Below are 227,469 nucleotides of genomic sequence, written 5' to 3'. Positions count from 1 at the left end.
ATGGCGAGGTAGCGTTTGTCGACCGTGCGGGTCTCGAACTGTGCGCCCAGCCGAGCGGCCACAGTGCGGTCGAGGGCGAACAGCAGCACACCGGATGTGCCACGGTCGAGGCGATGCGCCGGGTAGACACGCTGGCCGATCTGGTCCCTCAGGAGCTGAACGGCGAAGCGCGCCTCCTGGGCGGCAATCGGGCTTCTGTGCACGAGCAGTCCCGAGGGTTTGTCGATGGCGATGAGCCATTCGTCGCGGTAGAGCACCTGGAGCATGGTCGGGGCGCCTGGTCAGGGGGCGTAAAGCAAGAAAGCGACCCGGTGGGGTCGCTTTCGGTGAGGCAGGCCCGGTTGCAACCGGGCGGCTGGGGATCAGGCGAAGTTCTTCGCGGCGAATTCCCAGTTGGCCAGCTTGTCGAGGAAGGTGGCAACGAAGTCCGGGCGGCGGTTGCGGTAGTCGATGTAGTAGGCATGCTCCCATACGTCGATACAGAGCAGGGCGGTGTCGCCGGTCGTCAGCGGGGTGCCGGCGGCGCCCATGTTGACGATGTCCACCGAACCGTCGGCCTTCCTGACCAGCCAGGTCCAGCCAGAGCCGAAGTTGCCGACTGCCGAGGCCTGGAAGGCCTTCTTGAAGTCTTCGAACGAGCCCCACTTGGCCTTGATGGCGTCAGCCAGCGCGCCGGTGGGCTCGCCGCCGCCGTTGGGCGCCATGCTGTTCCAGAAGAAGGTGTGGTTCCAGACCTGGGCCGAGTTGTTGTAGATGCCGCCGGCCGGCGCCTTCTTGACGATGGCCTCGAGGTCGAGGTTCTCGTACTCGGTGCCCTTGATCAGGTTGTTCAGGTTGGTGACGTAGGCCTGGTGGTGCTTGCCGTAGTGGAACTCCAGCGTTTCCGCGGAGATGTGCGGAGCGAGGGCATCCTTGGCGTAAGGCAGGGCGGGCAGAGTGTGTTCCATGGAGTTTCTCCTGTATTCGATTTGTCCGTCGGCGGCATTAAACCAGGACCATTTTAGTCTGGTTTGCTGCGTGCTGACAATGCTGGGCCCAGAATGTTAAGCCTATCCGCGGGTTTGCGGAACAGGTCGTGTCGGGGGCCGCAGGGTCGGCCAAGCGGGTGAGGCTGGCTGATGGATGGCTGCGAGCACCTGTTTCGACCTCAATCAGTCGTCCTGGTGCCCGGTGACGCGGGTGGCGAGGCTGCCGTGGGCAAGTTGCACGCTTACGGTCGCGCCGTCGGGCACTTCGGCAGCATGACGGAGGACGCGGCCCTGCGTGTCGCGTGCGATCGCGTAGCCGCGCTCGAGCACGGCTTCAGGGGCCAGGTGCTGCAGGCTTGCCGCGAGGGCTTCGGTGCGCTGGCGCTGATGGGTCAAAAGGTGCTGCAGGCTGCGCTGCAATCGGTGCGCGAGTGCGTCCATTGTGCGCTGGTCCTGCGCCAGCCGTGGTACCGCTGCGCGCAGGCGCGCCCCCACATGCGCTGCATGCAAGCGGTCGAACGCCAGGCGCCGCCTCATGGCGTCGCTCAGGCGCTGGCCCAGGCCCTGCAGGCTTTTGGCCTCGTCGGCGATGCGCGCGCGTGGGTGCTTGAGCTGCAAGGCGGCACGGTCGAGGCGCTGGCCGAGCGCTTCAAGTCGCCGAATCATGGCGCGCTGCAGCTGGACATCGAGTCCGGGCAGGGTCGAACGCATTGCATGCCACCCTTCGGTGACGAGTTCGGCGGCGCCGGTCGGAGTCGGGGCACGCAGGTCGGCTGCGAAGTCGGCGATGGTCACATCGGTTTCGTGGCCGACCCCGCACACCACCGGCAGGCGACTGGCCCGCAGGGCGCGCGCGAGCGTCTCGTCGTTGAACGCCCATAGATCCTCGATACTGCCGCCGCCGCGCACCAGCAGCACGACGTCGATCGACGCTTGCGCAGCATGCGCGGCGGCAGCGTCGAGTGCCGCGAGCAGGCCGGGGCCGGCATCCGGTCCCTGGACGGGGGTCGGGAAGACAATGATCGGCACATGGGGGGCTCGCCGTCGCAAGGTGATGATCACGTCGCGCAGGGCGGCGGCCTGGGCCGATGTGACCACTCCGATTGCCCGCGGCAGACGAGGCAGGGGGCGCCGCCCGGCGGCGTCGAAGAGGCCCTCCGCGGCGAGCTTCTCCTTGAGACGGTTGAAGGCCTCGAACAGGCTGCCGATGCCGGCGGGGCGCAGGCTCTCGATGTTGAGCTGGTAGTCGCCGCGGGCTTCGTAGAGCGTGACCAGCGCGCGGGCTTCCACACGCATGCCGTTCTGCGGCCGGAAGGCTAGCAGCTGGGCCTTGTTGCGCCACATTGCGCAGCGCACCTGGGCATTCGCGTCCTTCAGGGTGAAATAGAGGTGGCCCGATGCAGCGCGGGTCAGGTTGGAGATTTCTCCGCCAACCCACAGTAGCGGCAGCGCGGTTTCCAGTGCCTCGCGAGCGAGGCGGTTGAGGGCGCTTACGCTCAGCACAGCAGTGCTCGTCTGCTCGATTCCAGTGGGCCTTGAAACCGGCGTTTCGTAGGGGAAAGTCATGGAGGGATTCTAGCGGAATCCACAGTCTTCAGGCCTTGTCAAGACTCGTGCTGCAAGTGCTTGACGGGAAAGGGGTTTGTTGTTAAGTCACTGATTTTATTGTGTTTAATATGTTGCACAATTTTGCATCGGAGTGAAGGAATGCCTGTAGCGGTAGGCTTTTCGGCCCGCTTTCACGAAATGTCCACAAACTTATCCACAGCTTTTGTGGATTCATTGGGGTGGCCCGTGAAAGGCCGGGCTGCTTGCTGCATGCGGGCGTCGGCGCTAGAGTTCCGCCTTTGCCCGCAAGAGGTTGCTCCGCGTGTTCGCAATCATTCAGGCCGTCGGCTGGCCCATCTGGCCCCTGATCCTCGCTTCGGTGATTGCGGTCGCGCTGATCATCGAGCGTTCCATTACCTTGCGTCGCGCTCGCGTCGTGCCTGCCGGCCTGCTCGACAACGTGCTCAATGATCTGCAGCAGGACGGCGCGTCTGCAGCGATGATCGAGCGTGTTGCGCTCCATTCGCCATTGGGACGAGTGCTGGCCGCAGGCTTGCGCAACGTCAATAGTCCGCGCGAGATGATGAAGGAATCGATCGAGGAGACCGGCCGTGCGGTTGTGCACGAACTCGAGCGCTTCCTGACCACCCTCGGCACCATTGCCGCCATCAGCCCGCTGATGGGGTTGCTCGGTACCATCATCGGCATGATCGACATCTTCGCTTCGCAGGGCGTCAGCGGTGCCAATCCAGCGCAGCTCGCCCAGGGCATCTCGATTGCGCTGTACACGACCGGCCTCGGACTGATCATCGCGATCCCGGCGATGATCTTCTGGCGGCATTTCCGTGCGCTCATCGACAGTTTCGTGATCGACATGGAGCAGCAGGCGATCAAGCTTGTCGAGGTGGCACATGGCGAGCGGCGGGCCTGACGGAGTGCCGGCATGAACTTTCGCCGTGGCAGCCGCAACGAGGAGCCGGAGATCAACATGATTCCGCTCATCGATGTCGTCCTGGTGATCATCATCTTCCTGATGCTGACGACGACCTTCTCGAAGGTGTCGGGGCTCGAGGTCAACCTGCCCACCGCCGAGTCGGAGGGCAGTGAGGTCGTCGCACGCGAGATCATCGTCGCAGTAACGGCAACGGGGGAGATCGTCGTCAACCGCCTGCCGGTCGCCGACCGCAGCATCGAGGCGATTGCGGCCGCCCTTGGCAAGGCCGTGCCTGGAGAGCCTGGCGATCCGCCCGTGGTGGTCATCAATGCCGACGCGAAGGCGACCCACCAGAGTGTGGTGGACGTCATGCAGGCAGCCCAGCGCGCCGGGCTGCCGCACATCACCTTCGCCACCCAGGCGCCCGCGCAGTGAGCGCGTGAGCATGGCCGCGCGCGCGCCAGACTTCTGGCGGGGCCGCGGTCCCGTCGCGTGCGCGTTGCGGCCGCTGTCGGCGCTGTTCGGTGCGCTCGCGCGTCGGCGGCGCGCGCGCGTGCGCGCTCAGCGCCTGCCGGTGCCGGTGGTCATCGTTGGCAACATCGCAGTGGGCGGCAGTGGCAAGACGCCGGTCGTGGCCTGGCTGGTCGAGGTATTGCGCGCGGCCGGCTGGCAGCCGGGGATCGTGAGTCGCGGCCACGGCGGCAGCGTGCAGGGCGTCGCGGCAGTGCCGGCCGATGGTGACCCGGCGACGTTCGGCGACGAACCGGTTCTGCTGGCTCGGGTCACCGGGTGCCCATTGGTGGTGGGACGGGACCGGGTGGCGGCCGCGGCGGAGCTGTTGCGGAACACGCCCGCTTGCGACGTGATCGTCGCTGACGACGGTCTGCAGCACTACCGCCTGGGGCGGGACATCGAGATCGCGGTCGTCGATGAGGCCACGCTGGGCAACCGCTGGCTGCTGCCCGCGGGGCCGTTGCGAGAGCCCCTTGCCCGTCTGGCCGAGGTCGATCTCGTGATCGCGCATGGCGAGTTGTCGGCGAGCACGCGCGCGGCGGCGCATGGTGTTCCGGTCCATGCCATGCGGCTGGAAGGCACTGTACTGCAGGCGGTGAATGAGCCACAGCGCACGCGTACCCTGGCTGAGCTGAGCGGGCAGAGGGTGCATGCAGTGGCGGGTATTGGTCGCCCGCAGCGCTTTTTCGATCAATTGGCCGAAGCGGGGCTGGAGGTGATTGAACACCCCTTTGCCGACCATCATGCCTTTGTCGCTGAAGACCTTGCGTTCGGCGATGCAAGGCCGATCCTGATGACGGCCAAGGATGCGGTAAAATGCCGGGCTTTCGCGCCTGCCGACAGCTGGGAGCTACCGGTGAAGGCGCAGATCGGCGTCGATGCCGCCACACGCATCCTGGAGAAACTCGAAGATGGACCCACGACTGCTTGAGATCCTCGTCTGCCCGTTGTGCAAGGGGCCGCTCGACTTCCTGGCCGACAAGCAGGAATTGGTGTGCAAGGCCGATCGCCTGGCCTACCCCATACGTGACGGCATTCCGGTCATGCTGGATGAGGAAGCACGCGCGATGAGCGCCGAAGAGGTCGACGCTCTGCGCGACCCCCGCCGCTGCTGAGCCGGACGGGGCGCCATGACAGCGTTTCGGATCGTGGTTCCGGCGCGTTATGCGTCGACACGACTGCCGGCCAAGCCTTTGGCCGACATCTGTGGAAAGCCGATGATCGTGCGTGTGCTCGAGCGTGTGCACGCAGCGGGGGCTGCCGAGGTTCTGGTGGCGACCGACCACGACGGCGTTCGCGATGCCGTGAGTGCGGCGGGCGGTGTCGTGGTGATGACGCGTTCAGATCATCCGAGTGGTACCGATCGTCTCGCCGAGGTGGCTGAGCTGTGCGCGTGGGCCGACGAGGACATCATCGTCAATGTTCAGGGCGACGAGCCCTTGATCGACACTGCAGTCGTTGCTGCCGTTGCCGAAGCGCTCGCCCGGGATGCTGAATGCGCGATTGCGACGGCTGCCCACCCGCTCGCGGATGCGGCCGAGGTTTTCAATCCCAACGTGGTCAAGGTTGTCTGTGATGCCGCGGGGCGAGCGCTGTACTTCTCGCGCGCGCCGATCCCGTGGGCGCGCGATGCCTGGGCGGAGGCGCGCACCGGGTTGCCGGCCGGGCTGCCCATGCTGCGCCACGTTGGCCTCTATGCCTATCGCGTCGGCTTTTTGCGCCGTTATGCCAGCCTCGCGCCATCTCCGCTCGAGCACTGGGAGGCGCTGGAACAGTTGCGGGCGCTCTGGCATGGCTACCGTATCGGTGTGCTCGAACTCGACCATGCGCCTGCAGCAGGGGTGGACACCATGGAGGACCTCGAGCGCGTACGGGCAATTTATGCCAGTGGCGCTGTTTGACCGCCGCGACCTGCGTCGGTTAAGTTTCGGCCTGTTCATCAATCAATAATCAATCGGCCTCGTCCAGGGCCGTCAATTTCGGGAGGGTGTATGCGACTGATTCTTTTGGGGCCGCCGGGTGCCGGCAAGGGGACGCAAGCCAACTTCATCAAGGAGAAGTTCGGCATTCCGCAGATCTCCACCGGTGACATGCTGCGCGCAGCGGTCAAGGCGGGCACGCCGCTCGGCATCGAGGCCAAGAAGGTGATGGATGCCGGCGGCCTGGTTTCCGACGACATCATCATCGGCCTGGTGAAGGATCGCCTTTTGCAGGACGACTGCAAGGCCGGCTATATGTTCGACGGCTTCCCGCGCACCATCCCGCAGGCAGATGCAATGAAGGACGCCGGTGTGCCGATCGACTTCGTGCTCGAGATCGATGTGCCCGACAGCGAGATCGTCGAACGCATGAGCGGGCGCCGCGCCCACCTCGCCTCGGGCCGCACCTACCATGTCAAATACAACCCGCCCAAGGTCGAAGGCAAGGATGACGTGACCGGCGAGGATCTGGTGCAGCGCGACGATGACAAGGAAGAGACGGTGAAGAAGCGTCTTGATGTCTACCATGCGCAGACCAAGCCGCTCGTCGAGTACTACGGCAAGTGGGCCGCCTCCGGCGACGCCAATGCTCCCAAGGTGCGCAAGATCTCGGGTCTCGGCCCGGTCGAGGAGATTACCGCGAACGCTTTCGCAGCGCTCAAGTAATCTACTCTGGATCGTGGGCGGGCCGGTGTGTGTACTGGCCAGCTCTCTCGCGCGGCCGCGCCGGATTCGGTGGCGGCCGCGTTTGTTTTGATGCTGCGGCGAGATGCTTGCTTCGGCAAGGGATTTCGTCGGGAGGTCTGGCGCGATGACGCATTCGAACCTGCTCTATGCGCATTCGGGCGGCGTGACCGCCGTCATCAACGCGACCGCGGCGGCGGTGATCGAGACCGCGCGCAGCTACGCACCACGCATCGGAAAGGTGCTGGCAGCGCATCGCGGTATTGGTGGCGTGCTCGCCGAGGATCTGATCGATACGGATGCGCTCGATGAGACCGCGCTCGAGCGCCTGGCCCGTACGCCGGGCGGCGCTTTCGGCTCATGCCGGTTCGACCTGCCGCGGGACGATGGCGGAGCAGTGATGGATCGCCTGTTCGCAGTGTTCGACGCCCACCGCATCGGCTACCTGCTCTACAACGGCGGGAACGGTTCGATGGACGCGGTGGCGCGCCTGCATGACGAAGCGTTGCGCCGTGGCTATCCTCTGCAGTGTGTTGGCGTTCCGAAGACGGTGGACAACGATATCGTCGGCACCGACTGCTGCCCGGGCTTCGGTTCTGCCGCCAAGTACCTCGCAACCTCGATGCTGGAAGCCGGGCTCGACATCGCATCGATGGTCGGACGCAAGGGTAGCGTCTTCGTACTCGAGGTGATGGGGCGCAACACGGGCTGGCTGGCCGCGGCTACCGCGCTTGCCGCTGACGGCGATCCCGAGCGCGCGCCACATGTGGTGCTGCTGCCGGAGGTGGGGTTCGATGAGGCGCGCTTCCTGCAACGTGTGCGCGAGACGACCGAGCGGCTCGGCTATTGCACGGTGACGGTGTCAGAGGGCATCCGTCGCGCTGACGGCAGTCTGCTCATGGAGAAGTCGCGCGACCCGCGTGGTTACGTCCAGCTCGGCGGCGCAGGGTCGGCAATCGCACGCCTGCTCCATGAGCAACTCGGTTACAAGCATCATTGGGCGATCCCGGACTACCTGCAGCGTGCGAGCGGGCACTGGCTGTCGGCGAGCGATCGCGAGCAGGCGATGGCAGTCGGTCGGGCGGCAGTCGAGTATGCGCTTGCTGGCGGCGGTGGCCAGATGTCTGCCATCCGCCGCCTTCAGGATGCCCCTTACCGCTGGGATGTGGTCGCGGTGGACACGCGTCCGATCGCCAATCTCGAGCGTGCCCTGCCGTCTGCCTTCCTGAGCGCAGACGGACTCCACGTCACCCAGGCTGCTTGCGACTACATACGTCCGCTGATCGAGGGGGAGTTCACCCAGCCGGTGCGTGGCGGCCTGCCGGATTACCGGGCCTTCGAGCTACCCAGGCTGGCGCGTCTGCTGCCAGCCTGGGCTGGCTGAGCGCTTGGCTGCTCGGCGCCGTTTCCCCAGTCACTGTCCATAGGGTATCCACTTGTCTCGATCGATCAATCTGCTCATCGCTGGCCTGTTGTTCGTCGGTCTCAACACGTGGCTCGGTTCGGGACTCGGCGCCGCCGGCGCCGGGCTGGCCCTCGTGGCGACGATTGCCTGGTTGTGGATGAGCGAAGCGCTGCATGTCAGCGTCACCGCGCTGCTGGTGCCGCTGCTGGCAGCGGCGAGCGGTGTGCTTGCCTTCGACGAGGCCTTGTTGCAGTTCGCTGATCCGGTAATCTTCCTTTTTCTGGGTGGTTTCGCGCTTGCTGCGGGCCTGCAGCGCCAGGGACTGGATCGATGGATGGCGGGGCAGGTGATGCGGCGTGCCGGGGCGCACTTCGGTCGCGCCGTGCGCTGGATGTTCTGGCTCACTGCCTTCATGTCGATGTGGATCAGCAACACGGCCACGGCCGCGATGATGCTGCCGTTGGCGCTCGGATTGCTGTCGCCCCTGCCGGTCGAGCAGTACCGGCGCACCTGGATGTACGTGCTTCTTGGCGTCGCCTTCTCGGCCAACATCGGTGGCATCGGCACGCTGGTAGGTAGCCCGCCCAATGCGATCGCGGCCTCGAACGTGGGCCTGAGCTTCGCTGGCTGGCTCGCCTGGGGGTTGCCGCTGGTGCTCGTGCTGATGCCACTGATGGAGTTTGCGCTGCGTCGTACGCTGAAGCCCAGGCTCGACATCGTGCTGACTTCGCCGCCGCCGCCCGCAGCGTGGACCGGGCCGCAGAAGGCGATGCTTGGGGTGTTCGGGCTGACCGTCGCACTGTGGGTGTTTGGTGCGCCGCTGGGTGCAATGTTTGGTCTGGTACGCGGTTACGATGCGGCGGTCGCGATCCTCGCGCTTGTCCTTCTGCATGGGCTTGGGCTGGCCAGTTGGCGGGATGTCGAGCGCAGTACCGAGTGGGGCGTGCTGCTGCTGTTCGGGGGCGGGTTGACGCTGAGCAAGGCGCTGGCCGAGAGCGGCGCCGCCGCCTGGCTTGCCGCCCAACTCGGCGGTCCCCTGCAAAGCATGCCGGTGCTGCTTTGCCTGGGGCTGATGATCCTCTTCGCGCTCATCATCACCGAGGTCACCAGCAACACCGCCAGTGCGGCGCTGCTCATTCCGCTGTTCCTTGGTCTGGCGCCTCAGGTCGAAAGCGTGCCGCTTGCCGTACTGGTGGCGGTGGGCACGTCCTGCGCCTTCCTGCTGCCAGTGGCGACACCGCCCAACGCCATCGTGTTCGGTAGCGGCCACGTACCGCAGAAGGTGATGATCAAGGGCGGGCTGGGCGTGACACTGATCGTCTATCCCGCCCTGATCGTCGCTGCGGCGATCGGCTTGGTCCTCTACTGAGCGAAGCGCTCAGGCCTGCGGCTGGAGCACCGTCGCCGCCGCAGCGGGCTTGCGCTCCGGCATGTAGGCGGCAACCTGGCAGAGCACTGCGGCAACGTAGGGAATGCACTGCAGGCATAGGATGCCGACCCACAGTTGAGTCTCCAGGTTGTCTGCGCCGCGCTGCGCGACGAGGGTTGCCGCGCCGAGGAGCAGGGCGACGAGCATGCCGATCTCCTCGCGGATCGGATTGAAGAAGGCCAGTGCGCCGCCGCCGCGCCAGCCTTTGGGGGTGACGACGAACACGCCTTTCTTCTTGACCAGGCCGGCGAACACGCCGCGCGCGATCGCGTGCGCGAGACCTACCGACAGGATCGAGGCACCGAGGATGTCCTTCCACGGGCAATCCATGGTGCGCCGGTAGAGGATGGGGCCGAGCGCCGCCTTGAAGGCCATGAAGCCGAGGATGGGCAGCGCGAGTGCGATCACCGGCAGGCCGAAGGCCTTCGGGAACAGCAGGATGCCCAGCGTCCACAGCAGGCTGCCGAACGCGAACACGAGTTGCAGGGCGTCGCCCAGCCACGCGAACCAGCCCGTGAGGAAGTGGTAGCGCTGAGCGAGGTTGAGGTTGCTGCGGCCGATCATCTGCGGCAGGTGGGCCTTGAGAATCTGCATTGCGCCGAAGGCCCAGCGGAAGCGCTGGCTCTTGATCGCTGCGAAGCCCGAGGGTGTCAGGCCACGGCCGAGGATATGGTCGACATAGCGGGTGTCGTAGCCCTTCTCGATCAGGCGCAGACCGAGTTCGGTGTCCTCGCAGATGCACCATTCGGACCATCCGCCGACCTCTTCGAGCGCCAGGCGGCGCACCAGGGTCATGGTGCCGTGCTGGATCAGCGCGTTGCGCTCGTTGCGGTGGTGCATGCCGATGCGGAAGAAACCGTCGAACTCCCAGTTGCACATGCGCTTGAAGGGTTGGGTCTCCCAGTCGCGATGGGCCTGAGGTGCTTGTACGACGGCGACGTCGGGCTGGTCGAAGTGGGGGATCAGGCAGGCCAGCCAGTCGGGCTCGACCACGTAGTCCGCGTCGACCACGCCCACCACCTCGGCGCGCGGATCGGTGACCTTGAGGCCGTAGTTTAGGGCGCCAGCCTTGAAGCCGGGCCAATTGGCAAGGTGAAAGAAGCGGAAGCGCGGGCCAAGTTCGGCGCAGCGGCGCTCGAGCGGCTTCCACAGCGCCTCGTCGCGGGTGTTGTTGTCGAGCACGAGGACTTCGAAGTTCTCGTAGTTCATCTTCGCCAGACTATCGATGGTGGCGATCACCATCTCCGGCGGCTCGTTGTAGCAGGCGAGGTGGATCGATACGAAGGGTTGCTGGTCGGGGGCGTGCGGCGGCAGCGGCATGAAGCGGCGCTGCCATTTCTTCTTGAACAGTACCTCGCCGAACTCGAAGCCGTGCGACAGCAGCACCGCTGCTGTCATGCAGGTCGCGCCGATGAGCAGCACCAGGCCGATGAGGTCGCGCTGGGTGAGGTAATAGTCCACCGGGACGTTGATGCCGATGATCAGCGTGGACACGCAGGCCTGGATCAGCGCAGCGAGGAAGAGGCGGCCGAACACGCTCCAGCCGGGCAGGAAGAAGGCTGCCAGCATCATCGGGATGAACGCCAGTGCAGCGGCGTTGCTTGCCTTTTGCGACCAGTAGGGATCCCGCTCGACGAGGCCTTCGAGCGCATACTTGAGCTCGCGATCGGCATTGAACATGCCCCAGTAAGGACCCGCCCAGCCTTCGACATCGACCTTCCAGGGTTGGTCGATGGCCTCCATCAGGAAGTAGTCGATGCGTGGGGTGCGCGGGTGGGCGAGAAATTCGCGCACGAAGCGAGCCTGGTTGTCGAGCGAGGGGACCGAGGCGCCGATGGTAGGGCCGCGACTCGGCCAGCCGACCTCGCCGACGACGATCTTCTTGCGTGGGTGCGCCTTGGCGACTTCATCGTAGCGTTGGAAGGCATACTCGACCGCTTCCTCGACCGGCAGGCCTTCGTGATAAGGCAGCAAGTGCACGGTGATGTAGTCGACATGCTTGGCGAGCTCGGGGTAACGCAGCCACACGTGCCAGGGCTCGGCAGTGGATACCGGCTTGCGGATTGCCTTGCGTACCTGGTCGAGGTAGGTGATGAGCTCATCGACGCGCAAATCGCCGCGCAGGATGGCCTCGTTGCCGACCATCACGCGCTCGATGTGGCGCATGCTGCGGGCAGCGTCGATGAGGCCGTCGATCTCGCGAGCGTTCTTGTCCTTGTCGCCATCGAGCCAGGCACCGGCCGTGACCATCATGTCGCGCTCACCCGCCAGCGCCAGCAGGTCGGGCAGGTCATACATGCCGTAGGTGCGCAGGCCGTCCGACATGCGCCCGAGGAGGTCGAGGTCGGAGGCGACATCCTGGCGTGCGGGGTAGCTGCCGCGGAGCGGGCTTTGGTCACGCTGGAAGCCGTTGTAGGCGAAGCCCTTGATACTCTGGTTGGTGCCGATGAACTCGACCCCACGATTGAACTGCTGCCAGATCCAGTACTGAGCGAAGGCGACCATGGCGGCGATCGCGATGGCGACGGCCAGGCGGACTGCGAACGAAGCGGCGTGTTTCATATTCTTGTCTGGAGCCTTGCTGTGATCGTGCGGCGTGGTGGCCTTGCCCTCGTCTGCGTCGCGTGGTCGCGCCACGTGCAAATGTCGCTTGTGCCGTTGCTGTGACACAATCGCGAACATCGGGCGCGTCCCTTCGGACGGTGAGCCGGGCGCATTTTATGCGCCATTTCAGTCCCTTACGAGCGACGCACGATGCGAATTTGCAACAGCAGGTTTGTGCCGCGCTGCGGCCATGATTTTTAAGGATAAGCCCGGATTGAAGCCATTAGATTTCGACAAACATGCACTTCGGCAGGTCTTGCTCGTGGCCTGTGCAGTTGCCGGGGCAGCGCTCTGGCTGCGACACGGCGTGTTGGAGGCGGGGCTGTTGCCGCGCGACTGCACCAGTGGCGGTGAGCCGCTGTTGTGCCTGCTCAAGGACGCGCTGGTACAGGGCTTCATGCACCAGCGCGTCGGTTGGTTGAGCCTGGCGGCGGGGAGCGCGGCCTTCGTGCTGGGGTGCCGTCGCCTTGCCTGGCTGGGATGGGTCAGTGGCCTGTTGGGACTGGTGTTCTACAGTTATGATCCGGCTGCTGTTGGCACCCTGCTATCCCTGTTGGTGCTCGTGGCTGCGCAGCGCCAGAACCGGCACGGCGAGCGCAAGGCCGCATGACAGCCAGGCGATGGCCTGCGGGTTTGCGGGCTCGCTCAGCCAGCGTGCAATTACGCCAATAACGATGACGGCTGCGCAGGTGCGCTCTGCGATGGTGATGCGGCTGCGCCACCAGCCGATCACGCCGAATACCAGAGCAGGCGCAAGATAGAGCCAGGTGGGGAAGTCGCGATAGCGAGGATCCACCCACAGCAGCAGCGCTGCAACTGCCGCGGCGAACAGGAACAGGCCGCGCAGCAAGCCGACCGACGGCGCCTTGGAGCGCATGCGCTCGGCCCGCCACAAGCTGCGGGCGGCGCTCGCGGTATCGGGTATCGGCTCACCATGCCAGCGCGCCAGTACCAGCGGCAGCAGGCCTGCAAGTGCAGCGATGCCACCGAGCACACTCCATTCGAGCGCGTCGCGGTAGGCGAGATGAGCGTGCTCCCAGTGCAGTACCAAGATCACGCCGCCGACTGCGCCGCAGGCCGTCAGAGCGCTGACGCGAAGGCAGCGCGTCCTGCGTCCGGTGGCTGCGAGCAGGCAGGCGATCAGGCCTCCGAGCAGGGCACCGCCGATGGGGCCGAACAGGCTTTCGCGCTCGACGACAGCGCCCGCAAGTGCGAACTTGGGGTGCAGGCTGCCCGCTTCGAGCAGGCCCCAATGGCCGCCGACCGTGCCTTCCAGACGGCGTTTCCAGGGTTGGTCGATGGCCTCGATGATGTTGTAGTCCCACCCCTCCTGATGCGCCTGGTGTACGAACTCGCGGATATAGCGCGCCTGATTGACCAGGGATGGGCGGGATTGCTCTCTTTGGCGTCCCGCACTCGGCCAACCGGTCTCCCCGATCAGCACGGGCTTGGTGCCGAAATGGATGCCGACCTGGCGGCGAATGTCGGCCACGTGAGTGAGGGCGTGGTCGATATCGACCGGCTCATCCTCCCAGAACGGAAGAATGTGTACGGTGACGAAATCGACCTCCGCCGCGAGTTCATCGTGGCGAGTCCAGAATTCCCAGACGTCGGCGTACGTGACCGGTACCTGCGTGCGAGCCTTCGCGTCGCGGATCAAGGCCTGCATCTCGGCTGGTGTGCGCTCACGGCGCAGCAATACTTCGTTACCGACAATCAGCGCTCGCACGACGTCCGCATTGTCGTTTGCGAGCGTGATTGCGCGCTCGAGTTCCGCTGCGTTCGCGCTCACGTCGTAGCCGATCCAGGCGCCCAGCAGCACCTGCAGACCGAGTGGGCGGGCGAGTTCGGGTACGTGCTCGAGGCCCTGGCTGACCGAGTAGAGGCGCACGCAGCGGGTGATCTCTGCGAGGGCGGCAAGATCGGCTGCGATCTGCTCGCGCTCGATGCGGGTGTCGGGGTCGAGCGGAGTCTGTCCGGGACGGTGGTAGGGGGCGTAGGAGACACACTTGAGCTTCTCGCCAGCCCCGAGGTGCAGGTCGTGCATGGAAACCGGGCGCATCTGCGCGAGCAGGCCGGCAAACAACAGGATGAGCAGGGCGACGCTGGCGGCCAGCAGGGCCGACCAGAGCAGGTTACGGTGCGTGAGTGGGGTGAGCATGAGTCGGGTGAGTGAGCGAGTGGGGGTCTTCTTTTTTGGCTTCATGATAGGCCACTTGCGCACCCGAGTTTGAGGCGGCGGACCCGCAGGGCAAAAAAAAGCCACGCTCGTGGGCGTGGCTTTGCTGCAGTCGAGTGCCTGGGGCATGGCCCCAGGATCGGGCTCAGTCCGCGTAGTCGCTCATCGGCACGCAGGCGCAGAACAGGTTGCGGTCGCCATAGACGTCATCGATGCGGTTGACGCTCGGCCAGAACTTGTTCTCCGCGACCCAGGCCAGGGGGAACACCGCCTGTTCGCGCGAGTACGGGCGGGTCCACTCGCCGATGAAGTCGGCCTGGGTGTGGGGGGCGTTCCTCAGCGGGTTGTCCTCGGCCGGCCAGACGCCGGCCTCGACCTGGCGGATCTCGTCGCGGATCGCGATCATCGCGGCTGCGAAGCGCTCGAGTTCATCGAGGCCTTCGGACTCGGTAGGCTCGACCATGATTGTACCCGGCACCGGGAAGGACATGGTCGGCGCGTGGAAGCCGTAGTCCATCAGGCGCTTGGCGATGTCGACCTCGGAGATGCCGGTCGCGGCCTTGATCGGCCGGATGTCGAGGATGCATTCATGCGCGACGCGGCCCTGGCTGCCGGTGTAGAGCACCGGGTAGTGGTCCTTGAGGCGCTCGGCGAGGTAGTTGGCGTTGAGGATCGCTACCTCGGTCGCGCGCTTGAGGCCCTCTCCGCCCATCATCGTGATGTACATCCACGAGATCGGCAGGATGCTGGCGGAGCCGAAAGGCGCGGCCGAGACTGCGCCCTGGCCCAGGTTGGGACGGTCAGCGCCGCCCGTGGGCTGCACTACGTGGTCGGCCATGAAGGGCGCGAGGTGTGCGGCGAGGCCGATCGGCCCCATGCCCGGACCGCCGCCGCCGTGCGGGATGCAGAAGGTCTTGTGCAGGTTCATGTGCGACACGTCGGCACCGATCGTTGCCGGGGAGGTAAGGCCGACCTGGGCGTTGAGGTTGGCGCCGTCCATGTACACCTGGCCACCATGGGCATGGACGATGGCGCAGATCTCGCGGATCGATTCCTCGAACACGCCGTGCGTGGACGGGTAGGTGATCATCAGCGCTGCCAGCTGGGCAGCGTGCTTTTCGGCCTTGGCCTCGAGGTCGGCGACGTCCACGTTGCCGTTGTCGTCGCATTCGACCACCACCACCTGCATGCCGCACATCTGCGCGGTGGCCGGGTTGGTGCCGTGGGCAGACTTGGGAATCAGGCACACGTTGCGATGCGCCTCGCCGCGGCTGGCGTGATAGCGCGCGATCGCCACCAAGCCGGCGTACTCGCCCTGCGCGCCCGAGTTGGGCTGCATGCAGATCGCCGGGAAGCCGGTGACGGCACGCAGGTAGTCGGCCAAGCCCTCGATCATCTCGAGGTAGCCGGTAGCCTGTTCGCGGGGTGCGAACGGGTGCAGGTTGGCGAATGCCGGCCAGGTCACCGGGATCATCTCGCTGGTGGCGTTGAGCTTCATCGTGCACGAGCCGAGCGAGATCATCGAGTGATCGAGCGCAAGGTCGCGGTTCTGCAGCTTCTTGAGGTAGCGCAGCATCTCGTGCTCGGTGTGGTGCGTGTTGAATACCGGATGCGCCAGGATGGGGTCGGTGCGCAGCACCTCGGCGGGCAGGTTGCCGCCGCTCTGGGCGAGACGGGCGTCGAGCGCCGCGAGGTCGGCGTGGAGGCCGAAGCACTCGAGCACGCGGACGAGGTCGTCGCGGGTGGTTGTTTCATCCACGGCCAGCCCGAGGGTCGTGCCCGAAGCGACATGCAGGTTGTAGCCGGCATTTGCGGCTGCAGCGGCGATGGCCGGCGCGCGTGCGCCTGCATCGACCTGGATGGTGTCGAAGAAGGCGTCGGCATTGACCGTGAAGCCGCCCTCGCGCAGCGCTGCGGCGAGCAGTGCCGTCAGGCGATGGATGCGTGCTGCGATCGTGCGCAGGCCTTGCGGACCGTGATACACGGCATAGAAACCCGCCATGTTGGCGAGCAGGACCTGCGAGGTGCAGATGTTGGAGTTGGCCTTCTCGCGCCGGATGTGCTGCTCGCGCGTCTGCAGCGTCATGCGCAGCGCGGTCTTGCCGCGGGCGTCCTTCGAGACACCGATGATGCGGCCAGGCATCGAGCGCACGAAGGCTTCTCGGGTGGCGAAGAAGGCCGCGTGCGGGCCGCCGAAACCCATCGGTACGCCGAAGCGCTGCGCCGAGCCGAGTGCGATGTCTGCGCCCATTGCCCCCGGGCTCTTGAGCAGGACCAGCGCCATGAGGTCGCTGGCCACCGCGACGATTGTGCCCTTCGCCTTGAGTGCGGCGATCGGGGCCGACAGGTCGATCACCTCGCCGCGTGCGTTGGGGTACTGCAACAGGGCGCCAAAGGCGTCGTGTGCAGCGGCTTCTTGCGCCTTGCCGAACACCAGCTCGTAACCGAAGTAGTGCGCACGTGTGCGCACCACGTCGATGGTCTGCGGGAAGCAGGCTTCGTCGATGAAGAAGACGTTCGACTTGGACTTCGACACCCGGCGCGCCATGGTCATTGCTTCCGCGGCAGCTGTGGCCTCGTCGAGCAGGGACGCATTGGCAAGCTCCAGCCCGGTGAGATCGATCACCATCTGCTGGTAGTTGAGCAGTGCCTCCAGGCGGCCCTGGGCGATCTCGGCCTGGTAGGGTGTGTACGCGGTGTACCAGCCCGGGTTTTCCATCACGTTGCGCAGGATCACGGCCGGCGTGTGGGTGCCGTAGTAGCCCTGACCGATCAGGGACTTCCTGACCACGTTGTTGGCAGCGATTGTCTGGAGCCTGGCGAGCGCTTCATGCTCGGGGACTGCGGGCGCCAGCGGGAGCGCCTGCGCCAGGCGGATGCCGGCGGGGACGGTCTGCGCGATCAGCGCGTCGATGTCACGCACGCCGATCGTCGCGCACATGCGGGCGATCTGCTCGGTATCGGGGCCGATGTGGCGACCGATGAAGGCGTTGCGCTGCTCCAGTGCAGCGAGCGGGGCGGAAAGCAGGGTGTCGGTCATGGTCAGGCCTGGGCGATTTCCGCTTCGTAGCCGGCAGCATCCATCAGGGCGCCGACGTCGTCCGGGTTTGCGGGCTTGAGCTTGAACAGCCAGGCGCCGTAGGCGTCGGCGTTGACGCTCTCGGGGGCGTCGGCCACATCCTGGTTGTTGGCAATGACTTCGCCTGCCACGGGGGCGTAGATGTCGGAGGCGGCCTTGACCGACTCGATCACGGCACATGCTTCGCCTGCGCTCAGATTGCGGCCAGCTTCAGGCAGCTCGAGGAAGACCACGTCGCCGAGCGCCTCCTGGGCATGGTCGGTGACGCCGATGGTCAGCGTGCCATCGGCCTCGACACGGATCCATTCGTGGGACTTGGTGTACTTCAGTTCTGCGGGAACCTTGCTCATTCTCTTCTCCAGGTGTTGGGGGCGGTCATGCGACGACGCCCGGTCGGGTTGATTCTTCAGGCAGGTAAGGCTGGGGGCCACGTCGGCCTGACGCGGCGTCAGACAAGGATCTGTCCGTTGCGCACGAAGGGCAGCTTGACGGTGCGAGCTTTGAGGCGCTTGCCGCGCACTTCGACTTCGACCTCTTCGCCGGCTGCGGTTGCGAGCGGCATGCGAGCGAAGGCGACCGATTTCTCTAGCGTAGGCGAGAAGCTGCCGCTGGTGGTCTCGCCCTCGCCGGCAGCGGAGAAGACCTTCATGTGCGAGCGCAGCACACCCTTGTCCTCCAGTACAAGGCCGAGCAGTCGCTGGGTGCCGGGGTTTGCATCGAGTGCCGCGCGGCCGACGAAGTCGCGCTCCGGGTCCTTGAGGTCCACCGTCCATGACAGGCCGGCGTTCAGCGGCGATACGCCGTCGTCCATATCCTGGCCGTAGAGGTTCATGCCCGCCTCAAGGCGCAAGGTGTCGCGTGCGCCAAGGCCGCAGGGCTTGACCCCGGCCGCGAGCAGGGCATTCCACATTGCCTCGACGCGGCTCGCGGGGACGGCGATCTCCAGCCCGTCCTCGCCGGTGTAGCCGGTGCGGGCAATGAGCAGGTCGCCCGCCCTCACCCCGCTGAAGGGTGATGGTATGCCTCGCGAGGTTGATAGCTCGGGCAAGGCCGCTTGTGCGCGCTCGATCGCACGCGGCCCCTGAACTGCAATCATCGCCAGGTCACGACGCGCCTGCAGTGTGACATTGGCGGCAATGGTCGCGATGCGCTTGCGCATCCATGTAACGTCCTTGTCCGCCGTGCCGGCGTTCACGACGATGCGGTAGTCGGCATCGCTGAACCGATAGACGATCAGGTCGTCTATCACACCGCCTTGCTCGTTGAGCATGCAGCTGTACAAGGCCTTGCCAGCATCCTTGAGCTTGCTCACATCGTTGGCGAGGAGGTTGCGGAGAAAGGGCGTGGCGTCCGGACCTGCGAGATCCAGGGCGAGCATGTGAGACACGTCGAACATACCGGCGTCGCGGCGAACGGCGTGATGTTCCTCTATCTGGGAGCCATAGTTGACCGGCATGTCCCAGCCGGCAAAATCGACCATACGTGCACCTGATGCGATATGGGCGGCGTGCAGTGGGGTCTGCTTGGCAGGTGTGTTCATTAGAGTGGGCTCCGCGTGGTGAACGAAAAAAGGGCGAACGCGGCCGTCAGCCAGGTTCGCCCCATCTGTCCCTTGTACCTGAGAGATTTCGTCCTGCGCGTATACACATATGTAAGTACGCGTCAGGGCGGGTGCCCCTTCGGTGGATACGCCTGCCGCGCCTGCGGCCGTATCGCTCTCCAGACTTGTGATTCGCACGCGGTCCGTTGTGCCTGAGCGGTTCCGGGGGGTTGCGCCTTCGGCGACTCCATACGGGAGTTCTCTCCCGCGTGACGCGCGGACGATAACATTGCTGGCCGCAGAACGGCAACCGCGCCTTTGCAGGGTCCCGCCGCCTCGATGTACAGGGATGGGTGTGAGCCCGGGTCGCGGCGGCATGTGCTAGCCATATCAAGGAAGGAAAGGTGGCGACCAGGTGCTGTGCTCATACATCCATTTAAACCTTGATCGTTTTTTTTCTTGACGGTGTGGATTGGGTGTCTATAATGCGCACCTCTTCAGCGCTGCAGCGGTTTTTTCGGAAGTGCAGGCGGCGGTGGAGTTGGGAAGTGAGGTGGGTGTTTGGTGGATCTTTGTTCGGCGTAGCCGGGCGGCGGTAAAAAAAGATTCACGAAATGCTTGACAGTGAGTTTGAAGCTGATCATAATCTCGTTTCTCTGCTGCAGCGAATGCAGCGCTCTTTAAAAAATTGAACAACCGATAAGTGTGGGTGCTTGGTGGTTGTGGTCGAAAGCGACTTCGGTCGTTTTGGTTTCACAATGATTAGGTGCTCATGCTGATTAAAGTCAGTATTTTGAGTACTTTGCTGGATTGAACTTAAGAGTTTGATCCTGGCTCAGATTGAACGCTGGCGGCATGCTTTACACATGCAAGTCGAACGGCAGCGGGGGCTTCGGCCTGCCGGCGAGTGGCGAACGGGTGAGTAATGCATCGGAACGTGCCCATGTCGTGGGGGATAACGTATCGAAAGGTACGCTAATACCGCATACGTCCTGAGGGAGAAAGCGGGGGATCGCAAGACCTCGCGCGATTGGAGCGGCCGATGTCGGATTAGCTAGTAGGTGAGGTAAAGGCTCACCTAGGCGACGATCCGTAGCGGGTCTGAGAGGATGATCCGCCACACTGGGACTGAGACACGGCCCAGACTCCTACGGGAGGCAGCAGTGGGGAATTTTGGACAATGGGGGCAACCCTGATCCAGCCATGCCGCGTGAGTGAAGAAGGCCTTCGGGTTGTAAAGCTCTTTCGGCCGGGAAGAAATCGTGGTCTCTAACATAGGCCATGGATGACGGTACCGGACTAAGAAGCACCGGCTAACTACGTGCCAGCAGCCGCGGTAATACGTAGGGTGCGAGCGTTAATCGGAATTACTGGGCGTAAAGCGTGCGCAGGCGGTTTTGTAAGACAGATGTGAAATCCCCGGGCTTAACCTGGGAACTGCGTTTGTGACTGCAAGGCTAGAGTACGGCAGAGGGGGGTGGAATTCCTGGTGTAGCAGTGAAATGCGTAGATATCAGGAGGAACACCGATGGCGAAGGCAGCCCCCTGGGCCTGTACTGACGCTCATGCACGAAAGCGTGGGGAGCAAACAGGATTAGATACCCTGGTAGTCCACGCCCTAAACGATGTCGACTAGTCGTTCGGAGCAGCAATGCACTGAGTGACGCAGCTAACGCGTGAAGTCGACCGCCTGGGGAGTACGGCCGCAAGGTTAAAACTCAAAGGAATTGACGGGGACCCGCACAAGCGGTGGATGATGTGGATTAATTCGATGCAACGCGAAAAACCTTACCTACCCTTGACATGTCTGGAACCTTGCTGAGAGGCGAGGGTGCCTTCGGGAGCCAGAACACAGGTGCTGCATGGCTGTCGTCAGCTCGTGTCGTGAGATGTTGGGTTAAGTCCCGCAACGAGCGCAACCCTTGTCACTAGTTGCCATCATTTAGTTGGGCACTCTAGTGAGACTGCCGGTGACAAACCGGAGGAAGGTGGGGATGACGTCAAGTCCTCATGGCCCTTATGGGTAGGGCTTCACACGTCATACAATGGTCGGTACAGAGGGTTGCCAAGCCGCGAGGTGGAGCCAATCCCTTAAAGCCGATCGTAGTCCGGATCGTAGTCTGCAACTCGACTACGTGAAGTCGGAATCGCTAGTAATCGCAGATCAGCATGCTGCGGTGAATACGTTCCCGGGTCTTGTACACACCGCCCGTCACACCATGGGAGTGGGTTTCACCAGAAGTAGGTAGCTTAACCTTCGGGAGGGCGCTTACCACGGTGAGATTCATGACTGGGGTGAAGTCGTAACAAGGTAGCCGTATCGGAAGGTGCGGCTGGATCACCTCCTTTCAAGAGAACAGATCACGGTCTGCCAAGTATCCACAGCTTATCGGTTGTTCAGGCGAAGAGCCTCGAAGCATATGAGAGGGTCTGTAGCTCAGCTGGTTAGAGCACCGTCTTGATAAGGCGGGGGTCGTTGGTTCGAACCCAACCAGACCCACCAAGTCTTTTTGGTTGCTCGACACGAGAGGGGGCTGTAGCTCAGCTGGGAGAGCGGCGGCTTTGCAAGCCGTAGGTCGTCGGTTCGATCCCGACCAGCTCCACCAGAACTCGTGCGGCATGAAAGCAGGTGCTGCCAGTAGGCGTTCGAGAAGTCAGACATGGTGATGGATGTCGTCATGTCTGACTTCTTGATCGATGGGCGACTCGGTTCGAGTCGGTTGTCGGTTGTTTGAGGTTCGCTCTTTAACAAAGTGGAAGAAGTGTAGTACGTACCGAGCCGGTGCGTACTGCAAGTTGTGTGATTGCATTGATCCGGTGCTGAGCTTGTCAGCGTAGTGCCGGATCGCACAAACGAGTTCGTTCCTGTACGAAGGGTCTTCGAGATCGCAAGATCGGAGAGGATCCAAGGTTATAGGATCAAGCGACTAAGTGCATGTGGTGGATGCCTTGGCGATCACAGGCGATGAAGGACGTGTAAGCCTGCGAAAAGCGTGGGGGAGCTGGCAATAGAGCTTTGATCCCACGATGTCCGAATGGGGAAACCCACCCCGCAAGGGGTATCCCAGACTGAATACATAGGTCTGAGGAGGCGAACGCGGCGAACTGAAACATCTAAGTAGCCGCAGGAACAGAAATCAACCGAGATTCCGCAAGTAGTGGCGAGCGAACGCGGAGCAGCCTGCACGACTAAACCATCAGCTTAGCAAAACGGTCTGGAAAGTCCGACGATACAGGGTGATAGTCCCGTATGCGAAAAGCCGGTGGCGGGTCTGAGCGTGCGACAAGTAGGGCGGGACACGAGAAATCCTGTCTGAAGATGGGGGGACCATCCTCCAAGGCTAAATACTCGTGATCGACCGATAGTGAACCAGTACCGTGAGGGAAAGGCGAAAAGAACCCCGGGAGGGGAGTGAAATAGATCCTGAAACCGCATGCATACAAACAGTGGGAGCCTCGTAAGGGGTGACTGCGTACCTTTTGTATAATGGGTCAGCGACTTACGTTCAGTGGCGAGCTTAACCGAATAGGGGAGGCGTAGCGAAAGCGAGTCTGATAAGGGCGACTTAGTCGCTGGGCGTAGACCCGAAACCGGATGATCTATCCATGGCCAGGATGAAGGTGCCGTAACAGGTACTGGAGGTCCGAACCCACTAACGTTGAAAAGTTAGGGGATGAGCTGTGGATAGGGGTGAAAGGCTAAACAAATCCGGAAATAGCTGGTTCTCCCCGAAAACTATTTAGGTAGTGCGTCGTACGGACACTTGCGGGGGTAGAGCACTGTAATCGTTGGGGGGGTCATTGCGATCTACCCCGCGATAGCAAACTCCGAATACCGCAAAGTGATATACGGCAGACAGACATCGGGTGCTAACGTCCGGTGTCAAGAGGGAAACAACCCAGACCGCCAGCTAAGGTCCCAAATGCATGGCTAAGTGGCAAACGAGGTGGGAAGGCATAGACAGCTAGGAGGTTGGCTTAGAAGCAGCCACCCTTTAAAGAAAGCGTAATAGCTCACTAGTCGAGTCGTCCTGCGCGGAAGATGTAACGGGGCTCAAGCCATGAACCGAAGCTGCGGATGTGTCTTTGACACGTGGTAGGGGAGCGTTCCGTAAGCCTGCGAAGGTGTCTCGTAAGGGATGCTGGAGGTATCGGAAGTGCGAATGCTGACATGAGTAGCGATAAAGGGTGTGAAAAGCACCCTCGCCGTAAGCCCAAGGTTTCCTGCGCAACGTTCATCGGCGCAGGGTGAGTCGGCCCCTAAGGCGAGGCAGAAATGCGTAGTCGATGGGAAACAGGTCAATATTCCTGTACCGCTCTTAGATGCGATGGGGGGACGGAGAAGGTTAGCTCAGCCATCTGTTGGAATAGGTGGTTTAAGCGTGTAGGCGTGCTGCGTAGGCAAATCCGCGTGGCTTAGCTGAGGCGTGATGACGAGGATCTTCGGATCCGAAGTGAGTGATACCCGGCTTCCAGGAAAAGCCTCTAAGCTTCAGTCTAAGAGTGACCGTACCGCAAACCGACACAGGTGGGCTGGTAGAGAATACCAAGGCGCTTGAGAGAACTCAGGAGAAGGAACTCGGCAAATTGATACCGTAACTTCGGGAGAAGGTATGCCCCTGGTACGTGAAGGCCCTCGCGGCCGGAGCGGAACGGGGTCGCAGAGAATCGGTGGCTGCGACTGTTTATTAAAAACACAGCACTCTGCAAACACGAAAGTGGACGTATAGGGTGTGACGCCTGCCCGGTGCCGGAAGGTTAAGTGATGGGGTGCAAGCTCTTGATCGAAGCCCCGGTAAACGGCGGCCGTAACTATAACGGTCCTAAGGTAGCGAAATTCCTTGTCGGGTAAGTTCCGACCTGCACGAATGGCGTAACGATGGCCACACTGTCTCCTCCTGAGACTCAGCGAAGTTGAAATGTTTGTGAAGATGCAATCTCCCCGCGGCTAGACGGAAAGACCCCATGAACCTTTACTGTAGCTTTGCATTGGACTTTGACGGGACTTGTGTAGGATAGGTGGGAGGCTATGAAACCGGGACGCCAGTTCCGGTGGAGCCAACCTTGAAATACCACCCTGGTGTCGTTGAGGTTCTAACCCAGGCCTGTGAATCCAGGTCGGGGACCGTGCATGGTGGGCAGTTTGACTGGGGCGGTCTCCTCCCAAAAGGTAACGGAGGAGTACGAAGGTCACCTAGGTACGGTCGGACATCGTACTGATAGTGCAATGGCAAAAGGTGGCTTGACTGCGAGTCCAACAAGACGAGCAGGTGCGAAAGCAGGTCATAGTGATCCGGTGGTTCTGTATGGAAGGGCCATCGCTCAACGGATAAAAGGTACTCTGGGGATAACAGGCTGATTCCGCCCAAGAGTTCACATCGACGGCGGAGTTTGGCACCTCGATGTCGGCTCATCACATCCTGGGGCTGTAGCCGGTCCCAAGGGTATGGCTGTTCGCCATTTAAAGTGGTACGTGAGCTGGGTTTAAAACGTCGTGAGACAGTTTGGTCCCTATCTGCCGTGGGCGCTGGAAGTTTGAGAGGGCCTGCTCCTAGTACGAGAGGACCGGAGTGGACGCACCCCTGGTGTACCGGTTGTGACGCCAGTCGCATCGCCGGGTAGCTATGTGCGGAAGAGATAACCGCTGAAAGCATCTAAGCGGGAAACTCGCCTCAAGATGAGACTTCCCCGGGGCCTCGAGCCCCCTGAAGGGTCGTTGAAGACCACAACGTTGATAGGCCGGGTGTGTAAGCGTGGCAACACGTTCAGCTAACCGGTACTAATTGCCCGTGTGGCTTGATCCTATAACCTTCAACACAAAACGAACTCGACTCTCTGGTGAAAGCATCAACACACCAGACAATCACACAACACTTCTTCCTAACTTTGCTTCAGCTCAATACGCTGAAGAACAAGTCAAAGTCTGACGACCATAGCTGTGTGGAACCACCCCTTCCCTTCCCGAACAGGACCGTGAAACGCACATGCGCCGATGATAGTGAGGTCCGCCCTCGTGAAAGTAGGTCATCGTCAGACTAACCCACAAAACAAAGCCCTGCTCTCAAAAGAAAGCAGGGCTTTGTTACGTCAACGCGCCGAATAAACATAAACGCCACCCACAACGCGCTCGAAAACAGCCGCAAAAGCCTGCATCGACACCAGGCAGATCAGTCCCGCAACCGCCACGCCTCCCGGCGATGCCTCCAAAGCCCGAACCTCAGCACAACCTCTTCTTCAGGCGGTAGTTCAGCTGAGGACGCGTCATGCCAAGCAGGCGGGCCGCTGCCGATAGATTGCCGCCAGCGCGTTCTACCGCTCGATTGAGCAGGGCTTGCTCGAATGCATCGAGCTCGATGCCGCTGTCGAGTACGGCGTCGGGTAGGTCGATGCTGTTTGTCTGCTGCATGGTGTCAAGACTTCCGCTCGCGTTCAGCTGTTGCTGTAAGCCGGATTCCGGTGCTGCGCCGATGAAAAGGTGCTCCACTTCGACAAGGCCATTGAGCGGTGCGAGGATCACGCCGCGCTCGATCACGTTTTCCAGTTCGCGCACGTTACCGGGCCAGCTGTGGTTCTTCAGGGCGTGCATTGCTTTGTCGCTGATGCCTGACAGGCGTTTGCCGTGCAGTGTCTCGAAGCGTCGCATCATTGCTTCGACAAGCGTGGGGATGTCTCCCACCCGCTCGCGTAGTGGTGGGATCGTGACTGGGTAGACGTTGAGGCGGTAGAACAGGTCCCGACGGAAAGTGCCCGCATTCACCGCACGCAGCAGGTCGACGTTCGTAGCTGCTACCAGACGAACATTCACCTTCCGAGTACGTTCATCGCCGAGGCGTTCGATTTCACCCTCCTGGAGTACTCTCAGCAGCTTTGCCTGGGCGGACAGGGGGAGTTCTCCGACTTCGTCCAGAAAGAGGGTGCCACCGTCAGCGCGTTCGAACTTGCCGGCTCGTGAAGCGTGGGCGCCTGTAAACGCTCCTCGTTCAACCCCGAAAAGCTCGGACTCGATCAGCTCGTCCGGGAGCGCTGCGCAGTTAACCGCGACGAAGGCGGCATCCTTGCGGGGACTGAGCTCGTGCAGCGTGCGTGCGAAGCGCTCCTTGCCTACGCCTGTTTCGCCGAGCAACAGTACGGAAACGTTGGTGACCGCAGCGCGCGCGACGAGGTCATAGGCGTGAAGGAAGCCGGCCGAGTTGCCGATCAGATCGGGGGTCTTGCGCGGACAGGCGATGGTCCTGCGCATGGCTTCGATTTCCTCACGCAGTTCAAGCAGGCGCCCAACGATGGAGTCGGCCTCGAAATAAGGGCGCAGCTGGTCGGCATCCGGCCATTCCTCAACCGGTTTGCCAACGATGCGGCAGTGCTCGACACCTGTGGCGGCACATTCGACTTCGCGGAACAGAATGAAACGGCCCATGAACGCGCTCGTATAGCCCGAGGCGTACCCGATCATCATCCAGCACACTGGGTTCTCGACCTCGCCGAAAGCCTGGACATGTGCTTCTGCTTCCCACGAGTGGTGCCAGATGAATTCGCCGTAGAAGGTACAGCCCGGCTGATTGATCTCGAGACGAACGGGTTCAACCCGGGCACAGCCTTCCAGCATGTGGAGCTGAGGCCCCATTACGAAGGCCTCGGCGGGGTCGGCCGAGCCGCGCGTGCGGCGAGATAGCTCCGCATCGCGCATACCCGATGCGAAGCCCATGCGGGTGAGGATGCGCCGTGCCTGCTCCTGTCCGACCGACGCGATGAGCTCCTTGCGTAACTCCGAGAGTGCGCCGGCATGCAGCAGCAGCATACGGTGCTCGCCCAGCCAGATCAGTCCTTCTTCCGGGGCAAACTTGAGCAGGCCGCGTAGGTCGGTGCTCTCCGGGTAATGGATGGAACTCAAGCCTCTCCTCCTCGTCCTGCCTCAATGCTCACTCTCCGGCGAGCCCTTGGTGTTCGCGTAGCGGTACGCGACACGTCATTCGGGAGCTTACCTGACACACGGGTACAGGAGAACTCCAGCGCTGTTCGAATAGTAAGGAAAATCTCGAGAAAAAGGAATTGGGTGGTATATTTCTTGAGTGGGGTTGTGGCGAGAAGGTGTGGTGCACGTTCTGCTCACACCTGTACGACAAGAAAGGCGAGGAGGAGGAGCAAAGTGGTAGAGAAGTTTTCGGTATTGATCGAGGACAGCGGTGAGTTCGTGCGCTGTGGCGCGGACGATAACGTGTTGCGGGCGATGGAGGTTTTGGGGCGCAAGGGCATTCCGGTGGGCTGTCGCGGTGGTGGCTGCGGCGTCTGCAAGGTGCGGGTGACCACCGGCCGTTACCACACGCGCAAGATGAGCAGGGCCTGCGTAAGTGAGGCGGAAGAGGCGGTCGGGATCGTTCTTGCTTGCAAGCTGTTCCCTGACAGCGACCTCGAGCTCAAGGTGGAGGGCAAGATGTTGAAGGCGCTGAAGAGGCCCGCGGTGGATGGGCCAAGGTAGGCGTAGTCCGGGCCTGGTCGGGTTGCGAAAGGGCTGGTACGTGTTGGCGTACCAGCCCTTTTTTCATGGTGCATGGCAATAAATGGAATTGATCAAATGATCAAGCGAGTTTTCTGATTGAGCATTTCATCAACAGGAATCTTCCTCCGTCTCCGCTGTAAATCTCGAGAACCTGGCTTAGTGCGCGTAAATGCTCGGAGTTGTGAGATTGGCACGGAATTTGTTTAGCTCCCTGCAGAAGCACCCCAGCATTCACCAGTTCGAACGGGAGGTACCTCGGCAAATGGACAAGCAAGCGCCTGTGATCGACGTCAGTAGAAAGTACGTGCGCCTCATCGAGCGGAGATCCGACGGTTTCATCGAGTTCGAGTTTGCGATCGGAGAGCCGGATCTGTTCGCCGAGATGTTGCTTCCAGCCGAGGCGTTCAAGGCGTTCTGCGAAGCCAACGAGGTCATCCATCTCGGTCCTCGCGAGGCCTCGGACGCGGCCGAGAACGCCGACTGGAACTGGAGCCTGCACCAGGCAACCCACCAGCGATTCCGTTGAATCGCTTACGAATCATAAGGAGGAGAGTTCATGCAGATCGATTTGCGCACGGTGTCCATCAAGCCTTTGCGGCACACCTTCGACAACATCGCACGCCGAATTGGGGGCGACAAACCGGCGTCGCGTTATCAGGAAGGCACGCTCGACATGCAGCAAACGGCCAACTTCCATTACCGGCCGACCTGGGACCCTGAGCACGACATCTACGATGCCTCGCGTACCGCGATCAAGATGTCGGACTGGTACGCGTTCAAGGATCCACGCCAGTTCTACTACGGTGCCTACACCATGGCGCGCGCCAAGCAGCAGGATACCGCGGAGGCGAACTTCGACTTCGTCGAGAACCGTGGTCTGGCTGCGACGCTGCCCGAATCGGTGCGAGAGACCGTGCTCAAGGTGCTGCTGCCGCTGCGCCATGTCGCCTGGGGTTCGAACATGAACAATGCCAGCGTCTGTGCCTACAGCTACGGTACCGGCTTCTCGCAGCCACATATCTATCACGCGATGGACCAGCTCGGCATCGCGCAGTACATCACCCGTGTCGGCTTGCTGCTGGGCGATGTCGAGTCGCTCGAGGAGGCCAAGCGGGCCTGGGTGGAGGACGACGCCTGGCAGGGGCTGCGCCGTTACGTCGAGGACACCTTCGTCATCAAGGACCCGGTGGAGTTGTTCGTCGCCCAGAACGCTGCGCTCGACGGCCTCCTGTACGCGCTGGTGTACGAAACCATCATCGACGATGTGCTCTCGTCGCAGGGCGGCACGCCGGTGGCGATGCTCACTCAGTTCATGACCGACTGGTTTGCCGAAACCCGTAAGTGGGTCGATGCCACAGTGAAGATCGCGGCCAGCGAGTCGGCGGAGAACAAGGCTGTCATGGCCGGCTGGCTGACGCACTGGCGCGACCGTGCTGCTGCCGCGCTGCTGCCCGTTGGCCGCATTGCATTGGGTGATCGCGCCGACGAGGCCCTGGCCGAGGTGGTCCAGCAGTTCAATGCGCGCATGGCCAAGGCCGGCGTCACCCTCTGAGGAGAGCTCCCGAATGTCGACCGTATTTCTTGCTTTGCAGACCAACGAGGAAACCCGCCCGATCATCGAGGCGATCCTGCAGGACAACCCCGGCGCTGTCGTCGATGAGCAGCCCGCGATGGTGAAGATCAACGCCGAGCGCGAACTCATCGTTCGCCGCGAGACGATCGAGGAGATCACCGGGAACGACTACGACCTGCAGTCGCTGCAGGTCAACATGATCACGATGTCGGGCAACCTCGATCAGACCGACGACGAAATCCGCCTTTTCTGGAAGGCCTGAGGGACATAGGAGACTCCGCACATGGACATGCAAGTTGCCAAGAAGAAGCTGGGCCTGAAGGAACGCTACGCGGTGATGACGCGCGGTCTGGACTGGACGCCGTCTTACCAGAAGATGGAGGACATCTACCCTTACATGCAGTACGAGGGGATCAAGATCCACGACTGGGACAAGTGGGAGGACCCGTTCCGCCTCACCATGGACGCCTACTGGAAGTACCAGGCCGAGAAGGAGCGCAAGCTGTACGCGATCATCGACGCCTTCAACCAGAACAACGGCCACCTCAACGTCACCGATGCGCGCTACGTCAACACGGTCAAGCTGTTCATCAGCGGCATCAGCCCGCTCGAGTATGTTGCGCACCGTGGCTTTGCGCATGCCGGCCGCGCCTTCCCCGGCCCCGGGCCGCGCGTCGCCTGCCTGATGCAGTCGCTCGACGAGATCCGCCATGCCCAGACCCAGGTGCACTCGATCTCGAACTACAACAAGTACTACAACGGCATGCACGACTTCCACCACATGCATGACCGCGTGTGGTTCCTGTCGGTGCCCAAGAGCTTCTTCGACGACGCCATCACCGCGGGCCCGTTCGAGTTCATGGTCTCGATCGGCTTCTCGTTCGAGTACGTGCTCACCAACCTGCTGTTCGTGCCCTTCGTCTCGGGCGCCGCCTACAACGGCGACATGGGTACGATGACCTTCGGCTTCTCGGCGCAGTCCGACGAGGCGCGCCACATGACCCTCGGCCTGGAGGTGATCAAGTTCATCCTCGAGCAGGACCCCGCCAACGTGCCGATCGTGCAGCGCTGGATCGACAAGTGGACCTGGCGCGGTTATCGCGTCCTGACCCTGGTGGCGATGATGATGGACTACATGCTGCCCAAGCGCACGATGAGCTGGAAGGAAGCCTGGGAGGTGTACTTCGAGGAGAACGGCGGTGCGCTGTTCAAGGACCTCGCCCGCTACGGCATCACCATGCCCAAGTGCGCCGAGCAGATCGCGCTCGAGAAGGATCACCTTTCGCACCAGGCCTGGAGCACTTTCTACAACTACGCCGCCGCTGCCAACTTCCACACCTGGATGCCGGATGAGGACGAGATGGCGTGGCTGTCGAGCAAGTACCCGGAGAGCTTCGACAAACATTACCGCCCGCGCTACGAGTTCTGGCGCGAGCAGGCCGCCAAGGGCAATCGCTTCTACAACAAGACGCTGCCGATGCTGTGCCAGACCTGCCAGATTCCGATGCTGTTCACCGAGCCGGGCGACCCGACCAAGATCTGCTATCGCGAGGTCGATTACAAGGGCGACAAGTACCACTTCTGTTCCGACCACTGCAAGGAGATCTTCGAGCACGAGCCCGAGAAGTACGTCCAGTCCTGGCTACCGGTTCACCAGATCTATCAGGGCAACTGCTTCCCCGAGGGTACCGATCCCACCGTCGAGGGCTTCGATCCGCTGGCAGCCGTGCTGAAGTACTACAACCTCGAATTCGGTCGTGACAACCTCGACTTCGACATTTCCGAGGACAAGAAGAACTTCGCCGAATGGCGTGGCCAGGCGACGAAGAACGCTTGATCGTCCACCGCGCCGGGTACGAAGGTGCTCGGCGCAACAAGGACTTAGCTAGGAGACAAGACATGGCTGTTGCCGCTGTTTCGAAATACGAATTCGCCCCCGCCGACACCCAGGACAAGTTCCACGGTGCCCAGTTGCTCTACATCGGCTGGGAGGACCACCTGCTGTTCTGTGCCCCGTTCTGCTTCCCGTTCCCGCCGACGATGCGCTTCGGCGACGTCGTCGCCGGCCCGATGCAGGCCGCCTTCGGCTACCACCCGGACTTCGCCCGGATCGACTGGAGCACGGTGGAGTGGCTGAAGTCGGGCAAACCGGTCGTGCTCGACTTCGACAAGTCGCTCGCCGACAACGGGCTCAAGCACAAGGACGTGATCCGCTTCCGCACGCCTGGACTTGCTGGCATCAAGGGGTCGTGCAGCTGACGCCGAGCAGAAATGGCAGCCCGTTCTGGCGGGCCGCCATCGGCATCCGGTGGAGAACGGAAAGGAACGGGAACGGATCATGAGCTACGAACTGACCATTGAACCAATCGGCCAGACGATCGAAGTGGAGGAGGGCCAGACCATCCTCGACGCTGCACTGCGCGCCGGCATCTGGCTGCCTCATGCCTGTTGCCACGGCCTGTGCGCAACCTGCAAGGTGCAGGTGATCGACGGCGAGGTCGACCACGGCGAGGCGTCGAGCTTCGCGCTGATGGATTTCGAGCGTGACGAGGGCAAGACCCTGGCCTGTTGTGCGCGTCTCGAGTCCGACGTGACGATCGAGGCCGAGATCGAGGAGGAGGCAGACGCGGAGTCGATCCCGGTGCGCGACTTCCCCGGTACCGTGACCCGCATCGAAACGCTCACACCGACGATCAAGGCGGTCTTCATCGAGACTGACGAGCCGATGCATTTCCAGGCTGGCCAGTACATCAACTTCTTCCTCGAAGGCGGCGAGTACAGCCGTGCCTTCTCGCTGGCGAACCCGCCTTCGAGCGGACGCGAGGTCGAGCTCAACATCCGCGTCGTCCCCGGTGGCCGCGGCACCACCTGGATCCACGAGCAGCTCAAGGTCGGCGAGCGTGTGCGCCTGTCCGGTCCCTACGGTCGCTTCTTCGTGCGCAAGTCGGCGCCCGAGGCGCTGCTGTTCATGGCCGGCGGCTCGGGGCTGTCCAGCCCACGCTCGATGATCCTCGATCTGCTCGAAGCGGGCGATACTCGGCCGATGACGCTGGTGTATGGGCAGCGCAACCGCAGCGAGCTCTATTACCACGACGAGTTCCTCGCGCTCGCCGCAAAGTACCCGAACTTCACCTACGTCCCGGCCTTGTCCGACGAGCCGGCCGACTCGGCGTGGAAGGGTTTGCGCGGCTATGTCCATGAGGCCGCGGCGACGCACTTCAACAATGACTTCCGCGGCCACAAGGCCTACCTGTGCGGCCCGCCGCTGATGATCGACGCCTGCATCACCGCACTCATGCAGGGACGGCTGTTCGAGCGTGACATCTTCATGGAGAAGTTCTTCTCCGCGGCCGACGTCCAGCAGGTTCGCAGCCCGCTGTTCAAGCGCATCTAGTGCAAGGCGCCGGCGTGGCCGGCATCCGATTGCGCAGGGGAAAGGGCCTCAACCGCTGCGCGCAACATCGAGGCAATGCAAGGCGCCGCCGGCCGTCGGCCGGGGCGAACAATCACGAAGGAGGGACATACCTATGGCAATGACTGGCGTTCTGCGTCCGGGCCACGCTCAGATCCGCGTTCTGGACCTTGAAGAAGGCATCAACCACTACGGCAAAGTGCTCGGCCTGATCGAGACGGGCCGTGACAGCCAGGGCCGGGTGTATTTCAAGGCCTGGGACGAGCGTGACCACAACAGCGTGATCCTGCGCGAGGCCGACACGGCCGGCATCGACTTCTTCGGTTTCAAGGTCGCCGACCAGGCCACCCTGGACAAGCTCGATCGGGACCTTCAAGCCTATGGTCTGAAGACCGAGCGTATCCCCGCTGGCGACTTGCTCGAGACCGGCGAGCGCGTGCGTTTCGAGGTGCCGTCCGGGCACCAGATCGAGCTCTACTGGGAGAAGAGCGACTACGGCACCGATGACACCTACACCAATCCGCCGCCCTGGACCGATGAGGCCGAGCGTGGCATCGCGCCAATCCGGCTCGATCACTGCCTGCTCTACGGTCCGGACATCGAGAAGGTGCAGGACATCTTCTGCAAGGTGCTCGGCTTCTATCTCGTCGAGCACGTGATCATGGAAGACGGCAAGACCGACCTGGCGATCTGGCTGTCGTGTTCGACCAAGGCACACGACATCGCCTTCGTGCGTCACCCCGAGCCGGGCAAGTTGCACCACGTCTCGTTCCTGCTCGAAAGCTGGGAAAAGGTGCTGCGTGCGGCCGACATCATGTCGATGAACAAGGTATCGATCGACATTGGTCCGACGCGTCACGGCATCACCCGCGGGACCACGATCTATGCCTTCGATCCGTCCGGCAACCGCTTCGAGACCTTCTGCGGCGGCTACCAGTGCTATCCCGACTGGAAGCCCGTCCGGTGGACGTGGGACGAGGTCGGCACGGGGATCTTCTACCACGACCGCAAGCTCAATGAACGCTTCCTGACGGTCGTGTCCTGAGCGCTTCGCCTGCTTCCCACAGACTCTGGCCCCGCGGCGCGGCATGCGTCGCGGGGGCGGTCAGCACGGCGGGCTCAGAGCTTCTTCTTGCCGGTGAAGAAATCCGTCGGCATGCGCTTGACTGCATCGAGCGTGCGCAGGATGTGCTCGGTCAGGATGGAGGTTGCGCGCGTCGTATCGCGCGCAAGCGTTGCATCGAAGAGGGCCTGATGCTCGGCGTGGATGTCGCGCTCGATGGGTTGGCGGAACAGGCTGATCCTGCGATAGCGCTCGGACTGTTGATAGAGGATGTTCTGGAAATGGCGGATCCAGCGCGAGGGCGAGGCCGAGATCAACGCCTCGTGGAAGGCGCGGTTGCGCTTCTCCCACTCTTCGGTGGTGCCCGGGTCGTGGTCGGCCAACTTCTCTTCTGCGCGCGACAGGCGGTGGAATGCGGCGACGACGCTGGCTTCCCAGTCGTCGCCACCGAGCGTGATCGACTGGCGCAGGGCCTCGGTCTCGAGCAGCACGCGGGTGCGGGTGATGTCTTCGAAGTCGGCGATGGAGATGGGCGCGACGCGGAATCCGCGCTGGCCCTGTGTCACCACGAGCGCGTCGGTCACCAGCAGCAGCAAGGCCTCACGCAGGGTTCCTGCGCCGACGTCGTACTGGTCCTTGAGGTGCTCGACGCGGAGTTTTTCGCCGGGTGCATGGACGCCTTCGATGATGTCGCGCCGCAGACGCTGGTAGGCGCCCTCGACCAGGGTTTTGGGTTCGGCAGCGGAATTCGACAACAGGGCGTCTTCGCTCATGATGGCTGAAGGTAATGGTGCGATGTAGCTGGATTCTAGCCCACTGACGTCTTGTTCGCAGGCTTAATCAAATCTCGAGAAAAATGCTTGACGTCGATAAAATGCTCGATTACCTTCGTCAAGCCGTCACAGTGACCCGCCATTGCCAGGAGCACCGAGGATGAAGATTGCAGTTCAGCAAGCCACGATCAGCTGGGAGTCAGCTCATGTAGCCGTACGCGCGGCGGTCGAGTGCGCTGTCGAGCTTGGCGTCCGCATCAACGTCGGCGTCGCCGACTCGGCAGGAAACCTGGTCGCATTCCTGCGCATGCCGGGCGCCTTTCCGCAGTCGATCGGGATCGCCATCGACAAGGCGCACACCGCTGCAGGCTTCGGTTTCCCCACTGCAGACTGGATGAAGATTGTCGGTGACAACGAGGGCATGAAGTTCGGCTTCTCGGCGCGCCCCGGCCTGGTGGTGTTTGGCGGCGGCCTGCCTGTCCGTGTCGATGGGCAGCTCGTCGGCGGTATCGGCGTATCCGGGGCGTCGGAGGAGCAGGACAGTGTCTGTGCGCGGGCAGGGCTGATCGCCATTGGCGCTGACGATGTTCCGCTGTAATGAGTGGCTGGCTCCCCTCCAGTCCAAGGTTTGCAGTCGTGCGGCGGTCCGCCGTGCCTCTCCCTCTCCCCTGACCGCCGCACGGTCTGCATTCTCTCGAGATTCAAGAAACAGGAAGACGTCATGAACAAGATCAAATGCGCCCTGATCGGTCCGGGCAACATCGGTACCGACCTGCTGTACAAACTCAAGCGCAGTCCGGTGCTCGAGCCGGTGTGGATGGTGGGCATCGACGCCAGCTCCGAAGGCCTGGCGCGTGCGCGCGAGCTCGGCCTCAAGACCACCGCCGAGGGCGTCGACGGCCTGCTGCCGCATGTGCTGGCCGACGGCGTGCAGATCGCCTTCGACGCCACCTCGGCTTACGTCCATGCCGAGAACAGCCGCAAGCTCAACGAACTCGGCGTGCTGATGATCGACCTCACCCCCGCGGCCATCGGCCCCTTCTGCGTGCCGCCGGTCAATCTGGTGGAACACGTCGGCAAGGGCGAGATGAACGTCAACATGGTCACCTGCGGCGGCCAGGCCACGATCCCGATGGTCGCGGCGGTGTCGCGCGTGCAGCCGGTGGCCTACGGCGAGATCGTCGCCACCGTGTCGTCGAAATCGGCCGGCCCCGGCACGCGCAAGAACATCGACGAATTCACCCGCACCACCGCGGGCGCGGTCGAGAAGGTGGGCGGCGCGAAGAAGGGCAAGGCGATCATCATCCTGAATCCGGCCGAGCCGCCGCTGATCATGCGCGACACGGTGCATTGCCTGACCGAGACCGAACCCGACCAGGCCGCGATCACCGAATCGATCCACGCCATGATCCGCGAGGTGCAGAAGTACGTCCCCGGCTACCGCCTCGTGAATGGCCCGGTGTTCGACGGCAACCGCGTCTCGGTGTACCTGGAGGTCGAAGGCCTGGGCGACTATCTGCCCAAGTACGCCGGCAACCTCGACATCATGACCGCGGCCGGTGCGCGCACCGCCGAGATGTTCGCCGAGGAGATCCTGGCCGGGCGTCTGAAGCTCGAATCCAACCGCGCCACCATGGTGGCCTGAGCGCCCCGGGCACAAGGAGAGATGAACATGGAACTTCGCGGCAAGAAGATCACCGTCCACGACATGACCCTGCGTGACGGCATGCACCCCAAGCGCCACCTGATGACGCTCGAGCAGATGAAGAGCATCGCCACCGGGCTCGATGAAGCGGGCGTGCCGCTGATCGAGGTCACCCACGGCGACGGCCTCGGTGGCAGCTCGGTGAACTACGGCTTCCCGGCGCACAGCGACGAGGAGTACCTCGGCGCGGTGATCCCGCTGATGAAGCAGGCCAAGGTCTCGGCGCTGCTGCTGCCGGGCATCGGCACCGTCGATCACCTGCAGATGGCGCACGAGCTGGGCGTCTCCACCATCCGCGTGGCCACCCACTGCACCGAGGCCGACGTCTCCGAGCAGCACATCGGCATGGCCCGCAAGCTCGGCATGGACACCGTCGGCTTCCTGATGATGGCGCACATGAACAGCCCCGAAGGGCTGGTCAAGCAGGCGAAACTGATGGAGAGCTACGGCGCCAACTGCATCTACGTCACCGACTCGGCCGGCCACCTGCTGCCCGACACGGTCAAGGCGCGCCTGGCCGCGGTGCGCGACGCGCTGAAACCCGAGACCGAGCTCGGCTTCCACGGCCACCACAACCTCGCCATGGGCGTGGCCAACAGCCTGGCCGCGCTCGAAGTCGGCGCCAACCGCATCGACGCCGCCGCCGCGGGCCTGGGTGCCGGCGCCGGCAACACGCCGCTCGAAGTCTTCATCGCGGTGTGCGACCTGATGGGCATCGAGACCGGCGTGGACGTGTTCAGGATCCAGGACGTGGCCGAAGACCTGGTGGTGCCGATCATGGACTTCCCGATCCGCATCGACCGCGACGCGCTCACGCTCGGCTACGCCGGCGTGTATGGCTCCTTCCTGCTCTTTGCCAAGCGCGCCGAGAAGAAGTACGGCGTGCCGGCGCGCGAGATCCTGGTCGAGATGGGCCGCCGCGGCATGGTCGGCGGCCAGGAGGACATGATCGAGGATACGGCGCTGAACCTGGCCAAGGCCAGGGGGCTGGCGGCCTGAGGCTGCGCTACGCCCCCGTTGGCTGGCGCCGCGGGGGCCGACCGCATTGGGACTGAATCGAGATCAGGCGCGGCGCCCGCGCGGGCGAGGCGTCATCTTTCCGAAGACACGTAGGAGGCAACATGCCTTTGGCAGAAATCACCATGATGGAAGGCCGTACCGAAGACCAGAAGCGCGCTGTGATCGAGAAGGTCACGCAGGCGCTCGTCGAGGCCGTGGGCGCGCCGATCCAGACCGTCCGTGTCGTCATCCGCGAAGTGCCCAGTACCAACTGGGGCATCGGCGGCGTGTCGGCTAAAGACCTGGGGCGCTGAGGGCACGAGCCAATTGAACGTCTTTGCGACCTGATCAACAGGTCGCAGAGAGCGAAAGCGTGCGCCCAGAATAGTTCTGAGCCTGAGCGGCTCCGCTTGCCTCGGTCGAACCGGAGGCAAGTCATGAATCCCCGCGAGGAAACGCTCGCGCGAGCGGTCGGCGGTCGCCGTTTCGGCAGATGCTGCCGACGATCTCGCGCTTTCCTTCGACTTCTCGACAGCGACAGCGACTCGACCCTGATCAAGGTCAGGGATGCTGCCTATCCCGGGAACCAGCAGGCGCCAACGTCTCCAGCAGATGGCAGCGCGCCACTGGCGATTCGCCTCCATGCTTCCCGATAAAGGCGGTGGGCGAGGCCTGTTGGCCATACGTCCTCGACAATCACCACGCCAGGCAATTTTGCTCGCTCGCTTCACGACGCGAGCGGCACGGTGGGAAGTTCCCCTAACGCTGCAGCCAGCATGCTTCTTCACTCGATACTCGCCCAATGCGTCGTGTCGAGCCGCAGCATGGTCGTAAGGCTGTGGCGGACTCGGCTCCCGTTGTTGGCTGCGGCGCCGCTGAGTACCCGCCGCCCGTGGCGTGGCCTCTCCGGGTCTGCAGCCCAGTCGAAGACCCCACCCCTTCACGCTGTTCCAGCGCCTTCCGGGGGGCGGCCCTAAACCAAAGTCTAATGGTCGCCATCGGGCTTTCCGAATAACGTTGCGTAACCGCGAAATCTCGAGAAACAGGCGGTTCGCTGAAGAGCGGTCTCTAGACTGCCCCGAATCGGAAAATTCCGGCCGCAAGGCCTGCACGATGGAGGAGACAACAATGGCTGTGCTCAACAGAATGGACTGGTACGACCTCGCCAGGGCTACGAACTGGACAGCGTCGTACGTGACCGAAGACGAATTGTTCCCGCCCAAGCTATCGGGTGATTTCGGCCTGCCGCAGGATGCCTGGGAAAAGTACGACGAGCCGTACAAGCAGACCTATCCCGAGTACGTGAAGGTGCAGCGCGACAAGGACGCTGGCGCCTACTCCGTGAAGGCCGCGCTGGAGCGGAGTCGAATCTTCGAAAATGCCGATCCGGGCTGGAAATCGGTCATGAAGGCGCACTACGGTGCGATCGCCCGCGGCGAGTACGCCGCCGCGAGTGCCGAGGCACGCATGATGCGCTTCTCCAAGGCGCCGGGCATGCGCAACATGGCCACGCTCGGCTGCCTCGACGAGATTCGCCACGGCCAGATGCAGCTCTACTTCCCGCACGAGCACGTGTCGAAGGACCGCCAGATGGACTGGGCCTTCAAGGCCTACGACACCAACGAGTGGGCGATGATCGCGGCGCGCCACTTCTTCGACGACATCATGATGACCCGCGACGCGATCAGCGTCTCGATCATGCTGACCTTCAGCTTCGAAACCGGGTTCACGAACATGCAGTTCCTCGGCCTCGCCGCCGATGCCGCCGAAGCCGGCGACCACACCTTCGCCAACCTGATATCCAGCATCCAGACCGATGAATCGCGCCATGCGCAGATCGGTGGCCCGGCGCTCAAGGTGCTGATCGAGAACGGCCACAAGGCCGAAGCGCAGAAGCGCGTCGACATCGCGGTCTGGGGGGCCTGGAAGCTGTTCTCGGTGCTGACCGGCCCGATCATGGACTACTACACGCCGCTCGAGCATCGCAAGCAGTCCTTCAAGGAATTCATGGAGGAGTGGATCGTCGCCCAGTTCGAGCGGGCGCTGACCGACATGGGGCTCGACCTGCCCTGGTACTGGGACATTTTCCTCAAGGACATCGCCCAGACCCACCACGGCATGCACCTCGGCGCCTACTACTGGCGGCCGACCCTGTGGTGGAACCCTGCCGCGGGCATCACGCCGGACGAGCGCGCCTGGCTGGAAGAGAAGTACCCCGGCTGGAACGAGACCTGGGGCCAGTGCTGGGACGTGTTCATCGACAACGTTGTCGACGGCAACATGGCCAAGGCCTATCCCGAGACGTTGCCCTACGTCTGCAACATGTGCCAGCTGCCCATCCTCGGTACGCCGGGCAAGGGCTGGAACGTCAAGGATTACCCGCTCGAGTACCAGGGCCGTCTTTACCACTTCGGTTCCGAGGTTGACCGCTGGGTCTTTCAGCAAGAGCCCGAGCGCTATGCCGGCCATCTGTCCATCGTCGACCGCTTCCTGGCCGGCATGATCCAGCCGATGGATCTGGGCGGTGCGCTGCAGTACATGGGCCTGGCACCGGGAGAGATTGGCGACGACGCTCACAACTACGCTTGGGCCGAGGTGTATCGCGCCCTGCGTGCTGCCAAGAAGGCGAGCTGAGGAAAAACCACCAGCACGGACCGGCGCCGCGGGCGCCGTGTCCGGTCACGAGGAGACTGAAAAAATGGCCTTATTTCCGCTGATTTCGAATTTCGAGGGTGATTTCGTGTTGCAACTGTTGCCGGTCGATACCGAGCACACCATGGACGAAGTGGCAGCCGCTGCTGCAGTGCATTCGGTCGGGCGTCGGGTGCGTGCTCGTCCCGGCTGCATCATGCGGGTCCGCCGCCAGGATGCCGAGGAGTTCTTCCCGCGCACCATGAAAGTGGCCGAAGCGGGCCTGAAGCCGACGGAAACCGTCGAAATCATCTGGCAGGCCGCGTAACAGGCGCGGGTAATGCGCCCCTCGTAGCGACATCGGAGAGAAGCATGAGCTTTACCAAAGTGTGCACGGTCGACGACCTCTGGGAAGGGGAGATGCAGTCGTTCTCGGTCAATGGCCACGACATTCTGTTGGTCTGTGCCGACGGCGGCGGGATCAAGGCCTTTCAGGGGATTTGCCCGCATCAGGACATTCCCCTTGCGGAGGGCAAGTTCGACGGTCAGAAGATCATCTGTCGCGCCCATCTCTGGCAGTTCGATGCCTGTTCGGGCAAGGGCATCAACCCGGACGACTGCGCCCTTGCCGAGTACCCGGTCAAGCTGAGCGGAGACGACATCCTGGTCGAGACCGAAAGCGTGACCCCCTTGTTCGCCCATACCTGAACACCGCGCTGCGGTCAGGACGGGAAGTCCGATGAAGCTCGTCAATGCGCTGGACGACTGACTCGGCCCCGGAGCGGCAGTGTTGGAACTGCAACAGGAGAAAGCAATGAATACGTCGAATGCAGGACAGGGGTACCACAACAACATGGTCGGCCCGGTGATGCGTGCCGGAGAGCTGGCCCTGGCGGTGATCGAGGCGGCACGGCTGGACAACCCTGGCAAGGAGATCTTCGTCGAGGACAAGCGGGCCTACATCCGGATCCATGCGGAACAGGAAATGATCCTGCGCCAGGAGACCATCGCCGAGGAGTTGGGGCGGCCGTTCAAGATCAACGATCTCGAAGTGGACCTGAGTTCCTTTGCCGGGCAGATCGAGAGCCAGCCCAACGCCGTCCGTTTTTACTTCACCAAGACCCTGTAAGCCTCCGTCAGCCGCTGCCGGCAACGTCCGAAACAAAGAATACCGAGGAGACAAAGACATGTCTGAGATCCAGCCTCTGAAGCCACTCAGGACTTGGAGCCATCTTGCCGCCCGCCGCCGCAAGCCGAGCGAGTACGAGATCGTCAGCGCCAACCTGCACTACAACGACCGCGACCCGGACTCGCCCTACGAGCTCGACCCCAACATGTTCATGAACCAGTGGTACAAGAAGAACACCTTCGGTACCTCCCTCAAACACGAGGACTGGAACGCCTTTCGCGATCCTGACGAGGTCGTCTATCGCACCTACAACCTTATGCAGGACGGTCAGGAGACATACGTCTTCAGTCTCTTGGATCAGTTCAACCAGCGCGAACATGACAAGGCGCTCGATCTGCGCTGGGCCGGCTCGCTGGCGCGCTTCTACACGCCCGCGCGCTACCTGTTCCACACCATCCAGATGGCTTCGGCCTACGTCGGCCAGGTGTCGCCGGCCAGCACCATCACCAATTGCAACTACTTCCAGATGGCTGACAGCTTGCGCTGGCTGAGCCACACCGCCTACCGGACCAAGGAGCTGTCGCTGCAGTTCGCGGACAAGGGCTTCGGCACCGACGAACGGAAATACTGGGAGACCGACCCGGTCTGGCAGGGCTTCCGCGAACTGATGGAGAAGGCCCTGACCGTCTGGGACTGGGGCGAGGCCATCATCGTCCTCAACCTGATCGCCAAACCGGCAATCGAGGAGAGCGTGCTGCGCAAGCTCGGGGAGTCCGCTCGCCACAATGGCGACACGCTGCTTGGCCTGATCACCGATGCTGAACTGATCGACTCCACCCGCCATCGGCGCTGGGTCAGCGCCTTCGTCCGGATGGCCCTCGAAACGCCGGGTAACCTCGAGATCATGCGGAACTGGATCGCCAAGTGGGAGCCGCTGGCCGACAAGGCGATCGACGCCTACTGCGCGCAGCTGCCCGACGTCGCCGATGCCGCCGTTTCGGCCAGAGCGGCGACGCGCGAGTTCCGGCACTCGCTCGGCCTTTAGGCCGGCATAGCCCAAGGTTGGTCCAGGGGCACCGTGGTGCCCCGTGGCCGACTGTTTCTGCAAGCGAGGCGCTATGAGCGATCAGGCAAGAATCACGAATCAAAAGGACGGCAGCAGTTTCGTGCAGGCCGCCGGGGACAGCATATTGCGTGCCGCGCTACGCGCGGGGCTGGGGCTGGCTTATGAGTGCAATTCCGGTGGCTGCGGCGGCTGCAAGTTCGAGCTGCTCGACGGCGAGGTCGAGGGCCTTTGGCCTGAGGCGCCGGGACTGAGCGAGCGCGACAGGCGGCGCGGCCGGCATCTGGCCTGCCAGTGTCGGGCCCTCGGCGACATCATCATCGCCGCCCCGAGTGCTGGCGAGTATGTGCCGGTGATCCGGCCGCGCCGCCGAGCGGCGAAGCTGGCGGGTGTGCGTGACATTACGCATGATCTGCGCGAGTTTCGTTTTCTCAGCTTCGAGGGGGCGGCGTTCCTGCCCGGGCAGTACGCGATGCTGGATCTGCCCGGGCTCACCGCCTCCCGCGCCTATTCGATGAGCAACACGACGAACGAGCGCGGTGAATGGCACTTCCAGATCCGGCGCGTGCCGCATGGGCAGGGCACGCACACCCTGTTCGACCGTCTGCACGTCGGCGACGAGATCGGACTCGACGGTCCCTACGGCGTCGCCAACCTGCGGACCGACAGTCCGCGCGACATCGTCTGCGTCGCCGGCGGTTCGGGGCTGGCGCCGATGATCTCGATTGCCCGGGGTGCCAGCGAGGCCGGCATGCTCGCCGAGCGCACGCTGTACTTCTTCTATGGCGCCCGCACACCGCGCGACGTCTGTGGCGACGACATGCTGCGGGCGCTGCCTGGTTTCGGTGAGCGCATCCGCTTCATTCCAGTCGTTTCGCTGCCCGGCGAGGATGGTCAGTGGTCTGGCGCGACGGGCTACGTTCACGATCGGCTCGAGCAGGTGCTGCCGGCGCGCATGGCCGACTACGAGTTCTATTTCGCCGGGCCGCCGCCGATGACCCAAGCCGTCCAGGAACTGCTGATGATCGGTCACCAGGTTCCCTTCGCCCAGATCCATTTCGATCGCTTCTTCTGAGACGGTGCGGCGCCGCGGCCGCGAGGAAGCCCCCCATAGGGAGAAAAGACATGATGCAGAAGAAGTTGATGACAGCCCTGGCCTGCAGCGCCCTGGCGGTTTCCAGTCCGGCCGCCCTTGCGACCGATGTTTTCCAGCTCGAAGGTATCGGTGCGGTGTCGCGGGCGATGGGTGGCACCGCAGTGGCGCACGATGTCGGCGCCGGCGGCATGCTGACCAATCCCGCCAATCTGTCCTTCGGCGCGAACGACCGCGAAGTGATGTTGGGACTCGATCTGGTTACGACGGATATCACGGTCAGGAACAAGGCAAACGGGGAGTCCGTCGATTCCGACACTCACAGCAAGAACCGCGGTCCGTACTTGGCACCGCAACTGGCCTACACCCAGCGCCTCGGCAACTTGACCATTGGCATTGGCGCCTTCGCCCAGGGCGGTCTTGGCACCGAGTACGGGCGCTCCAGCTTCCTGTCGCGCGCCACGGGCGGTGCCGACACCGGCCTGGAGAACTCCAGCCGCCTGCTGGTGCTCGATATCCCGCTCGCCGCCAGCTACAAGGTGAGCGAGGCGCTGACCATCGGCGGCAGCGTCGACGCGCTGTGGCAGGGGCTCAACCTCGATCTGTTGCTTGGTGCCGACCAGGTCGGGAGCCTGCTCGGCAGTGGGCGGGCCAAGGGGTCGCTGGTGCCCGTGCTGGCCGGCCTTCCCGCGCTGCAGGGGGCGCATTTCAGCCTGACCAAGAACAAGCTGCTGGGGAGCGGCGTCGATGCGTGGGGTATCGCCGGTCGCCTCGGCCTCGCCTATCAATTGACGCCCCTTACCCGCCTGGGCGCCAGCTACAACTTCCGCAGTCGGATCAGCGACATGGAGGGCGATGCAAGGCTGACGGCCGTGGACGGCGTCGTTGGGCAGATTCCTCTGGAGGGCAAGATCAAGATTCGCGACTTCCAGATGCCGGCCAAGCTGATCATTGGTGGTAGCCACCGGGTAACGCCGCAATGGATGGTGACGGCGGACGTTTCCCGGGTCTTCTGGAAGGAGGTCATGAAGGACGTCAAAGTCGCTTTCGAGGCCAATGCCGGCGGCAACCTGAACATCCTGCTGCCGCAGAATTACCGCGACCAGACCATCCTCGCCCTCGGCACGTCCTATGTGCTCAACCCGGAATGGACGCTGCGCGCCGGTGCCCGCTTCGCCAGCCAGGCTTTGCGCAGCGACACCTTGTTCGCCGTGATCCCGGCAACGCCGACCAAGCACCTGTCGTTCGGCTTCTCATATGCCGTCTCGCCGGACAGCCGCATAGACTTCGCCTTCTCGCACGCGCTGCGCGAGAAGATGGAAAACGGCAGCCTGCCCAACACGTCGGCACCGATCGAGGTCAGGCATTCGCAGAACAATGCGACGCTCAATTACACCCTCACTTTCTGATGCGCTTTCAGCACCTCTCTCCCCTGGGTGCTTTCGGAGCGAGGTTCGCCTCGCTTTTTTTCGTCGGGTACCGGATGCTTTGAGTTCGTCAGTTCCTGCAGTTCGTTCATGGAAGCCAATACACCCAGCGGACCCGGCGCGCGGAGAACAGCCGTGAAGGGCGTCGAACTCCTTGCCGAGGACGCGCTCGATGTCCGGCGCCAGAAACTCGCGCGCATCATCCTCGACTCGATGTACCAGTTCCTCGGCCTGCTCGACATCGAGGGCAACGTCATCGAGATCAACCAGGCAGCCCTGGATGGCGCCGGCGTTGCCCTCAACGAGGTTGTCGGCAAACCCTTCTGGGATGCGCGCTGGTGGGCGCTGTCGGAGGCTACCCGAGCGCGCGTTCGCGGCATGGTCGAAGAGGCGGCCTGCGGGCGCTTCGTGCGCTGCGACATCGAGATCTACGGCGAGTCCCGTGGACGGCAGACAATCGTCGTCGATTTCTCTCTGACGCCGATTTTCGACGACAGCGGCCGCGTTGCCTTCCTGCTGCCGGAGGGGCGCAACATCTCGGAGAAGATCGCCATCGAGGCCGAACTGACCCGCCGCAACAACGAGGTTCATGCGGCGCTCGAGAAGCTCCGCGAGATCGACGGCTTCAAGACCAAGTTTTTCGCCAACGTCAGCCACGAACTCCGTACGCCGCTGACCTTGATCCTCGGCCCTGTCAACCAGTTGCTCCAATCCTCCAGCACGCTTGCCGAGCGCGAGCACTTCCGCCTGCTCACCATAAAGCGTAATGCCCAGGTGCTGCTCGAACAGGTCAACGATCTGCTCGACCTTGCCCGCATCGATGCCGGAGAGATGCCGCTGGTGTATATCTGCGCCGATATCGTCAGTCTCGTCCGCGGGGTCGCGGACAGCTTCGAGGCCGTGGCCAAGGAGCGCGGCATCACGCTGACTTTCGCCGGCGAAAGCGAGCTGTACGCAGACGTCGACCGGGCCAAATTCATCCGCGTGATCACCAACCTGCTGTCCAACGCGTTCAAGTTCACGCCGCAGGCCGGGCGCATTCGCTGTTCCGTCGAGCGCCGGCCCGAGGAGCGCGTGCTGATCAGTATCCAGGATAGCGGTCCGGGCGTACCCGATAGCCTGAAGGTGTCCGTATTCGACCGCTACGCCCAGGGCGCCGACGAACTTTCGGCCAAGGGCAGCGGACTGGGGCTCAACATCGTAAAGGAGTTCATCTCCTTGCATCGCGGTACGATCACCTTGCTCGACGCGCCCGATCATGGCGCGCTGTTCCAGGTCGAACTGCCGCTGCGTGCTCCGGCCGGATCATTCGTCCGGGCGCGCGACAACGGCTGGCAGCCGGCAATCGAGCCTCTCGAAACCCTACGCCCGGCCGATTCGCCGAAGCTTGCCGAGAACGCCGCACATCCACGCATCCTTGTCGCCGAGGACAATCCCGATCTGCGCCAGTTCCTGCAGGACGTGCTCGCCGACGACTATCGCGTGACGCTGGCCGAGCATGGCGCGCAGGCACTTGCCCTGGCCTGTGCCGAGCCGCCGGACCTCATCATCACCGACCTGATGATGCCGCAGATGGATGGCGAGCGTTTCGTCCACGAACTGCGCCGGCGGCAGATCTCGCACGTCCCGGTGCTGGTGCTCTCCGCGCGTGCCGACGACGCGCTGCGCCAAACGCTTCTCGAAGACTTCGTCCAGGATTACCTGACCAAACCCTTTTCGCCGCAGGAACTGCGTGCGCGCGTGCGCAACCTCGTTTCCGTCAAGCGCACGGTGGACATCCTCCAGAAGGAACTCAACTCGCAGGCCTCCGACATCAGCGAGCTGACGAACGGGCTGATCGCCAGCCGCAAGACGCTGCAGGAGGGCCTGCGCGCCCTGCAGATCTCCGAGCGCCGCTGGCAAGGGTTCTACGAGAACACGGCGGTGGGCATTGCGCTGGTCGACGCCGACGGCAAGATCATGAAGGCCAACCCGGCGCTACAGCAGATGCTGGGCTACGGTCCGAAGGAGATTCTCGACGTCTCGCTGGTCGACATCAGCGAGGCTTCGCAGCGAGCCAGCACGCGCGACAACGTCTACAGCCTGCTCGCAGGACAGCGCGGTAGCTATCAGTTGCAGAAGCGCTATGCGCGGCGCGACGGCAGCTATCTCTGGGCCAAGGTGTGCGCTTCGGTGATCCCGGTCGTCGACCGCGAAGGGCCTCGAATCGCCGTCATCGTCGAGGATCTGAGTGCCCAGAAGAGCGCCGAGGATGCCCTGGCCAAGACCCAGGCCGACCTTGCACGCGTTTCGCGGCTGACCACGATGGGGGAACTGGTCGCCTCCATCGCCCATGAGGTCAATCAGCCGCTGGCGGCCATCGTTACCAACAGCCACGCCGCGCTGCGCTGGCTGGAGCGCGCGGAGCCCGACTATCAGGAAGTGGCGGCGGCTTTGCAGCGCGTGAATCGCGACGCCGTGCACGCGGGCAACGTGATCACCCGTATCCGCGGCTTTCTCAAGAAGGAAGGGCTCAAGCGCGAGCGTGTTGATGTCAACGGCATGATCAGTGCGCTCTTGCAGATGCTGCGGCGCACGCTCGACGAAGCCGGAGTCATCGTCGAGCTTCGCTTGGCGTCCGATCTGCCCGATCTGCTCGGCGATCAAGTGCAGTTGCAGCAGGTCGTCCTCAACCTGCTCGTCAATGCCGTCGACGCCATGCGCCTGGAGGATGGACGGCCGCGGCGCATCGTCATCGCTGTCCAGGAGAGCCCAGCCTGCGGTCTGCTGTTTACCGTCGAGGATAGCGGTCCGGGCATTCCTGAAGCGATGGCCAGCGCCATCTTCGAGGCCTTTTGCTCGACCAAGAGCGACGGCTTGGGCATGGGCCTGGCCATCAGCAAGTCGATCATCGAGAACCATGGCGGATCGTTGTGGCTCGACGCCTCCGGCCCAAAGGGCGCGCGCTTCGCCTTCTGTCTTCCCGTGAGTTCGCCATGACAGAGACAACTTCGCTCTCGCCGACCATCTACGTCGTCGACGACGATGTCTCAATCCGTGAGTCCCTGAGTAGCCTGATCCGGGCCGAAGGCATGCAGGTTGAGGTCTTTTCGTCGCCGCTGGATTTCCTGGCGCTCGAGAAGCTCAAGGACTTTGCCTGCGTTGTGCTCGACGTGCGCATGCCGGGCCTCGACGGCCTATCGCTGCAGGACGAGCTTACGCGCCGCGGCTGGCAGCCGCCCATCATCTTCATTACCGGTCACGGGGACGTGCCGGATGCCGTACGGGCGATGAAGGCCGGCGCCATCGATTTCCTCAAGAAGCCCTTCGAGGATTTCACGCTGCTCAACGCGATCACGACTGCGCTCTCGCGCGTCAGCAGCGAATTTCACAAGAAGCTCGAGCTCGCCGAGCTGCAGGCCCGCTACGATCAGCTGACGCCGCGCGAGCGGGAAGTCCTGGGCATGGTTACGCAGGGCCGGCCGAACAAGCTCATCGCCTGCGCTCTCGGCGTTTCGGAGAGTACGGTCAAGGTCCATCGCCACAACGTAATGAACAAGCTGCGCTTTCGCTCGCTCCCCGAGCTGACGCTGGCAATGGAGCGCTTGAAGCCAGGTCAGTGAGCTCCTGACGATGCGGCGTGAGCGTCGTTTTTGTTGCAGCGCATTGGGTTCAGGGGCAATCGAACTCGCTTCGCATGGCCTTCCACAAGGCATTCAGTTCCGATTCCAAACGGTAATGCGTTCGGGAGCCCCGTTCGCCACCGCGTCTGGCGCCGTCGTTCCGGCCTCTCTGGACTGGAGATTGCCAGTCGGGTTTCTCGTGTCCGGGCGGTACTGGGCAGCCAGGCGAGAAACTGCATGCGCCTGCTGGAAGAGGGTATGGATTAATTTGATTAAAATCTCGAGATTTTAGGGGTAAAGTATCGGTCATTCTCGACGAAGCCAATTGTCGCTTCATCGGCGTATCGCCAGAGGAGTTCGTGACCATGAAGATACCCGCAGCACCTGCTGGAGAAGCACCCGCCCGCATCACCCGCATCGCCCGCCGCCGCGCCCGTCCCGGGCACGAGACCGAGTACGAGGCCATGTTGCGCGAGATGCTCGCCAGGATGCGCGAACACAAGGGCTTTCTGGGCGGTGATCTGATCCCGCCCGAGACGGCCGGTGAGGAATATCAGCTTGTCGTGCGTTTCGCTTCCGAGGCCGAACTGCAGGCCTGGGACATGAGCGAGGATCGCCTGCAACTGCTCGAGCGCATGAAGGACGTGGCCGAGGGGGAACCCGAGTTCCGCAAGTTGAGCGGCCTCGAGGCGTGGTTCGAGCCTGCGGTGGTGCCGGCCAGCATGCACCCGCCGCGGGTGCGCATGGCGGTGGTGACCTGGATGGGCATCTTCCCGGTCGTGTCCTTCTACCTGTGGCTGGTGTCGCTGTGGCCGGGCTTCCAGGGGCTGCCCTTCCTGCCGCGCACCGCAGCGTTCACCGCGCTGATCGTCGCCACGATGACCTGGGTGGTGATGCCACGCCTCACGCGTCTGACGCGAGGCTGGCTCAATCCGGCGCGCCGATCCTGAAGTCGAGCGTGCCCACGCCCTCGATGCGGCCTTCCAGGTGGTCGCCCGGTTGCACCGGGCCGACGCCCTCGGGCGTGCCGGTGTAGATCAGGTCGCCCGGCTGCAGGTGGTAGTAGGTCGACAGGTCGGCGATGATCTCCGGGATGCTCCAGATCATGTCGGCGAGGTCGCCCTTCTGGCGCTCCTCGCCATTCACCTTGAGGCAGATTTCGCCGCTGCGCAGGATGCGGCCCTCGGCGCGAACGATCTCGCCCGCCACCGCGCCCTGTTCGACGTTCTTCGCCACGTCCCACGGGTTGCCCTTGGCCTTGGCCACCGCCTGCAGGTCGCGGCGCGTCATGTCCAGGCCGCAGGCGTAGCCGAAGATCATCCGCCCCGCCGCCGCCTCGCTCACGCGAAAACCGCCCTCGCCGAGCGCCACGACGAGTTCCATCTCGTGATGGTAGTCGGCCGTCTCGGGCGGGTAGGGCGCCAGTGTGCCGGACTGGGCGAGCATGGCTGCGAACTTGGTGAAATACACCGGCCGCATGCTGGCCTTGTCGACCGAGGTGCCCATCTCGCGCGCGTGGGCCTGATAGTTGCGGCCAACGAAGAACAGGCGGTTGACCGGAAAGCGTGCGCGGGTGCCGCGCACCGGCAGGGACACGGGCGCGGGCGGCGCCCAGAGGTAGTTGATGTCGGACATGGGGCTTCTCGTCAGGAGGACGGCGGGCAGTCTACAACGGGCAGGGCGGCCGGGGTGCCTCGGTTATAATGCCGCGTTGCCCAGAAAGGCCAGAACGAGGCCGCCTCGCGGCGTCCGTCTCGCCCCTCTTTCCGACTCCGGTTTGTCCAAGAACATGACTTCGATCCTCAAGCTGCGTGGCGCCCCGGCGCTGTCTTCGTCCCGTCTGGAACGTCTTTCCCGCGCCGTCGGCGAGGTGCTGCCCAAGCTTGCCGGGCTGGCCGCCGAGCATTGGTACTTCATCGAGGTTTCGGCCGCGCTCGACGCAGGCGAGACCTCGCGTCTGACCGATCTGCTCGATGCCCGTCCGGCAAGCGCCGAGCCGCCTGCGGGCACGCTCCGCCTGGTGGTGCCGCGGCTGGGCACGATCTCGCCGTGGTCGTCCAAGGCCACCGACATCGCTCACCAGTGTGGCTTCGACAAGATCGTGCGCATCGAGCGCGGGATCGCCTACACGATCAATGCGCGCGGGGTCGAAGCGAGCGCCGGGCTGGCCGCCCTGCTGCACGACCGCATGACCGAGGCGGTGCTGGGCAGCGTGGACGAGGCCGAGGCCCTGTTCCACCACTACGAGCCGCAGCCGCTCACCACGGTGGACATCCTCGCCGGCGGCCGCGGCGCACTCGAGCGCGCCAACGGCGAGCTGGGCCTGGCGCTGTCCGAGGATGAGATCGACTACCTGGTCGAGAACTTCAGCCGCATGGGGCGCAACCCCACCGACGTCGAGCTGATGATGTTCGCGCAGGCCAACTCCGAGCACTGCCGGCACAAGATCTTCAACGCCGACTGGGTGATCGACGCGCGGCCGATGGAGAAAACCCTGTTCGGCATGATCAAGGACACCCACAAGGCCCATCCCGAGGGCACGGTGGTGGCCTACTCGGACAACGCCTCGGTGATCGAGGGCGCGCGCATCGCCCGCCTGTACCCGGATGCCGACGGCGCCTTCCGCTACCACGACGAGGACACCCACATCCTCGCCAAGGTCGAGACCCACAACCACCCGACCGCGATCTCGCCCTTCCCGGGCGCGGCCACCGGCGCCGGCGGCGAGATCCGCGACGAGGGCGCAACCGGTCGCGGCTCGCGTCCCAAGGCGGGCCTGGCTGGCTTCACGGTGTCGAACCTCAACATCCCCGATTTCGGCCAGCCCTGGGAGAAACCCTATGGCAAGCCCGAGCGCATCGCCTCCGCGCTCGACATCATGATCGAGGGCCCGATCGGCGCCGCCGCCTTCAACAACGAATTCGGCCGGCCCAACCTCGCCGGCTATTTCCGCACCTTCGAACAGGAAGTGCAGGGCGAGGTGCGTGGCTACCACAAGCCGATCATGATCGCCGGCGGCCTGGGCAGCATCCAGGGCCAGCAGGCCGAGAAGCCGACCTTCCCGCCGGGCACGCTGCTGATCCAGCTCGGTGGCCCGGGCATGCTGATCGGGCTCGGTGGTGGCGCGGCCTCGTCGATGGCGACCGGCACCAACACCGCCGACCTCGACTTCGCCTCGGTGCAGCGCGGCAACCCCGAGATCCAGCGCCGCTGCCAGGAGGTCATCGACGCCTGCTGGCAGCAGGGCGACAAGAACCCGATCATCGCCATCCACGACGTCGGCGCTGGCGGCCTGTCCAACGCCATGCCCGAACTGGCCGACCACGCCAGCCTGGGCGCGCACTTCGAGTTGCGCGAGGTGCACATCGAGGAACCGGGCATGAGCCCGCGCGAGATCTGGTCGAACGAATCGCAGGAGCGCTACGTGCTGGCGATCGCGCCCGAGAGCCTGCCGCTGTTCCAGGCCTTCTGCGAGCGCGAGCGCTGCCCCTTCGCGGTGCTCGGCACGGCGACTGCCGACGGCCACCTCACTGTGTCCGACCGCCACTTCGACAACAAGCCGGTGGACATGGACATGAAGGTGCTGCTCGGCAAGCCGCCGAAGATGACGCGCAACGTGTCTCGCCGCGCCGTGCATCTGCCGCCCTTCGACACCACCGACTTCGACCTCAAGGAAGCCGGGATGCGCGTGCTGCGCATGCCGGCGGTGGCCAGCAAGAGCTTCCTGATCACCATCGGCGACCGCTCGGTCGGCGGCCTCACCGCGCGCGACCAGTTCGTCGGCCCGTGGCAGGTGCCGGTGGCCGACGTCGCGGTCACCGCGATGAGCTTCCAGGGCTACCGCGGCGAAGCCTTCGCCATGGGCGAGCGCACGCCGCTGGCCTGCGTCGATGCAGCAGCCTCGGGTCGCATGGCGATCGGCGAGGCGATCACCAACATCGCCGCCGCCGACATCGCCAAGCTCGGCGACGTCAAGCTCTCGGCCAACTGGATGGCCGCTGCCGGCCATCGCGGTGAGGACGCCAGGCTCTTCGACACCGTCCAGGCGGTGTCCGAGTTCTGCATCAGCGCCGGGGTGTCGATCCCAGTGGGCAAGGACTCGCTGTCGATGCGCACTGCCTGGCGCGAGGGCGAGGAGGACAAGCAGGTCGTCGCCCCGCTGTCGCTGATCGCCACTGCTTTCGCACCGGTGCAGGACATCCGCAACACGCTCACGCCGCAGCTGCAGCTGCCGGAAGGCGTCGAGACAGAGCTACTGCTGATCGACCTCGGCAACGGCAAGAACCGCCTCGGCGGCTCGGTGTTCGCCCAGGCCTACGATTCGGTTGGCGAGCATGCGCCCGATGTCGACCCCGTCCAGCTCAAGGCCTTCTTCGAAACCATCCAGCAATTGCGCCGCGATGGTCTCTTGCTGGCCTACCACGACCGCTCCGACGGCGGCCTCTTCGCGACCGTGTGCGAGATGGCCTTCGCCGCCAGGTGCGGCCTGTCGCTGATTCTCGACACCGTGTGCTACGACCCCTACATGATGGATGTCGATGGCCTCGAGAAGAAGCCCGACAGCCTCAAGGGCCGTTTCGCCGACCGCCTGTTCGCGGGCCTGTTCGCCGAGGAGCTTGGCGCCGTCGTGCAGATCCGCCGCGAGGAGCGCGCCCGTGTCACCGAGCAGTTGCGCGCTGCGGGCCTCGCCTACCACTTCATCGGCGAGCCCAACACCCAGGACCAGATCCGCCTGCGTCGCAACGCCAAGCTGGTGTTCGAGGGCAGTCGCGTCGAATTGCTGCAGGCCTGGTCGGAGACCAGCTACCGCATCGCCAAGCTGCGTGACGATCCGGAGTGCGTGCAGCAGGAATTCGACGCCCTGGCCGATGCGACCGACCCCGGCCTGTCGGTGGCGCTGTCCTTCGACGTCCGTGAGGACGTGGCCGCACCCTTCATCGCCAGCGGTGTGCGTCCCAAGGTGGTGGTGCTGCGCGAGCAGGGGGTGAACTCCCAGTTCGAGATGGCAGCCGCCTTCGAGCGTGCCGGCTTCACGCCGGTGGATGTGCATATGTCCGACCTCCAGGCGGGCCGCATCGACCTCGCCGACTTCCATGGCCTGGCCGCCTGCGGCGGCTTCTCCTACGGTGACGTGCTCGGCGCCGGCCAGGGCTGGGCCAAGTCCATCCTGTTCAACGCCCGCTTGCGCGACGAGTTCGAGGCCTTTTTCCGCCGCAGCGACACCTTCGCGCTCGGCGTGTGCAACGGCTGCCAGATGATGGCTCACCTCGCACCGATCATCCCGGGCGCCGAGGCCTGGCCGACCTTCCATCGCAACCGCAGCGAACAGTTCGAGGCTCGCTTCGTGATGGTCGAGGTTACCGACAGCCCGTCCATCCTGCTGCAGGGCATGGCAGGCAGCCGCATGCCGATCGTTGTCAGCCACGGCGAGGGCAGGGCGGTGTTCCGCAGCGAGGCCGACCAGGACAAGGCGCTGCTGGCATTACGTTTCGTCGACAACCACGGCAACCCTGCGCAAGCCTACCCGGCCAACCCCAACGGTTCGCCGGCGGGCGTCACCGGCTTCACGACTGCAGACGGGCGTTTCACGGTAATGATGCCGCACCCTGAGCGCACCGCCCGCACGCTGCAGATGTCGTGGGCGCCACAGTGGCTGGTGAAGGATAGTCCCGATGCTTCTCCCTGGCTGCGCATGTTCGGCAATGCGCGGCGCTGGCTGGGCTGATACTGCAGTCGATTGCCGCAGGCCTGCCGCGTCGGCTGCCCTGTTCATGCAGGGGTGACGGGATGTCCGTCAAACTGGCTTTCACCGCTGCCTGAAGAGGTGCAGCGGTAAGTCCACGTTATGGGAGCCATCGTTTGAAGCGCACGCTGTCGACTCGTGATGTGAAGATCGGCATGTTCATTGCCGAGATCGATCGTCCGTGGATCGAAACGCCGTTCCGCTTGCAGGGCTTTCTGCTAGAGAACGTCGACCAGATGCGTGCGCTGCAGGAGTACTGCCGCGAGGTGGTGGTCGATCACACCCTGTCGGTAGGCGAGCATCACAGCAGCAAGGTGATCGATGTGAGCGCGCGTCTGCTGGGGCTGGACGGTTTGCCGCGCAGCCATCCCAGCGATGTCGAGTCCCGCCTCCAGGCAAGCCAGTTCCTCAATGTTGCCCGCAGCTTCAAGGGCCGGATCCATACGACGCGCGTAGCCCATGTCCCGCGTATTCGCAGCGAGGATGGGCGCAGCCGCCTCGAGTCGGAGCTGCTCTATTCGGCCCCGATCGTCGATGACGTCTATCGCGCCCTGCGTGAAGCTCGAATGGACATCGACAGCGCGGGCGCTGTCGATGTCGAACGCCTCGACGGCCTCGTCGGCGAGATGGCCTCCGGTGTGGAGCGCAACCCCGATGCGCTGCTGTGGCTCACCCGCCTCAAGCGCACCGACCACTACGCCTACGACCACGCACTCAATGTCTCTGTCCATGCAATGGTGTTCGCGCGCTTCGTTGGCCTGAGCAGCCGCCAGGTACGGCAGGTGGGGCTGGCGGGTTTGCTCCAGGACATCGGCAAGGTCCAGATCGATTATGCGATCCTGAGCAAGGCGGGCCCGCTCGACGACCGGGAGTTCGAACTCGTCAAGGCGCATGTCAGCAACACGGTCGACCTGCTGCGGGCGAACGAGGATTTCGATTCCGAGGTGCTGGGAATCATCGCCGCTCACCATGAGCGCTTCGACGGCACGGGCTATCCGCGCGGCCTGGCGGGCATGCGAATCCCCTTGTCCGCCGAGATCGCCGGCATCGTCGACACCTACTGTGCGATGACCCGAGACCGGGTCTATCGCGATGCGGTATCCAGCCAGAGGGCGATGGAGACGCTCAATCAGCTGCGTGGCACTCAGTTCCGCGACGCCTTGGTCGACCAGTTGCTCCAGTGCATTGGCCTGTACCCGATCGGCACACTGGTCGAACTCAACACCGGAGAGGTGGGCGTGGTGGTCCAGCAGAACCAGGTACGCCGGCTGCAGCCCCGGGTGTTGGTGCTGCTCGCACCAGACAAGACGATCGATCGTTTTCCGCGCACGCTGGATCTCATCATGCAGCCGTTGGCGCACTCCGGCGAGCCGTATCGGATCGTGCAGGCGTTGCCGCCCAACGCGCACGGTATCGACCCTGCCGACTTCTTTCTGGTCTGAGCATGAACGTCCGTATCCCGCCCGGTCTACTGGCGGCCTTGTCCGAACTTTCCGCGCGGCTGGTCGAGCAGAAGTCCACGGATTGTGGTGTCGGGGTCATAGCCTTTGCCGTGATCCCCGATCCGCTGATCCTGCGCCTGCCGTTGGAGCATGTGCGCAAGTTCGAGCGCGCACTCGAGCGCCGCCTGCTGAACAGCCTGCGGGCGCAGGATCTGCTGTTTGCCCTTGACGGCAACGAGTGGTTGATCTTGCTGCCCGCGCTGTCGAGTCCCGCCGTGCTGACCTTGGCCATGCTCAAGCTCGATCAAGCCTTTGGCCGCGAGCCGGTGCAGGTGGAGGGGCTGGACCTGCAGGTCAAGGTCGTCAGCGGTGCGGCGATGTCGCCGATCCACGGCCAGGATGCCTTTCACCTCCTGCAGTCGGCACGAATCGCCTGCCTGATGGCGCAGCGCAATGGGTCGGGCAGCCAGGTTTACGATCCGTCGATGGATCGGGTTTCGCCGCATGCGGCACGGCTCGAACGCGACTTGCGCGAGGCCTTCTTCGGTGGCAGTGCGCCCGAGCTCCATCTGCAGCCCAAGATCCACGTCGCCAGTGGCGAATGCCGCAGTGCCGAGGGCTTGCTGCGCTGGTCCGACAGCGGCGGCGAAGCCGTGCCTCCGCCCGTAGTCCTTGGGCTGATCGATCGACTCGGGCTGCGCCACACCTTCAACCGCTGGTTGTTCCAGCACGCAGCGCGCACTTTGCACGGGCTGCGCATGGCCGGGCTCGATATCGAGTTGTCGATCAACCTCTCGGCCACCGATCTCTACGACGCGGAGGTCCCCGACCTGATCGAGCAGGCGCTCAAGACATGGAATGTGGCTGCAGCCGCGCTCTGCCTGGAGATCACCGAAACCAGCATGCTCGAGGAGGCGGAGGGCGTTGGTGTGACCGATGTGCTCAAGCGCCTGCGCGAGCTCGGGGTGAGTCTCTCCATCGACGACTTCGGGACGGGCTTCTCCGGCATGAGCCGCCTCAAGCAACTGGCAGTGCAGGAGGTCAAGATCGACCGCAGCTTCGTCACCGATCTAGTGAGCTCCGCGCGTGACCGCGAGATTGCGGACTCCATCATCGATCTCTCCCATCGCCTTGGCCTGAAGGTGACGGCCGAGGGTGTAGAGCGTGCGGACACGGCGCGCGTGCTGGCCGAGATGAGGTGCGACTTCATCCAGGGCTTCCTGTACTCCAGGGCCTTGCCGCTTGACGAGTTCATCGCCTGGGTGCGTGCCCGAGCCGGTATCTCGGTCTGAAGACGAGGCGCGATGAGCTGCGGCCTGCGGCGTATTGCCGCAGCTTGCAGCCTGCCGTGTGCGGGAACTGACTGGAATCAATTGTGGGGCAGCGCCTGCCGGTATACTCCGTTCCGTTCCAGAGCACAGACCGAATCCATCGACTCGTCATGCGGCGCCTAAATCAACCCCTCTTCGCCTGGCTCGCGATCTTCGCGATGATGATGGCGGCGCTCGCGCCCACCATCAGCCGGGCGATGGGGCCGGATGCAGATGGACGGTACCTGATCGAGGTCTGCTCGGCTGAAGGATCGGGTTGGGTCGCGGTCGGCGCAGATCAGTTCGGCATGTATTCAGTACAGGGCCCGGCTGGTGGGGACGATGGCGATCCCCTGCAGGCCTTCAAGCAGTGTCCTTACTGTGGCGCCCATGCCGGCGTGGCCTTGTTGCCGGCCCTCGCCATCGCCAAGCCAGGGCCGGACGCGACGGGCAGGTCTCATCCATGGCTTTTCTTCCACGCACCGCGTCCGCTGTTTGCATGGTCGCCGTCGCGTCCGCGTGCGCCTCCGCTACCGGCCTGAGCACTCGCCTCCCGAGTATGCGTGGGCACCGCCGTGTCACGCGTCTGGGAGGGTAGATCCCGGTTGATCCGGCGCGAGCCGATCGTTCCGCCTCAACCGTATGCCGTATGCGCCCCATTCTGGAGAATTCAGTCATGAAGAAGATTGCCCTTGCCACCCTGCTCGCCCTGAGCTCCCTCCACGCCCTCGCCGAGGTTACCGTTGCCGAGCCCTGGGTGCGTGCCACCGTGCCGCAGCAAAAGGCTACCGGCGCCTTCATGCAGCTCAAGTCCGACACCGGCGCGCGCCTCGTTGCTGCAGATTCGCCAGTGGCCGGTGTCGTCGAAATCCATGAAATGCTGATGGACAAGGATGTCATGAAGATGAACCGGATCGACGCGCTCGAGCTGCCGGCCGGTCAGGTCGTGGAACTCAAGCCCGGCGGCTACCACGTCATGCTGATGGACCTGAAGGCGCAGGTGAAGGAAGGCGAGCAGGTGCCGCTGACCATCGTCGTCGAGAACAAGGACGGCAGCCGCCAGTCCATCGAGCTGAACGCCCCTGCGCGTGCGCTCAATGCGCCGATGAAGATGCAGCACGGCAAGCACTGAGCCCGGCTCGGCGCCTCCGTGACAATGGGCTGATTTTCCCGCCCGGCGTTCTGTCGCGCCCCTAGCACCTCACCTCTGTACATGAAGCCATCATCCAGGCGCCCAAGGGCGCCCGGAGGGGCAGACTCATGCCTGCGCCAGGCGCGTCCGGCACGGCTGCCCCAGATATCGAGAGCACTGAAATGAACAAAAATCTCCGCCGCCTGCCGCTTGCAGTCGCCATCTCCCTTGCACTCCCGGCGCTCGCAAGCGCCCAGGATGCCATGCTTGGCAGCGTTGTCGTCACTGCACCCGTGACCGAGGCCCCGCTTACCGTCACTACTGATCCGAAGGCGCCGCGCCAGCCGCTGCCTGCGCACGACGGCGCCGACTACCTCAAGGCCATCCCGGGCTTCTCCGTCATCCGCAAGGGCGGGGCGGATGGCGACCCTGTCCTGCGCGGCATGTCGGGGTCGCGTCTTGGAATCGTGCAGGATGGATATGAGGTGCATGGTGGGTGTGGCGGCCGTATGGATCCGCCGACAGCCTATGTGTACCCGGAGTCCTTCGATCGCGTGACGGTCCTGAAAGGGCCGCAGACCGTGCTCTACGGATCAGGCAACTCGGCCGGCATCGTGCTTTTCGAGCGCGACAATCCGCGCCTGGCTGAGGCCGGCTGGCGCGCCAACGGCAGTCTCACGGTGGGCAGCTGGGGGCGCAACGACCAAGTCTTCGATGCCAAGGCAGGCAACCCCGACTTCTTCGCGCGCATCGGTGCGACGCGCTCGGACAGCAACAACTACAAGGACGGCAGTGGCCGAGAGGTGCATTCGTCCTACACGCGCTGGAGTACCGATGCCGCGCTTGGATGGACGCCCGACGACGATACGCTTCTCGAACTGGCCTTCGGGCGCAGCGATGGTGAGGCCGCCTACGCAGACCGTGGCATGGACGGCTCGAAGTTCGCACGCGAGCATGTGAACCTCAAGCTGGACAAGCGCAAGCTCTCGCCGCTGGTGAGCCGTGTCGAAGCGCAGCTGTTCTACAGCTACATCGACCACGTCATGGACAACTACAGCCTGCGCCGGCCCATGGCGACGCGCAATGTCAGCAACCCCGACCGCGAGACCTGGGGCGCGCGGGCAGCGCTCACATTGACACCGTCCGACAATGTCGAACTGGTGCTGGGCGCCGATCTCAAGGATGACACCCATACCGGTCGCATGGTGTCGGTCGCTGCGCCGGCCTTCCCTGATCGCAATGCGGTAGCGCGCACGAAGGACTACAGCTTCGAGCGCCACGGCGTGTTCGGAGAACTGCGCTACAGCTTTGATGACGATAGCCGGCTCATTGGCGGCGTGCGTGCCGACCGCCACGAAGTGCGCAAGCACAGCGTTTCGCGAGACCAGGCAGATACCCTCGGCTCGGGCTTCGTCCGCTACGAGGCAGCATTCGATGAAGGGCGTGGCACATGGTATGCCGGCCTCGGGCATGCGAGCCGCTTCCCCGACTTCTGGGAGTACATGCGTGCATCTGGCGCCGGGGGTACCCGGACATTCGATACCCTGCAGCCCGAAAAGACCACCCAGCTCGATATCGGTGCGCTGTGGGCTGCGGGCGATCTGGCAGGGTCGGTTTCCGGCTTCTACGGCAAGATCGATGACCACATCCTGATCAAATGGATGCCGGCGCCCGTGGGCGTGCGCAACGTCGATGCCACGGTGTATGGGCTGGAGGGTGACCTCACCTGGCGCTTCGCCTCCAACTGGAAGGCAGTCGGTACGCTTGCGTGGGTGCGGGGTACGAACGATACCGACAACAAGGCGCTTGCGCAGCAACCGCCCCTGGAGGGCCGCGTGAGCGTGGACTACGATGACGGTCGCTTCTCGTACGGGGCGATGGTGCGCCTGGTGGCCAAGCAGGATCGCGTCCACATCGGCTACGGTGGCATCGTTGCCAATGGTGCGGATACCGGCACTACGCCGGGCTTCGCGACCCTGTCGCTCAATGCGGGCTGGCGTCACAGCAAGCATGTGCTGATGACCGCGGGTATCGACAACGTGTTCGATCGCACCTATCGCGAACATCTGTCCAAGAGCGGTGCGGCAATTCCGGGCTACATCGCTCCGAGCGGCGCGCCGATCAACGAGCCTGGCCGTACCTTCTGGCTCAAGGCGCAGGTGGCGCTGGACTGAGTCCGGTCGATCGCGGCAAAGTCAAAGCCCCCGGCTCCCCTCGAACAAGGGGAGCGGGGGGCTTTTCAGACGCACTCCTGGATTACTTCTTGCGCATCGGCGGCAGGTCGGTACAACTGCCATGGGCCACTTCGGCCGCCATGCCCACCGTCTCGCCCAGGGTCGGGTGCGGGTGGATGGTCTTGCCGATGTCGACCGCATCCGCACCCATCTCGATGGCCAGGCAGACCTCGCCGATCATGTCGCCGGCCGACGGCCCGACGATGGTGCCGCCGATGATGCGGTGGGTCTCGGCGTCGAAGATCAGCTTGGTGAAGCCGTAGTCGGCGCCGTTGGCGATCGCGCGCCCGGAGGCTGCCCACGGGAACTTGGCGGTGTCGACCTTCTTGCCTTCGGCCTTGGCCTGCGCCTCGGTGTAGCCGACCCAGGCCACTTCCGGATGGGTGTAGGCCACGCCCGGGATCACGGTGGCGTCGAAGGCCGCCTTGTGGCCAGCGGCCACTTCGGCCGCGACGTGCGCCTCATGCACCGCCTTGTGGGCGAGCATGGGCTGGCCGACGATGTCGCCGATGGCGAAGATGTGCGGCACGTTGGTGCGCATCTGCGCATCCACCGGGATGAAGCCGCGCTCGCCGACGATCACGCCCGCCTTGTCGGCGCCGATCTTCTTGCCGTTGGGCGCACGGCCCGCCGACTGCAGGACCATGTCGTAGCGCACCGGCTCCGCAGGGGCGCCTTCGCCTTCGAACTTGACCCACAGACCGTCGTCCTTCGCCTCGACGGCGACGGTCTTGGTCTTGAGCATGATCTTGTCGAAGCGGTGGGCGTTCTGCTTCTCCCACACCTTCACCGCGTCGCGGTCCGGACCCTGCATCAGGCCGTCCATCATCTCGACCACGTCGATGCGCGCACCGAGCGTCGAGTACACCGTGGCCATCTCCAGGCCGATGATGCCGCCGCCGATGACCAGCATCTTGCCCGGCACCTGGCGCAGTTCCAGCGCGCCGGTGGAGTCGACAATGCGCGGGTCCTTCGGGATGAAGGGCAGGTGCACCGCGGCCGAACCGGCAGCGATGATGCACTGCTTGAACTTCACCACCTTCTTGGCGCCGGTCTTGTCCTGGCTGGTGCCGGTGGTTTCCTCGACTTCGAGGTGATGTGGGTCGAGGAAATGGCCGTAGCCGCGGATCACATCCACCTTGCGTGCCTTGGCCATGCCGGCCAGGCCGCCGGTGAGCTTGCCGATGACGCCGTCCTTGTGCTTGCGCAGTGCGTCGACATCGACCGACGGCTTGGCGAAGCTGATGCCGGCGCTGTGAACATGCTCGGCCTCCTCGATCACCGCGGCGACGTGCAGCAGGGCCTTGGAAGGGATGCAGCCGACGTTCAGGCACACGCCGCCGAGGCTGGCGTAGCGCTCGATGATCGCGGTCTTGAGGCCGAGGTCGGCAGCGCGGAAGGCCGCCGAGTAGCCGCCCGGGCCGGCGCCGAGCACGACCATGTCGTACTCGGCATCGGCCGCGCCGCCGTGCGAGGCAGCGCTCGGTGCCGCAGCGACGGCAGCAGCCCCCCCTGTGGGAGCGGCGCCAGCCGCGAGCTTCTGCTCGGCGGCAGCGCTTGCGGGGGCTTCCGAAAGGCTCGCGGCTGGCGCCGCGCCTACGGCGGAGGCGGCCTCGACCTTCAGCAGCACCGCGCCCTCGGCAACCTTGTCGCCAACATTGACCAGCACTTCCTTGACCACGCCGGCAGCCGAGGACGGTACGTCCATCGTTGCCTTGTCGGATTCGAGTGTGCAGATGGCGTCATCGACCTTGATGCTGTCACCGACTTTGACGAACAGTTCGATCACCGGTACGGAATCGAAATCGCCGATGTCCGGAACCTTCACTTCAACTAGGCTCATGGCGATCTCCTTACAGCATCACGCGGCGGAAATCCGCCAGCAGTTGCGCGAGGTACACGTTGAAGCGGGTGGCCAGCGCGCCGTCGATGACACGGTGGTCTGCGGTCAGTGACATCGGCAAGGTCAGGCGCGGCACGAAAGCCTTGCCGTCCCAAACCGGCTTCATCACCGACTTGTTGACGCCCAGGATGGCGACTTCGGGCGCATTGACGATCGGCGCGAAGTAGGTGCCACCGATGCCGCCCAGCGAGCTGATCGTGAAGCAGGCGCCCGACATGTCGGCGGGCTTGAGCTTGCCGTCACGCGCAGCCTTGGCCAGCGCGCCGGTTTCGGCGGCGATCTCGAACACGCTCTTCTTGTCGGCGTCCTTCACCACCGGCACGACCAGGCCGTTGGGGGTGTCTGCCGCGAAGGCGATGTTGAAGTACTTCTTGTAGACCAGGTTGTCGCCATCGAGGCTGGTGTTGAACTCGGGGAACTCCTGCAGCGCGCGCACCGAGGCCTTGATGATGAAGGCGAGCATGGTGAGCTTCTTGCCCGACTTCTCGTACTCCTTGTTCATCTGCACCCGGAAGGCTTCCAGGTCGGTGATGTCGGCATCCTCGTGATAGGTCACCGCCGGGATCATCACCCAGTTGCGGGCGAGGTTCTGGCCGGAGATCTTCTTGATGCGCGACAGCGGCTTGACCTCGACCTCGCCGAACTTGGCGAAGTCGACCTTCGGCCACGGCAGCAGGTCGAGTCCACCCAACTGAGCACCGCCCAGAGAGGCACCAGCCGCGACGGCCGGGGTCTTGCCCGGCACCACGCCGGTCGTCATCGCGCCCTTGATGAAGGCGGCGACGTCTTCCTTGAGGATGCGGCCCTTCGGCCCGGTGGCCTTGACCCGGCCGAGATCGACGCCGAGCTCGCGGGCAAAGGCGCGCACCGAGGGGCTGGCATGCACCTTTCCGCCGACCTTGACCGCGGACGGTGCCGCTGCGGGCATCGAGGCGGGAGCGCTGACGGCGGGGGCGCCGTCGACCAGCGGCGCGGGCGAAGGCGCGGCGACCTGAGCTGCCGCGGCGGCTGGGGCGACGGGAATGGCGGCGACCGCTGCACCAGCGGCCTCGACCTTCAGCAGCACGCTGCCTTCGCCGACCTTGTCGCCGACCTTGACCAGCACTTCCTTGACCACGCCGGCGGCGGAAGACGGCACATCCATGGTGGCCTTGTCCGATTCCAGCGTCGCGATGGCGTCATCCACCTTGATCGTGTCGCCGACCTTCACGAACAGTTCGATGACGGGCACGGCGTCGAAATCGCCGATGTCCGGCACCTTCACCTCGACCAAGCCGCCCGCGGCGGGCGCGGCAGCTGCCGGCGCGGCACCGGCCCCTGCGGGAGCCGGGCTAGCCGCGAGCTTTTGCTCCGCGGCGGCGCTTGCGGGGGCTCCCGAAAGGCTCGCGGCGGGCGCCGCTCCTACAGCGGCGGATGCGGCGGATTCGAGCTTGATCAGCACGGTGCCTTCGGCAACCTTGTCGCCGATGCCGACGAGGATTTCCTTGACCACGCCTGCGGCGGACGACGGCACATCCATCGTGGCCTTGTCGGACTCCAGTGTGGCGATCGCGTCATCGATGGCGATGGTGTCACCGACCTTCACGAACAGTTCGATCACCGGCACAGCGTCGAAGTCGCCGATATCCGGGACCTTCACTTCAATGAGTTGGCTCATGTTCTTGTCTCCTTGCGCGCTCAGACCGACATCGGGTTCGGCTTGGACGGGTCGAGGTTGTACTTGACCATCGCCGCGGCGACCTTGTCGCGGCCGATCACGCCGTCATCGGCCAGCGCCTTCAGCGCAGCCAGCGTGACCCAGTGGCGATCCACCTCGAAGAAGTGGCGCAACTGCTCGCGGGTGTCGGAGCGGCCGAAGCCGTCCGTGCCCAGCGTGACGTAGCTGCGGTCGAGCTGCGAGCGGATCTGCTCGGGGAACATGCGGATGTAGTCGGTGGCGGCGATGACCGGGCCTTCGAAGCCGGCCAGCTTCTGTTGCACGTGGGTCTTCTTCGGCTCTTCCATCGGGTGCAGCAGGTTCCAGCGCTCGATGTCGTGGCCGTTGCGGGCCAGTTCGTTGAAGCTGGGCGCACCCCAGATGTCGGCTTCGACGCCCCAGTCGGCCTTGAGCAGCTCGGCGGCGGCGATCACCTCGCGGAAGATCGTGCCCGAACCCATCAGCTGCACGCGCGGTGCCTTGGCTTCGGCGCCCTTGCGGAACAGGTACAGGCCCTTGAGGATGTCGCTTTCGGCGCCGGCGGGCATCTCGGGATGTTCGTAGTTCTCGTTCATCACCGTGATGTAGTAATAGATGTCCTCCTGCTCGGCGAACATCCGGCGCATGCCGTCCTGCACGACCACCGCGACCTCGTACTGGAAGGTCGGGTCGTAGCTGATGCAGTTCGGGATCATGTTGGCCATCAACAGGCTGTGGCCGTCCTCGTGCTGCAGGCCTTCGCCGTTCAGCGTGGTGCGACCGGCGGTACCGCCGATCATGAAGCCGCGGGTGCGCTGGTCGGCTGCCGCCCAGCACAGGTCCATGGTGCGCTGCAGGCCGAACATCGAATAGAAGATGTAGAACGGCACCATCTGCACGCCATGCACGCTGTAGGCGGTGCCGGCGGCGATCCAGTCAGCCATGGCGCCGGCTTCGTTGATGCCTTCCTGCAGCACCTGGCCGGTCTGGCTTTCCTTGTAGAACATGAGCTGGTCATGGTCTTCCGGCACGTACTTCTGGCCTTCCTGGTTCCAGATGCCGTACTGGCGGAACATGCCTTCCATGCCGAAGGTGCGGCTTTCGTCCGGCACGATCGGCACGATGTGCTTGCCGATCTGCTTGTCCTTGAGCAGCGTGTTCATGATGCGCACGATGGCCATCGTGGTCGACAGCTCGCGGCCTTCGCCCGAGGCCTTCAGCAGCGCGGCAAAGGCATCCAGCGCGGGCACGGCCAGCGGCGCGGCCTTGGTGCGGCGCTGCGGCAGGAAGCCGCCCAGGTCCATGCGGCGCTGCATCATGTACTTGTATTCGGGCGAGCCTTCCTCGAACTTCAGGTAGGGCAGCTCTTCGAGCTTGTCGTCCGGCACAGGCAGGCCGAAGCGGTCGCGGAAGCGGCGGATGGCGTCGACGTCCATCTTCTTCTGCTGGTGCGAGATGTTCATCGCCTCGCCGGCCTGACCCATGCCGAAGCCCTTGATGGTCTTGGCCAGGATCAGCGTGGGCTGGCCCTTGTGCTCGGAGGCGGCCTTGTAGGCGGAGAAGATCTTGAACAGGTCGTGGCCGCCACGGTTCAGGTTCCACACCTGGTCGTCGGTCCAGTCGGCGACCAGGGCGCGCAGCTCGGGGGTGTTGAAGAAGTGCTCGCGCACGTAGGCGCCGTCCTTGGCCTTGAAGGTCTGATACTCGCCGTCGCACAACTCCATCATGCGCTGCTTGAGGATGCCCTTCTTGTCGCGCGCAAAGAGCGCATCCCAGGCCGTGCCCCAGATCACCTTGATGACGTTCCAGCCCGCACCGCGGAAGCCCGATTCGAGCTCCTGGATGATCTTGCCGTTGCCACGTACCGGGCCGTCGAGGCGCTGCAGGTTGCAGTTGATGACGAACACGAGGTTGTCGAGCTTCTCGCGGCCGGCCATGCCGATCGCGCCCAGCGACTCGACCTCGTCGGTCTCGCCGTCACCGAGGAAGGCCCACACCTTGCGCTGCTCGGCGCGCGTGGCGTCGATCATGCCGCGGCTGGCCATGTACTTCATGAAGCGCGCCTGATAGATCGCGCACAGCGGGCCCAGGCCCATCGATACGGTGGGGAACTGCCAGAAGTCGGGCATCAGCCAGGGGTGCGGATAGGACGAGATGCCCTTGCCGCCCACTTCCTGGCGGAAGCTGTCCATCTGCTCTTCGCTCAGGCGACCGAGCATGAAGGCGCGTGCGTACACACCGGGGACCGAGTGGCCCTGGAAGAAGATCATGTCGCCGTCGTGCTGCTCGGAGGGCGCATGCCAGAAGTGCGAGAAGCCGACGTCGTAGAGTGCGGCGGCCGAGGCGAACGAGGCGATGTGGCCGCCGACGTTGGTGTTCTTGTTCGCGCGCACGACCATCGCCATCGCGTTCCAGCGGATGTAGGAGTGCAGCTTGATCTCCATGTCCGGATCGCCCGGGTAGGGCGGCTGCTGCTCGGCGGGAATGGTGTTGATGTACTCGGTGGTGGCCGAGTAGGGGATGTTCACCCCTTCCTGGCGCGCGGTGGCGATCAGGGTCTCGATCAGGTAGTGGGCACGCTGCGGGCCTTCGTGTTCGACGACGGCCGCGAGCGCTTCCAGCCATTCCCGCGTTTCCTGGGCATCCGTGTCGGGTTGCTGGAGCGCGTTGCTGATTCCGGTCATGGTTTGTCTCCTCATGACGTTCGGTTGGCGATGACTGCCTGGTAAGGCAGGACGATTTTGCTTGCGAGCGAGACCATGCCGATTGCCGCACGGCCATCTTTTCGAACTATAAAACGGTATTTCGCAATGTGCAATATGATTTCAGAAATTCGGTGAATCAGGCGGTGGCTCCTCATGCTTCGGTTGGAGGGGGCACAATCCGGGGCGCAGCAGGTGGCTCGATTGCCTGCACCACCCGCCCGCCGCGTACCTCGCCGAGCAGGATCTGTCGCGCTGTGCGCAGCGATTCGTGGTTGTCGCGCGAGAACGGTGTGCGGTAGGTCATGACCACGCCGTCGATCTCCTCCCGCAGCGTTTCCAGGGCGGTGCGGATGGATGGCCCCTCAAGGTTGCCGGCCTGCCGGATCGCAGCGGCCAGCAGCAGCATCGAGTCGTAGCCCTGGGCGGCGGCTGGCGGTACGGGAATGCGGTCGCTGCCTGTCGCCTGCACCCAGGCATCGAGAAATGCTTGCTGGCGTGGTGTGCGTGCGCCCTGGATGAAGGTCTGCGGCATGCGCGCCCCCTCTGCATTGCGGCCGGCGATCTCGATGAAGTTCGACATCGCCAGTGTCCAGCTGCCGATGATCGGCACCGGCCAGTGCATGTCTGCGCGACCGTTTGCGATATGGGCGAGTTCGGGGCCGATGCCGTAGGTGAGCAGGGCCTGGGCGCCGGCGGCGCGGGCGCGCTCCAGCATGGGTTTCATGTCCGTCTGCCGCAACTGGAAGCGTTCCAGCGCCACCGCTGCGATCCCGCGTTGCGCGAGCGCGGCCACCAGGTCCTGGCTGCCGAGCACGCCGTAGTTGGTGGCGTCATGCAGGATGGCGAGGCGGGTCAGGCCGCGGCGCAGCACGGCCTCCTCGACGATGACCTGAGCCTGTAGCGTGTCGTTGGCCGAGACACGGAAAACGTAGTTGTCCGGGTGTTCCGGGGGCAGGAACTGGCGGGTGATCAGCGAGCCGGTTGCCACCGAGGTGATGACCGGCACGCGTGCAAGCTGGTAGTGGCGCTGACAGGCAAGCGCGACGCCGGTGTTGACGATGCCAAGTCCGGCGACGATGCGGTCGCGGTTGATGAACTCGCGCACGATGCGTGCGCCGAGCGCGTTGCTTGCTTCGTCGTCGCCCTCCAGGAGCTGGATGCGGCGCCCCAGGATGCCCCCCGTGGCGTTGAGCTCGGCTGCGGCGATACGGATGCCGGTGCGCATCGACAGGCCCATTGGTGCGGAGGGGCCGGTAAAGGGGCCTGAGACGCCGATGCGGACGGGTTCGCGCTCACCTCCCGGGGTGCTGCGCAGGGGCGTCGCGGGCGCGGCGGCCAGGCAAGCGCCGACGCCCGCCCGACCGAGCGAAAGCAGGACTAGTGCACGGGCGAGAAGGGCGCGCCGCTTTTGCGCGATCGGCAAACTCATGAACTCACTGTAGGCAGTGCGCATCGGCGGACAAATTGGCGAAAACCCGGACGGTGGCGGCGCAGTCGCGATCCGCCTTGGCGGTTGCAGTGGTGGGCGCAGCGTGGGTAAGGGTTAGACCGGATGACCGCTGGGGCGCCAATCGACAAGAATGCAGGATTCATCCCACGTGCGTTGCACCCGTCCAGTCCCATGCATGCTCCGCCGTCCGACCCCGCGCCGCCACGCTGGTACTGGGCTGTCCCCTATGTTGTCGTGACGCTGTTCGCGGTGTCGATGCTCGCGCTCGTGTGGTTGCTGCAGCAGCGCGAGTCCGATGTCGAACGCGGTGCGTTGGCACGCGACCTGCAATGGACGGAGCAGGCCATCCGTCGGGTGGTGCTCGGGACGGAGGAGTTCCTGGGACAGCTGGCACGAGACATGGCAGCCGGCACGCTTGAGCACGACGGCTTCCAGCAGCGCGCGAACGAACATCTGGCGGTCAACCCTGCGCTCACCAACATCGCCTGGGTGGGCCGTGACCAGGCGGTGAGGTGGACGGCGCCGTTCGATGCGCTCGACTGGCTTGCCGGTGACACGCTGCTCGGGCCGCAGGTGCAGGGCTTTCAGCACAGTGCGCTGTCGTCGCGGCTGACCTACGGGGCGGCGTATCGGAACGCGCGCGGGGACGCCGTGCTCGAGGTCTTCGTGCCCGTGCATCGCCAGGGCGAGTTCTTCGGTGCTCTGGTTGCGGCCTACTCGGTCGAGCGCATGATCAGCCGGCTGGTGCCGGACTGGTTCACCGAGAAGTACCGGCTCGCCGTGCTCGATACCGATGGTGTTGCGCTGGCGCTCAGTTCTGCCTTGCCGGATCGCGAGCATCATCTTGCGCTCGAGCTCGTCCTCGAGCCGCCACGCAACGGCATGCGCTTGCAGGCCATGGCCTTCAGGCCGGGTGGCGACGTGATGCACGCCTTGCCCGCGGTCATCATCGTTGGCCTGTCGCTGCTTGTGCTCTGGAGTCTCTGGATGCTGCGCGGCCACATGCAGCGCCGCGTCCAGGTGGAGCGCGAGCGCGACCGCTTGTTCAACCTGTCGCTCGATCTGTTGTGCATCGTCGATCTCGAGGGGCGCTTTCGCCGCTGCAATCCGGCTTTCGAGCGCGTGCTCGGGCATGATCCGGCGACGCTGCCCGGCGCCCTGATGATCGATTTCGTGCATGCCGAGGACGTGGCGTCCACACTCGACAACATGCGCCGGCTTGCAGGAGGCGAGCCGGTGAGCTTCGAGAACCGTTGCCGTTGTGCGGACGGCAGCTACAAGTGGCTGGCGTGGAGCGTGAACCCGGTACGTGGCGAGGGCCTGGTATATGCGGTGGCCCACGACGTGACCGGCCGCAAGGCGGCCGAGGATGCGCTGCGGGCCGAGTCGGCGTTCCGCAAGGCGATGGAGGACTCGGTCGTCACGGGCTTGCGCGCCATCGATCTGAGCGGGCGCATCATCTACGTGAACTCGGCGTTCTGCCGCATGGTCGGCTTCGCGGAGAGCGAACTGGTCGGCACGGTGGCGCCGTTCCCGTACTGGCCGCCCGAGCAGCTGGCGATCTGCGAGCGCAACCTGGCGATGACGCTGTCCGGGCAGGCGCCGCGCAGCGGTTTCGAGATGCGCATCCAGCGCAAGAATGGCGAGCGCTTCGATGCCCGCTTCTACCTGTCGCCGCTGATCGACCTGACGGGCCGGCAGACCGGCTGGATGGCATCGATCACCGACATTACCGAGCCCAAGCGCGTACGCGCCGCGCTCGAGGCCGCGCATGAGCGCTTCGAGGCGGTGCTCGATGGCCTGGATGCGGCGGTGTTCGTTGCCGATGCCCGCACCGACGAGATCCTGTTCGCCAACCTTGCCTTCAAGCGCATCCACGGTTTCGACGCCGTGGGCCGCACGGTGCGCGGAGTGGCAGTGCCGCAGCCCGAGCGCGGTGACTACCGTGTCGATCCGCGCAACCTGGCGCCGGCCGACTTGCCGCGCGAACTCTTCGACGGCGAACTGCAGCACCCGCTGTCGGGGCGCTGGTACCACGTGCGCGAGCAGGCCACGCGCTGGGTCGATGGGCGGGTGGTGCGCATGGGCATTGCCACCGACATCACCGACCGCAAGCAGACGGCGGAGGTGGCCCGTCAGCAGGAAGAGCGCCTGCAGCGCACCTCGCGCCTGATCACCATGGGGGAAATGGCGTCGACGCTGGCGCACGAGCTCAACCAGCCGCTATCGGCGATCGCAAATTACTGCGCCGGTTCGGTGACCCGCCTGCAAGCGGGCAATGCGAAGCAGGAGGACATCCTGGCGGCAATGCAGAAGGCCAGCTTCCAGGCCGAGCGCGCGGGCAAGATCATCCGCCGCGTGCGCGAGTTCGTTAAGAAGAGCGAGCCGCGGCGCGCGGCCGTGAGCATCGTCGATATCCTCGAAGACGCCATCGGCTTTGCCGATATCGATGCCCGCCGCACCGGCATCCGAATCGTGACGGCTGTCGAACCCGGCCTGCCCGCGGTGTACGCCGATCGGATCATGATCGAGCAGGTGCTGCTCAATCTTGTCCGCAACGGCATCGATGCGATGGCTGACGCGCTGCCCGAACGCCGCGTGCTGACGGTGCGCGTGCGTGGTTGCGGGCCGGGGCAGGTCGAAGTGGCCGTCATCGACCAGGGCCACGGCATCAGCGAGGAGGGGCGCAGCCGCTTGTTTACCCCCTTCTACACGACCAAGGCCGAGGGCATGGGCATGGGGCTGAACATCTGCCGGTCGATCGTCGAGTTCCACGATGGCCGCTTGATTGTCGACGACAACCCCGAAGGCGGTACCATATTCTCCTTTATCCTGCCCACGGAGATCGCGAGTGAGCGAGTTGCCCGCAGCGCCTGACCAGATTGTCCACATCGTCGATGACGACGAGGCCTTGCGCGATTCGCTCGTCTGGATGCTCGAGGCCAATGGCTACCACGTGGTCGCCTACGAGTCGGCCGAGTCCTTCCTTGCGGCATGCGACCCCGACATGACCGGCTGCATCGTGCTGGACGTGCGCATGCCAGGCATGAGCGGCCTGGAACTGTTCGAGGAACTGGGGCGTCGCCGCTGTGGCTTGCCGGTGGTGTTCATCACCGGCCATGGCGACGTGCCGATGGCGGTGTCGGCGCTCAAGAAGGGGGCAGTCGATTTCATCGAGAAGCCCTTCGGCGAGCGCGACATGCTGCGTCTGGTCGAGCAGTGCCTGCAGCTCGAGCGCGACAGCCGCGGCAAGCGCCGTCTCGAGGCCGATACCTCGCGTCGGCTGCAGCACCTGACTCAGCGCGAGCGCGAGGTGCTCGAGCTGATCATCGTCGGCAAGCTCAACAAGCAGATCGCCGACGTGCTCGGGATCAGCATCAAGACGGTCGAGGTCCATCGCGCGCGCGTGATGGAAAAGATGGGGGTCAACTCGCTCGCCGAGCTTGTCCAGCACGTTGTCTCGGTAGATTCTTTAGCTCCGCGCTGAACTCTGCGTTGAGAGGCTGCTCAAAGCAGCCCCCGAGATGGCGCGCATAATGACATGCGAGTGATGTCTGCGGCTCGCTGGCCGTTGCCTCTTGGCCGATCCCCATACATAACTTAACCACTGGCTGTCCGAATGACCGGCATCAACGCACTCTTCCTGCTCACCGGCCTGCTGCTGTTCATCAGCGTTCTGGCCAGCACCGTGTCGGCTCGCCTCGGCCTGCCGCTGCTGCTGCTGTTCCTGGGGGTGGGGATGCTGGCCGGCGAGGATGGGCCGGGCGGGATCGTCTTCGAGGACTTCTTCTTTGCGTCGATGATCGGACAGGCGGCGCTTGCCGTCATCCTGCTCGATGGCGGCCTGCGCACGCGGGTCAGCAGTTTCCGGGTCGCGCTCAAGCCGGCGGCGGTGCTGGCGACCTGGGGGGTGGTTGGCACGGCGGCACTGCTTGGCGTCTTCGCGACCTGGCTGCTCGATGTGGATTGGCGCCTGGGTTTGCTGCTTGCGGCCATCGTGGGTTCGACCGATGCGGCTGCGGTGTTCGCGTTGCTGCGCAATAGCGGCGTACGCCTCAACGAACGCGTGCAGGCAACGCTCGAGATCGAGTCCGGCGCCAACGATCCGATGGCGATCCTGCTCGTGACCGCCCTGGTCGGCATGTTGCTGCAGCCGGAGTCGGCCAGCGTCGGTGGTTTCGCCTGGTTGCTGACGACCCAGCTTGGGCTCGGCGCGGTACTGGGTCTGGCCGGGGGCTGGGTGCTGTCGCGCTTGATGGCTCGACTCAGTCTCCCCGAGGGGCTGTATGCGCTGCTGATCCTGTCTGGCGGCATGCTCGTCTTTGCGGCGACCAACCTGCTCAACGGCAGCGGCTTCCTGGCTGTCTATCTCGCCGGGGTCGTGGTCGGCAATCGGCGCAGCCACGCTACCGAGCACGTGCTGCGTGTCATGGACGGCCTGGCCTGGCTCGCGCAGGCGGGCATGTTCGTGGTGCTGGGAATGCTGGTGGTGCCGTCCGAACTGCTCGATCACGCATGGGAGTCGGTGGCAATGGCCGTCTTCCTGATGCTGGTGGCGCGCCCGCTGGCGGTTGCCATTGGTTTGTGGCCGTTCCGTTACAAGCGCAACGAGCTTGCGTATGTAAGCTGGGTTGGCCTGCGCGGTGCGGTGCCGGTCGTGCTGGCGATCTTCCCTGTGGTGATGGGGGTGCCGGATTCGCGCCTGCTGTTCGATGTCGCCTTTGCGGTCGTGTTGCTGTCATTGCTGGTGCAGGGGGCGACGGTGCCGATGGCGGCGCGCTGGCTCAAGGTGGAAGTGCCGCCGCGCGATGAGCCGCGCGACAAGCGCGAGGTGTGGGTCGATGAGGAGGCTGCAGTCGACCTGCTGGAGTACCGCGTCGCTGCAGGCTCGCGTGCCGAGGGCAGGCATCCGGACGAGGTCGCCGACGACTTCGAGGGCATCGGTGTGCGCTGCGTTGCACTCGTGCGCAGCGGGCATCTGCACCGGCTCACCCTGGATACGCGCATGATCCCGGGTGATTCCGTGTGGTTCGTCGCACCCGACGAACTGGCCGAGCGCATCGCCAGGGTGTTCGGGGGCACGGGCGGCGAACTGTCGGCCAATGCCAGCTTCTTCGGCGAGTTCGTCGTCGATCCGTCCTGCCTGGCGAGCGATCTGGCCGATGCCTATGGGCTCGACATCGGCGCCGACGAGCGTGTGAAACCGGTGGGCACTTTGCTCGAGCACCGCCTTGGCCGCGCCGCCGTGGTCGGCGACCGGGTGCAGATCGGCGCCTTCACACTGACCGTGCGCGAGATGACGGACAAGGGCGTGATCACCGCAATCGGCCTCAAATGCCCCGCGCTGGGCCTGATACGCTGAGAAGCCAGCGCACTCGCCAGTCCGAAGACGCTGGGCAGGCGAGCGCGGGCGGCGCGTGATGCTGTAAAATCCCCGGTTTTTTAGGGGCTCTACCGATGACCGCTCGCATCATCGACGGCAACGCGCTCTCGGCGCAGGTTCGTGGCGAAATCGCTGAACGCGCTGCAGCATTGACGGCGCGTGGTGTGCAACCTTGCCTGGCGGTCATTCTGGTAGGAGGGGATCCGGCCTCCGCAGTCTATGTGCGTAACAAGGTTGCGGGTTGCGAGAAGGCCGGCATCCGCTCGCTGCGCTTCGATTACCCCGAAACGGCCGCCCAGGACGAGGTGATGGCCAGGCTCGCCGAACTCAACGCCGACCCGTCGGTGCACGGCATTCTCGTGCAGCTGCCGCTGCCCAGGCATCTGGATGAGACGGCCGTGCTCGAAGCGATCGATATCAAGAAGGATGTCGATGGCTTCCATGCGGAGAACGTTGGCCGCCTGTCGCAGAACCGCGAAGCCTTCATTCCCTGCACGCCGCATGGCGTCATGAAGATGCTCGAGAGCACCGGCACGACGGTGCAGGGCGCAGAGGCCGTGGTGATCGGACGTTCGAACATCGTCGGCAAGCCGATGGCGATGCTGCTGACCAACGCTGGTGCCACTGTCACCGTCTGCCACTCGAAGACGAAGGATCTGGCCTTCCACACCCGCCGCGCCGACATCCTGGTCGCGGCCATCGGCAAGCCGCGCTTCGTCACTGGCGACATGGTCAAGCCTGGCGCCACCGTCATCGACGTCGGCATCAATCGCCTGCAGGACGGCCCCGACGCCGGCAAGCTGTGCGGCGACGTGGATTTCGACTCGGCCAAGACCGTGGCCGGTGCCATCACCCCGGTGCCGGGCGGCGTGGGCCCGATGACGATCACCATGCTGCTCGAGAACACCGTGATTTCCGCCGAGCGCGCCGCTGGCAAATAAGGACAGTGAGATGAGCGAAACCAAACCCGTCGTCGGCATCATCATGGGCTCCAACTCCGACTGGCCCACGATGAAGGCGGCTGCAAAGATGCTGGAAGACTTCGGCGTGGCCTACGAGGCCAAGGTCGTCTCCGCCCACCGCACGCCCGACCTGATGTTCGAGTACGCCGAGGCCGCGTGCGGCCGCGGGCTCAAGGCCATCATCGCCGGCGCGGGCGGCGCGGCCCACCTGCCGGGCATGGTTGCGGCCAAGACCACGCTGCCGGTGCTCGGTGTGCCGGTGCAGTCGAAGGCGCTGTCGGGGCAGGATTCGCTGCTCTCCATCGTGCAGATGCCCAAGGGCATCCCGGTCGCCACCTTCGCCATCGGCGAGGCGGGCGCAGCCAATGCCGGTCTGTTCGCGGTGGCGCTGCTCGCGATCGAGGACGCCGTGCTGGCGCAGAAACTTGCCGACTTCCGTGCCCGCCAGACCCAGGCGGTGCTCGACATGACCCTGGATTGAGAGTCGCATCATGATCCTCCCGCCTGCCACCCTTGGCATGCTCGGCGGCGGCCAGCTCGGCCGCTTTTTCGTTTCGGCCGCGCACGAGCTGGGCTACAAGGTCTGGGTGCTCGACCCCGACCCTCACAGCCCCGCCGGCCTCATCGCCGACCGCCACCTGGTCGCCGCCTACGACGACTATGTTGCGCTCGACACGCTGGGCAGCGAATGCGCTGCGGTGACCACCGAGTTTGAGAACGTCCCCGCCGACACCCTGGACTACCTGACCAAGTTCATCCCGGTGCACCCGGCGGCGAGCGCGGTGGCGGTATGCCAGAACCGCATCGCCGAGAAGAGCTTCCTCGCCGACAACGGCCTGCCACATGGTCCCTTCGCCGCCATCCGCAGCGAGGACGATATCCGCAATGCCAACGCCGGGCTGTTCCCGGCCGTGCTCAAGGTGGCGCGCTTCGGCTACGACGGCAAGGGCCAGGCCCGCGTCGCCGACCGCGACGAGGCGGTGGCCGCCTTCCAGCACTTCAAGGGCGAACCCTGCGTGCTGGAGAAGATGCTGACGCTGGACTTTGAGGTGTCGGTGGTGCTGGCGCGTGACGAGGCGGGTAACGTGCGCTGCTTCCCGACCGGCGAGAACCGCCACCGTAACGGCATCCTCGACGTCACCATCGCGCCGGCGCAGGCGTCGGCCTGTCTGAGGGACAACGCCCAGGAAATCGCCGAGCGCATCGCCGACAAGCTCGGTTACGTCGGCACGCTCGGGGTGGAGTTCTTCGTTTGCCGCGGCGAACTGTTCGTCAACGAGATGGCGCCGCGCCCGCACAACAGCGGCCACCACACCATCGACGCCTGTGATGTCAGCCAGTACGAGCAACAGGTGAGGGCGCTGTGCGGCTTGCCGCTGGCCGCGCCGCGCCAGCATTCCGCGGCGGTCATGGTCAATCTGCTTGGCGAGCTGTGGTACGAGGATGGCAAGGGCCACGGCACCTACCGCGAGCCCGACTGGTCGGTGCTGCATGCCGTGCCCGGCCTGCGCCTGCACCTGTATGGCAAGCATCATGCCCGCCCGGGGCGCAAGATGGGCCACTTCGTGGTGACGGGGGCCAATACCGAGGCCGTACTCGGGCACGCCCTCGCCGCACGTGCCGCGATCGGCATCCGCGACGAGTGAGCATGGGCCGATGACCACGTCCGGGGCTGGGCCGCGCGGCCGTATCGAGTCCGCCACGGCGGCGTCGATTGCCGAGGCTGTCGCGCTGCTGCGCGCAGGTGACATCGTCGGCATGCCGACGGAAACCGTCTATGGCTTGGCGGCCGATGCGCTCGACGTGCAGGCCGTCGGCAGGATCTTCGCCGCCAAGGGACGCCCCGCCGATCATCCGCTGATCGTGCATCTGCCCTCGGCCGATCACCTGCCGCAATGGGCTGCCGCGATCCCCAAGGATGCGCTCGCGCTCGCGCGTGCCTTCTGGCCCGGTCCGCTGACCTTGATCCTCAAGCGTTCGCCGGACGTGCCCGATGAGGTCACTGGTGGCCAGGACACGGTCGGCCTGCGTGTACCCTCGCACCCTGTGGCGCTTGCGCTGCTGCGTGCTTTCGACGGCGGTTTGGCTGCGCCCAGCGCCAACCGTTTCGGCCGCATCAGCCCGACCACCGCGGCACATGTGCGCGAAGAGCTGGGCGAACGTGTGGCCATGATCCTAGACGGTGGCGCCTGCGAGGTCGGCATCGAATCCACCATTCTGGACTTCTCGCGCGATGTGCCGGAGATCCTGCGCCCAGGGGCGATCGGCCCCGAGGATATCGCGCGCGTCATCGGCCGCCGGCCGCGGGTGCGGGGTGAGACCCTACCGGAGGCCGATGAGACGGCTGCCGGGCATGAACGTGTAGGTGCTGCAGCTGTCGTGGGCAATGACGTGGTTGCGCTTGCCTCAGCCGATGCCGCCAAGCCCGCCCCGCGAGTCTCTGGCGCGCTCGCCGCCCACTACGCTCCGCGCACCCCGCTGCGCCTGGTCGAACCCGCGCTGCTCGCCGACGAAGCCGCCGCACTCGCCGGCGAGGGCAGTCGCGTCGCCGTGCTCGCCCACTCCACGCTCGACCCGCGCGATGCCCGCCTGACCTGGCGCAGCCTGCCGGTCGAACCTGCCGCCTACGCCCAGGGCCTGTACGCCAGCCTGCGCGCGCTCGACGCCGTCGGCGCCGATTTCATCCTGATCGAGGCGCTGCCCGGCGGTCCCGGGTGGCGCGCGGTCGCCGACCGCCTTGGCCGCGCGGCAGTTGGCTCTGGCGGCGCCGAGACGTAGGCGCGAGCCCGCTCCGCAGGTCGCGGCGGAAAGGTCGTGGAGCCCCCATGGGAAGCAGGGATGGGGCTTCCATTTCGATCGTCCGCTCTCTATAATGCCGGCTCTTCTAGGGCCGATAGCTCAGCTGGGAGAGCGCTGCGTTCGCAATGCAGAGGTCGGGAGTTCGATCCTCCTTCGGTCCACCAAAATTCAGCGCCCAACTGTTCTCAGTTGGGCGTTTTCATTTGTGCTGCCCGCATGACCGAGCTACCTGGTATGGGTTCGGTGAGCTAAAGCGTGACGTACGGGGACACGGGTTGCGGCTACATTTTCTTCCCCTCGCGTTTTGAAGTGATTTCAGCGTCCTGACGAACCTGTGGCCTTGATGGTGATTGCAATGATTGCGGCGTTCGCTACAATGCAAGCATTGCAATCATCAGGAGAGCGCGATGGCGACTAATCTTGTCGTTCGTAACATCGAGCCTTCGGTCGCGCAGGCTTTGAAAGAGGCTGCGGCGCGGCACGGTCGAAGCGCTGAGGCGGAGCATCGGGAAATCCTGCGGGCAGCGCTTGCGCGACCTGCGCGGCGGACCTTCAAAGACGTTCTGGCCAGCATGCCGGACGTGGGTGCCGATGAAGACTTCAACCTCAGGCAGGGCTGATGTACCTGCTCGACACCAACATCATCAGCGAGCTGCGAAAAGGTGGGCGTGCCAATCCGGGCGTGACCGCCTTTTTCGCCACCCTGGCCGCGGAGGACATCTATCTGTCGGTCCTGACAATCGGTGAGATTCGCCGGGGCCTAGCAGCCTGTCGGACTACCCCCTGTAAAATGCCGCATCGCCCCCGGATCCTGAGAGCATGAGCCGCTTCCGCGCGATCGACCGCCAAACGGACTACCTGCTGCCGCCCTCGGTACAGGAGTGGCTGCCCGAAACGCACCTGGCGCGCTATGTGGTCGACGTGGTCGAGGCACTGGACCTGTCGGCGCTGGAGCGGGCGTATGCGGGGCGTGGGAGCGATGCGTACCACCCGGCGATGCTGCTGTCGCTGCTGATCTACGGCTACGCGACGGGGACGCATTCGAGCCGCCGGATCGAGCGGGCGACTTACGATTCGCTGGCGTTTAGGTTCATCGCCTGCAACCAGCACCCGGACCACGACACCCTGGCGAGTTTCCGGCGCCGCTTCGGCGAACAGTTCGCCGAGCTCTTCGTGCAAGTGCTGCAGGTCGCACGCGAGAACCAGCTCTCGCGCTTTGGCACGGTCAGCCTGGACGGCACCAAGCTGCACGCCAACGCCTCCCGGCACAGTGCGCTGTCTTACGGGCACGCGCAGAAGATCGAAGCGCAGCTCAAAGCCGAGGTGCAGGAGATGCTCAAGCTGGCCGAGGCTGCCGACCAAGGCAATGTGCCTGAGGGGGTGGATTTACCGGCGGAGATCAAGCGCCGCGAAGACCGTCTGGCGGCCATCGCGACGGCCAAAGCCAAGATCGAAGCCCGCGCGAAGGAACGTTTCGAGCGCGAGCAAGCCGAGTACGAGGCGAAGATGGCCCAGCGCCAGGCCAAGCAGGCGAGCACGGGCAAGAAGCCCGGTGGCAAGCCCCCCAAGCGCCCGCAGACGGGGCCACAGGCCGAGGATCAGATCAATCTGACCGATGAAGACTCGCGCATCATGAAGGTGGCGGGCGGTGGTTTCGAGCAGTGCTACAACGCGCAAGCCGTGGTCGATACCGAATCGATGCTGGTGGTGGCGCCCCACATCACCACCGCCGGTAACGACAAGGAGCAGGTCGCGCCGATGCTCGAGTGCATCCAGGCACTGCCCGATGGGCTCAATCAACCCGCGCGGCTGCTGGCCGACACCGGCTTTTACAGCGAACGCAACGTCCAGCACTGCCACGACGCCGGGGTCGAGCCGCTGATCGCAGTGGGGCGCGATGCGCATCATCCGGATTGGCGCAGCCGCTTCGAGGAGCCCGCACCGCTCGAGACGCCCACCTCCCACGTCGAGCAGATGAAGCACGCCCTCAAGACCCAGACCGGTCGCGCCGCCTACGCGCTGCGCAAACAGACCGTCGAGCCGGTGTTCGGCATCATCAAGTCCGTGATGGGTTTCCGTCAGTTCCTGCTGCGCGGTGTTGGCAACGTGCGCAACGAATGGACGCTGGTCTGCCTCGCGTGGAACTTCAAGCGCATGGCCGCATTGCGTCTGCAGTGAGAAAAAACGACAGGAGCATGGCGATTTCACGCGGAAAAGGCCCTTTCGGCTCTGAAATGCCGATTATTTTTCACATCATGAAAACCCGCCTGCCGGTACGCCGTCCGCCGGCTTCAAGTCCGACAGGCTGCTAGAGAACATCCGTAACCGCGGTGACCGCGAGCAGGCCGCGCGACTCGAAGCCTGGCTGGATATGGTGGTCGCTGACTATGTAGACCGTATTCTGGGCTTTGACCTCGACTGTGCTCAGCTCTGGGGCCGACTGATTTCACCGAGTCCTCAGCATCCCATCGACAAGCAGATTGCAGCCATCGCCCTCATCTACGACCTAACCGTCGTTACGCGCAACACGGAAGACTTCAAGTCGACCGGGGTGCGGTGCATCAATCCGTTTAGCCCGCCCTTGGTGACCTGAGAGGCGAGCGGCCGCGTTCCACTAGCCTCGGTGCCTAGCCTCAGGAGCGCCGAGAGTCGGGAACCTTGCTCGTCGGCAGACCTTCGGGAGTGGTGTCTCATGCCACCGAGTGCCGAAAACGGCAAAACGTGCCTGAGGTTCCGCGAGATTCTTTTGGCCACGAATTGCTTTATTTCGTGCTGTTTGGCCAAGAAATGCTTTTCTGGCTGCAGCGGACGGCTGGAAGAGGCGTCCGTACGAACAGGCGTGATTGCCGAAGCGGATACCTGCCGCGAGTCGTCACGCCTTGGCTGATCGAGGCGGGTCGGGGGAGCGGCTCCTCATGTGATCGGTGAGTAGCGGACCTTCACCAACGGCCGCATCCTCGTGGCGGGCGGCAAGGCGCAGCGAGGCGAACAGAAGCGGGCCGACTACCTGCCGTACTTCTGTCGCGATTTTCCGCTTGCCGTGGTCGAGGCAAAGGACGCAGGGCTGCCCGCGGAGACAGGGGTGCAACAGGCTCGTGAATACGCGGAGATCGTCGGGCTCAAGTTCGCGTCGTTGCGCCTGTCGCCGATCGGAATCATGATGCTTCGGATCGGCAGCGACTGCCTTCCGAATGACCTTATCCTGCCCGAGCGATGACCTCCCGCTTCCCCCTTTCTCCTGACGAGATCGAGATCACCGCGATTCGCGCACAAGGCGCGGGCGGACAGAACGTCAACAAGGTGTCGAACGCCGTGCATTTGCGCTTCGACATCACGGCATCGAGCCTTCCGGAGGACATCCGCGCGCGACTGCTCGCCCTGCACGACCATCGGATCAGCAAGGAAGGCGTGGTGATCATCAAGGCGCAGAAGTTTCGCAGCCTGGAGAAGAACCGCACCGAGGCGCTGCGCCGGCTGGAAGAGTTGATCGAGCGTGTCGCGGCGCCCCCAAAGGCGCGCCGTGCGACCCGGCCGACGCGTGCGTCGGTCACCCGCAGGCTGGAGGGGAAGGCGCAGCGGGCGTTGATCAAGGCCGCGCGCGGAAGGGTGAGCGACTGATCGGCTTGTCCCGTCTAGGCTCAGTCAGTGTCCCGCATCAATCAGCGTCCAGCACGCGTGCGCACTCGTCCATCATCGAGCGCGCCAATTCCAACGCCGGCTTGCTTTTCGGCATCACCGATGCAAACGCGGCGCTTCAGGCTGGCGTGAGAGCCCTGGCCTCCGCGTCGCAGGGGGCGCCCCCGTCAGTCCCTTGCCCCACGGGGGTGAAGTCCTCCCGTTCGGCGATGAAGTTGGGACGTGGCTCCAGTCCGCAGAAGGGGGCGACTGGCGTGTTGTTCACGCTGTTGAACACCATGAACAGGTTGCTGCGCGGCAAGGGGGTGATGTTCGAGCTGGATCCGTGCATCACGTTGCACTCGAAGAAGGTGACCGCGCCCGCTGGGCCGGTCGGCGCGACGATGCCGACGTCCTCGACCAGCCGACTCAGGCTCGCCTCGTCCGGCACGCCGATGTCCTGCTGCCTGAGCGAGGCCTTGTAGTGGTTCTCGGGCGTGGCGCCCACGCAGCGCACATAGCGATGGTGGGAGCCGGGGATGATCATCAGCGGGCCGTTGTGCGGCGTGTTGGCCGTGAGCGCGATGGAACAGCTCACCATGCGCATGGCAGGGATGCCATCCTCCATGTGCCAGGTCTCGAAGTCGGAATGCCAGTAGAACTCCTTGCCCCGAAAGCCGCCCTTGTAGTTCACGCGCGACTGGTGGATGTACACCTTGCTGCCGAGCAGCTGCTCGGCGATCGCAACCAGCCTGGGATGGTTGGCCAGGCGTGCGAGCACTGCGCTGCTGCGATGCACGGCGAAGATCGAGCGCAACTCCCGGCTGCCGGGCTCGATCACCGCTTCATCGCGGCCCTTGACCGACTCGTCGGTGCGCAGGCGCGCCAGCTCATTCAGGCAGTCCTGCACCTCGCCGGCATCGAGCAATTGATCGAAGTGCAGATAGCCGTTCTCTTCGTAGAAACGCAGCTCTTCGGCGTTCAGCGGCCCCGCAGTGGCATGCGGGTAGGTCACCGGATCCAGGCGCGGGCCGATCTGCGGCTCTGGGTCGAAGCGCGAGGGGTAGCGGTCATCTGCGCGCGGATGCGTCAGCGCGGGGCGGGCGGCGTTCATGCCGGTCATGCTCATCATGGCCTTGCCCATCCACTCAGTCGGCGAGCGCGTAAGCGCCGGTCTGGTCATGCACCTCGCGCCCGGTCAGCGGCGGATTGAACACGCACACCATGCGCATGTGGCTGCCCTTGTTGGCGCGCAGGACGTGGCGGTCGTGCTGGTTCAGGCAGTACAGGGTGCCAGGGCGGATGGCGTGGGTCACGCCGGTGGCAAGGTCGATGATCTCGCCTTCGCCTTCGATGCAGTACACCGTCTCGAAGTGGTTCCGGTACTCGAACTCATGCTCGGTGCCGGGCTTGATGATGGTGTCGTTGATGGAATAGCCGACACCAGCATCCTTGTAGATCAGGCGACGGCTGTTCCAGCCTTCGGTATCCACGTCAGCGGCTGTGCCGATGACGTCGTCCAGGTGCTTCACGATCATTGGGGGGGCCTCGCGTGTAGGGTGCGCCCCGCCTCTTAACGGGGCGCGGGAGGTGGAAGAAGGGGGCAGGGCTGCCGGTAGCCTCAGGCCGCGGCTTCGATCGCCGGCGAGACGTTGTCGACGCTCAGGGCTTCGTGCAAGCCGGCTTCGATCACATCCAGCCCGTGCCGCAGTTCTTCCTCGGCGATGGTCAGGCTTGGGAGCAGCTTGAGCACCTGGTCGTCGATGCCCGCGGTCTCGATGATCAGCCCGCGCTTGAAGCACGCCTGCGAGATGCGCGCCGCCAGTTGGGTGTCATCGAACTCGATGCCCCAGATCAGCCCGCGCCCGCGCACCCGCGCACCGGGAGCATGCTTTGCGACGATGTCGGTCAGGCGCTTTTCGACCAGCCCGGCCTTGCGTGCCACATCCTCTGCGAGCAAGCCGTCCTGCCAGAACCTGAGCGCGGCAGTGGCGGTGACGAAGGCCGGGTTGTGTCCGCGGAAGGTGCCGTTGTGCTCACCCGGCGCCCATTGGTCGAGTTCGGGCTTGATCAGCACCAGCGCCAGCGGCAGGCCATAGCCCGACAAGGACTTGGACAGCGTGACGATGTCAGGCACGATCCCTGCGTCCTCGAAGCTGAAGAAGGCTCCGGTGCGGCCGCAGCCGACCTGGATGTCGTCGACGATGAGCAGAACGCCATGTTCTTCGGTGATGCGGCGCAGACGCTGAAGCCACTCGACGCTGGCGACGTTCACGCCACCCTCGGCCTGCACGGTCTCAACGATGACCGCGGCAGGCTTGTCCATCCCGCTGCCCTCGTCCTTGAGCAGCGCCTCGAAGTAGTCGAGCGTGTCCGTGCCTTCGCCAAGATAGCCATCGAACGGAACGGAGGCGGTGTGGCCGAGCGGCACGCCGGCACCGGCGCGCTTGAACCCGTTTCCGGTCACCGCCAGCGCGCCCAGCGTCATGCCGTGGAAGGCATTGGTGAAGCCGACCACCTGCTCGCGTCCGGTCACCTTGCGCGCCAGCTTGAGCGCAGCTTCGACCGCATTGGTGCCGGTCGGTCCGGGAAACTGGAACTTGTAGCGCAGGCCTCGCGGTTGCAGGATGACGTCGTTGAAGCGGGCGATGAAGGCTTGCTTCGCCTCGGTGTACATGTCCAGCGAGTGCGTAATGCCGTCGCGCATCAGGTAGGCCAGCAGGGCCTGCTTGATCTTGTCGGGGTTGTGACCGTAGTTCAGCACGCCCGCGCCGCAGAAGAAGTCGAGATAGCGGCGGCCCTCGGCGTCTATCATCCACGCGCCCTTGGCGCTGGTGAACATCGCGGGAAAGCTGCGGCAGTAGCCGCGGACTTCGGATTCGTACTGTTCGAATGTGTTCATCATGAGATAACTCCTCTGGTCGAAATGGGCGGGTCTGCGCTCGATATAGGACGAGCGATATCCGGGCGCTCGCGCCTGCGAGTGCCCTGTACGGCACGAAGCCGGTCAGACCGGAATGGGGTTCTCGAGCTGGGACTGAACGCCGCGGGCGGGCGTATGGCGCGCAATCGGACCCACGCGCAGCATCGGCTCGGCGGGGTGGCCTGATGGAAACAGGTCGGCGGTGAAGTGGGGGGTCACCTGGCAGCCGGTGTCATGTTCGCGCGCCAGTCGTTGGAACAGGGCACGCGAGGCCTTGTTGTCGTCCGCTACCGTGGCTGTCACCCAGCAGCAGCGGGCGTTGGCCGGCAGGCTCAACCATTGCTGCAGCAGCTGCAGGCCGAGGCCCTGGCCGCGCTGCTCGGGCAGCACCCCCACCTGCCAGACGAAGGCGGTGTCGGCCTCGCGCGGCGGATGAAAGCCGATGACGGCGCCGACGATGCGGCCGTCCTGCTCGGCCACAAGGCAGGTGTCGCCGAAGTCGGCGGCGAACAGAACGTAGAAATAGACCGAATTCGGCTCCAGCGTGCCGGTGGACTGGACGAATTGCCAGAGAGCGGTGCCATCGCTCGGGCGCGTGCTACGGAAACGGATGCGGGATTGGGGGGCGGAGCGGATGGGCGAAGGCGTGTCGGTACGGTTCATGTCGTGGGTTGTTCTGGTGGCATGCCGCACCCACAGCGGGGTGAAGTGCGACATGTCAGACCACGTCAGCGCCTTGGGGCGGGCACCGCGGTCGGTCGGCCCAAGTGAGGGCCCTCAAAAAACTCAAGCGACGCATTGGCCGTTGAACGATCGCCCGCTGCACGGCATGAATGGCCGATCAATCGGCCCCTTGAGCAGCGGGAGGGATTTAGTGCATTTGCGCAAATCCTTTTTTACCTTACCTGAGCATCCCGTTCACATCAAGCCTACGATGTCGGGCGAATGCAGTCGTTGGACCGGAGCATGGAATCGGTGGCCGTCGGCTGCGAATATCGGCCAGTCCGTGGCAAGTGATGCCCGCAAGCTCCGTCCGAGCCTGTCGCGCTTGTCCCCAGCCGATGGGGACAGGGTTGTGGGAGGAGTTGTGGATAACCCGGCTGAGCCGTTGAAACTCGGCCTGATTCGAGCGCTGCCCAATTTTTGAGCGACACCAGAGATCGAGGGCCCGTCGAGGTCGGCGGTGTCGTGCCTGCGGCTGAGTCCGAGCGTGATCAACCGCCGTTTCGCCACGGCAGGGGCGGGGCAACCAGTCGCGGCGCCTGGCCGTCGCCGATCGTTCCGAATCGGGCGGCTCCTTGTTCCCACTCGGTCTGTGCCTGCGCGATGTCTTCCTTGCTGAAGCCCACAAAATTCCACCACATCAGCACTGGTTCCTCGAACGGCTCGCCCCCCAGGAACAGCACCCGAGCGCCTGCGGGTAGCGCAAGCTGAAGTTCGCTGCGTCCCTTGCCGAGGTAGGCGAGTTCGTCGGCGCTGATGGTTTCGCCGTCGACCATTGCGTCGCCAACGAGGGGCATCAGGCCGTACTCGAAACCGGGGTCCAGTTGGAGCGTGATGTTGCTGGCGCTGTCGCAGGCGATGTCGATGCCGACCAGCGGGGAGTGGATGCGCGCCGGTGCGGTTCGCTCACCGTAGCGGCCGGCGAGCAGGGTCAGTTCTGCGCTGTCTTCGCGCCAGTGCGGCAGTTCGGCGTAGTGATCGAAGGCGGGCGGGCAATCCTTATGCTCCGGCGGCAGGGCGATCCACAGTTGTGCCGCGTGCAGCTGCTCGCCGTCGTGCAGCGAATCCTCGGTGTGGGCGATGCCATGTCCAGCGGTCATCAGATTGACCTGGCCAGGGCGGATGATCTGCTCGTTGCCCAGGCTGTCGCGGTGCAGGACCTCGCCCTCGATCAGCCAGGTGAAGGTCTGCAGGCCGATGTGCGGGTGTGCGCCGACGTGCATGCCCTTGCCGGGCTCGAACCGCACGGGGCCGGCGTGGTCGAGGAAGCACCACGCGCCAACCATGCGCTGCTGGCGATTGGGGAGCGCACGGCGCACGAGCATGCCATCGCCGAGGTCGGCGCTGCGCGGTTGGATGCGGACGATCGGATTCATGGTCGGTGTCCTTGATGGTGAGCCTGCCGAGCGCTGGCAAAAATTCTAACCGCTGAAGTGATGCCGGCGCTTGGCTGATGTGCGAGTCGATGCAATGTGCTGTCTTGGCGGGTTGCGCTGGACAGCTCCGGCAGTGCTTACTCTGCCTATAATCCGGCCCGGTCGCCAAGGTGCGCATGCCCTCATGCGCCACGGCCTGAAAAGGTGCTGAGCATGGAAGCGGTGGCAGTGATTGATTTCGAGACCACGGGGTTGTCGCCCGCACAGGGTGACCGCGCAACGGAGGTCGCAGCGGTCATCGTGGAGGATGGGCGTGTGGTCGATCGCTACCAGAGCCTGATGAACGCGGGAGTGCGGATTCCGGCCTACATCGAGGCGCTGACCGGCATCACGAACGCGATGATCCGCAGCGCGCCGGCGGCGGGCGAGGTCATGCGCGAGGTGTCCGATTTCGTCGGCAACATGCCGATCGTCGCCCACAACGCCTCGTTCGACGCCAAGTTCTGGGATGCGGAGCTGGCGCGCATCGAGCGCAGCAGGGGGCAGGACTTCGTATGCTCGCTACTGCTGTCGCGGCGCCTTCTGCCCGCTGCGCCCAGCCATAAGTTGGGCGTGCTGGTCGAGTACGCCAATTTGCCGGTTGCGGGGCGCTACCACCGTGCGCTGGCCGATGCCGAGATGGCGGCGAGCCTGCTGCTTAGGCTGGAGGATGAACTGCGGCTTCGCCATCAGGTGCCAAGGGTGTCGGTCGATCTGCTGCGGCAGATCCAGCGCACGTCGAAGGCGCAACTGCCTAGATGCCTGGCGGCTGCACGCGGCAAGGCCAGCGGCTGACGGGCGGTGCTGGCGCTGGCTGGAGAGCGGGCGGCTCGAGCAGGCTGCCATGACCTAGCGGTCGGCGCATGCGCGCGCGGCTGCGGCCAAGAGCCCTCGCGACTGCTCGGCCCGCCTCCCCAGGCGATGCGAACCTTGATACGATGCAGCCATGCTCCGCAGCAATCTCGTTTCCCGCGTTCGTTATTACGGCTACCGCTTACCAAGGCGGTAGCGGCGCGCGCGCCCAGTCCGCCCGAGGCGGACTGGTTGAGCTGATTGGCGGTCTCCCTCGGGCTATTTGCCCCGTCCTCATCAGGAGACCCCATGCATCACGATACTTTCGACGTCTTCCACCTTCTGGAAGAGCGCGGCTTCATCCATCAATGCACCGACGCCGACGGCCTGCGTAGAACGCTGGCCAGTGGGGCGCGCAGCATCTATCTCGGGTTCGACGGTACCGCAGACAGCCTGCACGTCGGCCATCTGCAGGGCCTGATGCTGATGCGCTGGATGCAGCGCGCAGGGCATCGGCCAATACTGTTGATGGGCGGTGCCACGACTCGTATCGGCGATCCGAGCTTCAGGGACACGAGCCGGCCGATGCTCGACGCGGCGACCATTGCGGCCAATTTTCGCGGTATCAGCACGGCCTTCACCCGGTACTTGCGTATGGACGACAGCGCCGACGCCGCGCTCGTGGTCGACAACGCGGAATGGCTCGATGGGCTCGGCTACCTGGATTTTCTTGGCCGAGTGGGGCGGCATTTCAGCGTGAATCGGCTGTTGAGCTTCGACGCGGTGCGCACCCGCCTGGCGCATTCGCTGAGCTTCCAGGAGTTCGGCTATACCTTGCTGCAGGCGTTCGACTTCACTCAGTTGGCTGAACGCTACGGCTGCACGATCCAGGTCGGTGGCGCCGACCAGTGGGCGAACATCATCAACGGTGTAGAGCTCTCACGGCGGCAAGGCGGAGGCGAACTGTTCGGGCTGACGATGCCGTTGCTGGTGACTGCTGACGGACGCAAGATGGGCAAGTCCGCCGCGGGTGCGGTGTGGCTCAACGCTGACCGGCTTGCACCGTTCGAGTTCTGGCAGTTCTGGCGCAATGTGGATGACCGCGATGTTGGCCGCTTCCTCGCGCTGTTCACCGAGCTCCCCATGACCGAGGTTCGACGCCTGGGGGGGCTGCAGGGTGCAGAACTGAATGAGGCGAAAGTCCTTCTCGCCACGGAGGCGACGCGGCTTGCGCACGGCGATGGTGCTGCCGAGCGCGCCGCAAGGACCGCTGCGGGGCTTTTTGGTGGCGGTCAAAGCGACGACGGGCTCGCTACCCTGGTCGTCGATCCGGTCCGCGTCAGCGCTGGGCTCACGCTTGCCGAGCTTGCGGTGGAGGGTGGGCTGACGCCGTCCCGCAGTGCTGCCCGGAGACTGGCGGCTGGAGGTGGTTTGCGCCTGGACGGCATCCAGGTCACGAATGCGGACCTGCCTTTGCCCTCGACCGCAGGTGAGTGGCGCCTGGCCGCCGGACGCAAGCAGCACCTGCGTATCGTCGTGTCCGCCTAGCAGACGGGGTCGAGCCTGTCCTTGGTTGTTGCGTGCAGCGCTGAGGACGGGCTTGAGCTGTCGCAAGTTGCTGACGCGGTGGTCGGTGCATGATGCGGGAACAACGAGGTTTGCGAATGAGGTCGTCTATGAAACGCGTGGCAGTCATCGTGCTTGGCATTTGGGTTTGCCTGTCGGCGGGCGTTGCCCGGGCAGAGACCCCGCCGGAGCCCGCGGCAAGGACAAGCGAGCAGGTGCCCGTTCAACAGAATGGGCAAGAGGCCAAGGATGGCGCGGGTGCGATGCAGGCCAGCCCGGACAATCGGGCCTCCTTGTTGTCGATCGTGCTCGTTGCCGGGGTGATGATCGTGGTGGGAAGAGCGGCCATCGCCTTCGCCAAGAACAAGATGGACGCGGAGTTGCTGGCTGCCAAGGCACAGGCCGATCTCGACCAGGCGGACCGGGACGCGCAGGCAAAGGGGTGACTGGCGCTGTGCCTGGATGCACGAGTGATACCCGGCCCGGCGCGCCTATAATGCGCCCCCTGTCATGAATACAGTGATGCCGCCATGCGCCACAACCTGAAGGTTCCGTTCGCAGAGAAGGACGAGGCGAAGAAGCTGGGCGCGCGCTGGGATGCTGCGCGCAAGCTCTGGTACCTTGGCGACGGCGTCGATGTGGCGCCGTTCTTGCGCTGGCAGCCGACGCCCCACGACGCATCGTCTCCGCCACCGTCGCCTGTGCCGCGCCGTGATCCGGCTTCATCTCGGACGCAGGAGGGCAAGGTGCAGGTAGGCAGCCGCTATGTTGCGCTGCCGCGGGTGTGTGACTGCCTGCCTTGGGACGACTGCGAGAAGTGCCGCTTGCAGACGTGGCCCGAACCCCAGCGCGGGCGTTGAGCGGGACAAGGCTGTTGCGTCGCCGAGTACGCGTGCAGCGGCGATAGACGCTTGCGCGGGGTGGATCAATGGCTACCGCCGCGGTTCGCCGCTGACCCTGCGAACCGGCTTGATCCGCAGCGCGGACAGGACGCCGGCGAGGACGAGGCCGATGCCGGTCAGCGTCAGGGCGTCCGGCCACTGCTCCTTCCAGATGAATGCATAGGTCAGTGCCGCGAGCATCTCGAAGACGATGAGTTGCCCCACCACTGCGGTCGGCATGCGCTGGCTGGCTTCGTTCCAGCACAGGGTGCCGAGCCAGGATGCGAACAGGCCGATGCTCACCATCAGGCCAATGAACACTTCCGGACGTGGGCCGAAGGGCATGGGCATGGGGTTGCCATCGATGATGAGCCAGGCCCAGAAGCCGATGTATCCGGTCAAGGCCAGCGGCAGGGTGACGAGGCCCTGCGCCGTTGCCCAAGCGCGCGGATTGCGATCCGGATGCGCACGCAGCCAGTCGGCGTTACGCAGCGGGTACCAGGTCCAGCAGGCGACGGCGCCGATGGCAAGCGCGGCGCCGCTCAGGTAGCGCGTGTTGCCGTCGCTGCCTTGCGCGGCGAGCGCGGACATTTCCACCTGATTCACACAAGCCAGGCCTAGGGCGATGAGGATGAGCGCTGGCGCAAGCCGCGGCCAGGGCAGCATGCCGTCGCGCTCGCGGTTGCGCCAGTTGGCGCTGATGGCGATGACCACCGGCAGGGTGCCGATGATCATGGTGGGCAGGGGGGCGCCTGCACGCTGGATGGCACTTGCAAGAAACAGGTAATAGAGCAGGTTGCCGATGAGTGCGAGCTTGAGCGCCTCGATCCAGTCGCTGCGGTGGAGACGGCCCAGTTCGCCGCGGTCGAGCCAGGCCAGGGGCAGGGCGATCAGCCCGAAGGCGAGGTAGCGCCCGAACGACTGCAGGGCCGCCGGATAGTCGGGCAACAGCAGTGGGCCGACGAACACCAGACCCCAAAGCATGCCCGCCGCAAGCGCGAATCCGATACCCACCCACATGAAACGTGCTCCCGATGACGATGCGGGAGTTTCATCGCCCGCCCTGATGCGTGTCTTGTACCATCTTGCGCCTGCCGGGGGCTCAGGACCGGACCTGGCGCTGGTAACGTGCGGGGGTGACACCGTAGCGGCGCGCGAAGGCGCGTGTCAGGTGGGCCTGATCGGCGAGGCCGACGTCAGCCGCCACCTCGGCAGGTGCTTTGCCGGCAGCCAGGCCTTGCTTGGCCTCGAACAGGCGGAGTGCCATCAACATCTGCTGCGGGGTGACATGGTGCTGATCCCGGAAGCAGCGCAGGAAATGAAAAGGGCTGAGTCCGGCGACGCTTGCGAGCACCTCGAGCGTTATGCGCTCGCCCAGATGCGCGCGCATGTAGTCGATGACGCGGTTGAAGCAGTGGGCTTTTTCGGCGCGCGCCGGCGCAGGTGAGCGGGCATGGGGCTGCAGCTCGCGTACGAGCAGCAGCAGCAGGCTGTCGATGGCGAGCGGGTCGGCCTCCCGCCACAGTGCATGAAGCAGTGCGGTGAGGCGACGCGCGCGTACAGGGTCGTCGTCCACGACGGCACTCGAGAACCACCACTGCGTGTCGCCGCTTGCTCGCGCCAGAAGGTCAGGGTCGATGTAGATCATGCTGTAGGCCCAACCCTGCTCGGTCTCGGCGCGGCCCGTGTGCAGTGCGTCGGGGTTCATCAGCACAATGGAGCCGGGAGCCGCGAGGTGATCCGAGCCGGCGAGACGAAAGCGCTCGACCCCATGCTCGATGACGCCGAAGCCATACGCCTCATGGGTATGGGCGTCGAAGTGGTGGCGAACGATATGGGCGCGATACAGCTCGATGCCCGCTCTGCCCGGTGGACGGCGGAACTCGGCCTTGTCTGTGATGTGTTCGAAGTGTTCGGGGACGCCTTGCATGGGAGTCGTCAGGGCCGGGAGGCACGGGCCTGAAGTCTAGCCGCATGCCCTGTGTTTGCGGGGGGGAGGATGGTGGCGCGGTAGGCCGCGGCTGACTGCTGCGGGGTCTGATGCGATTGGGCGCGGTAACCCACTGCCCGAGAACGGGGTGCGCCGAGTATGATGGCGACCCCGTCTTCCGAAGAGCTTTCCAATGTCGATCGACCTGACCGAGCACTCCCTGCAAGAGTTGGAGGCCATGCTTGTCGAGGTCTGCAATGAGATCTCGGTTCGCGAGGAGCGTGCCCGGTGCGATGAAGCCGTCGTGGAGGTCGTGCCTGAGCCTGTCGTGCCGCCCGAGCCGACCCAGGGGGCCGAGGCGCTTGCTTCACCCGCACAGCCAGCCAGCGTCGCCGAAGAGGTGACGATTCGCTATGTGCATCCGGCCAGTCGTTCCCTGTGCTGGTCCGGCGAGGGCGCGGCGCCGGAGTGGGTAACGGCCTATCTCGCGCATGGCGGATCCTGGAGTGCGATGGAGAACGCGGCCGAGCAGCTGCTGCGCAGCCGGCTGAGACGAAAGTTCTGAACTAATGGTGCTGAGGTAGAGGAGCTGGGGCAGGGGCGCTGAGGCGACCCGTCGGGCACGCGCTCAACTCCCCGTGATTTCTTTTTCGGTGGGCGCCGGCGCTACCACGACACGATTGCGACCTGCCTGCTTGGCTTGGTACATGGCGCCATCGGCGCGATCGAGCGCGACCTCGAATGCTTCTCCCGGCAAGAGCGGGGTCACGCCGGCGCTGAAAGTGATGACGACCTTCTGGTGGTCGGCCATGAAGAACTCCCGCGTCAGTTCGCGCTGCAGGCGCACGAGCGCCTGATAGGCCTCATCGTCCGAGGTTTCCGGGAGCAGGATGACGAACTCCTCGCCGCCGAAGCGCGCGAGCACGTCCTGCGGGCGCAGGTGCTGTCTGACGATGCGCGACAGGTGGACGAGGGCGTCGTCGCCTACCTTGTGGCCGAGGCTGTCATTGAGCTTCTTGAAGTGATCGATGTCGAGCAGGGCCACGGCTAGTCGCGTGCCACGGCGCACTGCCCGTGCGGCCTCCTTCTGGAACATCTCGTCCAGGCCTCGGCGGTTGAGGGCACCGGTGAGCTGGTCGTGGCGCATGAGCCGGCTCGACTCATCGAGTTCGGCCTGCAGGGCGGTGATACGCGCCTGTGCGGCGCTGGCCTCCTCGCGTGCGGCGAGCAGTTCGCTGCGTGATCGGCGCGCCTCGTCCTGCATGCTGCGGGTTTCCTGCATGACCTCGTCGAGCAAGGGGCCGATCTCCGCGATACTGCCAGCCTGGGCGATGCGTTGGGCGCAGGTGCCGATGCGGTCGTGGTAGGTGCCTGTGCTCTCGGAGAAGCGCGCCAGCTGGTCGACGAAGCCCGCCAGCATGTCGCGCAGGTGGCGTTGGCTGGCAACCAGGTTGCTCTTGAGCTGGCCTTGCTTGGAGATCAGTTCGCGCAGACGCTGTCCTGCGTCGTCTATCTTGCGGGCGTCGGGTTTGCTCTCGGTGATCTCGCGCAGCATCTCGACCTGGCCGCTGAGCCAGGTGTCGTCGAGGACGAGGTCGTCGATGTTGCGAAGGAGCAGGCGGAGCAATTCGAGCAGGCCGCTGCGCACTTCGGCGTCGTCGGCGGCGGTGATCTCGATCTCGTGCGTGAGCTTGCGCAGACGGTCGCGCAGTTGGGTGAGTGCTGGGGTATCGAGCTGTTCGCCGAGTTCTGATGCGATCGATCTCGCCTCGGCGGCCAGATCGGCGTGTTCGGTCAGCAGGGCGGGGATGGCCTGGTGCAGGCTCAGCTCGAGCAACTCGCGTACAGCGTCCAGGTGTCCATGTCTGGACTCGTCGTGGGCCGATACGGGGTCCGCCTGCTCGAGCGGATATGGTGCGTTCGCCGCTGGGATTGATGCGAGGGGGCGAGCCGAGGGGCGCTCCTGGGCAAACGCGTCCTGAGTGCCGTGCATGCTGTCAGCGTCGGAGTCGGTTCCGGCCTGGGTCCAGCCGCGCAGAAGCCCCTGCAGGCGGCTGTAAAGCGTGGCGGCGTCCGAGGCGTTGAGTACCCGGTCCAGCGCCTCGCGCTTGCGTGCAGTCGTCCAGCCGTTCTGGCGCGCTTCCCACTGGCGGACCAGATTTGCGATGACCTCGTTCCAGGCCGGTTGCTCGGACTGCTTCAGGCCGTCCAGGTAGCGCTCCAGGGCCGCGTCTGCCGCCTTGGCGTCATTCTCCGCGAGCGCCTGATCGAGCTGGCGCAGATGTCGCTGGCGTTCTGGCGTATCCCGTGGGAGGCGACGGGCGATCCTGCGCAGATCGGACTCGGGGGGGGCATCCTCCGAGGTGCTGGTGCCTGCGATTTCGTGATAGAGCTTGCGGTAGTTGTCTGGCGTCGGAGCAACGCGCCGCATCGCCAGCTGGCGTAGAGTCTCACGGGCGATTTCGGACGGGTTGCCATTCGTGGTCATGTCGAGGAGGGCCTGGGCTGCGCAAGGATGCAGCCCGATTATAGGCTCGCCCGGATATCACGAGCGAGCTGGTGGTGAGCCTCTTTCGAGCGCGAGCAGGCTTTTGTCTGTTTCCTGTGTTTCGGGGCCTCAGCGTGGGTGGTTCTCGTCTGGAAGGTCGTATCGGTCTGCGATATACGCCGGTCCCTTCATGACGAAGACGATGGTGCACCCAATGGCTAGGGTGAGCATGACCGTCCAGTGCAGCACGACTGCCGCGATCACCCAGATGTCGATCATCTGCAAGGCACGGGCGGTTTCGATGCTGGTGTCACCCCACCACAACAGCCTGGCCAGCAGGGATGCGGCGATACAGCCCATCGTTCCGGCAAGCGTAACCATGGGTAGCCGGCGCAGTATGGCGCGCTCTACGCCGGCAGGGGCAGTCTGCGAGCCGGGCAACCGTTTCCAGCGCTTGAGCGTCATGATGGTGGTCCTCGCGGTGATGGTGGTCCAGCTGTTGCAAATGCGTCGCAGGGGCAGGTCGATGCAGCGGGCGGGCGGACTGCTTCAATCGCGACGCGTTAGAATGCAAGCTTTGCGGTGTGAAGCGGGCCTGTCGTCGGCTCACTCCGCTCCGCTTACCTGCACGCGTGTATAGACGCGTGCCGCTTATTCCGAGTTCTCAAACTGATGACTTCTGCGCAAACACCCCCCGCCACCACGATGCCCGAGACCAGGCTGGACGCCACGCCCGCCCAAGCGAAGCCCGGCATCGAGCCACGTGCGATGATCAAGCGCCTCGAGGCGGAGTGTGCCGCATTTCGTGACTGCAAGCCGCTCGCGCTGCGCATTGACAACGCGATTCTCGAGCGTTTCCCTGAGTTCGAACGCAAGGTGCTGCGTGTCGCGTTGAGGATGCATACGGCCTCGACGCGTTACCTCAAGGCGGTTGAGCGCAGCGCACAGCGCTTCGATCTGGATGGCAACCCGGCGGGCGAGGTCACCGACGAGCAGCGCGCGCACGCTGCGCAATTGCTCAAGGCGCGGTTTGCGGCGGTTGCCAAGCAGCAGCGCGAGAAGCGCGAGGCTGAGGAGGCTGAGCGGCGCAAACAGGAAAAGCTGCAGCAACTGATGAGCAAGTTTGGCCGTTGAGTGTGCCGCCCAGGCCTAGCCTGGGTCGTGGTCGGCAGTGCCAGCTCGTGCGAGCCAGGCCGCCGCAGTCGCCGCAACCGACACGGCGAGCCCGCCGCCGATGTGACCAGTGCCGATCATCAGTCCCGAGATCAAGCCGAGGGCCAAGAGTGCGCGCGTACCAATCGTTGCCATGATCCATGCTCCTCGTTGTTTGTTTTGAGGACTGTATATTTAAACAGTTATTGGCGCAAGCGCCCAACAGCAGCGTTGCGGCTGCGCTTGGGCTATAATCCGCGTCCGTTGCCGGCATAGCTCAGTTGGTAGAGCAGCTGATTTGTAATCAGAAGGTCGTGGGTTCGATTCCTATTGCCGGCACCAAGTCTTTCCTGCAGTCGCGGCTTACACGGTCAGAAGTTTTGCAGTGCAAAAAAACTTTGACTTTCCCGCTGCGATTGTTTATAGTTCTGTTTCTCCGACGCGGGGTGGAGCAGTCTGGCAGCTCGTCGGGCTCATAACCCGAAGGTCGCAGGTTCAAATCCTGCCCCCGCAACCAAACAAACGAAAAGGCCCACGTCCGCGTGGGCCTTTTCGTTTGTGTTTCCGATATCAGGGGCCGGCATACAAGCCGGCCAAGCCATTCATGCTGTCCGCTGCCTACATCGGCTTGTTCGTTGCCGCCTTTGGCGCGGCCACACTGTTACCGCTGCAATCCGAGGCGGTGCTCGTCGGCTTGTTGGTCAATGCGGCTCATCCGCCGTGGGCGCTGGTTATCGTTGCCAGTGCTGGCAATGTCCTGGGCTCTGTCGTCAACTGGCTGCTGGGTCGCTACCTCGAGCGCTGGCGTGCGTATCGCTGGTTTCCGGTGCGTTCAGATCAGCTCGAGAAGGCCCAGGCGCGCTACCATCGCTATGGGCGCTGGTCGCTGCTCCTGAGTTGGGTTCCCGTCATCGGGGACCCGCTTACAGTGCTCGCCGGGGTAATGCGAGAGCCGCTGTGGAGCTTCGTTCTCATCGTCGCCGTGGCGAAGGCGGGGCGCTATATCTTTATCGCCGCGCTTACGTTGGGTTTGCGGTGAGCGTTGGCGAGTACGCTTGACGGACGATGTAACACGCAGGAGGTTGGCCAGCGATGGCTGGGTACTTGCGGCAACCAGAACATGTGTCCCGCGCGCTCGGCGAGCGTATCGAGATCGTGCCTTACGATCCCGGCTGGCTGCGCGCGTTCGAGGAGGAGGCTGCGCGGCTGCGGGCCTGCCTGCCACCAGGCATGATTGGGCGTATCGAGCATTTCGGCAGCACCGCGGTGCCGGGGCTGCATGCCAAGCCTATCGTCGATATGCTGGTGGAGGTGCGTTCGATGAGCGACGTTGCGCAGCATATTGCGCCGCTATTGCAGGCGCAGGGTTGCGAGTTCTTCTGGCGGGCGAGCCAGCCGGGTTTGCCCGGCATCGAGTACGCATGGTTCATTCGCCGTGACGCCAGCGGACGGCGCACGCACCACATCCACTTCCTTGAGAGGGGGTCTTCGGAATGGGAGCGCCTGCTGTTTCGCGACTACCTGCGCGCGCATCCCGAGGCTGCGAGGGAGTACGGTGCGCTCAAATGCCGCATCGCTGCCGCCTGCCCGGACGATCGCAGGGCTTACGCGCAAGCCAAGGGTGATTTCATCGCCCGCATCATGCGTGCGGCGAGGGCGGGGCGGGAGGACTGAATCGATACCGGCAGAGGGCGAGCTGTCGTGCCCTCTGCCGGTGTGGTCTTACATTCCCTGGTAGATCGGTCCTTCGCCGCCCTGCGGCACGACCCAGTTGATGTTCTGGGTCGGGTCCTTGATGTCGCAGGTCTTGCAGTGCACACAGTTCTGGGCGTTGATCTGCAGGCGCGGCCCAGCCTCTTCGTGGACGATCTCATACACCCCGGCCGGGCAGTAGCGCTGCTCGGGGGCGTCGTACTTGGCCAGGTTGATTGCGATCGGCACCGCGCCGTCCTTCAACTGCAGGTGGCAGGGCTGCTCTTCCTCGTGGTTGGTGTTGGACAGGAACACCGAGGACAGGCGATCGAAGGTGAGCACGCCGTCGGGCTTGGGGTAATTGATCTTCGCGCATTCGGCCGCCGGCTTGAGCTTGTCATGGTCGGCGCTGTTGCGCAGCGTCCACGGCGCCTTGCCGCGGAACACCACCTGGTCGATGCCGAACAGCAGCGAACCCAGGTACAGGCCCTTCTTCATGTAGGGCTTGAAGTTGCGCGTCTTGTGCAACTCGGCGTACAGCCAGGAGTCGCGGAAGGCGGCCGGGTAGGCGGTGAGCGCGTCGCGCTCGCGTTCCTTGGCGAGCGCCTCGAAGGCGGCCTCGGCGGCGAGCATGCCCGACTTGATCGCGGCGTGGCTGCCCTTGATGCGCGCGGCGTTGAGAAAGCCCGCATCGTCGCCGATCAGCGCGCCGCCCGGGAAGATCAGCCGCGGCAGGCTCTGCAGGCCGCCGGCGGCAATGGCGCGCGCGCCGTAGGCCAGGCGCTTGCCGCCTTCGAGATACTTGCGGATCTCGGGGTGCGTCTTGTAGCGCTGCATCTCCTCGAAGGGCGACAGGTGCGGGTTCTCGTAGTTGAGGCCGACCACGTAGCCCACCGCCACCAAGTTGTCCTCGAGGTGATAGACGAAGCCACCGCCGTAGGTGGCGTTGTCCATCGGCCAGCCGGCGGTGTGCACCACCAGGCCGGGGCGATGGTTCTCGGGCCTGACCTCCCACAGCTCCTTGATGCCGATGCCGTAGGTCTGCGGGTCGGCGCCCTCGCGCAGATTGAACTTCGCCTCGAGCTGCTTGCCCAGATGGCCGCGACAGCCTTCGGCAAAGAGCGTGTACTTGGCGTGCAGCTCCATGCCCGGCTGGTGGTGCGGGCCGGGCGTGCCGTCACGGTTGAGGCCCATGTCGCCGGTAGCCACGCCCTTGACCGCGCCTTTTTCATCGAACAGCACCTCGGCGCCGGCAAAGCCGGGATAGACCTCGACGCCGGCCGCCTCGGCCTGCTCGCCGAGCCACTTCACCACGTTGCCCAGGCGCACGATGTAGTTGCCGTGGTTCACGAAACAGTCGGGCAGCAGGCCGTTGGGGGCCTGGCGGGCACCGGTCTCGGACAGGAACAGCACGCGGTCTTCGGTGACCTCGGTGTTGAGCGGGGCGCCCTGTTCCTTCCAGTCGGGGATCAGCTCGGTGAGCGCCTTGGGGTCCATCACCGCGCCCGACAGGATGTGGGCACCGATCTCGGCGGCCTTCTCGATCAGGCACACCGACAGCTCCTGGCCCTTGGCCGTGGCGAGCTGTTTCAAGCGGATCGCCGCCGCCAGCCCGGCCGGGCCGCCGCCGACGATCAGCACGTCGAATTCCATCGATTCTCTTTCCATCCTGTTCTCCTGTTCCCGTGTGGGAGGTGGCGCCCCTCTTGTGTGGCGATTGTATACCCTTGCGCTTATGCAGACGGCTGGCCGGCAGTCTGCACAACATACGGATGCGTATGTTACATTAGCTCGCTGCACATACAACAGCAAACTACAACAGGAGACTGCGGCATGAACGAACGTGCGAAGCTCATCCATACCAGCCGGATCCCCGTGCGCTGGGGCGACATGGACGCCTACGGTCACGTTAACAACACGGTATATTTCCGCTACTTCGAACAGACGCGCGTTGAATGGCTCGAGGCCATGGGATGTCGGGTCAGCGTCGAAGAGGCCGTCGGGCCGGTGATCATCAACGCCAGCTGCACGTTCCTGGCGCCGGTGAACTACCCGGCAACCGTCGTCATCAAGATGTATGCCGGTGAGCCAGGGCGCTCCAGCGTGATGACCTGGTACGAGTTGTTTGTCGAGGGCGAGGACAGGCTCTATGCCGAAGGGGCGGCAAAGACGGTGTGGATGGACACCCGCAGCGGCAAGTCGTCGCCGATGCCCGATTTCGTTCGTGCCGTGTTCGAATAGCGAACGCGCTGATTCAATCGTCACAAAAACAAACGGGCGCGCCGTCGGGCAGTCGGCGGAGCGTCGATTGATGGAGAGGAGACAACGTGAATTCTGCTGAACAGAGCCCGCTGTGGACACCGTCGCCCGAGCGCGTCGCTGCCGCCAACGTGACCGCTTTTCGCCTGGCCGCCGAGCAGCGCTGGGGCGTGAGCCTGCCTGACTATGAGGCCTTGTATGCCTGGTCGGTGGCGCACCCGGAGCAGTTCTGGGTGAGCGTCTGGGAGGGTGACGGCATCGGTGGTGGCGTCATCGGCAGCCGTGGCGAGCGCGTGCTCGTGGACGCCGAGCGCATGCCGGGTGCGAAGTGGTTCCCCGATGCGCGATTGAACTTCGCCCGCAACCTGCTGCGTTCGCGTGACGCGCATGACGCGATCGTGTTCTGGGGCGAAGACAGGGTGAAGAACCGCATGAGCCACGGCGAGCTGTATCGCGCTGTGGCCCACTTCGTCGCTGCGTTGCGCGAGATGGGTGTGGGCGAGGGCGATCGTGTTGCCGCCTACATGCCCAACATGCCGGAGACGGTGGTCGCGATGCTTGCCGCGGCGAGCATCGGTGCGATCTTCACCTCGGCCTCGCCGGACTTTGGCGTGCAGGGCGTGCTCGATCGTTTCGGCCAGACTGAGCCCAAGGTGCTCATTGCCTGCGACGGCTACTACTACGGCGGCAAGACGGTGGACGTGCTGGGCAAACTGGGCGAGATCGTTGGCCAGCTGCCTTCGATCAAGCGCGTGGTCGTCGTGCCTTATGTGCACGCCGAGCACGATCTCTCGCACGTGCCGCATGCGCGCATGTACGCCGATTTCATCGCGCCCTACCATTTCGTCGATGACATCGAGTTTGCCGAGCTGCCCTTCGACCACCCGCTCTACATCATGTACTCCTCGGGAACCACTGGCGTGCCCAAGTGCATCGTGCATTGCGCCGGCGGCGCGCTGCTGCAGCACCTGAAGGAGCATCGCCTGCACAGCGACGTGAAGCGCGGCGACCGCGTGTTCTACTTCACGACCTGCGGATGGATGATGTGGAACTGGCTCGTGTCGGCGCTGGCCGCCGAGGCCACGCTGCTGCTGTACGATGGCTCGCCCTTTGCCGGCGATAACCAGATTCTGTTCGATTACGCCGACGCCGAGCACATGACGCACTTCGGTACCTCGGCCAAGTTCATCGACGCCGCGGCGAAGTTTGGCTTGAAACCCAGGGAAACCCACCGGCTCGACACCGTGCGCGCCATGATGAGTACCGGCAGCCCGTTGGTCCCGGAAGGCTTCGAGTACGTCTATCGCGATATCAAGGCCGACCTGCAGCTGTCCTCTATTTCGGGCGGAACCGACATCATCTCCTGCTTCGTGCTTGGCTCTCCCGTGCTTCCGGTGTGGCGCGGCGAGATCCAGTGCCGCGGCCTGGGCATGGCGGTGGATGTGTGGGACGACGATGGCAAGCCGGTGCGCGGCGAGAAGGGCGAGCTGGTGTGCAGCAAGCCGTTCCCGGTGATGCCGATCGGTTTCTGGAACGATGCGGACGGCAGCAAGTACCACGCCGCCTATTTCGATCGCTTCCCCAATGTGTGGTGCCATGGCGACTTCTGCGAAATCACCGCTCATGGCGGGCTGATCATCTACGGCAGGTCGGATGCCACGCTCAACCCGGGCGGGGTGCGCATCGGCACGGCCGAGATCTACCGCCAGGTCGAGAAGTTGCCCGAGGTGGTTGAGTCCCTGGTGATTGGCCAGGACTGGCCGCCGCAGAACCCGAACGACGTGCGCGTGGTGTTGTTCGTCAAGCTGCGCGAGGGGGTTGCGCTCGACGATGCGCTCGCCAGGCGCATCCGCCAGACGATTCGCGACAACACCACGCCGCGCCACGTCCCGGCCAAGGTGTTGCAGGTGGCGGATATTCCGCGCACCAAGAGCGGAAAGATCGTCGAACTGGCGGTGCGCAACGTGGTGCATGGGCGCCCGGTCAAGAACCAGGAGGCGCTCGCCAACCCCGAGGCGCTGGCGCATTTCCGCGACCGTGCCGAACTCGCAGACTGAATGGGCAAGCCATCATGCTGATGAACCGTGACAAGTCCGTGCTGTTGATCGTTGATGTGCAGGCCAGGTTGGCGCCCTCCATACATGACAGCGACAAGGTCGCGGCCAGCTGCATCTGGCTCGCCCGGGTTGCCGAGCGCGTTGGCGTGCCGGTGGTGGTCACCGAGCATTTCCCTGCCAAGATCGGAGGCACGCTCGATGCACTGCGGGCGGTTACGCCCGCTGCCGAATATGTCGAAAAGCAATGCTTCTCGGCGCAGGCGGACGGTTGCCTGAAAGGCACTGCGGTCGAGGCGCGTCGGCAGGTGATCGTGTGCGGCACCGAGGCGCATGTCTGCGTACAGCAGACCGCGCTCGATCTGCGCTGGGCGGGGAAGGAGGTCTTTGTCGTGGCTGAGGCCTCGGGGTCGCGCGATCCGGCCAATCGCGACCTGGCCTTTGCACGCATGCGCAGCCATGGTGTCGAGATCGTGTCATGCGAGATGGCGGCCTTCGAGTGGCTCCAGCGAGGTGGTACCGAGCTCTTCCGCGAGATCAACCGCGACTTCATCCGCTGACATTGAGCGGCAGCGCCGTTCGCGGCGCTGATCCACGCGCTGGAGCAGAATACGTGGGGGACGGCTCAGGCCGTCCCCCGCGCTCGTTTCAGGGCTCGATGGCCATCCCACGCAGGCGTTCGCCACTGCCTACCGGGCCGAGCACACGCGCCGCACCGGTGCCGAGGTCGATGTGATGGAGCGTGGCTGCAGGCATGGTGGCGGTGGTCAGTACCGCGAGCGCGGTGTTGCTGACGTCAGAGATGTCGAAGTGCGCATCTTCGATGCCCTCCACGCCGAGTTGGCCTACGGTATGAAGCTGACCGCTGTTCGGCGAAACGACGGGCTGGGTACCTTCGATCGAACCCTGGCGAACCAAGCTCGCACGCCCCGCGTCAATGGCGAAGTTGGTGGTGAGCTTCTCATCCTGCTGATTGTAGGTATATGCCGCGGCGATCACGTATGCGGGCTTTTCTGCGGCAGGGTCGCCCGCAGCGTATGCGAGGCGGCCGTCGGCCTGGACGCCGTCCTGATCTGGAGAAAAATCGACCAGGGTGCCGGTTTCCGGATGCGCACGCAGGTTCTGACCGGCGTCGGAGACGATGCGAATGCGGTCGGCAGCCGGGTTGAAGTCGAAGCCGAAGCGTTTTCCTTCGAGGGCGAGCGCGAAGACTTGCGTGCCGACCGGGGTGAGGGTGCCGGTTTCCACGTCGACCGTGAATAGCCGACCCGATGAACCCAGTGCGTACATCACGCCGTAGGCGACCCGGTAGTCGATGCCCAGGATGCTCTCATCGCTGCCGAGGCCGACCAGCTTCACGCTGCGGATGATTTTATGCGGTTCGGCCGCTGAAACCGCGATAAGCTCATGCGACTCCGTGACGGCATGGATCCTGATTCTCTCCAGTTCGGCGGCGGCGTCTGCAGGCGAGGCAAGGCCGACCGCTAGCGCGGCGGTAAGCAGCGCATTGAGCGGCAGGTGGCGTGGCAGCTTGGGCTGGGGCATGGGCATTCCTCTCGGGGCGGGCTGGGCTTCGTGGATGAGCAAAGATAGGACAGCATGCGGATTTCGTACGTGATCGATTTGGCAGCCAGACGCGGGATGATTCTCGCTGCGATTGGCTGCATCGTTCCGGCGCCGGCGGCGCTCGCGGACAGCCTCACCGTCAGGGTTGTCGATGAGCACGGTGCTGCGTTGCAGGACGTGGCGATGGCGCTCAAGCCCTTGGTGGGCGTACCAGCCATGCGGGCTGCAGAGTTCGAGATCGTGCAACGGGACAAGCGCTTCATCCCGCTGATGACCGCGGTGCCGACGGGTGCCTCGATACGGTTTCCCAACCACGACACGGTGCGCCATCACGTCTATTCGTTCTCGCCGGCGAAGACCTTCGAACTCAAGCTCTATCTCGGCACGCCTGCAGCGCCGGTTGTGTTCGACAAGCCTGGCGTGGTCGTGATGGGCTGCAATATTCATGATCACATGGTGGCCTACGTGGTGGTGTTCGATTCGCCGTGGGTCGGTGTCAGTGACGAAGCTGGCGAATTGCGCCTGCAGGGCGTGCCTGCTGGCGACTACAGGCTCGAGTACTGGCACCCGCGCTGGGTCGGTGCCGACAATTCGGTAGCCGGCACGCCGGTGCGTATCGATGGTGATGCGCGCTTTACCCTCGTCGTCGGGGCGCAACCCTGATGCGCTTCGGCTTCCGGCGCCTGCAATGGCGGATTGCCGCCTGGACGGCGATGATCCTGCTGTCGGTCCAGATTGGCGGCCTGTTCCTGTTCGAGCATGTTGGGCGCAGCAGTGCGCTGCAGGAGGTCAAGGTGCAACTCGACACCGGCGACCGCGTGCTCGATCGCCTGCTCGAACAGCGCAGCGCCCAGTTGGCGCAGGCGGCGCGAGTGCTCGCGGCCGACTTCGGCTTCCGTGAGGCTGTGCTGACCGGTGACGCCGACACTGCAGCCTCTGCGCTCGAGAACCACGGCTCCAGGATCGGTGCCAGCCTGATGTTGCTCACTGGGCTGGATGGCCGCGCGCTCGCCGCTCATCCCGCTGGGGGCGACGCTTTTGCGCAGCGCCTTGCGCGCTTCATCGCCGATGCGCAGGCGCGTGGCGCGGCGACGGGTTTCCAGGTCGTGGGCGACAGCGTTTTCCAGTTGGTCGTGGTGCCGGTCATGGCGCCGGTGCCGGTCGCCTGGGTGGCGATCGGTTTCGTCGTAGACGAGGCGCTTGTGCACGACCTCAAGCGGGTAATCGGGCTAGACGTGAGTCTGGTGCGCGGTCGTGAGCTTGAGGCAGCGCTGGTGGCCAGTACCCTGCCGACAGACGTCGACGCTGCGCAACTGCTTGCCGATGCGGGGCATGGCATGCTTGTCGGCGGCTTCGAGTACGCCGGCCTGGTGCGCGACCTCGATCCACTTGCCAGCGAGCGTGTCTTCGCCGTGCTCCAGGTCTCGCTCGAGCGTGCGCTCGAACCCTGGGAGCGGCTCTATCGCGAGTGGTCCGGGCTGACGGTCGCAGCTACTGTCGCCATGCTGCTGGCCAGCATGTGGATGGGGCGCACGATCGCGTCGCCGGTGACCAGGCTTGCCGAGTTCGCCCGGCGCGTCCGTGTCGGCGAGTATGCCGCCCCGCCCATGGTGCGGCGCGAGGACGAGATTGGCCGACTCGCCACGGCCTTCGCCCTGATGACGGAGGCCATCGCCAGCCGCGAGGCGCGCATCTCCGAGCTGGCCTACCGTGACGTGCTGACGGGGCTGCCCAATAGGGTGCAGTTCGTCGAGTCGCTCGATCGCTTCGTGCGCAGCTTCGGGGAGCGTGGTGAGCGTCTCGCCGTGCTGACCCTGGATATCGACCGCTTCAAGCTCATCAACGATTCCCTGGGCCACGATCTGGGCGACCAGGTGCTGCAGGAGGTCGGTCGTCGCCTGCAGCATGCAGGCATGCGCCGGCGCGACCTCGCGCAAGGCCTGCAGGACGAGGCCAACGCATGCGCGCGGCTGGGCGGAGACGAATTTGCGGTTCTCGTGCCCGGGGCGGACGCCGTGGCTGCCAGGGTTGTGGCCGAGCGTATCGCTGCCTTGCTCGAAGCGCCGATGAACGTGCAGGGACAACTGGTCGATGTGCGCGCGAGCATCGGTATCGCCCTCTACCCCGATCATGGCAACGACGCCGGCGAGTTGATGCGGGGTGCGGATGTCGCCATGTACAAGGCCAAGCAGGCCCATGCCGGTCATGCCATATACGACCCGGCGCATCATGGCCGCAATGCCGCCCGCCTGTCCTTGCTCACCGAGTTGCGCCAGGCCGTCGAGGGCGATGAACTGGTGCTCTACTACCAGCCCAAGCACGCCTTCTGCTCATCAGCCATGCTCAGTGTGGAGGCGCTCGTGCGCTGGGTTCATCCCAAGCGTGGCTTCGTGCCGCCGATGGAGTTCATCCCGTTTGCCGAACAGACTGGCTATATCAGGGCGATCACGCTGTGGGTGCTCGAACGCGCAGTGCGCCAGTGCGCAGAGTGGCGGCGCGCTGGGAGGGCAGTGCATGTCGGCCTCAATCTCTCGGCTCGCGACTTGCTGCATCCTGAACTGCCGGATCAGTTCCGCGCCATGCTTGAGCATCACGGCTGCGAGGCGCGCTGGATAACGCTCGAGATCACCGAAAGCGCGGTGCTGGACGATCCGCGCAAGGCGCTGGCGACGCTCGAGCGCCTGCACGCCACCGGCTGTCAGCTTTCGATCGACGACTACGGTACGGGTTACTCATCACTCTCCTATCTGCGTCAGATGCCGGTCCAGGAGCTCAAGATCGACCGCAGTTTCGTCATGAATCTCACCACCCGGCCTGGCGATGAGCTGATCGTGCGCTCTACGATCGAGCTCGCGCACAGTCTGGGGCTGGTGGTGACGGCGGAGGGCGTGGAAACCGAGGAGATCCTCGTGCGTTTGGGCGAGCTCGGTTGTGATCTGGCGCAGGGCTATTTCGTCTCCAGACCGGTTGATGCCGCAGGGCTCGAGGCCTGGATGGACCATTCGCCTTGGGCGCGTGGCGACCATTCGTCCGGCACTGAGCCGACGAATTACGCGTGACCCGCAGGTCTCCCACCTAGGGAAAACGTGGCTTAACCTTTTGCTTCCGTTGGCATAGCCTCGGCCTTTGTCCTACGGCGCAGCGAAACGGAACACCGGCACGCCTGCCGTTGTACTCCGGCCATGGCCTTCGCTGCGTCCAGTCCAATGAGCGGGGGGATAGACATGGAAAAGCGCGAGCAGAGCAGGCTGGGCGGATTGATCGACGCGGTCGTCGAGCAGATCGATGCCCGCCTGCCAGCGGATCAGGCCGCGGCGGTAGGCACCTTTGCGGCGCGCTTCTTTGCGCAGGTGGATCCGGACGATCTCGAGGACCTGCCGCTCGCCGACCTCTACGGCGCGGTGCTCAGCCAGTGGCACTTCATTTCCCAGCGCACCGGGGGCAGCAGGGTGCGGGTATCGAACCCGCGACTCGATGAGCAGGGCTGGGAATGCCCGCACACGGTAATCGAGATTGTCGGTGAGGACATGCCCTTCCTGGTGGATTCGATCACCATGGAGGTGGCGCGCCAGGGGCTGACGCTGCATCTCATCATTCATCCGGTCATGAACATCCAGCGCGATGCGCAGGGGCGACTGCAGCACGTGCGCGAACGTGGTGAGCAGGGTGAGGGCGCATGTCTGGAATCGATCATGCACCTCGAGGTGGACCGGCGCAGCGACCCGGCGGACCTCAGTGCGCTGCAGCAGGGTTTGGAGCATGTCCTGGCCGACGTCCGCGCTGCAGTCGGCGACTGGCCGGCGATGCGTAGCCGCCTGGGCGAGATCATCGACGGGCTGGCCGCTTGCCCGGCAAGCGTGGACGCTGCCGAGGTCGATGAGGTGCGCGCATTCCTCGAGTGGCTCGCTGCGGACAATTTCGTGCTTCTCGGGTGCCGCGATTACAGCCTCGTGGGCGGTGACGACGGCCATGAACTGCATGTGGTGGCAGGTTCGGGGCTGGGGCTGCTCCATGGAGACGGCGAGGAAGGCGCCTCGCGCTCGTTTGCCGCACTGCCTCCACAGTTGCGCGCGCAGGCGCACCTGCCCAAGCTGCTTACACTGACCAAGTCCAACTCACGCTCGACCGTGCATCGACCGGGTTACCTCGACTTCATCGGCATCAAGGCCTTCGACGCCGAGGGGCGGGTGACGGGCGAGAGGCGGGTCATCGGCCTGCTGGCGTCCACCGCCTACAGCAGCAGCCCCCGGCAGATCCCGCTGCTGCGGCGCAAGATCGATGCGGTGTTCGAGCGTGCCGGCCTGCTACCCGGCGGCCATGCGGCCAAGGCATTGATGACCTTGCTCGAGCGCTACCCGCGCGACGAACTGTTCCAGATCTCGACCGACGAGCTCTACAGCCACGCAATGGGCATCCTGCGCCTGGGAGAGCGCCTGCGCACCCGCCTGTTCGTGCGTTGCGACCCCTTCGCGCGCTATGTGTCCTGCCTGATCTACGTGCCGCGCGAGCACTACAACACCGATCAGCGCAAGCGCATGCAGGCGGTGCTCACCGAGGCCTTCAACGGCGTGTCGTCCGAGTTCGACGTGCAGTTCTCCGACTCGGCGCTGGCGCGCATCCTGATCACGGTGCGCACCCCCGACGGCAACATCCCGCCCTTTGACACCAGGGAGCTCGAGCAACGCCTGATCCGTGCCTCGAGGCGGTGGGAGGACGAGCTCCAGCAGGCGCTTGTCGAACAGTGCGGCGAGGAGCGCGGGCTGGCACTGATGCGCCGCTACGGTCCGGGCTTCCCGGCCGGATACCGCGAGGACTACTCGCCGCGCATGGCAGTGTTCGACATCGAGCAGGTCGAGGCCCTGGCCGACGGCGATGCACTCGGGCTCAACCTCTACGTTCCGCTCGAGGCGCCGGTAGGCCGCCTCAACCTGCGCCTGTACCGCCTGGACGGTCCGGTTCCGCTGTCACAGAGCCTGCCCATGCTCGAGCGCATGGGCGTCAAGGTGATGGACGAGCGCCCGTCCGAAATCGAACGCCAGGACGGGCGCACGGTCTGGCTGCACGATTTCGGCCTTAACTACGTTGGCGCCGAGCGCCTGGATATCCATGTCGTACGCCCGCTGTTCCAGGACGCTTTCCTGCGCGTCTGGCGGGGAGAGGTCGAGAACGACGACTTCAATCGCCTTGTCCTGCTCGCCGGGCTGTCGTGGCGTGAGGTTGCCGTGCTGAGGGCCTACGCCAAGTACATGCGACAGGCCGCATTCACTTTCAGTCTCGCTTACATGGAGCAGACGCTTGCCGCCTATCCGCAACTTGCACACGCCCTGTTCGAGTTGTTCCGCATGCGCTTCAACCCGGTCGCGACAGCTGACCGGGATGAGCGCTGCGCTGCGCAGGTCGCCGCCATCGAGACCGGCCTGGCCAGTGTCGCCAACCTCGATGAGGACCGTATCCTGCGTCAGTTTCTGGCGATGATCCTGGCCACGCTGCGCACGAACTGGTTCCAGCGCGGCACGGATGGGCAGCCCAAGTCCTACACCGCGTTCAAGCTGTTGCCGGCCAGGATTCCCAACCTGCCGCAGCCGTTGCCGATGTTCGAGATCTTCGTGTACGCGCCCCGCTTCGAGGGCGTGCACCTGCGTGGCGGCAAGGTGGCGCGCGGCGGCCTGCGCTGGTCGGACCGCATGGAGGACTTCCGCACCGAGATCCTCGGTTTGGTCAAGGCGCAGATCGTCAAGAACGCGGTGATCGTGCCAGTGGGGTCCAAGGGTGGCTTCGTGGTCAAGTGCCCGCCGGCCGAGGGTGGGCGGGAGGCGCTGGTGGCCGAGGGGGTGGCCTGCTACCGCAACTTCCTGCGCGGGCTGCTCGATGTCACTGACAACCTGGTGCAGGGCCAGGTCGTACCGCCGGCCGAGGTGGTGCGCCACGATGAGGATGACCCTTACCTGGTGGTCGCGGCCGACAAGGGTACGGCCACGTTTTCCGACTACGCCAACGAGGTTGCGGCCGAATACGGCTTCTGGTTGGGCGATGCCTTCGCTTCCGGCGGCTCGGTGGGTTACGACCACAAGAAGATGGGCATCACCGCGCGCGGCGCCTGGGAGGCTGTCAAGCGCCACTTCCGCGAGATGGGGCGGAACATCCAGGAGGAGCCGTTCACGGTGGCCGGCATCGGCGACATGTCGGGCGACGTGTTCGGCAACGGCATGCTGCTGTCCCGGCAGATCCGCCTGGTCGCCGCCTTCGATCATCGCCACATCTTCATCGACCCCGATCCCGACCCCGCGCAGGGCTGGCAGGAGCGCGCACGCCTGTTTGCGCTGCCACGCTCGAGCTGGGACGACTACGACAGGGCGTTGATCTCGGCCGGTGGCGGTGTCTGGCCGCGCAGCGCGAAGTCGATCCGCCTCACCGAGCAGATGCGCACGGCGCTCGACGTGCAGGCCGAGAGCCTGACCCCGACCGAGCTCATCCGCGCCATCCTCTGCGCACCGCTCGACCTGCTCTACAACGGCGGGATTGGCACCTACATCAAGGCTGCCAGCGAGTCCGATGCGTCGGTCGGCGACCGCGCCAACGATGCGGTACGCGTCAACGGGGGCGATCTGCGCGTCAAGGTCTTCGGTGAGGGCGGTAACCTGGGGGCGACCCAGCTCGGCCGCATCGAGTTCGCCCTCGGTGGCGGGCGGGTCAATACCGACGCCATCGACAACTCGGGCGGGGTGGATTGCTCCGATCACGAGGTCAATATCAAGATCCTGCTCGGCGGCGTGGTTGCCGAGGGCGAACTCACCCTCAAGCAGCGTAACCAGTTGCTCGCCGACATGACCGAAGAGGTCGCCGCGCTGGTGCTGCGCGACAACTACGCGCAGACACAGATCCTGTCGGTGACGCGCAGCCGTGGCGCGGCGCTGGTCGACGAACAGGCGGACTTCATGCGCCGCCTGAGCCACGCCGGCAGGCTCAACCGCAAGCTCGAGTTCCTGCCCATGGATGAGGCGCTGCAGGAGCGCAAGGCCAACCGCATCGGCCTGGTCACGCCCGAGCTGGCGGTGCTGCTGGCTTACAGCAAGATCGAGCTCTACGACGAGGTGCTCGCCTCCGACGTGCCCGAGGATCCGTACATCCGTACCGCGCTCGAACGCTACTTCCCCGTGCCGCTGCGTGAGCGCTTCGGTGCGCAGATCCAGGCCCACCCGCTGCGGCGCGAGATCATCTCGACGCACGTCGTCAACAGCATGATCAATCGTGTCGGACCGACCTTCGTCAGCCGGCTCAAGGCCGAGCTGGGCGCTTGCGCGCCCGACATCGTGCGTGCCTACATGGCGACGCGGGAGGTGTTCGGCCTGGTCACGCTGTGGAGCGATATAGAGGCGCTGGACAATCGCATCCCCAACACGGTGCAGATCGAGCTGATCAACGAGTCCGAGCGCCTGGTTCAGCGCGGCACGCTCTGGTTCCTGCGCCATCGCCAGTGGCTGGTCGATCTGCAGGCGACGCTGGCGCACTTCTCGCCGGGCGTGGCGACGCTCGCCGGCGGGCTGGCCGGCTACGTCGGCAGCGCCTACCGCAGCGAGCTGGAGGCGTCGATCGAGCGCAAGCAGGAGCAGGGCGTTCCCATGGATCTCGCCTGCCGTGTCGCTGCGCTCGACGAACTCTACTCGGCACTGGACCTGGTCGAGGTCGCGGTCGAGAGTGGACGCGAGGAGGCGGTGGTGGCGCGGGTGTATTTCGGCCTGGGTGGAGCGCTGGATCTGCACTGGCTGGGGGGGCAGATCTCGGCCCTCAATGCCGATACACGCTGGCAGACCCTGGCGCGCGGGGCCTTGCGCGGTGATCTTTCCGCGCTCGCGCGTGCGCTGGCCAGCGACGCGCTGCGGCTCGCCCCCGATGAGCAGGAGGTTGCCACGATCATCGCCGCCTGGCAGGCCAAGAACGCAATCCCGCTCGAGCGCTACCGCCACCTGGTCGCCGAGGTGCACGCCGCACCCAGCATCGACATGGCCATGTTGTCGGTGTTGCTGCGCGAGTTGCGTGGCATGAGCTGATCGGAGGCCACCGGCCGCGCATGCGGCCGGTGGCTGCTGCACGCCCCGACCTGCAAGCAGTGCTTCGTGCGATTGTCCCCTGTCGAGTGCGCCGCCTGCTGACGCGGTTCGGGTGCATCGGTTATCATCGCGCTTTCCCGCAGCACATCTCCCATGACCAAATACGTCTTCGTTACCGGCGGTGTCGTGTCCTCCCTGGGCAAAGGCATCGCGGCCGCCTCATTGGGGGCGATCCTCGAGTCCCGTGGCATCAAGGTCACGCACCTCAAGCTGGACCCCTACATCAACGTCGATCCGGGCACCATGAGCCCGTTCCAGCACGGCGAAGTCTTCGTCACCGAAGACGGCGCGGAAACCGACCTCGACCTCGGCCATTACGAGCGCTTCACCAGCGCCAAGATGAGCAAGCGCAACAACTTCACCACCGGCCAGATTTACGAGTCGGTGCTGAAGAAGGAGCGTCGCGGCGAGTACCTGGGCAAGACCGTGCAGGTCATCCCGCACATCACCGACGAGATCAAGGCCTACGTCAAGCGCGGTGCCGAGGGTGCCGACGTGGCGATCGTCGAGGTCGGCGGCACGGTGGGCGACATCGAGTCGCTGCCCTTCCTTGAGGCCATCCGCCAGATGGGCTTCGAGGAAGGCCGCCATGGCACCTGCTTCATCCACCTGACGCTGCTGCCCTACATCCCGACCGCCGGTGAGCTCAAGACCAAGCCGACCCAGCACTCGGTCAAGGAGCTGCGCGAAATCGGCATCCAGCCCGACATCCTGTTGTGCCGCGCCGACCGTTCGATCCCGGTCGATGAGCGGCGCAAGATCGCGCTGTTCTGCAACGTGATGCCGGAGGCGGTCATCGAGTGCCTGGATGCCGACTCGATCTACAAGATCCCCGGCATGCTGCACGACCAGATGCTCGACCAGATCGTCTGCCACAAGCTCGACATCCTCGCCCGTGCGGCCGACCTGTCGGTGTGGGAGAAGCTCATCCACGCACTCGAGAACCCGAAGCAGACCGTCAACGTCGGCTTCGTCGGCAAGTACGTCGATCTCACCGAGTCCTACAAATCGTTGATCGAGGCGCTCAATCACGCCGGCATGCACACCGAGTCGAAGGTGAAGATCCACTACATCGACTCCGAGGACATCGAGCGCGATGGCTGCAGTGTGCTCAAGGCCATGGACGCCATCCTGGTGCCGGGCGGCTTCGGCAAGCGGGGTACCGAGGGCAAGATCGCTGCGATCCGCTATGCGCGCGAGAACAAGGTGCCCTATCTGGGCATCTGCCTCGGCATGCAGCTCGCGGTGGTGGAATTCGCCCGCGACGTGGCGGGCCTGGAGGGTGCGCACTCGACCGAGTTCGAGCGCGACACCAAGCACCCTGTCATCGGCTTGATCACCGAGTGGAAGGATCGCAGCGGCAAGATCGAGAAGCGCAGCGAGGAATCCGACCTCGGCGGCACGATGCGCCTCGGTGGTCAGGTCTGCCAGCTCAAGGAAGGTACGCTGGCACGCGACATCTACGGCGCGGCGGAGATCATGGAGCGCCACCGCCACCGTTACGAAGTCAACAATACCTTGCTTGCCAAGCTCGAGGACAAGGGGCTGGTGGTGTCGGGCCGTGCTCCCGTCACCGATCTGTGCGAGATGGTCGAGTTGCCTGCCGACGTACACCCCTGGTTCGTCGGCTGCCAGTTCCACCCCGAATTCACCTCCAACCCGCGCAAGGGCCATCCGCTGTTTACCGCCTACGTCAAGGCGGCAATCGCGCGCAAGCAGGCCGCGGCCTGAAGGAGCGAAGCATGAACCTCTGCGGTTTCGAAGTCGGGCTCGACAAGCCGGTGTTCCTGATCTCCGGCCCCTGCGTGGCCGAGTCCGAGCAGATGTGCCTGGACATCGCCGGCCAGATGAAGGAGATCTGTGGCGAGTTGGGCATTCCCTACATCTTCAAGGCGTCCTACGACAAGGCCAACCGCAGCTCGGGCAAGAGCTTCCGCGGCCACGGCATGGACGCCGGCCTGAAGATGCTCGAAGCGGTCAAGAAGCAGCTCGGCCTGCCGGTGTTGACCGACGTGCACACGATCGAGGAGATTCCGGTCGTTGCATCGGTGGTCGACGTCCTGCAGACGCCAGCCTTCCTGTGCCGCCAGACCGATTTCATCCACGCCGTGGCTGCCAGCGGCAAGCCGGTGAATATCAAGAAGGGCCAGTTTCTCGCCCCGGGCGACATGAAGAACGTCGCCGACAAGGCGCGCGAGGCCAATGGCGGTGCAGACACCATCATGGTGTGCGAGCGCGGCGCCTCCTTCGGTTACAACAACCTGGTCTCCGACATGCGCTCGCTGGCCATCATGCGCGACACCGGCTGCCCGGTCGTGTTCGACGCCACCCACTCGGTGCAACTGCCCGGCGGGCAGGGAACGGCTTCCGGTGGCCAGCGCGAGTTCGTGCCGGTGCTCGCGCGCGCCGCAGTGGCGGTGGGCGTGGCGGGTCTTTTCATGGAGACCCATCCGGACCCGGCCAAGGCCTTGTCCGATGGCCCCAACGCGTGGCCGCTGCCGAAGATGAAGGCACTGCTCAGCGTGCTGAAGGACATCGATTCCCTGGTCAAGCGCCAGGGTTTCCTGGAAACCGCTCTTTGAGAACAGGTCTGGAGGGCGTGCGGTATCGCACTTGCTGATGCGGGCTATCGCGCGGTGGTGCCCACGAGGCACCGTTTGCGCGGCAGCATGTTCAGCCCGTGATCAGCGCCCTCTGCCGATCGTACCGAGTATCCCCGTACTGCAACAGGACAAAACATGAGTGCAATCGTTGATGTGATCGCCCGCGAGATTCTGGACTCCCGCGGTAACCCTACGGTCGAAGCCGACGTGCTGCTGGAATCCGGCGTGATGGGCCGCGCTGCGGTGCCGTCGGGCGCCTCCACCGGTTCGCGCGAAGCGATCGAACTGCGTGATGGCGACAAGTCGCGCTTTCTCGGCAAGGGCGTGCTGCGCGCGGTCGAGAACGTGAACACCGAGATCGCCGAGGCGATCATCGGCCTCGACGCCGAGGAGCAGGCCTTCATCGACCGCACCCTGATCGAGCTCGACGGCACCGAGAACAAGTCGCGCCTGGGCGCCAACGCCATGCTGGCGGTGTCGATGGCGGTGGCCAAGGCCGCCGCCGAAGAGGCCGGCCTGCCGCTGTACCGCTACTTCGGCGGCTCGAGCCCGATGGTGATGCCGGTGCCGATGATGAACGTCATCAACGGCGGCGAGCACGCCAACAACAGTCTCGACATCCAGGAATGCATGATCATGCCGGTGAGCATGGGCAGCTTCCGCGAGGCGCTGCGCTGCGGTGCCGAGATCTTCCACCACCTCAAGAAGATCGTGGACGGCAAGGGCTACCCCACCACCGTTGGCGACGAGGGCGGCTTCGCCCCCAACGTGTCGGGCACCGAGGAGGCGCTCAACCTGATCCAGGAGGCCATCGTTGCCGCTGGCTACGTACCGGGCCAGGACGTGCTGCTGGCGCTCGACTGCGCAGCCAGCGAGTTCTACAAGGACGGCAAGTACGAGCTCAAGGGCGAAGGCCTGTCACTGAGCGCCGAGGGTTTCACCGACTACCTCGAGACCCTGTGCGACAAGTTCCCGATCGTGTCGATCGAGGACGCAATGGCCGAGGGCGACTGGAACGGCTGGAAGATCCTGACCGAGCGTCTTGGCAAGCGCGTGCAGTTGGTGGGCGACGATCTTTTCGTCACCAACACCAAGATCCTCGCCCAGGGCATCGAGCAGGGCGTGGCCAACTCGATCCTGATCAAGATCAACCAGATCGGCACGCTGACCGAGACCTTCGCCGCCGTCGAGATGGCCAAGCTCGCCGGCTATACCGCGGTGATCTCGCACCGCTCGGGCGAGACTGACGACTCGACCATTGCCGACATCGCGGTCGGCCTGCGCGCGATGCAGATCAAGACCGGTTCGCTCAGCCGTTCGGACCGCATCTCGAAGTACAACCAGCTGCTGCGCATCGAGGAAGATCTCGGCGACACCGCCAGCTACCCGGGCAAGCGCGCCTTCTACAACCTGCGCTGAGCAGGTGGCTGACGATGCCGGCGGCGAGTCCGCCGGCTTTTTCATGCGCGCCAGCCGCGGCCGCCCGCATCCTGCGGCAGCGGCCGCGATGCGCCCGATGTTGCATCCATCCCGGTATTCGTTCCGGCCCCCGTTCTCGCAGCCCATCGTGCGTTCCTTCCCGACCTACCGACTCCTTTACCGATGCGCTGGCCGATCCTGATCCTGATCGCACTCGTGGTCCTGCTTCAGTATCCGCTGTGGCTGGGCAAAGGAGGGTGGCTGCAGGTCTGGGAGACCGATCGCCAGCTGCAAGCGCAGCGCGAGGAGAATCTGCGCCTCGAGCAGCGAAATGCCAGTCTCGAGGCCGAGGTCAATGACCTGAAGTCGGGCAACGAGGCGATCGAGGAGCGTGCGCGCTTCGAACTCGGTCTGACCAAGCCCGGCGAAATCTACGTGCACACGCCGCGGCGCTGATGCGCCCGGTGTAGCGGGTGTGCGTCAGCAGCCGGTCACAGCGCAAGCCGGCGCGTCGCTGCGGGCGAGGCGGTCGGGCCCTGAGACGAGTGTGCGCGCACCGTCCACCCGCGCGGCGAAGTAGCGGTTGTCCATTCTGTCCACCCGTACCCGGCCCCGGCTTGAGGGGGCATGGATGAAGCGCCCGTCACCGATGTAGACGCCCATGTGCGAATGGCGGCGCTGCATGGTGTTGAAGAAAACAAGGTCGCCCGGCTGCAATTGACCGAGTGCGATGGGGCGGGTGCTGTCGGCGATCTGCGCCGCGTTGTGGGGCAGGCGATGGCCGCTGATGTTCTCGACGATGTAGGCGACCATGCCGCTGCAATCCAGACCGGCTTCCGGATTGCGTCCGCCGAACTGGTAGCCGGTGTCGAGCAGGCCAAGGGCGAACAGAACCATTTCGCGCGCCTGTTCGTCGTCAGCGAGCGTGAAGAAGCGTGCGTCGGGTACGCTGGGCCGCTGTGGAGCCTGGGCTGCGGGCGGCGGCTTGGTGGCCGTGCCGCAGCCTGCAAGTGCGGCTGCGACAACGGTCATGACGGCTAGCGTCGCAGCGCGCAGGCGCGATGCAGGGCGGGACAAGGTGGCTTGCATGGCGCAAAGATACGCCACAGCCTTGCACCGGGTCCAGCCCAGTTCACGGAATGCGTCAGTCGAGGAGCTCGATCTTTCCGTTCACGTTGATCGAGACGAGGCTCTCGCCGCCCTCCATCGGTGCTGGCGCGGCGTCGGCGAGCATCGCGGCGGCGCGCATGCGTGGCATCACCGGAGGGTAGTGGCCGCTGTCGCCGATCGACAGGCTTGCAATCCGGTAGCGCTTGCCAAAGCTGTTGGCGATCAGTGCGGCGCGGCGCTCGAAGGCACGCAGGGCTGCCACCGTGGCCTCGTCGACCGCGGCCATGCGGGTGTCCGGTGCGGGCTGCATGCTCAGCTGCGAGAGCGCAAGACTGCCCTGAAGGGTGCCGACGAGTTCTGACATCGCCCCCAGATTACGGCTTTCGAGATGGATCTCCGAGCGCATCCGCCACGACTCGATACGGCCTTGTCCGTCCTTTGCGTAGACCGGCCAGGTCGACACGTTGCCCGACTTGCTGGTGACGTCGGCATGGGCGCTGGCGGTCTGCAGGGCCGCGGCAATGTGGCGATTGACCTCGCGTGCCACCGCGCCGGGGTTGGGGCCGTGGTGCTCGGCGTACAGCACTGCCACCGCAAGGTCGTTGGCCGCCGGCTGGCTGGCCTCGGCCGAGAATTCGATGATCTGCGCGCGCCCTGCGCCGTCCGCTTCACTTGCGAGGGCTGCTGTGCCTGCCAGCGTCAGGGTGGCTGCGAGCAGGCCGCCGAGAGCGAGGCGTGCGAGTTCGGGCAGGCTGGCAGGCCGAACGGCTACGGGGCGGGCAGGGGCGGCAATGTGCCCGCTGGGGGAGAGGGGGCTGGGGCGCATGAGGCAATCTCCTTCTGATGCATTGTCAGTCCGGCGTGCACGATGCCGGCCGGTTGCACGCATTCTGTCAGGATGCGCTGCAGCCTGCAGCCCCCAGGACGTTTCAGGGCGTTGCCGGGGCGATCACGCTGGCCGGGTCGATCGCGCACAGCGCTTGTCCGTAAAGACGCGCGTTATCGACATAGTGCTGGGCGTTCCAGGCGAGATGCTCGACTTCGGCGTCGGTCAGGGTACGGATCACGCGTCCGGGTGAGCCGACGACGAGCGAGCGGTCGGGAATGACCTTGCCTTCGGGGATGAGTGCATTGGCACCGATGATGCAATTGCGCCCGATCACCGCCTTGTTGAGGATGACGGCGTTGATGCCGATCAGGCTGCCGTCGCCGATGGTGCAGCCGTGCAGCATCGCCATGTGGCCAACGGTGACGCCGCTGCCGATGGTGAGCGGTACGCCCTCGTCGTTGTGCAGTACCGAGCCGTCCTGGATGTTGGTGTCGTCGCCGATGGTGATCGGGTCGTTGTCACCGCGCAGTACGACGTTGTACCAGATGTTGACGTTGCGGCCCGCGGTCACGGCGCCGATCACCGTGGCATTGTGGGCGATCCAGCTGCCGGCTCCGAAACGCGGCTTGCGATCGCCCAGGGCATAGATGCTCATGCTTGTTCTCGCTATGTATGTCTCCAGCCGGGTGATCACGGCTGTCGGGGGGCGCATCATAGCAAGGGCACTGCAGCATGCAAACCTCCTTATCTGCTCGATGTTGCTGATCCAGCGAGGATTTTGTCCGTTCTGCGGGGGGTGCTAGGATGCGTGCCGCAAACGGAAGACCTTCATGCTCAGTTATCGTCACGCCTTTCATGCGGGCAATCACGCCGATGTGCTCAAGCACACCGTGCTGCTCGAACTGCTCGCCTACTACAACCGCAAGGACAAGCCCTGGATCTACATCGACACCCATGCCGGCGGAGGTTGCTACGCGCTTGAAAGCGAGCAGGCGGGCAAGACTGCAGAATTCGGCGAGGGCATCGGCCGACTGTGGGCGCGAGATGACCTACCCGCGCCGCTTGCCGCCTATGTGGCCGCGGTCGGGCAGTTCAATCCGCATGGACGCCTGCTGTTCTATCCCGGCTCTCCGGCCCTCGCCATGACGCAGGCGCGGGCACAGGATCGACTGCGACTGTTCGAGCTTCATCCGGCCGATTTCGAGTCCTTGCAGCGTACCTTCGATCGTGAGCAGGAGCGTGTGCAGGTGCGTCGCGCAGACGGATTCGGCGCACTCAAGGGGCTGTTGCCACCGCCATCGCGGCGGGCAGTGGTGCTGATCGATCCCCCCTACGAGGTCAAGGACGACTACCGCCGGGTGGTTGATACCCTGCGCGATGCACTGCGTCGCTTCCCGACCGGCACCTTTGCGGTGTGGTACCCCATGCTCTCGCGGACCGAGGCGCGCATGCTGCCCGAGCGCTTGGCCGAGCTTGGTGCGGAGAGCTGGCTTGACGTACGGTTGGCCGTGCGCAGTCCAGCCCGTGATGGTTTCGGCATGTTCGGCAGTGGCCTCTACGTGGTGAATCCACCGTGGCTGCTGCCCGAACGCCTGGAGAAGACGCTGCCCTGGTTGGTCGAGCATCTTGGGCAGGACGAAGGTGCCGGATTCGACCTCGAGCACCACATCGAGTGAGTTGAAGATGGACAACACAGCTGTCCGACCCGACTCACTGCTCGAACTGCGCGAGGCCCTGCGCCGTTTTGCCGCTGACCGTGAATGGGAGCCGTTCCACACCCCAAAGAATCTCGCCATGGCGCTGGCGGGCGAGGCGGGTGAGGTGATCGAGCACTTCCAGTGGCTCACCGCCGAGCAGTCGAGCGCGCTGCCTGCTCCTGTGCACGCGGAGGTGGCGCATGAACTCGCCGACGTACTGCTCTACCTGGTGAGGTTGGCAGACGTGCTCGATATCGATCTAGCCGATGCTGCGCGGACCAAGATGGCGATCAATGCCGATCGCTATCCTGTGGCGCGTGCGCGCGGCAGCGCGAAGAAATACGACGAACTCTGAGCGCGGTTTGGCTCGTGGTCGCCGTGGTGGAGCCAGGGCGCTCATCGTCCCAGCAGAAGTTCCGATTGGGGCACTGCAAATTTTCTGAAACAATACGGCCTTTACAGTATTCGGGGTTGTCCGGTTGTGGACCTGAAGCACATCAGCGATATCGAGAAGGCAGCTTACCAAGGGCGGGGTGAGGTGTTCCGCCTTGGCATGGGCGTGCTGTTCATCGTCGGCGTCATGTTGTATTCCGCCATGCGCGGAGGCGGTGAAGGCAGCCTTACGCTGGTGGTGGCGGCGATGATTGGCGGCTACATGGCGATGAACATCGGCGCCAACGACGTTGCCAACAACGTCGGCCCGGCAGTGGGCTCGAAGGCGCTCACGCTCGCCGGCGCCCTTGTCATTGCCGCAATCTTCGAGGCGGCGGGCGCACTCATCGCCGGTGGCGAGGTGGTGAGCACCATCCGCGGCGGCATCATCAACCCCGACCTGATCGCCGATTCGGACACCTTCGTGTGGATCATGCTCGCAGCCCTGCTCGCGGGTGCCATGTGGCTCAATATCGCTACCGCGGTGGGGGCGCCGGTGTCGACCACTCACTCCATCGTCGGCGCGGTACTGGGCGCAGGCATGGCAGCCGCAGGGCCCGGCATCGTGGCCTGGGGCACGATGGGCAACATCGCCGCAAGCTGGGTAGTGTCGCCGCTGCTGGGCGCGCTCTTTGCCGCCGGTTTCCTCTACTTGATCAAGCGCAGCATCACCTATCAGGCCGACATGGCCGCGGCGGCGCGGCGCATGGTGCCGCTGCTGGTAGGCTTCATGGCCTGGACGTTCTCGACCTATCTCATCCTCAAGGGGTTGAACAAGGTCTGGAAGGTTGGCTTCACCGGGGCCGTGATCTACGGACTGTTGGTGGGTATCGCCGTGTTCCTGCTGGTGCGTTACGTGTTGCGTGGTCGGCAGGGCATCGTCGCCAACACCAAGCAGAGCGTCAACAAGCTGTTTACGGTGCCACTCATTTTTGCAGCCGCGCTGTTGAGCTTTGCCCACGGCTCGAACGACGTCGCCAATGCCGTGGGGCCATTGGCTGCGATCGTCGATGTGGTCAGTTCGGGTGGTGAGTTCCACAAGGCAGCAGCCATTCCGACCTGGGTGATGATGGTCGGTGCGCTGGGGATCGCGCTTGGTCTGGCGCTGTTCGGGCCCAAGGTCATCCGCACCGTCGGCTCCGAGATCACCGAGCTCGACCAGATGCGGGCCTACTGCATTGCAATGGCGGCGACGATCACGGTCATCATCGCCAGCCAGTTCGGCCTGCCGGTGAGTTCGACGCATATCGCAGTGGGTGGCGTGTTCGGCGTTGGCTTCCTGCGCGAGTATCTCAAGAGCAACTACGACCGCATGCTCGCCGAGATCAAGGCTCACCATCCGGAGGGGGACCTGGCAGCGATCGAAGCATTCGTGCAGCGTTTCGAGAAGGCATCGGTCGAGGAGAAGGGCGCAATGCTGGCAGATCTCAAGGAGCGCTCGAAGGCCGCTCAGGATCCGGCCCATTTCTCCAAGGGTGAGCGCAAGGGACTCAAGAAGGTCTATCGCCGGGAGCTGGTCAAGCGTTCGCAGCTGTTGCGCATCGCCGCGGCCTGGGTCATCACGGTGCCAGCTTCGGGTCTGATGGCTGCGATCCTGTTCTTCACCATCCGCGGCATGATGCTGCAATGAGTCGCATGCTCAGCTTTGGTCTGCTGCGCGCTGCGCTCATCCTCTTCGTGCGCCCGTGACCTTCGCCGAGTTGAGTGCAGCCCTGGTGCTGGCCGGACTGGTCTGGTTCTGGTTCGATAGCCTCAAGGCGCGCGAAGCGGGGATCGAGGCGGCGCGGCGCGCATGTTTGCGCGAGGGCGTGCAGTTCCTCGACGAGACTGTGGTCGGCCGGGGGGTGCGCTTTGCGCGTAACGAGCAGGGGCATGCGGTGCTGCGTCGTGCGTTCGAGTTCGAGTACTCGCCGAGCGGCGATGATCGCTATCCGGGTGCGGTGGTACTCGAAGGGCGAGACGTGGTGCTGGTGGATGTCAGCGCCCACCGCCTCGCGCGCCGCGCCACGGTGATCGATCTGCGCTGAAGGCGCGCTTGGCGCTTCAGGTTCGCCCGCTGTCGATGGCGCGCAGGAATTCGCTGCGCGCCTGTGCCGAGCTCTCGAATGCACCGGCGAAAGCCTGCGTCACGACCCGCTCGTCGCCGCGGCGGTCTTCGCCCAGAAGCAGGCAGAGCTGCTCCGCCTCGATGACGCAGGCCGCACCGGCCGCCTTCCCATGGGTCATCAAGGCATCGGCAATGTCACGCGTCATCCACTCCTGGTAAGTGAAACGGTGGCCGATCGCGTCGACGAGGCGGGCGATGCGGCCGAAGCCGTGCAGCCGCCCGCCTGGCAGGTAGGCCACATGGGCGAGACCGCGGAAGGGGACGAGGTGGTGGGGGCAAACGCCGTGAACGGCAATGCCGCGTATGACCACCATGTCGCGTCGCGGATCCTCGAAGCCGTCGCCGAGCACTTCAGCCGGGTCCAGGTCATAGCCGCCGAGCAGCCGCTTTTGCCACAGTTCGCGCACGCGTGTTGCAGTACGCCCGGTGTGGGCCGTATCGGGCGCTACGCCGCAGGCCTGCAGCAAGGCCGTGACGGCGCGTTCGAAGGCGTCGGGGTCGAAGGTGCCGCTGCGCGCGATGCCGATGGAGGCCGGGCGCGGGGCGGGAGTGTGGTCGTGATCGTAGTCGTGATCGTGGTCGTGCATGCGTGAGTCCGCTGCGATGCATCCTTGCATCGGAGACCCGATGATACGCGCAAGCGCGCGCCGCGGAGACCGTTCAGGCGATGAAGACCGGATCGGAGAAGACCAGCGTTCCGTCCTTGCGCATCATCAGGTTGTTGGTGTTGAGGATGTCCGGCAGTACCTGATACGCCTCGACGAAGTCGGACAGGGCTTTGAGCGCCTGCTGCATGCTGTCGCTCATGGCAAGCGGATTGACGGTCAGATGGTACAGGGCGATGCGCCCCATGTCGTTGCCCAGTCTGCTCCATTGTTCGCAAGCCGACCAGTAGAAATCGATCAGGCGCTTGGCGAGCTCCGCAGCGGGCGAGCCGTCGTCGAGCGGGTAGAGCTTCTCCATCTCGATCAGGTGCAGCGGATAACCTGAAGCGGCTCGGCCGATGATGCCGTGGTCCGCGTGGACGATGGGGAAGTGCTGACCGCTCGGGCGATCCTCCGCGGTGTAGAGGAAATAGTCCGCTGGAGAGCTGCAGACCTTGTACACGCGCTCGCCGTCACCCTTGTCCAGGACGATGGAGTACTCGCCACGACCGATCTCGCGCTTGCCGTCGAGCAGCGGATGCGCCGGCACCGGATCGGGCAGCAGGATCTGCTGCCGTCCCAGTCGGATCCTGGCCGCCTCGAGATCGATCATGGCCCCTCCAAGTGCTTACGCCATGATGTTATAGCCGGCGTCGACGAAATGCACGCCACCGGTTACCAGGCGACCGGCATCGGACACCAGGAAGGCCGTGAGCGCGCCGATGTCCTCGGGGGTGACGAGTGCATGCATGGGTGCGCGCTCGACGGCGGCGGCCATCAGCCCGTCGAAGCCGGCGATACCCGATGCGGCACGGGTCATCAGCGGTCCGGGCGACACCGCGTTGACCCGGATCCCCTTGGCGCCGAGTTCCGCAGCCATGTAGCGTGTAGCCGCTTCCAGTGCCGCCTTGCACAGACCCATCACACCGTAGTTGGGGATGACTTTCTCCGAGCCGAGGTAGGTCATCGTCACCAACGAGCCGCCGCCGGCTTTTTCGAGCAAGGGTTCGGCCTTCTTGGCGAGGCGGACGAAGGAGTGCGTGGATACGTCCATCGCCAGCGCAAAGCCGTCGGGCGAGGAGTCAACGACGCGCCCATGCAGATCGTCGCGCTTGGCGAAGGCCATGCTGTGGATGGCAAAGTCGAGCTTGCCGTGACGGGCGTCGATCTCGGCGAACACGGCGTCCATGGTGTCGGGGCGGGTGACGTCGAGCAGGAACACATCCTCGACACCGAGCCGGTGCACAATGGGCTCGATGAACGCGCGCGTCTTGTCGTTCTGGTAGGTGATGATGAGTTTGGCGCCGGCCTGGGCGCAGGCCTCCGCAACGCCGGTGGAAATCGACTTCTCGTTGGCGATGCCGGTGATCAGGCCGATCTTGCCTTCCAGGTTGATGAGTGGGGTCATGGTGAAGTCCTCGGTTCCGGTTTTGTGTTGTTGCACTGCAACAGTGCGCCACGTTGAGCATACTTTACACTGGAAATATGACTTTCCGTGACATTCGATACAGGCGCTTGCAGCATGCAATGAAGTATATTCCGCATTGCAGCATCCATGGATAGCGGACCCGGGCTCAGTCCCGCGGGGAGTGCAGAATGACACGCAGAGCTTATATTTTCACCGACTTCGACGGGGTTACCCACCCCTGGGGCGAAGTTGAGGATTTCCGCTGCCTGCCGCTGATCGAGGGGGTTGTGCGGGAGTATCCCGAGTCGCGCATCGTCATCGCGTCCGACTGGCGCATGCTGTTCTCGATGCAGAAGCTGCTGGCGCGCTTTTCGTCAGACGTTCATCCGCAGATCGCCGGCGCCACGCCGCACATGCTGCCCAAGAATGGCGCCGAACTGCACGGCTTGCGGGAACGTGAGGCGATGATCTGGTTGAGCCAGCATGAGCCGAACCTGCGTGATGTGGCCTGGTGTGCGATCGATGATGCGCCCGGCAATTGGTCTACGCGGTCGCGGCTGATCCTGACCGACTTCAAGCGCGGCTTTACCGCCGAGGATGCGGATGCTCTGCGCCGGATGCTCGAGGGCTTCCGCAGCGGCAACACGCAGCTGCGAGACACTGACCCCCCTTCGTTCTGGGAGCGCAGCATCGCGTGACTGCGCGTGTGCTGGTTCGGCGGAGGTTTGCCTCGCTTGCCCAGCGCCGTCACAATAGGCGCCCGCAAAATTCAACCGAGATATCCGATGCCCAGTTCGCAGACCCCGTTGCCGAGTGACCCGCTGGCGGCGCTTGTCGATGGAGAAGCCCAGCGCCGGGCAGTCCACCTGGCACAGGAGGCTTTTGCGCGCGTTTTTCGCCTGAGCGTGGCTGAGCCAGATGACGTGCGCCGCCGCGGTGTGGAACAACTTCGCGGCGAGCTGGCCGAGTGGGCGGGCCAGGCTGCGGACGACGAGGCGCGCGCGCTGCGTCTGGCCTTGCTGCTGGCAGGCATGGATCAGTGGGGGCTGGCGTGGACGCAGGCCTTCGAGTTGGTGGCGATACCCGGTCTGACGGAGCTCATCGGTGCCTTGCGCACCGGGCTCGATGCGCAGGCGGAGGCCCGCTTCCTGCGCCATTTCGAGTCGATAGGCGCCGCTGAGCAGAACGTCATCGACTTCAAGGTGGAATTGCGCCGTGCGCTGCATCTGGCGCTCTGGCACTCGTCGATTGCCACCGAGAGCCGTGAAGAGGCCTTGCGGCTCTCGTCACGCCTTGGCGGCATGCTGCTGGCGCTTGCGCGCGAGATGCCGATTGCTGGCTGGCGACTGGTGGCCGATGCCGTCGCCTTCATCCAGATTCGCTGCCTGGCCGACAGTCTGGCTGTCGAGGGCATTGGGCAGGAGGCCACACAGGCCCTGTTTGCCGCGCTGGCACGCGAACTGCCGAAGGACGTGAGCGATCTCGTCATGGCGCACGCTACGCGTGCGGTGATTGCATGGCAGCATGCGCAGCGCGGACCGGAGCAGGTGCACTGATGGCGCTCAAGGCAACCATCTTCAAGGCCGAGATCCAGATCGCCGACATGGACCGCGGCCATTACGCAGACTATGCGCTGACCCTGGCGCGCCACCCCTCCGAAACGGACGAGCGCATGATGGTGCGCCTGCTCGCTTTTGCGCTGCACGCGGACCCCGCTCTGGTTTTTGGCAAGGGCCTGTGCGTCGATGACGAGCCGGATCTGTGGCAGAAGGATCTGACCGGCGTCATCGAGCGCTGGATCGATGTCGGGCAACCGGATGAGCGTTGGGTGCGCAAGGCTTGCGGTCGCGCACGCGAGGTCGTCGTACTTGCCTATGGCCGGGCGCTGGAGGTGTGGTGGAGCGGCGTGCGCGCCAAGCTCGAGCGCCAGGCGGGACTGCATGTGATCGAACTGGGCCGCGAGCAGACGGCGGAGTTGGCGCGTATGGCCGAGCGCACGATGCGCCTGCAGTTCACGATCCAGGAGGGGCAGGTCCTGATCACCAACGGTCGTGACTCTGTCGTGGTCGAGCCGTGCCGGCTGCTCGGTGTCTGAAACGCCCCGGCAGCGTCTGCCCTAGGCTTCCACCGGCGTCGCGCCGTACCACGACACCCAGCCCATCACGTGCTCCGCAGGCATTGGGCGGGCAATGCCGAAACCCTGCCCGAGCCGACAGCCCAGTGCGGCCAGTGCAGCAGCATGGGCGGGGGTTTCGACGCCTTCCGCAATTGCTTCGCGACCGAACGCGCTGGCAAGCTGGATGACGCCCTCGACGATCGCTCGGTCCTCGGCGTCGTCGAGCATGTCGATCACGAAGCTGTGGTCGATCTTGAGCTGATCGACCGGCAATTGGCGGAAATGCTTGAGTGACGCGTAGCCCGTGCCGAAGTCGTCGAGCGCGAGGCGAACGCCCAGGCCGCGACAGGCGCGCAGGACTTCGAGTGCGGACGTCATGTCGTCGAGTGCGGCTGACTCCAGGATCTCGAGCTTGAGCATGGCCGCGGTCAGGCTGGGCTGGCAGGCAAGCGCTGCGCGTACCGAATCGACGAATCCAGCCTGCTGCAGTTGGTTGGCGCTGACGTTGATGCTGACCGATACGTCGAGCCCGGCCTCGCGCCAGCGCGCGAGCGCGGCCAGTGCCTGGTCCAGCACCCATCTGCCGATGTCGATCTCCAGTTCGCTTCCCTCCGCATCGGCCAGAAACTGAGCGGGCGATAGCATGCCACGCGTCGGATGGCGCCAGCGCAGCAAGGCTTCTGCGCCCACCATGCGTGCGCTTTGCATGTCGACCTGGGGCTGGAACAGGAGCAGGAGTTCGCCGTCGCGCAGCGCTTCGGCCAGGCGCGCATGGCGTGCCCGTCTTTCCGCGAGTCCTTGCTCGATCGAGGTGTCGAAGTGCTGGATACAGTTGCGGCCGCGCTGCTTGGCACGGTACATCGCCTGGTCGGCGTGGCGCAGGAGGGTGTCGGGGTCGGCGTCGTCCTCAGGGAAGAGGGTGACGCCGATACTTGCCGAGACGCAGACCCAGTCCTGTTCGATCTGTATCGGCTGGCGGATCGTATCGAGGATGCGCTTGAGCACGGCATCGCCATCCACATCCTCGAGAAGCAGTACGAACTCGTCGCCACCAAGGCGGGCAACCGTGTCGCTGGCGCGCAGCAGGCCATTGAGGCGGTCGACGATCTCGACCAGCAGGCGATCGCCCGCCTCGTGGCCGTAGCGGTCGTTGACCGGTTTGAAGCCGTCGAGGTCGATCACGCAGACGCCGAGCGTCTTGCCGGTGCGGTGCGCGTGGGCGATTGCCTGGCGGAGGCGGTCGTCCAGCAGGCGGCGGTTGGGCGCGCCGGTGAGTGGGTCGAAGTAGGCGATGCGGTTGAGCTCCTCCTCGTGGAGCTTGAGATGGCTGATGTCCGAGAACAGCCCGACGTGGTGCATGAGCCGCCCGTTCTCGTCACGTACGCGGCTGATCGAGAGCATTTCGGCAAAGTCGCTGCCATCCTTGCGCAGGTTCCAGAGCTCTCCTTGCCAGTGGTCGTTCTCCTCCAGGGAGGCCCACATGTTGCGGTAGAACTCGCGCCCCTGGCGCCCGGAGCCGAGGACGGCGGGGTTGCGCCCCAGGACCTCCTCGCGGCTGTAGCCGGTGATGCGGGTAAAGGCCGGATTGATGTCGATGATGCAGTTGTTGGCGTCGGTGATCAGGATCGCTTCGTAGCAACTGGCGAACACACTGGCGGCGAGGCGCAGTCGCTCCTCGTCCTGCTTGCGTGCGCTGATGTCGAGCTGGGCGCCCGTCAGCAAGAGGGGGGCGCCGTGTACTGAGCGCTGCACGACATGGCCGCGGTCGTGCACCCAGATCCAGTGCCCTGCGCAGTGGCGCAGGCGCAGGTCCTGCTCATAGAAGGGCGACTCGCCACGGATATGCTGGTCGAGCGCTGCCTGGGCGCGAGCGAGGTCGTCCGGGTGCACCAGCTCGCGCCACTGGGCGCGATTCATCGTCGTGCGTCCTTCCTCGGCGAAGCCCATCATGCGGGTCCAGCGTGCGTCCATCACGTAGCGATCATGCCTGAGATCGAGCTCCCAGCTGGCCGCGCCGGTGGCTTCGACCACATTGCACAGGTGATGGTGTTCGAGGTCGATCTGTTCGGCGAGCGCGCTCGCCTTGCGATGGGCCCGTGAAAGCTGGGCATTGCGCTGCGTGAGCCTTGCCAGCAACAGCAGGATGGTGACCACGGCCAGGCTGAACACGAAGATCCAGACCTGAAAGCGCGCCCACACATCGCTCCAGGTGAAGCTTGGTACATGATCGAAGGGTGGCAGGCGAAGCTCGCGCAGCAGGGTCTCCACCCCCGAGTAATCGGCTGGGATCGTGAAGCCGTGTATCCCTGCGGCATGAGCTGCCGGGTGGTCGGGAGGCAGCAGCAACGCATGTGACGCGATCAACCTGATAGCGGCCTCGTCGGCATGTGGCAGTGCAACCAGCGGCCACTCGGGGTAAAGGCGTGTCGAGGTGGCGAATGGAAAGCCCGGTAGCGATTCTGCCGGGATGCGGTTCAGGATCTTCAGTGTGTCGAGGCCCTTGTGGCCTTCACGTGCCAACTCCTCGAGCAGTCCAGTGCGGACGAAGCCGGCATCTGCACGGCCCGCGATCACCGCATCGATCACGCTGTCCTGGAACTGGTCGAGCGTACGGATTTGCAGGGCGCGGGTCCGGATGCCCGCTGCCTTGAGTTCGGCGAGTTGGGCGGCATAGGTGCCGAGGAAATTCGCGCTGGTGGTGGCGATCCGGCGTCCTTCGAGGTCCTGGATGCCGGTCAGGTCGTCACGATCGGCGTGTGCGACGATGACGCCGCCGAAGCGATTGACCGCTTGCTCACCGTGGCGACCAACGAGGGTGGCGATTGCGCCCGACAGCGCGTTGCCGCCGCGCAGTGCGACGAAGTGCGATGGGTTGGTGAGGACGAGGTCGAGTTCCCCACGCGCCAGGGCCTCGTGCATCTCGCCTTCGTCCAGTGCCCGCAGGCGTACGCTGTGGTCCGGCAGTCTCTCGTCGAGATACTGCGCGAAAGGCGTCCATGCGGCCTCGACGACGGGCTTCGGGCGTATCGCAAAGACGCCAATGGTGAGTTCCTGCGCGCCGAGTACGGGCCCGGATGCAGCGCATGCGGCAAGCATCAGGCTCCAGAGGCGGATCGACAGGCAACTCTTCATGGGTGTCCGAGGCGTCGCGCCTGGTCCGGCGCAGGAGGAGGGGGTAAAGGGGACGAGCGGCGACACGGCCGTTCCGCCCGGGGCGTAGAGCTTACTGCGGTATAGCCCATTATGGGGAGTTCTAGCGCAATGGCCCGGGCTGTGCCCTCGGCAGTGGGGCGAGCACGGCTCCGTCTGCCATCAGGAAATTCCTTACCGCATGTGCGCTGCGCTCGGGGTCCTCCTGCATGAAGCAGTGACCACCGGGCAGCTCCGTGCGCTGGACGGCCGCGTTCGAAGATTCCCAGCGCAGGATGGCGCGTCGTGCAAACGGAAAGGTCGCCCGACCATGCACAACCAGCGTGGGTGTGGTGATGCGCGCGAGCGCAGGCCATAGCCGGCGCGGGTAGGAACTGAAGATCTCCGCTTCGCGCGCCGGTGTGCACTTGAGTTCGACTCCGCCGCCTGGCAGGTCGCGCAGCGCATGCTCGACGTAAGCCTGCAGTGCGTCCGCATGCCAGCCGCGAAACATGCCGCGACCATGAAGGTTGGCGCGTGCCGCGTCGCGGTCGGGCCAGTGATGGCGTCTTTTGCGCGCACGCTGGGCGAGTGCGTTGCGGCCATACAGGCCGACGACGTCGGACAGGGCCATCAGGCCGATCATTGCGGGGGGAAACAGGACGGGATCGAGCAGTACAGCGCGCGCGAACGCGTGCGGTGCGCGCGCGAGCATGAGGCAGCTGATGACGCTGCCGAAGCTGTGTCCGACGGCATATACCGGGACATCGCCGAACACGCTGCGTCGTGCGTTCCAGGCCTCCAGGCTGAGTTCTGCCGTCCTATTCCAGCCCAGGAAGCGTCCGCCATGATCGCTGTCGCCATGGCCCTGGACATCTGACAGGAACAGATCGAAATGCGCGGCCAGGCATTGCAGCATGGGCGCATACACCATGCCGCAATAGCCGTTGCCATGCACGAAATGAAGCACCGGCCGCCCGCTGGGCGGGCTGTGCAGTCCGCGCAGCGTGAAGCCCGACGAGGCGTGATGCGACCAGGGTAGGAGTTCCATGCTGCGGTGCGGATGGGCCGGCTCAGTCCGGACGTCGCTTCTTGCCGCCCGCTGCAGGGGTGTGCGGCCGACCGCCGGGGCGGTTGTCGTGCTGGGGGCGATCGCCGCGCGGCTTGCTCCAGGCCGGCTTGCCTTCGCCGTATGCGGGCTTTGCACGCGGGTTGCGCGGCGCGGCATCGTTTGGCCTGCGTTCGCCTTGCCAGCTGGTGTCCTCTCGCATGGGGCGGCGCCGTTCGGGCATGGTGGCGGCTTCGGCTGCACTCAAGGCACGGATGTTCAGTGCCATCTGGCGCACGCGGGTGCGCTTGAGCGTGCCGAGCAGATCATCCGGCAGGTTCGCGGGCAGCTCGACCGTGGAGAAGTCGTCGAAGAGGTGGATCTGGCCGATGTACTTGCCTTCGATGCCGCCTTCGTTGGCGATCGCACCGACGATCTCCTTGGGGCTGGCGCCGTGGGCGCGACCAACCTCGATGCGGTAGCGGACCAGCGCGCCATCTGCAAAGGCGCGGCGGCGGGCGAGGATCTCGTCGCGATTGGGGCGTTGGGTGCGTTCGCGTGGCGCACCGGTTGTGAAGTGCTCGGCTCTCGGGGCGCGGCCTTCGAAGCTGGTGGGGGCGGTAGCGATTTCCCAGCCGCGTCCGGACTGCTCGAGCTGCAGCGGGCGGTCGCGCTGCGCGAGCAGCGTCAGTGCTGCGGCAACCTCGTGGATATCGAGCTCGTTCTCTTCGATCAGGTCGTTGACGATGCCCATGAAGAAGCCGAGGTCCTCGCCGCCGATGGCATCCACGACCTGGCGCTTGAACTGCGCCACGCGCAGGTTGGTCACTTCTTCGTTGCTGGGCAGTGCGATCGGTGTGATCGGCTGGCGCGTGGCCCGCTCGATCATCTTCAGCATGCGTGTTTCGCGCGGCGCAACGAACAGGATCGCTACCCCCTCGCGGCCGGCGCGGCCGGTACGGCCGATGCGGTGTACATAGGCCTCGGTGTCGTACGGGATGTCGTAGTTGATGACGTGCGAGACGCGCGGCACATCGATGCCGCGTGCGGCGACGTCGGTGGCAATGACGATGTCCAGCGCGCCATTCTTGAGCTGCTCGATGACCCGTTCGCGCAGGCCCTGGGTCATGTCGCCATTGAGCGCAGCGGCTGCGTAGCCGCGTGCGGCGAGCTTGTCGGCGAGCTCTTCCGTTGCGATCTTGGTGCGCACGAAGACGATCGCGGCGTCGAAGCTTTCCTCGGCATCGAGGATGCGTGTGAGGGCATCGAGCTTGTCGACGCCGCGCACCAGCCAGTAACGCTGGCTGATCTTGGAGACGGTCGCAGTCGCGGCGCGGATCTTGATCTCCTGCGGTTCGCGCAGGTGGCGGCGGGCGACGTCGCGGATGACGTTCGGCATGGTTGCCGAGAACAGCGCTGTCTGGCGCGCCTCCGGTGTGTGTTCGAGGATCCACTCGACGTCGTCGATGAAGCCCATGCGCAGCATCTCGTCGGCCTCGTCGAGGACGATGGCCTTGAGCGCATCGAGCTTGAGGCTCTCGCGCTCGAGATGGTCCATTACCCGCCCCGGCGTGCCGACGATGATGTGGGCGCCGCGCGACAGCTGGCGCAGCTGCACCACCATGCTCTGGCCGCCGTAGATCGGCAGCACGTGGAAGCCCTTGAGGTGATGGGCATACTTGGCGAAGGCTTCCGCCACCTGGATTGCCAGCTCGCGCGTGGGGGTGAGCACCAGCACCTGGGGACGGGCGTCGGCAAGGTCGAGCTTGGCGAGCATGGGCAGCGCGAAGGCGGCTGTCTTGCCAGTGCCGGTCTGGGCCTCGCCGAGGATGTCGCGGCCGGCCAGCAGTTGCGGGATGCAGGCGGCCTGGATGGGCGACGGCGTTTCATAGCCGACCTCGGCCAGCGCCGACAGAAGGGGCGCGGGCAGGTCGAGATCGGCGAAGCGCAGGGTCGCCTCGGGGCTGGCGGATTCGGGGAGGGCAGAGTCGGTCATGGCTGTTGGGCCGCGGAGGCGGCGGTGTGCAGCAGCGCTGCGAAGTCGCGATTATCGGCGATTCTGGCGCTGCGAACGAAAAAGCGGCTCGTGGCCGCAGTGGGGCGAACCGGGGAGGTCACGGTTGGCACCCGGCGCCGGAAAAGCAAAAACGCGGCGCAAGGCCGCGTTTCGGGTGCATCGAGTGACGTCGGCGACGTCGCTTCGATTACAGCGGGCGGATGTTGGCCGCCTGCAGGCCCTTCGGGCCGGTCTTGACTTCGAATTCGACGCGCTGGTTTTCGGCCAGGCTCTTGAAACCCTTGCTCTGGATTTCGGAGAAGTGGGCGAACAGGTCGTCGCCGCCGCCTTCAGGAGTGATGAAGCCGAAGCCCTTGGCGTCGTTGAACCATTTCACGGTACCGGTTTGAGTGCTCATTTTGCGTTCCATATGAAGAATTGCGGGCTTGCGCCCCGGAGATGCAGGAACGATCAAGAAACGTAATCAGGAGGCATCAAACCGACACGCGTTCTCTTGGAACTCGCTGGGCAACCACCAGAACAACCACTGCTTGAATCGACTGCGAACGGCACGATACACGGTTTTTCGCGGATGCGTGAATTTATTTTGAGTTGCGCCGAAAGTGGCCGATGTCTTGTTCGCGCCAGTGGGTGTGCGGTGGGATAATCGGTGCTTCTCCAGATCTACGGAACTCCCATGCCCATCCAGTGGTTCCCGGGGCACATGGCGTCGGCGCGCAAGAAGGCGGCCGAGGCAATGGCTGCCATCGATGTCGTCATCGAGGTGACCGACGCGCGCCTGCCGGAAGCGAGCAGCAACCCGATGATCGCCGAGCTGCGGCGGTTTCGTAATCGTCCCTGCCTGAAGTTGCTCAACAAGTCCGACCTTGCCGATCCGGAGGTGACGCGGGCGTGGATGGCGTTCTACAACCGCCAGCCCGGGGTCAGGGCCGTTGCGATTTCGGCCAAGAGTGCGGCGGATGTCGCACGCATTCCGACGCTCTGCCGTGAGCTTGCGCCCCATCGCGACGACGGCACCAAGCCCCTGCGCATGATGATCATGGGCATACCCAATGTGGGCAAGTCGACGCTGATGAACGCTCTGCTCAAGCGCAAGGTGGCCAAGGTCGGCGATGAGCCGGCCGTGACCAAGCACCAGCAGACGCTCGATCTGGGGCCGGGCATGACGCTGACCGACACACCGGGGATGATGTGGCCGAAGATCGATTACGACGCGGATGGCTACATGCTCGCGGCCAGCCATGCGATTGGCCGCAACGCCGTCATCGACGAGGAGGTGGCTGCCTTTCTCGGCGAGATCCTCTTGGCGCGCTATGCCGACAGGCTGGCCGCGCGCTACCGGCTTGAGCGCGCGGCGGTTGCCACACTCGATGGTCCGGCGCTGGTCGAGGCGGTCGGTCGCCGGCGCGGTTGTCTCGTCAAGGGCGGTGGGCTGGACCTTGAGAAGGCGGCGCAGATCCTGCTGCAGGACTATCGAGACGGGGCGCTGGGCCGCATCAGTCTGGAATCGCCCGACAGCAGGGAGGCCATGATTGCAGCGGCGATCGCCGCACGGGCGCTGGCCGAGGTGGGTGATGCGGCCGGCGGGGAGGCGGGCTAGATCCCGAAGTAACGGTCCGGGCGGTGATTGACTGCGATGACGAGATTGACCGCTGCGGCAGCCAGGATGGAGAGCGCAATCTTGTCGAGGCTCAGCGCGAGCAAGCCGAGCGCCATGATCAGTATGTCGGCCACCATCTGCACCGAACCCGCGCGCCAGCCGCGGCGCTTCTGGAGGTAGAGGCCGAGAATGGTGACGCCTCCCAGGCTGGCGCCATGGCGGATGAGGATCAGGATCCCGGTGCCCGCGAGCAGCCCTGCCATGATGCTTGCAAAGACCGGGTTGAGCACGTCGAAGCTCACCAGCAATGGGAGCGTCTCGGTATACAGGGCCAGTACGGCGACGGCGCAGAAGGTCTTGATCGTGAATGCCAGGCCGAGTGCGCGCAGCCCAAAGGCATAGAAGGGCAGGTTCAGGACCACGAGCGACACGCCCAGCGGCCAGTCGGCAAGGTAGTGCATGAGAAAGGACAGGCCGGTGGTGCCGCCAGTGAGCAGCGAGCTCTCGCGGAACATTACAAGGGCGAGGGCCACGAACAGGCAGCCTGTGAGCACCCCCTGCACGTCCTCGAAAAGCGTGTGGGTGGTGGGTTTTGGGCCAGGGGTACGCGAGCTGTCAGGCGGGGACGATGGTAGGGGCTGTGGTGGCGTGGGAGGCGGGTTGATCATGGCGGCGGTCCTTCGTGCAGGCGACGATGATACGACCTGGTGCAGGGATCGTGCGCGGTCGAGCCCGAACCCCTGCGCTTTGCGACCTGCTTTGCGACCCTTTGGCGCGTCGTGACGATGGCGCTTTGCTATGATGCAGGGCCGACCGTTTCCTGCTTCCCCTTGATGACCCCTTCGCACCCAGCATCGCCACACGCCATCAACGCCGACCTGCATTGTCACTCGACGGTGTCGGACGGCTGGCTGGACCCGGAGGATGTGGTGCTGCGCGCGCTCGCAAATGGTGTGGACCTGCTTGCGCTGACCGATCACGACGAGCTCGGTGGCATTGACGCTGCGGCGCGGGTCGCTTCGGCGCACGGCTTGCGCTTTGTTGCCGGGGTGGAGATTTCCGTGTCGTTTGCGGGCGAGACCATTCACATCGTCGGCCTTGGCGTAGATCACCGTCATCCCGTGCTGGTCGATGGGCTCGCGCAGCTGCGGGCAGGTCGCGACGCAAGGGCGAAGCGCATTGGCGAGGCGCTCGAGCGCGTGGGTATTCGTGATGCGCTGGCGGGTGCCCACCGCTTTGCCCGCAATCCTGCCCTGGTCAGCCGCGCGCACTTCGCCCGTCATCTGGTGGCCGCCGGCGTCATGCCCGATGTCAAGACCGTATTTGACCACTACCTGGTGCGGGGCAAGCCCGGCTTTGTCGACCATGCCTGGGCCAGGCTCGAGGATGCGGTGGGCTGGATTCGTGCTGCGGGTGGTATTGCGGTGGTCGCTCACCCGGCGCGCTACCGGCTGTCGGGCGCCGATCTCGAGCGCCTGTTCGATTGCTTCATCGCAGCCGGGGGCGAAGCGGTCGAGGTTGTTTCCGGGGCGCATACCGAGGACGAGATGCGGCGATTTGCCAGTCTTGCCCGTCGCCGTGGCTTGCTTGCATCCCGCGCCTCGGACTTTCATGGCGCAGCCGAGAGCGCTGTTGACCTGGGGTGCTGCAATCCTTTGCCGGCCGATCTGCAGCCGGTGTGGTCGCGGCTTATGTAGGCTCGTCAGTAGCGCGCCTCCAGCGCATTCAACCGGGAGGCGGTCCTGCCGACCCCCTGCCGATCCATATCGAGCACTCTACGACAAGCACATGGCACAGTTCTTCTCCCTTCATCCCGAGCAACCTCAGGCGCGCCTGATCCGCCAGGCGGCCGAGATCATCCGCCGCGGCGGGCTGGTCGTGCTGCCGACCGACTCGGCCTATGCCCTCGTCTGCCAGATGGGCGATGCGGGGCTGCTCGAACGCATCCGTCGTCTGCGTGGCGTCGACGAGCGTCATCACTTCACGCTTATGTGCCGCGACCTGTCGGAGATCGGCACCTATGCGCGCGTTGACAATGGCCAGTACCGCTTGCTCAAGGCCACCACGCCAGGCCCCTATACCTTCATTCTCGAAGGGACCAAGGAGTTGCCGCGGCGCGTTCTGCATCCGAAGCGCAAGACGATCGGTCTGCGCGTGCCCGAGCATGCCGTCGTGTCGGCCTTGCTTGCCGAGATCGACGGACCTCTGCTCACGTCGACCCTCATCCTGCCGGGCGAAACGCTGCCCATGAGCGATGCCGACGAGATTCGCGAGCGCCTCGAGAAGCAGGTCGAGCTCATCATCGAGGCTGGTTATTGTGGCCCTGAGGCGACGACGGTGATCGACCTCACCTCCGGGGCGCCCGAGCTTGTGCGTGCCGGGCGGGGTGCGCTCGAGCCATTCGGACTTTAGGCCGCCGCGAGGACGATCAAGCATTCCATGGATTCACTGATCCCCATCCTGGCCATCTGGGCACTGCCCGTGCTGCTGGCGATCACCTTGCACGAGGCCGCGCATGGCTACGTTGCGCGTCATTTCGGCGATCCGACCGCCGATCTGGCCGGCCGTATCACGCTCAACCCGCTCAAGCACATCGACCCGGTCGGCACCATTCTCGTGCCTGCGGGCATTCTTGCGCTGACGACGCTGTTCGGGGCGGGTGGCATCCTGTTTGGCTGGGCCAAGCCGGTGCCGGTCAATTTTGGTCGCCTGCGCAATCCCAAGGCCGACATGCTCTGGGTTGCCGCAGCGGGACCTTTCGTGAATCTCCTCATGGCTGTGGCCTGGGGGCTGCTGTTTCGCATTGCGGCAACTTCAGAGCCCGGCGCCTATACCCTGCCGATGCTCAAGATGGCCGACGCCGGCATCCAGATCAATGCCGTGCTGATGGTGCTCAATCTGCTGCCGATTCCGCCTCTCGACGGCGGACGCATTGCCGTCAGCCTGTTGCCGAATCGGCTTGCCTGGCGCTTTGCACGGCTGGAGCCCTATGGCTTCCCGATCCTGCTTGTGTTGTTGTTCACCGGCATCCTCGCCACCATCCTGTGGCCGCTGATCGCTGGTTTCCGCTACCTGCTCTCAACCGTCCTCGGTTTCTGACCCCCATGTACGCAGAACGCGTTCTTTCAGGCATGCGCCCCAGCGGCAGGCTTCACCTCGGGCACCATCACGGTGTGCTCAAGAACTGGGTGAAGCTGCAGGAGGAGTTTCCCTGCTTCTTCTTCGTCGCCGACTGGCATGCCCTCACCACCCACTACGACAGCCCCGAAGTCATTGCCGACAACGTGTGGACCATGCTTGTCGATTGGCTCGCCGCTGGCGTCGATCCGGCGCAGGCTACCCTCTTCATCCAGTCCCGGGTGCCCGAGCATGCCGAGCTCCACTTGCTGCTGTCGATGATGACGCCGCTCGGCTGGCTCGAGCGCGTTCCGGGCTGGAAGGAGCAGCAGGAGCGTGGCGAGGGTGCCGAGCTGTCGACCTACGGCTTTCTGGGCTATCCGCTGCTGCAGTCTGCGGACATCCTCATCTATCGCGCCGACAAGGTGCCGGTTGGCGAGGATCAGGTGCCGCATGTCGAGATCACCCGCGAGCTCGCCCGCCGGTTCAATCACCTGTACGGCCGCGAGCCGGGCTTCGAGGACAAGGCCAGAGAGGCCGTTCGCAAGCTCGGTGCCAAGCGCGCGCGGCTCTACCATGATCTGCGCACCCGCTTTCAGCAGGATGGCGACGACGAGGCGCTCGAGCAGGCGAAAGCCTTGCTCGACGAGACCCAGAACCTGAGCCTGGGCGATCGCGAGCGCCTTTACGGTTATCTGGAAGGCGGCGGCAAGATGATTCTGGTCGAGCCCGAGGCCTTGCTTGCGCCGGTCTCGCGCATGCCTGGCCTGGATGGGCAGAAGATGTCCAAGGCCTACGGCAATACCATCAACCTGCGCGAGGATGCCGACAGCGTCACGCGCAAGGTGCGCACGATGCAGACCGATCCGGCGCGCATGCGGCGTACCGATCCGGGCGAGCCCGAGCGCTGCCCGGTGTGGCAACTGCACATGATCTACTCGAACGAGGACACTCTGGCGTGGGCGCAGCGTGGTTGCCGTAGTGCCTCGATCGGCTGCCTCGAGTGCAAGCAACCCGTCCTTGAAGCGATCCTCGAGGAGCAGGAGGGGCTGCACGAGCGAGCTCAGCCCTATCTTGACGATCCTGGCCTCGTTCGCAGCATCGTTGCAGATGGTTGCGAGCGGGCGCGCAAGCTCGCGCAGGAAACCATGCGCGATGTGCGTGAGGCGATGGGCCTGGATTACGGCTGATGGCGGCGCCGGGTTCCCGCGAGCGTGAGTGGTCATGAACCTGGCGCTCGATCTCGCGCCTGTCGAGGCGCAGGACGTTCTCGATTCGGTGGCGCGCATTTATGGCGAGCCCCTGCTCGAACTGCCCAAAGACCTGTATATTCCGCCCGACGCACTGCAGGTGTTCCTGGATGCGTTCGAAGGGCCGCTGGATCTGCTGCTGTACCTGATCCGCAAAGCGAATCTCGATGTCCTCGATATTCCGATGGCGCCGCTCACCGCACAGTACCTCGAGTACGTCGAAGCCATGCGGCAGAGCAATCTCGAGCTCGCAGCCGAGTACCTGTTGATGGCGGCGGTGTTGCTCGAGATCAAGTCGCGCATGCTGCTGCCGAGGCCGCCGCGAGAGGGGGCCGAGGAAGAGGATCCGCGCGCGGAACTGGTGCGCCGGCTGGTCGAGTACGAGCAGATGAAGATCGCCGCGCTGCGCCTCGATGCGATGCCTCGCGTGGAGCGCGATTTCGAGTGGGTCGGCGTGTTCGTCGCCGAGAAGCTTGTCGAGCGCCAACCCGAGGTCAGTCTCCATGATCTGCAGCTGGCCTGGCTGCGCATCATGAAGAAGGCGCGCCTGAACCAGCACCACCGAGTTGGGCGGGAGCAGCTTTCCGTGCGCGAGCACATGACGGCAATCCTGCGCAGGCTGGGCGATGTGGGCTTCGTGGTGTTCGATGCGCTGTTCGATACCGCACTCGGGGCGGCGGGGCTGGTGGTCAGCTTTCTTGCCGTGCTCGAGCTGGTCAAGGAGAGGTTGGTCGAAGTGACTCAGAATGAGGCGTTTGCGCCGATCTACGTGAAATTGGCCGATGGAACGCGAAGCGACGCCTGAGGCCTGGTTGCGAGTGGTCGAGGCAGCCTTGCTGGCCGCCACTGCACCGTTGTCCGTGGCCAGCCTGAGGCGCCTGTTCGACGACGATCCCGGCCCGGATCTCGTGCGCAGGCTGCTTGATGCGCTGCGCGAGGAATGGGGGGCGGCTGATCGCGGCGTGGAGTTGGTGCAGCTCGCCAGCGGCTGGCGCTTCCAGACGCGGCCGCAGTACCAGGTCTATCTCGACCGCCTGAAGGATGAAAAGCCGCCGCGCTACTCGCGGGCGGTGATGGAAACGCTGGCGATCATTGCATACCGGCAGCCCGTGACGCGTGGCGACATTGAAGACATACGCGGGGTGGCGGTGTCGCCGAACATACTGAAAACACTCGAGTCGCGCGGTTGGGTCGATATCGTCGGCCAGCGCGATACGCCCGGCCGGCCGGCCTTGTTCGCCACCACCCGGCGCTTCCTCGATGACATGGGGCTGCGCAGCCTGACCGAGCTGCCGGCGCTGGCCGAAATCGAGAAAATTATGGATCTAGTCGATGTCTCGCAAACCGAACAGGCCCCTGCGGCCGCCCACGAAGAAGAAGTCTGACGCCATCGAGATCCTCGATCGCGACCCGCGTGCCGATCGCCGCGCGGCGCGGGACGAGGAGGCGCAGCCGAGCGCGCCGGATGCGCACCTGAATGCGGACCCGCGCGGTGCGCGGCGCGCGCGTCCGGAGAGTGGGCGCGGCTCTCGTCGTCCGGACGATCCTGCGCGCAGGCCGGATGCGCACCAGACTGCCCTTGGTCAGCCTCAGCGCGGCGAACGAGCGCCACGTGGTGGTGTGTCGGGGCGGGCGCGCAATGCGCCGACCACGCTGACCGAGCCCGAGCGGTTGCAGAAGGTTCTGGCTCAGGCGGGGGTCGCGTCGCGTCGCGAGATCGAGGACTGGGTGCTGGCCGGCCGGATTTCGGTCAACGGCTTGCCGGCAGCACTTGGGCAGAAGATCGGTCCCGGCGATCGCGTCAAGGTCAATGGCAAGCTGGTGCCGCTGCGCTTTTCCCAGCGTAGTCCGCGCGTGCTCATCTACCACAAGCCCGAGGGTGAAATCGTTTCGCGCGATGATCCAGAAGGCCGGCCGACCGTATTCGAGCGCCTGCCGTTGCTACGCAAGGGGCGCTGGCTGGCGGTGGGGCGGCTGGACTTCAATACTTCCGGCTTGTTGCTATTTACCAACGACGGCGATCTGGCCAACCGCCTGATGCATCCGCGCTACGAACTCGAGCGCGAGTACGCGGTGCGGGTGCTCGGTGAGCTGACAGAAGAGCAGGCGCAGTCGTTGTGCGAGGGTATTCAGCTCGAAGACGGGCTGGCTAAATTCAACCAGCTGCGCGCCGAGGGCGGCGAGGGTGCCAATCATTGGTATCGGGTGACGATCTCGGAGGGCCGCAATCGCGAGGTGCGTCGCATGTTCGAGGCGGTCGGCCTGACCGTGAGTCGCCTGATGCGGGTCCGCTACGGTAGCGTTGAGTTGCCGGCGCGTCTCAAGCGGGGTATGTGGATGGAGATGCCGGAGGCCGATGCCTGCCGTCTTGCCGGCGTCCCCGTGCCGCAGAGTCGCGAGAGTGACGAGCGTGCCAAACGCCCGGTGAAGCTCCATCGCACGCAGCCGCGTGGCGGGGCGAAGGAGCGTTGAGCGAAACGCCGGTCGCGTTACGCGCTTTCGCCCGGTGTTTGGAAGGGCGCTGCCCGGTGCAGACCTCGTTTCACGACGGTTTGCCCGCGCGGCGCTTTGGCGCTATACTCTCGCGGCTTTGATGGATAGGTTTCCGATTGTGCGCCAGTCGTTTGCTTCGGGCGTGTTGGTCGGATGGTGGCCGTCCGTCTTGCGGTTGTGGCCAGCGGTGTATTTCCTGCAGGAGCAATTGTTTGATGGGCGTTTCGCCCATTTTTTATTTGTGGCGCCGGTTATGGCGTCCATGAAGAATGAGTAGAAGGGGCTGGGAGGCGCAATGCGTACCGATGTCGAGCAACTGATCGAACAGGTGGTGACGGGTCTTGGATACGAGCTCGTGGATGTCGAGTTCTCTCCCAAGGGGCGTCTGCTGCGCATCTTTCTCGATATCGAGCGCGGCATCACGGTCGATGACTGCGCGACCGTCAGCAACCAGCTCCAGCGCGTGTTCGAGGTCGAGAACGTTGACTATGACCGGCTCGAGGTGTCCTCGCCGGGTCTTGACCGCCCGCTCAAGAAGCTGGCCGATTTCGAACGTTTCGCCGGCGAGCAGGCGCAGGTGCGACTGACGCTGCCGATCGGCAATCAACGTAATTTTGTCGGCGTGATCGAGGGTGTGCGTGACGGTGCAGTGGCGCTGCGCACCGAGAAGGGCGAGGTCATGCTGCCCTTCGGCGACATCGAGAAAGCACGTCTGGTACCCCAATTTTGAGACTGTGGATGTGGAGGTTTTACTGAAATGAGCCGCGAGATCCTGCTGCTTGTGGATGCCCTGGCGCGCGAGAAGAATGTCGCCCGGGACATCGTTTTTTCCGCGCTCGAAACCGCCTTGGCCTCTGCGACCAAGAAACGCATCCACGATGATGCCGACGTGGTGGTGTCGATCGACCGCGACTCGGGTGACTACACCTCGACGCGTCGCTGGCTGGTGATGCTTGATGAGGAGGTCACCAACGATGAGGCCGAGATGGGCATCATCGATGCGCGCGAGCTGCGCGCCGATGTGCAGATCGGCGACTACATCGAAGAGGAGCTCGAGCCCATCGACTTCGGTCGTATTGGTGCGCAGGCTGCCAAGCAGGTCATCCTGCAGCGCATCCGCGATGCCGAGCGTGAGCAGGTGCTCAACGACTTCCTCGATCGCAAGGAATTCCTCGTTTCGGGTTCGATCAAGCGCATGGAGCGTGGTAGCGCGATTATCGAGGTCGGTCGCATGGAAGCCGTGCTGCCGCGCGACCAGCAGATTCCGCGCGAGAACCTGCGCGTGGGCGATCGCGTCAAGGCCTTCCTGCTGCGCATCGATCGCGGCGCCCGCGGTCCGCAACTGGTGTTGTCGCGCACCGCGCCCGAGTTCCTGATGAAGCTGTTCGAGCTCGAAGTGCCCGAGATCGAAGATGGTCTGCTCGAGCTCAAGGCCTGCGCCCGCGACCCCGGCCTGCGTGCCAAGATCGCGGTCAAGTCCAACGATCAGCGCATCGATCCGATCGGTACCTGCGTGGGCTTGCGCGGCTCGCGCGTCACCGCGGTGCGCAACGAGGTCGGCGGCGAGCAGGTCGACATCATCGTGTGGTCGTCCGATCCGGCGCAGTTCGTGGTCGCTGCGCTGCAGCCTGCCGAAGTCGTGTCGATCGTCGTAGATGAAGAGGCGCACGCCATGGATGTGGTGGTGGACGAGAACAACCTCGCCATCGCCATTGGCCGCAACGGCCAGAACGTGAAGCTGGCGTCCGAACTCACCGGGTGGACGATCAACCTGATGAGCGAGCAGGAGTCGGCCGAAAAGACGGCGCAGGAGCAGCAGGGGCTGCGCGCGCTGTTCATGGAGAAACTGGATGTGGACGAAGAACTCGCCGACATCCTGATCGAGGAGGGTTTCTCTTCGCTCGAGGAAGTGGCCTACGTGCCGCTGGCCGAGATGCTGGAGATCGAAGCCTTCGATGAGGATACGGTCAACGAGCTGCGCAATCGCGCACGTAACGTGCTGCTGACCGAGGCCATCGTCACCGAGGAGCAGCTCGAGAACGTAGCCGATGATCTGCTCAATCTGGACGGCATGGAGAAGTCCCTTGCCGCCAAACTTGCCCAGCAGGGCATTCGTACCCGCGACGACCTGGCCGACCTTGCGGTCGACGAGCTGGTCGAGATGGCTGGGATCGACGAAGAAAGAGCCAAGGCGCTGATATCCGTTGCGCGCGCCCATTGGTTCGAAGAATGATGGGGGGGCAGTAATGGAACAGATGAGCGTGACCCAGTTTGCCGGCGAACTGAAGATGCCGGCCGCGGTGCTGCTCGAGCAGTTGAAGCGCGCGGGCGTGGATAAGACCGGCCCGAGCGACCTGCTTACCGAACAGGACAAGGCGAAGCTTCTGGAGTACCTGCGCCGTTCGCATGGTGATACCCAGCCCAAGGGCAAGATCACCCTGACGCGCAAGCAGACGACCGAGATCCGTGCGACCGACTCCACCGGTCGTGCACGTACCGTTCAGGTCGAGGTGCGCAAGAAGCGCACCTTCGTCAAGCGTGACGAACTGGCTGGCGATCAGCTTGGCGAGGCAGCCGAACAGGCTGCTGCGGCCGAGGCGCTGCATGTCGAGGCGGTGGTCAGCGACGAACAGCCGGTGGTCGAGCCGATCGAGCCGGTTGCGGAAGCGGTGGTCGCCAGTGTCGAGGTCGAGGTTGAGGCCCCGGCGCCTGTCGCCGAGCCGGAGCCGGTCGTGGAAGCGGTCGCCGAGCAGGTTGAGGTGCAGGCTGTCGAGCAGCCCGCGGCACCGCCGCAGGCGATCGAATCGCGCCCTGCTGCTGCTCCGGCGCGTGCGACCGCAGCGGCGGAAGTCAAGCCCGAGCCGGTCGCGCCGGCAGCACCGGTCGTGACTACTGTGTTGAGCAAGCCATTGCCGTTGTCCGAGATTCTGAGCGAGGAAGAAATCGCCGCGCGCAAGCGCGACGAGGATCGCCAGCGCGCCCTGAAAGAGCGCCAGGCTGCCGACCTGCGCGCCCGTCAGGAGCGCGAGGCCGCTGCGCGAGCGGCCGCCGATGCGCGCAAGGCCGAGGAAGAGGCGCGCTTGCGCGCAGAGCAGCAGAAGAAGGAAGAGGCTGCCAAGCCTGCCAAGACGACCACGGGTACGCTGCACCGTCCCGCCAAGACCGAAGACAAGCCCGCTGCACGCGACGCTCGGCGCGGTGCGCCGGCGCCTGCTCGCGAGGCTGAAGGCGCAGGCAAGCGCCGCGGTGGTCTCAAGACGCGCGGCGAGGTGGGGGCGACTGCAGGCAGCAACTGGCGTGGAGCTGGCAAGGGCGGTGGGCGTCATGGCCGCAACCAGCATGACGACCGTACCTCCTTCCAGGCGCCGGTCGAGCCGATCGTGCGCGAAGTCCACGTGCCCGAGACCATCACTGTTGCCGATCTCGCCCACAAGATGGCGATCAAGGCGACCGAGGTGATCAAGGCGCTGATGAAGATGGGTTCGATGGTCACCATCAACCAGGTGCTGGACCAGGAAACGGCGATGATCATCGTCGAGGAAATGGGCCACAAGGCGCTGGCGGCCAAGCTCGACGATCCGGATGCCTTCCTGGAGGACAGCGAGGACCACAAGGACGCTGAGATCTTGCCGCGCGCGCCGGTGGTCACCGTCATGGGTCACGTCGATCACGGCAAGACTTCGCTGCTCGACTACATTCGTACTGCCAAGGTCGCTGCCGGCGAGTTCGGCGGCATCACCCAGCATATCGGCGCGTATCACGTCGAGACGGCGCGTGGCATGGTCACCTTCCTGGATACTCCGGGTCACGAGGCCTTCACGGCGATGCGTGCGCGTGGTGCGAAGGCGACCGACATCGTCATCCTGGTGGTGGCAGCCGATGACGGCGTGATGCCGCAGACGCGCGAGGCGATCCATCACGCAAAGGCGGCGGGCGTGCCGCTGGTGGTGGCGATCAACAAGATCGACAAGCCCGATGCCAATCCCGAGCGCGTCACGCAGGAGTTGATTGCCGAAGAGGTCATCCCCGAGGCTTACGGTGGCGACACGATGTTCGTGCCGGTGTCGGCCAAGAAGGGTACTGGCATTGACGAGTTGCTTGAGGCCGTGCTGTTGCAGGCCGAGGTGCTTGAGCTGACTGCGGCGGTCGATGCGCCGGCCAAGGGCCTGATCATCGAAGCACGTCTGGACAAGGGCCGTGGCCCGGTGGCTTCGCTGCTGGTGCAGTCGGGTACGCTGCGCAAGGGTGACGTGCTGCTGGCCGGGGCGACCTTCGGCCGTATCCGCGCCATGCTCGACGAGAACGGCAAGCAGATCGATCAGGCAGGTCCGTCCATTCCGGTCGAGATCCTCGGTCTGTCCGACGTGCCCGCGGCGGGCGACGAGGCGATTGCGCTTGCCGACGAGAAGAAGGCGCGCGAGATCGCGCTCTTCCGCCAGGGCAAGTTCCGTGACGTCAAGCTTGCCAAGCAGCAGGCTGCCAAGCTCGAGAACATGTTCGAGCAGATGGCCGAAGGCGAGGTCAAGACCCTGCCGCTCATCATCAAGGCCGACGTCCAAGGCTCGCAGGAAGCGCTGGTGCAGTCGCTGCAGAAGCTGTCCACCGACGAGGTCCGCGTCAATGTCATTCATGCTGCCGTGGGTGCGATCAGCGAGTCCGACGTCAACCTGGCGCAGGCTTCCGGCGCCGTCATCATCGGCTTCAATACCCGTGCCGATGCCGGTGCGCGCAAGCTCGCCGAGAGCTTCGACGTCGACATCCGCTACTACAACATCATCTACGACGCAGTCGATGAAGTGAAGGCGGCGCTGTCGGGCATGCTGGCACCCGAGAAGCGCGAGGAGGTCACCGGCCTGGTCGAGATCCGCCAGGTGTTCACGATCTCCAAGGTTGGCTCCATCGCGGGTTGCTACGTGCTGGAAGGCGTGGTCAGGCGCGGCTCGCACGTTCGCCTGCTGCGCAACCACACGGTGCTGTGGACCGGCGAGCTCGAGTCGCTCAAGCGCTTCAAGGACGACGTCAAGGAAGTCAAGTTCGGGTACGAGTGCGGCCTGCAGCTGCGCAACTACAACGACATCAAGGAAGGCGACCAGCTCGAAGTGTTCGAGATCAAGGAAGTGGCGAGGACCCTGTAAGCGATGCCCAAGGAGTATTCCCGCAGCCAGCGCGTGGTGGAGCAGATCCGCCGCGAGCTGGCCGAGCTGATCAGGCTGGAGGTGAAGGATCCGCGCGTCGGCTTCATTACCCTCACCGATGTCGAAATCACCCCCGACTACGCCCACGCCAAGGTGTTCTTCACCAGCATGACCGGTGAAGGAGACGTGCCCGAGATCCAGCAGGGGTTGCGGCGTGCGAGCGGATTCCTGCGTCGCGAGCTGGGTCGCCGTATCCGCATTCACACCATTCCCGAGTTGCACTTCCACTATGACCGCTCGGTCGAGGAGGGCTCGCGCCTGTCCCAGCTGATCGATGCGGTGGTGAAGGAAGACGAATCGCGCCACCAGGACGCGCCCTCTGCCGACGAAACGGGCGGCGAGCGCGCTGCTGGCAAGGACGACGATGACAAATCCCGCGCCTGAGGCGGCGCGGGCGCAGTCGGCGAAGCGCTCGAGACCGCCGCAGCGCAAGATCATCCGCCGCGCGGTCGATGGCGTGCTGCTGCTCGACAAGCCGCAGGGCATGAGTTCGAACGGCGCGTTGCAGGCGGCGCGTCGCCTGCTCAACGCCGCCAAGGCAGGCCACACCGGCACGCTGGATCCGATGGCGAGCGGCTTGCTGCCGCTCACCTTTGGTGAGGCGACGAAGTTCTCGCAGATGCTGCTTGACGCCGACAAGACCTACGAAGCGGTGGTGCAACTCGGCGTCGAGACCGATAGTGGCGATGCCGAGGGCAAGGTGCTGGCCACCCATCCGGTTGCCATAGAGCGCGCCGCCCTTGAGGTGGTGCTCGAGCGCTTTCGCGGAGAGATCGAGCAGGTGCCACCGATGTATTCGGCCCTCAAGCGTGACGGCAAGGCGCTCTACGAGTACGCGCGACAGGGCATCGAGATCGAGCGCGAAGCGCGTCGGGTCACGATCCACGCGTTGGAGTTGCTCGACTTCGCCGGAGAACGGTTTTCGATCCGGGTGCATTGCAGCAAGGGAACCTATATCCGTAGCCTGGCGATGGATATCGGCGCTGCGCTTGGTTGTGGCGCACACCTGGCCGGACTGCGGCGTACCGCAATTGGTGCTTTCCAGTTGGCGGCCGCGGTCTCGCTCGAGTGCCTCGAGGCGGCCGGGGAGGGTGGGCGCGATGCCTTGCTTGCACCGGTCGACACTCTCGTGGCCGATTTCCCGATGCTGCAACTCGACGCCGAGGCGGCACGCGGGCTGTTGCAGGGGCGCGTGCTGTCGCTGCCGGGCGCCGTGCCCGGGGCGAAGGTACGCGCCTACGGCCCGGGCGGTTTTCTCGGTCTGGCGCAATGGCAGGACGACGGACGCCTCGCGGCGCGCCGCCTGATTGCCACCGGCGGCCTGGCCGACGACGCATGCGCATGAATTTGATTGAGTTTATGGTGCCGCTATGGGTATAATCCGCGGCTTCTGATTGGCAGAAAAACACGAGTAAAGACACACATGGCTCTTGACACCGCATCCAAGTCGCAGATCGTCTCCGACTTTCAGCGCGCCCAAGGCGACACCGGTTCTCCGGAAGTCCAGGTTGCGCTCCTGACCGCCCGCATCAACGGGCTTGCCCCCCACTTCAAGGCTCACGGCAAGGATCATCACTCCCGTCGTGGCCTGCTGAAGATGGTCAGCCAGCGTCGCAAGCTGCTGGACTACCTGAAGGGCCGTAACGCCGATAGCTATCGCAATCTGATCGAGCGTCTGGGCCTGCGCAAGTAATTGCCGTCCGTGACGAGCTACACAGCGCCGATCAGGGCGAAGTAAGCCAGCAAAGCCGGTGCGTGCCCCTGCGGCCGCGCCGGCTTTTTGCCATCTGGCCCCGCTGTGCCGGCTGCACGTCCGTGGCATCGAGTCCTCCTGTCCGGGCGGGCCGCCACAAGCAGTTGTAGTTCGCTGCATCAACCGAATAAAGGAAATCACCTTGCCTACCGCAATCAAGAAAACCTTCGCCTATGGCGCCCACACCGTCACCCTCGAGACCGGCGAAGTCGCACGCCAGGCTGGCGGTGCCGTCATTGTCAACATGGACGAGACCGTGGTTCTCGCCACCGTTGTCGGCGCCAAGGAAGCGCGTCCGGGCCAGGACTTCTTCCCGCTTACCGTCGATTACGTCGAGAAGTTCTACGCTGCCGGCCGAATCCCGGGTGGCTTCTTCAAGCGCGAAGGCCGTCCGAGCGAGAAGGAGATCCTCACCTCGCGCCTGATCGATCGTCCCATTCGTCCGCTCTTCCCCGACGGCTTCATGAATGAAGTCCAGGTCATTGTGACCGTGCTGTCGCTGAATCCCGAGATCGACTCCGACATCCCGGCGATGATCGGCGCCTCGGCCGCGCTCGCGATCTCCGGCCTGCCGTTCAATGGCCCGGTTGGCGCCGCCCGCGTGGGTTATCTGGATGGCCGCTACGTCCTCAACCCCACCGCATCCGAACTGCAGAGCAGCCAGATGAATCTGGTGGTTGCCGGCACGCAGACCGCGGTGCTGATGGTTGAGTCCGAGGCGCAGGAATTGCCCGAGGATGTGATGCTGGGCGCGGTGGTGTTCGGTCACGAGCAGATGCAGACCGCGATCAACGCGATCAACGAGCTCGTCGAAGTTGCCGGCAAGCCCGAGTGGGATTGGCAGGCGCCGCCCGCGAACGAGGCGCTGATCGCCAAGGTCGGCGAACTGGCGAAGGCTGAGATGGAGGAGGCCTTTCGCATTACCAGCAAGCAGGATCGTTCTGCCCGCCTGGCAGAGATCCGCAAGCGTGTGATCGCCCAGCTTACCGAGGGCGTGGAGGGTGCTCCTTCGGTCAACGAAATCAAGGATATCTTCTTCAATCTCGAGTCCGGGATCGTCCGTAGCCGCATCCTCAACGGCGAGCCGCGCATCGACGGTCGCGACACCCGCACGGTCCGCCCGATCGAGATCCGTACCGGCGTGCTGCCGCGTACTCACGGTTCGGCGCTGTTCACGCGTGGCGAGACGCAGGCCCTGGTGGTCGCCACCCTGGGTACCGGTCGTGACGAGCAGATCATCGACGCCATCGCTGGCGAGTACAAGGAGCGCTTCCTGCTCCACTACAACTTCCCGCCGTTCTGCACGGGCGAGACCGGCCGCTTCGGCGTGACCAAGCGCCGCGAAGTGGGCCATGGCCGCCTGGCAAAGCGCTCGCTGGTCGCCATGCTGCCCAAGGCGGAGGAGTTCTCGTACACCGTGCGTGTGGTTTCCGAGATCACCGAATCCAACGGCTCCTCCTCGATGGCTTCGGTGTGCGGCGGTTCGCTTGCCATGATGGACGCCGGTGTGCCGCTCAAGAATCACGTTGCCGGCATCGCAATGGGGCTGATCAAGGATGGCAATCGCTTTGCCGTGCTGACCGACATCCTGGGCGACGAGGATCACCTCGGCGACATGGACTTCAAGGTGGCCGGTACCGAGAACGGTATCACCGGCCTGCAGATGGACATCAAGATCCAGGGCATCACCAAAGAGATCATGCACGCCGCGCTGGAGCAGGCCAAGGAAGGCCGCCTGCACATCCTCGGCCTCATGCAGCAGGCGTTGGGCACCAGCCGTGGCGAGGTGTCCGAGTACGCGCCGCGCATGATCAACATGAAGATCAACCCCGAGAAGATCCGCGACGTGATCGGCAAGGGTGGCGCAGTGATCCGCGCGCTGCAGGAGGAGACCGGTACCGTGATCGAAATCGAGGACGACGGCTCGATCAAGATCTCGTCGGTGAGTGCCGAGGGTGCGCAGGTCGCCAAGGCCAAGATCGAGGCGATCACTGCCGAGGTCGAGGTTGGCAAGATCTACGAGGGGCCGGTCGTGCGCCTGCTCGACTTCGGCGCCATCGTGAACATCATGCCCGGTCGCGACGGCCTGCTGCATGTGTCGCAGATCGCCAATGAGCGCGTCAACAACGTCTCCGACTACGTCAAGGAAGGTCAGGTCGTACGCGTGAAGGTGCTCGAGACCGACGAGCGCGGCAAGATCCGCCTCAGCATGAAGGCGTTGCTGGGCGAGAACGCAGGCTGAGCCCGGGCGGCGACTTGATGTCGCCGTAATGCGGTCGCTTCGGAACGACAAAGGACGCCAAGGCGTCCTTTGTCGTTTGCGGGCCAAGTTCTCGGAACCGCTACTGACGATGCAAAAGGGCGCCATCGGCGCCCTTTTGCATCGTCGTCTGTCGTGAGACTGGCTTACTTGGCGACCTGGCGCTCGCGCATTTCTTCCAGGGTCTTGCAGTCGATGCACATCGTCGCGGTGGGGCGGGCCTCGAGGCGTTTGAGGCCGATCTCGACGCCACAGCTGTCGCAGTAGCCGTACTCGCCGTCCTCGATGCGTCCGAGCGCCTCGTCGATCTTCTTGATGAGCTTGCGTTCGCGATCACGGTTGCGCAGCTCCAGTGCAATGTCGGATTCCTGGCTTGCGCGGTCGTTCGGGTCGGCGAAGACGGTGGCCTCGTCCTGCATCGTGTGCACCGTGCGCTCGATATCCCCCATCAGCTCGCCCTTGAGCGAGCTCAGGATCTCGCGGAAGTGGCCCAGCTGCTTCTCGCTCATGTATTCCTCGCCGGCAGCGGGTACGTAAGGCGGGAATTGCTTGTGCAGTGTTTCTTCGGCCATGACTCAACTTCCGTGGATGATTGAAGGATAGGCCCGACTTAATAGCAGAATCGGCTTTCAGCAGCAAGCGTGCGGGCGTTGCCTGGGTGGCATCCTTTGCTAGGTTGTCGTGCGCGGCGGGGGCTTGATGCCCTGCGGTGCGGTGTGCCAGTGGGCTAGGGCGGCGCCGTCCCTGCCCGATGAGTCACGAGCGTGCGCAAGTCCTTGGCGGTGTGCATTTGCGGCGGACCTCTGGGCCGTCCTATAATCCTACGGTTTAGCTAACTGGATTTCTCTGTCCCATGATCCGACTCGTCGCCGGCAACTGGAAGATGAATGGCAGCCTGGCCGCCAATCGCGAATTGCTGGACGGTATCCGCAGTGTCGAAGGGGTCGAGCTTGCTGTATGCGTGCCCTATCCTTACCTTGCTCAACTTGCGCAGCGGCCGGCAGGGCTTGAACTGGGGGCGCAGGATGTCAGCGAGCATGCCGAAGGGGCGTTCACCGGTGAGGTCAGTGCGTCGATGCTGGCCGAATTTGGTTGCCGCTATGTGATCGTTGGTCATTCCGAGCGCAGGGCTTTTTTTGGCGAGGATGATCTCGTTGTTGGCCGCAAGGCGCTTGCGGCGCTGGGGGCTGGTCTGGTCCCCATCGTTTGCGTTGGTGAGACGCTCGCCGAGCGCGACGCCGGCGCTGCCCTGGCGGTCGTGGGGCGGCAGCTTGCGGCCGTGCGCGATGTGGTCGGTCCCGAGGCCATGGCCGGGGTCGTCATCGCCTACGAGCCGGTGTGGGCGATTGGTACCGGGCGCTCGGCGACGTCCGCGCAGGTGGGGGAAGTGCATGGGGCGATCCGTCGCTGGCTCGAGGACGGAGGTGTGGCTGCCGCAGGTGTGCGCATACTCTATGGGGGGAGCGTCAAGCCGGCGAATGCGGCTGAGATCTTCGCCGTTCCGGATGTCGATGGTGGTTTGATCGGTGGCGCTTCGCTCGCCGCCGCTGATTTCATGGCGATCTGTCGTGCCGCCGCTGCGGTCTGCTGATCATTTGTTCTTGTTCAAGTTTTTGTCTTTTCAGGGTTCGTGATGGGTAATTATCTATTCTCCGTGGTGCTCACGGTTCATGTGCTGGTCGGGCTTGGCGTGATCGGTCTCGTTCTTGTGCAGCACGGCAAAGGGGCTGACATGGGGGCGGCGTTCGGTAGTGGTTCGTCCGGTAGTCTGTTCGGATCGTCGGGGTCGGCGAACTTCCTCAGTCGTACGACTGCGATGCTCGCCACGGTGTTCTTTCTCACCAGTCTGGGCTTGAGCTACCTCGCCAGCAACAAGCCTGCTGCGCCTTCCAGCGTGATGGAGGGGGTGCAGGTCGCGCCGGCTGTGGATCCGGTTCCGAGCGTGCCGGCCGACACCTCGCCCGCGCAGTCGATCCCGAAATAAAAGTAGGGTGGGCTCTTTGCGCAGTGCGTAAAAACCCTTATAATTTTTTGGCTGTCTGAACAGCGCGCCGACGTGGTGAAATTGGTAGACACGCTATCTTGAGGGGGTAGTGGCGAAAGCCGTATGAGTTCGAGTCTCATCGTCGGCACCATATTCAGGAAACGCCCGCAGTTGCGGGCGTTTCCATGCAGAGCAGCCAAAACAATAACGACGACGCGGTCTTGCAGTCGTCCAACGCAATGGGGGTTTCTGAACATGCTGGAAAGCTATTTTCCCGTATTGATGTTCATGCTCGTTGGGCTTGGTTTCGGGCTTGCTCCTGTCATTCTCGGGCGACTTCTCGCTCCCTATCGTCCTGATAGCGAAAAAAACTCCCCGTACGAATGCGGCTTCGAGGCGTTTGAAGACGCCCGCATGAAGTTCGACGTTCGCTACTACCTGATCGCCATTCTTTTCATCCTGTTCGATCTCGAGATCGCCTTCCTGTTTCCGTGGGCGACCGTTTTCCAGGAGTTCATCGCCGCTGGTGAGATCGCCTGGTTCGTTTTCGGTTCGGTGATGGTCTTTCTCGCGGTTTTGGTCATCGGTTATATCGTCGAGTGGAAGAACGGCGCACTCGACTGGGAGTAATGCATGAGCATTGAGGGCGTCTTTCGCGAAGGGTTTGTAACCACTTCGCTCGATGCGGTCATCAACTGGACGCGTACCGGTTCGCTTTGGCCCATGACTTTCGGTCTGGCCTGTTGCGCGGTGGAGATGATCCACGCCGGCTGTTCCCGTTACGATCTTGACCGCTTCGGGGTGGTGTTCAGGCCCAGTCCGCGCCAGTCCGATCTGATGATCGTGGCGGGTACCTTGTGCAACAAGATGGCGCCGGCGCTGCGCAAGGTCTACGACCAGATGTCCGAGCCGCGCTGGGTCATCTCGATGGGCTCCTGTGCCAATGGTGGTGGCTATTACCACTACTCCTATTCGGTAGTCCGTGGCTGTGATCGCATCGTTCCGGTCGATGTGTATGTGCCGGGCTGTCCGCCCACCGCCGAGGCGCTGATCTACGGCATTCTTCAGCTTCAAAACAAGATCAAGCGCACGAATACGATCGCGCGCTGACGGGTGTCATAGACATGAGTGCCAAGCTTGAACGCCTGAGCCAGACCTTGCGCGATGTATTCGGCGACTCCCTCAAGTCGCTGCTCGTCGATCGCGCAGAGCTCACCATCGAGGTCGCCGCTGGCGACTACCTGCGCATTGCGCGCACCTTGCGTGATCATCCCGATCTGCACTTCGAGCAGTTGATCGATATTTCCGGTGTCGATTACTCGACCTTCGGCAATGGGGCATGGGTGGGCGCGCGTTTTGCCTCAGTGGCGCATCTCACCTCGATCCGCCACAACTGGCGACTGCGTCTGCGTGTCTTTGCGGAAGACGAGAGTTTTCCGGTGGTCGATTCGGTGGCCGATGTCTGGGCGAGTGCTAACTGGTATGAGCGCGAGTCCTTCGATCTCTACGGCATCCTGTATGCCGGTCACCCCGATCTGCGCCGCATCCTCACCGATTACGGTTTTGTCGGACATCCCTTCCGCAAGGATTTCCCGGTTTCGGGGTACGTCGAGATGCGCTACGACCCGGAGCAGGGCAGGGTCGTCTATCAGCCGGTGACCATCGAGCCGCGCGAGAACACGCCGCGCATCGTGCGCGAAGAGAACTACGGGGACGTCGGCCATGGCTGAGATCCGCAACTACACAATCAACTTTGGCCCTCAGCATCCGTCCGCGCACGGTGTGCTTCGTCTGGTGCTCGAACTCGACGGTGAAGTCGTAGAGCGTGCTGACCCGCATATCGGGCTGCTGCATCGCGGCACGGAGAAGTTGGCCGAAACCCGGACTTGGGTGCAGTCGGTTCCGTACATGGATCGTCTCGACTATGTGTCGATGATGTGCAACGAGCACGCCTACTGCATGGCCATCGAGAAGCTGCTCGGTGTGCAGGTTCCGGAGCGTGCCCAGTACATCCGTGTGATGTTCGACGAGATTACGCGCATCCTGAATCACCTGCTCAATATCGGCACGCACGCGCTCGATATCGGCGCGATGACGATGGTGCTGTACACCTTCCGCGAGCGCGAAGACCTGATGGACGCCTACGAGGCGGTGTCGGGTGCGCGCATGCATGCAGCGTACTATCGTCCGGGCGGGGTCTACCGTGACCTGCCCGACCGCATGCCGAAGTACGAGGTGAACAAGTTCAAGAACGAGAAGACGGTCAAGGAACTCAACGCCGCTCGCGAAGGCTCCTTGCTGGACTTCCTCGAGGACTTCACCAATCGTTTCCCGACCTATTGCGACGAGTACGAGACCCTGCTGACCGACAACCGGATCTGGAAGCAGCGTACCGTGGGCATCGGCGTGGTGTCGCCCGAACAGGCCTTGACCTGGGGTTTCACCGGTCCGATGTTGCGCGGGTCGGGAATCGCCTGGGACTTGCGCAAGAAGCAGCCCTACGAAGTCTACGACCGCATGGATTTCGACATTCCCGTCGGCAAGAACGGCGACTGCTACGACCGTTACCTTTGCCGCATGGAAGAGATGCGCCAGTCGAATCGCATCATCAAGCAGTGCATCGATTGGCTGCGCAAGAACCCCGGCCCGGTCATCACGGACAACCACAAGGTTGCGCCGCCCTCGCGCGAAAGCATGAAGTCGAACATGGAGGAGTTGATCCATCACTTCAAGCTCTTCACTGAAGGCATGCATGTACCCAAGGGCGAGGTCTACGCCGCGGTCGAGCACCCCAAGGGCGAGTTCGGCGTGTATGCGGTGTCCGACGGCGCCAACAAGCCCTACCGCCTGAAGCTGCGTGCGCCGGGTTTTGCGCATCTCGCTGCGATGGATGAGCTTGCGCGGGGCCACATGATTGCCGACGTCGTGGCCATCATCGGCACCATGGATGTGGTGTTCGGCGAGATCGATCGCTGACCGAGTCGGCGCACGCAGGAAATTGACCGATGCCGAAAGGCATCGCAGGACCAAACAAGAATCGGCAGGCTATCCGGAAGATCAAGACGACATGCTGAGCCAGGAATCGCTGCAACAGATCGATCGAGAGATCGCCAAGTATCCGCCCGAACAGAAGCAATCGGCCGTGATGGCCGCGCTGCGGATCGCTCAGGTCGAGAAGGGCTGGCTGCCCAAGGAGCTGATCGAGTTCGTCGCCCGTTATCTCGAGATGCCGCCGATCGCCGCCTACGAGGTGGCGAGCTTCTACAACATGTATGACCTTGAGCCGGTCGGTCGCCACAAGATCACCGTGTGCACGAACCTGCCCTGTGCGCTGTCGGGCGGCGTTCATGCGGCTGACTACATAAAGCACAAGCTGGGCATCGGCTTCAATGAGACCACGCCTGACGGCAAGTTCACGCTCAAGGAAGGCGAGTGCATGGGCGCCTGTGGTGACGCCCCGGTGCTGCTGGTGAATAACCATCACATGTGCAGCTGGATGACCACCGACAAGATCGACCAGATGCTGGCCGAGCTGGACAAGAAATGAGCACGCAAGGAATGATCCTCGCCGGCTGTGACGGCGACCGCACCTGGCGGCTCCAGGACTATGTCGCGCGCGGCGGTTATGCCGCACTCAGGAAGATCATCGCGGAGAAGGTCTCGCAGGACGCCATCATCGGCGAGCTCAAGGCCTCGGTGCTCCGCGGTCGCGGCGGTGCGGGTTTTCCGACCGGTCTGAAGTGGAGCTTCATGCCGCGCTCTTTCCCAGGTGACAAGTACCTCGCCTGCAATTCCGACGAGGGCGAGCCCGGGACCTTCAAGGACCGCGACATCCTGCGCTACAACCCGCATTCGGTCATCGAAGGCATGGCAATCGCCGCCTATGCGATGGGTGCGGCGCGCGGCTACAACTATATCCACGGCGAGATCTTCGAGGTCTATTCGCGCTTCGAGGAGGCGCTCGAGGAAGCGCGTGCGGCCGGCTTCATCGGCCAGAACATCCTCGGCAGCGATTTCTCGTTCGAGCTCTTCGCGCATCACGGCTACGGCGCTTACATCTGTGGTGAGGAAACCGCGCTGCTCGAATCGATCGAGGGCAAGAAGGGGCAGCCGCGCTTCAAGCCGCCGTTCCCGGCGAGCTATGGCCTCTATGGCAAGCCGACCACGATCAACAACACTGAAACCTTCGCCTCCGTGCCGTTCATCATGAACATGGGCGGCGAGGCTTTCCTCGGTCTGGGCAAGCCCAACAACGGCGGCATGAAGCTGTTCTCGGTGTCCGGTCACGTCAATCGTCCCGGTAACTACGAGATTCCTCTCGGTACGCCGTTCTCCGAGCTGCTCGAGATGGCCGGTGGCATGCGCGGCGGGCGCAAGATCAAGGCGGTGATCCCTGGCGGCTCCTCGGCGCCGGTGGTGCCGGGCAGCGTCATGATGGACTGCACGATGGACTATGACTCCATCTCGAAGGCGGGCTCGATGCTGGGTTCCGGTGCCGTGATCGTCATGGACGAGACCACCTGCATGGTGAAGGCGCTCGAGCGTCTGTCCTACTTCTACTTCGAGGAATCCTGCGGGCAATGCACACCCTGTCGTGAAGGCACGGGCTGGCTTTATCGCGTGGTGCATCGCATCGAGAACGGTCTTGGCCGTCCGGATGACCTCGATTTGCTCAATTCCGTCACCGCCAACATCATGGGCCGCACCATCTGCGCCCTTGGCGATGCCGCCTCGATGCCGGTGCAGAGCTTCGTCAAGCACTTCGGCAGCGAGTTCGAGTACCACATCGAAAACAAGAAGTGCCTCGTGGCGCCCGAAGTCCAGCGCGCAGGCAGTCAAATTTACGTGAGCCCGTCATGCTAGAGATCGAAATCGACGGCAAGCAGGTACAGGTCAATGATGGCAGCACGGTGATCGAGGCCGCAGCCGTCGCCGGGGCCTATATCCCGCACTTCTGCTATCACAAGAAGCTGTCCATTGCGGCCAACTGCCGCATGTGTCTCGTCCAGGTCGAGAAGGCACCCAAGCCGCTGCCCGCTTGCGCCACGCCCGTGACCAACGGCATGAAGGTATGGACCCACTCCGAGCTGGCCGTCAAGGCACAGAAGGGAGTGATGGAGTTCCTCTTGATCAACCACCCGCTCGATTGCCCGATCTGCGATCAGGGCGGCGAGTGCCAGTTGCAGGATCTGGCGGTGGGTTACGGTTCGTCCGCTTCGCGCTACCAGGAAGAAAAGCGCGTGGTGTTCAACAAGAATCTGGGCTCGCTCGTGTCGACGGACATGACGCGCTGCATCAACTGTACGCGCTGCGTTCGATTCACCGCCGAGATCGCAGGTGAGATGGAACTTGGTCAGGCCTTCCGCGGCGAGCATGCAGAGATCATGCCGTTCATCGAGAAGACGATCGACTCCGAGCTGTCGGGCAACATCATCGATCTTTGCCCGGTCGGCGCGCTGACCTCGAAGCCGTTCCGCTTTGCCGCCCGTACCTGGGAGTTGTCGCGGCGCAAGTCGGTCAGCCCGCACGACGCCCTCGGCGCGAACCTGATCGTCCAGACCAAGCACGACGTGGTCAAGCGCGTGCTTCCGCTCGAGAACGAAGACGTCAATGAGTGCTGGCTGTCGGACAAGGATCGCTTCTCGTACGAGGCCTTGTCTGCTCCGGAACGCCTGAGCACACCGCTGATCCGCCAGGGCGGGCAATGGAAGCAGGTCGATTGGCAGGCCGCGCTCGAGTTCGCTGCGAGTGGCCTGCGTGGCATTGCCCAGGATCACGGCGCGTCGGCGATCGGCGCGCTGGCCTCGCCGCACGCGACGCTGGAAGAACTCTTCCTGCTGCAGAAGCTTGTGCGCGGACTCGGCTCGAACAACGTTGATTTCCGCCTGCGCCAAGCCGATTTCCGTGCCGATGGCAAGCGAGACGGTGCGCCTTGGCTGGGCATGAAGATCGCGGAGGTCAAGGATCTCACCCGCCTGCTCGTGGTGGGCAGCTTCCTGCGCAAGGATGCGCCGCTGCTCGCGCAGCGTGTGCGCCAGGCGGCCAAGAAGGGACTGCAGGTGAGCGCGATCGGACCCAACGCCGAGGATTGGTTGCTGCCTGTGCGCAACCGCGCGCTGGTGGCGCCGTCGGCAATGGTTGCCATGCTTGGGCAAGTGGTCGTCGCGCTGGCGCAGGAGAAGGGCACCGACGTCAGTGTCAGCTTGCTCGGCAAGCTGCCGGCAGAGGTATCGGGCGAGGCGCGCGCCATTGCCCAGAGCCTCGCTTCGGGGCGCAAGGTTGCGGTGTGGCTGGGCAGCCTCGCAGCCCAGCATGCGCGAGCCAGCGAGATCCAGACGCTGGCCCAGGAAATTGCGCGACTCTCGGCGGGCTGCTTCGGCTTCATCGGTGAGGCTGCGAACAGTGTTGGCGGCTACCTCGCCGGGGCGGTCCCGGGGGCCGACGGCCTCAACGCTGCTGCAATGATCGCGCAGCCACGCAAGGCATACATGGTCTTCGGCGCCGAGCCGGAACTTGATTTCGCCAATCCGTCGGCGACGGTCGCGGCGCTGCGTTCTGCCCAACTGGTGATCGGCTTCTCGGCCTTCGACTCAGCCTCGTTGCGCGACCTGTGCGACGTCATCCTTCCGGTTGCGCCTTTTACCGAGACCTCCGGCACCTTCGTCAACTGCGAAGGCCGGGCGCAGAGCTTCGTCGCCGTCAGCAAGCCGCTCGGTGAGACGCGTCCGGGCTGGAAAGTCCTGCGAGTGCTCGGCAACCTGCTGGCGCTCGAAGGTTTCGGCTACAACGATTCCGAAGCTGTGCGCAGCGAGGCTTTGCCTGCTGACATCGGCAATGCGCTTGGTAACGGCGTCGAAGGCGTTGTCGTGTCGTGCGCTGCTGCGAGTGCTGGCGCGCTTGAGCGTGTTGCCGACGTACCCATTCACTTTGCCGATCCGATCGTGCGCCGCGCACCGTCGCTGCAGAAGACGCGTGACGCTGCCGCGCCGGTGGCGCGAATTTCGCCGGCCACGCTTGCAGCGCTTGGCCTGAGTGCAGGCGACAAGGTCAGGGTCGTGCAGGGGGGCGGTGCCGCCGTGCTGGTCGCGCAGCCCGACGAGGCGCTTGCTGCTGGTTGTGTGCGCGTCGCCAGCGCTCATTCCTCGACCGCCTCGCTCGGTGCCATGAGCGGTGAACTCAGCGTGGAGCGTGCCTGATGGAAGCGATGCTGCAACCCATTGCCGATTTTTTCGGTCCGAGCTGGATTGCGATCTGGACCCTGGTGAAGATCATTGCGATCATCGCGCCGCTGATGATCTGCGTGGCATACCTGACGCTGGCCGAACGCAAGGTCATCGGCTACATGCAGGTTCGCATCGGCCCCAACCGGGTCGGCCCCAAGGGCCTGCTGCAGCCGCTCGCCGACGGCGTCAAGCTGCTGTTCAAGGAGATCATCGTTCCGAGCGGCTCCAACAAGGGCCTTTTCATCCTCGGGCCGATCCTCGCCCTTGCGCCGTCGCTGGCAGCGTGGGCGGTCATTCCCTTCGATGACGGCCTTGTGCTCGCCAACGTCAATGCGGGCCTGCTGTTCATCCTCGCAATTACCTCCCTGGAGGTCTACGGGGTGATCGTGGCAGGCTGGGCCTCGAACTCGAAGTACCCCTTCCTTGGGGCGATGCGGGCATCTGCGCAGATGGTGTCGTACGAGGTGTCGATGGGCTTTGCGCTGATCTGCGTGTTGCTCATTTCTGCCAGCCTCAACCTGAGCGACATCGTAACCTCGCAAGGTGCTGGCCGTTTCGCTGACATGGGGCTGGGTTTCCTGTCTTGGAACTGGCTGCCGCTGTTCCCGATGTTCGTGGTGTACCTGATCTCCGGCATCGCGGAGACCAACCGGGCGCCCTTCGACGTGGTCGAAGGCGAGGCGGAAGTCGTGGCCGGCCACATGGTCGAGTACTCGGGCATGACCTTCGCGCTGTTCTTCCTCGCCGAATACGCCAACATGATCCTGGTCTCGATCCTGACCTCGATCCTGTTCCTCGGTGGCTGGCTGTCGCCGGTCGGCTTCCTGCCCGACGGCTTCCACTGGCTGGCGCTGAAGACGGCTGCAATCCTGTTCATCTTCCTGTGGGCGCGTGCCACCTTCCCGCGTTTCCGCTACGACCACATCATGCGTCTGGGTTGGAAGGTGTTCATCCCGGTCACCCTGGTGTGGGTGTTTGTGGTGGCGGTGTGGATGATGTCGCCGCTGTCGATCTGGAGTTGAGAAGACCATGGGTGCCAAGGATTTCATCGGCAGTCTGTTCCTGAAGGAACTCGTCAAGGGCATGGCCCTGACCGGCCGCCACTTCTTCCAGCGCAAGATCACCGTCCAGTTCCCGGAGGAGAAGACGCCGCAGAGCAACCGCTTCCGCGGACTGCACGCCCTGCGTCGCTATCCGAACGGTGAGGAGCGCTGCATCGCATGCAAGCTGTGCGAGGCGATTTGCCCGGCGATGGCGATCACCATCGAGTCCGATCAGCGTGACGACGGTTCGCGCCGCACGACGCGCTACGACATCGACCTCACGAAGTGCATCTTCTGCGGCTTCTGCGAAGAAGCCTGTCCGGTCGATGCGATCGTCGAGACGCGTGTTCTGGAGTATCACGGCGAGAAGCGCGGCGATCTCTACTACACCAAGCAGATGCTGTTGGCGGTGGGGGATCGACACGAGTCCCAGATCGCAGCCGACCGCGAACAGGACGCCAAGTACCGCTAAGGGGAGGGCGCTCAGGCGCCACGAGTCAAGAACATGGAATTCAAGACCTTCGTCTTCTACTTTCTCGCCGTGATCATGGTGCTCGCGGCGCTGAGGGTGATCACCGCCCGCAACCCGGTGCATGCTGCGTTGTTCCTGGTGCTGACCTTCTTCAACGCGGGCGGGATCTGGTTGCTGCTGCAGGCCGAGTTCCTCGCCATCGTGCTGGTCATGGTCTACGTCGGGGCCGTCATGGTGCTGTTCCTGTTCGTGGTGATGATGCTCGACATCAACCTCGACCGCATCCGCGAAGGGTTCTGGAGCTATCTCCCGGTGGGCGCCCTTGTCGGCATCCTGATGCTGGTCGAGATGGTGATGGTGCTGGGCGGTTCGTACTTTGGCCTCGAAGCCATGCCTGCGCCGGCAGCGGCCGCGGAGTCGTACAGCAATACGCGCGAACTCGGCCGGGTGCTCTACACCGACTACGTCTATCCGTTCGAGCTTGCATCGCTGGTGCTGCTGGTGGCCATGGTTGCAGCAGTGGCATTGACGTTGCGCAAACGCAAGGGCCTCAAGTCCATCCCGCCGTCCGAGCAGGTCGCCGTCAAGCGCGAGGGCCGTGTCGAGCTGGTGAAGATGCAGGCCGAGAAAGAAGACTGAACCAGCACGCGAACAAGAAACGCGCCGGTATGGAGCCGGCGCGATCAGGGAGTCACAGATGCTTTCGCTTTCCCATTTCCTCATCCTGGGCGCGATCCTGTTCGCGATCAGCGTGGTCGGGATCTTCCTCAACCGGAAGAACCTGATCGTGCTGCTGATGGCCATCGAGCTCATGCTGCTCTCGGTCAACATGAACTTCGTCGCCTTCTCTCACTACCTGGGAGACATCGCCGGCCAGGTCTTCGTTTTCTTCATCCTCACCGTGGCAGCGGCCGAGTCCGCGATCGGCCTGGCGATCCTGATCGTCATGTTCCGCAGCATGCGCACGATCCATGTGGATGACCTCGACAGCCTCAAGGGTTAAGGAAGCGTCACGATGACGGACATGCAGACTCTCTATCTCCTCGTGCCGCTGGCGCCGCTGGCCGGTGCCATCCTCGCCGGCCTGTTCGGCAAGCAGATCGGTCGCGCGGGCTCACACATCGTCACCATCCTCGGTGTGGCGGTCGCCTTCGTCGCCTCGGTGGTGATCTACCAGGACGTTGCGGCGGGCAATACCTTCAACGGCACGGTCTACACCTGGATGGTGTCGGGCGGGATCAGCTTCGAAGTCGGATTCCTGATCGATTCGCTGACCGTGATGATGATGCTGGTGGTCACCTTCGTCTCGCTGATGGTGCACATCTACACCATCGGCTACATGTCGGAAGACCCCGGCTACCAGCGCTTCTTCAGCTACATCTCGCTGTTCACCTTCTCGATGCTGATGCTGGTGATGTCCAACAACTTCCTGCAGCTGTTCTTCGGCTGGGAAGCGGTCGGCCTCGTCTCCTATCTGCTCATCGGCTTCTGGTACGAGCGGCCGACGGCCATCTACGCCAACATGAAGGCCTTCCTGGTGAACCGTGTCGGCGACTTCGGCTTCCTGCTCGGCATCGGCCTCATCGCCGCCTACACCGGCAGCCTCAACTACGCCGAAGTGTTCGCCCAGGCCGACCAGCTTGCCGCCACCGAGATGGCCGGCACCGGCTGGCCGCTGATCACCGCGATCTGCATCTGTCTTTTCATTGGCGCGATGGGCAAGTCGGCCCAGGTGCCGCTGCATGTCTGGCTGCCCGACTCGATGGAAGGCCCGACCCCGATCTCGGCGCTGATCCACGCGGCAACCATGGTTACCGCCGGCATCTTCATGGTGGCGCGCATGTCGCCGCTGTTCGAACTGTCCGATGGCGCGCTGTCCTTCGTCCTCGTCATCGGCGCAACCACCGCACTGTTCATGGGCTTCCTCGGTATCGTCCAGAACGACATCAAGCGCGTGGTGGCGTACTCGACGCTGTCGCAGCTCGGCTACATGACGGTGGCACTCGGCGTTTCTGCCTATTCGGCGGCGGTGTTCCACCTGATGACGCACGCCTTCTTCAAGGCGCTGCTGTTCCTTGGCGCCGGCTCGGTCATCATCGGCATGCACCACGACCAGGACATGCGCAACATGGGCGGCCTGCGCAAGTACATGCCGATCACCTGGATCACGTCCTTGCTGGGTTCGCTGGCGCTGATCGGCTTCCCGCTGTTCTCGGGCTTCTACTCCAAGGACTCGATCATCGAGGCGGTCCATGCCTCGACCATCCCGGGTGCGGGCTACGCCCTGTTCTGCGTGCTGCTGGGCGTGTTCGTGACCGCGTTCTACTCCTTCCGCATGTACTTCCTCGTCTTCCACGGCGAGGAGCGTTTCGGCAAGGCGCATCACGCGCATGACGCTCACCACGGTGACGCGCAGGGCGACGACCACGCTCATGACGACCACGGCGACCACCACCACGGTCTGGCGCCGGGCCAGAAACCGCACGAGTCGCCCTGGGTGGTGACCTTGCCGCTGGTGCTGCTGGCGATCCCCTCGGTGCTGATCGGCTTCTTCACCATCGAGCCGATGCTGTTCGGTGAGTGGTTCAAGGGCGTGATCTTCGTCGGTGACAACCACGTTGGCCTGAAGGAGCTCGAAGCGTCCTTTCATGGTCCGGTGGCGATGGCGATCCACGGTCTGCAGACGGCGCCGTTCTGGCTCGCGATCGGTGGGGTGGCGCTGTCGTGGTTCTTCTATATGAAGCGCCCGGATATTCCGGCTGCCATCCAGCGTACCTTCAAGCCGATCCACAGCCTGCTCGAGAACAAGTACTTCTTCGACCGCTTCAACGAGATCTTCTTTGCCGGTGGCGCGCGTGCGCTCGGCAAGGGCTTGTGGAAGGCGGGCGACCAGGGGCTGATCGACGGTGTGGCGGTGAATGGCTCGGCCAGGCTGGTGGGCTGGATCGCGCAGATGTCGCGCCTGTTCCAGACCGGTCACCTGTACCAGTACGCCTTCATGATGATCATCGGCGTGTTCATCCTGCTCACCTACTGGATCAACCGCGGCTGATGCCCGGTGCAGATCAAGCACGCCCACTTTGATACACATAACAAGATCGAACGCGTCGTTCGCGACGCACTGAACGGAAAGCAACGATGACGGACATTCCTCTCCTCAGTCTGGCGATCTGGATCCCGATTATCGGGGGCCTGCTGGTGCTGGCGACCGGCTCGGATCGCAATGCCCCGCTGGCGCGCATGCTCGCCTTCGCGGTCGCGGTGGCTGGCTTCGTCGTCACCATTCCGCTCTACACCGGCTTTGATGCGACCACGAGCGCCATGCAGTTCGTCGAGATGACGTCCTGGGTGCCGCGCTTCAACATCAACTACCACCTCGGGGTCGATGGCCTGTCGGTGTTGTTCGTGATCCTCAACGCCTTCATCACCATCCTGGTGGTGATGGCGGGCTGGCAGGTGATCCAGGACAAGGTTGCGCAGTACATGGCCGCCTTCCTGATCATGTCGGGCCTCATGAACGGTATCTTCTCGGCGCTCGACGGCGTGCTGTTCTACGTGTTCTTCGAGGCTTCGCTGATCCCCCTCTATCTCGTCATCGGTATCTGGGGCGGCGCCAACCGCGTCTATGCGGCAATCAAGTTCTTCCTCTACACGCTGCTCGGTTCGCTGCTGATGCTGATCGCGCTGCTCTACCTGTTCATGCAGTCCGGTGGCAGCTTCAGCATCCTCGACTGGCACCAGTTGCCGCTGCCGATCGAGCCGCAGATCCTGATCTTCCTCGCCTTCCTCGTCGCCTTCGGGGTCAAGGTGCCGATGTGGCCGGTGCACACCTGGCTGCCCGACGCTCACGTCGAGGCGCCCACCGGTGGCTCGGTGGTGCTGGCGGCGATCGGCCTCAAGCTCGGTGCCTATGGCTTCCTGCGTTTCTCGCTGCCGATCGTGCCCGATGCGGCGCAGCAGCTGGCGCCGCTGATGATCACGCTGTCGCTGATCGCCGTGGTGTATATCGGCTTCGTCGCCCTGGTTCAGGCTGACATGAAGAAGCTTGTGGCTTACTCGTCGATTTCGCACATGGGTTTCGTGACCCTGGGCTTCTTCATCTTCAACCCGCTCGGCGTCGAAGGTGCCCTGGTGCAGATGATCTCCCACGGCTTCGTCTCGGGTGCGATGTTCCTTTGCATCGGCGTGCTCTACGACCGCATGCACTCGCGCCAGATCGCCGACTACGGCGGTGTGGTCAACACGATGCCCAAGTTTGCGGCCTTCTTCATGCTGTTCGCGATGGCCAACTCCGGCCTGCCGGCCACCTCCGGTTTCGTCGGTGAGTTCATGGTCGTGCTGGGGGCGGTGCAGTTCAACTTCTGGATCGGCTTCGTGGCGGCCACCACGCTGATCCTCGGCGCCGCGTATTCGCTGTGGATGTACAAGCGCGTCGTGTTCGGCAAGGTGGCAAACAAGCACGTGGCCGAGCTCGAGGACATCAACGGGCGCGAGTTTGCCTTCCTCGCGATCCTGGCGTTCTGCGTGCTTGCGATGGGCCTGTACCCGTTCCCCTTCACCGAAGTGATGCATGCCTCGGTCAACGAACTCCTGCGGCATGTTGCCGTGAGCAAGCTCTGAGCGCCGTTCAGCGCAAGCGCCCGAGAGACTCTTAACGGACTGGTCAGAAGATGAATTTCGTCGTCCCCGACTTCTACCCCGCAGCGGCCGAGATCTTCGTTGCCGTGATGGCCCTGGTGATCATGCTCGCGAGCACGTTCGCGCGCAGCATTGCCCGTGGGCTGAGCTACCACCTCACACAGGCGACGCTGATCGCGGCGGCCTTCATCACCATCTTCACGATGGAAGGCGAGGTGGTCTACACCTTCAGCAACCTGTTCATCAGCGACCTGATGGGCGACTTCCTGAAGCTGATGATCTACTTCTCGACCGCAGTTGCGTTGCTCTACGGCCGCGCCTATCTCGGTGACCGCAAGATCGACAAGCCCGAGTTCTACCTGCTCGCCTTGCTGATGACGCTCGGCATGATGGTGATGGTGACCGCCAACCACATGCTGCCGATGTATATCGGCCTCGAGATGATGTCGCTGGCGCTGTACACCATGGTCGCCTTTGATCGCGACTCGCCGCGTGCGACCGAGGCGGCAATGAAGTACTTCGTCCTCGGCGCGCTGGCCTCCGGTCTGCTGCTGTACGGCATGTCGATGGTGTACGGCGCGACCGGATCGCTCGAGTTCTCCGCCATCGCGCAGGCGATCTACAACCAGTCGGCCAACCAGACGGTGCTGATGTTTGGCCTGGTGTTCCTGGTTGCCGGCATCTGCTTCAAGCTCGGCGTGGTGCCTTTCCACATGTGGGTGCCGGACGTCTATCAGGGTGCGCCGACCGCCGTGACCCTGATCATCGCCAGCGCGCCCAAGCTCGCCGCGTTCGCGATGGCGGTTCGCCTGCTGATCTGGGCGCTGTTCGACATCGCCCACGAGTGGCAACTGATGCTGATGATGGTGGCGGCGGCGTCGATCGTGCTCGGCAACCTGGCGGCGATCGCGCAGCAGAACATCAAGCGCATGCTGGCGTACTCCGGTATCTCGCACATGGGCTTCGTGCTGCTCGGCCTGCTCGCCGGCGTGGTGGATGGCGACCGTCACTTCGCCCTCAACGCCTACAGCTCGGCGATGTTCTATGCTGTGTCGTACGTGATCATGAGCCTGGCTTCCTTCGGCATGGTGATCCTGCTCTCGCGTGCCGGATTCGAGGCCGAGAACATCGATGACTTCAAGGGCCTCAACAAGCGCAGCCCCTGGTATGCGCTGATGATGCTGTTCGTGATGTTCTCGATGGCTGGCGTGCCCTTCTTCATTGGCTTCTTCGCCAAGTTGTCGGTGTTGCAGGCAGTGGTGGCAGCAGGCTACTTCTGGCTGGCCGTGCTGGCTGTCGTCATGTCGGTGATCGGTGCCTTCTACTACCTGCGCGTGGTCAAGCTGATGTACTTCGACGAACCGGTCGATGTGTCGCCGATCCATGCTCCGGCAGAGGTTCGCGTCATGTTGTCGGTCAATGGCCTTGCCATTGCTGCGCTGGGGCTCGCGCCGCAGATGTTGATGTCGCTGTGCGCATATGCGCTGCTCGGTTCGCTCTGAATCGAGCATGGTTGACGGGGCCGGGCGCAGACCGCTGTTCTTGCGCCCAGGCGCGTATGCTCGTGAATCTGCCTCGGCATGCGGCGTTGCTCAGGGGTGCGGGGTGAGACGATGAGCGACCCCAGCCACGATCCGCTGGCGGAGCGTACGGCGGCCAGCGAGCAGGTCTTCGATGGCGTCATGCTCAAGGTCTGGCGCGACGCGGTAGTTCTGCCCGATGGCTCGAAAGGGGTGCGCGAGTACATTCGCCACTCGGGCGCGGTGGTGGTGGTCGCCTTGCTTGACGATGACCGCTTGATTTTCGAGCGCCAGTTCCGCTATCCGCTCGGGCGCGCATTCCTGGAGCTACCGGCGGGCAAGATTGATGCGGGCGAGGATATCCGCGCCTGCGCGATCCGGGAGTTGCGGGAAGAGACGGGATTCGAGGCCCGCACTTGGCAACATGTGGGCGTGATGCATCCGTGCATCGGCTACTCCGACGAGCGCATCGAGATCTTCCTCGCCTCCGGGCTGACGCACGTCGGCCATGCCTTGGACGATGGCGAGTTTCTCGAGGTGCTCGAGCTTCCCGTTCGCGAGGTCGAGGCCTTGATCCGAAGTGGCGAGATTACGGACGCCAAGACCATCACCGCGTTCTATCGTGCCTTGCCTCTCATCGGGGCTGCAGCGCGTACCTGAAGCTGCAAGGTGATCAGTCCGTGGCCTCGCGGCGAAAGGGCAGGCGCTCGTTCAGTTCATCCACGTATGCGTTCATGCCCTCGCGCTCGCGAGTCAGGTAGTCGTCGACCGCCCTGCTGAAACGCGTATCCGCAAGCCAGTGCGCAGATCTCGTGCGCACGGGAAGCAGGCCCCGGGACAGCTTGTGCTCGCCTTGCGCGCCGCCCTCGAAACGCTCCAGACCCTTCTGTATGCAGTACTCGATGGCCTGGTAGTAGCACAGTTCGAAATGCAGGAAGGGCAGGTGCTCGAGCGCGCCCCAGTAGCGACCGTACAGCGCACGCTGGTCGCACAGGAAGAAGCTGGCGGCAATATCCTGGCCATCACGCGTTGCGATCAGCAGGCGTACGGAGTCGGGCATGCGTCGGGCAAGCTCGCGGAAGAAGGGCGCGCCGAGGTAGGGTGTTGACCGATGCAAGGCATAGGTGATGCTGTAGCAACGGTGAAAGAAGTCCCACTCCGCCGGACTCGCCTGGTGTCCGTCAAGCCAGCGCAGTTCGAGGCCATGGGCCGCCGCTCGCCGCCGCTCCTGGCGAATCTTCTTGCGTTTGTCGTGGTTGAGACTGGCGAGGAAGTCATCAAAGTCTCTCCAGCGTGATTGCGTGGTGGCGGTGGCGGCCGTTCTTGCCTCAGCCTCGTTGCGCCAGTGGAACTGCACGCCGTCCCGGATCATGAGTCCCGCGTTTTCGAGCAGTGGCAGTTCGTCTTCGGCGGGGAACAGAAGGTGGAACGAGGACATCGGGCTCGAGCGTACGGCTTCGAGGACGGACTCGAGCAGCGCCGCGCGGTCGGAGGTCGTGAGACCGAGCAGGCGGGGCCCGGAGATGGGCGTGAAAGGCAATGCCGCTAGCCATTTCGGGTAGTATTCGAGACCGTGGCGCTGGTAGGCCTCCGCCCATGCCCAGTCGAAGACGTACTCGCCATAGGAGTGCGACTTCAGGTAAAGGGGCATGGCCGCGACCAGTTGTCCGCTGCGCCAGAGTGTGGCGTGTGCGGGCGCCCAGCCGCTACGTCCACCCACGCAGCCGGTGTGCTCGAGTGCGTCCAGGAAGGCATGGCGCAGGCAGGGCGGTGCGCTTGCCGAGCTGGCTTGAACCAAGGCGTCCCAGCGCCCGGCTTCGATTTCGCCGATGGTGGTGACGAAATGCAGCCCGTCCGTATGTTCGGCAAGCTGTGTGCAGGCCTTGTTCATCGTGCTTGGGTTCCTCGCTTGCCTCATTCTTGTGCAGTGCGGCGATTCGCTTGCGCGTCATCGACTTGCGCACTTCACCCAGGATTTATCCACAGGCTTTCCAACACGAACTGTGGGTCATCGGACTCGGTTGCGGCAGGCTGAGAAGGCATTACTTCGCCTCTCCGCAGCATCGCCGAAGCGGTATAGTTCCGCCCATGAATGCTACCGTCCGAACCTCAGTCTCGATCGCCGTCGCACAGTTCAATCCGACCGTCGGCGATTTGATCGGCAATGCCGAACTTATCATCGATGCCATTGCGCGCGCGCAAGGTGCCGATATCCTTCTGACGCCCGAGCTGGCGCTCTCGGGCTATCCGCCCGAGGACCTGCTGCTGCGGCCCGACTTCTATCGCGCCTGCGAACGCGAGACGCAACGTATCGCTGACGCCGCGGGGGAACTCGTCGTCGTCCTCGGCCATCCCGTCGAGGAGGGGGTGCAGCGCTACAATGCCGCGTCCGTACTGAGTGGCGGCAGGGTGCAGGCGCGCTATTACAAGAGCCTTCTGCCCAATTACGAGGTATTCGACGAGGAACGCTACTTCGAGGCGGGCGGTGCGCCCTGCCTGTTCGAATGCAAGGGGGTGCGTTTCGGTGTGAATATCTGCGCAGATGTGTGGGAAAGCGGTCCTGCCGAGGCTGCGCAGGCAGCGGGTGCCGAGGTCTTGCTGGCTCTCAATGCCTCGCCCTATCACATGAACAAGCAGGTTCAGCGCATCGAGGTTCTGCGCGACCGTGTGCGCGAGACCGGGCTCCCCGTACTGTATTGCAACATGGTGGGCGGGCAGGACGAGCTGGTGTTTGACGGTGCGTCCTTCGCGCTCGATGGTGACGGCACCCTGGGCTACCAGGCGGGCAGCTTCGTGGATCACCTCGATGTCGTGCGGTTTGAGCAGGGCCGTTGGCACAGTGACGTCCGGGTGCCGCCACGCGTCCTCGAAGCCGAAGTGTACGAAGCACTCAAGGTGGGCGTGCGCGATTACCTCGGCAAGAACCGCTTCCCATCGGCAGTGATCGGGCTTTCGGGCGGTATCGACTCGGCACTGACGCTGGCGATTGCAGTCGATGCGCTCGGCGCCGATCGTGTGCGTGCGGTGATGATGCCCTCACCCTATACGGCACAGATGAGCCTGGACGACTCGCGCGAGATGGTGCGCCGGCTTGGCGTGCGTTACGACGAGATTGCGATCGAACCGGCAATGAAGGTGTTTGCCGACCTGCTCGAGCCTCAGTTTGCCGGCCTTGCTGCGGATACCACCGAGGAGAACCTTCAGAGCCGCATCCGCGGCATGATCCTGATGGCGCTGTCGAACAAGACCGGGGCGATCGTGCTTACCACGGGCAACAAGAGCGAGATGGCCACCGGTTATGCGACGCTCTATGGCGACATGGCGGGTGGCTTCGCCGTGCTCAAGGATCTCTACAAGACCTTCGTGTTCAGGCTTTCGAACTGGCGCAACACGCTTGGCGAGGTGATCCCGCAAAACATCATCGACCGTCCGCCCTCAGCCGAGCTCAAGCCCGATCAGAAGGATCAGGATAGCCTGCCCCCCTACGAGGTACTCGACGCCATCATCGAGGCCTATATGGAGCGCGATGAGTCGCCGCGCCAGATTATCGCCGCTGGCCTTCCCGAGGCCGAGGTGCGGCGCACGGTGGCGATGCTCAAGCGTAACGAGTACAAGCGCCGCCAGGCCCCGGTAGGCATCCGTGTCACCCCGCGTGGCTTCGGCAGGGACTGGCGTTATCCGATAACATCGCGCTACCAGGACGAGTTCTAGAACAAGGAGTGCAGTGGATGAAGAAGATCGAGGCGATCATCAAGCCGTTCAAGCTGGATGAAGTGCGCGAAGGGCTGTCCGAGGTCGGCATCACCGGCCTGACCGTGACCGAGGTGAAGGGTTTCGGCCGTCAGAAGGGGCATACCGAGCTGTACCGCGGGGCGGAATACGTGGTCGATTTCCTCCCCAAGATCAAGGTCGAGGTCGTGCTTGCCGACGATATCGTCGAGCAGGCCGTCGAGGCCATCGTCAAGGCTGCGCACACGGGGAAGATCGGCGACGGCAAGATTTTCGTCACCCCGGTCGAACAGGTTGTCCGCATCCGCACCGGCGAGATCAACGAGGCGGCAATCTGAACGTTCAGCGCGGGTTGGCGTTCTGCGCGCGCAGCAGCACGAGCAGCGCGCCACCCCCGCCGTCATGCGGCCCCGCCTGACAGAAGGCCAGGATCTCCTCGCGCTGGGCGAGCCAGCCGCGCGACAGCTGCTTGAGAATCGACACCTTTCCGGGTGAGCCGTGGCCCTTGCCGTGGATCACGCGGATGCAGCGCAGCCCCTGATTCAGGCTGTCATGGAGGAAGTGCGCGAGTGCGCTGCGCGCCTCGTCACGCGTCAGCCCATGCAGGTCGATCTGAGCCTGCAGGACCCACCGCCCACGCCTAAGGTCGGTCAGTACCCGGCGTGGCAGGCCGCTGCGCAGGAAAGCGGCCTCGTCGCCCATGTCCAGGCGGTCCTCGAAGCTGAGGGGGGCAGCCAACGATTCATCGAGCGCGGCGCGTTCGTCCGCTTCACGCTTGACGGGGGCGGGCGGCGGAGCGGGGCGCTGGAGCTCGATGCGGTTGCGCGTGTCGATGGGGCGTGCGTGTCCGACCACAGTGCGGAACAGGCTGGCCGGATCGCGCAGGTCGGCGTCGGCCGGCAGCACGATTGCGTCTGGGCGTTGCACCGCCGTGGCTGTTTCCGTGCCTGGGTTGCGGGCTTGCCGTCGGGGCGCATCGATCTCTGCACGTCCGCTGTCGCGCAGCGGCACGACGCCTGCGTAGGCCGCCAGTAGTGGATCCTGGTCCGCTCGCGGGCGGGCGGGTACAGGCGCCTCGTCCTCGGCCTGCAGCGTACGCCGCACCGGGGCTGGACGCGGCGGATCGAGTTCGGCGCGGTTGTCCCCGCGTATCGGCCTGGTTGAGCCCACCGTACGGCGAAACAGCGCGAGCTCGTCCGCATCGGGTGTGGCGGCAAGGTCGGCGCGGTCTTCGGCCTTTTGGGCGGGCGCCACGGTGTGCCGGATGCGCTTGCCGGGCTGGACCGGTGGTGCATCCGGGGTGCTGGCGTCGGCCGCGCGAAGCAGGCGGCGCAACTCGCCAAGATCGCCCGCTGACCCGCCGCGCGCGTCCTTGCCGTTTTCCGGTGCTGTGGATCGTTGGCGAGTGCGGGCCATGCGGGTCAGCGGCTGCGCTCAGGCGCCGAGCGTATCGAGGTAGCGTTCGGCATCCAGGGCGGCCATGCAGCCGGTGCCGGCGGAGGTGACGGCCTGGCGGTAGATGTGATCCTGTACGTCGCCAGCCGCGAACACCCCGGGGGTGCTGGTTTGTGTGGCGTTGCCATTGCGGCCTCCCTGGGTGACGAGGTAGCCACCTTCCATTTCGAGCTGGCCCGCGAAGATGTCGGTGTTCGGCTTGTGGCCGATCGCGATGAATACCCCCTGCAAGGCCACCTCGCGCGCCGAGCCGGTATTGACGTCCTTGATGCGCATGCCGGTGACGCCGCTGTTGTCGCCAAGGATCTCGTCGAGCGTGGCGTTGAGGGCGAGTTCGATCTTGCCGGCAGCGACCTTTTCCATGAGCTTGTCGATCATGATCTTCTCGGCGCGGAACTTCTCGCGGCGATGGACCAGCGTCACCTTGCGCGCGATGTTGGCCAGGTAGAGCGCCTCCTCGACCGCGGTGTTGCCGCCGCCGACGACTGCGACATCCTGGTTGCGGTAGAAGAAACCGTCGCAGGTTGCGCACGCCGACACGCCACGGCCGGCGAACTTCTCTTCCGAGGGCAGGCCGAGGTACTTTGCCGTCGCACCGGTCGCGATGATGAGCGCGTCGCAGGTGTATTCGCCAGCGTCACCAATCAGGCGGAAGGGCTTTTCGCCGAGCTTAACGGTATGGATGTGATCGAAGATCATCTCGGTGTTGAAGCGTTCCGCATGCTTCTGGAAGCGCGCCATGAGGTCGGGGCCGAGCACGCCGTCGGCGTCTGCAGGCCAGTTGTCGACCTCCGTCGTGGTCATCAGCTGGCCGCCTTGGGCAATGCCGGTGATCAGCACCGGGCTGAGGTTGGCGCGGGCTGCATAGACGGCCGCGGTATAGCCGGCGGGGCCGGAGCCAAGAATGAGCAGGCGGGCGTGTTTCGTGGTCATGAGGGACATTCCAGCGGGTTGCAGATGAGGGCGCGATTATAGCCGACCCCCCGGCATGCCGCGGCGATGGGGCCGATAGCAAGCGTGAATCGGCGCCTGCGTCACGCTGCGGACAGCGGATGCGCCGTGACAGATTTCACGATGCGCGGATTTGGCTGCCGACAATCGTATAAACTCATGAGAAATGTCGTTGACTGGACGACCTTCCCCGTGTTTACCGGAGCCAGCATGTCCCAGCCCACCGCCGTGTCCGTCGTTGCCCTGAAGACTTTCTCGCTTTTCCAGGGTTTGTCCGATGAGGTCCTGAGCAGCGTTGCGCGCGTCTCGATGATGCGCCGGTTTCCGCGCGGGCAGGCCGTGGTGTGTGCCGGCGACCGCTCCGACTACGTGTACCTGGTGCTGACCGGCAGCCTGAAAGTCGTGGTGAGCGACGAGGATGGCCGTGAGGTCATCCTGTCGATTCTCGGCCAAGGCGAGTTGTTCGGCGAAATGGGGATGTTCGAGGAGCGTCCGCGCTCGGCCTCGGTGATCGCCGTGGTGCCCTCCGATCTTGTGCTCATCGCCAAGCAGGATTTCCGTCGCCTGATGCAGGACAGCTTCGACGTCTCGTGGCGCATCATGTGCAACCTGGCCGAACGCCTGCGCAATGCCGACCGCAAGATCGAGAGCCTGGCGCTGATGGACGTCTATGGTCGTGTCGCACGCCTGCTGCTCGAGATGTCCGAGGACGTCGGGGGGCGCGCCGTGGTCGTGCGCAAGGTCTCCAAGCAGGACATTGCGAAGATGATTGGCGCGTCGCGCGAGATGGTCAGCCGCGTCATGAAGGATCTCGGGCAGCAAGGGCTCATCGAGGAAAGCGCCGAGGGTATCGTGCTCAAGGAGCGCCTCGGAGACGTCTGATCCCGTGAGCCGTCCTTTGTGAGCAGCCGCAACATCGGGAACGAGCTGCGAGACCTTCCCGTATAATCCGGGCGTCGTACCACTATGGCCGTCCGGCGCTCCCGATCGGCCCTCATTCCAATGCTGTCGCGCTCCTCGCCTCGTTCCCAGCCGCTGCCCGAAAAGATCTCGCTCCTGCTCCAGGAGGCGCGCTGGCTCATCCTGGGCGTCATGTCGCTGTATGTCGGGCTGATCCTGGTCGGATACAGCGAGTCCGACCCGGGCTGGTCGCATGCCGCCGAGGTGACCCGGGTTGCGAACCCGGGTGGCCGTTTCGGTGCCTGGCTCGCCGACCTTCTGCTGTATCTGTTCGGCGTGTCGTCCTGGTGGTGGGTGGTCTTCCTTGGATACAGCTTGCTGTGGGGTTTCCGGCGGCTGAGGAATCGTCTCGAGCTCGATCACCGCTCCTTCATCTTCGTCATGATGGGCTTCTTCGTCGTGCTGTTGACCAGCAGCGCGCTGGAGTTCCTGCGCTTTCACTCCCACGGAGCGGCGGTGCCGCTGGAGCCTGGCGGGCTGATCGGCATGGAGCTCGGCTCCCTCATGCAGCGCTACTTCGGCTTCACAGGCGGCACGCTGATGCTGCTCACACTGCTAGCCTGTGGCCTGTCGCTGTTTACCGGCGTGTCTTGGTTGACCGTCGTCGAGCGGGTAGGCCTGTGGCTTGAGCATGCTGTCGTCTCGAGCCAGGCGGCGTGGCAGCGCTGGCAGGATCGGAAGGTCGGCCGTGAGATCGCCCAGAAGCGCGAAGCAGTGGTCGAGACCCGCCGCCGCAAGACCGAGAAGGTCGCGGCGCCGCCGCTGCGTATCGAGCCAGCCGTCGTGGCGGTGCAGAAATCGGAACGTGTCGAGAAAGAGCGCCAGCAGACGCTCTTTGCCGACAGCGGCGAAGGCGGTATTCCGCCGGTTGCGCTGCTCGATCCGGCAAGTGGCGGTGTCGAGCCGCCGTCGCCGGAGTCGCTCGAGTTCACCTCGCGCGTGATCGAGAACAAGCTCGCCGATTTCGGTGTGGAAGTGAAGGTGCTGGCGGCCTATCCGGGGCCGGTGATTACCCGTTACGAGATCGAACCCGCAACCGGTGTCAAGGGTAGCCAGGTGGTCAACCTCGCCAAGGATCTCGCGCGCGCGCTGTCGCTGGTGTCGATCCGAGTTGTCGAGACCGTGCCGGGCAAGTCCTGCATGGCACTCGAGTTGCCCAATCCCAAGCGCCAGACGGTGCGGCTGTCCGAGATCATTGGCTCCAAGGTGTATCAGGACGCGCATTCGCCACTCACCGTCGTGCTTGGCAAGGATATCGGCGGCCAGCCCGTGGTGGCCGACCTCGCCAAGATGCCCCACCTGCTGGTGGCCGGCACCACCGGGTCGGGCAAGTCGGTCGGTATCAACGCGATGATCCTGTCGCTGCTCTACAAGAGTGAGCCCGAGCGCGTGCGCCTGATCATGGTCGACCCGAAGATGCTCGAGTTGTCGATCTACGAGGGCATCCCGCATCTGCTCGCGCCGGTGGTGACCGACATGAAGCATGCAGCCAACGCGCTCAACTGGTGCGTGACCGAGATGGACAAGCGCTACAAGCTGATGGCAGCGGTGGGTGTGCGCAACCTTGCGGGATTCAACAAGGCCGTGCAGGAAGCACGCAAGGCGGAGAGGCCGCTCACCAACCCGTTCTCGATCAGCCCGGAGAACCCAGAGCCGCTCGAGCCGCTGCCCTACATCGTGGTCGTGGTCGACGAACTGGCCGACCTGATGATGGTGGTGGGCAAGAAGGTGGAGGAGCTCATTGCGCGCCTGGCGCAAAAGGCGCGTGCGGCGGGCATCCACCTGATCCTGGCTACCCAGCGCCCGTCGGTGGATGTGATCACCGGCCTGATCAAGGCCAACGTGCCTACCCGTATCGCTTTCCAGGTGTCGAGCAAGATCGACTCGCGCACCATCCTGGACCAGATGGGCGCCGAGACGCTGCTCGGCATGGGTGACATGCTTTACCTGGCGCCGGGCACCGGCCTGCCTGTGCGCGTGCATGGCGCCTTCGTCGCGGACGACGAGGTGCATAAGGTCGTCGACCACCTCAAGAAGAGTGGGCCGCCGGATTACGTCGAAGGCATCCTGGCGGCTGCCGAAGACGACCTTGAGGCGGCGCTCGGTGGTGGTGACGGCGGCGATGACGAGGCGGACCCGCTCTACGACCAGGCCGTGGAAGTGGTCATCAAGACCCGCAGGCCATCGATTTCACTCGTGCAGCGTCACCTGCGCATCGGTTACAACCGCGCTGCGCGCCTGATCGAGCAGATGGAGCGTGCCGGCCTCGTGTCGGCGATGGGCAGCAATGGCAACCGGGAAGTGATCGTCCCGGCCAAGGAGGGCGAATGAGATTTTCCGGACTGCGCGTTGGCGCATTGGGGCGCGGGGCGAGCATGATCGTGTTGCTGACTACGGCAGCACTTGCACAGGCCGCGGACGGTGTTGCTCAACTGCGCAGTTTCGTTGCCGAGGTGCGCAGCGCCGAGGGCGAGTTCGAGCAGGTGGTGAGCGCACGCTCCGGGCGTCGGCCGCAGCAGGCGGCGGGCAGCTTCGCCTACGCGCGGCCGGGGAAGTTCCACTGGGAGTATGTCCAGCCCTACCGGCAAGTGCTGGTTGGCGATGGCAGCGCCTTGTGGACCTGGGATCCCGATCTCAATCAGGTCACTGTGCGCGCGATCGGCGACGCGCTGGGGGCGACGCCGGCCGCCATCCTGTTCGGTAGCGGCGAGCTCGACGACAGTTTCGAGCTGGGCGACGGCGGTGTGCATGATGGGGTCGCCTGGGTCGATGCACGCCCCTTGCGCAGCGACAGTGGTTTCGAGGCCTTGCGCATCGGCATGGCCGACGGCCAACTGCGTGAGATGGAAATGCGCGACAACTTTGGCCAGACTACCTCGATCCGTTTCACTCGGCTGCGTACGAATCCTGTGCTTGCCGACGACCGTTTCCGCTTCAGCGTGCCCGCTGGTGCCGACCTGATCGGCGAGGCACCCGCGGAGGCAGCCGGCAGGCAGGGGGCGGCACTGCGTTGATCACCCATCGAGCGTGCACACTGGGGATGCACGCCACCCCGGTGGCGCTACCTATTCGCTGAGGATGCCGATGGCCGACCTGTTCGACACCATTGAGCCGCCACGCGTGCCGCTCGCTGAGCGCATGCGCCCGCGCAGCCTGGACGAGGTGGCAGGCCAGGCTCACCTGCTGGGGCCGGGCAAGCCGCTGCGGCTTGCTTTCGAGTCCGGTCGTCCGCACTCGATGATCCTGTGGGGGCCGCCGGGGGTGGGCAAGACGACGCTTGCGCGCTTGATGGCGCTGGGCTTCGATGCCGAGTTCATTGCCTTGTCGGCGGTGTTCTCCGGGGTCAAGGAGATCCGTGAAGCGATCCAGCAGGCGCAGGCTGCCAAGGCCCGTGGCCGCCACACCCTGCTGTTCGTCGATGAGGTGCATCGTTTCAACAAGGGTCAGCAGGACGCCTTCCTGCCATACGTCGAGCAAGGTCTGGTCACCTTCATCGGCGCCACGACCGAGAACCCGTCCTTCGAGGTCAATTCGGCACTGCTGTCGCGAGCAGCCGTCTATGTGCTCGAGGCTCTCGATGCGGAGGCAATGGAGAGGCTGTTCGAGCGCGCGCGTACCTTGGCCTGCCCGGAACTCGATTTCGAGCCTGCAGCGCGCGAACGCCTGATCGGCTTTGCCGATGGTGACGCGCGGCGGTTGATGAACCTGATCGAGCAGTTGCAGGTCGCCGCCGAGACGGCGGGCCTGGGCGCGGTGACGCCTGCGTTTGTCGACCAGGCGCTGGCACGCAACCTGCGCCGGTTCGACAAGGGTGGCGAGGCCTTCTATGACCAGATCTCGGCCCTGCACAAGTCCGTGCGCGGCTCGGATCCGGACGCATCGCTCTACTGGTTGTGTCGGATGCTGGACGGCGGTGCCGATCCGCTCTACCTGGGGCGCAGGTTGATCCGCATGGCGGTCGAAGACATTGGCCTGGCTGACCCGCGCGCGCTGGAGATGGCGCTCAGTGCGGTAGCTACCTATGAGCGTCTGGGCTCGCCGGAGGGGGAACTCGCGCTCGCACAGGCAACGATCTTCCTCGCCTGTGCGGCAAAGTCGAATGCGGCGTACAAGGCCTATAATGCTGCGCGCGCCTTTGTAGCCAAGGATGCATCCCGGCCTGTACCCCTGCACCTGCGCAATGCACCCACCAAGCTCATGAAGTCGCTCGACTACGGCAAGGCCTATCGCTATGCCCATGACGAGCCCGATGCCTACGCTGCCGGCGAACGATATCTCCCCGATGGGATGGATCCGCCCGGCTGGTACCAGCCCACGCCGCGTGGCATGGAAGGCCGGATAGCCGAGAAGCTTGCACGCCTGCGCGATCTCGACGCCGCTGCGCAATCGGCCGTCGGCACACGCCCGGAACATGGCGTGAAACGGGCTGATGCAGCGATGTCCATTTCACGCCACGGCCCGCATGGACCAGGCGATGCGGGCGATCAGGGCGATGAGGGGCTCAGTGAGGCAGGGGGTGGTCGGCCATGAAGCGCTCGCAGACCTTGGCTGCGCGGCGCGCCTTTTCGACATCGCCGCGCGCGTTTGCGCGCTCGATCAGTTCGACCATGAACTGGGTCAGCACCATCACACCTTCCGGGGTCTGCACGAGGCCACATACCACCTGGGCCGCTGCGACGTCGGGTATGTCCTCGTGTTCGGCGATCAGGGCGACCTCGTCATCGGTTACGTCGCAATAGTCAAGGCAGTCACGAATCGATAGCATGCCGTACTCCTCCAAGGTTGTGCCGTCTGGCGCGGCTTGGTTTCTCCTACAAGGTTAATTGACCGGCTGCGTTTTGCAAGTTCAATTTACGTAGCGTCAACTTCTCAAGTTATTGATTGGAAAAACTAATTTTTGCACTGCGACATCAGTTCAGTGCGCCGTGAAAAGTCTTCATTAGCTTGGTGTTAAAGCGCTTTCCGTGTGATGGAACGTGAGCTTTCGTCGCCATGCAGCTGATTACAGAAACAAACAGGAATTGCCCGATGCTCGATATCCAGCTTCTCCGCAACCAGATCGACAGTGTTGCCGCCCGCCTTGCCACACGCGGCCTCGTCCTTGACGTAGCCGGCTTCCAGGCCCTTGAGGACGAACGCAAGGCCCTGCAGACCCGTACGCAGGAACTACAGGCCCGGCGCAACGCGCTCTCCAAACAGATCGGCATGCTCAAGGGCAAGGGCGAGGACGCGACGGCGGTCATGGCCGAGGTCGGTCAGCTCGGCGAGGAGCTCAAAGCCTGCGAGCAGGCGCTTCCCGGACTGCTCGAACGCATCAACGACTTCGCCTCGCGCCTGCCGAACCTGCCTCAGGCCGATGTGCCGGTGGGAGAGGACGAGTCCGGCAACGTCGAAGTCCGGCGCTGGGGCAATCCGCGCCAGTTCGACTTCGAGCTGCGCGACCATGTAGACCTCGGTGCGCCGCTCGGCCTCGAGTTCGACACCGGCGCCAGGCTGTCGGGGTCGCGCTTTGCCTTCCTGCGCGGTCCGATCGCGCGTCTGCATCGCGCCCTCGCACAGTTCATGCTGGATACGCACACGCTCGAGCACGGCTACACCGAGTGCTACACGCCCTACATCGTCAATCGCGAGGCGCTGTACGGTACCGGCCAGTTGCCCAAGTTCAAGGAAGATCTGTTCTGGGTGCTGCGCGGAGGTGACGAGGAGGGGCTGGAGCAGTACCTGATCCCAACCGCCGAGATCACGCTCACAAACAGCGTGCGCGAGGAGGTGTTGACGCTCGACCAATTGCCCATCCGCCTGACTGCGCACAGCCCCTGCTTCCGTTCCGAGGCGGGCAGCGGCGGGCGCGACGTGCGCGGCATGATCCGCCAGCACCAGTTCGACAAGGTGGAAATGGTGCAGATCGTCGAGCCGGGCAAGAGCGACGAGGCGCTCGAGCAGATGGTCGGTCATGCCGAAGCCATCCTGAAGAAGCTCGAGCTGCCCTACCGTGTCATCACTCTGTGCACCGGCGACATGGGCTTCTCGGCAGCAAGGACCTACGACCTCGAGGTCTGGCTACCGGCCCAGAATACCTATCGCGAGATCTCGAGCTGCTCGAACTGCGAGGCCTTCCAGGCGCGGCGCATGCAGGCGCGCTTCAAGAACGCTCAGGGCAAGAACGAACTGGTGCATACGCTCAATGGTTCGGGCCTGGCTGTGGGTCGCACCCTGGTGGCGGTGCTCGAGAACCACCAGCAGGCTGATGGCTCGATCCTTATCCCGGCCGCGCTGCGCCCCTACATGGGCGGTGTCGAGCGCATCGAAGCGCCGCTCTGACAGCGATCCGCACTACAGCCCGCGCCAGCGCCCATTCAGGCGGCTGCCGCGGGGCGCACGTTGCGGCGCGCGCTCCAGTCGTGGAAGCTCTCCAGCAGCGACAGCAGCGCCGGCACGAAGAACAGCACCAGCAGGGCGGAGAAGCCTAGCCCGAAGGCAATCGAGGTCGCCATCGGGATCAGGAACTGGGCCTGCAGCGAGCGCTCGAAGAGCAGCGGCGTCAGCCCGCCGATGGTGGTGAGCGAGGTCAGCAGTACGGCGCGTAGACGGCCACAGGACGCGCCGACCAGGGCATCCTGCAGGGCGGCTCCCTTGTGGTGCAATTCCTTGAACAGCGTCACCAGGATGATCGAGTTGTTCACCACGATGCCGGCCAGGCCGAACAAGCCGAACATCGACAGGATGGTGAGATCGATGTCGAGCAGCCAGTGGCCGAAGATGGCGCCGGCGAGTCCGAGCGGGATGGCGGACATCACTACCAGCGGCCAGCTCCAGGACGAGAACGACCACACCAGCACCAGGTAGATCAAGCCGAGCCCGATTACCAGCCCGGTCTGCATATCCGCCATGGTTTCGCGCTGGTCGGCCGAGCGCCCTTCGAAGCTGTACTCGATGCCATAGCGGGCAGCCAGGCCCGGAAGGGCGTCGCGGGCCAGTTCGGCCTGAATCGCATTCGCGTTGTTCACCTCGCTATCGACTGCCCCCGACACCTCCACCGCGAGCCGCCCCTGGGCATGGCGCAGGGCCTCGAAGCCTCGCCTTGACTCCCAGCTCGCTACCGTCCCGAGCGGGGCGAAGCGGCCGTCAGGCAGGCTGACGGTGATGCGATCGAAGACGTCGAGCCGGCTGCGTTCGTCACGCGGAAGCATGACGCGGACCTCGAGTTCGTCGCGGCCGACCTGAACGAGTTGGGCGAGCGCACCATCGAAGGCGGCGCGCAGCTGGCGACCGAGGCTCTCGGTGGTGAGGCCGAGCGCTTCGCCTGCCGGGGTGAGTCGATAGACCAACTGCTCGCGGCCGAAGGGCATGTCGTCCTCGGTCTCGCTCACCCCCGGCAGGCTCTTGAGGGTTTCCGCAAGCTCCAGTGCCGCGCGCTTGAGCGCATCGGCATCGTCGCCGGTGAGGCGGATGTTCAGGTCGCGGCCGGGTGGTCCGGACTGGCGGGCCGTGAAAGTAAGCAGTTCGAGGCCGGCAACCGGGGGCAGCTTGGCGCGCCAGGCGGCGAGGAAGCGCTCGTTGCGAACTTCCCGTGTGTCGGGTGGGGTGAGCTCGACCATGATGCCGGCGAGCTGATCGCCGCGTGCGCTCGAGCCCGCACCGCTGCTGATCGTGCCGCCCAGGCGCGCGACGGCCGTCTGCACCAGACCGCCGCCCAATTCCGCCTCGGCCTCGAACAGTGCGCGCTCGAGTTCGTTCAGGAAGGCTTCGGTGTGCTGGCGCGGCGTCCCGGCGACGAAGGTGGCGTTGGCGAACACCACTTGGCCCTCGGGGGAGGGGAAGAACACGAAGCCGATCCGTCCGCCGGCGATCAGGCCGACAGCCATCACCATCAAGCCGATACTGAGCGCGACCGTGGTGCCGCGCCAGGCCAGGCTGAGTTCGACCAGGCGGCGGAAGCGGCCGTCGCGAAAGCCGGCGAAGGCGCGGTCGAGCCGCTCGCGCAGACGGGAGTGGTGCAGCCCGGCCTCGCCGGCGAGCGCCATGCGCAGGTGGGCCGGCAGGATCAGGAAGCTCTCCAGCAGCGAGGCGATGATGACCATGATCATCACGAACGGAATGTCGCCAAGGATGTTGCCGATGATGCCGCCCACCATCATCAGGGGCAGGAAGGCGGCTACCGTGGTCAGCGACGCCGCCACCACCGGCCACAACATCCGCCGTGCTCCGCCCAGCGCGGCCTGCGTCGGACCTTCTCCCATCTGGCGGTGAGTGTCGGCGTCCTCGCTGACCACGATGGCGTCGTCGACGATGATGCCCAGCGCCATGATGAGCGCGAACAGGCTCATCATGTTGATCGTGCCACCGAACGCGAACATCAGCCCGAGCGTGGCGAGGAAGGCGGTCGGAATGCCGATCATCACCCACAGCGCCACGCGTGCGGGGAGGAAGAAATAGAGCACCGCGACCACGAGCAGCAGCCCGGAAAGGCCGTTGCTCACGAGCAGGCCGATGCGGTCGCTGATCAGCTGCCATTGCGCATCGAACACTTCGAGCTGCACGCTCGGTGGCAGGGTGGGGCGGGTCTTCTCCAGCCAGTCGTCGAGCACGCGTGCAGCCTTGAGCGAATGTCCGCTCTCGCTGCGCTGCAATTGCAACTCGACCACGCTGTCGCCGCGCTCGAACAACGCGAGTTCGTTGCCGCGGGGCTCGCGAGTGAGGGTAGCAATCTCGCCCAGGCGGACCACACCGTCCTGATCGCTCAGCACCGGCAGGTTGGCGAAGGCCTCGGCGCTTCGGCGCTGCTCCAGGCCGCGTATCTCTCGTGCGCCGTCGATCTCGCCGGCAATGCCCGCTGGCACGTCGCGTGCGAGCTGACCGATCCGCTCGCCGACCTCGACAAGGGACAGTCCCAGGCTCTCGAGTGCCGCCGAGGGCACCTCGATTGCAATGCGTTCTTCCGGCAGGCCGGTGATGGTGACGCGGTCTATGCCGGCGGCCAGCAGCTCGCTCTCGAACCGCCGCACCCAGGGCCGCAGCTCGTCTACGCTGTTGCCTCGTACCAGCAGGCGGGCGATCGGCTCATAGCGCGAGATGCGGCTGACCTCGGGGGTCTCGGCGTCGCGCGGCAGGTTGCGGAATTCATCTACGCGCTGGCGCACCTGGTCCAGCGCGAGCAGCGCGTCCGTCCCCTCGTTGAGCTCCAGTGTGATGCTCGAGATGCCTTGGGCAGACGTGGAGCTCATGCGCTTGAGGCCGTCGACCGTCTTCAGGCGCTCCTCCAGCGGCGTGGTGATCCCTGTTTCGACATCCTCGGCCGAGGCACCGGTCCAGATCACCCGCACCGAGATCACATCGAGCTCGAAACTGGGGAAGAACTGCACGTTCATGCGTGTCAGGCCGATAGCGCCCAGTACGAAGGCGAGCAACATCAGCACATTGGCCGCCACCTTGTGGCCAGCCAGCATCTGCAGGACGCTGCTGTGCTTCATTGTGCCGTCCGTTCGACCACAGCCACGGCGAGGCCGTCGATGGCATGGGGCAGGTGGGTACTCAGAACCTGCATGCCGTTCGCGAGCGCGTCCCCACGCACGAGCAGCTGAACCTGATCACCGCTTCGACGCTCGCCCGCACGCGTGATGTTCAGCCCCCGCAGTCGCCCATTCTCGATCAGGTAGAGGCGGTCCCCACCATGCAAAGCGGTGGGTGGGATCGCGAAGATGTCGTTGGCCAGCGGGCGATCGAGGACCGCATTGATGAAGGCGCCCACCGGTACCCGGTCGGCATCCTCGATGCGCAGCAGCACATCCACGCCGCGCGCGTCGGCCTCACCGCTGATGCGTTCAAGGTGGGCGCGCAACGGGGTGGCACCGAAATCGGCACGGGCATGCAGGTGCTCGCCGCGGGTGAGCGCTGCGCGCAGTTCCTCGGCGTAGAGCGCCGGTACGCGGGCGCGCAGGTAGAGTGCATCGGACGAATACAGGCTGAGCAGGGTCTGGCCGGCCTGCACCTGGTCGCCCGCAGCGACTTCCACCGTACCGATCCGCGCTGCGAAGGGCGCCACAAGTTCACCGCGCTCGGCGTCGCGCATGGCCTCGGCGAGCTGCGTCTGCAGGTGTGCAAGGCGGGCAGGGTGCTCCGCGATCGCCTGTTGGCGCTGCGTCAGGGCGAGTTGTGCGCGGGCGCGTTCCTCGCGCGCCTGATCCACCGCGCTCTCCGCTCCCAGTCGTGCGTCCTTGAGGCGTTCGAGGCGGGTAAGCCTTGCGTCCGCCAATTGCACAAGGGTGCGCTCCTGTTCGAGGGCCTGCTGGTCGCTGCGATGGCGGATGCGTTCGCGCTCCAGGTCTGCCTTCGCACGTTCGAGGCGCGGGGCGAGGTCACGCGGGTCGAGCCGGGCGAGCACTGCGCCGGCTTCTACGCGGTCGCCGTCACGCACCCGCAGTTCGAGGATGCGGGCACTGACTGGCGCTGCCGCGCGCAAACGGTCGGGCGCCTCGACGCGGCCGTAGAGCACGAGCGTTGGATGCAGCGCTGCGGCCTGCAGCGTGTGGGTCTCGACCTGCCAGACTCTCTCGCGGGTTTCGACGGCAGGTGCGCTTGGACGGGTAGCGCGCAGACCGATGAAACCGGCAACGGCAAGCGCGATGATCAGCAACGGAAGCAAACGGCGCATTCGACAAGGCCTTGGGTGCAGCGGGGCTGCATGTTTATCAGTTTTTGCTAATTATACGGCCGATGGGGCCTGCCGCCGCAGTGCCGGCGTCTGTTTGCGCCAGCGTCAGTCGGTCAGCCAGTCGGCTTCCCAGCGCGCAAGCTCGGGCAGGTGGCGCTCCGCACTGGCGCCGAGTTCGTTGTCGAGCTGCTCGATCAAGGTGCGCACACGCGCGTCGAGTGCTTCGGGCAGCATCGGTATGAACTCGACGATCAGGTCGCCGGCAGTGCGCCCCGCACGTGCGGGGAAGCCCGCCCCTTCGACGCGCAACTGGCGGCAATGAGCAAGGCCCGCATCGAGCGTCACGCTACGCATGCCCGCGGGGTGCGGGATGCGCAGGCTGCCGCCGACCAGCATGCGAAGTGCACTGACCGGGCGCTGCACGACGAGGTTCCTGCCTTCGCGGCGGAAGATGCGGTGTGGGCTGAGCCTGACTCTCAGGCGCAGATCGCCACGCGGGTGGCTGGGGTCGGCATGCGGCTCGCCCTCGCCGGCAAGGCGCAGAGTATCGTCGTCAACCAGCCCGGGTGGCAGTGTGACTTCCAGCCAGCGTTCGCCGACCTGCTCGCCACTGCCGCCACAAGCCCTGCACGCGCGCGTGCGCGTATAGCCGCGCCCGTCACAGGCGTCGCAGTGCACGAGCCCCTGCGCAGTGCGCAGGCGCCCCGAGCCATGGCAGAGGGCGCACACCTGGCTGACGCTGACCTCTTCGGTGCCGCTGCCATTGCAATGCGCACAGGGCAGGGGGCTGCGAACGCATATCGCCCTTGCGCCGCCGGCGAAGGCTTCCTCGAAGCTGATCTCGAGCGTTTCCCAGCGGTCGGCGCCGCGCTCCGTTGCCCGTTGCTGCGCGCGCTCGGCCGCCGCGGTCGCGGCCGTTTCGACATCGGCGTCCGTGTCCTCGAGCAAGGCTTCGAGCAGGGCGTCATGCGCACGCCGAAGCGCCTTGAAGTGCTCGACGGCATCCGGAGCGGGATTGCGGTCCGGGTGCCATTGCATCGCCAACTGGCGGAAGGCGCGCTTGATCTGGGCGCGCGAGGCGCCAGGCTGCAGGCCGAGCAGGTGATGGGCGTCGGGCATTTCGGGGCGTATGGGATAAAGGCGACAGCTTAACCGAGCGCCCTTCAGCGCGCAGGAATGAAAAAGGCCCGGTCGATTGACCGGGCCTTTTTCGGCTGTCTGGCGCGCCCGGAAGGATTCGAACCTCCTACCCCCTGGTTCGTAGCCAGGTACTCTATCCAGATGAGCTACGGGCGCGTTGCCGATATCGTTTAGAGCCCGAAGTCGGAAGGCTTGTTTGGCGCGCCCGGAAGGATTCGAACCTCCTACCCCCTGGTTCGTAGCCAGGTACTCTATCCAGATGAGCTACGGGCGCTTTGTGCTGCACTGCGAAGGAGCGGCATTATATCTTTTGCTGCCGCAACTTCAACTGTTTTTTGGCGGAGAGGGTGGGATTCGAACCCACGGTAGGCTCGCACCTACGCCTGATTTCGAGTCAGGTACATTCGACCACTCTGCCACCTCTCCGCTCGAAGGTCGGCATTATAGTGAATCCGCAGAAAAAGTGAACGCTTTTTTTAGCGGACCGCTTCAGGCCGTGCGTGGCAGCATTTCCTCATATGCGCGGACGGCTTCGGCGGCGTACATGAGGGCAGGGCCGCCGCCCATGTAGGTGCATACCCCCAGCGTCTCCATGAACTGCTCGCGGCTCACACCGAGCCGGATCAGCGCCTTGACATGGAAGCCGACGCAGGCGTCGCAGCGCTGGGTGACGGCGATCGCAAGCGCAATCAGTTCCTTCTGCAGCTCGCTCAGCGCGCCGTCCTGCAAGGCGCCCTTGGCCATCGTGCCGAAGCCCTGCATCGTCTCGGGCGTTTCCTTTCGCAGCGTGGCGAGGGCTTTGGACACGTCGGTGGTGATCTGGACAAAGGACTTGGACATTACATGCATTCCAGTAGTTAATGGAATGCTTATATTAACGTCTTGCGCTTGGGCGTGTCATTGTCCTTGCCGATTGGCCGATCAGGTGTCTTGATCGGCACTACCCGCAGGCGGCAATGCGTTTGTCGCGCTCGATCAGGGCGTAGGCCGAATGGTTGTGGATCGACTCGAAATTCTCCGACTCGACGACGTAGGCGTCGATGCGGGGTTCGCGCTGGAGTTGGGCGGCGACGTCGCGCACCATGTCCTCGACGAATTTCGGGTTGTCGTAGGCACGTTCGGTGACCCACTTCTCGTCAGGCCGCTTGAGCAGGCCGAACAACTCGCACGATGCCTGGGACTCGACCAGCTGGACCATTTCCTCGATCCACAGGTGGTCGTTGAGGACCGCGTTCACGGTGACGTGAGAGCGCTGGTTGTGGGCGCCGTACTCCGAGATCTTCTTCGAACAGGGGCACAGGCTGGTGACAGGTACCACCACCTTCATCGAGAACTCGTAATGGCCACCCTCGCGGATCGAGCCGATGAAGCACACTTCGTAGTCCATCAGGCTCTTCACACCGGACACCGGCGCGGTCTTGTTGATGAAGTACGGGAAGCTCATCTCGACGTGGCCGGTCTCGGCCTCGAGACGCTCGACCATCGCACGCAGCATGGGCTCGAAGGACTCCACCGAGATCTCGCGCTCGTTGTCGTTGAGGATCTCGACGAAGCGCGACATGTGGGTGCCCTTGAAGTTGTGGGGCAGGCCGACGTACATGTTGAAGCTCGCCACCGTGTGCTGCACGCCGCCCGCCTTGTCGGCGACCTTCACCGGGTGGCGGATCGACTTGATCCCGACCTTGTTGATCGCGATCTGGCGGCTGTCCGCGCTGCTCTGGACGTCGGGCATGGCGAGATCGATGGGGTCGTTCATTGGCGTTTCTCTCGTTTCATGGTGATCGGGCCAGGTGCAAACGAGTTGCACCTGGCCCGAATCTTAGCTTTCCCGACAAAAATGCTCAACTTTTGGTGGTGGCGTCAATGTCCAGGCTGTGCTGGATGCGAGCGAGGATGCCATCGCGGTCGAGTCCGACCGAGGCCAGCAGTTGGGCCTGGTCGCCGTGGTCGATGAAGCGGTCGGGGAGGCCCAGGCGCAGCATGCGTGGCCGCGCTGCCAGGCCGTCGACGACGCGAGCCACTTCGCTGCCGGCGCCGCCGATGAGCGCGTTCTCCTCGAGCGTGACGAGCAGATCGTGGTCGGCGGCCAGGCGCGCAACGAGCGCTTCGTCCAGGGGCTTGATGAAGCGCATGTTGGCGACCGTGGCATCGATCTGCGCGCCCACGTCGAGCGCAACGCCGACCATGCTGCCGAACGCGATCAGGGCGACGCGCCGGCCTTCGCGCACGACCTCGCCCTTGCCGATCGGGAGCGCCTGCATGCGCGCCTGAGGTGCGACGCCGGTGCCGCCGCCGCGCGGGTAGCGCACCGCCGACGGCCCCGGGTGGCTGACGGCGGTGTACAGCATCTGCCTGCATTCATCCTCGTTGGAGGGCGCCATCACGACCATATTCGGGATGCAGGTGAGATAGGAGAGGTCGAATGCGCCGTGGTGGGTGGCTCCATCGGCACCGACCAGGCCTCCGCGGTCGATCGCGAACACCACTTGCAGGTTCTGCAGGGCGACATCGTGGATCAATTGGTCGTAGGCGCGCTGCAGGAAGGTCGAGTAGATCGCCACCACGGGTACGAAGCCCTCGCAGGCCAGCCCGGCGGCGAAGGTGACGGCATGCTGCTCCGCGATACCGACGTCGAAGTAGCGGTCCGGGTGCTCCTGGGCAAAGCGCACCAGGCCCGAGCCTTCGCGCATCGCCGGGGTGATGCCGACGATGCGCGGGTCGGCCTTTGCCATGTCGCACAGCCAGTCGCCGAATACCTGGGTGTAGGTCAGCTTGCCGCCGCCCTTGCCGGTCTCGATGCCCGCCGTGTGGTCGAACTTGGAGACGCCGTGGTAGAGGATGGGGTCGGCTTCGGCGAGCTTGTAGCCCTGGCCCTTGCGCGTGATCACGTGCAGGAACTGCGGGCCCTTGAGCTTTCTCAGGTTCTGCAGTGTGGGGATGAGGGCATCGAGGTCGTGGCCGTCGATCGGCCCGTAATAGTGAAAGCCAAACTCTTCGAACAGGGTGCCCGGGCTGATCATGCCCTTGGCGTACTCTTCGACCTTGCGTGCAAGCTCGGCGACCGGCGGTGCGATGCCCAGCACCTTTTCGCCGACTCTGCGCGCGGTGTTGTAGGTCGAGCCCGACAGCATGCGTGCGAGGATCTTGGTCAGCGCGCCAACGGGAGGAGAGATCGACATCTCGTTGTCGTTGAGGATGACCAGCAGGTTCAGGTCGTCCATGTCGCCGGCATTGTTGAGGGCCTCGAAGGCCATCCCGGCGGACATCGCGCCATCGCCGATCACGGCGATCGCGTGGCGGTCCTCCTTGCGTGCCCGTGCTGCGACCGCCATGCCGAGCGCGGCCGAGATCGAGGTCGACGAATGCGCCGTGCCGAAGGTGTCGTACTCGCTTTCGCAGCGGCGCGGGAAGCCGGAGATGCCACCCCAGTGGCGCAGCCCGCCCATCGCCTCGCGGCGGCCGGTAAGCACCTTGTGGCCGTAGGTCTGGTGGCCGACGTCCCAGACGATGCGGTCATGAGGCGTGTTGAACACGTGATGGAGCGCGATCGTCAGCTCGACAGTGCCGAGATTGGACGACAGGTGGCCGCCCGTGCGCGATACCGACTCGATCAGGAAGGCGCGCAGTTCGTCGGCGAGGGTCGTCAGCTCCCTGCGCTCGAGTGCGCGCACGTCGGCGGGGGAGGAGATGCGTTCCAGGTGGGGGTAGGTGGCCATGGGATCCGGCGTTCCTTGCATGTTGTTTCGGGCTTCGCAGCGACTTCAGAAGGCGCGATGCACGATGTAGTCGGCGAGCTGGGACAGGCGGCCGGCGCCCGTGCCAAAAGGGGCCAGCGTGCGCTGCGCGTCGGCGAGCATGTCCTCGGCGAGGCGGCGGGCCTCGGTACGGCCGAGCAGGCTCACATAGGTCGGCTTGTCGTTGTCGGCGTCCTTGCCGGCCGTCTTGCCCAGCGTGGCAGTGTCAGCTTCGGCGTCGAGGATGTCGTCGACGACCTGGAACAGCAGCCCGATCACTTTGCCATAGTGGTCCAGGCGGCCAAGGTCTGCCGCCGACAGGCGGCCTCCTGCGCGAGCGCCCAGCAGCACGGCGGCGCGGATCAGCGCGCCGGTCTTGTGTACATGCATGAACTCGAGCTCCTCGCGCGTCAGCTGCACGCCGACCGAGGCAAGGTCGATGGCCTGGCCGCCTGCCATGCCGCGCGAACCCGAGGCGAGCGCGAGCTGGGCGAGCATCTCCACCCGCACCGCTGGCTCGAGCCCGGGAATGTTGTCGGCGAGCGTCTGGAAGGCGAGCGTCTGCAGGGCGTCGCCAGCAAGCAGCGCCGTCGCTTCGTCGTACTCGACGTGCACCGTGGGCTTGCCACGGCGCAGCACATCGTCGTCCATGCACGGCAAGTCGTCATGAACGAGCGAGTAGGCATGGATGAGTTCGACTGCACAGGCGACGCGATCCAGGTGGCGGGCGTCTGCGCCGGCGAGTTCGCCTGCCGCATGTGCAAGCAGGGGGCGTACCCGCTTGCCGCCGCCGAGCACCGCGTAGCGCATGGCGGAATGCAGGCGCGCCGGGGCGATCGTGGCCTCGGGCAACACCTCGGCCAGGGCCGTCTCCGTGCGTGCCTGGATGCCTGCCATCCAGTCGCGGAAGTCTCCACCCTTGTGCGTATCGATCATTGTTCGCCCCCGACGGCCTTGGTGCCAGGCGCCCCGGTGTCGAAATCGACCAGGGCATCACCTTCGAGCTGCCGCACGCGCTGTTCGGCGTCGGCAAGCGTGCCCTGACAATAACGCAGCAGGCTTACGCCACGCTGATAGCGCACGAGGGATTCCTCCAGTGGAAGCTTGCCCGCTTCCATCTCCTGGACGATGGCTTCGAGTTCCGAAACCGCGGCTTCGAAGGACTTGGGGGCGGGTGCCGACTTTGGCATGGATGAATATCTGCGCGGCAAAAGCCGGAAAATAACCGATCGCAGGTCTGGCGGTCAAACAACGGCTGGCTTACACTAACTCGTTTATTTTTCCGGATTTCTTGTCCGCAAGAGGAGGTTCGGGGATGTCCGACATCGCTTCCAAGGCTCAATTGGCCCAGGCTGCCTCCCAACTGCCTGTTTCCTGGTACTTCGACGAGAAGGTTTTCGAACTGGAGAAGAAGCTCCTCTTCGATGCCGGTCCGGGGTACGTCGGCCATGAGCTGATGGTTCCCGAGGTCGGCAACTACCGTTCGCTGGAGTGGCTTGACCACGCCAAGCTGCTGTTCCGCACCGAGCGCGGCGTGCACCAGATGTCCAACATCTGCCGCCACCGCCAGGCCATCATGCTGCAGGGCAGTGGCACGACCGAGCACGTCGTCTGCCCGGTTCATCGGTGGACCTACAACCAGCAGGGCGAACTCATCGGCGCTCCACACTTCGCGCAAAAGCCCTGCCTGGGTCTCAAGCGCGACGGTCTGGAGAGCTGGCACGGGCTGCTCTTCAAGGGGCCGCGCTCGGCCAATGAAGACCTGGCCGGCATGAAGGTCGCGCCCCAGCTCGACTTTTCCGGCTACAAGCTCGATCGGGTCGAGATTCATCAGTGCAACTACAACTGGAAGACCTTCATCGAGGTCTATCTCGAGGACTACCACGTCGTGCCCTTCCATCCCGGCCTGGGCAACTTCGTGACCTGCGACGACCTCAGCTGGCAGTTCGGTAACTGGTATTCGGTGCAGCAGGTCGGCATCACCTCCCTCGCCAAGCCGGGCTCGGCCACCTATGCCAAGTGGCACAAGGCGGTACTCGAGTACTACGGCGAGAAGAAGCCTGAGCACGGCGCGATCTGGCTGACCTACTACCCCAACATCATGGTGGAGTGGTATCCGCATGTGCTCGTGGTCAGTACCCTGATCCCGACCGACGTGGACAAGACCACCAACGTCGTGGAGTTCTACTACCCCGAGGATATCGTCGAGTTCGAGCGCGAGTTCGTGGAGGCGGAGCAGGCGGCCTACATGGAAACCGCGATCGAGGACGATGACATCGCCGAGCGTATGGATCGTGGTCGGCTGGCACTGCTCAAGGAAGGCCGCAACGAAGTCGGGCCGTACCAGTCGCCCTTCGAGGACGGCATGCAGCACTTCCACGAGTTCTACCGCCGCATCATGGCGGAACACATCGGCGCCTAGGCGCGACCGGGCCCGATGGCCTCATGAAAAAAGCAGAAACCCTCGCTTTGCAGCGAGGGTTTCTGCTTGATGCCTGCCCGCTTTCAGCGTGCGTCCTGCAATTCCTTGGGCAGCGGGAAGGTCACCTTCTCGGGGACGCCGTCGAGATTGCGCACGGCGCCGCCGCTGAGCGCCTCGAGGCGTGCGATGACTTCCTCGACCAGCACCTCCGGCGCCGAGGCGCCTGCCGTAACGCCGATACGACGCTTGCCTTCGATCCAGGCCGGATCGATCCCGGCCGCGTTGTCCACCAGGTAGGCGGGCACGCCGCGAAGCTCCGCCACTTCACGCAGGCGGTTGGAGTTGGAGCTGTTCTTCGAACCCACCACGAACACCACGTCCGCATACGGAGTCATGAACTTCACCGCATCCTGGCGGTTCTGGGTGGCGTAGCAGATGTCGTCCTTCTTCGGGCCGGCGATGTTCGGAAAGCGCGCACGCAGGGCGTTGACGATGGTTGCCGCATCATCGACCGACAGCGTGGTCTGGGTGACATAAGCCAGCAGCTCCGGATTCGCCACTTGCAGCGCGGCGACGTCCTCGGGTGTTTCGACAAGGTGGATGCCGGTCGCGACCTGGCCCATCGTGCCTTCGACCTCGGGGTGGCCCTTGTGGCCGATCATGATGATCTCGCGGCCCTGCTCACGCATGCGGGTGACCTCGATGTGCACCTTGGTGACCAGCGGGCAGGTGGCATCGAATACGCGCAAGCCGCGCTTCTCCGCCTCTTCGCGCACCGCCAGCGACACCCCATGTGCGGAAAAGATCACCGTATTGCCGCTCGGTACCTCATCGAGCTCATCGACGAACACTGCACCCTTGTTGCGCAGATCGTCGACCACGAACTTGTTATGCACGACCTCATGGCGGACATAGATGGGGGCACCGAAGCGCGCGAGCGCACGCTCTACGATCTCGATCGCGCGTTCCACGCCGGCGCAGAAGCCGCGCGGGTTGGCCAGCAGGATTTCCTTGTCGCTCATTGTTGTCTCTGTGTGGGGCAGGGTGGGGCGTGGTGTGGTCAGAGAATACCGATGACCTCGACCTCGAAGTGGATGTGCTTGCCCGCGAGCGGATGGTTGAAGTCGATGAGCGCCGACTGGTCGTCGACTTCGCGCACCAGGCCGGAGTAGCGCGAGCCGTCGGGCGCGGTGAACTCCATGATGCTCATGGCTTCGATGTCCTCGTCGGGCATGTGCTCACGCTTGACGCGCTCGATCAGCTCGGCGCGGTGGGGGCCGAAGGCGTTCTCCGGCTCCAGCTCGAAGATGTGGCGGCTACCGGGCACCAGGCCGACGAGCAGCTTCTCCATCGCCGGCAGCATCTCGCCTGCGCCCAACTGCAGCGTCGCCGGCGTGGCGTTGAAGGTGCTGATCAGCGGTTGGCCGTTGGGCAGCGAGATGCGGTAGTGCAGGGTGACGAGGCTGTTGGCGTCGATGGTCTGGCTCAAGATCGGGCTCCGGGGCTTATTCAAGGCTGCTGCGCATGAGGGCTGCGGAGTTGTCCCCACAGCATCAGCACGACACCGACGGTGATCGCGGAGTCAGCCAGGTTGAACGCCGGCCAGCTCCAGCCGGCGTAATGAAAATGCAGGAAGTCGACGACCGCGCCATGGACGAGGCGGTCGTAAACGTTGCCCAGCGCACCGCCGATGATCAGGGCGAAGGCAGCGGGCAGGATCTTCTCGTGGCGGTGCTGGTACATCATCACCAGCAGCCAGGCGCTGATCACCAGGGCCAGGATGGTGAAAAACCAGCGCTGCCAGCCCCCGTGGTCGGCCAGGAAGCTGAACGCGGCGCCGGGATTGAATACCAGCACCAGGTCGAAGAAGCCCGTGATCGGGATGATCTGACCGTAATGCAGGTTTGCGAGCACGAGCTGCTTGGTGACCTGGTCGAGCACGCCGACCGCGGCTGCAAGCAGCAGCCACGGCAGCATCAGGAGGAGGGCGCTGCGTGCGCGGGGCGTGGTCATTGTGGCTGAGAGCTCAGGCATGGCTGCGGATTTCACCTTCGCCGAACAGGTTGCTCACGCAGCGGCCGCACAGGCTCGGATGCTCGGCGTCGCTGCCGACGGAGTCGACGTAGTGCCAGCAGCGCTCGCACTTCTGCGCCCCGCTCGGCGTGGCGACGATGCGCTCGTCGTCGACGCTGGCCACCTCAGACAGGTGTGCGCCCGAGGTCATGGTGACGAAGCGCAGGTCTTCACCCAGACTGGCCAGCGCGGCGAACTTGTCGGCGGTGAGCGCGAGCTCGAGTTCGGCTTGCAGCGAGGCGCCCACCTTGCCTTCGGTGCGCAGGGCTTCGATCACCTTGAGGCCTTCGCTGCGGACGCTCCGAATGATCTCCCAGCGTGCGATGAGCCCGGCCTCGCCCTCTTGCGCGGGCAGGGCGTGGAAGCTGTGCAGCATCACGCTGTCGGCCTCCTCGCCCGCCCGGGCGGGGTTGAGGATGGCCCAGGCTTCCTCGGCAGTGAAGGAAAGGATCGGCGCCATCAGCTTGAGCAGCGTCTGGGTGACATGCCACAGCGCTGTCTGCGCGGCACGGCGTGGCAGGCTGCCGGCCGCGGTGGTGTACAGGCGGTCCTTGAGGATGTCGAGGTAGAAGGCGCCGAGATCCTCGGCACAGAACACCTGCAGGGCCTGCACCACGCGGTGGAACTCCATCTTCGCGTAGTCGGCCTCGGCCTGCTGTGCGAGCTGGCGGGTAAAGGCCAGCGCATAGCGGTCGATGTCCATCCACTGCTCGACCGGCACCGCATCGCTGGCGATGTCGAAGTCGGCGGTGTTGGCGAGCAGGAAGCGCAGCGTATTGCGGATGCGGCGATAGACCTCGATCACGCGGTCAAGGATCTCCTTGGAGATCGACAGCTCCCCCGAGTAGTCGGTGGATGCGACCCACAGGCGCAGGATCTCTGCGCCGAGCTTGCCGGTGACCTCTTGCGGAACGACCACGTTGCCGAGCGACTTGCTCATCTTGCGCCCGGCGCCATCCACCGCAAAGCCGTGCGTCAGCAGGCTGCGGTACGGTGCATGGCCGTCAATGGCGCAGCCGGTGAGCAGTGATGAATGGAACCAGCCGCGGTGCTGGTCCGAGCCTTCCAGGTACATGTCGGCACGCGGGCCTTCGGGGTGGCCGTCGTTGTGCGAGCCGCGTAGCACGTGCTTGTGCGTGGTGCCGGAGTCGAACCAGACGTCGAGGGTGTCGCTGATCTTGTCGTACTGTGCGGCCTCGGCGCCGAGCAGCTCTGCAGCGTCGAGCTTGAACCAGGCCTCGATGCCTTCCTGCTCCACACGCTTGGCAACCTCTTCCATCAGGTCGACCGTGCGCGGATGCAGCTCGCCGGTCTCCTTGTGCAGGAAGAAGGGGATCGGCACGCCCCAGTTACGCTGGCGCGAGATGCACCAGTCGGGTCGGTTTGCGATCATCGCGTGCAGGCGTGCCTGGCCCCAGCCGGGGTAGAACTTGGTGGCCTCCACGGCGCGTAGTGCGCGCTCGCGCAGCGTCGACCCGTCGGCGGCAGTCCGATCCATGCCGACGAACCACTGCGCGGTCGCGCGATAGACCAGCGGGGTCTTGTGGCGCCAGCAGTGCATGTAGCTGTGGGTGATCTTGCCGTGCGACAGCAGCGCGCCGACTTCGGCGAGCTTGTCGACGATGGCGGCGTTGGCCTTCCAGATGTTCATGCCGCCGAAGAAGGGCAGGTCGGGCACGTACTCGCCGCCACCCATCACCAGCGACAGGATCTCCTCGTTGCTGCGGCCATAGGCGCGCCACGAGTTGAAGTCGTCCACGCCGTGAGCGGGGGCCGAATGCACGATGCCGGTGCCGGCGTCCACGCCCACGTAGTCGGCGAGGTACACCGGCGATGCGCGGTCGTAGAAGGGGTGGCGGAACTCGATGCGGTCGAGCGCGGCGCCCTTCGCGGTAGCGACGACGCTGCCCTCGAGCTGATAGCGCTGCAGGGCGGATTCGACCAGTTCCTTGGCGAGCACCAGCAGACGATCACCCACGTCTACGAGCGCGTAGTCGAACTCGGGATGGGCATTGAGTGCCTGGTTGGCGGGGATGGTCCACGGGGTGGTGGTCCAGATCACTGCGGCGGCGGGCTTGTCGAGCTTCGCCAGGCCGAAGGCGGCGGCAAGCTTGCCAGCCTCGGCCGCCGGGAAGGCGACGTCGATCGTCGGTGACTGCTTGTCGGCGTACTCGACCTCCGCCTCGGCCAGCGCCGAGCCGCAGTCGAAGCACCAGTTCACCGGCTTCAAGCCCTTGAAGACGTAGCCGTTCTTCGTCATCTCGGCGAGCGCGCGGATCTCGTTGGCTTCGTTGGCGAAATCCATCGTGCGGTAGGGATTGTCCCAGTCGCCGAGTACGCCCAGACGGATGAAGTCGGCCTTCTGGATCTCGATCTGCTCGGCGGCGTAAGCGCGGCACAGCTCGCGCACCTTGTCCGCAGGCAGGTTCTTGCCGTGAGTGACCTCGACCTTGTGCTCGATCGGCAGGCCGTGGCAGTCCCAGCCCGGCACGTAGGGCGCATCGAAGCCGGCGAGCGTCTTCGAGCGCACGATGATGTCCTTGAGGATCTTGTTCAGCGCATGGCCGATGTGCAGGCTGCCGTTGGCGTAGGGCGGGCCGTCGTGGAGCACGAACTTGGGCCGGCCGGCGCTGGCCTTGCGGATGCGCTGGTAGAGCTTGCTCTTTTGCCAGTCGGCGATCCAGTTCGGCTCGCGCTTGGGCAGGTCGCCACGCATCGGGAAGGGGGTGTCGGGCAGGTTGAGTGTCTTGCGGTAGTCGGCCATGGCTGGAACTTGACTCTTGTGGGTTCTGTTGGGGGTGCGCAGCCTGGGCGCCGTCAGTCGCGCACCGCGGGGCGGTCGGCAAACCACTGGCGTGCCGCCTCGGAGTCGAGGGCGATCTGGGTCCGCAGGGCGTCGAGCGAGTCGAACTTCTGTTCGCTGCGCAGCTTGTGCAGGAAATGTACGCGAATGTGCGCACCGTAGCAGTTCTGCGACCACTCGAAGAGATGCACCTCGAGTCGGGCGCGGCCGCGCGCCGTTGCGGTAGGCCGTACGCCAATATTGGCGACGCCGAGGATGCGCTCTTCGGCCAGGCCCTCGACACTGACGACATAGACACCGGTAAGTGCGGGCCGGCGGTGCTTCATCTGGATGTTTGCGGTCGGGAAACCCAACTGGCGGCCCAGCTTGTCGCCGTGGCTGACACGGCCGGCAATGCTGTAGGGGCGGCCGAGCAGGCGTGCGGCGTGGCCGAGGTCGTCTTCGAGGAGCGCATTGCGCACGGCCGAACTCGATACCCGCTCGTCGTCCACGCACAGGGTCGGCATTGACTCGACCCCGAAGCCATGGGTCACGCCCGCCTCCTGAAGCATCGCGAAGCTGCCCTGGCGGCGTGCGCCGAAGCGGAAATCGTCGCCAATGAACAGATGGCGCACGCCCAGTCCGCGCACCAGCGTGTCGTCAATGAAGCTCTGCGCCGACTGTGAGGCCAAGCGTGCGTCGAAGCGGCAGATGTAGGTGCGATCGACGCCTGCGGACTGCAGCAGCAGCAGTTTCTCGCGCAGCGAGGCCAGTCGTGCCGGTGCGTCGGCAGGGCTGAAGTACTCTCGCGGATGCGGCTCGAAGGTGAGCACCACCGCCGGCAGGCCGAGTGCACGAGCCTTTCCGGTCAGCAGCGAGAGCAGCGCCTGGTGACCGCGATGCACGCCATCGAAGTTGCCGATGGTGAGCACCGCAGGCGTATCGGCATGCTCGGGAATCCCGCGATGAACCTGCATAAGCGCCTGAAAAAGCCGCAATTATAGCGACAAAGCCCGCGTCTGCGGGCTTCGAGGCCAAGGCGCGGAGCGGACGGTCGAGCGCTGGCGCCGCGTTACCGACGACTCAGTCGAGGCGGGCGACGCGCGTCGGTGTGCTGGGCGCATGCTCCTGGAAGTAGCGCTTTATGCCGCGCATCAGCGCGTTGGCCATCTTTTCCTGGTAGGCCTCGTCGTTGAGCCGGCGCTCTTCCTGCGGGTTGCTGATGAAGGCGGTTTCGACCAGAACGGACGGAATGTCGGGCGCGCGCAGCACGGCAAAGCCGGCCTGCTCTACTTCGGGCTTGTGCAGCCGGTTCACCGTACCGAGCTCGCCAAGCATCGCCCGCCCGAGCTTGAAGCTGTCGTTGATCGTTGCCGTCTGCGACAGGTCGAGCAGGGTGCGGGCAATGTGGCCGTCCTGGCGTGCAAGGTTGACGCCGCCGACGAGGTCGGCGTCGTTTTCCTTCTGCGCCAGCCAGCGTGCGGCCGAGCTCGACGCGCCGCGCTCGGACAGCACATAGACCGAGCTGCCATTGGCTTCGGGGCGCACGAAGGCGTCAGCATGGATCGACACGAACAGGTCGGCGCGCACCCGGCGAGCGCGTGCGACGCGTTGATGCAGCGGTACGAAGTAGTCGCCGTCGCGCGTCAGCACTGCACGCATGCCGGGCTCGGCGTCGATCTTGCGCTTGAGGCGGCGCGCGATCGACAGCGTCACGTTCTTCTCGTAGCTGCCGCCGCGCCCGATCGCGCCCGGGTCCTCGCCGCCATGGCCGGGGTCGAGCACCACGGTGTAGAGGCGGTTCGCAGCGGGCTGCTTGGCGGGTTCGCGGCGCGCCGGCTCGCGGCCCTGCGCGCGCGCCACCGGCGTTGCATCCTTGCCGTCCTCGCCCATCGCAGCGTCCATCGGCGAGTCCTTGAGGATCAGCGCCATGAGCGGGTCGTGTTCTTCGGTGGGGTGGAGGTCGAGCACCAGTCGGTGGCCGTAGTTGCCGACCGGAGCCAGGGTGAACACCTGCGGATTGATCGGCGCCTTCAGCTCGACGACCACGCGCACCACGCCCGGCCTGTTCTGGCCTGCACGAATCTGGCGGATGTAGGGGTCGCTGTCGAGCACCTTCGACGGCAGGGACTGCAGCACGCTGTCGAGGCGCACGCCTTCGAGGTCGACCACCAGGCGGTCGGGGTCCTGCACCAGCATGTGGCTGAAGCGCAGCGCCGACGCGCCTTCGAGGGTGATCCGCGTGTAAACGGGCGAAGGCCACACGCGCACCGCGACGAGGCTGGCCGGTGCGGCGTGGCCCACCGGACTGACCATGAGCGCGAGCGACGCACCTGCGAACTTGAGCAGTTGGCGCCGATTCAGGCCACGTACGCCGGCCGTGACCGTAGCGACCGCGTGGCCAGCATCGACCTGCCCGATCAATTCGTCCCGGGCACCGGGCCTGCACCCTGCAATGTCTTCCCCAGTTCGATCACGCATTTCCGCCCCGCATCCGTGTGTCCGCTGATCTCCGCAAAGCGCCCGTCGGCTTCGGTTCGAAGCTGGATTTCGAGGTCGGGGGAGGGGATGTAGGGGGCCGCCTTGTCGGGCCACTCCACGATGCACACGCCCCGTCCTTCGAAGTACTCGTCCAGCCCCGCGTCCAGATATTCTTCGGGCGAATTGAAGCGATAAAAATCAAAGTGATATAAGTCTAATCTAGAAACTACGTAAGGTTCAATCAAGGTGTATGTGGGGCTCTTCACCTTACCCTCGTGGCCGAGGGCGCGCAGCACGCCACGGGTGAGGGTGGTTTTGCCCATGCCGAGGTTGCCCTGCAGCCAGATCCGCAGGCCGGGCGCGAGTGCCGCCGCCAGTGCCGCGCCAAGTGCTTCGGTGTCGGCTTCCGCCGGCAAGTGCGCGTCCAGGCGGGCGCCGCTATCATCGGCAGCTTGATTCAACTCGATCATGGGAACCTCGTGGTGATGGCGTCAGGTCAGGGCAGGGACAGTGTGGCGGGGGCACCGGACATGTCGTCTGCGGCGGGCGCGCAGCCTGCCGCGGTGTCGGGTTGGGGCCCGAGCAACGGGCTTGAATTTGTTGCGCAGATCAGACAGTGGGGGCGGGAGTTCGGCTTCAATGCGATCGGCGTGGGCGGAATCGACCTCACGGATGCCGAGCCGGGGCTGATGGCCTGGGTGGAGGCTGGCTTCCACGGCGACATGGATTATATGGCGCGACACGGCCTCAAGCGCGCGCGCGCAGCCGAGCTGGTGCCCGGTACCGTGCGCGTGATCAGTGCGCGCATGGACTACTGGCCCGCGGCTGCCGACGCCGGCGCGGCGCTTGCCGACCCGCAACGCGCCTATGTGTCGCGTTACGCATTGGGGCGCGACTACCACAAGGTGTTGCGTGCGCGCCTGCAAAAGCTCGCCGAGCGCATTGCCGCTGCCGTGCCGCACCAGTACCGCGTATTCACCGATTCCGCCCCGGTGCTGGAGGTGGAGCACGCCAGCCGCAACGGACTCGGATGGCGCGGCAAACATACCCTGCTGCTCGATCGCTCGGCGGGTTCGTGGTTCTTCCTCGGCGAGATCTTCACCGACCTGCCGCTGCCGGTCGACGAACGGCTCGAGCCGCACTGCGGCCGCTGCACGGCCTGCATCGACGCCTGTCCCACCGGCGCCATCGTCGCGCCCTATCGTGTCGATGCGCGGCGCTGCATCTCCTACCTGACCATCGAGTTGCAGGGCGCCATACCGGAAGCGCTGCGCCCGCAAGTCGGCAACCGCATCTACGGCTGTGACGACTGCCAGCTCGCCTGCCCCTGGAACCGCTTCGCCCAACTCAGCTGCGAGCCCGACTTTGCGCCCCGGCATCGCCTCGACAGCACCACGCTGGTCGAGCTCTTCGCCTGGTCGGCGGCCGACTTTGCCGAGCGCACGGCGGGCAGTCCGATCTACCGTATCGGCCACGAGCGTTGGTTGCGCAACATTGCCGTGGCCTTGGGCAATGCGCCGACCACCGCCGCTGTCCTCGCTGCCCTGCAGGCACGCGCGCAGGACGACAGCGCCATCGTGCGCGAGCATGTGGCCTGGGCACTGGATCGCCATGGCGGGGCGGCGAGCGGCTAGAATCTGCGGCCCTCTCGTCTGTGGCCCTCTCGTCTGCAGTCCTCTTGTCTGCAACCCCCTCCCAGGAACCGCCGCGCCTCATGGAACAACACCTCGAACACCGCCTCGAGAAGCTCGAGACCAAGCTGATGGCTGCCGAGGATCTGCTCGACGAACTCAACCGCACGGTATGGCGGCAGCAGCAGGCGCTGGAACTGCAGCGCGAGCAGCTGCGCCAGCTTGCCCAGCAGGTCAAGACCATCCAGCCCGGCAACCCGCTGCGCCCCGAGGACGAGGTGCCGCCGCACTGGTAGAGGGCGTCAGGGTATGAGCGCGCCGGTTAGGCGGGCGAGGGTGTCGCCAAACGCGCTGGTCAGTACCACCAGCAGGGGCATCCCGTAGGCGAATGCGTACACTGCCAGCCTGATGCGCTGGTGCGCGCTGCGCAGCTCCAGAAAGTGGTCGCACACCAGCCGCAGCTTGACCGCCATGACCACGGCGACCATCACGGCAACGCCCAAGCCGGCATCTGCCCGTCCGCCCAGGCCGGCCCCTGCCACGCTCAGCAGCACCAGCAGCAGCCACGCCAGGTCGACCTTGCGTGTTTCGCTCATTGTCTCGGTCCCTTGGTCGGCATTGGGCTCATCGCAGCACATAGAACAGCGGGAAGATCATCAGCCACAGGATGTCCGTCGCGTGCCAGTAGCAGGCAAAGGCTTCCAGGCCACCATGCTCGGCCACCGTGTAGGCGCCCCCGGCGGTGCGTGCCATCACCCACAGCATGCCCAGCAGTCCCCAGAACACATGTACCAGGTGGGTGAAGGTGAGGTAGTAGTAGGTCACCACGAACACCCCGGCGTCGCTGTCCAGCCCGTGGCTGAAGTTCCAGCGCAGTTCGAGGATCTTGATCAAGGGGTAGCCCAGCCCGAACACGAAACCGGCCAGCAACCAGCGCAGGCAGGCCGGCTTGCGCCCGGCGCGCATCGCATGCAGCGCGCGCGCCACGCACCAGCCACTGGTGAGCAGCATCAGCGTGTAGCCGGTGCCTGCAGCAAGCGACAAGCGTCCCGGCCCGGCCTCGAATGCGTCCGGGTTGTGTGCGCGGGCGATGAAATACACCGCGAACAGCAGCGCGAACTCGGTCAGCTCGCAGAAGATGCCCACCCACATGGCCTTGCTGCCGGGGATGCGGCCGGTAACCGGTGCGGTGTGGTCAGAACGATCGGGGAAAGCGAGGGCGGCAGGCACGGCAGGGGCTCGGAGCAGGGTGAGGCGGCGCCAGGGCAACACGCCCCAGGCAGGATCACCAACTGATACGCTCAACGCTACCGCGCTGCCTTGATCCAGGGTAAATCCTCGCGGCCGGTGCCATACTGGCGGCCCGCGCCAAAACCGGAGTCCAGACTCGTGAAGATCATTTCCCTGCTTGCCCTCGGAGCCGTCCTGCTGGCGCCGCTGGCGCAGGCCGAAACCGTCGGTAGCGTCGACACCGCCTTCAAGCTCATCGGTCGGAACCACCAGGTCGTCGTCGAGGTGTTCGATGATCCGAAGGTGAAAGGCGTGTCCTGCTACGTATCGCGCGCCCGCACGGGCGGCGTGAAGGGCACGCTGGGCCTGGCGGAAGACACTGCCGACGCCTCGGTGGCCTGCCGGCAAGTGGGCGAGATCTCGTTCGCCGAGCCGCTGCGCAGGCAGGAGGAGGTGTTCTCGCAGAGCGCGTCGATCCTGTTCAAGAAGATCCGCATCGTGCGCATGGTCGACAGCGCACGCAACACGCTGGTCTATCTCGTTTATAGCGACAAGCTGATCGACGGTAGCCCGCAGAACAACGTCACCGCGGTGCCTGTCCCGCAGGCCGTCGCCATTCCCGTGCGCTGAGCGCGCCGCGCGCGCAGCACACGGGCTGCCGCGCTTCAGGCCGCCGCCACCTCGGCGAGGCTGCACTTGGTGACGCCGAATTCGGTACGCACCAACAAGGGGTAGCTCGCGCCGCTGAAACGGCCGAAGTGGCCGATGTTATAGCCGACTACGCAGCCGGCGATGTGGCCGATGCGCACACGCCGGCCGACACGGTAGCCAGCGCGGATCGCACGGTTGACGGCGTGCTCGACGCTGCCATGCCAGGGGTGAGGGCAGTTGCCGCTGCGTTTGCCCTCGATTACGGAGAGGGGCTGAGTGCTCATGATGACCTCTGTCAGGGGCCTGGGGGTTGGGCCTTCAAGACCCGTAACGGCCCGCGTCGGGCGGGCTTGATGCACTTTCCCGCAGTCCCTTGCGTGCAGCAGTGACGCCCGTCACGGCGCGGCGCAATCACTCCGCCTGCGGCGCACTGCCGCTACCCGGTCGTGACCGGGCTCACACCCGCCGCTGGCTCAGCGCGCGCACTGCGCGGCCAGCCACCGCCCCTCGGTCTCGACGTCGAGATCGCCGCGCGTCGAGCGCATGCTCACGCGCGTGGTGAAGTGCTCCGCGGAGTGGACGCGTGCGCGGAAGTTGCCGGTTGCGCTCGGTCCGGTGCAGCTCAGCGTGCCCGTTACCGTGTTGCCCTGCCTGATCACGTCGCTGAGCACGCAATTGCCCTCCACCTTGCCGGAGAAAACGTTGTCCTGGCGAGCCTGCTCAGGCGTGATGCAGGTGCGCGCCGTACCGTCCGCGCCCAGGCTGACACCCCGCTGCGCCATCTGCTGCTCGACGATGCGGCGGGTGTCGGCAGGCAGGTTCTTGAGCTGCTGCTGCAACTGCGCCATGTGCGCCGACATGTCCGGCAGGCCGCCCACACTCAGGTGGGTGGAGCGGAACTCCCACAGCCCGGGGCGGATGTTGTCCACGGCGTGGGAGGAGAGCGGGAGGCTGGCGAGCGCGAGGGCAAGCAGGGCGAACCGGTGGGACGTCATGACGGGGCTTCCTGGGAGGTTGCGGTTGGGCGAAGGCCAGATTATCGCTGGCGAGCACGGAGTATTTCCGTGGCTTTGTGCAAGCAGGTGTGCGCTTACTGCCCTGAGGTGAGGCCGATCCAGGACAGCATCCCGGTTACCGCGGAAGCCCCGCCCCACCAAAGCAGTATCACCGAGGCGACCGCCGCCAGCGTGGCCAGGTAGCCGCCCAGCAACATCAGTCCGTCGCGCAGACGCAGCCCCCAGGATTGGCTCGCCGGGCGAGGATGAGGAGCACCGGGACTGCGTCATCGAGCGTTGGGACTACACACCCGATGCGCAGGGTTTCGTCCGTGCGGCCCTCACCCGGCTCGCTCCGGAGCGAGCCTGAGCTCAGGCGGCGGCGAGCGCTGTTCCACGGCGGCTGCCCGGCGCTAGAGCGCGCAAGGTCGAAATCTGCACGGACGGCTGTGCAGAATTCGCAATCCGACTCAGTCCGTGTCCACCTGCACTGCGACGCGCTGCACGATCGCCCGCAGCGCTGCGCTGTCCGCCAAACCCGTAATGAAGCGCTGCGGGATGCGGCTAAAGCCGACCTGCGCCCCCACCAGCGCCCCCGTCAGCATCGCCCGCGCCAGGTTCTGTCCGCCGCCATTCACCGCGTGCAGCACCGCGGACTCGAAGTCGTCGGCAAAGCGCGCCGCCAGGTAATAGGCGGCGGGGAACTGGTGGTACACCGCGCACGGCATGCCATACACCAGCGACACCTTCCACGCCGGCTCGATACGTACGTCCGGGTCGAGCGCTGCGCGCGCGATTGAGGATTGCGTGAGCAGCGCATCCGGCGAGGGGAAGCGGCCGGCGGTCGGGACCTCGACACTGCCGGGCCTCGGCGCCTGCAGGTTTCCAGAGGTGACGGTGTGGAAGGGCAGTGCGCCGGACTTCACCCGCGCCATCAGCTTGGCCGAGATCGCCGCATCGAGTGCATGGCCCTCGACCAGCATGCCGAGCACCGCGCCGAAGGCCACCGTCATCGCCACCACGGTGCCGTCGGTCTGGGTGAGCACGGTGTTGCGGGTGACGGCATCCGCCAGCGCAGCCGGGTCGAGCGCGTAGCGCACCGCGATCGCCAGCGTGCGCTCGGCGGCCTCGGTGGTATCGGCATTGCCGGCGACCTGGCCCCAGGGCAGGCCCTGCTGCATGCGCTTGCGCCAGGCTTCGCGGATCGACTGGCTGGTATAGCCGCCGGGGCCGTGCATCGGCGTGCCGTCAATCTGCGGGAAGAACACCTCGTCCATCCGGCGGCAGAAGTCGGCCTCGTCATAGCTGCCACGCTCGGCCAGCGATTCCAGCGTCAGACGCAGCAGCACGCCCGCCTGCGAGGATTCGCCCGCCTTCATGCCCGCGTGGTAGTGGTCGGGCATCGGCGCGGTGTAGTCGGAGATCCACGCGCCGTAGCGCGTACGCAGCGCGTCGAGGTCGTAGTACCAGTGTGGCCCCAGCGCCAGTGCGTCGCCGATGAAGGCGCCCATCAGCGCGCCGGCGGCGCGGTCGGCGAGGGGCGCAGGGTCGGCGCGGTTGTCGACCGCGCTCATGTGCGCTTTCGCCAGATGGTCAGCTCCGACAGGGTGTGCTGGTGTTTGCGCCGCGTCTCGCGGATCACGAAGGGCACGGCTTGCGGCCCCTGCACCAACTCGAAGTCGGCGGCGAGCAGTTCCTTCAGGCCGTCGAGCGTGGTGAAGGACTCGCCGTCCTTCTTGAAGCCACCGATCCACTCCTCGCGCTTGGTGTGTTCTTCCAGCCAGGTGTAGGGCGAGGCGAGCAGCAGCAGGCCGCCGGGGTTGAGGCGCCGCGGCACATCGGCGAGGAAGCGGCGCGGGCTGTACAGGCGGTCGATGAGGTTGGCGGCGAGGATGAGGTCGAAGCCGGTGAACACCTCCTTGAGGTTGCAGGCGTCGCCCTGCCAGAACTCCACGCGGCCGGCGGTCTCGGCCAGGCCCAGCGTGTCGAGCCGGCGCTCGTGGTAGCTCACCAGCTCGCCCTCGTCGGGCATGGTGTAGCGCAGCGCGCCGGTCTCGGCGAGCTTGGCGCCGGCCTGGATGAAGCGCGCCGAGAAGTCGATGCCGACCACGCGTTCGAAGGCGCGCGCGAGTTCGAAGCTGGCGCGGCCAGTGGCGCAGCCGAGGTCCAGCGCGCGGCCGAACTGGCCGTTGCCGAAGCGACGCTGTGCGCTGATCGCGATGTCGGCGAGCGCCTTCGGGAAGTTGGGTACGCCGAAGGCCTCGTCGCCGTAGTGGAACTCGGCGTACTGCGACAGCAGCGCGTCGGTCTCGTAGGTCGAGGACGGATTGAGCGCGGGGGCGTCGCTGACGATGTAGCGGAAACCCGCGTGCTGGAAGAAGTGGCGGCGGAAGGCGTAGCGCGCGGCGTGGCGCGACTCGTTACCGGCCGAGATCCAGCTGCCGCCCTTGATGATGGCGTGGCGGTCGTCGAAGGTCGGCGTAGTGAAGTCGTCGTAGATCGGGTGCACGTCGAAGCCGTCGAAGGGATAGGTCGGCGTCTCGCACCACTGCCACACGTTGCCGACCACGTCGAACAGCTCGCCATGCTGGAACAGCGTCACCGGACAGCTCGAGGCCCAGTGGTCGAGATGCAGGTTGGCCTTGGCCGGGGCGTCGTGCGGCACGTCGGCGAGGCCGGCATGGTCGTAGAGGCGGTTCCATTCGTCCTCGGTGGGCAGGCGCACCGGCTGACCGGTCTCGCGCGCCTTCCAGCGGCAGAAGGCGCGCGCCTCCAGGCAATTGACCTCCACTGGCCAGTCCCAGCACATCGGCACTTCTTCGGTCATCAGGCGCAGCTTCCAGCCGGCGGCGCCGGGTACCCAGAAGGTCGGGTGTTCGGCACGCGCAAAGCGCTTCCAGCCCAGGCCCTCCTCGTCCCACACGCTGTCGTCGGCGTAGCCGCCGGCCTCGACGAAGCCGAGGTACTCACGATTGGTGACGAGGTGGCGCGCCGCCTGTAAGGCCGGCACCTCGGCGCGGTGGCTGCCGTATTCGTTGTCCCAGCCGTAGATCGGCTCGTCGAAGCTGCGGCCGAGCTGCACGACGCCGGCGGGGATGTCGACCAGGGTGTTGGCGGGCGGCTCGCCGTGCTCGGCGCAGGGCTGCCAGGCGGGGTGGGGCTTCACGTAGTGCAGCGCGTGCTGGCGCATCAGCACTGACGAGGTTTCGAGGTGGATGCGCTCGTGCTCGATACCCATCACCACCGCCCAGAACGGATCCTTCCAGCCGATCGGCAGCGTGAAGGGTGTCTCCCGGATCACCCGGTCGACCACCGCCCGCACCTTGTTCCGGTACGCGGCGACCTCGGCCACCGTGGGCCAGTCGTAGCGGGTTTCGTCGAGGTCGTCCCAGCTCATCTCGTCGACGCCGACTGCGAACATCGACTCCAGGCGCGGATCGATGCGCTGCTCGATCAGGCCGGCGAGCAGGAGCTTGTTGATGAAGAAGGTCGCGGTGTGACCGAAGTAGAAGATCAGCGGGTGACGCAGGCTGATCGGCTTCTTGTAGTAGGCCTCGTCACAGGCCAGTACCTCGAACAGCGACTCGTAACGGTCGAAGGTGGCGTGGAAGTAGTGCAGCAGTTCGGCGCGCTTGGCTTCGACGTCCTGGCCGGCGAGCAGCGGGGTGCGGGGGAAGAGGGCGTTCATGGTCGGCATCCGCGAGGCGATGCATGGGACTGTGCAAGATCACGGGCGCGGGATCAAGGGCGGCTGGGGTGGGGGAGGTGAGGGACAGGCGGGGTGCGGGCGAGTGCTTTTGCGTGGAAGCGGCGCCCGCCGCGAGGGTTTGAAGGCGATCGGCGTTGGGTGGGCGATGAAAAGCTCGCGGCTGGCGCCGCTCCTACCGGAAACCGTCGCGCGCGTCCCCCGCGTGGAAGCGGCGCCCGCCGCGAGGGTTTGAAGGCGATCGGCGTTGGGTGGGCGATGAAAAGCTCGCGGCTGGCGCGGCTCCTACCGGAAACCACCGCGCGCGTCCCCCGCGTGGGAGCGGCGCCAGCCGCGAGTCTCTTACGACCTTTTCGGCGCCCGCCCACGCGCCCGAACGCGCCTCAGCGGCTCAGCCGGGCGCCAAGCTCGCGCACCGCGCTTGGAATGACGCTGGGGGCGGCAGTGGGGGTAGCGGAGGACTGCGCGAGACGCGCCAGCAGTCGTGTCACCACCGCCTCGATGGGGAGTGAGGCGCCGAAGTGCAGGGGCTGACCCGCCTTGAAGACGGCCAATGTGGGGAAGTCGTCCACGTCGATATCGCCCACGAGTTCGGCATCGTCCTCGATGTCGGCCCAGGCAAAGACGATCTCGGGATGGGCCAGGGCGATGCGGGTGAGCACCGCCTGGAAGTCACGGCAGGTGCCGCACCAGTTGGCGCACAGGGCCACCACCACGAGGGGCTGCATGGCGAGACGGGGGTGTTCGGGTAGCTCCTGGGCCGGGGTAAGCATCCTGCGCGCCTGATCGATTGCGATGAGGCCGAGTGAGGTGTGTGTCGGCCGTCTTGAAGGTGAGGGTTGGCGTTTGCTTCAGACGGTGCCCGCTGTGGCTACAGCTGTCGCTTTGGTGTGGAACTGAACCTTCTGCGCGACCACCGTGTCGCGCATTTTCGCGATGTGGGGCTTCATTCCGCCGACGACGTGCATCTCGCAACGCTTGCAGTCGAAGCGCAGGGTCAGCGTCTCGTTGCCATTGACCAGCTGCATCGGGTCGGGGCGGATGCCTTTCACTTCCTTCGGGCACAGGTTGAAGCTGTAGCGCAGGCAGTGCTTGGTGATCATCAGCGAGACGTCGTCGGTCTCCTGGTTCTCCTCGAAGGCGGCGTCGATGAGCTTGACGCCGTGCCTGGCGTAGAAGGCACGCGCCTTGTCGTTCGAGACGTTGGCAAGGTAGCTCAGCGCGTCCTGCGGATAGGGGACGGGGGGCTCCACCGGTGCGGCGCGTGGCGGGCGGGCGTAGGCCAGCAGCCTTGCGTGCTCCAGGCGCTCGACGGCTTCGCGGCGCAGGGCGTTGAGCTGGCTCGCGGGCAGGAAGGGGGGCGCCGGCAGGTCGATGAGGATGTCGCCGGCAACGAAGTCGGTGTTGCCCAGCTTGGCGATGTGTTCGCGCAGGGTGGCGAGCGCGCGCTCGGCGTTCTGTGCCGGCGCGAAGGCTGTCGTAAGGCTTGCGCTCGCGCGCACGCCGTCCTCGTCTACAAGTGTCAGCACGAAGCCGTCCGCAGTCGCTGCGAACTGCGCATCGACCGCAATGCGGCGCTCGGCGGACTTCTTCTCGAGTGCACGCTCGAACTCGTGGTCGTGATTGCGGAACAGCGAGGTGCCGGGTACCAGGTCGGACGGCAGCGGTTCGGACGGAAAGATGCGGTCGATCCCCTCGCCGCCGCCGTTGGCTTCGGCGCGATTCACCCGCAGGCCGGTGAGTTCGCCCTTCGGCGTGTACCAGGTCAGGCCGTCGGCGTTGTGGATTGGCGAGACGCGCTCGACGTCGAAGAACTTGCGCCCCTTGGTGTCGATCTTCTTCACCCGGCCGATCGGTTCGCCGACGAACTTGGGCGACTCGAAGGCCTCGATGCCGTGGCGGCGGTCGTTGGTGAAGTAGTCGGTGTAGCCGCGGTTGAAGGTCTTGTCGGCCTGCGGGGTGAACAGGAAGGTGGTGCGCCCGCTCGAGGCGCGGCGGTATGCAGGGCCGTCGGCGTCCGGGTGCTCGATGATGTCGTCGAGCAGCGTGCGGTAGTGCGCGGTGATGTTCTTGACGTAGGCGAGGTCCTTGTAGCGGCCCTCGATCTTGAACGAACTGACTCCCGCGGCGGCCAGCGCGCGCAGATTGGCGCTCTGGTTGTTGTCCTTCATCGACAGCATGTGCTGGTTGCTGGCGACGGTGTGGCCGTCCTTGTCCTTGAGGTCGTAGGGCAGTCGACAGGCCTGCGAACATTCGCCGCGGTTGGCGCTGCGCCCGGTATGGGCGTGGCTGATGTAGCACTGGCCGGAGAAGGCCACGCACAGCGCGCCGTGCACGAAGTACTCGAGCTGGCAGGTGGTGGCTGCGGCGATCTTCTTCACCTCGGCGAGCGACAGCTCGCGCGCCAGCACGATCTGCGAGAAACCCACGTCCTGCAGGAAGCGCGCCTTGCTGGCGTCGCGGATGTCGGTCTGCGTGCTGGCGTGGAGCTGGATGGGCGGCAGGTCGAGCTCGAGCAGGCCCATGTCCTGCACGATCAGTGCGTCGACGCCGGCGTCATACAGTTCCCAGATCAGCTTGCGCGCCGGTTCGAGTTCGGCATCGAACAGGATGGTGTTGGTGGCGACGAAGATCTGCGCGTGGTAGCGGTGGGCGTGCTGCACCAGGCGCGCGATGTCCGCCACCGAGTTGTCCGCGGACGAGCGCGCACCAAAGGCAGGGCCGCCGATGTAGACCGCGTCCGCGCCATGGTTGATGGCCTCGATGCCGAAGTCGGCGGTCTTGGCCGGGGCGAGGAGTTCGAGGGTGTGGCGGTCGGTGCTCATCGGCGTCTGGATTGCGCAAGCGCTTGATCGGAAAGGCCGGGATGATAACAAGGCGCGCGCCGCCAGGCGCGCCTGTGGTCAAAAAAGGCGCTCAACCTGCGCTCATCACGGTGGCCTGGCGGCGCTGCACCCGTGTGCCTGGCTCAGCCGCGCAGGCGTCGGCGTCGGGCAAGGGCGAACGGCACCAGCACGAGCAGCCCCACTGCATCCGCCACCCAGTCCCAGGGGTCGCCGAAGCGGTGCGCGGTCATCGACTGTGCGAACTCCATCGCTGCACCGTACAGGAGCAGGCCCACGGCGATGGTGACCGGCCGTTCGGGCCAGGCGGCGAGGGCTAGCAGGGCAAGCACTGCGAACAGCACCGCGTGCTCGATCTTGTCCTGCCAGGACACCAGCTTGGCCACCTCGGGGGCGGGCAGCAAGGCCATCCAGAACACGGCGAGCAGCACGAGCACGAACAGCAGGCGCAGGGTCTTGCGAACGGATGAGGGCATGCGAAGTCCTAGTGACGCGTTTTGTTGCTTGAATTGTTGATGTCGGGGCCGCTGCCGCATGGCGTTGGCCGGGCCGCAGATGCGATGCTGCGACCACTACACCGGGGAGCCTGAAGATGCCGAAATCGAACAGAAGTTTCCGTCCATTGCTGCTTGCGTCCATACTGGCGTCCTCCGTACTGCTCTCTGGGACGACGTTTGCGCGTGACGTGGTGGTGCGTACCGAGACCGGTAACGTCAAGGTGACCGAGTTTGCCACCGGCCTCGATACGCCGTGGTCGATCGCCTTCCTGCCCGACGGCCGCATGCTCGTGACCGAGCGCCCGGGCCGCATGCGCGTGGTCGGTACCGACGGCAGCCTGTCGGCCCCCATCGCCAGGGTGCCGGCGGTGCACGCGCGCGGCCAGGGCGGCCTGCTCGACGTGGTGCCGAGCCCGAGCTTCGCGCAGGACGGGCTGATCGTGTTCTCCTACGCCGAGCCGACGCAGCGCGGCGCGCGCACCGCGGTGGCGCGCGCACGCCTCGACCTCGAGCGACTCGAACTGCGCGAGGTGCAGCGGATCTTCGCGCAGAACGAGGACCCCTCCGGCAACCAGCATTTCGGCTCGCGCCTGGTCTTCGCTGCCGACGGCACGCTGTTCGTGACCCTGGGCGACCGTGGCGGTGCGCGCGAGCGGGCGCAGGCGCTCGATAGCCACATCGGCAAGGTCGTGCGCATCGCGCTCGACGGCAGCGTGCCGCCTGACAACCCCTTCGTCGGCCGTGCAGGCGTGCTGCCCGAGATCTGGTCCTACGGCCACCGCAACATCCAGGGCGCGGCGCTGCACCCGCAGACGGGCGAACTGTGGACCCACGAGCACGGTCCGCAGGGCGGCGACGAGATCAACCGTGCGCTGCCCGGGCTGAACTATGGCTGGCCCGAGGTCACCTACGGCCGCGAGTACGTCACCGGGCGCAAGATCGGCCAGGGCAGCAGCCGTGATGACGTCGAGCCGCCGCTGCTGCAATGGACGCCCTCGATCGCACCGTCGGGGATGAGCTTCTATACCGGTGAGCGTTTCCCGCAATGGAAGGGGAATGTGCTGGTCGGCGCGCTGCGCTACCAGCTGGTGGCCCGTCTGGTGCTCGATGGCAACGAGGTCCGCCACGAAGAGCGCCTGCTGGCCGAACTCGGCCGTCGCATCCGCGACGTGCGCCAGGGGCCGGACGGCTATGTGTGGGTCGTCGACGAGAGCGAGGGCCGCATCCTGCGCCTTGAGCCTGCGCAGTAGGCCGGCGGCCCCATGCATGGCTGCGTGCGCCTTCAGCCGGCCTGCTTGATGGCCAGCACGGCCTGGTTGCGCAGCGTGCGCAGCAGGGCAAGCTCCTGCTCGCTGATCTCGATCTCGCCCGCGCGCTCCTTGTCGGCATAGATCATCGCCACCGGGCGGTCCTTGATCGTGAGCGGGAACAGCACGAAGGTGTGCGACGGTACCGACTTGCGATACCAGTCGGGCACATGGGCGGCGATCTTCGGATCGTCGATGTCCGAAATCAGGATGTCAGCGCCTTTCGCCGTGGCGGCATTGAAGACGTTGTCGGGATGAGCCGACAGGCTGAAGCGGACCTGGCGGGCCAGTTCGGCGACGCCCGGCCCGAAGCCGAAGCGGCCTGTCATCGCATTCGTGCGCGGGTCGCGGATGCACAGCAGCACGCGCTTGAAGCCCATTGCCCGGTACATGGTCTCGAGGATGATGCGCAGCACGTCGTTGAGCTTGAAGTCCTCGACCAGGGTGTTGCTGATGTCCTGGATGCCGGCGCTGAGTACGGCTTGCGCATCCGCGGCCTTGCGCCCTTCCTCGGTGGCTTGCGCGGGCGTGCTCTGTTCGAGCAGGGCGGCGACCGGCAGGCCGGTATCGGTGAGCGTGGCGGGAGCCGGCGCACCATCGACGAGCTGGCGCAGCTGGCGGCCGATACGGGTGTTCGCCATGCTGACCTTGATGGTGGAGGCGAAGGCCTCGATCTCCTCGGCCGCCGCATGCATCAGTTCGCGCGCCGCCTGCGCCCCGACCGGAACCGCGTCGGCGAAGCGCGCCGATAGCGCTTGCAGCGCCTTGTCGCGCTCGTCCGCTGGCAGCAGCGCCACCGCGTCGCAGTATTCGTTGGCACAGGCTGCCAGCGCACGCAGGCGTTCCTCGGTCGTGGCGGGGCGGCGCACCGGGCCATCCTCGATGTGGCGCATGCTGTCCTGGATCAGCTCCGGGAAGCCCCAGTGCCGGGCCAGGGCAATACCGAGGGCCTCGAAGCCGGTGCCCAGCACGCGCTGGGCCGCGGCCTCTTCCTTGCAGCCCTGCTGCTGCATCAGGCGGCGGATGTCCTCGCTCTCCTCGGGGAAGTAGAACTGGCACAGCAGGCGGCCAAGGTTGTGGAACACGGTGCAGATGTAGACCTGCTCGCCGTCGCGCAGGCGCAGGTGCGCCGCCAGCTCGCGGCCGAACAGGCCGGCCAGACAGGCGCGCAGGAACTCCTCCTTGAGCTGGGCCGCGTTGGCCTTGTTCTGCAGGTGCTCGAACAGCAGCACGGTGATCGCGATGTTGCGCACGGTGTCGAAGCCGAGCACCACGATCGCACGCGAGATGGTGCTGATCTGGCCGCCGCCGGCCGGTCGGTAATGGGCCGAGTTGACCAGGCGCAGCAGCTTGTTGGTGAGCGAGAAGTCACGCAGGATCAGCGCCGACAAGGTACCGATGGTTTCCGATTCGCTCGACGCGATGCGGTTGATCGCGGCTACCGATTCCGACAGGGCGGGGAAGTCGCCGCGGTGCTTCATGCGTCGGAGCAGAAAGTCGAGCGCAGCGGGTTGCCCGTCTTCGGCCACCGGGTCGGCGGTGGTGGCGGGGGGCTGCAGCCACGCCTGCAGTGCAAGGCGGAACGCGTTGGCATCGGCGTAGCGTGCCTGCGGGTCGAGCGCTGCCGCGCGCAAGGCGATGGCGGCCAGCTGTTCGTCGATCGGTGCGCCGTCGGCCGGTACGGTGACGGCAGTGCTGCGGGCGAGTTCGAGCAGCTTGGCCGGGTCGGTCTCGCGATGAACCGGGCGACCGGCCAGCATCCACAACAGCAGTACGCCCGCGGCGTATACGTCGTTGCGCGGGCTCAGTTCGCGGCGCTCGATGTACTCGGGCGCGATGAAACCCGGTGTGCCCGATAGCCCCTGGCGTGCCTTCGGGTCATCGACATGACGGGCAATGCCGAAGTCCATCACGCGCGATCTGCCCGCGGCGTCGATCAGCACGTTGCTCGGCTTGAGGTCGCGGTGGATGACGCCCTGTGCGTGTGCCTCGGCCAGCGCAGTGAGGACGTCGACCATCATCGGCACGGCCTCGGCGGCCGGTATCGCGCCGCGGCGGCGCATCAGCGCGGCAAGGCTCTCGCCGGGGACGTACTCGAACACCAGGTAGAGGTCGCCGTCCTCCTCGCCCGCCTCGAACACAGGCACGATGCCCGGGTGGCGCAGCCGGCTCACCGAGCGCGCTTCGGCCAGCAGCGCGGCGTTCTGCTTGCGCTCGGCGGCCGCGAAATGAAGGGTCTTGACCGCGACCTCGCGTTCAAGCTGAGGGTCCCAGGCGAGATAGACGATGCTCTGCGCACCGCGCCCAAGTTCGCGCCTGATCTCGAAGCGACCGATGCTGCTGCTCATGATTTGACCGCTGCCGGTTGATGAAGGCCCGGCGATGAATCCAGTCGATCCGGTGCGCGGGTGCGCAACGCTAATTCAGAACCGTACGCTCGTCCAGCCCTGCACACAACACGGCTGGTAACGTGTTTCGTGTCATCATCGCGACCCATATTCAGCCAGGATGAAGACACTGCGATGGAGAGCCCTTTCAAAGGCAAGACCGGCCTGCGTCGGATCTGGAACGCCTTTCACTATTCGCTGGACGGGTTGCGTGCCGCCTATCGCCACGAGGACGCCTTTCGCCAGGAAGTCTTGCTGACGCTGGTGGCGCTGCCGCTGGCCCTATGGCTGGGCGATTCGGCGCTCGAGCGCGCGCTGATGATCGGCAGTGTTTTGCTGGTGCTGATCGTGGAACTGCTGAACTCAGCGATCGAGGCGACTGTCGACCGGGTGTCGCTCGAACGTCACCAGCTCGCCAAGCGGGCGAAGGATATCGGCAGCGCTGCGGTGCTGATCGCACTCATCAACGCCGCCGTCGTGTGGGGGCTGGTGCTGCTGGGCTGATACGGGGCTCAGGCCTTGCGCGGGCCCCAGCTGCGCACCGGGCCGGTGTCGATGTGCACGAAGTCGGAGCCGGGATAGTAGCCGACGCCACCCACGCCCAGGGCAAGTGCGGCGTCGCGCAAGCGGGCGGTATCGACACCGACGAGGCGGATGTCGATCGCCTTGCCATCCATGTGCAGGCTGCGTTTGGCCACGCCGCCACCGCCGGTCTTGCGCAGGGCGTTGTTGGTTGCCGGCGAGCGGTATCCCGAGATGATCTCGAAGGTGTCGCCGCCGCAGGCTATGCTCAGGGCGTGAAGGATGTCATAGAGCTTGGGATCCATCCGGGTAGACTCGCCCGAACGGTGGTCACGCAACAGCCAGTTGATGCGTTGCAGGGCAGGCTCGATGTAACCGTTTGCGTTCCGGTAGACCAGGCTGAGCCGCTCGTCGGTATGGGTATGCCGAAAGCCGAGCTGGCGGTCGTGCCGGGCGGCATGTGCGGCATTGACTGAAAGGCCCAGCGGCAGGGCGGCGAGGCCTTTGAGGAACAGGCGGCGGCGCGGCGCGGCGTGATCGCGGGAAATCTTCGACATGAACAATAACCAGTCCAAACAAGCACTTGAAGGCGGCATCCTAAACGATGTCGGGCTGCGTTTGGGCAAAAGTTTTGTAACCTGTACGCTGCTTCTCGGCTTGACCTGGGGCGTGCCGCTGGGCGCGGCAATGGATTCCCCGGATACGGGGCGGGGCGGTGTGGCCCAGCCGGCCGATGCCGGCGCGGCGGTCGGCGCCGAACTCGAGCGTCTGCTCAGCCTGCGACCGGCGACGACGGACGAGACGGTTGCACTGTTCTATCTGGGGCGCGCCTACCGCCCGGTCTGGAACGACAGCGTGCGCACACGTGCGCTGATTGCGGCGGTGGAAGGCGCGGCTGCGCATGGCCTGGTGCCGGGCAGCTTCCCCCTGCAGGCGCTGCGCCATGCGGGGGACGCCGAACCGGCTGTGCTGTCGGCCGCACAGCAGGCCGAACGCGAACTGCTGCTCAGCGACACGCTGGCCCGCTTGCTGCGCCAGATCCGCTATGGCGTGCTGGACCCGCGGCAGCTCTACCGCGACTGGAACTTCACCCCGATGCCCGGTCCTCACCAGCGCGCCACCGAGCTTGCAGCCGTGTTGCGCGCCGAAGACCTTGGCGCCGCGATTGCGCTGCAGGCACCCGAGCCTGCACTCTACCGGGCGTTGCAGCAGGCGCTCGTGCATTACCAGGCGCGCATCGGCGACGACTGGCCGCGTGTCCCGGCGGGCGTGACCCTGCGACCCGGCGAGCGCAACCCACGGGTGGCTGCGCTGCGGGCGCGGCTGCAGGCCGAGGGCGGCCCCGAACGCGTCCACCTCGAACCCGCCGGCGCAGACCTCGGCGCAGCGCCCGACCCCGCGTACTACGACGAGGCGCTGGCCGAGGCCGTCAAGGGTTTCCAGCGCCGTCATGGCATGGACGACGATGCGGCCGTCGGCCGGCAGACGCTTGCCGCGCTCAACACCACCCCGGCGCAGCGGGTCGAGCAGGTTCGCGCCAACCTCGAGCGCCTGCGCTGGGTGGCGTCCGACCTGCAGGGCGACCGCCTGCTGGTCGATATCACCGGTTATCGCGCCGAGCTCCGCCTGGGCGGCGAAACCCTTTGGTCAGCGCGCGTGATCGTCGGCAAACCGACACGCAGGACGCCGTCGCTGCGCGACAAGGTGGTGAATCTGGTCTTCAACCCCAAGTGGGTGGTGCCGCCGACCATCCTGCGCGAGGACGTGATTCCAGCCGTCGCGCGCGGCACGGACTACCTCGACAAGCATCGCTTGAGCATCTTCGATCGGGACGGCGAGGCTGTGGACCCGGCCGAAATCGACTGGTCCGGCGCACGTAGCGGCGGATTCCCCTATCGCGTCGTGCAGGCGTCAGGGGCCGATGGCTCGCTCGGCCGCATCAAGTTCTCGCTGTCGAATCCGTACTCGATCTATCTGCACGACACCAACGCGCGTTCGCTCTTCGGGCGCTCGGAGCGGGCGCTCAGTTCCGGCTGCGTGCGTGTCGAGCAGCCTGAAGCGCTCGCATTGCTGCTGCTAGACAACCCGCAGCGCTGGAGTGCGGAGGCCTTGCAGCAGGCGCTCGACAGCGGTCGCACGCAGACCCAGCGCGTCGGCCGTGATGTGACCGTATTGCTGCACTACACCACGGCAGGTCTCAACGCGGACGGCACACTGCAGCTGCGCAACGACATCTACGGTCACGACCGCACTGTCGCCGCCGCGCTCGATGCCGCAGCGCGTGCAGGCACGCATTGATCCGTCGTCATCATCCGGCAATGCACGCTTAACCGTGCTGACTTGTGCGCCGCCTATGCTGCGGTGCCATGAGAACGCTCGACTTCACGACCGAAGAGCTCTGCCAGTCGCCCCGGCTGCGCGTGGCCCTCGTCACCGAGACCTGGTCGCCCGAGGTGAACGGCGTGGCGATGACCCTGAAACGCATGGTCGACGGGCTCATCGCCCGCGGCCACAGCGTGCAGCTGGTGCGCCCGCGGCAGACGCCGGCCGATACGGCGATGTCGACTGGCGGGCTGCAGGAGGTGCTGTCGCGCGGCCTGCGCCTGCCGCGCTACGACGGCCTTAAGCTCGGCCTGCCGGCGCGCTCGCGCCTGGTGCGCGAGTGGTCGCGCCAGCGCCCCGACCTGGTGCACGTGGCAACCGAAGGGCCGCTGGGGTGGACCGCCGTCACCGCCGCCAACAAGCTGCGTCTGCCGGTGACCTCGGACTTCCACACCAACTTCGACCACTACAGCACGCATTACGGCGTGGGCTGGCTGCGCCAGCCGGTGGCCGCCTACCTGCGCCGCTTCCATAACCGCACCGCCGCCACCTACGTACCTACCGCTGCGCTGGCGCGCAACCTGGGCGACCAGGGCTATGAGCGCGTGGAGGTGATCTCGCGCGGGGTCGATACGCGCCTGTACTCACCCGCGCGCCGCAGCGCGGACTTGCGCCGGCAGTGGGGCGTGGGGCCCGATGCACTGGCGGTGGTCTGCGTCGGCCGGATCGCCGCGGAGAAGAACCTCGGCCTCGCCTTGCGCGCATTCGCTGCGATCCGCCAGCAGCGGCCGGACGCCCGCATGGTGCTGGTCGGCGACGGCCCGATGCGGGCGGGCATCGCACGCGAGCACCCCGACGTGGTGCAGGCGGGCATGCGCCACGGCGAGGATCTCGCCGCCCATTACGCCTCCGGCGACCTGTTCCTGTTCCCCAGCCTGACCGAGACCTTCGGCAACGTCACCCTCGAGGCCATGGCCAGCGGCCTGTGCGTGCTGGCCTACGACTATGCGGCAGCCGCCGAAGTCATTGCCGACCTGGGCAACGGCGCCGTGGTGCGCTGCGGCGACGAGCAGGGCTTCGTCGAGCGCGCGCTGCAACTCGCGCTGGCCGACACCCTGCGCGCCGAGCTGGGCGTGCAGGCCCGCCAGACCGCGATCGGTATCGACTGGGAGGCGGTCAACGACCACTTTTCCGCGGCGCTGCTGCGGGCGTGGGAAGGGCACTGGCGGGCCAAAGTGCCTGCAACGGATCTGCGAGCACGGGAGGTACAAGGCTGATGAAGCGCGTACGCACCATCTTCATATCGGACGTCCACCTCGGCACGCGGGCCTGCCAGGCCGACAGCCTGCTTGCCTTCCTTAAAGAGCATGAGTCCGAATATCTCTACCTGATCGGCGACATCGTCGATTTCTGGGCGATGAACCGCAGCGTGCAATGGGCGCCGGCACACAACACCGTGGTGCAGAAGGTGCTGCGCCGGGCGCGCCACGGCTGCAAGGTCTTCTTCATCCCGGGCAACCACGATGAAGCCCTGCGGGAATACGCCGGCGTCGCCTTCGGCGACATCCGCGTCGAAACCGAGTGGATCCACGAGACCCTGGACGGACGCCGCTACTGGCTCGTGCATGGCGACGAGTACGACCAGGTGACGCGCCACCATCGCTGGGTCGCGGTACTGGGCGACGTCGGCTACAACACGCTGGTCCGGCTCAACCTGCTGTTGTCGAAGGCGCGGCGCCTGCTGCGCCGGCCGGGCTACTGGTCGCTTGCCGGCTACGCCAAGCAGAAGGTGAAGAAGGCGGTGAGCTTCATCTTCGACTTCGAGGATGCCGTCGCCCATGCGGCGCAACAACGCGGTGTGGACGGTGTGGTGTGCGGCCACATCCACTGGCCCGCCGACCGCCGCATCGGCAAGATCCGCTACCTCAACTGTGGCGACTGGGTCGACACCTGCAGCGCGGTGGTCGAGCACTACGACGGCCGCCTCGAGGTCGTGAATTGGGGCGTCACCCGCGGCGACGGCGAGCAGGCGCCGGTACTTCTTGAGGCCCGCCCGCTGCCAGAGTCCAGGCCGGCGGCCCGGCCTGCGCCGAAGCCGATCGCACAGCCCGAGCGGATCTACCTCACGCCCGACATCTGAGCCGCGTGCCTCAGTTGCGCGCGTCCTTGTCGAGCTTGTCCGTGCATGGTGATTCGCCCGGGGGCGCGCGCATCAGATCGATCATCAGGCGCATGCCGAGCAGGGCGTTGCCGAGCGCGAACAGGGCGATCACTGCCATCGCCAGCGGCACCAGCGGATAGGTTCGCAGGACCCAGGCCAGCACGGCCGACAGCAGGTTGAGGACGATCATCAGCCAGAAGCGGCCGTCGCGCGGGCGATACAGCCGCGACAGCCTGTAATGGGCACCAGCCCTGCTCATTGGGTGCGCCCTTCGATGCTTGTCTGGCCTCCGTCTGCAGCCAGCCGGCCGCGGCGCACCATGACCAGCACGACCACGGCGAGCACGACTTCGATGGCGCCGATGCAGACGAAAACGGCAGGGTAGGGCGCAGCCAGGACCAACCCGAACACGGCCAGCAGGGCGCTGCTCAGCAGCGGGCCGGCGGCGAAGCCGAGAGAGCCCGCCATGTTGAAGGCGGCGAGCGCGCTTGCGCGGCAGTCCTCGCCGCCATACTGCGCTGCGAGCACGAGCGAGGGCGCGTACATCAGCGCCGCGATCACGCCGCCGACGGCCATCGCGGCCATGATCGACTCCCCTGGCAGGAAGCCGAGCACGGCCAGGAAGATGCCATACAGCACGCTGCCGCTCACCATCATCGCCAGCGGGTTCCAATGCCGCGACAGGTGTCCGGCCGGGTAGGTGAGCAGCGAGAACGGCACCAGGAAGGCCGCCATCGCCAGGCCGATCTGGCGTGCATCGAAACCGATGACCAGGCCGAGATAGAGCGACAGCGTAGACACGATGAAGCCCACCGTCAGGCGGTCGGCAAACGAGAACGCCAGTGGCACCAGCAACTGTTGCCGGCTGCGCAGGGTATGCACGATCTCGGCCATGGCCAGGCGCGGGCGCTGCCGCGTCGCGTCCGCGTCGCGCAGGTACATGAAGCCGGCGACGGCGAGCAGGATCGACAATACGCCGCCGCCGATCGGCACCCACAGTGGGTTGATGCCGCCGACGAAGCCGCCCAGCGGCGCGCCGCTGGCCACGCCGAGGCTGATCGAGGCCCCGACCGCGCCCATGCGCGCCCCCAGCCCCGCCTTGCCGGCGCTGTCGGCGCCCAAGGCCATCAGCAGCGACAGCGCCGACATGTGCGCGAAGCCCTCCACGAAGCGCAGACCGAGCAGCAGCCCGTAGATCTCCGCACGTGCGTAGGCCCAGGCGATGCCGAGCAGGGTGGCGCCGTTGAGCAGCAGCGCCAGCACCGCGAGTGCCTTGCGACGGCCGAGGCGGTCCGACAGCAGACCTGCGATCGGCGCGCCGATCAGGGCGCCGATCATGTTGATCGACATGAACAGGTGGCTGGCAAACTGTCCCAGGCCGGGAAAACGTTGAGCGGTGAAGTCGGGCAGCACCGGCACCATGGCCGTGACCGGCAGCATCAGCCCATAGAGCAGCAGCAGGGGCAGGTTGGAGGCGTCGAGGGGCAGGCGAGGCATGAAGGTGCGGTCAGCGAGCGGGCGCCGGTGGGCGCGAAGCCGACAAAATACCAGCGAATCGCACATCGGGGGCTGCAGCGCGGGGTTCCGGGTAGGCGCGGCGCCAGCCGCGAGCTTTTCATCGTCCACCCAATGCTCATCGCCTTCAACCCCTCGCGGCTCGCGCCGCTCCTACGGCGGGTGACGCGCGTGGTGGTTTTCGGTAGGAGCGGCGCCAGCCGCGAGCTTTTCATCGGCTCATCCCGGCGCCGTCGCCTTCGACCCCTCGCGGCTCGCGCCGCTCCTACGGGAGGGTGGCGGTGCGGGGGCTGCGTAGGAGCGGCGCCAGCCGCGAGCATTTCATCGGCTCATCCCGGCGCTGTCGCCTTCGACCCCTCGCGGCTCGCGCCGCTCCTACGGGAGGGCGGCGGCGCGGGGGGCTGCGTAGGAGCGGCGCCAGCCGCGAGTTTTTCGTCGGCTCATCCCGGCGTTGTCGCCTTAGACCCCTCGCGGCTCGCGCCGCTCCTACGGGAGGGCGGCGGTGCGAGGTTTTGCGTAGGAGCGGCGCCAGCCGCGAGCTTTTCATCGGCTCATCCCGGCGCCGTCGCCTTCGACCCCTCGCGGCTCGCGCCGCTCCTACGGGAGGGCGGCGGTGCGAGGTTTTGCGTAGGCGCGGCGCCAGCCGCGAGCTTTTCATCGGCTCATCTCGGCGCCATCGCCTTCGACCCCTCGCGGCTCGCGCCGCTCCTACAGCGTGGGCGGGGGGTCAGCCTTGCATCTTGCCGATGGTGTGGCGCAGGCGGGTGTGGGCGAGGGTGAAGAAGAAGCCGCCGATGAGCGCGACCATCAGGAACTGCGGCCACACCACGTCGAGCCCGGCGCCGCGGAAGAGCACACCCTGGGCGAGGCTGACGTAGTGGGTCGTGGGGGTGAAGGCCATCAGCGTGCTGACGAGCTCGGGCATGCTTTCGCGTGGCGTGAGCGCGCCCGACAGGATCTGCAGCGGCAGCAGCACCAGGATCGCCATCAGCCCGAACTGGGGCATGTTGCGTGCCAGCGTACCCATGAAGATGCCGATGGAGGTCGCTGCGAATAGATAGAGCAGGGTGCCGAAGGCGAACAGCAGCGCCGACCCGGGCACGGCCACCCCGAGCACACCCTTGACGACGATCTGCAGCGACAGCGCGGACGCGAGCAGCACCACCGCGCCCATCGCCCAGACCTTGGAGAGCATGATCTCGAGTGGCGTGACCGGCATCACCAGCAGGTGTTCGATGGTGCCGTGTTCGCGCTCGCGGATCAGGGCGGCGCCGGTGAGGAGGATGCCGAGCAGGGTGATGTTGTTGATGATCGAGGTGACCGCGGCGAACCAGCTCTGGCTGAGGTTGGGATTGAACAGCGCGCGCGGCACGAGCTCGACCGGCTGCGGAGCGGCCGTACGGTAGCGCAGCACGAAGGCACGGATCTCATCGTTGACGATGCTCTGGATATAGCCGGTGCCGGTCTGTGCCTGGCTCTGGCGGGTGGCGTCCACATTGAGCTGGAGGGCTGGCGCACGTCCTGCGAGGACGTCGCGCTGGAAGTTGGGCGGGATGTCGAGCACGAAGGTGTGGCGGCCGGCGTCCATGCCCTTGTCCATCTCGCCCAGCTCGATCAGATCCGGCGCGATGAACTGCGGCGGCTGCAGCGCGGCGACGATGCGTGTCGACAGCTGCGAGCGGTCCTCGTCGACAACGGCGATTGCAGCGCGGTGCAGGCTCTCCGGCTTGGCGCGCGCATCGGCGTACACCGAGACCGAGAACATGAAGACGATGAGGAACAGCATCGTCCAGTCGCCGAGCAGGCTGTGGAACTCCTTGATGCCGAGGTGCCAGGTGTTGTGGACCAGGCTGCGCCCGCGCCTGCGGGCGGGGGCGGGCGCAGCGGCATGCGTGTTGTGGTCGTTCATCGGCGGTCCCCCTAGCGTGCCTGCTTGCGCAACAGCAGCACCGCGGCGAGCGTGAGCACCGGAACGGCGATCAGCAAGGGCAGGAAAGCCGCCCACAGGTCGCCGAACTCGAGCGCCTTGGCGAAGGTGCCGCGGCTGATGTTGAGGAAGTGGCTGGTGGGGTAGATGGCGCCGATGAAGGCGCCGCCGCCTTCGAGCGAGGACACGGGGTCGAGCATGCCGGAGAACTGGATCGCCGGCAGCAGGGTGCCGATCGAGGTTCCGGCCATGGCGGCCACCTGGCTGTCGGTGAGGGTGGACATGAGCAGGCCGAGGCCGGTCGTCGCGGTGACATAGAGCAGCGCGCCGAGCACGATCGTCGCCAGGCTGCCCTTGAACGGCACGTCGAATACGGTCACCGCGATCGCGAACAGCAGCGCGAAGTTGAACATGGACAGCGCGATATAGGGCAGCTGCTTGCCGAGCAGGAACTCGAGCTTGGTCACCGGGGTGGTGTAGACGTTGAGGATGGAGCCGAGCTCCTTCTCGCGCACGACGCCCAGCGCGGTCAGCATGGAGGGGATGAACACCAGCAGCAGCGGGATGACCGCCGGCACGATGGCAACCACGCTCAGCATGTCCGGGTTGTAGCGGTAGCGCACCGCGATGTCGGCAAGCGGGGTGGGCGGCGTACCGGTGGCGGCGCTTACCGCTTCGCTCAGGGTCTGGGTGTGCAGGCCGACGACGTAGGCGCGCGCAACCTCGGCCCGCATCGGCATCGAGCCGTCCAGCCACAATCCGATCTGCGGCGCCTGGCCGCGATCGAGGTCGCGGCCGAAGCCGGGCGGGATCTCCAGCGCCATGGCAAGCTCGCCCGCGCGCATGCGGCGGTCGATGTCGGCGTGGCTTTGCAGCGGCGCCTGTTCGCTGAAGTAGCGCGAGCCGGCTATGTTGAGGGTGTAGCGCTCGCTCGCTACGCTGCGGTCGTGGTCGAGCACGGCGTAGTTGAGCCGCTCCACGTCCATGCTGATGCCGAAGCCCATCACCAGCATGAGCAGCACGGTGCCGAGCAGGGCCAGAGTCAGGCGGAAGGGGTCGCGCTGCAGTTCGGTCGCCTCGCGTGCGCTGAAGCTGAGCAGGCGGGCGAGGCTGAAGCGCGCAGCCCGGGGCATTGGCGCCGCTGCAGGGGCGTCGGCCTCGGGTACGTCGGCCTCGGGTACGTCGGCTTCAGGTACGTCGTGTGCATGGCCGGCCGCAGCCGGGGGGCGCAGCTGCACACCGCTGGCTTCGGCCAGGTAGGCCACGAAGGCATCTTCGAGGTTGTCGGCGCCGCGTTGCGCCACCAGCGCGGCGGGGGCGTCGCTCGCCAGGATGCGCCCGGCGTGCATCAGCGAGATGCGGTCGCAGCGCTGGGCCTCGTTCATGAAGTGGGTGGTGATGAAGACCGTCACGCCGTCCTTGCGCGAGAGGTCGATGATCAGCGCCCAGAAGCGGTCGCGCGCCACCGGGTCGACGCCCGAGGTGGGCTCGTCGAGGATCAGCACGTCGGGGCGGTGGAGCACGGCGACGGCCAACTGCAGGCGCTGGCGGATACCGAGCGGCAGGGCGTCGGGCAGCATGTCCATGACCGGGCCGAGCTCGAAGCGCTCTGCCAGTTCTGCGATGCGGGCCTCGCCCTCGGCCGGCGGCAGGTCGAACAGGCGGGCGTGCAGGGCCAGGTTGCGTCGTACCGACAGTTCGCCATACAGCGAGAAGGCCTGGGACATGTAGCCGACGCGGCGCCGGGTGTCGATGTTGCGTGCGTCGAGGACCTCGCCGAGCAGGCGCGCCTCGCCCCGGGTGGGCGGCAACAGGCCGGTGAGCATCTTCATGGTGGTCGATTTGCCGCAGCCGTTCGAACCCAGGAAGCCGAAGATCTCGCCGCGGCGTACCTCCAGATTGACGTCGTCGACGGCGACGAAGTCGCCAAAGCGCATCTGCAGTCCGCGCGCGGCGATGACCACCTCGCCGGCCTGCAGCGGTGGTATCACCAGCGTGCTGTGCCCGCTGCGGCGCTCGGCCGGCAGCAGGGCGAGAAAGGCTGCCTCCAGGCTGTCGGTGGCGGTGCGCGTGCGCAGCGCGTGCGGCGTACCGGTCGCCAGCACGCGCCCCGCGTCGACCGCCACCAGCCAGTCGTAGCGCTCGGCCTCTTCCATGTAGGCGGTAGCCACCAGTACGCTCATGTGTGGCCGCTGCTGGCGGATCTGGTCGATCAGTTCCCAGAACTGTCTGCGCGAGAGGGGATCGACGCCGGTCGTCGGCTCGTCGAGGATGAGCAGGTCGGGATCATGGATGAGCGCGCAGCACAGGCCGAGCTTCTGCTTCATGCCGCCCGACAGCTTGTTGGCGGGCCGCTCGGCGAAGTCGGCCATGCCGGTGGCGGCGAGCAGGGCCTTGATGCGGCCTGCGCGCTCGGCACGCGACTGCCCGAACAGGCGACCGAAGAAGTCGATGTTCTCGAACACCGACAGGGTGGGGTAGAGGTTCTTGCCCAGGCCCTGCGGCATGTAGGCGATGCGCGGGCAGACGGCTGCGCGGTGGTGCGCTTGTGCCATGTCGCCGCCCAGCACCTCCACCCGGCCCGCCTGGATCTTGCGGGCGCCGGCGATCAGGCCGAGCCAGGTGGATTTGCCCACGCCGTCCGGGCCGATGAAGCCGACCATGCAACCGGCCGGGACGTCCAGGTCGACGCCATCGGCAGCGAGGGTGTCGCCGTAACGATGTTCGACGCCGCGCAGGCGGACGACCGGCGCGGCGCTGCCTGTCGCGGTCACGGCAGCCTCACCTGCAGCGCGTCGGGCCAGGCGCGGGCGTCGTCGAGGCGGACGTGCGCCATCCCCGGCAGGCCGGTCTTGACCTGTTCAGGGTATTGGCGCAGCAGCGCGGGGTCGACTCTCGCCTTGACGCGGAACACCATCTTCTGGCGTTCGCTCTGGGTCTCCACCGTCTTCGGGGTGAACTGCGCGACGCTGGCGACGTAGGACACCTGGGCCGGGATCACGAGGTGGGGGGCCGCGTCGAGGACGATGCGCACCTCGGTGCCCATCGCCACCCGCCCGGCCGCCATCTCGGGCAGGAAGAAGCTCATGTACACGTCGGTGATGTCGATCAGGCTCACCACCTTGCCGCCGCCGCCCACCACCTCGCCCGGCTGCACCACGCGGTACTGCACGCGGCCGTCGCGGGGTGCGCGCAGGGTGGCGTCGTCGATCTCGGTGCGCAGGCGGGCGACCACCGCCTCGGCGGCGGCGATGCCGGCCTCGGCCTGGGCGACGTGGGCACGCGCGGCGTCGGTCGCGGCGCTGGCGGCGGCGATCTGTGCCTGCGCGGCGCGAACGTTGGCCTCGGCGTTGCGTACGCGCGCGGCCTGATCGTCGGCAATCTGCTCGGAGGTGGCGCGCTCGGCCAGCAGCGCTTGCGAGCGTGCGCTGGTACGGCGGGCAAGATCGAGCTCGGAGCGGCGCTGGACCAGGACGGCCTCGGCCATCGCAACGTCGGCCTCGCGCTGCGCGACCATGGCGATCGCAGTCTGACGCGCGCTGCGGGCGTTGGCGACCTCTGCGAGGGCCTGGGCATGCTCGGCCTCGAGCGACTTCACGTCCATGCGGGCGATGATGTCGCCGGCGCGGACAAAGTCGCCTTCGTTGACCAGGATGTCGTCGACCCTGCCCGCCGCGCGCGTTGCGACATCGACCTGAGTGGCTTCGACACGGCCGTTGCCACGCACGAAGCCGTCCTGCTCGGCCGGCGGTCTCGACAGCAGCCAGGCCGTGACGGCCGTGGCAAGGAGGAGGGCAGCGACGCCGCCGCGGATGATCGTGGTACGGGTCTGGGGGGACATGGTGGCGGTCCTGTTTCGGCTTGAAGACGATGCGCTTGCGTGTGCCCGGGCGGTGTTCGTCGGATCGTGCCGCAGCCCGGCGGGCTGCCCGCTAGCCTGTAGTAGAATCGCCCGACGTATTCGCCTGGCGGCAACGCCCTGTCAGGTCGCGATTTGCGAGAAGCCGCGCAAAGGCAGTGTGCATAGGGCCTGCAAGCGTTCGGGTCATTATGCCATGGCCGTGTTGCGGACGAATTGCCGGGCTTGTCGGCAAGCGAAAAGGCTCGCGGCTGGCGCCGCTCCCACTGGGGCTGCAGCGTGCGCGGTCTTGCCGTAGGAGCGGCGCCAGCCGCGAGCCTTCGAAGGCGATCGCCCCCCGCGCATCCGCCAACACTGCTGCGCCTCACCCCGTTGCCTTGCGGCTGGCACGGTTTTGCTTGAATGTGCTCTGAACTGAAGAAGCTCACCCGACTGGAGTGCGATGCCGATGTCCCTGTCTGCCGATTCGACCCCGCCCGCGCCGAGCTCCATGGCGCGCCCGGGCAATGCCGAACTGGTGGCGGATGAGGGCGGTGGCGTACTGCGCTTGGGCGGGGACTGGACGCTGGCCCACTACAAGCGCCTGAACCAGGTGGTGGACCGCCTGCGCGGGCGCGCGGGCGAGGCTGCGCGTGTGGATCTGTCCGCGCTGCTTGCGCTCGACACGGCTGGCGCGCAGCTCATCTGCGGGCTGCTCGGCAGCCAGCGCGTGGAGGTCTTGATGGCCGAGGCCGCGGATGTGCCCGCAGAGCGCCGTGCGCTGCTCAGGGCCGTCGCGGCGGCGCTTTCCGGCCAGGACGGCGGCGGCGCACGCAGGCGCGGCAGCGCGCTGGGCGACGTGCTCGAGCATGTCGGGCGCACGATGGGCGTGTTCTGGCACCATGTTGTCGGGCTGGTCGGCTTCATTGGCCTCATCCTCGAGACCGCTGCACGTGTGATGCTGCAGCCGCGGCGCTGGCGGGTCACCGCGCTGGTGGCGAACCTGGAGAAGACGGCGCTGGACGCCGTGCCGATCATCGCGCTGCTCACCTTCCTGGTGGGCGCGGTGGTGGCCTTTCTCGGCGCGACCGTGCTCGCCGACTTCGGCGCCAGCATCTTCACCGTCGACCTGATTGCCTACTCCTTTCTGCGTGAGTTTGGCGTGCTGCTTACCGCCATCATCGTCGCCGGCCGCACGGCGAGCGCCTTCACCGCGCAGATCGGCTCGATGCGGGCCAACGAAGAAGTGGACGCGATTCGTGTGCTCGGTCTCGATCCGGTCGAGCTGCTGGTGCTGCCGCGCGTGTTCGCGCTGATGCTGGCGCTGCCGATGCTGACCTTCGTCGCCATGGTGTCGGGCATCGTCGGCGGCATGCTGGTGTCGGCGCTCACGCTCGACATCTCGCCGGTGATGTTCCTGTCCCGGCTCGAAAGCAATGTCGGCCTCATCCACTTCCTGGTCGGCATGTCGAAGGCGCCGATCTTCGCCTTCCTGATCGCCGTCATCGGCTGCCTGGAGGGGCTGCGCGTGCAGGGCAGCGCGCAGTCGGTGGGCGAGCACACCACCTCGGCGGTGGTGCAGTCGATCTTCGTCGTCATCGTGGTCGATGCGATCGCCGCGCTGTTCTGCATGGAGATGGGCTGGTGATGAAGGCGCAGGCGAACGTGGCCGACAACATCATCGAGGTGCGCGATGTGCGCAACCAGTTCGGCAGCCAGGTGGTGCACGATGCACTCGACCTCGACGTGCGCCGCGGCGAGATCCTGAGCATCGTGGGCGGCTCGGGCACCGGCAAGTCGGTGCTGTTGCGCACGATCGTGGGCTTGAACCGACCGCGTGCGGGCAAGGTGCGGGTGTTCGGCGAGGATCTGCTGGCGCTGCCGCCGGCACGGCGCATGGCGGTGGAGCGCCGTTTCGGCGTGCTGTTCCAGAAGGGGGCGCTGTTTTCCTCGCTGACGGTGGCCGAGAACGTGGCACTGCCGCTGATCGAGCATGCCGGCCTGGGGGCGCGCGAGGCGGCGCAGCTGGCGGCGCTCAAGATCGCCCTTGCCGGCCTGCCGGCGCTGGCGGGCGACAAGTACCCGTCGGACCTGTCGGGCGGCATGGTCAAGCGCGCCGCCCTGGCGCGGGCGCTTGCGCTCGACCCGGACATTCTGTTTCTGGATGAGCCCACCGCCGGGCTGGACCCGATCGGTGCAGCGGCCTTCGACCAGCTCATCCTCACCCTGCGCGATGCGCTCGGGCTCACGGTGTTCATCGTCACTCACGACCTGGACACCATCTACACCATCACCGACCGCGTGGCCGTGCTGGCGCAGAAGAAGGTGCTGGTCAATGCCGGCCTCGACGACGTTGCCGCCTTCGACGACGCCTGGATCCGCGAATACTTCCACGGCCCGCGCGGCCGTGCCGCAGCGCAGGCGGTGAGTGCCGCCGCTGTCCGAACGGAGAATGCCTGACATGGAAACACGCGCCCATCACGTCCTGATCGGCCTGTTCACGGTGACCATCATCGGCGCCGCGCTCATCTTTGCGCTATGGCTGGCCAAGGCCGACAGCGACCGCCAGTTCGAGGTCTACGACATCGTCTTCCAGGAGGCCGTCACCGGCCTGTCGCGCGGCAGCACGGTCGAGTTCAACGGCATCCGCATCGGTGATGTCACCGGGTTGCGCCTGGACCCGCAGGATGCCCACCGCGTCATCGCCCGCGTGCGTGTCGACAG

The 227,469-nt window shown here is 65.0% G+C and carries 199 protein-coding genes, 9 tRNA genes, 3 rRNA genes and 2 riboswitches (2 of these 213 only partly in view); of the genes, 134 read left to right on the top strand and 77 right to left on the bottom strand.

Going from position 1 to position 227,469, the window contains the following annotated elements; translation table 11 throughout:
- The 3 genes from LQF09_RS13310 to xseA all read right to left on the bottom strand — a co-directional run.
- Positions 1-266 carry the start of a pseudouridine synthase gene (locus tag LQF09_RS13310; RefSeq protein WP_002927716.1) on the bottom strand. 514 nt of this gene lie to the left of the window's left edge, so 266 of the gene's 780 nt are visible here — the first part of the coding sequence; its start codon is at positions 264-266; the stop codon falls past the left edge of the window.
- Between the two features lie 96 nt (positions 267-362).
- The gene (locus LQF09_RS13305; RefSeq protein ID WP_270068191.1) at positions 363-947 is read right to left on the bottom strand and encodes a superoxide dismutase; all 585 of its coding nucleotides are present in this window, start codon (positions 945-947) and stop codon (positions 363-365) included.
- Between the two features lie 204 nt (positions 948-1,151).
- Positions 1,152-2,471, bottom strand: coding sequence for an exodeoxyribonuclease VII large subunit (gene xseA, locus LQF09_RS13300; protein WP_270069887.1), 1,320 nt, complete (start codon positions 2,469-2,471; stop codon positions 1,152-1,154).
- A 367-nt stretch (positions 2,472-2,838) separates the two neighbouring features.
- Between xseA and LQF09_RS13295 the strand changes: the two genes are divergently transcribed.
- From LQF09_RS13295 to LQF09_RS13260, 8 genes are all read left to right on the top strand, one after another.
- Positions 2,839-3,447, top strand: a complete 609-nt coding sequence (locus LQF09_RS13295) for a MotA/TolQ/ExbB proton channel family protein (RefSeq protein ID WP_002927711.1) — start codon at positions 2,839-2,841, stop codon at positions 3,445-3,447.
- Positions 3,448-3,459: 12 nt separating this feature from the next.
- A complete protein-coding gene (locus LQF09_RS13290) occupies positions 3,460-3,885 on the top strand; it encodes an ExbD/TolR family protein (RefSeq protein WP_002927707.1) in 426 nt (141 codons plus the stop codon).
- Positions 3,886-3,895: 10 nt separating this feature from the next.
- Positions 3,896-4,894: a tetraacyldisaccharide 4'-kinase gene (lpxK, locus tag LQF09_RS13285; RefSeq protein WP_270069886.1), complete on the top strand. Its 999-nt coding sequence runs from the start codon at positions 3,896-3,898 to the stop codon at positions 4,892-4,894.
- Entirely contained in the window at positions 4,875-5,078 is a 204-nt protein-coding gene (locus tag LQF09_RS13280) for a Trm112 family protein (RefSeq protein WP_002927703.1), read from the top strand. The genes lpxK and LQF09_RS13280 overlap by 20 nt, the downstream gene beginning before the upstream one ends.
- 15 nt (positions 5,079-5,093) lie before the next feature.
- Entirely contained in the window at positions 5,094-5,864 is a 771-nt protein-coding gene (gene kdsB / locus LQF09_RS13275) for a 3-deoxy-manno-octulosonate cytidylyltransferase (RefSeq protein ID WP_270068190.1), read from the top strand.
- A gap of 90 nt (positions 5,865-5,954) precedes the next feature.
- Positions 5,955-6,608, top strand: coding sequence for an adenylate kinase (gene adk, locus LQF09_RS13270; protein WP_002927699.1), 654 nt, complete (start codon positions 5,955-5,957; stop codon positions 6,606-6,608).
- A 145-nt stretch (positions 6,609-6,753) separates the two neighbouring features.
- On the top strand, positions 6,754-8,010 hold the full coding sequence (locus tag LQF09_RS13265; RefSeq protein WP_270068189.1) for a 6-phosphofructokinase: 1,257 nt from the start codon (positions 6,754-6,756) through the stop codon (positions 8,008-8,010).
- Positions 8,011-8,062: 52 nt separating this feature from the next.
- Complete coding sequence (locus LQF09_RS13260) at positions 8,063-9,400, top strand: SLC13 family permease (protein WP_270068188.1); 1,338 nt, start codon at positions 8,063-8,065, stop codon at positions 9,398-9,400.
- A 9-nt stretch (positions 9,401-9,409) separates the two neighbouring features.
- On the opposite strand, the gene LQF09_RS13255 is transcribed toward LQF09_RS13260, so the two are convergent.
- On the bottom strand, positions 9,410-12,022 hold the full coding sequence (locus LQF09_RS13255; protein WP_198291847.1) for a glycosyltransferase: 2,613 nt from the start codon (positions 12,020-12,022) through the stop codon (positions 9,410-9,412).
- 256 nt (positions 12,023-12,278) lie between these two features.
- Here LQF09_RS13255 and LQF09_RS13250 point away from each other — a divergent pair, with 256 nt between their 5' ends.
- The gene (locus tag LQF09_RS13250) at positions 12,279-12,674 is read left to right on the top strand and encodes a hypothetical protein (RefSeq protein ID WP_270068187.1); all 396 of its coding nucleotides are present in this window, start codon (positions 12,279-12,281) and stop codon (positions 12,672-12,674) included.
- Here LQF09_RS13250 and LQF09_RS13245 read toward each other — a convergent pair.
- The 4 genes from LQF09_RS13245 to gcvT all read right to left on the bottom strand — a co-directional run bounded on the left by LQF09_RS13245 (position 12,609) and on the right by gcvT (position 18,862).
- Positions 12,609-14,225, bottom strand: coding sequence for a glycoside hydrolase family 17 protein (locus tag LQF09_RS13245; RefSeq protein ID WP_002945373.1), 1,617 nt, complete (start codon positions 14,223-14,225; stop codon positions 12,609-12,611). The genes LQF09_RS13250 and LQF09_RS13245 overlap by 66 nt on opposite strands.
- A 163-nt stretch (positions 14,226-14,388) precedes the next feature.
- The gene (gcvP, locus tag LQF09_RS13240) at positions 14,389-17,283 is read right to left on the bottom strand and encodes an aminomethyl-transferring glycine dehydrogenase (RefSeq protein WP_270068186.1); all 2,895 of its coding nucleotides are present in this window, start codon (positions 17,281-17,283) and stop codon (positions 14,389-14,391) included.
- Between the two features lie 2 nt (positions 17,284-17,285).
- Positions 17,286-17,672, bottom strand: coding sequence for a glycine cleavage system protein GcvH (gcvH, locus tag LQF09_RS13235; RefSeq protein ID WP_270068185.1), 387 nt, complete (start codon positions 17,670-17,672; stop codon positions 17,286-17,288).
- A 98-nt stretch (positions 17,673-17,770) separates the two neighbouring features.
- Positions 17,771-18,862: a glycine cleavage system aminomethyltransferase GcvT gene (gcvT, locus tag LQF09_RS13230; protein WP_270068184.1), complete on the bottom strand. Its 1,092-nt coding sequence runs from the start codon at positions 18,860-18,862 to the stop codon at positions 17,771-17,773.
- A 55-nt stretch (positions 18,863-18,917) separates the two neighbouring features.
- Positions 18,918-19,051, bottom strand: a riboswitch (glycine riboswitch).
- Positions 19,052-19,140: riboswitch (glycine riboswitch) on the bottom strand.
- A 534-nt stretch (positions 19,141-19,674) separates the two neighbouring features.
- Between gcvT and LQF09_RS13225 the strand changes: the two genes are divergently transcribed.
- The 5 genes from LQF09_RS13225 (at position 19,675) to rrf (ending at position 24,898) form a co-directional block, all read left to right on the top strand.
- A 16S ribosomal RNA gene (locus LQF09_RS13225) occupies positions 19,675-21,211 on the top strand.
- Positions 21,212-21,288: 77 nt separating this feature from the next.
- Positions 21,289-21,365, top strand: a tRNA-Ile gene (locus LQF09_RS13220).
- A gap of 27 nt (positions 21,366-21,392) precedes the next feature.
- Positions 21,393-21,468 (top strand) — tRNA-Ala (locus LQF09_RS13215).
- Positions 21,469-21,779: 311 nt separating this feature from the next.
- Positions 21,780-24,666, top strand: a 23S ribosomal RNA gene (locus tag LQF09_RS13210).
- 118 nt (positions 24,667-24,784) lie between these two features.
- Positions 24,785-24,898 (top strand): 5S ribosomal RNA (gene rrf, locus LQF09_RS13205).
- The 16S, 23S and 5S rRNA genes sit together here with 2 tRNA genes alongside, the layout of an rRNA operon.
- A gap of 181 nt (positions 24,899-25,079) precedes the next feature.
- Here rrf and LQF09_RS13200 read toward each other — a convergent pair.
- On the bottom strand, positions 25,080-26,750 hold the full coding sequence (locus tag LQF09_RS13200) for a sigma-54-dependent Fis family transcriptional regulator (protein WP_002941023.1): 1,671 nt from the start codon (positions 26,748-26,750) through the stop codon (positions 25,080-25,082).
- Positions 26,751-27,005: 255 nt separating this feature from the next.
- Here LQF09_RS13200 and LQF09_RS13195 point away from each other — a divergent pair, with 255 nt between their 5' ends.
- The 8 genes from LQF09_RS13195 (at position 27,006) to LQF09_RS13160 (ending at position 33,386) form a co-directional block, all read left to right on the top strand.
- Entirely contained in the window at positions 27,006-27,335 is a 330-nt protein-coding gene (locus LQF09_RS13195) for a 2Fe-2S iron-sulfur cluster-binding protein (protein ID WP_270068183.1), read from the top strand.
- A 283-nt stretch (positions 27,336-27,618) separates the two neighbouring features.
- Positions 27,619-27,882, top strand: a complete 264-nt coding sequence (locus LQF09_RS13190) for a phenol hydroxylase subunit (RefSeq protein ID WP_270068182.1) — start codon at positions 27,619-27,621, stop codon at positions 27,880-27,882.
- Between the two features lie 30 nt (positions 27,883-27,912).
- On the top strand, positions 27,913-28,908 hold the full coding sequence (locus LQF09_RS13185) for an aromatic/alkene monooxygenase hydroxylase subunit beta (protein WP_270068181.1): 996 nt from the start codon (positions 27,913-27,915) through the stop codon (positions 28,906-28,908).
- A 13-nt stretch (positions 28,909-28,921) separates the two neighbouring features.
- A complete protein-coding gene (locus LQF09_RS13180; RefSeq protein WP_002932127.1) occupies positions 28,922-29,191 on the top strand; it encodes an MmoB/DmpM family protein in 270 nt (89 codons plus the stop codon).
- A 21-nt stretch (positions 29,192-29,212) separates the two neighbouring features.
- Complete coding sequence (locus tag LQF09_RS13175; protein WP_002932126.1) at positions 29,213-30,766, top strand: aromatic/alkene/methane monooxygenase hydroxylase/oxygenase subunit alpha; 1,554 nt, start codon at positions 29,213-29,215, stop codon at positions 30,764-30,766.
- Positions 30,767-30,828: 62 nt separating this feature from the next.
- Complete coding sequence (locus LQF09_RS13170) at positions 30,829-31,188, top strand: phenol hydroxylase subunit P4 (RefSeq protein ID WP_002932125.1); 360 nt, start codon at positions 30,829-30,831, stop codon at positions 31,186-31,188.
- 79 nt (positions 31,189-31,267) lie between these two features.
- Positions 31,268-32,323 (top strand): NADH:ubiquinone reductase (Na(+)-transporting) subunit F, encoded by a 1,056-nt coding sequence (locus LQF09_RS13165; RefSeq protein WP_270068180.1) that lies wholly within the window; start codon positions 31,268-31,270, stop codon positions 32,321-32,323.
- A gap of 133 nt (positions 32,324-32,456) precedes the next feature.
- Complete coding sequence (locus LQF09_RS13160) at positions 32,457-33,386, top strand: catechol 2,3-dioxygenase (RefSeq protein WP_002941016.1); 930 nt, start codon at positions 32,457-32,459, stop codon at positions 33,384-33,386.
- Positions 33,387-33,460: 74 nt separating this feature from the next.
- On the opposite strand, the gene LQF09_RS13155 is transcribed toward LQF09_RS13160, so the two are convergent.
- Positions 33,461-34,177 carry an FCD domain-containing protein gene (locus LQF09_RS13155; protein ID WP_270068179.1) on the bottom strand — a complete coding sequence of 239 codons (717 nt, stop codon included), beginning with the start codon at positions 34,175-34,177 and terminating at the stop codon, positions 33,461-33,463.
- A 160-nt stretch (positions 34,178-34,337) separates the two neighbouring features.
- On the opposite strand from LQF09_RS13155, the gene LQF09_RS13150 reads away from it, so the two are divergent.
- The 14 genes from LQF09_RS13150 to LQF09_RS13085 all read left to right on the top strand — a co-directional run bounded on the left by LQF09_RS13150 (position 34,338) and on the right by LQF09_RS13085 (position 48,776).
- Entirely contained in the window at positions 34,338-34,775 is a 438-nt protein-coding gene (locus LQF09_RS13150; protein WP_002932116.1) for a GlcG/HbpS family heme-binding protein, read from the top strand.
- 123 nt (positions 34,776-34,898) lie between these two features.
- Positions 34,899-35,822, top strand: coding sequence for an acetaldehyde dehydrogenase (acetylating) (locus LQF09_RS13145; protein WP_270068178.1), 924 nt, complete (start codon positions 34,899-34,901; stop codon positions 35,820-35,822).
- A gap of 27 nt (positions 35,823-35,849) precedes the next feature.
- On the top strand, positions 35,850-36,881 hold the full coding sequence (gene dmpG / locus LQF09_RS13140; protein WP_270068177.1) for a 4-hydroxy-2-oxovalerate aldolase: 1,032 nt from the start codon (positions 35,850-35,852) through the stop codon (positions 36,879-36,881).
- Positions 36,882-37,003: 122 nt separating this feature from the next.
- The gene (locus LQF09_RS13135; RefSeq protein WP_270068176.1) at positions 37,004-37,195 is read left to right on the top strand and encodes a 2-hydroxymuconate tautomerase; all 192 of its coding nucleotides are present in this window, start codon (positions 37,004-37,006) and stop codon (positions 37,193-37,195) included.
- 814 nt (positions 37,196-38,009) lie between these two features.
- On the top strand, positions 38,010-39,515 hold the full coding sequence (locus tag LQF09_RS13130; RefSeq protein WP_270068175.1) for an aromatic/alkene/methane monooxygenase hydroxylase/oxygenase subunit alpha: 1,506 nt from the start codon (positions 38,010-38,012) through the stop codon (positions 39,513-39,515).
- A 37-nt stretch (positions 39,516-39,552) separates the two neighbouring features.
- Positions 39,553-39,840, top strand: a complete 288-nt coding sequence (locus LQF09_RS13125) for a toluene-4-monooxygenase system B family protein (protein ID WP_270068174.1) — start codon at positions 39,553-39,555, stop codon at positions 39,838-39,840.
- Between the two features lie 44 nt (positions 39,841-39,884).
- Positions 39,885-40,220, top strand: a complete 336-nt coding sequence (locus tag LQF09_RS13120; protein WP_270068173.1) for a Rieske 2Fe-2S domain-containing protein — start codon at positions 39,885-39,887, stop codon at positions 40,218-40,220.
- A gap of 106 nt (positions 40,221-40,326) precedes the next feature.
- Positions 40,327-40,641, top strand: a complete 315-nt coding sequence (locus LQF09_RS13115; protein ID WP_270068172.1) for an MmoB/DmpM family protein — start codon at positions 40,327-40,329, stop codon at positions 40,639-40,641.
- A gap of 58 nt (positions 40,642-40,699) precedes the next feature.
- Complete coding sequence (locus LQF09_RS13110) at positions 40,700-41,686, top strand: aromatic/alkene monooxygenase hydroxylase subunit beta (protein WP_270068171.1); 987 nt, start codon at positions 40,700-40,702, stop codon at positions 41,684-41,686.
- Between the two features lie 43 nt (positions 41,687-41,729).
- Complete coding sequence (locus LQF09_RS13105) at positions 41,730-42,779, top strand: 2Fe-2S iron-sulfur cluster-binding protein (protein WP_270068170.1); 1,050 nt, start codon at positions 41,730-41,732, stop codon at positions 42,777-42,779.
- A gap of 50 nt (positions 42,780-42,829) precedes the next feature.
- Positions 42,830-44,206: an OmpP1/FadL family transporter gene (locus tag LQF09_RS13100; RefSeq protein WP_270068169.1), complete on the top strand. Its 1,377-nt coding sequence runs from the start codon at positions 42,830-42,832 to the stop codon at positions 44,204-44,206.
- A 153-nt stretch (positions 44,207-44,359) separates the two neighbouring features.
- Complete coding sequence (locus tag LQF09_RS13095; RefSeq protein ID WP_270068168.1) at positions 44,360-47,203, top strand: ATP-binding protein; 2,844 nt, start codon at positions 44,360-44,362, stop codon at positions 47,201-47,203.
- Positions 47,200-47,826: a response regulator transcription factor gene (locus LQF09_RS13090; protein ID WP_270068167.1), complete on the top strand. Its 627-nt coding sequence runs from the start codon at positions 47,200-47,202 to the stop codon at positions 47,824-47,826. Before LQF09_RS13095 ends, LQF09_RS13090 begins: the two co-directional genes overlap by 4 nt.
- A gap of 365 nt (positions 47,827-48,191) precedes the next feature.
- The gene (locus LQF09_RS13085; RefSeq protein WP_270068166.1) at positions 48,192-48,776 is read left to right on the top strand and encodes an antibiotic biosynthesis monooxygenase; all 585 of its coding nucleotides are present in this window, start codon (positions 48,192-48,194) and stop codon (positions 48,774-48,776) included.
- Here the strand turns inward: LQF09_RS13085 and LQF09_RS13080 are convergent.
- Positions 48,754-49,461 (bottom strand): fumarylacetoacetate hydrolase family protein, encoded by a 708-nt coding sequence (locus LQF09_RS13080; protein WP_270068165.1) that lies wholly within the window; start codon positions 49,459-49,461, stop codon positions 48,754-48,756. The genes LQF09_RS13085 and LQF09_RS13080 overlap by 23 nt on opposite strands.
- A 154-nt stretch (positions 49,462-49,615) precedes the next feature.
- Between LQF09_RS13080 and purL the strand changes: the two genes are divergently transcribed.
- The 6 genes from purL to LQF09_RS13050 all read left to right on the top strand — a co-directional run bounded on the left by purL (position 49,616) and on the right by LQF09_RS13050 (position 59,627).
- Positions 49,616-53,551 carry a phosphoribosylformylglycinamidine synthase gene (purL, locus tag LQF09_RS13075; protein WP_270068164.1) on the top strand — a complete coding sequence of 1,312 codons (3,936 nt, stop codon included), beginning with the start codon at positions 49,616-49,618 and terminating at the stop codon, positions 53,549-53,551.
- A gap of 134 nt (positions 53,552-53,685) precedes the next feature.
- The gene (locus tag LQF09_RS13070; RefSeq protein ID WP_270068163.1) at positions 53,686-55,011 is read left to right on the top strand and encodes an HD-GYP domain-containing protein; all 1,326 of its coding nucleotides are present in this window, start codon (positions 53,686-53,688) and stop codon (positions 55,009-55,011) included.
- A 2-nt stretch (positions 55,012-55,013) separates the two neighbouring features.
- Entirely contained in the window at positions 55,014-56,303 is a 1,290-nt protein-coding gene (locus LQF09_RS13065; RefSeq protein ID WP_002932086.1) for a GGDEF domain-containing phosphodiesterase, read from the top strand.
- 83 nt (positions 56,304-56,386) lie between these two features.
- A complete protein-coding gene (locus LQF09_RS13060; RefSeq protein ID WP_270068162.1) occupies positions 56,387-56,863 on the top strand; it encodes a DUF2946 domain-containing protein in 477 nt (158 codons plus the stop codon).
- 134 nt (positions 56,864-56,997) lie between these two features.
- Positions 56,998-57,453: a copper chaperone PCu(A)C gene (locus LQF09_RS13055; protein ID WP_002932083.1), complete on the top strand. Its 456-nt coding sequence runs from the start codon at positions 56,998-57,000 to the stop codon at positions 57,451-57,453.
- 182 nt (positions 57,454-57,635) lie between these two features.
- Positions 57,636-59,627 (top strand): TonB-dependent copper receptor, encoded by a 1,992-nt coding sequence (locus tag LQF09_RS13050; RefSeq protein ID WP_270068161.1) that lies wholly within the window; start codon positions 57,636-57,638, stop codon positions 59,625-59,627.
- 82 nt (positions 59,628-59,709) lie between these two features.
- Here the strand turns inward: LQF09_RS13050 and lpdA are convergent, their stop codons facing one another.
- The 4 genes from lpdA to LQF09_RS13030 form a co-directional block, all read right to left on the bottom strand.
- Positions 59,710-61,530 (bottom strand): dihydrolipoyl dehydrogenase, encoded by a 1,821-nt coding sequence (lpdA, locus tag LQF09_RS13045; protein ID WP_270068160.1) that lies wholly within the window; start codon positions 61,528-61,530, stop codon positions 59,710-59,712.
- A 10-nt stretch (positions 61,531-61,540) separates the two neighbouring features.
- Positions 61,541-63,247: a dihydrolipoyllysine-residue acetyltransferase gene (gene aceF / locus LQF09_RS13040; protein WP_270068159.1), complete on the bottom strand. Its 1,707-nt coding sequence runs from the start codon at positions 63,245-63,247 to the stop codon at positions 61,541-61,543.
- A gap of 20 nt (positions 63,248-63,267) precedes the next feature.
- Positions 63,268-65,949: a pyruvate dehydrogenase (acetyl-transferring), homodimeric type gene (gene aceE, locus LQF09_RS13035; protein WP_270068158.1), complete on the bottom strand. Its 2,682-nt coding sequence runs from the start codon at positions 65,947-65,949 to the stop codon at positions 63,268-63,270.
- Positions 65,950-66,121: 172 nt separating this feature from the next.
- On the bottom strand, positions 66,122-67,399 hold the full coding sequence (locus LQF09_RS13030) for an ABC transporter substrate-binding protein (RefSeq protein WP_270068157.1): 1,278 nt from the start codon (positions 67,397-67,399) through the stop codon (positions 66,122-66,124).
- 192 nt (positions 67,400-67,591) lie between these two features.
- Between LQF09_RS13030 and LQF09_RS13025 the strand changes: the two genes are divergently transcribed.
- The 13 genes from LQF09_RS13025 (at position 67,592) to arfB (ending at position 80,182) form a co-directional block, all read left to right on the top strand.
- Positions 67,592-70,297, top strand: a complete 2,706-nt coding sequence (locus LQF09_RS13025) for a PAS domain-containing sensor histidine kinase (RefSeq protein WP_270068156.1) — start codon at positions 67,592-67,594, stop codon at positions 70,295-70,297.
- A complete protein-coding gene (locus tag LQF09_RS13020; RefSeq protein WP_002926691.1) occupies positions 70,272-70,907 on the top strand; it encodes a response regulator transcription factor in 636 nt (211 codons plus the stop codon). The genes LQF09_RS13025 and LQF09_RS13020 overlap by 26 nt, the downstream gene beginning before the upstream one ends.
- A 132-nt stretch (positions 70,908-71,039) precedes the next feature.
- A complete protein-coding gene (locus LQF09_RS13015) occupies positions 71,040-72,782 on the top strand; it encodes a potassium/proton antiporter (RefSeq protein WP_002926689.1) in 1,743 nt (580 codons plus the stop codon).
- 95 nt (positions 72,783-72,877) lie between these two features.
- Positions 72,878-73,744 carry a bifunctional methylenetetrahydrofolate dehydrogenase/methenyltetrahydrofolate cyclohydrolase FolD gene (gene folD / locus LQF09_RS13010; protein ID WP_270068155.1) on the top strand — a complete coding sequence of 289 codons (867 nt, stop codon included), beginning with the start codon at positions 72,878-72,880 and terminating at the stop codon, positions 73,742-73,744.
- Positions 73,745-73,754: 10 nt separating this feature from the next.
- Positions 73,755-74,246 (top strand): 5-(carboxyamino)imidazole ribonucleotide mutase, encoded by a 492-nt coding sequence (purE, locus tag LQF09_RS13005; protein ID WP_270068154.1) that lies wholly within the window; start codon positions 73,755-73,757, stop codon positions 74,244-74,246.
- Between the two features lie 10 nt (positions 74,247-74,256).
- Positions 74,257-75,411: a 5-(carboxyamino)imidazole ribonucleotide synthase gene (locus LQF09_RS13000; RefSeq protein WP_270068153.1), complete on the top strand. Its 1,155-nt coding sequence runs from the start codon at positions 74,257-74,259 to the stop codon at positions 75,409-75,411.
- Between the two features lie 10 nt (positions 75,412-75,421).
- Positions 75,422-76,543 carry an L-threonylcarbamoyladenylate synthase gene (locus LQF09_RS12995; protein WP_270068152.1) on the top strand — a complete coding sequence of 374 codons (1,122 nt, stop codon included), beginning with the start codon at positions 75,422-75,424 and terminating at the stop codon, positions 76,541-76,543.
- Between the two features lie 109 nt (positions 76,544-76,652).
- Positions 76,653-76,728: transfer RNA gene (locus LQF09_RS12990), tRNA-Ala, on the top strand.
- 243 nt (positions 76,729-76,971) lie between these two features.
- A complete protein-coding gene (locus tag LQF09_RS12985; protein WP_002926672.1) occupies positions 76,972-77,184 on the top strand; it encodes a FitA-like ribbon-helix-helix domain-containing protein in 213 nt (70 codons plus the stop codon).
- Positions 77,184-77,387: a hypothetical protein gene (locus LQF09_RS12980; protein ID WP_270068151.1), complete on the top strand. Its 204-nt coding sequence runs from the start codon at positions 77,184-77,186 to the stop codon at positions 77,385-77,387. The genes LQF09_RS12985 and LQF09_RS12980 overlap by 1 nt, the downstream gene beginning before the upstream one ends.
- Entirely contained in the window at positions 77,384-78,742 is a 1,359-nt protein-coding gene (locus tag LQF09_RS12975) for an IS1182 family transposase (protein WP_270068150.1), read from the top strand. Before LQF09_RS12980 ends, LQF09_RS12975 begins: the two co-directional genes overlap by 4 nt.
- 781 nt (positions 78,743-79,523) lie before the next feature.
- Positions 79,524-79,781, top strand: a complete 258-nt coding sequence (locus tag LQF09_RS12970) for a type I restriction endonuclease subunit R (protein ID WP_270068149.1) — start codon at positions 79,524-79,526, stop codon at positions 79,779-79,781.
- The gene (gene arfB / locus LQF09_RS12965; RefSeq protein WP_002926664.1) at positions 79,778-80,182 is read left to right on the top strand and encodes an alternative ribosome rescue aminoacyl-tRNA hydrolase ArfB; all 405 of its coding nucleotides are present in this window, start codon (positions 79,778-79,780) and stop codon (positions 80,180-80,182) included. The genes LQF09_RS12970 and arfB overlap by 4 nt, the downstream gene beginning before the upstream one ends.
- Before the next feature lie 136 nt (positions 80,183-80,318).
- On the opposite strand, the gene thpD is transcribed toward arfB, so the two are convergent.
- The 5 genes from thpD to LQF09_RS12940 all read right to left on the bottom strand — a co-directional run bounded on the left by thpD (position 80,319) and on the right by LQF09_RS12940 (position 85,201).
- Entirely contained in the window at positions 80,319-81,311 is a 993-nt protein-coding gene (gene thpD / locus LQF09_RS12960; protein WP_270068148.1) for an ectoine hydroxylase, read from the bottom strand.
- 16 nt (positions 81,312-81,327) lie between these two features.
- Complete coding sequence (locus LQF09_RS12955) at positions 81,328-81,717, bottom strand: ectoine synthase (protein ID WP_002926660.1); 390 nt, start codon at positions 81,715-81,717, stop codon at positions 81,328-81,330.
- A gap of 83 nt (positions 81,718-81,800) precedes the next feature.
- Positions 81,801-83,084, bottom strand: a complete 1,284-nt coding sequence (ectB, locus tag LQF09_RS12950; RefSeq protein ID WP_270068147.1) for a diaminobutyrate--2-oxoglutarate transaminase — start codon at positions 83,082-83,084, stop codon at positions 81,801-81,803.
- Between the two features lie 102 nt (positions 83,085-83,186).
- Positions 83,187-83,819 (bottom strand): diaminobutyrate acetyltransferase, encoded by a 633-nt coding sequence (ectA, locus tag LQF09_RS12945; protein WP_270068146.1) that lies wholly within the window; start codon positions 83,817-83,819, stop codon positions 83,187-83,189.
- 497 nt (positions 83,820-84,316) lie between these two features.
- Positions 84,317-85,201: a pirin family protein gene (locus LQF09_RS12940; RefSeq protein WP_270068145.1), complete on the bottom strand. Its 885-nt coding sequence runs from the start codon at positions 85,199-85,201 to the stop codon at positions 84,317-84,319.
- A 213-nt stretch (positions 85,202-85,414) separates the two neighbouring features.
- Between LQF09_RS12940 and LQF09_RS12935 the strand changes: the two genes are divergently transcribed.
- The 4 genes from LQF09_RS12935 (at position 85,415) to LQF09_RS12920 (ending at position 88,458) form a co-directional block, all read left to right on the top strand.
- A complete protein-coding gene (locus LQF09_RS12935; protein ID WP_002926650.1) occupies positions 85,415-86,035 on the top strand; it encodes a 3'-5' exonuclease in 621 nt (206 codons plus the stop codon).
- 306 nt (positions 86,036-86,341) lie between these two features.
- A complete protein-coding gene (tyrS, locus tag LQF09_RS12930) occupies positions 86,342-87,580 on the top strand; it encodes a tyrosine--tRNA ligase (RefSeq protein ID WP_270068144.1) in 1,239 nt (412 codons plus the stop codon).
- Positions 87,581-87,708: 128 nt separating this feature from the next.
- Complete coding sequence (locus tag LQF09_RS12925; RefSeq protein WP_157354471.1) at positions 87,709-88,044, top strand: hypothetical protein; 336 nt, start codon at positions 87,709-87,711, stop codon at positions 88,042-88,044.
- Between the two features lie 84 nt (positions 88,045-88,128).
- Complete coding sequence (locus tag LQF09_RS12920) at positions 88,129-88,458, top strand: DUF5710 domain-containing protein (protein WP_270068143.1); 330 nt, start codon at positions 88,129-88,131, stop codon at positions 88,456-88,458.
- Between the two features lie 72 nt (positions 88,459-88,530).
- Here LQF09_RS12920 and LQF09_RS12915 read toward each other — a convergent pair whose 3' ends face one another.
- Together LQF09_RS12915 and LQF09_RS12910 are read right to left on the bottom strand one after the other, a co-directional pair.
- Positions 88,531-89,499, bottom strand: coding sequence for a DMT family transporter (locus LQF09_RS12915; protein WP_270068142.1), 969 nt, complete (start codon positions 89,497-89,499; stop codon positions 88,531-88,533).
- A gap of 82 nt (positions 89,500-89,581) precedes the next feature.
- A complete protein-coding gene (locus LQF09_RS12910) occupies positions 89,582-90,409 on the bottom strand; it encodes an AraC family transcriptional regulator (protein ID WP_270068141.1) in 828 nt (275 codons plus the stop codon).
- 193 nt (positions 90,410-90,602) lie between these two features.
- Between LQF09_RS12910 and LQF09_RS12905 the strand changes: the two genes are divergently transcribed.
- Positions 90,603-90,974 (top strand): H-NS family nucleoid-associated regulatory protein, encoded by a 372-nt coding sequence (locus LQF09_RS12905; protein ID WP_002926641.1) that lies wholly within the window; start codon positions 90,603-90,605, stop codon positions 90,972-90,974.
- A gap of 63 nt (positions 90,975-91,037) precedes the next feature.
- Here LQF09_RS12905 and LQF09_RS12900 read toward each other — a convergent pair whose 3' ends face one another.
- Both LQF09_RS12900 and LQF09_RS12895 read right to left on the bottom strand, forming a co-directional pair.
- A complete protein-coding gene (locus tag LQF09_RS12900; protein WP_002926639.1) occupies positions 91,038-92,897 on the bottom strand; it encodes a GGDEF domain-containing protein in 1,860 nt (619 codons plus the stop codon).
- Between the two features lie 129 nt (positions 92,898-93,026).
- Entirely contained in the window at positions 93,027-93,362 is a 336-nt protein-coding gene (locus LQF09_RS12895) for a hypothetical protein (protein WP_002926637.1), read from the bottom strand.
- A 240-nt stretch (positions 93,363-93,602) separates the two neighbouring features.
- On the opposite strand from LQF09_RS12895, the gene LQF09_RS12890 reads away from it, so the two are divergent.
- Entirely contained in the window at positions 93,603-94,031 is a 429-nt protein-coding gene (locus LQF09_RS12890; protein WP_270069885.1) for a ProQ/FINO family protein, read from the top strand.
- A 15-nt stretch (positions 94,032-94,046) separates the two neighbouring features.
- Here the strand turns inward: LQF09_RS12890 and LQF09_RS12885 are convergent, their stop codons facing one another.
- A complete protein-coding gene (locus LQF09_RS12885) occupies positions 94,047-94,205 on the bottom strand; it encodes a hypothetical protein (protein WP_198291742.1) in 159 nt (52 codons plus the stop codon).
- A 110-nt stretch (positions 94,206-94,315) separates the two neighbouring features.
- Here LQF09_RS12885 and LQF09_RS12880 point away from each other — a divergent pair.
- The 4 genes from LQF09_RS12880 (at position 94,316) to LQF09_RS12865 (ending at position 95,723) form a co-directional block, all read left to right on the top strand.
- Positions 94,316-94,391 (top strand) — tRNA-Thr (locus LQF09_RS12880).
- A 98-nt stretch (positions 94,392-94,489) separates the two neighbouring features.
- Positions 94,490-94,566: transfer RNA gene (locus tag LQF09_RS12875), tRNA-Met, on the top strand.
- Positions 94,567-94,653: 87 nt separating this feature from the next.
- The gene (locus LQF09_RS12870; RefSeq protein WP_002926633.1) at positions 94,654-95,088 is read left to right on the top strand and encodes a YqaA family protein; all 435 of its coding nucleotides are present in this window, start codon (positions 94,654-94,656) and stop codon (positions 95,086-95,088) included.
- 83 nt (positions 95,089-95,171) lie between these two features.
- Positions 95,172-95,723, top strand: coding sequence for a GrpB family protein (locus tag LQF09_RS12865; RefSeq protein ID WP_232433230.1), 552 nt, complete (start codon positions 95,172-95,174; stop codon positions 95,721-95,723).
- A gap of 48 nt (positions 95,724-95,771) precedes the next feature.
- On the opposite strand, the gene LQF09_RS12860 is transcribed toward LQF09_RS12865, so the two are convergent.
- Positions 95,772-97,409 carry an electron transfer flavoprotein-ubiquinone oxidoreductase gene (locus tag LQF09_RS12860; protein WP_270068140.1) on the bottom strand — a complete coding sequence of 546 codons (1,638 nt, stop codon included), beginning with the start codon at positions 97,407-97,409 and terminating at the stop codon, positions 95,772-95,774.
- 165 nt (positions 97,410-97,574) lie between these two features.
- On the opposite strand from LQF09_RS12860, the gene LQF09_RS12855 reads away from it, so the two are divergent.
- From LQF09_RS12855 to LQF09_RS12845, 3 genes are all read left to right on the top strand, one after another.
- Positions 97,575-97,982: an acyl-CoA thioesterase gene (locus LQF09_RS12855; protein ID WP_002926627.1), complete on the top strand. Its 408-nt coding sequence runs from the start codon at positions 97,575-97,577 to the stop codon at positions 97,980-97,982.
- Between the two features lie 86 nt (positions 97,983-98,068).
- Positions 98,069-100,057: an acetoacetate--CoA ligase gene (locus tag LQF09_RS12850; protein ID WP_002926626.1), complete on the top strand. Its 1,989-nt coding sequence runs from the start codon at positions 98,069-98,071 to the stop codon at positions 100,055-100,057.
- A 14-nt stretch (positions 100,058-100,071) separates the two neighbouring features.
- On the top strand, positions 100,072-100,614 hold the full coding sequence (locus tag LQF09_RS12845; RefSeq protein ID WP_002926624.1) for a hydrolase: 543 nt from the start codon (positions 100,072-100,074) through the stop codon (positions 100,612-100,614).
- Between the two features lie 88 nt (positions 100,615-100,702).
- Here LQF09_RS12845 and LQF09_RS12840 read toward each other — a convergent pair whose 3' ends face one another.
- On the bottom strand, positions 100,703-101,599 hold the full coding sequence (locus tag LQF09_RS12840; RefSeq protein WP_270068139.1) for a DUF4394 domain-containing protein: 897 nt from the start codon (positions 101,597-101,599) through the stop codon (positions 100,703-100,705).
- A 96-nt stretch (positions 101,600-101,695) separates the two neighbouring features.
- On the opposite strand from LQF09_RS12840, the gene LQF09_RS12835 reads away from it, so the two are divergent.
- The 7 genes from LQF09_RS12835 to ftsB all read left to right on the top strand — a co-directional run bounded on the left by LQF09_RS12835 (position 101,696) and on the right by ftsB (position 114,206).
- On the top strand, positions 101,696-102,283 hold the full coding sequence (locus tag LQF09_RS12835) for a methylamine utilization protein (protein ID WP_270068138.1): 588 nt from the start codon (positions 101,696-101,698) through the stop codon (positions 102,281-102,283).
- The gene (locus tag LQF09_RS12830) at positions 102,283-104,679 is read left to right on the top strand and encodes a bifunctional diguanylate cyclase/phosphodiesterase (protein ID WP_270068137.1); all 2,397 of its coding nucleotides are present in this window, start codon (positions 102,283-102,285) and stop codon (positions 104,677-104,679) included. Before LQF09_RS12835 ends, LQF09_RS12830 begins: the two co-directional genes overlap by 1 nt.
- 165 nt (positions 104,680-104,844) lie before the next feature.
- On the top strand, positions 104,845-109,668 hold the full coding sequence (locus LQF09_RS12825) for an NAD-glutamate dehydrogenase (RefSeq protein ID WP_270068136.1): 4,824 nt from the start codon (positions 104,845-104,847) through the stop codon (positions 109,666-109,668).
- A 153-nt stretch (positions 109,669-109,821) separates the two neighbouring features.
- On the top strand, positions 109,822-111,459 hold the full coding sequence (locus LQF09_RS12820; RefSeq protein WP_002926615.1) for a CTP synthase: 1,638 nt from the start codon (positions 109,822-109,824) through the stop codon (positions 111,457-111,459).
- A gap of 11 nt (positions 111,460-111,470) precedes the next feature.
- Entirely contained in the window at positions 111,471-112,310 is an 840-nt protein-coding gene (kdsA, locus tag LQF09_RS12815) for a 3-deoxy-8-phosphooctulonate synthase (RefSeq protein ID WP_002936749.1), read from the top strand.
- A 156-nt stretch (positions 112,311-112,466) separates the two neighbouring features.
- Positions 112,467-113,750, top strand: a complete 1,284-nt coding sequence (gene eno / locus LQF09_RS12810; protein WP_270068135.1) for a phosphopyruvate hydratase — start codon at positions 112,467-112,469, stop codon at positions 113,748-113,750.
- Positions 113,751-113,933: 183 nt separating this feature from the next.
- On the top strand, positions 113,934-114,206 hold the full coding sequence (ftsB, locus tag LQF09_RS12805; protein ID WP_002926610.1) for a cell division protein FtsB: 273 nt from the start codon (positions 113,934-113,936) through the stop codon (positions 114,204-114,206).
- Between the two features lie 24 nt (positions 114,207-114,230).
- Here ftsB and LQF09_RS12800 read toward each other — a convergent pair whose 3' ends face one another.
- The 3 genes from LQF09_RS12800 to LQF09_RS12790 form a co-directional block, all read right to left on the bottom strand.
- The gene (locus LQF09_RS12800) at positions 114,231-114,839 is read right to left on the bottom strand and encodes a C40 family peptidase (protein ID WP_270068134.1); all 609 of its coding nucleotides are present in this window, start codon (positions 114,837-114,839) and stop codon (positions 114,231-114,233) included.
- 55 nt (positions 114,840-114,894) lie between these two features.
- Entirely contained in the window at positions 114,895-115,686 is a 792-nt protein-coding gene (locus tag LQF09_RS12795) for an SIMPL domain-containing protein (protein ID WP_002926607.1), read from the bottom strand.
- Between the two features lie 103 nt (positions 115,687-115,789).
- Entirely contained in the window at positions 115,790-116,344 is a 555-nt protein-coding gene (locus LQF09_RS12790; protein WP_002926605.1) for a gamma carbonic anhydrase family protein, read from the bottom strand.
- Between the two features lie 175 nt (positions 116,345-116,519).
- On the opposite strand from LQF09_RS12790, the gene LQF09_RS12785 reads away from it, so the two are divergent.
- The 4 genes from LQF09_RS12785 (at position 116,520) to LQF09_RS12770 (ending at position 119,845) form a co-directional block, all read left to right on the top strand.
- Positions 116,520-117,365 (top strand): 23S rRNA (adenine(2030)-N(6))-methyltransferase RlmJ, encoded by an 846-nt coding sequence (locus LQF09_RS12785; protein WP_002926603.1) that lies wholly within the window; start codon positions 116,520-116,522, stop codon positions 117,363-117,365.
- A 7-nt stretch (positions 117,366-117,372) separates the two neighbouring features.
- A complete protein-coding gene (locus LQF09_RS12780; RefSeq protein ID WP_270068133.1) occupies positions 117,373-117,741 on the top strand; it encodes a nucleotide pyrophosphohydrolase in 369 nt (122 codons plus the stop codon).
- Positions 117,742-117,867: 126 nt separating this feature from the next.
- Positions 117,868-119,448, top strand: a complete 1,581-nt coding sequence (locus LQF09_RS12775) for an inorganic phosphate transporter (RefSeq protein ID WP_002926599.1) — start codon at positions 117,868-117,870, stop codon at positions 119,446-119,448.
- A gap of 55 nt (positions 119,449-119,503) precedes the next feature.
- The gene (locus LQF09_RS12770) at positions 119,504-119,845 is read left to right on the top strand and encodes a DUF3301 domain-containing protein (RefSeq protein ID WP_002926597.1); all 342 of its coding nucleotides are present in this window, start codon (positions 119,504-119,506) and stop codon (positions 119,843-119,845) included.
- 16 nt (positions 119,846-119,861) lie between these two features.
- Here LQF09_RS12770 and folE read toward each other — a convergent pair whose 3' ends face one another.
- The 3 genes from folE to fabI all read right to left on the bottom strand — a co-directional run bounded on the left by folE (position 119,862) and on the right by fabI (position 121,977).
- Positions 119,862-120,512, bottom strand: a complete 651-nt coding sequence (gene folE, locus LQF09_RS12765; protein ID WP_270068132.1) for a GTP cyclohydrolase I FolE — start codon at positions 120,510-120,512, stop codon at positions 119,862-119,864.
- A 73-nt stretch (positions 120,513-120,585) separates the two neighbouring features.
- On the bottom strand, positions 120,586-121,182 hold the full coding sequence (locus LQF09_RS12760; RefSeq protein WP_002926593.1) for a hypothetical protein: 597 nt from the start codon (positions 121,180-121,182) through the stop codon (positions 120,586-120,588).
- 15 nt (positions 121,183-121,197) lie between these two features.
- Positions 121,198-121,977: an enoyl-ACP reductase FabI gene (gene fabI, locus LQF09_RS12755; RefSeq protein ID WP_002936728.1), complete on the bottom strand. Its 780-nt coding sequence runs from the start codon at positions 121,975-121,977 to the stop codon at positions 121,198-121,200.
- Positions 121,978-122,165: 188 nt separating this feature from the next.
- Here fabI and LQF09_RS12750 point away from each other — a divergent pair, with 188 nt between their 5' ends.
- The 3 genes from LQF09_RS12750 (at position 122,166) to LQF09_RS12740 (ending at position 124,072) form a co-directional block, all read left to right on the top strand.
- Positions 122,166-122,675 (top strand): HAD domain-containing protein, encoded by a 510-nt coding sequence (locus LQF09_RS12750; RefSeq protein WP_002926591.1) that lies wholly within the window; start codon positions 122,166-122,168, stop codon positions 122,673-122,675.
- 87 nt (positions 122,676-122,762) lie between these two features.
- On the top strand, positions 122,763-123,533 hold the full coding sequence (locus LQF09_RS12745; protein WP_270068131.1) for a hypothetical protein: 771 nt from the start codon (positions 122,763-122,765) through the stop codon (positions 123,531-123,533).
- A complete protein-coding gene (locus LQF09_RS12740) occupies positions 123,533-124,072 on the top strand; it encodes a YaeQ family protein (RefSeq protein ID WP_270068130.1) in 540 nt (179 codons plus the stop codon). The genes LQF09_RS12745 and LQF09_RS12740 overlap by 1 nt, the downstream gene beginning before the upstream one ends.
- Positions 124,073-124,093: 21 nt before the next feature.
- On the opposite strand, the gene LQF09_RS12735 is transcribed toward LQF09_RS12740, so the two are convergent.
- From LQF09_RS12735 to cspE, 4 genes are all read right to left on the bottom strand, one after another.
- Complete coding sequence (locus LQF09_RS12735; RefSeq protein WP_270068129.1) at positions 124,094-127,225, bottom strand: EAL domain-containing protein; 3,132 nt, start codon at positions 127,223-127,225, stop codon at positions 124,094-124,096.
- A 121-nt stretch (positions 127,226-127,346) separates the two neighbouring features.
- On the bottom strand, positions 127,347-128,273 hold the full coding sequence (locus LQF09_RS12730) for an alpha/beta fold hydrolase (protein WP_002926585.1): 927 nt from the start codon (positions 128,271-128,273) through the stop codon (positions 127,347-127,349).
- 22 nt (positions 128,274-128,295) lie between these two features.
- Positions 128,296-130,266: a DEAD/DEAH box helicase gene (locus LQF09_RS12725; protein WP_270068128.1), complete on the bottom strand. Its 1,971-nt coding sequence runs from the start codon at positions 130,264-130,266 to the stop codon at positions 128,296-128,298.
- Between the two features lie 208 nt (positions 130,267-130,474).
- Positions 130,475-130,684, bottom strand: a complete 210-nt coding sequence (gene cspE / locus LQF09_RS12720) for a transcription antiterminator/RNA stability regulator CspE (protein WP_002926583.1) — start codon at positions 130,682-130,684, stop codon at positions 130,475-130,477.
- A 279-nt stretch (positions 130,685-130,963) separates the two neighbouring features.
- On the opposite strand from cspE, the gene ylqF reads away from it, so the two are divergent.
- On the top strand, positions 130,964-131,887 hold the full coding sequence (gene ylqF / locus LQF09_RS12715; RefSeq protein ID WP_002926579.1) for a ribosome biogenesis GTPase YlqF: 924 nt from the start codon (positions 130,964-130,966) through the stop codon (positions 131,885-131,887).
- On the opposite strand, the gene LQF09_RS12710 is transcribed toward ylqF, so the two are convergent.
- Complete coding sequence (locus LQF09_RS12710) at positions 131,884-132,420, bottom strand: YitT family protein (protein WP_270068127.1); 537 nt, start codon at positions 132,418-132,420, stop codon at positions 131,884-131,886. The two genes, ylqF and LQF09_RS12710, sit on opposite strands and share 4 nt — an antisense overlap.
- A 300-nt stretch (positions 132,421-132,720) precedes the next feature.
- On the opposite strand from LQF09_RS12710, the gene LQF09_RS12705 reads away from it, so the two are divergent.
- From LQF09_RS12705 to pnp, 14 genes are all read left to right on the top strand, one after another.
- Positions 132,721-133,584 (top strand): 3',5'-nucleoside bisphosphate phosphatase, encoded by an 864-nt coding sequence (locus LQF09_RS12705; RefSeq protein ID WP_198291741.1) that lies wholly within the window; start codon positions 132,721-132,723, stop codon positions 133,582-133,584.
- Positions 133,585-133,675: 91 nt separating this feature from the next.
- Positions 133,676-134,299, top strand: a complete 624-nt coding sequence (locus LQF09_RS12700; protein WP_002926573.1) for an L-threonylcarbamoyladenylate synthase — start codon at positions 133,676-133,678, stop codon at positions 134,297-134,299.
- A 27-nt stretch (positions 134,300-134,326) separates the two neighbouring features.
- Positions 134,327-134,986 (top strand): site-2 protease family protein, encoded by a 660-nt coding sequence (locus LQF09_RS12695; RefSeq protein WP_270068126.1) that lies wholly within the window; start codon positions 134,327-134,329, stop codon positions 134,984-134,986.
- Positions 134,987-134,991: 5 nt separating this feature from the next.
- Positions 134,992-136,194 carry a tryptophan--tRNA ligase gene (locus LQF09_RS12690; RefSeq protein ID WP_002926569.1) on the top strand — a complete coding sequence of 401 codons (1,203 nt, stop codon included), beginning with the start codon at positions 134,992-134,994 and terminating at the stop codon, positions 136,192-136,194.
- Positions 136,195-136,228: 34 nt separating this feature from the next.
- Positions 136,229-137,059 carry a segregation and condensation protein A gene (locus tag LQF09_RS12685; RefSeq protein WP_270068125.1) on the top strand — a complete coding sequence of 277 codons (831 nt, stop codon included), beginning with the start codon at positions 136,229-136,231 and terminating at the stop codon, positions 137,057-137,059.
- A complete protein-coding gene (gene scpB, locus LQF09_RS12680; RefSeq protein ID WP_270068124.1) occupies positions 137,037-137,639 on the top strand; it encodes an SMC-Scp complex subunit ScpB in 603 nt (200 codons plus the stop codon). The genes LQF09_RS12685 and scpB overlap by 23 nt, the downstream gene beginning before the upstream one ends.
- Positions 137,587-138,726, top strand: a complete 1,140-nt coding sequence (rluB, locus tag LQF09_RS12675) for a 23S rRNA pseudouridine(2605) synthase RluB (RefSeq protein WP_270068123.1) — start codon at positions 137,587-137,589, stop codon at positions 138,724-138,726. Before scpB ends, rluB begins: the two co-directional genes overlap by 53 nt.
- Before the next feature lie 316 nt (positions 138,727-139,042).
- Positions 139,043-139,477 carry a ribosome maturation factor RimP gene (rimP, locus tag LQF09_RS12670; protein WP_002926560.1) on the top strand — a complete coding sequence of 145 codons (435 nt, stop codon included), beginning with the start codon at positions 139,043-139,045 and terminating at the stop codon, positions 139,475-139,477.
- Positions 139,478-139,504: 27 nt separating this feature from the next.
- Positions 139,505-140,980: a transcription termination factor NusA gene (gene nusA, locus LQF09_RS12665; protein ID WP_002926557.1), complete on the top strand. Its 1,476-nt coding sequence runs from the start codon at positions 139,505-139,507 to the stop codon at positions 140,978-140,980.
- 13 nt (positions 140,981-140,993) lie between these two features.
- Positions 140,994-143,882 (top strand): translation initiation factor IF-2, encoded by a 2,889-nt coding sequence (infB, locus tag LQF09_RS12660; RefSeq protein WP_270068122.1) that lies wholly within the window; start codon positions 140,994-140,996, stop codon positions 143,880-143,882.
- A 3-nt stretch (positions 143,883-143,885) separates the two neighbouring features.
- The gene (gene rbfA / locus LQF09_RS12655; RefSeq protein WP_270068121.1) at positions 143,886-144,326 is read left to right on the top strand and encodes a 30S ribosome-binding factor RbfA; all 441 of its coding nucleotides are present in this window, start codon (positions 143,886-143,888) and stop codon (positions 144,324-144,326) included.
- On the top strand, positions 144,307-145,287 hold the full coding sequence (gene truB / locus LQF09_RS12650; protein WP_270068120.1) for a tRNA pseudouridine(55) synthase TruB: 981 nt from the start codon (positions 144,307-144,309) through the stop codon (positions 145,285-145,287). The genes rbfA and truB overlap by 20 nt, the downstream gene beginning before the upstream one ends.
- Positions 145,288-145,365: 78 nt before the next feature.
- Positions 145,366-145,635 carry a 30S ribosomal protein S15 gene (gene rpsO, locus LQF09_RS12645; RefSeq protein WP_002926549.1) on the top strand — a complete coding sequence of 90 codons (270 nt, stop codon included), beginning with the start codon at positions 145,366-145,368 and terminating at the stop codon, positions 145,633-145,635.
- Between the two features lie 202 nt (positions 145,636-145,837).
- Positions 145,838-147,937 carry a polyribonucleotide nucleotidyltransferase gene (gene pnp, locus LQF09_RS12640; RefSeq protein WP_002926546.1) on the top strand — a complete coding sequence of 700 codons (2,100 nt, stop codon included), beginning with the start codon at positions 145,838-145,840 and terminating at the stop codon, positions 147,935-147,937.
- 164 nt (positions 147,938-148,101) lie between these two features.
- On the opposite strand, the gene dksA is transcribed toward pnp, so the two are convergent.
- Entirely contained in the window at positions 148,102-148,527 is a 426-nt protein-coding gene (gene dksA, locus LQF09_RS12635; protein ID WP_002926542.1) for an RNA polymerase-binding protein DksA, read from the bottom strand.
- A 281-nt stretch (positions 148,528-148,808) separates the two neighbouring features.
- Between dksA and tpiA the strand changes: the two genes are divergently transcribed.
- The 18 genes from tpiA to LQF09_RS12545 all read left to right on the top strand — a co-directional run bounded on the left by tpiA (position 148,809) and on the right by LQF09_RS12545 (position 165,495).
- A complete protein-coding gene (gene tpiA / locus LQF09_RS12630; protein ID WP_002936672.1) occupies positions 148,809-149,546 on the top strand; it encodes a triose-phosphate isomerase in 738 nt (245 codons plus the stop codon).
- Positions 149,547-149,588: 42 nt separating this feature from the next.
- Complete coding sequence (secG, locus tag LQF09_RS12625) at positions 149,589-149,939, top strand: preprotein translocase subunit SecG (RefSeq protein ID WP_002926533.1); 351 nt, start codon at positions 149,589-149,591, stop codon at positions 149,937-149,939.
- 66 nt (positions 149,940-150,005) lie between these two features.
- Positions 150,006-150,090: transfer RNA gene (locus tag LQF09_RS12620), tRNA-Leu, on the top strand.
- A 104-nt stretch (positions 150,091-150,194) separates the two neighbouring features.
- Positions 150,195-150,569 carry an NADH-quinone oxidoreductase subunit A gene (ndhC, locus tag LQF09_RS12615; protein ID WP_002936657.1) on the top strand — a complete coding sequence of 125 codons (375 nt, stop codon included), beginning with the start codon at positions 150,195-150,197 and terminating at the stop codon, positions 150,567-150,569.
- 3 nt (positions 150,570-150,572) lie between these two features.
- A complete protein-coding gene (locus LQF09_RS12610; protein ID WP_002926530.1) occupies positions 150,573-151,049 on the top strand; it encodes a NuoB/complex I 20 kDa subunit family protein in 477 nt (158 codons plus the stop codon).
- A gap of 14 nt (positions 151,050-151,063) precedes the next feature.
- Positions 151,064-151,669, top strand: a complete 606-nt coding sequence (locus tag LQF09_RS12605; protein WP_270068119.1) for an NADH-quinone oxidoreductase subunit C — start codon at positions 151,064-151,066, stop codon at positions 151,667-151,669.
- A complete protein-coding gene (locus tag LQF09_RS12600; protein ID WP_002926521.1) occupies positions 151,662-152,915 on the top strand; it encodes an NADH-quinone oxidoreductase subunit D in 1,254 nt (417 codons plus the stop codon). The genes LQF09_RS12605 and LQF09_RS12600 overlap by 8 nt, the downstream gene beginning before the upstream one ends.
- A 91-nt stretch (positions 152,916-153,006) precedes the next feature.
- Positions 153,007-153,486, top strand: a complete 480-nt coding sequence (gene nuoE, locus LQF09_RS12595; protein ID WP_002926519.1) for an NADH-quinone oxidoreductase subunit NuoE — start codon at positions 153,007-153,009, stop codon at positions 153,484-153,486.
- An 11-nt stretch (positions 153,487-153,497) separates the two neighbouring features.
- Positions 153,498-154,802, top strand: a complete 1,305-nt coding sequence (gene nuoF, locus LQF09_RS12590; protein ID WP_002926517.1) for an NADH-quinone oxidoreductase subunit NuoF — start codon at positions 153,498-153,500, stop codon at positions 154,800-154,802.
- Positions 154,796-157,135 (top strand): NADH-quinone oxidoreductase subunit NuoG, encoded by a 2,340-nt coding sequence (gene nuoG / locus LQF09_RS12585; protein ID WP_270068118.1) that lies wholly within the window; start codon positions 154,796-154,798, stop codon positions 157,133-157,135. Before nuoF ends, nuoG begins: the two co-directional genes overlap by 7 nt.
- Positions 157,135-158,184 carry an NADH-quinone oxidoreductase subunit NuoH gene (nuoH, locus tag LQF09_RS12580; RefSeq protein WP_037982292.1) on the top strand — a complete coding sequence of 350 codons (1,050 nt, stop codon included), beginning with the start codon at positions 157,135-157,137 and terminating at the stop codon, positions 158,182-158,184. Before nuoG ends, nuoH begins: the two co-directional genes overlap by 1 nt.
- 7 nt (positions 158,185-158,191) lie before the next feature.
- Positions 158,192-158,677, top strand: coding sequence for an NADH-quinone oxidoreductase subunit NuoI (nuoI, locus tag LQF09_RS12575; protein WP_002936645.1), 486 nt, complete (start codon positions 158,192-158,194; stop codon positions 158,675-158,677).
- Positions 158,678-158,710: 33 nt separating this feature from the next.
- A complete protein-coding gene (locus LQF09_RS12570; RefSeq protein ID WP_002936642.1) occupies positions 158,711-159,316 on the top strand; it encodes an NADH-quinone oxidoreductase subunit J in 606 nt (201 codons plus the stop codon).
- Between the two features lie 58 nt (positions 159,317-159,374).
- A complete protein-coding gene (gene nuoK, locus LQF09_RS12565; RefSeq protein ID WP_002926502.1) occupies positions 159,375-159,680 on the top strand; it encodes an NADH-quinone oxidoreductase subunit NuoK in 306 nt (101 codons plus the stop codon).
- A gap of 12 nt (positions 159,681-159,692) precedes the next feature.
- Positions 159,693-161,729 (top strand): NADH-quinone oxidoreductase subunit L, encoded by a 2,037-nt coding sequence (nuoL, locus tag LQF09_RS12560; RefSeq protein ID WP_270068117.1) that lies wholly within the window; start codon positions 159,693-159,695, stop codon positions 161,727-161,729.
- An 86-nt stretch (positions 161,730-161,815) separates the two neighbouring features.
- Entirely contained in the window at positions 161,816-163,297 is a 1,482-nt protein-coding gene (locus LQF09_RS12555; protein ID WP_002926498.1) for an NADH-quinone oxidoreductase subunit M, read from the top strand.
- 50 nt (positions 163,298-163,347) lie between these two features.
- Positions 163,348-164,817, top strand: a complete 1,470-nt coding sequence (gene nuoN / locus LQF09_RS12550) for an NADH-quinone oxidoreductase subunit NuoN (RefSeq protein WP_270068116.1) — start codon at positions 163,348-163,350, stop codon at positions 164,815-164,817.
- A gap of 111 nt (positions 164,818-164,928) precedes the next feature.
- On the top strand, positions 164,929-165,495 hold the full coding sequence (locus LQF09_RS12545) for an NUDIX domain-containing protein (RefSeq protein WP_270068115.1): 567 nt from the start codon (positions 164,929-164,931) through the stop codon (positions 165,493-165,495).
- A gap of 13 nt (positions 165,496-165,508) precedes the next feature.
- On the opposite strand, the gene LQF09_RS12540 is transcribed toward LQF09_RS12545, so the two are convergent.
- Positions 165,509-166,726 carry a GNAT family N-acetyltransferase gene (locus LQF09_RS12540; protein ID WP_270068114.1) on the bottom strand — a complete coding sequence of 406 codons (1,218 nt, stop codon included), beginning with the start codon at positions 166,724-166,726 and terminating at the stop codon, positions 165,509-165,511.
- 197 nt (positions 166,727-166,923) lie between these two features.
- On the opposite strand from LQF09_RS12540, the gene LQF09_RS12535 reads away from it, so the two are divergent.
- Entirely contained in the window at positions 166,924-168,546 is a 1,623-nt protein-coding gene (locus LQF09_RS12535) for an NAD+ synthase (protein WP_270068113.1), read from the top strand.
- A gap of 17 nt (positions 168,547-168,563) precedes the next feature.
- Complete coding sequence (locus LQF09_RS12530) at positions 168,564-168,902, top strand: P-II family nitrogen regulator (protein WP_002926491.1); 339 nt, start codon at positions 168,564-168,566, stop codon at positions 168,900-168,902.
- Positions 168,903-168,906: 4 nt separating this feature from the next.
- Here the strand turns inward: LQF09_RS12530 and LQF09_RS12525 are convergent, their stop codons facing one another.
- Entirely contained in the window at positions 168,907-169,980 is a 1,074-nt protein-coding gene (locus tag LQF09_RS12525; RefSeq protein WP_270068112.1) for a Smr/MutS family protein, read from the bottom strand.
- 18 nt (positions 169,981-169,998) lie between these two features.
- Positions 169,999-170,952, bottom strand: a complete 954-nt coding sequence (gene trxB / locus LQF09_RS12520) for a thioredoxin-disulfide reductase (RefSeq protein WP_270068111.1) — start codon at positions 170,950-170,952, stop codon at positions 169,999-170,001.
- 228 nt (positions 170,953-171,180) lie between these two features.
- Here trxB and LQF09_RS12515 point away from each other — a divergent pair, with 228 nt between their 5' ends.
- The 4 genes from LQF09_RS12515 to LQF09_RS12500 all read left to right on the top strand — a co-directional run bounded on the left by LQF09_RS12515 (position 171,181) and on the right by LQF09_RS12500 (position 176,460).
- Complete coding sequence (locus LQF09_RS12515) at positions 171,181-171,852, top strand: Crp/Fnr family transcriptional regulator (RefSeq protein ID WP_002926470.1); 672 nt, start codon at positions 171,181-171,183, stop codon at positions 171,850-171,852.
- A gap of 120 nt (positions 171,853-171,972) precedes the next feature.
- Entirely contained in the window at positions 171,973-174,261 is a 2,289-nt protein-coding gene (locus LQF09_RS12510) for a DNA translocase FtsK (protein ID WP_270068110.1), read from the top strand.
- Entirely contained in the window at positions 174,258-174,944 is a 687-nt protein-coding gene (gene lolA / locus LQF09_RS12505) for an outer membrane lipoprotein chaperone LolA (protein ID WP_270068109.1), read from the top strand. The genes LQF09_RS12510 and lolA overlap by 4 nt, the downstream gene beginning before the upstream one ends.
- 70 nt (positions 174,945-175,014) lie before the next feature.
- The gene (locus tag LQF09_RS12500; RefSeq protein WP_002926465.1) at positions 175,015-176,460 is read left to right on the top strand and encodes a replication-associated recombination protein A; all 1,446 of its coding nucleotides are present in this window, start codon (positions 175,015-175,017) and stop codon (positions 176,458-176,460) included.
- Here the strand turns inward: LQF09_RS12500 and LQF09_RS12495 are convergent.
- On the bottom strand, positions 176,432-176,695 hold the full coding sequence (locus LQF09_RS12495) for a hypothetical protein (protein ID WP_002926463.1): 264 nt from the start codon (positions 176,693-176,695) through the stop codon (positions 176,432-176,434). The genes LQF09_RS12500 and LQF09_RS12495 overlap by 29 nt on opposite strands.
- 263 nt (positions 176,696-176,958) lie before the next feature.
- Here LQF09_RS12495 and serS point away from each other — a divergent pair, with 263 nt between their 5' ends.
- Positions 176,959-178,251, top strand: coding sequence for a serine--tRNA ligase (gene serS / locus LQF09_RS12490; RefSeq protein WP_002926462.1), 1,293 nt, complete (start codon positions 176,959-176,961; stop codon positions 178,249-178,251).
- 35 nt (positions 178,252-178,286) lie between these two features.
- Here the strand turns inward: serS and LQF09_RS12485 are convergent, their stop codons facing one another.
- The 11 genes from LQF09_RS12485 to LQF09_RS12435 all read right to left on the bottom strand — a co-directional run bounded on the left by LQF09_RS12485 (position 178,287) and on the right by LQF09_RS12435 (position 188,645).
- A complete protein-coding gene (locus LQF09_RS12485) occupies positions 178,287-181,400 on the bottom strand; it encodes an efflux RND transporter permease subunit (protein WP_270068108.1) in 3,114 nt (1,037 codons plus the stop codon).
- Entirely contained in the window at positions 181,397-182,581 is a 1,185-nt protein-coding gene (locus LQF09_RS12480; RefSeq protein ID WP_270068107.1) for an efflux RND transporter periplasmic adaptor subunit, read from the bottom strand. The genes LQF09_RS12485 and LQF09_RS12480 overlap by 4 nt, the downstream gene beginning before the upstream one ends.
- A gap of 105 nt (positions 182,582-182,686) precedes the next feature.
- A complete protein-coding gene (locus LQF09_RS12475; RefSeq protein WP_002936615.1) occupies positions 182,687-183,700 on the bottom strand; it encodes a DnaJ C-terminal domain-containing protein in 1,014 nt (337 codons plus the stop codon).
- Between the two features lie 100 nt (positions 183,701-183,800).
- Positions 183,801-183,877, bottom strand: a tRNA-Arg gene (locus LQF09_RS12470).
- Positions 183,878-183,918: 41 nt separating this feature from the next.
- Positions 183,919-183,995, bottom strand: a tRNA-Arg gene (locus tag LQF09_RS12465).
- Between the two features lie 62 nt (positions 183,996-184,057).
- Positions 184,058-184,147: transfer RNA gene (locus tag LQF09_RS12460), tRNA-Ser, on the bottom strand.
- Positions 184,148-184,210: 63 nt separating this feature from the next.
- The gene (locus LQF09_RS12455; RefSeq protein WP_002926453.1) at positions 184,211-184,561 is read right to left on the bottom strand and encodes a carboxymuconolactone decarboxylase family protein; all 351 of its coding nucleotides are present in this window, start codon (positions 184,559-184,561) and stop codon (positions 184,211-184,213) included.
- A gap of 100 nt (positions 184,562-184,661) precedes the next feature.
- Positions 184,662-185,477 (bottom strand): GTP cyclohydrolase FolE2, encoded by an 816-nt coding sequence (folE2, locus tag LQF09_RS12450; protein ID WP_002926451.1) that lies wholly within the window; start codon positions 185,475-185,477, stop codon positions 184,662-184,664.
- An 85-nt stretch (positions 185,478-185,562) separates the two neighbouring features.
- On the bottom strand, positions 185,563-187,437 hold the full coding sequence (dxs, locus tag LQF09_RS12445; protein ID WP_270068106.1) for a 1-deoxy-D-xylulose-5-phosphate synthase: 1,875 nt from the start codon (positions 187,435-187,437) through the stop codon (positions 185,563-185,565).
- A 45-nt stretch (positions 187,438-187,482) separates the two neighbouring features.
- Positions 187,483-188,391: a polyprenyl synthetase family protein gene (locus tag LQF09_RS12440; RefSeq protein ID WP_002926447.1), complete on the bottom strand. Its 909-nt coding sequence runs from the start codon at positions 188,389-188,391 to the stop codon at positions 187,483-187,485.
- Entirely contained in the window at positions 188,388-188,645 is a 258-nt protein-coding gene (locus tag LQF09_RS12435) for an exodeoxyribonuclease VII small subunit (RefSeq protein ID WP_002926444.1), read from the bottom strand. The genes LQF09_RS12440 and LQF09_RS12435 overlap by 4 nt, the downstream gene beginning before the upstream one ends.
- Before the next feature lie 125 nt (positions 188,646-188,770).
- Here LQF09_RS12435 and LQF09_RS12430 point away from each other — a divergent pair, with 125 nt between their 5' ends.
- On the top strand, positions 188,771-189,877 hold the full coding sequence (locus tag LQF09_RS12430; RefSeq protein WP_270068105.1) for an aromatic ring-hydroxylating oxygenase subunit alpha: 1,107 nt from the start codon (positions 188,771-188,773) through the stop codon (positions 189,875-189,877).
- Positions 189,878-189,960: 83 nt separating this feature from the next.
- On the opposite strand, the gene ispH is transcribed toward LQF09_RS12430, so the two are convergent.
- From ispH to tsaE, 7 genes are all read right to left on the bottom strand, one after another.
- Positions 189,961-190,899 (bottom strand): 4-hydroxy-3-methylbut-2-enyl diphosphate reductase, encoded by a 939-nt coding sequence (gene ispH, locus LQF09_RS12425; protein ID WP_002926433.1) that lies wholly within the window; start codon positions 190,897-190,899, stop codon positions 189,961-189,963.
- Positions 190,900-190,937: 38 nt separating this feature from the next.
- A complete protein-coding gene (locus LQF09_RS12420; protein ID WP_270068104.1) occupies positions 190,938-191,366 on the bottom strand; it encodes an FKBP-type peptidyl-prolyl cis-trans isomerase in 429 nt (142 codons plus the stop codon).
- A gap of 20 nt (positions 191,367-191,386) precedes the next feature.
- A complete protein-coding gene (lspA, locus tag LQF09_RS12415) occupies positions 191,387-191,890 on the bottom strand; it encodes a signal peptidase II (RefSeq protein WP_270068103.1) in 504 nt (167 codons plus the stop codon).
- A 13-nt stretch (positions 191,891-191,903) separates the two neighbouring features.
- Positions 191,904-194,714, bottom strand: a complete 2,811-nt coding sequence (ileS, locus tag LQF09_RS12410) for an isoleucine--tRNA ligase (protein ID WP_270068102.1) — start codon at positions 194,712-194,714, stop codon at positions 191,904-191,906.
- 53 nt (positions 194,715-194,767) lie between these two features.
- Positions 194,768-195,709: a bifunctional riboflavin kinase/FAD synthetase gene (locus LQF09_RS12405; RefSeq protein ID WP_270068101.1), complete on the bottom strand. Its 942-nt coding sequence runs from the start codon at positions 195,707-195,709 to the stop codon at positions 194,768-194,770.
- A gap of 106 nt (positions 195,710-195,815) precedes the next feature.
- Positions 195,816-197,213 (bottom strand): N-acetylmuramoyl-L-alanine amidase, encoded by a 1,398-nt coding sequence (locus LQF09_RS12400; protein WP_270068100.1) that lies wholly within the window; start codon positions 197,211-197,213, stop codon positions 195,816-195,818.
- Complete coding sequence (tsaE, locus tag LQF09_RS12395) at positions 197,153-197,683, bottom strand: tRNA (adenosine(37)-N6)-threonylcarbamoyltransferase complex ATPase subunit type 1 TsaE (protein WP_270068099.1); 531 nt, start codon at positions 197,681-197,683, stop codon at positions 197,153-197,155. The genes LQF09_RS12400 and tsaE overlap by 61 nt, the downstream gene beginning before the upstream one ends.
- Before the next feature lie 60 nt (positions 197,684-197,743).
- On the opposite strand from tsaE, the gene queG reads away from it, so the two are divergent.
- Positions 197,744-198,847: a tRNA epoxyqueuosine(34) reductase QueG gene (gene queG / locus LQF09_RS12390; RefSeq protein WP_270068098.1), complete on the top strand. Its 1,104-nt coding sequence runs from the start codon at positions 197,744-197,746 to the stop codon at positions 198,845-198,847.
- Between the two features lie 80 nt (positions 198,848-198,927).
- A complete protein-coding gene (locus tag LQF09_RS12385) occupies positions 198,928-199,140 on the top strand; it encodes a SlyX family protein (protein ID WP_002926420.1) in 213 nt (70 codons plus the stop codon).
- 6 nt (positions 199,141-199,146) lie between these two features.
- Here LQF09_RS12385 and LQF09_RS12380 read toward each other — a convergent pair whose 3' ends face one another.
- Together LQF09_RS12380 and LQF09_RS12375 are read right to left on the bottom strand one after the other, a co-directional pair.
- Complete coding sequence (locus tag LQF09_RS12380; RefSeq protein ID WP_002926419.1) at positions 199,147-199,440, bottom strand: cytochrome C oxidase subunit IV family protein; 294 nt, start codon at positions 199,438-199,440, stop codon at positions 199,147-199,149.
- A gap of 28 nt (positions 199,441-199,468) precedes the next feature.
- Positions 199,469-199,996 carry a cytochrome c oxidase subunit 3 family protein gene (locus LQF09_RS12375; RefSeq protein ID WP_037984252.1) on the bottom strand — a complete coding sequence of 176 codons (528 nt, stop codon included), beginning with the start codon at positions 199,994-199,996 and terminating at the stop codon, positions 199,469-199,471.
- A gap of 237 nt (positions 199,997-200,233) precedes the next feature.
- Between LQF09_RS12375 and LQF09_RS12370 the strand changes: the two genes are divergently transcribed.
- On the top strand, positions 200,234-200,704 hold the full coding sequence (locus tag LQF09_RS12370) for a CreA family protein (RefSeq protein ID WP_002926417.1): 471 nt from the start codon (positions 200,234-200,236) through the stop codon (positions 200,702-200,704).
- Positions 200,705-200,739: 35 nt separating this feature from the next.
- Here the strand turns inward: LQF09_RS12370 and LQF09_RS12365 are convergent, their stop codons facing one another.
- The 7 genes from LQF09_RS12365 to LQF09_RS12335 form a co-directional block, all read right to left on the bottom strand.
- Entirely contained in the window at positions 200,740-201,009 is a 270-nt protein-coding gene (locus LQF09_RS12365; protein WP_002926416.1) for a hypothetical protein, read from the bottom strand.
- 189 nt (positions 201,010-201,198) lie between these two features.
- Positions 201,199-201,720: a DUF3617 domain-containing protein gene (locus LQF09_RS12360; protein ID WP_270068097.1), complete on the bottom strand. Its 522-nt coding sequence runs from the start codon at positions 201,718-201,720 to the stop codon at positions 201,199-201,201.
- Between the two features lie 470 nt (positions 201,721-202,190).
- A complete protein-coding gene (locus LQF09_RS12355; RefSeq protein ID WP_270068096.1) occupies positions 202,191-203,294 on the bottom strand; it encodes an ADP-ribosylglycohydrolase family protein in 1,104 nt (367 codons plus the stop codon).
- Positions 203,291-205,408, bottom strand: coding sequence for a 5-histidylcysteine sulfoxide synthase (gene ovoA / locus LQF09_RS12350; protein WP_270068095.1), 2,118 nt, complete (start codon positions 205,406-205,408; stop codon positions 203,291-203,293). Before ovoA ends, LQF09_RS12355 begins: the two co-directional genes overlap by 4 nt.
- 401 nt (positions 205,409-205,809) lie before the next feature.
- A complete protein-coding gene (locus LQF09_RS12345; RefSeq protein ID WP_270068094.1) occupies positions 205,810-206,199 on the bottom strand; it encodes a thioredoxin family protein in 390 nt (129 codons plus the stop codon).
- 78 nt (positions 206,200-206,277) lie between these two features.
- Entirely contained in the window at positions 206,278-208,251 is a 1,974-nt protein-coding gene (locus LQF09_RS12340; protein ID WP_270068093.1) for a peptidase U32 family protein, read from the bottom strand.
- Between the two features lie 143 nt (positions 208,252-208,394).
- Positions 208,395-208,745: a VanZ family protein gene (locus tag LQF09_RS12335; RefSeq protein WP_002926397.1), complete on the bottom strand. Its 351-nt coding sequence runs from the start codon at positions 208,743-208,745 to the stop codon at positions 208,395-208,397.
- Between the two features lie 116 nt (positions 208,746-208,861).
- Between LQF09_RS12335 and LQF09_RS12330 the strand changes: the two genes are divergently transcribed.
- Positions 208,862-210,016 carry a PQQ-dependent sugar dehydrogenase gene (locus LQF09_RS12330; RefSeq protein ID WP_270068092.1) on the top strand — a complete coding sequence of 385 codons (1,155 nt, stop codon included), beginning with the start codon at positions 208,862-208,864 and terminating at the stop codon, positions 210,014-210,016.
- 32 nt (positions 210,017-210,048) lie between these two features.
- Here LQF09_RS12330 and LQF09_RS12325 read toward each other — a convergent pair whose 3' ends face one another.
- Positions 210,049-212,421: a serine/threonine protein kinase gene (locus tag LQF09_RS12325; RefSeq protein WP_270068091.1), complete on the bottom strand. Its 2,373-nt coding sequence runs from the start codon at positions 212,419-212,421 to the stop codon at positions 210,049-210,051.
- 174 nt (positions 212,422-212,595) lie between these two features.
- Here LQF09_RS12325 and LQF09_RS12320 point away from each other — a divergent pair, with 174 nt between their 5' ends.
- The gene (locus tag LQF09_RS12320) at positions 212,596-212,964 is read left to right on the top strand and encodes a diacylglycerol kinase (protein ID WP_002936554.1); all 369 of its coding nucleotides are present in this window, start codon (positions 212,596-212,598) and stop codon (positions 212,962-212,964) included.
- An 8-nt stretch (positions 212,965-212,972) separates the two neighbouring features.
- Here the strand turns inward: LQF09_RS12320 and LQF09_RS12315 are convergent, their stop codons facing one another.
- Positions 212,973-213,539, bottom strand: coding sequence for a YcbK family protein (locus tag LQF09_RS12315; protein ID WP_002926386.1), 567 nt, complete (start codon positions 213,537-213,539; stop codon positions 212,973-212,975).
- Between the two features lie 130 nt (positions 213,540-213,669).
- On the opposite strand from LQF09_RS12315, the gene LQF09_RS12310 reads away from it, so the two are divergent.
- From LQF09_RS12310 to LQF09_RS12300, 3 genes are all read left to right on the top strand, one after another.
- Entirely contained in the window at positions 213,670-215,280 is a 1,611-nt protein-coding gene (locus tag LQF09_RS12310) for a L,D-transpeptidase family protein (RefSeq protein ID WP_270068090.1), read from the top strand.
- Positions 215,281-215,348: 68 nt separating this feature from the next.
- Positions 215,349-216,581: a glycosyltransferase family 4 protein gene (locus LQF09_RS12305; RefSeq protein ID WP_270068089.1), complete on the top strand. Its 1,233-nt coding sequence runs from the start codon at positions 215,349-215,351 to the stop codon at positions 216,579-216,581.
- On the top strand, positions 216,581-217,444 hold the full coding sequence (locus tag LQF09_RS12300) for a UDP-2,3-diacylglucosamine diphosphatase (RefSeq protein ID WP_002926383.1): 864 nt from the start codon (positions 216,581-216,583) through the stop codon (positions 217,442-217,444). The genes LQF09_RS12305 and LQF09_RS12300 overlap by 1 nt, the downstream gene beginning before the upstream one ends.
- Positions 217,445-217,454: 10 nt before the next feature.
- On the opposite strand, the gene LQF09_RS12295 is transcribed toward LQF09_RS12300, so the two are convergent.
- The 5 genes from LQF09_RS12295 to LQF09_RS12275 all read right to left on the bottom strand — a co-directional run bounded on the left by LQF09_RS12295 (position 217,455) and on the right by LQF09_RS12275 (position 224,748).
- The gene (locus tag LQF09_RS12295; protein WP_270068088.1) at positions 217,455-217,724 is read right to left on the bottom strand and encodes a hypothetical protein; all 270 of its coding nucleotides are present in this window, start codon (positions 217,722-217,724) and stop codon (positions 217,455-217,457) included.
- Entirely contained in the window at positions 217,721-219,028 is a 1,308-nt protein-coding gene (locus LQF09_RS12290) for an MFS transporter (RefSeq protein ID WP_333482866.1), read from the bottom strand. The genes LQF09_RS12295 and LQF09_RS12290 overlap by 4 nt, the downstream gene beginning before the upstream one ends.
- Before the next feature lie 679 nt (positions 219,029-219,707).
- Positions 219,708-220,889 (bottom strand): ABC transporter permease, encoded by a 1,182-nt coding sequence (locus LQF09_RS12285; protein ID WP_270068086.1) that lies wholly within the window; start codon positions 220,887-220,889, stop codon positions 219,708-219,710.
- Positions 220,890-220,900: 11 nt separating this feature from the next.
- Positions 220,901-223,681 (bottom strand): ribosome-associated ATPase/putative transporter RbbA, encoded by a 2,781-nt coding sequence (gene rbbA, locus LQF09_RS12280; protein WP_270068085.1) that lies wholly within the window; start codon positions 223,679-223,681, stop codon positions 220,901-220,903.
- Positions 223,678-224,748, bottom strand: coding sequence for an HlyD family secretion protein (locus LQF09_RS12275; protein ID WP_270068084.1), 1,071 nt, complete (start codon positions 224,746-224,748; stop codon positions 223,678-223,680). The genes rbbA and LQF09_RS12275 overlap by 4 nt, the downstream gene beginning before the upstream one ends.
- A gap of 460 nt (positions 224,749-225,208) precedes the next feature.
- Between LQF09_RS12275 and LQF09_RS12270 the strand changes: the two genes are divergently transcribed.
- The 3 genes in view from LQF09_RS12270 to LQF09_RS12260 are tightly spaced (at most 1 nt apart) and all read left to right on the top strand, a layout consistent with a single transcriptional unit that may run on beyond the window.
- Positions 225,209-226,393, top strand: coding sequence for an MlaE family ABC transporter permease (locus LQF09_RS12270; protein WP_270068083.1), 1,185 nt, complete (start codon positions 225,209-225,211; stop codon positions 226,391-226,393).
- Positions 226,393-227,205, top strand: a complete 813-nt coding sequence (locus LQF09_RS12265; protein ID WP_002929189.1) for an ABC transporter ATP-binding protein — start codon at positions 226,393-226,395, stop codon at positions 227,203-227,205. Before LQF09_RS12270 ends, LQF09_RS12265 begins: the two co-directional genes overlap by 1 nt.
- A 1-nt stretch (position 227,206) precedes the next feature.
- On the top strand, positions 227,207-227,469 hold the 5' end (the start) of the coding sequence (locus tag LQF09_RS12260; RefSeq protein WP_270068082.1) for an MlaD family protein. Its footprint extends 679 nt past the window's final position; the window shows 263 of its 942 coding nt (coding positions 1-263); the start codon lies at positions 227,207-227,209; its stop codon lies beyond the right edge, outside the window.

This window comes from Thauera sp. WB-2, assembly GCF_027594845.1.
Lineage (GTDB): Bacteria > Pseudomonadota > Gammaproteobacteria > Burkholderiales > Rhodocyclaceae > Thauera > Thauera mechernichensis.
This window is presented reverse-complemented; position numbering and strand designations above follow the sequence as displayed.

What these genes read in the sequence shown, in the direction of transcription:
- LQF09_RS13305 (WP_270068191.1), bottom strand. Translation starts at nt 947, where the DNA reads ATGGAACACACTCTGCCCGCCCTGCCTTACGCCAAGGATGCCCTCGCT.
- LQF09_RS13290 (WP_002927707.1), top strand. Translation starts at nt 3,460, where the DNA reads ATGAACTTTCGCCGTGGCAGCCGCAACGAGGAGCCGGAGATCAACATG.
- lpxK (WP_270069886.1), top strand. Translation starts at nt 3,896, where the DNA reads ATGGCCGCGCGCGCGCCAGACTTCTGGCGGGGCCGCGGTCCCGTCGCG.
- LQF09_RS13280 (WP_002927703.1), top strand. Translation starts at nt 4,875, where the DNA reads ATGGACCCACGACTGCTTGAGATCCTCGTCTGCCCGTTGTGCAAGGGG.
- kdsB (WP_270068190.1), top strand. Translation starts at nt 5,094, where the DNA reads ATGACAGCGTTTCGGATCGTGGTTCCGGCGCGTTATGCGTCGACACGA.
- adk (WP_002927699.1), top strand. Translation starts at nt 5,955, where the DNA reads ATGCGACTGATTCTTTTGGGGCCGCCGGGTGCCGGCAAGGGGACGCAA.
- LQF09_RS13265 (WP_270068189.1), top strand. Translation starts at nt 6,754, where the DNA reads ATGACGCATTCGAACCTGCTCTATGCGCATTCGGGCGGCGTGACCGCC.
- LQF09_RS13255 (WP_198291847.1), bottom strand. Translation starts at nt 12,022, where the DNA reads ATGAAACACGCCGCTTCGTTCGCAGTCCGCCTGGCCGTCGCCATCGCG.
- LQF09_RS13245 (WP_002945373.1), bottom strand. Translation starts at nt 14,225, where the DNA reads ATGCTCACCCCACTCACGCACCGTAACCTGCTCTGGTCGGCCCTGCTG.
- gcvP (WP_270068186.1), bottom strand. Translation starts at nt 17,283, where the DNA reads ATGACCGACACCCTGCTTTCCGCCCCGCTCGCTGCACTGGAGCAGCGC.
- gcvH (WP_270068185.1), bottom strand. Translation starts at nt 17,672, where the DNA reads ATGAGCAAGGTTCCCGCAGAACTGAAGTACACCAAGTCCCACGAATGG.
- gcvT (WP_270068184.1), bottom strand. Translation starts at nt 18,862, where the DNA reads ATGAACACACCTGCCAAGCAGACCCCACTGCACGCCGCCCATATCGCA.
- LQF09_RS13190 (WP_270068182.1), top strand. Translation starts at nt 27,619, where the DNA reads ATGGACAAGCAAGCGCCTGTGATCGACGTCAGTAGAAAGTACGTGCGC.
- LQF09_RS13185 (WP_270068181.1), top strand. Translation starts at nt 27,913, where the DNA reads ATGCAGATCGATTTGCGCACGGTGTCCATCAAGCCTTTGCGGCACACC.
- LQF09_RS13180 (WP_002932127.1), top strand. Translation starts at nt 28,922, where the DNA reads ATGTCGACCGTATTTCTTGCTTTGCAGACCAACGAGGAAACCCGCCCG.
- LQF09_RS13175 (WP_002932126.1), top strand. Translation starts at nt 29,213, where the DNA reads ATGGACATGCAAGTTGCCAAGAAGAAGCTGGGCCTGAAGGAACGCTAC.
- LQF09_RS13170 (WP_002932125.1), top strand. Translation starts at nt 30,829, where the DNA reads ATGGCTGTTGCCGCTGTTTCGAAATACGAATTCGCCCCCGCCGACACC.
- LQF09_RS13165 (WP_270068180.1), top strand. Translation starts at nt 31,268, where the DNA reads ATGAGCTACGAACTGACCATTGAACCAATCGGCCAGACGATCGAAGTG.
- LQF09_RS13160 (WP_002941016.1), top strand. Translation starts at nt 32,457, where the DNA reads ATGGCAATGACTGGCGTTCTGCGTCCGGGCCACGCTCAGATCCGCGTT.
- LQF09_RS13155 (WP_270068179.1), bottom strand. Translation starts at nt 34,177, where the DNA reads ATGAGCGAAGACGCCCTGTTGTCGAATTCCGCTGCCGAACCCAAAACC.
- LQF09_RS13150 (WP_002932116.1), top strand. Translation starts at nt 34,338, where the DNA reads ATGAAGATTGCAGTTCAGCAAGCCACGATCAGCTGGGAGTCAGCTCAT.
- LQF09_RS13145 (WP_270068178.1), top strand. Translation starts at nt 34,899, where the DNA reads ATGAACAAGATCAAATGCGCCCTGATCGGTCCGGGCAACATCGGTACC.
- dmpG (WP_270068177.1), top strand. Translation starts at nt 35,850, where the DNA reads ATGGAACTTCGCGGCAAGAAGATCACCGTCCACGACATGACCCTGCGT.
- LQF09_RS13135 (WP_270068176.1), top strand. Translation starts at nt 37,004, where the DNA reads ATGCCTTTGGCAGAAATCACCATGATGGAAGGCCGTACCGAAGACCAG.
- LQF09_RS13130 (WP_270068175.1), top strand. Translation starts at nt 38,010, where the DNA reads ATGGCTGTGCTCAACAGAATGGACTGGTACGACCTCGCCAGGGCTACG.
- LQF09_RS13120 (WP_270068173.1), top strand. Translation starts at nt 39,885, where the DNA reads ATGAGCTTTACCAAAGTGTGCACGGTCGACGACCTCTGGGAAGGGGAG.
- LQF09_RS13115 (WP_270068172.1), top strand. Translation starts at nt 40,327, where the DNA reads ATGAATACGTCGAATGCAGGACAGGGGTACCACAACAACATGGTCGGC.
- LQF09_RS13110 (WP_270068171.1), top strand. Translation starts at nt 40,700, where the DNA reads ATGTCTGAGATCCAGCCTCTGAAGCCACTCAGGACTTGGAGCCATCTT.
- LQF09_RS13100 (WP_270068169.1), top strand. Translation starts at nt 42,830, where the DNA reads ATGATGCAGAAGAAGTTGATGACAGCCCTGGCCTGCAGCGCCCTGGCG.
- LQF09_RS13090 (WP_270068167.1), top strand. Translation starts at nt 47,200, where the DNA reads ATGACAGAGACAACTTCGCTCTCGCCGACCATCTACGTCGTCGACGAC.
- LQF09_RS13085 (WP_270068166.1), top strand. Translation starts at nt 48,192, where the DNA reads ATGAAGATACCCGCAGCACCTGCTGGAGAAGCACCCGCCCGCATCACC.
- LQF09_RS13080 (WP_270068165.1), bottom strand. Translation starts at nt 49,461, where the DNA reads ATGTCCGACATCAACTACCTCTGGGCGCCGCCCGCGCCCGTGTCCCTG.
- purL (WP_270068164.1), top strand. Translation starts at nt 49,616, where the DNA reads ATGACTTCGATCCTCAAGCTGCGTGGCGCCCCGGCGCTGTCTTCGTCC.
- LQF09_RS13065 (WP_002932086.1), top strand. Translation starts at nt 55,014, where the DNA reads ATGAACGTCCGTATCCCGCCCGGTCTACTGGCGGCCTTGTCCGAACTT.
- LQF09_RS13055 (WP_002932083.1), top strand. Translation starts at nt 56,998, where the DNA reads ATGAAGAAGATTGCCCTTGCCACCCTGCTCGCCCTGAGCTCCCTCCAC.
- LQF09_RS13050 (WP_270068161.1), top strand. Translation starts at nt 57,636, where the DNA reads ATGAACAAAAATCTCCGCCGCCTGCCGCTTGCAGTCGCCATCTCCCTT.
- lpdA (WP_270068160.1), bottom strand. Translation starts at nt 61,530, where the DNA reads ATGAGCCTAGTTGAAGTGAAGGTTCCGGACATCGGCGATTTCGATTCC.
- aceF (WP_270068159.1), bottom strand. Translation starts at nt 63,247, where the DNA reads ATGAGCCAACTCATTGAAGTGAAGGTCCCGGATATCGGCGACTTCGAC.
- aceE (WP_270068158.1), bottom strand. Translation starts at nt 65,949, where the DNA reads ATGACCGGAATCAGCAACGCGCTCCAGCAACCCGACACGGATGCCCAG.
- LQF09_RS13030 (WP_270068157.1), bottom strand. Translation starts at nt 67,399, where the DNA reads ATGAGTTTGCCGATCGCGCAAAAGCGGCGCGCCCTTCTCGCCCGTGCA.
- LQF09_RS13025 (WP_270068156.1), top strand. Translation starts at nt 67,592, where the DNA reads ATGCATGCTCCGCCGTCCGACCCCGCGCCGCCACGCTGGTACTGGGCT.
- LQF09_RS13015 (WP_002926689.1), top strand. Translation starts at nt 71,040, where the DNA reads ATGACCGGCATCAACGCACTCTTCCTGCTCACCGGCCTGCTGCTGTTC.
- folD (WP_270068155.1), top strand. Translation starts at nt 72,878, where the DNA reads ATGACCGCTCGCATCATCGACGGCAACGCGCTCTCGGCGCAGGTTCGT.
- purE (WP_270068154.1), top strand. Translation starts at nt 73,755, where the DNA reads ATGAGCGAAACCAAACCCGTCGTCGGCATCATCATGGGCTCCAACTCC.
- LQF09_RS13000 (WP_270068153.1), top strand. Translation starts at nt 74,257, where the DNA reads ATGATCCTCCCGCCTGCCACCCTTGGCATGCTCGGCGGCGGCCAGCTC.
- LQF09_RS12995 (WP_270068152.1), top strand. Translation starts at nt 75,422, where the DNA reads ATGACCACGTCCGGGGCTGGGCCGCGCGGCCGTATCGAGTCCGCCACG.
- LQF09_RS12985 (WP_002926672.1), top strand. Translation starts at nt 76,972, where the DNA reads ATGGCGACTAATCTTGTCGTTCGTAACATCGAGCCTTCGGTCGCGCAG.
- LQF09_RS12980 (WP_270068151.1), top strand. Translation starts at nt 77,184, where the DNA reads ATGTACCTGCTCGACACCAACATCATCAGCGAGCTGCGAAAAGGTGGG.
- LQF09_RS12975 (WP_270068150.1), top strand. Translation starts at nt 77,384, where the DNA reads ATGAGCCGCTTCCGCGCGATCGACCGCCAAACGGACTACCTGCTGCCG.
- arfB (WP_002926664.1), top strand. Translation starts at nt 79,778, where the DNA reads ATGACCTCCCGCTTCCCCCTTTCTCCTGACGAGATCGAGATCACCGCG.
- thpD (WP_270068148.1), bottom strand. Translation starts at nt 81,311, where the DNA reads ATGATGAGCATGACCGGCATGAACGCCGCCCGCCCCGCGCTGACGCAT.
- LQF09_RS12955 (WP_002926660.1), bottom strand. Translation starts at nt 81,717, where the DNA reads ATGATCGTGAAGCACCTGGACGACGTCATCGGCACAGCCGCTGACGTG.
- ectB (WP_270068147.1), bottom strand. Translation starts at nt 83,084, where the DNA reads ATGATGAACACATTCGAACAGTACGAATCCGAAGTCCGCGGCTACTGC.
- ectA (WP_270068146.1), bottom strand. Translation starts at nt 83,819, where the DNA reads ATGTCGCACTTCACCCCGCTGTGGGTGCGGCATGCCACCAGAACAACC.
- LQF09_RS12940 (WP_270068145.1), bottom strand. Translation starts at nt 85,201, where the DNA reads ATGAATCCGATCGTCCGCATCCAACCGCGCAGCGCCGACCTCGGCGAT.
- LQF09_RS12935 (WP_002926650.1), top strand. Translation starts at nt 85,415, where the DNA reads ATGGAAGCGGTGGCAGTGATTGATTTCGAGACCACGGGGTTGTCGCCC.
- tyrS (WP_270068144.1), top strand. Translation starts at nt 86,342, where the DNA reads ATGCATCACGATACTTTCGACGTCTTCCACCTTCTGGAAGAGCGCGGC.
- LQF09_RS12925 (WP_157354471.1), top strand. Translation starts at nt 87,709, where the DNA reads ATGAAACGCGTGGCAGTCATCGTGCTTGGCATTTGGGTTTGCCTGTCG.
- LQF09_RS12920 (WP_270068143.1), top strand. Translation starts at nt 88,129, where the DNA reads ATGCGCCACAACCTGAAGGTTCCGTTCGCAGAGAAGGACGAGGCGAAG.
- LQF09_RS12915 (WP_270068142.1), bottom strand. Translation starts at nt 89,499, where the DNA reads ATGTGGGTGGGTATCGGATTCGCGCTTGCGGCGGGCATGCTTTGGGGT.
- LQF09_RS12910 (WP_270068141.1), bottom strand. Translation starts at nt 90,409, where the DNA reads ATGCAAGGCGTCCCCGAACACTTCGAACACATCACAGACAAGGCCGAG.
- LQF09_RS12905 (WP_002926641.1), top strand. Translation starts at nt 90,603, where the DNA reads ATGTCGATCGACCTGACCGAGCACTCCCTGCAAGAGTTGGAGGCCATG.
- LQF09_RS12900 (WP_002926639.1), bottom strand. Translation starts at nt 92,897, where the DNA reads ATGACCACGAATGGCAACCCGTCCGAAATCGCCCGTGAGACTCTACGC.
- LQF09_RS12895 (WP_002926637.1), bottom strand. Translation starts at nt 93,362, where the DNA reads ATGACGCTCAAGCGCTGGAAACGGTTGCCCGGCTCGCAGACTGCCCCT.
- LQF09_RS12890 (WP_270069885.1), top strand. Translation starts at nt 93,603, where the DNA reads ATGCCCGAGACCAGGCTGGACGCCACGCCCGCCCAAGCGAAGCCCGGC.
- LQF09_RS12885 (WP_198291742.1), bottom strand. Translation starts at nt 94,205, where the DNA reads ATGGCAACGATTGGTACGCGCGCACTCTTGGCCCTCGGCTTGATCTCG.
- LQF09_RS12870 (WP_002926633.1), top strand. Translation starts at nt 94,654, where the DNA reads ATGCTGTCCGCTGCCTACATCGGCTTGTTCGTTGCCGCCTTTGGCGCG.
- LQF09_RS12860 (WP_270068140.1), bottom strand. Translation starts at nt 97,409, where the DNA reads ATGGAAAGAGAATCGATGGAATTCGACGTGCTGATCGTCGGCGGCGGC.
- LQF09_RS12855 (WP_002926627.1), top strand. Translation starts at nt 97,575, where the DNA reads ATGAACGAACGTGCGAAGCTCATCCATACCAGCCGGATCCCCGTGCGC.
- LQF09_RS12845 (WP_002926624.1), top strand. Translation starts at nt 100,072, where the DNA reads ATGCTGATGAACCGTGACAAGTCCGTGCTGTTGATCGTTGATGTGCAG.
- LQF09_RS12840 (WP_270068139.1), bottom strand. Translation starts at nt 101,599, where the DNA reads ATGCCCCAGCCCAAGCTGCCACGCCACCTGCCGCTCAATGCGCTGCTT.
- LQF09_RS12835 (WP_270068138.1), top strand. Translation starts at nt 101,696, where the DNA reads ATGATTCTCGCTGCGATTGGCTGCATCGTTCCGGCGCCGGCGGCGCTC.
- LQF09_RS12830 (WP_270068137.1), top strand. Translation starts at nt 102,283, where the DNA reads ATGCGCTTCGGCTTCCGGCGCCTGCAATGGCGGATTGCCGCCTGGACG.
- LQF09_RS12825 (WP_270068136.1), top strand. Translation starts at nt 104,845, where the DNA reads ATGGAAAAGCGCGAGCAGAGCAGGCTGGGCGGATTGATCGACGCGGTC.
- LQF09_RS12820 (WP_002926615.1), top strand. Translation starts at nt 109,822, where the DNA reads ATGACCAAATACGTCTTCGTTACCGGCGGTGTCGTGTCCTCCCTGGGC.
- kdsA (WP_002936749.1), top strand. Translation starts at nt 111,471, where the DNA reads ATGAACCTCTGCGGTTTCGAAGTCGGGCTCGACAAGCCGGTGTTCCTG.
- eno (WP_270068135.1), top strand. Translation starts at nt 112,467, where the DNA reads ATGAGTGCAATCGTTGATGTGATCGCCCGCGAGATTCTGGACTCCCGC.
- ftsB (WP_002926610.1), top strand. Translation starts at nt 113,934, where the DNA reads ATGCGCTGGCCGATCCTGATCCTGATCGCACTCGTGGTCCTGCTTCAG.
- LQF09_RS12800 (WP_270068134.1), bottom strand. Translation starts at nt 114,839, where the DNA reads ATGCAAGCCACCTTGTCCCGCCCTGCATCGCGCCTGCGCGCTGCGACG.
- LQF09_RS12795 (WP_002926607.1), bottom strand. Translation starts at nt 115,686, where the DNA reads ATGCGCCCCAGCCCCCTCTCCCCCAGCGGGCACATTGCCGCCCCTGCC.
- LQF09_RS12790 (WP_002926605.1), bottom strand. Translation starts at nt 116,344, where the DNA reads ATGAGCATCTATGCCCTGGGCGATCGCAAGCCGCGTTTCGGAGCCGGC.
- LQF09_RS12785 (WP_002926603.1), top strand. Translation starts at nt 116,520, where the DNA reads ATGCTCAGTTATCGTCACGCCTTTCATGCGGGCAATCACGCCGATGTG.
- LQF09_RS12780 (WP_270068133.1), top strand. Translation starts at nt 117,373, where the DNA reads ATGGACAACACAGCTGTCCGACCCGACTCACTGCTCGAACTGCGCGAG.
- folE (WP_270068132.1), bottom strand. Translation starts at nt 120,512, where the DNA reads ATGCACGACCACGATCACGACTACGATCACGACCACACTCCCGCCCCG.
- LQF09_RS12760 (WP_002926593.1), bottom strand. Translation starts at nt 121,182, where the DNA reads ATGATCGATCTCGAGGCGGCCAGGATCCGACTGGGACGGCAGCAGATC.
- fabI (WP_002936728.1), bottom strand. Translation starts at nt 121,977, where the DNA reads ATGACCCCACTCATCAACCTGGAAGGCAAGATCGGCCTGATCACCGGC.
- LQF09_RS12750 (WP_002926591.1), top strand. Translation starts at nt 122,166, where the DNA reads ATGACACGCAGAGCTTATATTTTCACCGACTTCGACGGGGTTACCCAC.
- LQF09_RS12745 (WP_270068131.1), top strand. Translation starts at nt 122,763, where the DNA reads ATGCCCAGTTCGCAGACCCCGTTGCCGAGTGACCCGCTGGCGGCGCTT.
- LQF09_RS12740 (WP_270068130.1), top strand. Translation starts at nt 123,533, where the DNA reads ATGGCGCTCAAGGCAACCATCTTCAAGGCCGAGATCCAGATCGCCGAC.
- LQF09_RS12735 (WP_270068129.1), bottom strand. Translation starts at nt 127,225, where the DNA reads ATGAAGAGTTGCCTGTCGATCCGCCTCTGGAGCCTGATGCTTGCCGCA.
- LQF09_RS12730 (WP_002926585.1), bottom strand. Translation starts at nt 128,273, where the DNA reads ATGGAACTCCTACCCTGGTCGCATCACGCCTCGTCGGGCTTCACGCTG.
- LQF09_RS12725 (WP_270068128.1), bottom strand. Translation starts at nt 130,266, where the DNA reads ATGACCGACTCTGCCCTCCCCGAATCCGCCAGCCCCGAGGCGACCCTG.
- cspE (WP_002926583.1), bottom strand. Translation starts at nt 130,684, where the DNA reads ATGAGCACTCAAACCGGTACCGTGAAATGGTTCAACGACGCCAAGGGC.
- ylqF (WP_002926579.1), top strand. Translation starts at nt 130,964, where the DNA reads ATGCCCATCCAGTGGTTCCCGGGGCACATGGCGTCGGCGCGCAAGAAG.
- LQF09_RS12705 (WP_198291741.1), top strand. Translation starts at nt 132,721, where the DNA reads ATGACCCCTTCGCACCCAGCATCGCCACACGCCATCAACGCCGACCTG.
- LQF09_RS12700 (WP_002926573.1), top strand. Translation starts at nt 133,676, where the DNA reads ATGGCACAGTTCTTCTCCCTTCATCCCGAGCAACCTCAGGCGCGCCTG.
- LQF09_RS12695 (WP_270068126.1), top strand. Translation starts at nt 134,327, where the DNA reads ATGGATTCACTGATCCCCATCCTGGCCATCTGGGCACTGCCCGTGCTG.
- LQF09_RS12690 (WP_002926569.1), top strand. Translation starts at nt 134,992, where the DNA reads ATGTACGCAGAACGCGTTCTTTCAGGCATGCGCCCCAGCGGCAGGCTT.
- LQF09_RS12685 (WP_270068125.1), top strand. Translation starts at nt 136,229, where the DNA reads ATGAACCTGGCGCTCGATCTCGCGCCTGTCGAGGCGCAGGACGTTCTC.
- scpB (WP_270068124.1), top strand. Translation starts at nt 137,037, where the DNA reads ATGGAACGCGAAGCGACGCCTGAGGCCTGGTTGCGAGTGGTCGAGGCA.
- rluB (WP_270068123.1), top strand. Translation starts at nt 137,587, where the DNA reads ATGTCTCGCAAACCGAACAGGCCCCTGCGGCCGCCCACGAAGAAGAAG.
- rimP (WP_002926560.1), top strand. Translation starts at nt 139,043, where the DNA reads ATGCGTACCGATGTCGAGCAACTGATCGAACAGGTGGTGACGGGTCTT.
- nusA (WP_002926557.1), top strand. Translation starts at nt 139,505, where the DNA reads ATGAGCCGCGAGATCCTGCTGCTTGTGGATGCCCTGGCGCGCGAGAAG.
- infB (WP_270068122.1), top strand. Translation starts at nt 140,994, where the DNA reads ATGGAACAGATGAGCGTGACCCAGTTTGCCGGCGAACTGAAGATGCCG.
- rbfA (WP_270068121.1), top strand. Translation starts at nt 143,886, where the DNA reads ATGCCCAAGGAGTATTCCCGCAGCCAGCGCGTGGTGGAGCAGATCCGC.
- truB (WP_270068120.1), top strand. Translation starts at nt 144,307, where the DNA reads ATGACAAATCCCGCGCCTGAGGCGGCGCGGGCGCAGTCGGCGAAGCGC.
- rpsO (WP_002926549.1), top strand. Translation starts at nt 145,366, where the DNA reads ATGGCTCTTGACACCGCATCCAAGTCGCAGATCGTCTCCGACTTTCAG.
- dksA (WP_002926542.1), bottom strand. Translation starts at nt 148,527, where the DNA reads ATGGCCGAAGAAACACTGCACAAGCAATTCCCGCCTTACGTACCCGCT.
- tpiA (WP_002936672.1), top strand. Translation starts at nt 148,809, where the DNA reads ATGATCCGACTCGTCGCCGGCAACTGGAAGATGAATGGCAGCCTGGCC.
- secG (WP_002926533.1), top strand. Translation starts at nt 149,589, where the DNA reads ATGGGTAATTATCTATTCTCCGTGGTGCTCACGGTTCATGTGCTGGTC.
- ndhC (WP_002936657.1), top strand. Translation starts at nt 150,195, where the DNA reads ATGCTGGAAAGCTATTTTCCCGTATTGATGTTCATGCTCGTTGGGCTT.
- LQF09_RS12610 (WP_002926530.1), top strand. Translation starts at nt 150,573, where the DNA reads ATGAGCATTGAGGGCGTCTTTCGCGAAGGGTTTGTAACCACTTCGCTC.
- LQF09_RS12605 (WP_270068119.1), top strand. Translation starts at nt 151,064, where the DNA reads ATGAGTGCCAAGCTTGAACGCCTGAGCCAGACCTTGCGCGATGTATTC.
- LQF09_RS12600 (WP_002926521.1), top strand. Translation starts at nt 151,662, where the DNA reads ATGGCTGAGATCCGCAACTACACAATCAACTTTGGCCCTCAGCATCCG.
- nuoE (WP_002926519.1), top strand. Translation starts at nt 153,007, where the DNA reads ATGCTGAGCCAGGAATCGCTGCAACAGATCGATCGAGAGATCGCCAAG.
- nuoF (WP_002926517.1), top strand. Translation starts at nt 153,498, where the DNA reads ATGATCCTCGCCGGCTGTGACGGCGACCGCACCTGGCGGCTCCAGGAC.
- nuoG (WP_270068118.1), top strand. Translation starts at nt 154,796, where the DNA reads ATGCTAGAGATCGAAATCGACGGCAAGCAGGTACAGGTCAATGATGGC.
- nuoH (WP_037982292.1), top strand. Translation starts at nt 157,135, where the DNA reads ATGGAAGCGATGCTGCAACCCATTGCCGATTTTTTCGGTCCGAGCTGG.
- nuoI (WP_002936645.1), top strand. Translation starts at nt 158,192, where the DNA reads ATGGGTGCCAAGGATTTCATCGGCAGTCTGTTCCTGAAGGAACTCGTC.
- LQF09_RS12570 (WP_002936642.1), top strand. Translation starts at nt 158,711, where the DNA reads ATGGAATTCAAGACCTTCGTCTTCTACTTTCTCGCCGTGATCATGGTG.
- nuoK (WP_002926502.1), top strand. Translation starts at nt 159,375, where the DNA reads ATGCTTTCGCTTTCCCATTTCCTCATCCTGGGCGCGATCCTGTTCGCG.
- nuoL (WP_270068117.1), top strand. Translation starts at nt 159,693, where the DNA reads ATGACGGACATGCAGACTCTCTATCTCCTCGTGCCGCTGGCGCCGCTG.
- LQF09_RS12555 (WP_002926498.1), top strand. Translation starts at nt 161,816, where the DNA reads ATGACGGACATTCCTCTCCTCAGTCTGGCGATCTGGATCCCGATTATC.
- nuoN (WP_270068116.1), top strand. Translation starts at nt 163,348, where the DNA reads ATGAATTTCGTCGTCCCCGACTTCTACCCCGCAGCGGCCGAGATCTTC.
- LQF09_RS12545 (WP_270068115.1), top strand. Translation starts at nt 164,929, where the DNA reads ATGAGCGACCCCAGCCACGATCCGCTGGCGGAGCGTACGGCGGCCAGC.
- LQF09_RS12540 (WP_270068114.1), bottom strand. Translation starts at nt 166,726, where the DNA reads ATGAACAAGGCCTGCACACAGCTTGCCGAACATACGGACGGGCTGCAT.
- LQF09_RS12535 (WP_270068113.1), top strand. Translation starts at nt 166,924, where the DNA reads ATGAATGCTACCGTCCGAACCTCAGTCTCGATCGCCGTCGCACAGTTC.
- LQF09_RS12530 (WP_002926491.1), top strand. Translation starts at nt 168,564, where the DNA reads ATGAAGAAGATCGAGGCGATCATCAAGCCGTTCAAGCTGGATGAAGTG.
- LQF09_RS12525 (WP_270068112.1), bottom strand. Translation starts at nt 169,980, where the DNA reads ATGGCCCGCACTCGCCAACGATCCACAGCACCGGAAAACGGCAAGGAC.
- trxB (WP_270068111.1), bottom strand. Translation starts at nt 170,952, where the DNA reads ATGACCACGAAACACGCCCGCCTGCTCATTCTTGGCTCCGGCCCCGCC.
- LQF09_RS12515 (WP_002926470.1), top strand. Translation starts at nt 171,181, where the DNA reads ATGTCCCAGCCCACCGCCGTGTCCGTCGTTGCCCTGAAGACTTTCTCG.
- LQF09_RS12510 (WP_270068110.1), top strand. Translation starts at nt 171,973, where the DNA reads ATGCTGTCGCGCTCCTCGCCTCGTTCCCAGCCGCTGCCCGAAAAGATC.
- lolA (WP_270068109.1), top strand. Translation starts at nt 174,258, where the DNA reads ATGAGATTTTCCGGACTGCGCGTTGGCGCATTGGGGCGCGGGGCGAGC.
- LQF09_RS12500 (WP_002926465.1), top strand. Translation starts at nt 175,015, where the DNA reads ATGGCCGACCTGTTCGACACCATTGAGCCGCCACGCGTGCCGCTCGCT.
- LQF09_RS12495 (WP_002926463.1), bottom strand. Translation starts at nt 176,695, where the DNA reads ATGCTATCGATTCGTGACTGCCTTGACTATTGCGACGTAACCGATGAC.
- serS (WP_002926462.1), top strand. Translation starts at nt 176,959, where the DNA reads ATGCTCGATATCCAGCTTCTCCGCAACCAGATCGACAGTGTTGCCGCC.
- LQF09_RS12485 (WP_270068108.1), bottom strand. Translation starts at nt 181,400, where the DNA reads ATGAAGCACAGCAGCGTCCTGCAGATGCTGGCTGGCCACAAGGTGGCG.
- LQF09_RS12480 (WP_270068107.1), bottom strand. Translation starts at nt 182,581, where the DNA reads ATGCGCCGTTTGCTTCCGTTGCTGATCATCGCGCTTGCCGTTGCCGGT.
- LQF09_RS12475 (WP_002936615.1), bottom strand. Translation starts at nt 183,700, where the DNA reads ATGCCCGACGCCCATCACCTGCTCGGCCTGCAGCCTGGCGCCTCGCGC.
- LQF09_RS12455 (WP_002926453.1), bottom strand. Translation starts at nt 184,561, where the DNA reads ATGTCCAAGTCCTTTGTCCAGATCACCACCGACGTGTCCAAAGCCCTC.
- folE2 (WP_002926451.1), bottom strand. Translation starts at nt 185,477, where the DNA reads ATGAACGACCCCATCGATCTCGCCATGCCCGACGTCCAGAGCAGCGCG.
- dxs (WP_270068106.1), bottom strand. Translation starts at nt 187,437, where the DNA reads ATGGCCACCTACCCCCACCTGGAACGCATCTCCTCCCCCGCCGACGTG.
- LQF09_RS12440 (WP_002926447.1), bottom strand. Translation starts at nt 188,391, where the DNA reads ATGATCGATACGCACAAGGGTGGAGACTTCCGCGACTGGATGGCAGGC.
- LQF09_RS12435 (WP_002926444.1), bottom strand. Translation starts at nt 188,645, where the DNA reads ATGCCAAAGTCGGCACCCGCCCCCAAGTCCTTCGAAGCCGCGGTTTCG.
- LQF09_RS12430 (WP_270068105.1), top strand. Translation starts at nt 188,771, where the DNA reads ATGTCCGACATCGCTTCCAAGGCTCAATTGGCCCAGGCTGCCTCCCAA.
- ispH (WP_002926433.1), bottom strand. Translation starts at nt 190,899, where the DNA reads ATGAGCGACAAGGAAATCCTGCTGGCCAACCCGCGCGGCTTCTGCGCC.
- lspA (WP_270068103.1), bottom strand. Translation starts at nt 191,890, where the DNA reads ATGACCACGCCCCGCGCACGCAGCGCCCTCCTCCTGATGCTGCCGTGG.
- ileS (WP_270068102.1), bottom strand. Translation starts at nt 194,714, where the DNA reads ATGGCCGACTACCGCAAGACACTCAACCTGCCCGACACCCCCTTCCCG.
- LQF09_RS12405 (WP_270068101.1), bottom strand. Translation starts at nt 195,709, where the DNA reads ATGCAGGTTCATCGCGGGATTCCCGAGCATGCCGATACGCCTGCGGTG.
- LQF09_RS12400 (WP_270068100.1), bottom strand. Translation starts at nt 197,213, where the DNA reads ATGCGTGATCGAACTGGGGAAGACATTGCAGGGTGCAGGCCCGGTGCC.
- tsaE (WP_270068099.1), bottom strand. Translation starts at nt 197,683, where the DNA reads ATGATCGAGTTGAATCAAGCTGCCGATGATAGCGGCGCCCGCCTGGAC.
- queG (WP_270068098.1), top strand. Translation starts at nt 197,744, where the DNA reads ATGTCGTCTGCGGCGGGCGCGCAGCCTGCCGCGGTGTCGGGTTGGGGC.
- LQF09_RS12385 (WP_002926420.1), top strand. Translation starts at nt 198,928, where the DNA reads ATGGAACAACACCTCGAACACCGCCTCGAGAAGCTCGAGACCAAGCTG.
- LQF09_RS12380 (WP_002926419.1), bottom strand. Translation starts at nt 199,440, where the DNA reads ATGAGCGAAACACGCAAGGTCGACCTGGCGTGGCTGCTGCTGGTGCTG.
- LQF09_RS12375 (WP_037984252.1), bottom strand. Translation starts at nt 199,996, where the DNA reads ATGTGGGTGGGCATCTTCTGCGAGCTGACCGAGTTCGCGCTGCTGTTC.
- LQF09_RS12365 (WP_002926416.1), bottom strand. Translation starts at nt 201,009, where the DNA reads ATGAGCACTCAGCCCCTCTCCGTAATCGAGGGCAAACGCAGCGGCAAC.
- LQF09_RS12360 (WP_270068097.1), bottom strand. Translation starts at nt 201,720, where the DNA reads ATGACGTCCCACCGGTTCGCCCTGCTTGCCCTCGCGCTCGCCAGCCTC.
- LQF09_RS12355 (WP_270068096.1), bottom strand. Translation starts at nt 203,294, where the DNA reads ATGAGCGCGGTCGACAACCGCGCCGACCCTGCGCCCCTCGCCGACCGC.
- ovoA (WP_270068095.1), bottom strand. Translation starts at nt 205,408, where the DNA reads ATGAACGCCCTCTTCCCCCGCACCCCGCTGCTCGCCGGCCAGGACGTC.
- LQF09_RS12345 (WP_270068094.1), bottom strand. Translation starts at nt 206,199, where the DNA reads ATGCTTACCCCGGCCCAGGAGCTACCCGAACACCCCCGTCTCGCCATG.
- LQF09_RS12340 (WP_270068093.1), bottom strand. Translation starts at nt 208,251, where the DNA reads ATGAGCACCGACCGCCACACCCTCGAACTCCTCGCCCCGGCCAAGACC.
- LQF09_RS12335 (WP_002926397.1), bottom strand. Translation starts at nt 208,745, where the DNA reads ATGCCCTCATCCGTTCGCAAGACCCTGCGCCTGCTGTTCGTGCTCGTG.
- LQF09_RS12330 (WP_270068092.1), top strand. Translation starts at nt 208,862, where the DNA reads ATGCCGAAATCGAACAGAAGTTTCCGTCCATTGCTGCTTGCGTCCATA.
- LQF09_RS12325 (WP_270068091.1), bottom strand. Translation starts at nt 212,421, where the DNA reads ATGAGCAGCAGCATCGGTCGCTTCGAGATCAGGCGCGAACTTGGGCGC.
- LQF09_RS12320 (WP_002936554.1), top strand. Translation starts at nt 212,596, where the DNA reads ATGGAGAGCCCTTTCAAAGGCAAGACCGGCCTGCGTCGGATCTGGAAC.
- LQF09_RS12315 (WP_002926386.1), bottom strand. Translation starts at nt 213,539, where the DNA reads ATGTCGAAGATTTCCCGCGATCACGCCGCGCCGCGCCGCCGCCTGTTC.
- LQF09_RS12310 (WP_270068090.1), top strand. Translation starts at nt 213,670, where the DNA reads ATGGATTCCCCGGATACGGGGCGGGGCGGTGTGGCCCAGCCGGCCGAT.
- LQF09_RS12305 (WP_270068089.1), top strand. Translation starts at nt 215,349, where the DNA reads ATGAGAACGCTCGACTTCACGACCGAAGAGCTCTGCCAGTCGCCCCGG.
- LQF09_RS12300 (WP_002926383.1), top strand. Translation starts at nt 216,581, where the DNA reads ATGAAGCGCGTACGCACCATCTTCATATCGGACGTCCACCTCGGCACG.
- LQF09_RS12295 (WP_270068088.1), bottom strand. Translation starts at nt 217,724, where the DNA reads ATGAGCAGGGCTGGTGCCCATTACAGGCTGTCGCGGCTGTATCGCCCG.
- LQF09_RS12290 (WP_333482866.1), bottom strand. Translation starts at nt 219,028, where the DNA reads ATGTGCGATTCGCTGGTATTTTGTCGGCTTCGCGCCCACCGGCGCCCG.
- LQF09_RS12285 (WP_270068086.1), bottom strand. Translation starts at nt 220,889, where the DNA reads ATGAACGACCACAACACGCATGCCGCTGCGCCCGCCCCCGCCCGCAGG.
- LQF09_RS12275 (WP_270068084.1), bottom strand. Translation starts at nt 224,748, where the DNA reads ATGTCCCCCCAGACCCGTACCACGATCATCCGCGGCGGCGTCGCTGCC.
- LQF09_RS12270 (WP_270068083.1), top strand. Translation starts at nt 225,209, where the DNA reads ATGCCGATGTCCCTGTCTGCCGATTCGACCCCGCCCGCGCCGAGCTCC.
- LQF09_RS12265 (WP_002929189.1), top strand. Translation starts at nt 226,393, where the DNA reads ATGAAGGCGCAGGCGAACGTGGCCGACAACATCATCGAGGTGCGCGAT.